Origin of the sequence: Chryseobacterium sp. PCH239, from assembly GCF_018924625.1 — a bacterium.
GTDB classification, from domain to species: Bacteria; Bacteroidota; Bacteroidia; order Flavobacteriales; family Weeksellaceae; genus Chryseobacterium; species Chryseobacterium cucumeris.
The window spans coordinates 4,556,944-4,787,629 of sequence record NZ_CP073027.1; the positions used below are offsets into that span (position 1 = coordinate 4,556,944).

Annotated in this window: 210 protein-coding genes, 2 tRNA genes, 4 pseudogenes and 1 riboswitch (2 of these 217 running past the window's edge); of the genes and pseudogenes, 105 read left to right on the forward strand and 111 right to left on the reverse strand. The window is 36.3% G+C overall.

Going from position 1 to position 230,686, the window contains the following annotated elements:
• The 9 genes and pseudogenes from KBP46_RS21010 to KBP46_RS21050 all read left to right on the forward strand — a co-directional run.
• A protein-coding gene (locus KBP46_RS21010; RefSeq protein ID WP_253297101.1) for a zinc-dependent metalloprotease crosses the window boundary here: on the forward strand, positions 1-1,129 show its 3' end. 1,445 nt of this gene lie to the left of the window's left edge; only the last 1,129 of its 2,574 coding nucleotides appear in the window; its start codon lies beyond the left edge, outside the window; its stop codon occupies positions 1,127-1,129.
• Between the two features lie 6 nt (positions 1,130-1,135).
• Entirely contained in the window at positions 1,136-4,465 is a 3,330-nt protein-coding gene (locus KBP46_RS21015) for a SusC/RagA family TonB-linked outer membrane protein (RefSeq protein ID WP_216444091.1), read from the forward strand.
• A gap of 12 nt (positions 4,466-4,477) precedes the next feature.
• Positions 4,478-5,797, forward strand: coding sequence for a RagB/SusD family nutrient uptake outer membrane protein (locus tag KBP46_RS21020; RefSeq protein ID WP_216444092.1), 1,320 nt, complete (start codon positions 4,478-4,480; stop codon positions 5,795-5,797).
• A 79-nt stretch (positions 5,798-5,876) separates the two neighbouring features.
• Positions 5,877-6,638, forward strand: a complete 762-nt coding sequence (locus KBP46_RS21025) for a LytTR family DNA-binding domain-containing protein (RefSeq protein WP_216444093.1) — start codon at positions 5,877-5,879, stop codon at positions 6,636-6,638.
• Between the two features lie 661 nt (positions 6,639-7,299).
• Positions 7,300-8,217, forward strand: coding sequence for a sugar phosphate nucleotidyltransferase (locus KBP46_RS21030; RefSeq protein ID WP_216444094.1), 918 nt, complete (start codon positions 7,300-7,302; stop codon positions 8,215-8,217).
• Between the two features lie 102 nt (positions 8,218-8,319).
• Positions 8,320-10,246 (forward strand): annotated as a pseudogene (gene nagB / locus KBP46_RS21035) (glucosamine-6-phosphate deaminase).
• 906 nt (positions 10,247-11,152) lie between these two features.
• A complete protein-coding gene (locus KBP46_RS21040; RefSeq protein WP_216444095.1) occupies positions 11,153-14,026 on the forward strand; it encodes a TonB-dependent receptor in 2,874 nt (957 codons plus the stop codon).
• Positions 14,027-14,047: 21 nt separating this feature from the next.
• Positions 14,048-15,700, forward strand: coding sequence for a RagB/SusD family nutrient uptake outer membrane protein (locus tag KBP46_RS21045; RefSeq protein WP_216444096.1), 1,653 nt, complete (start codon positions 14,048-14,050; stop codon positions 15,698-15,700).
• 109 nt (positions 15,701-15,809) lie between these two features.
• A complete protein-coding gene (locus KBP46_RS21050; protein ID WP_216444097.1) occupies positions 15,810-19,622 on the forward strand; it encodes a TIM-barrel domain-containing protein in 3,813 nt (1,270 codons plus the stop codon).
• Between the two features lie 63 nt (positions 19,623-19,685).
• Here the strand turns inward: KBP46_RS21050 and KBP46_RS21055 are convergent, their stop codons facing one another.
• Positions 19,686-20,684, reverse strand: coding sequence for a GntR family transcriptional regulator (locus KBP46_RS21055; RefSeq protein ID WP_123279389.1), 999 nt, complete (start codon positions 20,682-20,684; stop codon positions 19,686-19,688).
• A gap of 244 nt (positions 20,685-20,928) precedes the next feature.
• On the opposite strand from KBP46_RS21055, the gene KBP46_RS21060 reads away from it, so the two are divergent.
• The 5 genes from KBP46_RS21060 to KBP46_RS21080 all read left to right on the forward strand — a co-directional run bounded on the left by KBP46_RS21060 (position 20,929) and on the right by KBP46_RS21080 (position 28,183).
• The gene (locus KBP46_RS21060; RefSeq protein ID WP_216444098.1) at positions 20,929-22,656 is read left to right on the forward strand and encodes a sodium/solute symporter; all 1,728 of its coding nucleotides are present in this window, start codon (positions 20,929-20,931) and stop codon (positions 22,654-22,656) included.
• Between the two features lie 178 nt (positions 22,657-22,834).
• The gene (locus tag KBP46_RS21065) at positions 22,835-24,718 is read left to right on the forward strand and encodes a beta-galactosidase (protein ID WP_216444099.1); all 1,884 of its coding nucleotides are present in this window, start codon (positions 22,835-22,837) and stop codon (positions 24,716-24,718) included.
• A 19-nt stretch (positions 24,719-24,737) separates the two neighbouring features.
• Positions 24,738-25,796 carry a UDP-glucose--hexose-1-phosphate uridylyltransferase gene (locus KBP46_RS21070; RefSeq protein ID WP_062674359.1) on the forward strand — a complete coding sequence of 353 codons (1,059 nt, stop codon included), beginning with the start codon at positions 24,738-24,740 and terminating at the stop codon, positions 25,794-25,796.
• 48 nt (positions 25,797-25,844) lie between these two features.
• Positions 25,845-27,128, forward strand: a complete 1,284-nt coding sequence (locus tag KBP46_RS21075; RefSeq protein WP_216444100.1) for a galactokinase family protein — start codon at positions 25,845-25,847, stop codon at positions 27,126-27,128.
• 2 nt (positions 27,129-27,130) lie between these two features.
• Positions 27,131-28,183: an aldose epimerase family protein gene (locus KBP46_RS21080; RefSeq protein ID WP_216444101.1), complete on the forward strand. Its 1,053-nt coding sequence runs from the start codon at positions 27,131-27,133 to the stop codon at positions 28,181-28,183.
• Positions 28,184-28,301: 118 nt separating this feature from the next.
• Here the strand turns inward: KBP46_RS21080 and KBP46_RS21085 are convergent.
• Positions 28,302-28,374 (reverse strand) — tRNA-Phe (locus KBP46_RS21085).
• 541 nt (positions 28,375-28,915) lie between these two features.
• Here KBP46_RS21085 and tssD point away from each other — a divergent pair.
• Together tssD and KBP46_RS21095 are read left to right on the forward strand one after the other, a co-directional pair.
• The gene (gene tssD / locus KBP46_RS21090) at positions 28,916-29,320 is read left to right on the forward strand and encodes a type VI secretion system tube protein TssD (protein WP_034695169.1); all 405 of its coding nucleotides are present in this window, start codon (positions 28,916-28,918) and stop codon (positions 29,318-29,320) included.
• Between the two features lie 126 nt (positions 29,321-29,446).
• Positions 29,447-29,837 (forward strand): annotated as a pseudogene (locus tag KBP46_RS21095) (hypothetical protein); the annotation flags it as partial.
• 586 nt (positions 29,838-30,423) lie between these two features.
• On the opposite strand, the gene KBP46_RS21100 reads toward KBP46_RS21095, so the two are convergent.
• From KBP46_RS21100 to KBP46_RS21110, 3 genes are all read right to left on the reverse strand, one after another.
• Positions 30,424-30,496 (reverse strand) — tRNA-Phe (locus KBP46_RS21100).
• 109 nt (positions 30,497-30,605) lie between these two features.
• A complete protein-coding gene (locus KBP46_RS21105) occupies positions 30,606-32,447 on the reverse strand; it encodes a lysophospholipid acyltransferase family protein (RefSeq protein ID WP_062674365.1) in 1,842 nt (613 codons plus the stop codon).
• 22 nt (positions 32,448-32,469) lie between these two features.
• A complete protein-coding gene (locus KBP46_RS21110) occupies positions 32,470-33,708 on the reverse strand; it encodes an aspartate kinase (protein WP_062674367.1) in 1,239 nt (412 codons plus the stop codon).
• A 322-nt stretch (positions 33,709-34,030) separates the two neighbouring features.
• Between KBP46_RS21110 and fbp the strand changes: the two genes are divergently transcribed.
• Entirely contained in the window at positions 34,031-35,047 is a 1,017-nt protein-coding gene (gene fbp, locus KBP46_RS21115) for a class 1 fructose-bisphosphatase (RefSeq protein ID WP_034695188.1), read from the forward strand.
• Positions 35,048-36,052 carry an o-succinylbenzoate synthase gene (locus KBP46_RS21120; protein WP_120231948.1) on the forward strand — a complete coding sequence of 335 codons (1,005 nt, stop codon included), beginning with the start codon at positions 35,048-35,050 and terminating at the stop codon, positions 36,050-36,052.
• A 14-nt stretch (positions 36,053-36,066) separates the two neighbouring features.
• Here KBP46_RS21120 and KBP46_RS21125 read toward each other — a convergent pair whose 3' ends face one another.
• Both KBP46_RS21125 and KBP46_RS21130 read right to left on the reverse strand, forming a co-directional pair.
• Positions 36,067-36,234 carry a hypothetical protein gene (locus KBP46_RS21125; RefSeq protein ID WP_157885773.1) on the reverse strand — a complete coding sequence of 56 codons (168 nt, stop codon included), beginning with the start codon at positions 36,232-36,234 and terminating at the stop codon, positions 36,067-36,069.
• A 448-nt stretch (positions 36,235-36,682) separates the two neighbouring features.
• Complete coding sequence (locus KBP46_RS21130) at positions 36,683-37,813, reverse strand: alpha/beta hydrolase (RefSeq protein ID WP_216444103.1); 1,131 nt, start codon at positions 37,811-37,813, stop codon at positions 36,683-36,685.
• A gap of 152 nt (positions 37,814-37,965) precedes the next feature.
• Between KBP46_RS21130 and KBP46_RS21135 the strand changes: the two genes are divergently transcribed.
• Positions 37,966-39,639, forward strand: a complete 1,674-nt coding sequence (locus KBP46_RS21135; RefSeq protein ID WP_062674372.1) for a glutamine--tRNA ligase/YqeY domain fusion protein — start codon at positions 37,966-37,968, stop codon at positions 39,637-39,639.
• A gap of 92 nt (positions 39,640-39,731) precedes the next feature.
• On the opposite strand, the gene KBP46_RS21140 is transcribed toward KBP46_RS21135, so the two are convergent.
• The 3 genes from KBP46_RS21140 to KBP46_RS21150 all read right to left on the reverse strand — a co-directional run bounded on the left by KBP46_RS21140 (position 39,732) and on the right by KBP46_RS21150 (position 43,536).
• The gene (locus tag KBP46_RS21140) at positions 39,732-40,628 is read right to left on the reverse strand and encodes a 3-hydroxyacyl-CoA dehydrogenase (RefSeq protein ID WP_216444104.1); all 897 of its coding nucleotides are present in this window, start codon (positions 40,626-40,628) and stop codon (positions 39,732-39,734) included.
• Between the two features lie 11 nt (positions 40,629-40,639).
• Complete coding sequence (locus KBP46_RS21145; RefSeq protein ID WP_216444105.1) at positions 40,640-42,568, reverse strand: oleate hydratase; 1,929 nt, start codon at positions 42,566-42,568, stop codon at positions 40,640-40,642.
• Positions 42,569-42,657: 89 nt separating this feature from the next.
• Positions 42,658-43,536, reverse strand: a complete 879-nt coding sequence (locus KBP46_RS21150; RefSeq protein ID WP_120231945.1) for an AraC family transcriptional regulator — start codon at positions 43,534-43,536, stop codon at positions 42,658-42,660.
• A gap of 297 nt (positions 43,537-43,833) precedes the next feature.
• On the opposite strand from KBP46_RS21150, the gene KBP46_RS21155 reads away from it, so the two are divergent.
• Positions 43,834-45,015: an MFS transporter gene (locus KBP46_RS21155; RefSeq protein WP_216445510.1), complete on the forward strand. Its 1,182-nt coding sequence runs from the start codon at positions 43,834-43,836 to the stop codon at positions 45,013-45,015.
• A gap of 81 nt (positions 45,016-45,096) precedes the next feature.
• On the opposite strand, the pseudogene KBP46_RS21160 reads toward KBP46_RS21155, so the two are convergent.
• A pseudogene (locus KBP46_RS21160) lies at positions 45,097-46,061 on the reverse strand (YpdA family putative bacillithiol disulfide reductase).
• Positions 46,062-46,192: 131 nt separating this feature from the next.
• Between KBP46_RS21160 and KBP46_RS21165 the strand changes: the two are divergent.
• Positions 46,193-46,834, forward strand: a complete 642-nt coding sequence (locus KBP46_RS21165; protein ID WP_216444106.1) for a hypothetical protein — start codon at positions 46,193-46,195, stop codon at positions 46,832-46,834.
• A gap of 75 nt (positions 46,835-46,909) precedes the next feature.
• Here KBP46_RS21165 and KBP46_RS21170 read toward each other — a convergent pair whose 3' ends face one another.
• From KBP46_RS21170 to KBP46_RS21205, 8 genes are all read right to left on the reverse strand, one after another.
• The gene (locus KBP46_RS21170; protein ID WP_216444107.1) at positions 46,910-48,208 is read right to left on the reverse strand and encodes a glycosyl transferase family 1; all 1,299 of its coding nucleotides are present in this window, start codon (positions 48,206-48,208) and stop codon (positions 46,910-46,912) included.
• An 80-nt stretch (positions 48,209-48,288) separates the two neighbouring features.
• The gene (locus KBP46_RS21175; protein ID WP_216444108.1) at positions 48,289-50,829 is read right to left on the reverse strand and encodes a YfhO family protein; all 2,541 of its coding nucleotides are present in this window, start codon (positions 50,827-50,829) and stop codon (positions 48,289-48,291) included.
• Between the two features lie 31 nt (positions 50,830-50,860).
• Positions 50,861-51,091 (reverse strand): hypothetical protein, encoded by a 231-nt coding sequence (locus KBP46_RS21180; RefSeq protein ID WP_062674391.1) that lies wholly within the window; start codon positions 51,089-51,091, stop codon positions 50,861-50,863.
• A 63-nt stretch (positions 51,092-51,154) separates the two neighbouring features.
• A complete protein-coding gene (locus KBP46_RS21185) occupies positions 51,155-52,204 on the reverse strand; it encodes a DUF6263 family protein (protein WP_216444109.1) in 1,050 nt (349 codons plus the stop codon).
• A 14-nt stretch (positions 52,205-52,218) separates the two neighbouring features.
• Positions 52,219-53,337 carry a serine hydrolase gene (locus KBP46_RS21190; protein WP_216444110.1) on the reverse strand — a complete coding sequence of 373 codons (1,119 nt, stop codon included), beginning with the start codon at positions 53,335-53,337 and terminating at the stop codon, positions 52,219-52,221.
• Between the two features lie 2 nt (positions 53,338-53,339).
• Entirely contained in the window at positions 53,340-54,089 is a 750-nt protein-coding gene (rlmB, locus tag KBP46_RS21195) for a 23S rRNA (guanosine(2251)-2'-O)-methyltransferase RlmB (RefSeq protein ID WP_062674398.1), read from the reverse strand.
• Positions 54,090-54,202: 113 nt separating this feature from the next.
• On the reverse strand, positions 54,203-54,676 hold the full coding sequence (locus tag KBP46_RS21200) for a DinB family protein (protein WP_047434092.1): 474 nt from the start codon (positions 54,674-54,676) through the stop codon (positions 54,203-54,205).
• Positions 54,677-54,926: 250 nt separating this feature from the next.
• Positions 54,927-56,261: a peptide-N-glycosidase F-related protein gene (locus tag KBP46_RS21205; RefSeq protein ID WP_216444111.1), complete on the reverse strand. Its 1,335-nt coding sequence runs from the start codon at positions 56,259-56,261 to the stop codon at positions 54,927-54,929.
• A 236-nt stretch (positions 56,262-56,497) separates the two neighbouring features.
• Between KBP46_RS21205 and KBP46_RS21210 the strand changes: the two genes are divergently transcribed.
• The 11 genes from KBP46_RS21210 to KBP46_RS21260 all read left to right on the forward strand — a co-directional run bounded on the left by KBP46_RS21210 (position 56,498) and on the right by KBP46_RS21260 (position 66,852).
• Positions 56,498-57,805 carry a hypothetical protein gene (locus KBP46_RS21210; protein WP_216444112.1) on the forward strand — a complete coding sequence of 436 codons (1,308 nt, stop codon included), beginning with the start codon at positions 56,498-56,500 and terminating at the stop codon, positions 57,803-57,805.
• Between the two features lie 272 nt (positions 57,806-58,077).
• Positions 58,078-59,082, forward strand: a complete 1,005-nt coding sequence (locus KBP46_RS21215) for a MoxR family ATPase (RefSeq protein ID WP_034695238.1) — start codon at positions 58,078-58,080, stop codon at positions 59,080-59,082.
• Positions 59,082-59,447 carry a GNAT family N-acetyltransferase gene (locus KBP46_RS21220; protein WP_253297102.1) on the forward strand — a complete coding sequence of 122 codons (366 nt, stop codon included), beginning with the start codon at positions 59,082-59,084 and terminating at the stop codon, positions 59,445-59,447. Before KBP46_RS21215 ends, KBP46_RS21220 begins: the two co-directional genes overlap by 1 nt.
• Before the next feature lie 159 nt (positions 59,448-59,606).
• Complete coding sequence (locus KBP46_RS21225; protein ID WP_062674404.1) at positions 59,607-60,470, forward strand: DUF58 domain-containing protein; 864 nt, start codon at positions 59,607-59,609, stop codon at positions 60,468-60,470.
• Between the two features lie 58 nt (positions 60,471-60,528).
• Complete coding sequence (locus KBP46_RS21230; protein ID WP_120231936.1) at positions 60,529-61,425, forward strand: BatD family protein; 897 nt, start codon at positions 60,529-60,531, stop codon at positions 61,423-61,425.
• Positions 61,418-62,410, forward strand: a complete 993-nt coding sequence (locus KBP46_RS21235) for a VWA domain-containing protein (RefSeq protein WP_062674408.1) — start codon at positions 61,418-61,420, stop codon at positions 62,408-62,410. The genes KBP46_RS21230 and KBP46_RS21235 overlap by 8 nt, the downstream gene beginning before the upstream one ends.
• Positions 62,410-63,417 (forward strand): VWA domain-containing protein, encoded by a 1,008-nt coding sequence (locus tag KBP46_RS21240; protein WP_062674410.1) that lies wholly within the window; start codon positions 62,410-62,412, stop codon positions 63,415-63,417. The genes KBP46_RS21235 and KBP46_RS21240 overlap by 1 nt, the downstream gene beginning before the upstream one ends.
• 99 nt (positions 63,418-63,516) lie before the next feature.
• Entirely contained in the window at positions 63,517-64,260 is a 744-nt protein-coding gene (locus KBP46_RS21245; protein ID WP_120231935.1) for a tetratricopeptide repeat protein, read from the forward strand.
• Positions 64,260-65,999 carry a BatD family protein gene (locus tag KBP46_RS21250; protein ID WP_062674414.1) on the forward strand — a complete coding sequence of 580 codons (1,740 nt, stop codon included), beginning with the start codon at positions 64,260-64,262 and terminating at the stop codon, positions 65,997-65,999. The genes KBP46_RS21245 and KBP46_RS21250 overlap by 1 nt, the downstream gene beginning before the upstream one ends.
• 44 nt (positions 66,000-66,043) lie before the next feature.
• Complete coding sequence (locus KBP46_RS21255) at positions 66,044-66,646, forward strand: MarC family protein (RefSeq protein WP_062674416.1); 603 nt, start codon at positions 66,044-66,046, stop codon at positions 66,644-66,646.
• Between the two features lie 5 nt (positions 66,647-66,651).
• Positions 66,652-66,852 (forward strand): hypothetical protein, encoded by a 201-nt coding sequence (locus KBP46_RS21260; protein ID WP_047378522.1) that lies wholly within the window; start codon positions 66,652-66,654, stop codon positions 66,850-66,852.
• Between the two features lie 304 nt (positions 66,853-67,156).
• On the opposite strand, the gene KBP46_RS21265 is transcribed toward KBP46_RS21260, so the two are convergent.
• From KBP46_RS21265 to KBP46_RS21285, 5 genes are all read right to left on the reverse strand, one after another.
• Entirely contained in the window at positions 67,157-68,125 is a 969-nt protein-coding gene (locus KBP46_RS21265) for a chorismate-binding protein (RefSeq protein ID WP_216444113.1), read from the reverse strand.
• Positions 68,126-68,284: 159 nt separating this feature from the next.
• Entirely contained in the window at positions 68,285-68,713 is a 429-nt protein-coding gene (locus tag KBP46_RS21270) for a PaaI family thioesterase (RefSeq protein WP_002977570.1), read from the reverse strand.
• A gap of 41 nt (positions 68,714-68,754) precedes the next feature.
• Complete coding sequence (locus tag KBP46_RS21275) at positions 68,755-69,351, reverse strand: 1-acyl-sn-glycerol-3-phosphate acyltransferase (RefSeq protein WP_120231932.1); 597 nt, start codon at positions 69,349-69,351, stop codon at positions 68,755-68,757.
• Between the two features lie 315 nt (positions 69,352-69,666).
• Entirely contained in the window at positions 69,667-71,388 is a 1,722-nt protein-coding gene (locus KBP46_RS21280; RefSeq protein WP_062674422.1) for a PspC domain-containing protein, read from the reverse strand.
• An 11-nt stretch (positions 71,389-71,399) separates the two neighbouring features.
• The gene (locus tag KBP46_RS21285) at positions 71,400-71,729 is read right to left on the reverse strand and encodes a PadR family transcriptional regulator (RefSeq protein WP_002977573.1); all 330 of its coding nucleotides are present in this window, start codon (positions 71,727-71,729) and stop codon (positions 71,400-71,402) included.
• Positions 71,730-72,244: 515 nt separating this feature from the next.
• Here KBP46_RS21285 and KBP46_RS21290 point away from each other — a divergent pair.
• Together KBP46_RS21290 and KBP46_RS21295 are read left to right on the forward strand one after the other, a co-directional pair.
• A complete protein-coding gene (locus KBP46_RS21290) occupies positions 72,245-72,946 on the forward strand; it encodes a hypothetical protein (protein ID WP_216444114.1) in 702 nt (233 codons plus the stop codon).
• A 1-nt stretch (position 72,947) separates the two neighbouring features.
• Complete coding sequence (locus KBP46_RS21295) at positions 72,948-73,538, forward strand: HD family hydrolase (RefSeq protein WP_123279408.1); 591 nt, start codon at positions 72,948-72,950, stop codon at positions 73,536-73,538.
• A 63-nt stretch (positions 73,539-73,601) separates the two neighbouring features.
• Here the strand turns inward: KBP46_RS21295 and KBP46_RS21300 are convergent, their stop codons facing one another.
• The 4 genes from KBP46_RS21300 to KBP46_RS21315 form a co-directional block, all read right to left on the reverse strand.
• Positions 73,602-74,975, reverse strand: a complete 1,374-nt coding sequence (locus tag KBP46_RS21300) for a DUF4932 domain-containing protein (protein ID WP_216444115.1) — start codon at positions 74,973-74,975, stop codon at positions 73,602-73,604.
• Positions 74,976-75,149: 174 nt separating this feature from the next.
• Positions 75,150-75,533 carry an acyl-CoA thioesterase gene (locus KBP46_RS21305; protein ID WP_034699813.1) on the reverse strand — a complete coding sequence of 128 codons (384 nt, stop codon included), beginning with the start codon at positions 75,531-75,533 and terminating at the stop codon, positions 75,150-75,152.
• A 114-nt stretch (positions 75,534-75,647) separates the two neighbouring features.
• Positions 75,648-75,828: riboswitch (cobalamin riboswitch) on the reverse strand.
• A gap of 34 nt (positions 75,829-75,862) precedes the next feature.
• Positions 75,863-76,663, reverse strand: a complete 801-nt coding sequence (locus tag KBP46_RS21310; RefSeq protein WP_123279410.1) for a hypothetical protein — start codon at positions 76,661-76,663, stop codon at positions 75,863-75,865.
• Between the two features lie 30 nt (positions 76,664-76,693).
• Complete coding sequence (locus tag KBP46_RS21315; protein ID WP_216444116.1) at positions 76,694-77,356, reverse strand: ATP-binding cassette domain-containing protein; 663 nt, start codon at positions 77,354-77,356, stop codon at positions 76,694-76,696.
• A gap of 412 nt (positions 77,357-77,768) precedes the next feature.
• Between KBP46_RS21315 and KBP46_RS21320 the strand changes: the two genes are divergently transcribed.
• Positions 77,769-78,857 (forward strand): GEVED domain-containing protein, encoded by a 1,089-nt coding sequence (locus KBP46_RS21320; protein WP_216444117.1) that lies wholly within the window; start codon positions 77,769-77,771, stop codon positions 78,855-78,857.
• A gap of 99 nt (positions 78,858-78,956) precedes the next feature.
• Here KBP46_RS21320 and KBP46_RS21325 read toward each other — a convergent pair whose 3' ends face one another.
• From KBP46_RS21325 to KBP46_RS21335, 3 genes are all read right to left on the reverse strand, one after another.
• On the reverse strand, positions 78,957-79,796 hold the full coding sequence (locus tag KBP46_RS21325; RefSeq protein ID WP_131797512.1) for a GLPGLI family protein: 840 nt from the start codon (positions 79,794-79,796) through the stop codon (positions 78,957-78,959).
• The gene (locus KBP46_RS21330) at positions 79,777-80,652 is read right to left on the reverse strand and encodes a hypothetical protein (protein ID WP_148045402.1); all 876 of its coding nucleotides are present in this window, start codon (positions 80,650-80,652) and stop codon (positions 79,777-79,779) included. Before KBP46_RS21330 ends, KBP46_RS21325 begins: the two co-directional genes overlap by 20 nt.
• A gap of 453 nt (positions 80,653-81,105) precedes the next feature.
• The gene (locus KBP46_RS21335) at positions 81,106-83,253 is read right to left on the reverse strand and encodes a DNA mismatch repair protein MutS (protein ID WP_216444118.1); all 2,148 of its coding nucleotides are present in this window, start codon (positions 83,251-83,253) and stop codon (positions 81,106-81,108) included.
• Positions 83,254-83,590: 337 nt separating this feature from the next.
• On the opposite strand from KBP46_RS21335, the gene KBP46_RS21340 reads away from it, so the two are divergent.
• The 3 genes from KBP46_RS21340 to KBP46_RS21350 are packed head-to-tail and all read left to right on the forward strand — an operon-like array spanning position 83,591 to position 85,848.
• Entirely contained in the window at positions 83,591-84,112 is a 522-nt protein-coding gene (locus KBP46_RS21340; protein ID WP_062674444.1) for a GNAT family N-acetyltransferase, read from the forward strand.
• Between the two features lie 48 nt (positions 84,113-84,160).
• Entirely contained in the window at positions 84,161-85,165 is a 1,005-nt protein-coding gene (locus KBP46_RS21345; protein ID WP_216444119.1) for an acyltransferase, read from the forward strand.
• 41 nt (positions 85,166-85,206) lie between these two features.
• Positions 85,207-85,848: a uracil-DNA glycosylase gene (locus KBP46_RS21350; protein ID WP_062674448.1), complete on the forward strand. Its 642-nt coding sequence runs from the start codon at positions 85,207-85,209 to the stop codon at positions 85,846-85,848.
• Here KBP46_RS21350 and KBP46_RS21355 read toward each other — a convergent pair.
• From KBP46_RS21355 to KBP46_RS21365, 3 genes are all read right to left on the reverse strand, one after another.
• On the reverse strand, positions 85,835-86,344 hold the full coding sequence (locus KBP46_RS21355; protein ID WP_216444120.1) for a hypothetical protein: 510 nt from the start codon (positions 86,342-86,344) through the stop codon (positions 85,835-85,837). The two genes, KBP46_RS21350 and KBP46_RS21355, sit on opposite strands and share 14 nt — an antisense overlap.
• A 16-nt stretch (positions 86,345-86,360) precedes the next feature.
• The gene (locus KBP46_RS21360; RefSeq protein ID WP_062674452.1) at positions 86,361-86,852 is read right to left on the reverse strand and encodes a DUF456 domain-containing protein; all 492 of its coding nucleotides are present in this window, start codon (positions 86,850-86,852) and stop codon (positions 86,361-86,363) included.
• Between the two features lie 79 nt (positions 86,853-86,931).
• Positions 86,932-88,116 carry a carboxypeptidase-like regulatory domain-containing protein gene (locus tag KBP46_RS21365; protein WP_216444121.1) on the reverse strand — a complete coding sequence of 395 codons (1,185 nt, stop codon included), beginning with the start codon at positions 88,114-88,116 and terminating at the stop codon, positions 86,932-86,934.
• A 218-nt stretch (positions 88,117-88,334) separates the two neighbouring features.
• Between KBP46_RS21365 and KBP46_RS21370 the strand changes: the two genes are divergently transcribed.
• The 11 genes from KBP46_RS21370 to KBP46_RS21420 all read left to right on the forward strand — a co-directional run bounded on the left by KBP46_RS21370 (position 88,335) and on the right by KBP46_RS21420 (position 98,745).
• Complete coding sequence (locus tag KBP46_RS21370) at positions 88,335-88,733, forward strand: hypothetical protein (RefSeq protein ID WP_216444122.1); 399 nt, start codon at positions 88,335-88,337, stop codon at positions 88,731-88,733.
• 100 nt (positions 88,734-88,833) lie between these two features.
• On the forward strand, positions 88,834-90,099 hold the full coding sequence (locus tag KBP46_RS21375) for a mechanosensitive ion channel family protein (protein ID WP_216444123.1): 1,266 nt from the start codon (positions 88,834-88,836) through the stop codon (positions 90,097-90,099).
• 175 nt (positions 90,100-90,274) lie between these two features.
• Positions 90,275-90,994 (forward strand): pyridoxine 5'-phosphate synthase, encoded by a 720-nt coding sequence (locus KBP46_RS21380; protein ID WP_062674459.1) that lies wholly within the window; start codon positions 90,275-90,277, stop codon positions 90,992-90,994.
• Positions 90,995-91,083: 89 nt separating this feature from the next.
• A complete protein-coding gene (locus KBP46_RS21385; RefSeq protein WP_216444124.1) occupies positions 91,084-91,863 on the forward strand; it encodes an alpha/beta fold hydrolase in 780 nt (259 codons plus the stop codon).
• A 116-nt stretch (positions 91,864-91,979) separates the two neighbouring features.
• Positions 91,980-92,219, forward strand: a complete 240-nt coding sequence (locus KBP46_RS21390; RefSeq protein ID WP_062674464.1) for a microviridin/marinostatin family tricyclic proteinase inhibitor — start codon at positions 91,980-91,982, stop codon at positions 92,217-92,219.
• Positions 92,220-92,272: 53 nt separating this feature from the next.
• On the forward strand, positions 92,273-92,497 hold the full coding sequence (locus KBP46_RS21395) for a microviridin/marinostatin family tricyclic proteinase inhibitor (protein WP_062674467.1): 225 nt from the start codon (positions 92,273-92,275) through the stop codon (positions 92,495-92,497).
• A gap of 74 nt (positions 92,498-92,571) precedes the next feature.
• Positions 92,572-93,528, forward strand: a complete 957-nt coding sequence (locus tag KBP46_RS21400; RefSeq protein WP_216444125.1) for an MvdC family ATP-grasp ribosomal peptide maturase — start codon at positions 92,572-92,574, stop codon at positions 93,526-93,528.
• Positions 93,521-94,525: an MvdD family ATP-grasp ribosomal peptide maturase gene (locus tag KBP46_RS21405; protein ID WP_216444126.1), complete on the forward strand. Its 1,005-nt coding sequence runs from the start codon at positions 93,521-93,523 to the stop codon at positions 94,523-94,525. Before KBP46_RS21400 ends, KBP46_RS21405 begins: the two co-directional genes overlap by 8 nt.
• 258 nt (positions 94,526-94,783) lie before the next feature.
• Positions 94,784-95,797, forward strand: coding sequence for an NAD-dependent epimerase/dehydratase family protein (locus KBP46_RS21410; RefSeq protein WP_216444127.1), 1,014 nt, complete (start codon positions 94,784-94,786; stop codon positions 95,795-95,797).
• Entirely contained in the window at positions 95,794-97,560 is a 1,767-nt protein-coding gene (locus KBP46_RS21415) for a long-chain fatty acid--CoA ligase (RefSeq protein ID WP_216444128.1), read from the forward strand. Before KBP46_RS21410 ends, KBP46_RS21415 begins: the two co-directional genes overlap by 4 nt.
• Before the next feature lie 126 nt (positions 97,561-97,686).
• A complete protein-coding gene (locus KBP46_RS21420; protein WP_216444129.1) occupies positions 97,687-98,745 on the forward strand; it encodes a diphosphomevalonate/mevalonate 3,5-bisphosphate decarboxylase family protein in 1,059 nt (352 codons plus the stop codon).
• A 43-nt stretch (positions 98,746-98,788) separates the two neighbouring features.
• On the opposite strand, the gene KBP46_RS21425 is transcribed toward KBP46_RS21420, so the two are convergent.
• A complete protein-coding gene (locus KBP46_RS21425) occupies positions 98,789-99,871 on the reverse strand; it encodes an endonuclease/exonuclease/phosphatase family protein (protein ID WP_216444130.1) in 1,083 nt (360 codons plus the stop codon).
• Positions 99,872-99,981: 110 nt separating this feature from the next.
• Here KBP46_RS21425 and KBP46_RS21430 point away from each other — a divergent pair, with 110 nt between their 5' ends.
• Both KBP46_RS21430 and KBP46_RS21435 read left to right on the forward strand, forming a co-directional pair.
• Entirely contained in the window at positions 99,982-100,422 is a 441-nt protein-coding gene (locus KBP46_RS21430; RefSeq protein WP_120231916.1) for a nuclear transport factor 2 family protein, read from the forward strand.
• Between the two features lie 33 nt (positions 100,423-100,455).
• Positions 100,456-100,833, forward strand: coding sequence for a VOC family protein (locus tag KBP46_RS21435; RefSeq protein ID WP_120231915.1), 378 nt, complete (start codon positions 100,456-100,458; stop codon positions 100,831-100,833).
• Between the two features lie 4 nt (positions 100,834-100,837).
• Here KBP46_RS21435 and KBP46_RS21440 read toward each other — a convergent pair whose 3' ends face one another.
• Both KBP46_RS21440 and KBP46_RS21445 read right to left on the reverse strand, forming a co-directional pair.
• Positions 100,838-101,221: a DUF1634 domain-containing protein gene (locus KBP46_RS21440; protein WP_034699869.1), complete on the reverse strand. Its 384-nt coding sequence runs from the start codon at positions 101,219-101,221 to the stop codon at positions 100,838-100,840.
• Positions 101,221-102,051: a sulfite exporter TauE/SafE family protein gene (locus KBP46_RS21445; RefSeq protein ID WP_076597404.1), complete on the reverse strand. Its 831-nt coding sequence runs from the start codon at positions 102,049-102,051 to the stop codon at positions 101,221-101,223. The genes KBP46_RS21440 and KBP46_RS21445 overlap by 1 nt, the downstream gene beginning before the upstream one ends.
• A gap of 85 nt (positions 102,052-102,136) precedes the next feature.
• Here KBP46_RS21445 and KBP46_RS21450 point away from each other — a divergent pair, with 85 nt between their 5' ends.
• Entirely contained in the window at positions 102,137-102,700 is a 564-nt protein-coding gene (locus KBP46_RS21450; RefSeq protein WP_228432438.1) for a DUF1543 domain-containing protein, read from the forward strand.
• A gap of 24 nt (positions 102,701-102,724) precedes the next feature.
• Positions 102,725-103,837 carry a 5-(carboxyamino)imidazole ribonucleotide synthase gene (locus KBP46_RS21455; RefSeq protein WP_123279428.1) on the forward strand — a complete coding sequence of 371 codons (1,113 nt, stop codon included), beginning with the start codon at positions 102,725-102,727 and terminating at the stop codon, positions 103,835-103,837.
• Positions 103,838-104,128: 291 nt separating this feature from the next.
• Here the strand turns inward: KBP46_RS21455 and KBP46_RS21460 are convergent, their stop codons facing one another.
• From KBP46_RS21460 to KBP46_RS21470, 3 genes are all read right to left on the reverse strand, one after another.
• Entirely contained in the window at positions 104,129-106,252 is a 2,124-nt protein-coding gene (locus KBP46_RS21460; RefSeq protein WP_216444131.1) for a cation:proton antiporter, read from the reverse strand.
• Positions 106,253-106,258: 6 nt separating this feature from the next.
• On the reverse strand, positions 106,259-106,801 hold the full coding sequence (locus tag KBP46_RS21465; protein WP_253297103.1) for a hypothetical protein: 543 nt from the start codon (positions 106,799-106,801) through the stop codon (positions 106,259-106,261).
• 164 nt (positions 106,802-106,965) lie between these two features.
• A complete protein-coding gene (locus tag KBP46_RS21470; protein ID WP_216444132.1) occupies positions 106,966-107,874 on the reverse strand; it encodes a DMT family transporter in 909 nt (302 codons plus the stop codon).
• Positions 107,875-108,130: 256 nt separating this feature from the next.
• Between KBP46_RS21470 and purE the strand changes: the two genes are divergently transcribed.
• Positions 108,131-108,634, forward strand: a complete 504-nt coding sequence (gene purE, locus KBP46_RS21475; RefSeq protein ID WP_123279431.1) for a 5-(carboxyamino)imidazole ribonucleotide mutase — start codon at positions 108,131-108,133, stop codon at positions 108,632-108,634.
• 52 nt (positions 108,635-108,686) lie between these two features.
• Here purE and KBP46_RS21480 read toward each other — a convergent pair whose 3' ends face one another.
• The 7 genes from KBP46_RS21480 to ahcY form a co-directional block, all read right to left on the reverse strand.
• Positions 108,687-110,246, reverse strand: a complete 1,560-nt coding sequence (locus KBP46_RS21480; RefSeq protein ID WP_216444133.1) for a BspA family leucine-rich repeat surface protein — start codon at positions 110,244-110,246, stop codon at positions 108,687-108,689.
• A gap of 15 nt (positions 110,247-110,261) precedes the next feature.
• A complete protein-coding gene (locus KBP46_RS21485; RefSeq protein ID WP_123279433.1) occupies positions 110,262-111,821 on the reverse strand; it encodes a BspA family leucine-rich repeat surface protein in 1,560 nt (519 codons plus the stop codon).
• 21 nt (positions 111,822-111,842) lie between these two features.
• Positions 111,843-113,165 (reverse strand): BspA family leucine-rich repeat surface protein, encoded by a 1,323-nt coding sequence (locus KBP46_RS21490; protein WP_216444134.1) that lies wholly within the window; start codon positions 113,163-113,165, stop codon positions 111,843-111,845.
• 139 nt (positions 113,166-113,304) lie between these two features.
• On the reverse strand, positions 113,305-113,697 hold the full coding sequence (gene yiaA, locus KBP46_RS21495) for an inner membrane protein YiaA (protein WP_034699887.1): 393 nt from the start codon (positions 113,695-113,697) through the stop codon (positions 113,305-113,307).
• Positions 113,698-114,059: 362 nt separating this feature from the next.
• Entirely contained in the window at positions 114,060-114,857 is a 798-nt protein-coding gene (locus KBP46_RS21500; protein WP_062674505.1) for a hypothetical protein, read from the reverse strand.
• Between the two features lie 120 nt (positions 114,858-114,977).
• The gene (locus KBP46_RS21505; protein WP_216444135.1) at positions 114,978-115,775 is read right to left on the reverse strand and encodes a hypothetical protein; all 798 of its coding nucleotides are present in this window, start codon (positions 115,773-115,775) and stop codon (positions 114,978-114,980) included.
• A gap of 102 nt (positions 115,776-115,877) precedes the next feature.
• The gene (gene ahcY, locus KBP46_RS21510) at positions 115,878-117,191 is read right to left on the reverse strand and encodes an adenosylhomocysteinase (RefSeq protein WP_123843016.1); all 1,314 of its coding nucleotides are present in this window, start codon (positions 117,189-117,191) and stop codon (positions 115,878-115,880) included.
• A 166-nt stretch (positions 117,192-117,357) separates the two neighbouring features.
• Here ahcY and KBP46_RS21515 point away from each other — a divergent pair, with 166 nt between their 5' ends.
• Together KBP46_RS21515 and KBP46_RS21520 are read left to right on the forward strand one after the other, a co-directional pair.
• Positions 117,358-117,876 carry a pyridoxamine 5'-phosphate oxidase family protein gene (locus KBP46_RS21515; RefSeq protein ID WP_216444136.1) on the forward strand — a complete coding sequence of 173 codons (519 nt, stop codon included), beginning with the start codon at positions 117,358-117,360 and terminating at the stop codon, positions 117,874-117,876.
• A 179-nt stretch (positions 117,877-118,055) separates the two neighbouring features.
• Positions 118,056-118,670, forward strand: a complete 615-nt coding sequence (locus KBP46_RS21520; protein ID WP_216444137.1) for a 4'-phosphopantetheinyl transferase family protein — start codon at positions 118,056-118,058, stop codon at positions 118,668-118,670.
• Here KBP46_RS21520 and KBP46_RS21525 read toward each other — a convergent pair.
• The gene (locus KBP46_RS21525; protein WP_216444138.1) at positions 118,651-120,915 is read right to left on the reverse strand and encodes an FUSC family membrane protein; all 2,265 of its coding nucleotides are present in this window, start codon (positions 120,913-120,915) and stop codon (positions 118,651-118,653) included. The two genes, KBP46_RS21520 and KBP46_RS21525, sit on opposite strands and share 20 nt — an antisense overlap.
• A 230-nt stretch (positions 120,916-121,145) precedes the next feature.
• Here KBP46_RS21525 and blaCHM point away from each other — a divergent pair, with 230 nt between their 5' ends.
• Positions 121,146-121,904, forward strand: coding sequence for a CHM family subclass B1 metallo-beta-lactamase (gene blaCHM / locus KBP46_RS21530; protein ID WP_216444139.1), 759 nt, complete (start codon positions 121,146-121,148; stop codon positions 121,902-121,904).
• Between the two features lie 435 nt (positions 121,905-122,339).
• On the opposite strand, the gene porV is transcribed toward blaCHM, so the two are convergent.
• Both porV and porU read right to left on the reverse strand, forming a co-directional pair.
• Complete coding sequence (gene porV, locus KBP46_RS21535; RefSeq protein WP_062674515.1) at positions 122,340-123,503, reverse strand: type IX secretion system outer membrane channel protein PorV; 1,164 nt, start codon at positions 123,501-123,503, stop codon at positions 122,340-122,342.
• A gap of 60 nt (positions 123,504-123,563) precedes the next feature.
• Positions 123,564-127,465 (reverse strand): annotated as a pseudogene (gene porU, locus KBP46_RS24175) (type IX secretion system sortase PorU).
• A gap of 164 nt (positions 127,466-127,629) precedes the next feature.
• Here porU and gldJ point away from each other — a divergent pair.
• Positions 127,630-129,231 carry a gliding motility lipoprotein GldJ gene (gene gldJ, locus KBP46_RS21545; protein ID WP_062674519.1) on the forward strand — a complete coding sequence of 534 codons (1,602 nt, stop codon included), beginning with the start codon at positions 127,630-127,632 and terminating at the stop codon, positions 129,229-129,231.
• 151 nt (positions 129,232-129,382) lie between these two features.
• Positions 129,383-130,654: a UDP-N-acetylmuramoyl-tripeptide--D-alanyl-D-alanine ligase gene (gene murF, locus KBP46_RS21550; protein ID WP_062674521.1), complete on the forward strand. Its 1,272-nt coding sequence runs from the start codon at positions 129,383-129,385 to the stop codon at positions 130,652-130,654.
• A gap of 159 nt (positions 130,655-130,813) precedes the next feature.
• Here murF and KBP46_RS21555 read toward each other — a convergent pair whose 3' ends face one another.
• Positions 130,814-131,425 (reverse strand): NUDIX hydrolase, encoded by a 612-nt coding sequence (locus KBP46_RS21555; protein WP_123279441.1) that lies wholly within the window; start codon positions 131,423-131,425, stop codon positions 130,814-130,816.
• Between the two features lie 35 nt (positions 131,426-131,460).
• Here KBP46_RS21555 and KBP46_RS21560 point away from each other — a divergent pair, with 35 nt between their 5' ends.
• Complete coding sequence (locus KBP46_RS21560) at positions 131,461-131,850, forward strand: hypothetical protein (protein WP_034699917.1); 390 nt, start codon at positions 131,461-131,463, stop codon at positions 131,848-131,850.
• 329 nt (positions 131,851-132,179) lie between these two features.
• On the opposite strand, the gene KBP46_RS21565 is transcribed toward KBP46_RS21560, so the two are convergent.
• From KBP46_RS21565 to KBP46_RS21620, 12 genes are all read right to left on the reverse strand, one after another.
• Positions 132,180-132,815, reverse strand: coding sequence for a hypothetical protein (locus KBP46_RS21565; RefSeq protein WP_123279442.1), 636 nt, complete (start codon positions 132,813-132,815; stop codon positions 132,180-132,182).
• 149 nt (positions 132,816-132,964) lie between these two features.
• On the reverse strand, positions 132,965-133,348 hold the full coding sequence (locus KBP46_RS21570) for a DUF2750 domain-containing protein (protein WP_123279443.1): 384 nt from the start codon (positions 133,346-133,348) through the stop codon (positions 132,965-132,967).
• 25 nt (positions 133,349-133,373) lie between these two features.
• Positions 133,374-133,673, reverse strand: coding sequence for an NTF2 fold immunity protein (locus KBP46_RS21575; RefSeq protein WP_123279444.1), 300 nt, complete (start codon positions 133,671-133,673; stop codon positions 133,374-133,376).
• 2 nt (positions 133,674-133,675) lie between these two features.
• A complete protein-coding gene (locus KBP46_RS21580) occupies positions 133,676-134,533 on the reverse strand; it encodes a DUF4329 domain-containing protein (RefSeq protein ID WP_123279445.1) in 858 nt (285 codons plus the stop codon).
• A gap of 164 nt (positions 134,534-134,697) precedes the next feature.
• A complete protein-coding gene (locus KBP46_RS21585; RefSeq protein ID WP_123279446.1) occupies positions 134,698-135,117 on the reverse strand; it encodes a hypothetical protein in 420 nt (139 codons plus the stop codon).
• An 18-nt stretch (positions 135,118-135,135) separates the two neighbouring features.
• Positions 135,136-135,621 carry an ankyrin repeat domain-containing protein gene (locus KBP46_RS21590; RefSeq protein WP_123279447.1) on the reverse strand — a complete coding sequence of 162 codons (486 nt, stop codon included), beginning with the start codon at positions 135,619-135,621 and terminating at the stop codon, positions 135,136-135,138.
• Positions 135,608-136,477, reverse strand: a complete 870-nt coding sequence (locus KBP46_RS21595; protein WP_216444140.1) for a GH-E family nuclease — start codon at positions 136,475-136,477, stop codon at positions 135,608-135,610. The genes KBP46_RS21590 and KBP46_RS21595 overlap by 14 nt, the downstream gene beginning before the upstream one ends.
• Before the next feature lie 274 nt (positions 136,478-136,751).
• Complete coding sequence (locus KBP46_RS21600) at positions 136,752-137,168, reverse strand: hypothetical protein (protein ID WP_216444141.1); 417 nt, start codon at positions 137,166-137,168, stop codon at positions 136,752-136,754.
• 5 nt (positions 137,169-137,173) lie between these two features.
• The gene (locus tag KBP46_RS21605; protein WP_216444142.1) at positions 137,174-138,070 is read right to left on the reverse strand and encodes a hypothetical protein; all 897 of its coding nucleotides are present in this window, start codon (positions 138,068-138,070) and stop codon (positions 137,174-137,176) included.
• 308 nt (positions 138,071-138,378) lie between these two features.
• The gene (locus tag KBP46_RS21610) at positions 138,379-141,741 is read right to left on the reverse strand and encodes a DUF6443 domain-containing protein (RefSeq protein ID WP_216444143.1); all 3,363 of its coding nucleotides are present in this window, start codon (positions 141,739-141,741) and stop codon (positions 138,379-138,381) included.
• Between the two features lie 7 nt (positions 141,742-141,748).
• Positions 141,749-145,174, reverse strand: coding sequence for a hypothetical protein (locus KBP46_RS21615; protein WP_216444144.1), 3,426 nt, complete (start codon positions 145,172-145,174; stop codon positions 141,749-141,751).
• 7 nt (positions 145,175-145,181) lie between these two features.
• Positions 145,182-146,732: a T9SS type A sorting domain-containing protein gene (locus KBP46_RS21620; RefSeq protein WP_253297104.1), complete on the reverse strand. Its 1,551-nt coding sequence runs from the start codon at positions 146,730-146,732 to the stop codon at positions 145,182-145,184.
• 528 nt (positions 146,733-147,260) lie between these two features.
• Here KBP46_RS21620 and KBP46_RS24180 point away from each other — a divergent pair.
• Complete coding sequence (locus KBP46_RS24180; RefSeq protein ID WP_082798793.1) at positions 147,261-147,344, forward strand: hypothetical protein; 84 nt, start codon at positions 147,261-147,263, stop codon at positions 147,342-147,344.
• Positions 147,345-147,404: 60 nt separating this feature from the next.
• Here KBP46_RS24180 and KBP46_RS21630 read toward each other — a convergent pair whose 3' ends face one another.
• The 4 genes from KBP46_RS21630 to mdlD all read right to left on the reverse strand — a co-directional run bounded on the left by KBP46_RS21630 (position 147,405) and on the right by mdlD (position 151,886).
• On the reverse strand, positions 147,405-148,448 hold the full coding sequence (locus KBP46_RS21630) for an anhydro-N-acetylmuramic acid kinase (protein WP_216444145.1): 1,044 nt from the start codon (positions 148,446-148,448) through the stop codon (positions 147,405-147,407).
• Between the two features lie 12 nt (positions 148,449-148,460).
• Entirely contained in the window at positions 148,461-149,051 is a 591-nt protein-coding gene (gene lptC / locus KBP46_RS21635) for an LPS export ABC transporter periplasmic protein LptC (RefSeq protein ID WP_079242560.1), read from the reverse strand.
• A 1-nt stretch (position 149,052) separates the two neighbouring features.
• A complete protein-coding gene (locus KBP46_RS21640; protein ID WP_062674543.1) occupies positions 149,053-150,369 on the reverse strand; it encodes a hypothetical protein in 1,317 nt (438 codons plus the stop codon).
• 197 nt (positions 150,370-150,566) lie between these two features.
• Complete coding sequence (mdlD, locus tag KBP46_RS21645; RefSeq protein WP_216444146.1) at positions 150,567-151,886, reverse strand: NAD(P)-dependent benzaldehyde dehydrogenase MdlD; 1,320 nt, start codon at positions 151,884-151,886, stop codon at positions 150,567-150,569.
• Between the two features lie 397 nt (positions 151,887-152,283).
• Here mdlD and KBP46_RS21650 point away from each other — a divergent pair, with 397 nt between their 5' ends.
• The 6 genes from KBP46_RS21650 (at position 152,284) to KBP46_RS21675 (ending at position 159,488) form a co-directional block, all read left to right on the forward strand.
• The gene (locus KBP46_RS21650) at positions 152,284-153,402 is read left to right on the forward strand and encodes a DNA polymerase III subunit delta' (protein ID WP_120231893.1); all 1,119 of its coding nucleotides are present in this window, start codon (positions 152,284-152,286) and stop codon (positions 153,400-153,402) included.
• Between the two features lie 315 nt (positions 153,403-153,717).
• Entirely contained in the window at positions 153,718-154,356 is a 639-nt protein-coding gene (locus tag KBP46_RS21655; protein WP_120231892.1) for a TetR/AcrR family transcriptional regulator, read from the forward strand.
• Complete coding sequence (locus KBP46_RS21660) at positions 154,340-155,656, forward strand: TolC family protein (protein WP_123279466.1); 1,317 nt, start codon at positions 154,340-154,342, stop codon at positions 155,654-155,656. Before KBP46_RS21655 ends, KBP46_RS21660 begins: the two co-directional genes overlap by 17 nt.
• A gap of 16 nt (positions 155,657-155,672) precedes the next feature.
• A complete protein-coding gene (locus tag KBP46_RS21665) occupies positions 155,673-156,776 on the forward strand; it encodes an HlyD family secretion protein (protein WP_062674555.1) in 1,104 nt (367 codons plus the stop codon).
• Positions 156,777-156,917: 141 nt separating this feature from the next.
• Complete coding sequence (locus tag KBP46_RS21670; protein WP_062674556.1) at positions 156,918-158,495, forward strand: DHA2 family efflux MFS transporter permease subunit; 1,578 nt, start codon at positions 156,918-156,920, stop codon at positions 158,493-158,495.
• Positions 158,496-158,891: 396 nt separating this feature from the next.
• On the forward strand, positions 158,892-159,488 hold the full coding sequence (locus KBP46_RS21675) for a hypothetical protein (protein ID WP_062674558.1): 597 nt from the start codon (positions 158,892-158,894) through the stop codon (positions 159,486-159,488).
• 304 nt (positions 159,489-159,792) lie between these two features.
• Here KBP46_RS21675 and KBP46_RS21680 read toward each other — a convergent pair whose 3' ends face one another.
• From KBP46_RS21680 to KBP46_RS21690, 3 genes are read right to left on the reverse strand one after another with little or no spacing between them, the layout of a single operon-like run.
• On the reverse strand, positions 159,793-160,806 hold the full coding sequence (locus KBP46_RS21680) for a TQO small subunit DoxD (protein ID WP_216444147.1): 1,014 nt from the start codon (positions 160,804-160,806) through the stop codon (positions 159,793-159,795).
• 54 nt (positions 160,807-160,860) lie between these two features.
• Entirely contained in the window at positions 160,861-161,217 is a 357-nt protein-coding gene (locus tag KBP46_RS21685; RefSeq protein ID WP_062674562.1) for a hypothetical protein, read from the reverse strand.
• Positions 161,218-161,255: 38 nt separating this feature from the next.
• The gene (locus tag KBP46_RS21690; RefSeq protein ID WP_216444148.1) at positions 161,256-162,170 is read right to left on the reverse strand and encodes an alpha/beta hydrolase; all 915 of its coding nucleotides are present in this window, start codon (positions 162,168-162,170) and stop codon (positions 161,256-161,258) included.
• Between the two features lie 166 nt (positions 162,171-162,336).
• Here KBP46_RS21690 and KBP46_RS21695 point away from each other — a divergent pair, with 166 nt between their 5' ends.
• Together KBP46_RS21695 and KBP46_RS21700 are read left to right on the forward strand one after the other, a co-directional pair.
• On the forward strand, positions 162,337-162,654 hold the full coding sequence (locus tag KBP46_RS21695; protein ID WP_216444149.1) for a MazG-like protein: 318 nt from the start codon (positions 162,337-162,339) through the stop codon (positions 162,652-162,654).
• Positions 162,654-163,208: a DNA-3-methyladenine glycosylase I gene (locus KBP46_RS21700; protein WP_062674568.1), complete on the forward strand. Its 555-nt coding sequence runs from the start codon at positions 162,654-162,656 to the stop codon at positions 163,206-163,208. The genes KBP46_RS21695 and KBP46_RS21700 overlap by 1 nt, the downstream gene beginning before the upstream one ends.
• An 87-nt stretch (positions 163,209-163,295) precedes the next feature.
• Here the strand turns inward: KBP46_RS21700 and KBP46_RS21705 are convergent, their stop codons facing one another.
• Positions 163,296-163,673: a helix-turn-helix domain-containing protein gene (locus KBP46_RS21705; protein WP_062674569.1), complete on the reverse strand. Its 378-nt coding sequence runs from the start codon at positions 163,671-163,673 to the stop codon at positions 163,296-163,298.
• A gap of 91 nt (positions 163,674-163,764) precedes the next feature.
• On the opposite strand from KBP46_RS21705, the gene KBP46_RS21710 reads away from it, so the two are divergent.
• Positions 163,765-164,295, forward strand: coding sequence for an NAD(P)H-dependent oxidoreductase (locus tag KBP46_RS21710; RefSeq protein WP_216444150.1), 531 nt, complete (start codon positions 163,765-163,767; stop codon positions 164,293-164,295).
• Between the two features lie 43 nt (positions 164,296-164,338).
• On the opposite strand, the gene KBP46_RS21715 is transcribed toward KBP46_RS21710, so the two are convergent.
• From KBP46_RS21715 to KBP46_RS21735, 5 genes are all read right to left on the reverse strand, one after another.
• Positions 164,339-164,791: a hypothetical protein gene (locus tag KBP46_RS21715; RefSeq protein ID WP_123279470.1), complete on the reverse strand. Its 453-nt coding sequence runs from the start codon at positions 164,789-164,791 to the stop codon at positions 164,339-164,341.
• The gene (locus KBP46_RS21720) at positions 164,788-165,207 is read right to left on the reverse strand and encodes a hypothetical protein (RefSeq protein WP_216444151.1); all 420 of its coding nucleotides are present in this window, start codon (positions 165,205-165,207) and stop codon (positions 164,788-164,790) included. Before KBP46_RS21720 ends, KBP46_RS21715 begins: the two co-directional genes overlap by 4 nt.
• A gap of 59 nt (positions 165,208-165,266) precedes the next feature.
• Complete coding sequence (locus tag KBP46_RS21725; RefSeq protein ID WP_216444152.1) at positions 165,267-165,770, reverse strand: DUF2199 domain-containing protein; 504 nt, start codon at positions 165,768-165,770, stop codon at positions 165,267-165,269.
• A gap of 44 nt (positions 165,771-165,814) precedes the next feature.
• Positions 165,815-167,401, reverse strand: coding sequence for a patatin-like phospholipase family protein (locus tag KBP46_RS21730; RefSeq protein ID WP_216444153.1), 1,587 nt, complete (start codon positions 167,399-167,401; stop codon positions 165,815-165,817).
• Positions 167,402-167,493: 92 nt separating this feature from the next.
• A complete protein-coding gene (locus tag KBP46_RS21735; protein ID WP_062674576.1) occupies positions 167,494-168,393 on the reverse strand; it encodes a CorA family divalent cation transporter in 900 nt (299 codons plus the stop codon).
• A gap of 73 nt (positions 168,394-168,466) precedes the next feature.
• On the opposite strand from KBP46_RS21735, the gene KBP46_RS21740 reads away from it, so the two are divergent.
• From KBP46_RS21740 to KBP46_RS21755, 4 genes are all read left to right on the forward strand, one after another.
• A complete protein-coding gene (locus KBP46_RS21740) occupies positions 168,467-169,489 on the forward strand; it encodes a 3-oxoacyl-ACP synthase III family protein (protein ID WP_062674578.1) in 1,023 nt (340 codons plus the stop codon).
• A 182-nt stretch (positions 169,490-169,671) separates the two neighbouring features.
• On the forward strand, positions 169,672-170,367 hold the full coding sequence (locus tag KBP46_RS21745; protein ID WP_216444154.1) for a hypothetical protein: 696 nt from the start codon (positions 169,672-169,674) through the stop codon (positions 170,365-170,367).
• A gap of 259 nt (positions 170,368-170,626) precedes the next feature.
• On the forward strand, positions 170,627-171,319 hold the full coding sequence (locus KBP46_RS21750; protein ID WP_216444155.1) for a hypothetical protein: 693 nt from the start codon (positions 170,627-170,629) through the stop codon (positions 171,317-171,319).
• Between the two features lie 192 nt (positions 171,320-171,511).
• Positions 171,512-172,204 carry a hypothetical protein gene (locus tag KBP46_RS21755; RefSeq protein WP_131797515.1) on the forward strand — a complete coding sequence of 231 codons (693 nt, stop codon included), beginning with the start codon at positions 171,512-171,514 and terminating at the stop codon, positions 172,202-172,204.
• A gap of 70 nt (positions 172,205-172,274) precedes the next feature.
• Here the strand turns inward: KBP46_RS21755 and KBP46_RS21760 are convergent, their stop codons facing one another.
• Positions 172,275-173,435: a thioredoxin family protein gene (locus KBP46_RS21760; RefSeq protein WP_216444156.1), complete on the reverse strand. Its 1,161-nt coding sequence runs from the start codon at positions 173,433-173,435 to the stop codon at positions 172,275-172,277.
• A gap of 301 nt (positions 173,436-173,736) precedes the next feature.
• Between KBP46_RS21760 and KBP46_RS21765 the strand changes: the two genes are divergently transcribed.
• Positions 173,737-175,365: an AraC family transcriptional regulator gene (locus KBP46_RS21765; protein WP_216444157.1), complete on the forward strand. Its 1,629-nt coding sequence runs from the start codon at positions 173,737-173,739 to the stop codon at positions 175,363-175,365.
• Between the two features lie 317 nt (positions 175,366-175,682).
• Here KBP46_RS21765 and KBP46_RS21770 read toward each other — a convergent pair whose 3' ends face one another.
• From KBP46_RS21770 to pruA, 3 genes are all read right to left on the reverse strand, one after another.
• Positions 175,683-175,892 (reverse strand): hypothetical protein, encoded by a 210-nt coding sequence (locus KBP46_RS21770; RefSeq protein WP_123279477.1) that lies wholly within the window; start codon positions 175,890-175,892, stop codon positions 175,683-175,685.
• A 289-nt stretch (positions 175,893-176,181) separates the two neighbouring features.
• The gene (locus KBP46_RS21775; protein WP_253297105.1) at positions 176,182-176,331 is read right to left on the reverse strand and encodes a hypothetical protein; all 150 of its coding nucleotides are present in this window, start codon (positions 176,329-176,331) and stop codon (positions 176,182-176,184) included.
• A gap of 365 nt (positions 176,332-176,696) precedes the next feature.
• A complete protein-coding gene (pruA, locus tag KBP46_RS21780) occupies positions 176,697-178,322 on the reverse strand; it encodes an L-glutamate gamma-semialdehyde dehydrogenase (RefSeq protein WP_062674595.1) in 1,626 nt (541 codons plus the stop codon).
• Positions 178,323-178,728: 406 nt separating this feature from the next.
• On the opposite strand from pruA, the gene KBP46_RS21785 reads away from it, so the two are divergent.
• The 14 genes from KBP46_RS21785 to KBP46_RS21845 all read left to right on the forward strand — a co-directional run bounded on the left by KBP46_RS21785 (position 178,729) and on the right by KBP46_RS21845 (position 190,603).
• Positions 178,729-179,094 carry a hypothetical protein gene (locus tag KBP46_RS21785; RefSeq protein ID WP_216444158.1) on the forward strand — a complete coding sequence of 122 codons (366 nt, stop codon included), beginning with the start codon at positions 178,729-178,731 and terminating at the stop codon, positions 179,092-179,094.
• A 153-nt stretch (positions 179,095-179,247) separates the two neighbouring features.
• Complete coding sequence (ureA, locus tag KBP46_RS21790) at positions 179,248-179,550, forward strand: urease subunit gamma (RefSeq protein ID WP_034697260.1); 303 nt, start codon at positions 179,248-179,250, stop codon at positions 179,548-179,550.
• 11 nt (positions 179,551-179,561) lie between these two features.
• Positions 179,562-179,930, forward strand: coding sequence for an urease subunit beta (gene ureB, locus KBP46_RS21795; protein WP_216444159.1), 369 nt, complete (start codon positions 179,562-179,564; stop codon positions 179,928-179,930).
• A gap of 1 nt (position 179,931) precedes the next feature.
• Positions 179,932-181,653, forward strand: a complete 1,722-nt coding sequence (ureC, locus tag KBP46_RS21800) for an urease subunit alpha (protein WP_216444160.1) — start codon at positions 179,932-179,934, stop codon at positions 181,651-181,653.
• A gap of 112 nt (positions 181,654-181,765) precedes the next feature.
• Entirely contained in the window at positions 181,766-182,413 is a 648-nt protein-coding gene (locus KBP46_RS21805) for a hypothetical protein (RefSeq protein ID WP_216444161.1), read from the forward strand.
• Positions 182,403-182,912, forward strand: a complete 510-nt coding sequence (gene ureE / locus KBP46_RS21810; protein WP_216444162.1) for an urease accessory protein UreE — start codon at positions 182,403-182,405, stop codon at positions 182,910-182,912. Before KBP46_RS21805 ends, ureE begins: the two co-directional genes overlap by 11 nt.
• Positions 182,905-183,597, forward strand: a complete 693-nt coding sequence (locus tag KBP46_RS21815; protein ID WP_216444163.1) for an urease accessory protein UreF — start codon at positions 182,905-182,907, stop codon at positions 183,595-183,597. Before ureE ends, KBP46_RS21815 begins: the two co-directional genes overlap by 8 nt.
• Before the next feature lie 122 nt (positions 183,598-183,719).
• Complete coding sequence (gene ureG / locus KBP46_RS21820) at positions 183,720-184,358, forward strand: urease accessory protein UreG (protein ID WP_047094673.1); 639 nt, start codon at positions 183,720-183,722, stop codon at positions 184,356-184,358.
• A complete protein-coding gene (locus KBP46_RS21825) occupies positions 184,359-185,147 on the forward strand; it encodes an urease accessory protein UreD (protein ID WP_062674606.1) in 789 nt (262 codons plus the stop codon). It abuts the gene before it with no gap.
• Positions 185,148-185,310: 163 nt separating this feature from the next.
• The gene (locus tag KBP46_RS23935; RefSeq protein ID WP_253297106.1) at positions 185,311-185,727 is read left to right on the forward strand and encodes a hypothetical protein; all 417 of its coding nucleotides are present in this window, start codon (positions 185,311-185,313) and stop codon (positions 185,725-185,727) included.
• A gap of 92 nt (positions 185,728-185,819) precedes the next feature.
• The gene (locus KBP46_RS23940; protein ID WP_253297107.1) at positions 185,820-186,011 is read left to right on the forward strand and encodes a hypothetical protein; all 192 of its coding nucleotides are present in this window, start codon (positions 185,820-185,822) and stop codon (positions 186,009-186,011) included.
• A 217-nt stretch (positions 186,012-186,228) separates the two neighbouring features.
• On the forward strand, positions 186,229-187,116 hold the full coding sequence (locus tag KBP46_RS21835) for an urea transporter (protein ID WP_123279483.1): 888 nt from the start codon (positions 186,229-186,231) through the stop codon (positions 187,114-187,116).
• A 156-nt stretch (positions 187,117-187,272) separates the two neighbouring features.
• Entirely contained in the window at positions 187,273-189,519 is a 2,247-nt protein-coding gene (locus tag KBP46_RS21840; RefSeq protein ID WP_216444164.1) for a TonB-dependent receptor plug domain-containing protein, read from the forward strand.
• Between the two features lie 193 nt (positions 189,520-189,712).
• Entirely contained in the window at positions 189,713-190,603 is an 891-nt protein-coding gene (locus KBP46_RS21845; protein WP_062674616.1) for a helix-turn-helix domain-containing protein, read from the forward strand.
• Between the two features lie 131 nt (positions 190,604-190,734).
• On the opposite strand, the gene KBP46_RS21850 is transcribed toward KBP46_RS21845, so the two are convergent.
• Together KBP46_RS21850 and KBP46_RS21855 are read right to left on the reverse strand one after the other, a co-directional pair.
• Entirely contained in the window at positions 190,735-191,841 is a 1,107-nt protein-coding gene (locus KBP46_RS21850; protein ID WP_216444165.1) for a DNA topoisomerase IB, read from the reverse strand.
• Between the two features lie 201 nt (positions 191,842-192,042).
• Positions 192,043-192,480 (reverse strand): DUF6526 family protein, encoded by a 438-nt coding sequence (locus KBP46_RS21855; RefSeq protein ID WP_123279485.1) that lies wholly within the window; start codon positions 192,478-192,480, stop codon positions 192,043-192,045.
• Between the two features lie 214 nt (positions 192,481-192,694).
• On the opposite strand from KBP46_RS21855, the gene KBP46_RS21860 reads away from it, so the two are divergent.
• The 5 genes from KBP46_RS21860 to KBP46_RS21875 all read left to right on the forward strand — a co-directional run bounded on the left by KBP46_RS21860 (position 192,695) and on the right by KBP46_RS21875 (position 197,286).
• A complete protein-coding gene (locus KBP46_RS21860) occupies positions 192,695-194,464 on the forward strand; it encodes an aminopeptidase P family protein (protein WP_216444166.1) in 1,770 nt (589 codons plus the stop codon).
• Between the two features lie 606 nt (positions 194,465-195,070).
• Positions 195,071-195,637, forward strand: a complete 567-nt coding sequence (locus tag KBP46_RS21865; RefSeq protein ID WP_120231863.1) for a Crp/Fnr family transcriptional regulator — start codon at positions 195,071-195,073, stop codon at positions 195,635-195,637.
• 53 nt (positions 195,638-195,690) lie between these two features.
• Complete coding sequence (locus KBP46_RS24075; RefSeq protein ID WP_301285817.1) at positions 195,691-195,825, forward strand: hypothetical protein; 135 nt, start codon at positions 195,691-195,693, stop codon at positions 195,823-195,825.
• A gap of 32 nt (positions 195,826-195,857) precedes the next feature.
• Positions 195,858-196,712 carry a saccharopine dehydrogenase gene (locus KBP46_RS21870; protein WP_253297108.1) on the forward strand — a complete coding sequence of 285 codons (855 nt, stop codon included), beginning with the start codon at positions 195,858-195,860 and terminating at the stop codon, positions 196,710-196,712.
• Positions 196,713-196,716: 4 nt separating this feature from the next.
• On the forward strand, positions 196,717-197,286 hold the full coding sequence (locus KBP46_RS21875; protein ID WP_216445512.1) for an NAD(P)H-dependent oxidoreductase: 570 nt from the start codon (positions 196,717-196,719) through the stop codon (positions 197,284-197,286).
• A gap of 113 nt (positions 197,287-197,399) precedes the next feature.
• Here the strand turns inward: KBP46_RS21875 and KBP46_RS21880 are convergent, their stop codons facing one another.
• The 3 genes from KBP46_RS21880 to KBP46_RS21890 form a co-directional block, all read right to left on the reverse strand.
• Positions 197,400-198,122 carry a siderophore-interacting protein gene (locus KBP46_RS21880; RefSeq protein ID WP_120231860.1) on the reverse strand — a complete coding sequence of 241 codons (723 nt, stop codon included), beginning with the start codon at positions 198,120-198,122 and terminating at the stop codon, positions 197,400-197,402.
• A 90-nt stretch (positions 198,123-198,212) separates the two neighbouring features.
• On the reverse strand, positions 198,213-199,076 hold the full coding sequence (locus tag KBP46_RS21885; protein WP_120231859.1) for an AraC family transcriptional regulator: 864 nt from the start codon (positions 199,074-199,076) through the stop codon (positions 198,213-198,215).
• A gap of 175 nt (positions 199,077-199,251) precedes the next feature.
• On the reverse strand, positions 199,252-199,887 hold the full coding sequence (locus KBP46_RS21890; RefSeq protein ID WP_062674634.1) for a LysE family translocator: 636 nt from the start codon (positions 199,885-199,887) through the stop codon (positions 199,252-199,254).
• A gap of 200 nt (positions 199,888-200,087) precedes the next feature.
• Between KBP46_RS21890 and KBP46_RS21895 the strand changes: the two genes are divergently transcribed.
• Genes KBP46_RS21895 through KBP46_RS21910 form a run of 4 tightly spaced genes read left to right on the forward strand, consistent with a single transcriptional unit; the run spans position 200,088 to position 202,840 of the window.
• Positions 200,088-200,801, forward strand: a complete 714-nt coding sequence (locus KBP46_RS21895) for a hypothetical protein (RefSeq protein ID WP_216444167.1) — start codon at positions 200,088-200,090, stop codon at positions 200,799-200,801.
• 25 nt (positions 200,802-200,826) lie between these two features.
• Positions 200,827-201,432, forward strand: coding sequence for a hypothetical protein (locus KBP46_RS21900; protein ID WP_120231856.1), 606 nt, complete (start codon positions 200,827-200,829; stop codon positions 201,430-201,432).
• On the forward strand, positions 201,402-202,151 hold the full coding sequence (locus tag KBP46_RS21905; RefSeq protein ID WP_120231855.1) for a sensor histidine kinase: 750 nt from the start codon (positions 201,402-201,404) through the stop codon (positions 202,149-202,151). Before KBP46_RS21900 ends, KBP46_RS21905 begins: the two co-directional genes overlap by 31 nt.
• 8 nt (positions 202,152-202,159) lie before the next feature.
• Positions 202,160-202,840, forward strand: coding sequence for a response regulator (locus KBP46_RS21910; protein WP_062674641.1), 681 nt, complete (start codon positions 202,160-202,162; stop codon positions 202,838-202,840).
• 64 nt (positions 202,841-202,904) lie between these two features.
• Here the strand turns inward: KBP46_RS21910 and KBP46_RS21915 are convergent, their stop codons facing one another.
• From KBP46_RS21915 to KBP46_RS21965, 11 genes are all read right to left on the reverse strand, one after another.
• Complete coding sequence (locus KBP46_RS21915) at positions 202,905-203,168, reverse strand: RebB family R body protein (protein WP_034697228.1); 264 nt, start codon at positions 203,166-203,168, stop codon at positions 202,905-202,907.
• Positions 203,169-203,252: 84 nt separating this feature from the next.
• Positions 203,253-203,510: a RebB family R body protein gene (locus KBP46_RS21920; protein WP_034697227.1), complete on the reverse strand. Its 258-nt coding sequence runs from the start codon at positions 203,508-203,510 to the stop codon at positions 203,253-203,255.
• Between the two features lie 86 nt (positions 203,511-203,596).
• Positions 203,597-203,854 (reverse strand): RebB family R body protein, encoded by a 258-nt coding sequence (locus tag KBP46_RS21925; RefSeq protein WP_034697225.1) that lies wholly within the window; start codon positions 203,852-203,854, stop codon positions 203,597-203,599.
• A 77-nt stretch (positions 203,855-203,931) separates the two neighbouring features.
• On the reverse strand, positions 203,932-204,189 hold the full coding sequence (locus tag KBP46_RS21930) for a RebB family R body protein (RefSeq protein WP_034697223.1): 258 nt from the start codon (positions 204,187-204,189) through the stop codon (positions 203,932-203,934).
• A gap of 77 nt (positions 204,190-204,266) precedes the next feature.
• Positions 204,267-204,524: a RebB family R body protein gene (locus KBP46_RS21935; RefSeq protein ID WP_034697220.1), complete on the reverse strand. Its 258-nt coding sequence runs from the start codon at positions 204,522-204,524 to the stop codon at positions 204,267-204,269.
• Between the two features lie 465 nt (positions 204,525-204,989).
• Positions 204,990-205,217 carry a hypothetical protein gene (locus KBP46_RS21940; RefSeq protein WP_216444168.1) on the reverse strand — a complete coding sequence of 76 codons (228 nt, stop codon included), beginning with the start codon at positions 205,215-205,217 and terminating at the stop codon, positions 204,990-204,992.
• A 20-nt stretch (positions 205,218-205,237) separates the two neighbouring features.
• The gene (locus KBP46_RS21945; protein ID WP_216444169.1) at positions 205,238-205,621 is read right to left on the reverse strand and encodes a hypothetical protein; all 384 of its coding nucleotides are present in this window, start codon (positions 205,619-205,621) and stop codon (positions 205,238-205,240) included.
• A gap of 35 nt (positions 205,622-205,656) precedes the next feature.
• Positions 205,657-206,484: a hypothetical protein gene (locus KBP46_RS21950; protein WP_216444170.1), complete on the reverse strand. Its 828-nt coding sequence runs from the start codon at positions 206,482-206,484 to the stop codon at positions 205,657-205,659.
• Positions 206,481-206,669, reverse strand: coding sequence for a hypothetical protein (locus KBP46_RS21955; protein WP_216444171.1), 189 nt, complete (start codon positions 206,667-206,669; stop codon positions 206,481-206,483). Before KBP46_RS21955 ends, KBP46_RS21950 begins: the two co-directional genes overlap by 4 nt.
• Before the next feature lie 38 nt (positions 206,670-206,707).
• Positions 206,708-207,223, reverse strand: coding sequence for a hypothetical protein (locus tag KBP46_RS21960; RefSeq protein WP_062674653.1), 516 nt, complete (start codon positions 207,221-207,223; stop codon positions 206,708-206,710).
• Positions 207,224-207,240: 17 nt separating this feature from the next.
• Positions 207,241-207,456, reverse strand: a complete 216-nt coding sequence (locus tag KBP46_RS21965) for a RebB family R body protein (protein WP_034697211.1) — start codon at positions 207,454-207,456, stop codon at positions 207,241-207,243.
• Positions 207,457-207,840: 384 nt separating this feature from the next.
• On the opposite strand from KBP46_RS21965, the gene KBP46_RS21970 reads away from it, so the two are divergent.
• Complete coding sequence (locus tag KBP46_RS21970) at positions 207,841-208,920, forward strand: hypothetical protein (RefSeq protein WP_216444172.1); 1,080 nt, start codon at positions 207,841-207,843, stop codon at positions 208,918-208,920.
• Positions 208,921-208,982: 62 nt separating this feature from the next.
• On the opposite strand, the gene KBP46_RS21975 is transcribed toward KBP46_RS21970, so the two are convergent.
• Entirely contained in the window at positions 208,983-209,870 is an 888-nt protein-coding gene (locus KBP46_RS21975; RefSeq protein WP_216444173.1) for a type II CAAX endopeptidase family protein, read from the reverse strand.
• Positions 209,871-210,044: 174 nt separating this feature from the next.
• Between KBP46_RS21975 and KBP46_RS21980 the strand changes: the two genes are divergently transcribed.
• From KBP46_RS21980 to KBP46_RS21995, 4 genes are all read left to right on the forward strand, one after another.
• Positions 210,045-210,617, forward strand: coding sequence for a helix-turn-helix domain-containing protein (locus tag KBP46_RS21980; RefSeq protein WP_123279498.1), 573 nt, complete (start codon positions 210,045-210,047; stop codon positions 210,615-210,617).
• An 87-nt stretch (positions 210,618-210,704) separates the two neighbouring features.
• Positions 210,705-212,192 carry a serine hydrolase gene (locus KBP46_RS21985; RefSeq protein ID WP_216444174.1) on the forward strand — a complete coding sequence of 496 codons (1,488 nt, stop codon included), beginning with the start codon at positions 210,705-210,707 and terminating at the stop codon, positions 212,190-212,192.
• 87 nt (positions 212,193-212,279) lie between these two features.
• Positions 212,280-212,858, forward strand: a complete 579-nt coding sequence (locus KBP46_RS21990; RefSeq protein WP_062674665.1) for a Crp/Fnr family transcriptional regulator — start codon at positions 212,280-212,282, stop codon at positions 212,856-212,858.
• Positions 212,859-212,916: 58 nt separating this feature from the next.
• On the forward strand, positions 212,917-213,339 hold the full coding sequence (locus KBP46_RS21995) for a GNAT family N-acetyltransferase (RefSeq protein WP_216444175.1): 423 nt from the start codon (positions 212,917-212,919) through the stop codon (positions 213,337-213,339).
• 65 nt (positions 213,340-213,404) lie between these two features.
• Here the strand turns inward: KBP46_RS21995 and KBP46_RS22000 are convergent, their stop codons facing one another.
• The 5 genes from KBP46_RS22000 to KBP46_RS22020 all read right to left on the reverse strand — a co-directional run bounded on the left by KBP46_RS22000 (position 213,405) and on the right by KBP46_RS22020 (position 218,749).
• Positions 213,405-213,950: a hypothetical protein gene (locus KBP46_RS22000; protein WP_062674813.1), complete on the reverse strand. Its 546-nt coding sequence runs from the start codon at positions 213,948-213,950 to the stop codon at positions 213,405-213,407.
• Between the two features lie 60 nt (positions 213,951-214,010).
• Entirely contained in the window at positions 214,011-215,576 is a 1,566-nt protein-coding gene (locus KBP46_RS22005) for an ABC transporter permease/substrate-binding protein (protein ID WP_123279503.1), read from the reverse strand.
• Positions 215,573-216,493 carry an ABC transporter ATP-binding protein gene (locus KBP46_RS22010; protein WP_216444176.1) on the reverse strand — a complete coding sequence of 307 codons (921 nt, stop codon included), beginning with the start codon at positions 216,491-216,493 and terminating at the stop codon, positions 215,573-215,575. Before KBP46_RS22010 ends, KBP46_RS22005 begins: the two co-directional genes overlap by 4 nt.
• 10 nt (positions 216,494-216,503) lie before the next feature.
• A complete protein-coding gene (gene egtB / locus KBP46_RS22015; RefSeq protein WP_216444177.1) occupies positions 216,504-217,676 on the reverse strand; it encodes an ergothioneine biosynthesis protein EgtB in 1,173 nt (390 codons plus the stop codon).
• A gap of 89 nt (positions 217,677-217,765) precedes the next feature.
• Positions 217,766-218,749 carry an L-histidine N(alpha)-methyltransferase gene (locus tag KBP46_RS22020; RefSeq protein ID WP_216444178.1) on the reverse strand — a complete coding sequence of 328 codons (984 nt, stop codon included), beginning with the start codon at positions 218,747-218,749 and terminating at the stop codon, positions 217,766-217,768.
• A 323-nt stretch (positions 218,750-219,072) separates the two neighbouring features.
• Between KBP46_RS22020 and KBP46_RS22025 the strand changes: the two genes are divergently transcribed.
• Complete coding sequence (locus KBP46_RS22025; protein WP_216444179.1) at positions 219,073-220,119, forward strand: alpha/beta fold hydrolase; 1,047 nt, start codon at positions 219,073-219,075, stop codon at positions 220,117-220,119.
• A 68-nt stretch (positions 220,120-220,187) separates the two neighbouring features.
• Here KBP46_RS22025 and KBP46_RS22030 read toward each other — a convergent pair whose 3' ends face one another.
• The 6 genes from KBP46_RS22030 to KBP46_RS22055 form a co-directional block, all read right to left on the reverse strand.
• On the reverse strand, positions 220,188-221,330 hold the full coding sequence (locus KBP46_RS22030) for a 1-acyl-sn-glycerol-3-phosphate acyltransferase (RefSeq protein ID WP_216444180.1): 1,143 nt from the start codon (positions 221,328-221,330) through the stop codon (positions 220,188-220,190).
• A gap of 579 nt (positions 221,331-221,909) precedes the next feature.
• Entirely contained in the window at positions 221,910-222,230 is a 321-nt protein-coding gene (locus tag KBP46_RS22035) for a GIY-YIG nuclease family protein (RefSeq protein WP_216444181.1), read from the reverse strand.
• 676 nt (positions 222,231-222,906) lie between these two features.
• On the reverse strand, positions 222,907-224,373 hold the full coding sequence (locus KBP46_RS22040; RefSeq protein ID WP_216444182.1) for an McrC family protein: 1,467 nt from the start codon (positions 224,371-224,373) through the stop codon (positions 222,907-222,909).
• Complete coding sequence (locus tag KBP46_RS22045) at positions 224,373-226,085, reverse strand: McrB family protein (protein WP_253297109.1); 1,713 nt, start codon at positions 226,083-226,085, stop codon at positions 224,373-224,375. The genes KBP46_RS22040 and KBP46_RS22045 overlap by 1 nt, the downstream gene beginning before the upstream one ends.
• Complete coding sequence (locus KBP46_RS22050; protein WP_216444183.1) at positions 226,052-226,231, reverse strand: hypothetical protein; 180 nt, start codon at positions 226,229-226,231, stop codon at positions 226,052-226,054. Before KBP46_RS22050 ends, KBP46_RS22045 begins: the two co-directional genes overlap by 34 nt.
• Positions 226,232-227,020: 789 nt before the next feature.
• Positions 227,021-227,533, reverse strand: a complete 513-nt coding sequence (locus KBP46_RS22055) for a hypothetical protein (protein WP_216444184.1) — start codon at positions 227,531-227,533, stop codon at positions 227,021-227,023.
• A 297-nt stretch (positions 227,534-227,830) separates the two neighbouring features.
• On the opposite strand from KBP46_RS22055, the gene KBP46_RS22060 reads away from it, so the two are divergent.
• The gene (locus KBP46_RS22060) at positions 227,831-228,241 is read left to right on the forward strand and encodes a helix-turn-helix transcriptional regulator (RefSeq protein WP_216444185.1); all 411 of its coding nucleotides are present in this window, start codon (positions 227,831-227,833) and stop codon (positions 228,239-228,241) included.
• Between the two features lie 39 nt (positions 228,242-228,280).
• Here the strand turns inward: KBP46_RS22060 and KBP46_RS22065 are convergent, their stop codons facing one another.
• The 3 genes in view from KBP46_RS22065 to KBP46_RS22075 are tightly spaced (at most 8 nt apart) and all read right to left on the reverse strand, a layout consistent with a single transcriptional unit that may run on beyond the window.
• Positions 228,281-229,480 (reverse strand): DNA/RNA helicase domain-containing protein, encoded by a 1,200-nt coding sequence (locus tag KBP46_RS22065; protein ID WP_216445514.1) that lies wholly within the window; start codon positions 229,478-229,480, stop codon positions 228,281-228,283.
• Positions 229,447-230,460 (reverse strand): GIY-YIG nuclease family protein, encoded by a 1,014-nt coding sequence (locus KBP46_RS22070; RefSeq protein WP_216444186.1) that lies wholly within the window; start codon positions 230,458-230,460, stop codon positions 229,447-229,449. The genes KBP46_RS22065 and KBP46_RS22070 overlap by 34 nt, the downstream gene beginning before the upstream one ends.
• An 8-nt stretch (positions 230,461-230,468) precedes the next feature.
• Positions 230,469-230,686 carry the 3' portion of a nucleotide pyrophosphohydrolase gene (locus tag KBP46_RS22075; protein WP_123872180.1) on the reverse strand. The gene runs 109 nt beyond the window's last position, so only the last 218 of its 327 coding nucleotides appear in the window; its start codon lies beyond the right edge, outside the window; its stop codon occupies positions 230,469-230,471.

The following is a 230,686-nucleotide window of genomic DNA, read 5'->3' on the forward strand; positions in this document are numbered from 1 at the left end:
TTACGCACGTTACAATTATGTAGCTCAGCCGGAAGATGGCGTTACAGCAATCACTCCGAAAATCGGTCTTTACGATAAATATGCCATCGAGTGGGGTTACCGTTGGTATCCTGATGAATTCGTAGAGAAAAAAGCACTGAAAGACTTAATTGAAAAACATGAAGATGACCCGATGTACTTCTATGGAGAGCAGCAGAGCTATCTGGAAACCATTGATCCGCGTTCGCAGTCTGAAGATTTAGGTGATGATGCGATGAAAGCCAGCGAGTACGGAATCAAAAACCTGAAAGTGGTAATTAACAACCTCCTGAAATGGACGTATGAAGATGGTAAAGAATACACAGATGCCGGAAAACTTTATCTGGGAGTAATCGGGCAGTGGGATTTGTATACAGGTCATGTGATGGCAAATGTAGGAGGAATTTACCTGAACAATACTGTTTTTGGTAACAAGAAGAAAGCCTATGAAGCTGTTCCTGCAGAAATTCAGAGAAGAGCAGTTGATTATCTTGTTAAAAATGCCATCAACCTTCCGGAATGGTTATTCTTTAATCCGATTACAGAAAAAACGTATCCGGTTAAGGATTCACCAATGGGACCATTCGAGCAGACACCATATACCATGGCAAGAGGAATGCAGTATGCAAATATCTATTCTTTGTTTATGGATGACAGATTGTTGAGGTTACTTGAAAATGAGCTGAAACATCAGGTGTCTGGCTCTAAAGAAGAAATTTATACGGTTGAAAATTTATTTGATCAGGTTAGAACTGCCATTTTCAGTAAAAAAGGAAGCCTTACGATGCTTGAGAAAATGACTCAGAAAAATTATGTGGATGCTTTGATTGTCTCTGTGAACAAATTATTTGAAAAAACAGCAGTGAAAGGATTGAAAGTAGATGATACTTTGAATATGCCTACCATCTGTAATTTTCATGAAGATGATCATGGTTTGAGGAATATCAATTATTCATCCATGAAAAGAGTATCTGAAGTGACAACTTACAAGAGAGCAGAACTTCAGAAAGTTCTGGATTTACTGAACAGAACAAGGTACAGAGGTGATGATGCTTCCAGAGCACATTACACAGATTTAATCATTCGTATACAAGAGGCTTTAAACAAATAAACGGCAATGAAAAAAACTCTAATACTTTTACCTCTTTTGGCTGCTAATATAGCAATGGCCCAGCAAAAGAAAACCATCACCGGGAAAATAGAAGACGGAAATACGTCTCAGGTTATCACCGGTGCATCTATAAAAATCGAGACCCAATCGGTCTCTACAAAAACAGAGTTGGAAGGAATTATCGAAAGTGTATCAGTGGGTACAGTAACCGATAAAGACGGAAAATTTATATTGGAAATCCCTGCTGATACAAAAACGGTATTGGTAAGTTATCCGGGTTATGAGTCCAGAGTCATTCAGCTGAATGAAGGACAGACCAACTATACCATCAGACTGACTTCTGAGATTTCGGATAAAAATAAAATCCAGGAAGTTATTATCACAGGGTATCAGAAAATTGAAAAGCGTAAGCAGACCTCAGCGGTTTCTACCGTGAAAATGGACAACATCAGCCAGGCTGGTGTTGCCAGTGTAGACCAGATGCTGGCAGGGCAGATTGCCGGTGTGGCAGTAACTCCTGAAACGGGAGCTCCGGGAAGTCCGGCGAAGATCAGAATCAGAGGGACAGCTTCCCTTTCCGGTCCCCAGGATCCGCTATGGGTCATTGACGGTCTTCCGTTAGAAGGAAATGATGTTCCGAATTTTACGGATAAAGACAATATTGATCAGCTCCAGAACTTCTCTATCGCAGGCTTAAACCCTAACGATATTGAAGATATTACCATCCTTAAAGATGCAGCGGCAACAGCTATTTATGGAGCAAGAGCAGCCAACGGAGTTATCTCTATCACCACCAAAAAAGGAAAGAAAGGAAGTCTGAAACTGAACTTCTCAGCAGACACTTTCGTTACCTCTCGTCCTGATTTTGATAAATTAAATCTTTTAAATGCTTCCGAAAAAGTAGACCTCGAACTGATGCTTGCCAAGCGCGCAGATCTTACGTACCGTGCCGATAAAGGAGAAGTAATGAGAATCCTGACTCAGAATAACCAGCTTGATGCTTTCAGAAACGGAGGGTTTGATGCTTTGAACTCATTCACACGCCAACAAATTAACGGTTTAAGAAATAACAATACAGACTGGGGCAAACTGTTATACAGAAATGCCATCAACAAACAATACGGATTAAGTGTTTCAGGAGGAAGTGATCGCGCAGATTACTATTTCTCCCTGGGATATTATGATGAAGAAGGAACAACTATCGGTACAGGTTTTAAGCGTTATAACCTTACTTTAAAAAACAATTATAAACTAAGCGATAAGTTAAATGCAGGAATCTCTATTTTCGGAACGCAGAGCGAACGTACATCTTTTGTAACAGATGCTGATGCTTCAATCAACCCCGTGAATTATTCAAGAAATGCCAATCCTTACATGAAGCCATTCAATGCGGATGGAAGCTACAATTATGATAGAGATATGGATGGTTTTGAAGATCGTTATATTCCTTTCAACTTCCTTGAAGAAAGAGAGAATACCAACTATTCACTGAAAAATAACTCTTTGAAAGCAATTTTAGATTTAGAATATAAAGCTTCAAAAAGTTTAAGATTTACTTCTCAGTTGGGACTTCAGTATGATGCTAATAAAACAGAGAAATTTGCAGCGGAGAATACCTATTTTACCAGAAAAATGAAAGAAAATACCCGTTACTACAAAGACGGTAAATACAATTACTTTCTGCCGGCTGGTGCGGTAAAACAAAACTGGGATAATGATTTCTTCCAGTACAACTGGAAATTACAGGCGACATATAGCACGAAGATCAATAAGCATGAAATTGATTTGATGGCAGGAACAGAAATCCGTAAAACAGAGGATAATACAACCATCACGAGAGCTTTCGGGTACGATCCTGCGACAAGAAGAGCCACAGCAATCGTTTTCCCGAATTCAAGTTTTGCAGCTGATAAAAGATATGAAACCTACCGTGAAGCAGCTCCTATAGAGAATGCCTATGCATCTATGTTTGCTACAGCTTCTTATACGTATGATCAGAAATATACATTCTTTGGAAGTGTGAGATATGACGGTACTAACTTGTTTGGAGTTAACAAAAAGTATAAATACCTTCCGATATGGGCCGTTTCAGGATCATGGCTGGTAACGAAGGAAGACTTTATGAAAAATATTTCTGCTGTATCTAACCTTAGATTGAGAGCATCTTACGGTCTTCAGGGAAATATCGACAGAAACACCTCACCATTCTTTATCGGTGAATATAATGATGCCACCATTCTTCCTGGAGGAAAAGAATCCATTATCAATGTTCTCAGCCCTCCGAACGATAAACTGAGATGGGAAAAAACAACCAATACCAACTTAGGTCTTGATTTGGGATTGTTCAATAATCGTGTAAGCCTTACCGCTGATGTCTACAGCAGAAAAGGTACGGATATGATCAGTATGAAAGAAACTCCTTTGGAAACAGGATTCGAATATACGATGATGAACTGGGGAAGCCTCACAAACAAAGGTTTTGAACTGGCGATATCTACCAGAAATATCAATCATGATAATTTCAAATGGACGACTACCATTAACTTTGCACACAACAAGAGCAGAGTATTGAGTGAGCAGCCGCGTGATAATGCATTGCTTCCATCAAGAGAAGGACTTCCGGTAAATGCTGTCTTTGCTTTGAAAACTGCAGGAATGGATGAACAGGGAAACCCATTATTCTGGAAAGGAGATCAGAAGATTTCAGCAGCAGAATTCTTTAAGTTATATGATGTGTATGCAGATTTCCTGCCAGGGCAGCTTGTTGATACCAAACTTTCAAATGCTGAGCTGAGAAGCCTGTTTACTTATGTAGGAGACAGAGATCCGAAATTTACCGGAGGGATTATCAACACCTTTAAAGTAAGTAATTTTGACCTTACCATCTCTGCAACATTCAACCTGAAGCAGACAGTAATGAGAACGCCTTCTTACCGGGGTATGGAGTTAGACAGAGGAAGAAACTACACAAGAGATATTTATGAAGCTGGAGGTTCGCTTCCGGGAATTACAAGTCCTGATATGGAAGCTAATCCGGACGGATGGATGGCCAATAAATGGTTTACAGGAAACCGTTCCAATGCCTACAGCTTACTGGATGTATGGGCAAAAGAGATCAGCTATATCAGAATCAGCAGCATCCGTTTAGGGTATACACTTCCTAAAGAATTTACAAATCCGATGGGGATCACAAGTTTGAGACTGAGTGTTGAAGGGCGTAACCTGTTTGTATTCAGCAACGGATACAAAGGATATTTCGATCCGGAAACGTATGGTAATATTTATGCACAGCCTATCACCAAGTCGGTGACCGTAGGATTTAATGTTTCTTTTTAAAACTTGAGAAAAATGAGAAAAATTACAGCAATCATAGCTCTTGCAGCAATCAGCTTTATCAATATCGGATGTGACAGGTTTCTGGATATTCAGCCTGAGGGAAAAGTTATTCCTACCACAGTTGAAGATTACAGAAAAGTACTTACATCTGCCTATTCAAAATATCCTGTTCATAAATCTCTGGTAGCCCTTCGTACCGATGAGGTGAATATTGATGATAATTCAACGGATTTTATTTCCTATCGTGAAATTGCGATGTGGAAAGACGCTAATAATGATCAGGCATCTACAGAATTTCCATGGGTAAGCTTTTATTCCGTGAACTTTTATCTGAATCAGATTATCAATGAAGGAAGTAAAACCATGCAGGATTCTCCTGAAAAGAATCAGATTTTAGCAGAGGCGTATGCTCTTCGTGCTTACCTGTATTTTGATATGGTGAATTTATATGGAAAACCGTACAATAGTGCTACAGCTTCTACCGACAGAGGTGTTCCGATCAGTCTTGAAATCGATCTTGAGCAGGTATTAAAACCATCTTCAGTACAGGAGGTGTACAATCAGGTTCATGCAGATCTTAAAAAAGCAGAAGATCTGATGGTAGAACAGAAACAAGCAACAGGGTTGAACTACAGATTTTCAAAAGTTGCATTGCTGGCTTTTGAAGCAAGGGCAGCCCTATATGAAAGAGACTGGAATAAGGCTTTAAACTATGTAGATCAGGTATTGGCAGTAAAAGGAGATCTGAGCAATTTAAATACGGTAAACACACCACCTAACCATTATGCTTCCCCGGAATCGATCATGGCTTTGGATAATACATGGGATAATTCTATAAAAAACTTGTCTTTTGCATCTCCGGAATTGATTTCTTCATACAATACTACGGCAGATAAAAGGTTTGGCATGTATTTTGAAAAAAATGGTAGTAAGTATAAAGTCACCAAAGGAGGAAGTTTAGAATTCAAAGTGTCTTTCAGAACAGCAGAGCAGTATTTTATAAAATCTGAAGCATTGTTAAAATTGAACAAGCTTGCAGAGGCTAAAGAAACACTTCTGAAAGTAATGAAAAACAGATATACTCCGGATGGATATACTTCAGTACAAAATGCGGTGAACTCAATGGATTCTACAGCATTTATGAACTTTATCCTGGATGAGAGATTCAGAGAATTTGCTCTGGAAGGCCAAAGATGGTTCGACTTAAGAAGAGCAAATCAGAAAAAAATAAGCCACACCATTAGTGGTAACGAGTATATTCTTCAGCAGAATGATCCGCGATATACCATTGAATATCCAATGAGTGCGAAGAAGAATAACCCTAATTTATAGAACTTCATATCAAATTCAATACAGAGGAAACCGCTTGAACTTAATTGTTTCAGCGGTTTTTTTGTACTTTTGCATCGTTATGAAAATTGCCATTATAGAAGATGAACTGCTGGCTGTGAATTATCTGAAAAATCTTTTGGATACACAGAGCATAGTCCCTGTTACAGAGACGGTTATTCTTCGTTCCAAAAAACAGGCAATTGAGTTCTTTGAGAAAGATTCTGCTGATCTTATTTTTATGGATATTCATCTTGGAGATGGAATGAGCCTTGAAATTTTTGAACAGATAGAGCTTTTTAGCCCAATTATTTTCATTACCGCATTTGACGAATATGCCATGAGGGTTTTCAGGCATTTCACCATTGATTACCTTCTGAAGCCTTTCGAGGAAGAAGATTTGCATAAAGCTTTACAGAAATTTATTTCCATAAGAAATAATTTTGATCCTGAACCGGTTCTTAAATCTATGTCCTCACTACGACAGGCAGAAGATGAGGTGATGAAACGTTTCATGGTAAGAGAAGGAAATAAACTCAAATCAATAGACGAGCATAACACTGCCTACTTTTTTGCCTCCGGGAAGTACCTTTTCCTGACTACTAAAGACCATCAGACCTATATTTATGATGATACCATTAAAGATATTATTCAGAAGCTGAACCCTGAAATTTTCTTTAAGATCAACAGGAAATTTATCATTAATAAAGATGCGGTTTCCGAAATTATCAAGCATTCCAGCCAGAAAGTAGAGCTTAGACTTTCACCGGAACCGGAAGTGAATACTGAAATTTTTATCAGTAAAATGCAAATCGCTGAATGTTTAAGCTGGTTGAATAAGTAATTTTATTTTTCAGTTACAGAAATAATCTATCATTTTATTAAAGATTTTATCTTGAAGCCAAAAATTCCTCGAAAGATTCTTTTTTCATCATTTAATCTTTTTCTGAGCAATCATTTTCAAATGTGAAAATTATTAACCAAAATAATAAAAAAATCTACTACACCGATACTACATGATTTGTTTTTGTTTTCAATATGTTGTTATTCAGTAATTTGTATAACATGTATTAATTGAATATAATACACTTATTAATGAATTAATAATGATTTTGTAGTAAAATTTTTATTTGCAGCTTCCGCTCTTGTTTTTAAAATTTCACCCACTGTGAACAACCCATAACTTTAAATTAAACCTTATCACATCTTATTATTTTACAAAATTCTGTGATTTTCTAGTCATAAAGAATTGGAACAAATTCATTGTTATCATCATACTTATTTATTTTCATAATATTAAGTGATTGTAAATCAATTGTATATTGTTGTAGTGTATCTTTGTAGTACCTGTTCTTTTTGTTTTTTATTGAAAATATATAAGTTTTGTATAAGGTTTCATCTTATGAATTTGTAGTAATTTTTGTATGAAACTTAAAGTTTGCTTAGAAAATCCCCGAATGTAGATTATAATTTTCAAGATACTTATCCAAAATTTATTAAAGAAAATGAATACAAATCACCACCATCCTACACTTATCATTTTAGCAGCCGGAATGGGCAGCAGATATGGAGGTCTTAAACAGTTAGATATATTTACTCCACAGGGAGATACCATTATAGATTTTTCTTTATATGATGCATTGCAGGCTGGTTTTAAGAAGTTTGTTTTCATTATTCGTGAAAGTTTTGAAAATGAGTTTAAGTCATTAATAGAAAAAAAAATAAAAGGAAAAGCCGAAATAGAGTACGTGTATCAGGAGATTGATCGTGTCCCTCAGGAATATCTAAATGCAGAACGTACCAAACCCTGGGGAACAGGACATGCCTTACTGCTTACCAAAGATGTGGTACACGAAAACTTCGCCATTATTAATGCTGATGATTTTTATGGGAGAGATGCCTTTATGGTGATGTATGATTTTCTAAAAAAAACAGATATCAACTCTTATCATTTTAGTATGATAGGCTATTTACTGAAGAATACGGTTTCGGACCATGGCTATGTTTCCCGGGGTGTATGTGAGGTAGATTGTAATGGAAACTTATTAAATGTAACAGAAAGAACATATATAGAGAAAAGTGAAAACGGGCTAAGGTACAAAGAAGAAGATGAGAGTTTTACAACAATTGAAGAGGAGGTAACAGTATCTATGAATTTTTGGGGTTTCACACCCAGGTGTTTTGAATTTGGCAATGATTCTTTTAAGCGTTTTTTAGAGAAAAACAAAGGGAATTTGAAAGCAGAATACTATTTACCCACTTTGGTTGCCGACAGTATAGCATCCGGAAAAGTTAACGTAAAATTACTGAAATCTAATGACAGGTGGTTTGGAGTTACCTATTCTGAAGATAAAGAAATTGTACAAAAAAGGATTTCAGAACTAAGAATGAAGAAGCTGTATCCTGAGAATTTATGGGAATAAGCTGGCATTACAATTTTAATGTAAGCATTCAACAGCAGATTCTCACAGGTTTCAACAATTAGGTATAAATTTAATTTAGCACTTCCCAAAAACCAAATTAATATGTTAAAAAGCACAATAGATTCCTCTACAGGATTCGAAAAAAGATTTGAAAAGATAGAAACAGTTATTTTCACGGATTCGCTTTCAGCTTCAAAATCTGTAGCAAAAGAAATTTCTGATCTTATACGCGTCAAGCAGTCCCAGAAACAACCTTGTATTTTAGGGCTGGCTACAGGGTCTTCTCCCAAGAGCTTATACGCAGAATTGGTACGAATGCACAGAGAAGAAGGTCTGAGCTTCAAAAACGTAATTACTTTCAACCTTGACGAATATTATCCTATGGAACCAGATTCCGTACATAGTTATGTTCGTTTTATGAAAGAGTTATTGTTTGATAAAGTAGATATTCTTTCTGAAAATTATCACATTCCTGACGGAACATTATCCAAAGAAGAAATAGCAGATTATTGTACAGAATACGAACTTAAAATAGAAGCCTTAGGCGGGATAGATTTGCAGGTTCTGGGTATTGGTGGTAATGGTCATATCGGATTTAATGAATCGGGTTCCCTGCAAAATTCCAAAACCCGTCTTGTAGCTTTAGATCATATCACAAGAGTAGCAGCAAGCAATGAGTTTTTAGGACTGTCGAATACTCCCAGAACAGCTATTACATTGGGAGTGAAGAAAATAATGGAAGCGAAAAGAGTAATACTCCTGGCGTGGGGGAATCTAAATCAAATATTATAAAAGAGTCTGTAGAAGGCCCTGTTACCAATCTAGTACCAGCCTCTTATCTGCAGGAACACAAAAATGCCACTTTTGTGTTAGATCAGGCAGCTGCTCATAAGCTTACCCGAATTAATACTCCATGGCTGGTAGAAAAAATAGAATGGACTGATGCATTAATCCGAAAAGCAGTTTTGGGGTTAGCCCAAAAAATAAAAAAACCAATATTGATGCTTACCGATTCGGATTATATAGAAAACGGAATGAGCGATCTGTTGGCAGATAAAGGGCCAGCCTACAATATCAATATTCAAATTTTCAATAAATTACAACACACCATAACGGGATGGCCGGGAGGTAAACCAGGAGCAGATGATAGTAATAGACCAGAAAGGAAAACTCCGGCCAAGAAAAGAGTTCTTATATTCAGTCCGCATCCGGATGATGATATTATTAGTATGGGCGGAACTTTCATAAGGCTACACCAGCAGGGGCATGAGGTTCACGTTGCTTATCAAACTTCCGGAAATATAGCCGTAGCAGATTCTGAAGCATTGCGGTTTGCCAATTTTGTTTGTGACTACAACGAAATGTTTGGTATAGAAAATAATGCGGCACAAAAGATTTTTGACAAAGCAACCAAATTTTTACAAAATAAAAAAATAGTGATATAGACATTCCTGAGGTAAGGCATATCAAGGGCTTAATAAGGAAAGGAGAAGCAAAATCCACTTGCTATTATGTGGGAATACCAGACAGTCAGATTCATTTTTTAGAAATGCCTTTCTATGAGACAGGCAGAATAGAAAAAAAACCATTAAGTACAGAAGATACAAAAATTGTAACAGATATAATAGACAAAGTAAAACCACATCAGATATACGCAGCTGGTGACTTAGCAGATCCTCATGGAACACACAAAGTATGTTTAGATGCTGTTTTTGAATCTGTTAAGAATTTAAAATCGAAGGAATACATGAAAGATTGTTGGCTATGGCTATACAGAGGAGCATGGAAAGAATGGTCTATAGAAGAAATAGAAATGGCAGTTCCCCTAAGCCCGGACCAGATTTTGGAGAAACGCTATGGAATTTTCAAGCATCAATCTCAAAAAGATGGAGTCGTATTCCAGGGAACGGATATGAGAGAATTCTGGCAAAGAGCAGAAGAAAGAAACAGAGAAACAGCTGAAACCTATCATAAAATGGGGCTTGCTACTTATGCTGCCATGGAAGCTTTTGTAAGGTGGAGATTCTAAAAAATTAAAATTCAATAAACAGGGTAAACAAAAATACAAGCTCTGGTAAAGGCCGTAAATGATGTAGAACAAATTTTAAAGGTTAATTAAAGGGCATTATGCCTATATTTTAAGAATATATTGCAGAAATTTTAAAGATTTTGCAAAGTATTTGGGTAGTTGTACTCGAAATTCTTTGCACTTTATTCCATGCTTTGATAAGAAGTAATTCTTCACTAATGCAAAATCTTATTAATCTAATTTAGGTACACCTTATTGTACATCTTTTTGTACATCTTTTTGAATTAATTAATGATGGTTTGGGAAGCCTTTCTAAACTTATTCACAATTCTTTTTCTTTCAATGCAAAAAAAGTTGTAAAGCCAAAGATGTTGAAGGTATCTTTCAATATTTTTTGGCTTATTATTCATTATTAAAAAAACACAAAACAGAAGCGGGTAAAACATACTTTTTGCGTGAAAAATGTTGCTATGGAACGGTAAAAAGGTTACCTGAAACATTTTGAAAATGAACTCTAAACTTGCTTACTGAAGATTTTTTTAACCTTTAAAAAACTAACCTTAATATTTAATTGTTGATCCATTGGAATAAAGTTAAAGCGCTGATATATTAAATGTTATCGTCTTATTAAAAGTAAGAATTAAGTCTGTCAACCATCATCAATTTACAGTAGGCATTTTAATAAGGCATATTCTAATCTTTTTCAAACTGGTGGTAAAGGGATAAAAACTGGTGGTTACCAGTATGCAGGTGTGAAGTAAAAATATACATTTGATTAACAAATAGTTAATGTTTTAGTAATAGCCAGTTCCCTCTCAGGCAAAGGAAAAAATAAGAAAAAGAGATTAGTAAGAAAGCAACTACTCTTAGGTAAAATAATATCCAATAAATAAAATTAATAAAAGCATGAAGAAAAAAAAGATTATTTTGAGTGCAGTTCTAATGTCCTCTATACCATTTGTGTATGCACAGGAAACTAAAAACAAACCTTCGGACACCCTCATGAAGAAAGTAAAAAATGTGGAAGAAATTGTTTTAGTAGGATACGGAAAACAGAAAAAAGGAACTGTTTCCGGATCTATAGCTTCTGTTGACAAAAGGATACTACAGGATCGCCCAACAACAAGTTTAACAGCCAGTATACAAGGTGCTTTACCCGGAGTTACAATTAAATCTTCTTTAGGAGATGTAGGTTCTGTTCCAAACTTAAATGTAAGGGGAAGGAGTGTTGCTGGTAATTCCCCACTTTATATAATAGATGGAATTCTCTCAAGTGCTGCAGACTTTTCCAGACTAAGTCCCGCTGATGTAGAAAATATAAGCATATTAAAAGATGCTTCAGCAGCTATCTATGGTACAAGAGCTGGCTACGGGGTAGTTCTTGTCGAGACCAAAAAAGGGGGTGGAGGTAAGATGAATATAAGTTATAATATGTATAATGCCTACCAGACTCCCACTTATTTACCTAAATATGCAGATGCTGTTGGATATATGAAACTAAAAAATGAAGCCTATTACAATGCTAATAATAATGTTGGTCATTTTTCTCAGTACAAGCAAGAGCAAATAGATCTTACTGCTGCAGGTACAGATCCAGACAGATACCCTAACACAGATTGGTATAAAGAAACTTACAGAAAAATGGCCAATGTGCTTAATAATGAGATTAATGTATCGGGTGGAGATAAAACTCGTTATTTTGCAAGCTTAGGATATTTGAAACAGGAGTCTCTATCTCCTACAAAAGGAATGGATAGATATTCTTTCAGAACAAACACCTCGTCTAAATTAAGTGATAAACTTACAGTAAACTCTAATATATCATTTATCAAACAAATGATCAATGATAAGGGAGATGATATTAATACTACAGAATTGGCAAGAATAACTCCTACTATGGCAGTAAGACAGTCCAATGGATGGTGGGGATCTATCAATGCTGGTAAAGTCGATAATACATTTGCAAATACCAACCCCGTGAGAAATAACATAGAAGGCGGAGATTCTAAGTCAAATGATCAAAAATTTATGGGGGCATTATCTGCAAACTATGTTCCTCTAAAGGGATTAAATATAGATGCCCAAGTCAGTTACTCAAACTGGAACTATCGTTTAGGGGAATTTACAAATACACTAAACCCTGTATACAATTTTTTAACTCAAGCTCCTATTAGTGCAACTGCGAGAGCAGTTAATAACTATAAAGAAAAATGGGAATCTGATGAATTACTCAATACTCAGGTCCTGGTAAGTTATGAAAAAAATATATCATCACATTATTTTAAAGTGTTGGGAGGGGCTTCTTATGAGGATTATACCTATAGAAAAATAGAAGGTAAAAAATCCAATATACCAAAAGATGGATTACATTCTTTAAGTGCTCTTAGTACCCTTGATGGAACCTTAGATGAATTGAAATCTAATACTCAGCAATATGCTTTCCAGTCTGCTTTCGCCCGTATCAATTATAATTATCAGGAAAAATATTTTTTAGAGGGTATTATAAGGGCAGATGCATCTTCACGTTTTGCTAAAGAAAACAGATGGGGCTATTTTCCGGCAGTTATGGCTTCCTGGAGGTTAGATAAAGAAAATTTTATTAAAAACCTGAATTTTATTAATATCCTGAAATTGAGAGGTTCTTATGGCAGCGCCGGATCTATCAATACTATTGGCTATTATGACAGCCAGACCTATATGAACAATGGTTCTTCAGTTCTGGGAAATGCTATAGTAGGGATAGTGGTACCAGGTAGACTTGGTTTTTCTGATATAGGTTGGGAAAAAATTGTTACCAAAAATATAGGTCTGGATGGATCTTTATTCAGCAATACTTTCACTTTCTCAGTAGATTTTTATAACCGTCTTACAAAAGGCGCATTAATGAGCAATCAGTTACAATATGAGACAGGTGTAGCAGGAAACGAAGCGCCTCCAATTAATGCGGGTGACGTCCAGAATAAAGGGATAGAAGTTACTTTGGGTTACAATAAAAATTTTGAAAATGGGGACTTTTACATCAATGCTAATTTTGCTAAAAATCAGAATAATATTCTCTCACTTGTCAATAGCAAACCTCTATACAATGATTATTGGATAACACAAGTAGGAGGCTCAATTGGTGATTTCTACGGATATAAAACTGCAGGTCTCTTAACCCAGGAAGATATTAATAATAATTATCCCAGATTATACAGTTCCTCTCAGCCTGGCGATATCAAGTATGTAGATATCAATGGAGATGGAGTTGTTAATGAAAATGATAGAACGGTAATAGGAAATGATGTTCCCAGTTTCACGTATGGTTTAAGTATAGGAGGCAGATATAAAAATTTTGATCTCAGCGTAGTAGGGCAAGGGGTAGCGAATGTTCAGGTATATCTGGATAAAGAATCCTCTCAGGCATTTTTCAATGGTGCAGGGGTAAAGCAATATGTTTTAGATAACAGATGGACTCCTGAAAATCCAGATCCTAATGCTTTGTACCATAGAGTATTGCCGGCTGGGGGTGGAACTCAGAATATAGGTGTCACTTCAGATTTTTGGCTTTTTGATGCAAGTTACTTCAGAATCAAGTCTGTTACTTTAGGATATTCCCTTCCTCAGGAAGTAGTTAGCCGCATAGGATTGAAAAAATTCAGAATATATGCAAACTTAGAAAATTACTTTACGCTGAGAGGAGACAAAAGGGTGAAAGATTTTGATCCTGAAATGGCTAGTGCTCGTGCCACATATCCGAATTTAAAAACCGTATCGTTTGGTATCAATGCAACCTTTTAACTTAAAATGAAAAAAATAAAAATGAAAAAAATAAAAATTATACTGCTATCAATTACTCTGACTATAGCTACTGGTTCTTGTAATTTGGATAGGTTTCCGGAAGACAAAATATCACAAGAAACCTTTTGGAAAACTGAAAAAGATGCTACCATGGCACTCAACGGTATTTATGCATACATGTCTTCCGCGGCTTATAGCAGTTTGTATAATGATAGTTATACCGATAACTCATATGCTCAATATCCTTGGGAAACAACTGCAGTAGATGCTTCTGCAGGAGACATACTCCCTTCTACAGATTTCGGGTATGATTTTACAACAATCAGAAGAGTAAATACATTTTTAGAAAATATTGATAAAATCCCAATGGACAAAGATCTTGCTAAAAGATATATTGCAGAAGCAAGATTTATAAAAGCTTTTAATTATTTTGATTTATCTCAGCGCTTCGGAGCACTTCCATTAGTGCAGAAATCAGGCGAATTAGATGGCGCCTCTCTTACACCTGTTTCTGAAGCTGAAATTGATGATTTTGTAACCAGTGAATTAAATGCTATTGAAAATGATTTACCAGCTATCTATACCTCCAGTCAAGATAAGGGTAGAATAACAAAAGGAGCCGTATTAGCATTTAAGGCAAGGGTCTATTTATACACAGGAAAATATAAAGAAGCCTATGAAGCTGCTCAACTGGTAATGAATTCCGGAATTTACGGGCTTTTCAATACATCTTCAGTAGACACAAGTACAGACTACGATAGCTTTGTTACTTTTACTTCTACTACGGATAAAGATAATTTTTACAAAGGTTTAAGTAATTATCAGGCATTATTCTGGGCTAAAAATGAAGGCAGTATAGAATCAATTTTAGAAGCTCAATATGTACCAGATTCAAAAGGAACATATAGCAACTACATGACCCTTCTTCTACTGCCCAATGAAGAGAGTGGATGGAGCTCTATCACCCCAACAATTGATTTAGTGAATGCATATTGGAAAAAAGATGGAACAGCATTTACACCTCCTTCTAATGATACAAGAGCATTAAACTATAACAATGGAAATCCAAATGGCTCCTACCTGGACGAATTCAAAAACAGAGACACCCGTTTATATGCAAGTATTATGCACCCAAATGGTCCTTGGTCCTATCTAAAAGGCTTTGGAACGAACCATCTGTTCACATGGGGTAAAGGAGGAAACAATACATCAAAAATTGGTTATAACTATAAAAAAATGGCAGACTATAACTCATTAGATGAAAACTTGAATGCAAGTAATAATTTTATGCTGATTCGCTATGCAGAGGTATTGCTTACTTATGCTGAAGCAAAAAATGAATTTTATGGGCCAGATGCCTCCATTTATGATGCATTAGATAAAATCAGAAGTAGAGTAGGCATGACAGGAGTTAGCAGAACTCAGACAAAGGAGACCTTGAGGAATATTATTAGAAATGAAAGAAGAATAGAGCTCGCTAATGAAGGACAAAGATTCTATGATATCAGGAGATGGAAAATTGCTCCCAATGTAATGAAAACAGTCTACGATATCACAAATACACAGGTTGCAACAAGAGTCTGGAATGATAAATTTTACAGATTCCCTTATCCTCAGACTGCAGTGGATTTAAATCCAAAATTAAAAGAAGCCCAGGCAGCAAAAGGGTACTGATTTTTGAAAGTTTTAATATTACAAAAGATTATAGTTATTTTATCTGAAATATTTATCATATTTTCTTAGGGTAGTATAAAATGTAAATTAATAGATAAAGTCAACATACATGAATACAGTTTTAAATCCAAAAATTCAAAAGATTTTACTCCTGAGTTCTTTTCTTTTCTTCTCCATTGGAAAAACCAAGGCTCAAAATATTGAGAATGTTTCTAAGAAAGGAGAAACTTCTGTAGAAGTTTTGCTTTCCGGCAACAAAAAAATGGTAATAGATTTTTATGGAGAAAATATTTTCAGATTATTTTTAGATCCCAAAGGTGGAGAAATAAGAAATCCGGAAGCGGTGCCTCCTGCTCAGATTTTGGCAGATCAGCCCAGAAAAAAAATAAAAGGAATTGCTATTAATAATCTATCACAGACTGTTTCTGTCTCCACCAATAAAATTAAAATAGAAATTGAAAAGGCTACTTCTCTATTTAAAGTATTTGACTTGAACCTTCACAAAGAGATCTTTTCTTTTATAGCTCCTATTGAATTTAACTCTAAAGAAGTAGTACTGACTTTATCTCAGGGAAAAGATGAATATTTCTATGGAGGCGGTGTGCAGAATGGGAGATTCTCCCATAAAGGAAATACTATTTTTATTGTAAATCAAAATAACTGGACTGACGGTGGCGTAGCATCTCCCAATCCTTATTACTGGTCCACAAATGGATATGGTTTTATGTGGCATACCTTCAAAAAAGGATATTATGATTTTGGTAAACAAAATAAAAATGAAGTGAAACTGGCTCATGAGACTAATTATCTGGACGTTTTCTTTATGGTAGATGATCAGCCTAAATCTTTGTTGAATGATTTTTACCAGCTTACAGGAAACCCTGTACTTTTGCCTAAGTTCGGTTTTTATGAAGGACATCTTAATGCCTACAACAGAGATTATTGGAAGGAAGACGATAAAGGAATACCATTTGAAGACAGAAAAAGATATAAAGAGAGCCAAAAAGACAATGGAGGAGTTAAAGAATCGTTAAATGGTGAAAAAAACAATTATCAGTTTTCAGCCAGAGCAGTTATAGACCGTTATAAAAATGCAGATATGCCATTAGGATGGATATTGCCCAATGATGGGTATGGAGCTGGATATGGACAAACAGAAACTTTGGAAGGCAACGTCGCCAATTTAAAATCATTTGGAGCATATGCCAGAAAAAATGGCGTAGAAATAGGATTGTGGACACAGTCAGATTTGCATCCAAAAGAAGGAGTAGCTGCTCTTTTGCAGAGAGATATTATAAAAGAAGTGGGGGATGCAGGCGTAAGAGTTTTAAAAACGGATGTCGCCTGGGTAGGTCCTGGCTACTCATTCGGGCTGAATGGTATTTCAGATGTAGCTCAAATAATGCCGCGCTATGGTAATGGAAGTCGCCCTTTTATTATTTCGCTGGACGGATGGGCGGGTTCACAACGATATGCAGGTATCTGGACTGGCGACCAAACTGGCGGAGAGTGGGAATACATCAGATTTCATATTCCTACGTACATAGGTTCAGGCTTGTCTGGCCAGCCTAATATTACTTCGGATATGGATGGTATTTTTGGTGGGCAAAATCCGGTTATCAATACCAGAGATTTCCAATGGAAAACCTTCACTCCCATGCAGCTTAATATGGATGGCTGGGGAGCCAATGAAAAGTATCCTCACGCCTTGGGTGAACCAGTTACTTCTATCAACAGAAATTATTTAAAATTAAAGTCGAGCTTACTTCCTTATACTTATAGTGTGGCTAAGGAAGCTGTAGATGGATTGCCAATCATCAGAGCAATGTTTTTACAACAGGCTAATGATTATACCCTCGGAAAATCTACTCAGTACCAGTATCTGTATGGTCCCTATTTTTTAGTGGCTCCCATATATCAAGCTACAAAAATGGATAAAGAAGGGAATGATATCAGAAATAATATTTACCTCCCAAAAGGAAATTGGATTGATTACTTCACAGGACAAACGTATGAAGGAGGAATTATTTTAAATCATTTCGATGCACCCATTTGGAAGCTTCCTCTATTTGTGAAGCCAGGTGCTATTATTCCGATGGTAAATGCTAATAATAATGTTAGTCAAATCAATAAAAAATTAAGAATTTATGAAGTGTATCCCTCAGAAAAATCCAGTTTTACAGAATATGATGATGATGGCGTAACCGAAAATTATAAGAAAAACGAATCTGTAAGCACTCTTATAGAAAGTAATGTAGTTAAAAATACTGCGACAATAAGCATTTCTCCTGCTCAAGGTAATTTTAATGGTTTTGAAAAAGAAAAAATAACAGAATTTAGAATTAATGTTACTAAAAAACCGTCCGGTGTAAAACTTTCTATTGGAGGAAAAAATATAAAACTGAAAACAGTAAATACGTTAGATGAATTCAATAGTTCGACAAATGTATATTTTTACAATAGTCAACCGGAATTCAATAATTTCTCTACAAAAGATTCTGAATTTTCAAAGTTTTCAATTACCAGAAATCCACAACTTTGGGTAAAATCAGAAATCACCGATATCAGCAAAAACAAAGTAGAGCTTGTCATTAAAGATTACCAATTTACCAATTCCAATCAATTGAAAAATAATTCCGGGGCATTGGCAGAAACTTTAAAACCAGTCACTTCCGAAAATACAAACACTGCCTATTCAATACTGCCATCGTGGAATAAAATACCTAATGCTGATTATTACGAAATACTATATAATAATATGGTATACAGTAATATAAAAGATAGTTCTTTCTTGTTTGAAGGATTAGCTCCTGAAACAAAATATGATTTCAAAGTAAGAGCTGTAAATAAAACCAATACTTCTGCTTGGGTTTCTTTTTCATCCCAAACCAATAAAAATCCTTACGAATTTGCGATTAAAGGGATAAAAGCAACTGCTACAATTCCAAGTCAGGAAGGAGAAGGGATAGAAAATCTTTTTGATCAGGATGTGAGTACAGGCTGGCATTCAGATTATGAAAAGAGCAAGGTTCCTTTTGAAATGATTTTAGATTTAGGATCTGTGAATACAATAAGTAAATTGGAATACATCCCTAGGAGCAGCGGTTACAACGGAATATGGATGAAAGGTAAAATTTCACATAGTGCTAATAAAAAAGATTGGACAGAACTTGGCTCTTTTATCTGGGATAGAAATAACAAAACCAAATCTTTAGATTTTGCCACACATCCTACTACACGATTCATTAAAATTGAAGTCAGCAATGCCTTCAGAAACTTTAGTTCTGGAAATGAGCTATACGTTTTTAAAGTACCAGGTTCTGTAAGTTTGCTTCCTGGTGATATCAATAATGATCAGAAAATTGATAGGAATGACTTTACTTCATATATGAATTATACAGGTTTGAGAAAAGGAGATTCTGACTTTGAGGGATATATCAGTAATGGTGATATTAATAAGAACGGTTTCATTGATGCATTTGATATTTCTAACGTCGCTACAAAAATTGATGGAGGGACAAATGATGAAGAGTTGAAACCACTGCAAGGTAACATTACAGTCTCTGTCTCAAAACAGCAATATGCTAAGAATGATATTGTAGAAGTAGTGGTAAAAGGTAATAATCTGCAATCTGTAAATGCACTGAGTTTTGCCATTCCATATAACCAGCAGGAACTTGAATATATAGGTATTACACCATTACATATTAAACAAATGGAAAACCTCACTTATGATCGATTGCATACCAATAAAGAGAAAGTATTATATCCTACACTCATTAATACAGGGCAAAAACAACCTTTAGAAGGCACAACAGATTTATTCATTCTTAAATTTAAAGCCAAGCGAAACGGATCATTTAATATAAAAGCTGTTAACGGATTACTGGTGGATAAAACACTGAATTCTATTGACTTTTAATGACGAAGTTTAAAGCTAAAATAAAGGCTCGGATTTTATAATCTGAGCCTTTGTTCAAAATAATTATAGAGAATTTCTTATGATTAAATTAGAAGCATTTTCAATTCTTCCTTCTTTGGAATTAAGAACCATTTCCGCCAAAATCTTTCCCATTTGCCAAAAATCCGTAGAAATTGTAGTAATGCCATTTTCTACAATACCTTTAAGAGGCGTTTCGTTGTAGGAGATAATTCCAAAATCCTTTCTGATCTTTAGCCTCTGCTTTTTAGATTGCTTAATGACGTTGACCAAATGCTTATCATCTACAATAATAAATACATCTCCATTCAGGATTTCTCTATCAGTAAAATTACAGATAATCTCATGCTTCATTTTATACTGCTCACAAAAACTGGTAAATCCTTTTACCATACCTACAGGCTCTTTTTGCCCGGGAAAAATAAGAATTAATCTTTGATAGGCTTCAAGCTTAGTTTTTGCTTTTAATAACCCATTGTGCATATCTTTTGCAAAATTCTGATGTACTGATGAATATTCCCTTAAAAATATATTAGTTTGATCCAATATATATACGTCTTTCTTAGGAAGCATCTTAATAACGGGAGCTGTATCATTCATATTCCCGGGCATAATGATATATTTTGTGTAGCTTCCATTGTTTTCTTCTATTAATTTCTTGAAGACATCAATATTGAAATAATGGAAAAATACATGTACATTCGCTCTTTGCTGTATCTCTTCCAAAAAGGAATAATAAAGATTTTCCTTAAAAGCATTCAGTTCATCAAACAGTAAAAAAATGCGCTCTTCAAAATTCCAATCAGTACTTTTTATATAGTATCCTTTGCCCAAAATAGCATTTACTATTCCTTTCTTTTTCAGTATCTCGTAGGCATAAAGAACAGTGTCTCTGGAAATACCGAATTCCATACACACTTTATTGATGGAAGGTAATTTGTCATTTTTTTTTAGTAGTTGTTGGGCAAGAGCTTGTTCAATGGAATTTATAATCTGTTGGTATTTAGGAATAACTGAATCGGGGATTATTTTAATAAGCTTCATAACATTGCCAATTTTTTAAACTAGTAGTAAATATACAAAAACCGGTAGGAACAAGTATGGTTGTGCTTTTCAAATTTATACATTTGATAATAGAAGGTTTTCTTTTGTGTGATTTTAGTGTGAAAGATTCAGAATTATTCTAAATGATCTATTAAGAGTGCTAAACTATTAAATACTTTATAGTACTTGAAAGTGCTGGAAAGTATAGAAATCTATGATAAACTTACTATAAAAATTTTTAAGCGTGGGAAAACTATCGACACTTGATTTTGTTATATTTCTAATGTATTTTTTTGTTGTAACAGTATATGGCCTATGGATATACAATCGGAAAAAATCAAAAACTACAGGAAGTAAAGATTATTTCCTTGCAGAGGGCTCATTGACATGGTGGGCAATTGGAGCGAGTTTGATTGCATCTAATATTTCAGCAGAACAATTTATTGGGATGAGTGGAGAAGGTTTTTTCACGGGAGTAGCTGTTGCTGCTTATGAATGGCTGGCTGCCATTGCACTGATAATTATTGCAGTATGGTTTATTCCTATTTACCTCAAAAATAAGATTTATACAATGCCTCAGTTTTTGGAAACACGATATAATAAGGCTGTTTCTCTTATTATGGCTGTTTTTTGGCTATTTTTATATGTAATTGTTAATCTTACTTCCATTCTTTATTTAGGAGCTGTAGCTATTGATTCATTGCTCGGTGGAGGGCATCTGCATATCATTATGGTTGCACTTTTACTAATGGCTTTGGTTATTGGATTGGGTGGAATGAAAGTCATTGGCTACACGGATGTTATTCAGGTGGCTGTTCTTATTATTGGTGGCTTTGCTACAGTTTATATGGCATTACAGGTTGTGGATCAAAGAATTAATGGTGCTGCTGTTGGAAATGCTTTAATGGGTTTAAATACCCTTTTGAAAGAAGCTCCGGGACATTTCAAACTCATTCTTGATAAACCACAAATTACCGCCACTACTTTATCAATGTCAGAAAATTTAGCGGTACGGAAATATATAGTTTTGCCGGGTTTAGCAATGTATCTTGCTGGACAATGGATTGTACAACTTAATTATTGGGGATGTAACCAATACATTACCCAAAGAGCATTAGGAGCAGATCTAAAAACAGCAAGAACGGGAATTTTATTTGCAGGATTTTTGAAACTTTTTATGCCTCTAATTGTTGTGCTTCCTGGTATTGCAGCTTATGTACTTTATACAAAAGGTCATTTGTCCAATTTTAATGGGGTGAAAGACAGTGCTTATTCTGCAATCCTGGGGCTGCTTCCATCCGGACTTAAAGGTCTTGCAGTGGCTGCTTTAACAGCTGCAATAGTAGCATCACTTGCCGGAAAAGTAAACAGTATATCCACCATTTTTACTTTAGATATTTATAAAAAATATTTAAAAACCAATACATCTGAATCGCAAATGGTAAGAACAGGACGTTTGACAATTATAGTGGCGATGCTTATTGCTTTGGTATTTACATGGACGGATATTTTGGGAATCGGTGGTGAAGGTGGTTTTACATTTATACAAAAATATACCGGTTTTATTAGTCCGGGTGTATTTGCTATGTTTATTTTAGGAATGTTTTGGAAAAGAACTACTGGAACTGCTGCTATAGTTGGAGTTATGCTCGGTTTTTTATTATCTATATTCTTTAACAGTTTTGCAGTTGAACTATTTGGAAAAGAAACATGGATGTATACAGCATTCACTTATGAAAAGTTGGAAAATGGCATGGTAAAATCCATTACAGAGATTCCTTTCCTGATCAATATGGGTTGGTCATTTTTCATTACTGTAGTGGTAATGGTACTCTTAAGTGTCTTTGGCCCAAAAATAAATCCAAAAGCTTTTGTTACAGACAAAAATATGTTCAATGTGGACAATAGAACATTATTCCTGATCGTCATTATTGTATTAATTCTCACTGCTATTTATGTTCGTTTTTGGTAACAGGAATAATTTTGAGTTTTGCATTTGAAGAATTTTAACAAGTTTCATAATATTTAAATATTTTTTCAACTGGTGGTAAAGCTGCAAAAACCGGTGGTAACCAGTATGGCAGCATCAGGTAAATTTATAAATTTGTTTTAATACATAATTAACTTTAATCGCTAATACAACATATACAATGAAGTTTATTAAAAACATAATTTTAGCCTTTTGTTTAGTGGGAGCAACTGTAATAAATGCCCAGCAAAAACCTCTTAAATATGAATCTTTCAAAATTGAAGATGGAGAATTTAAATTGAACGGACAGGCAATTAAATTGCATTCTGGTGAGATTCATTACGCCAGAATTCCCCAGGCTTATTGGAGACATCGGTTGCAAATGGTTAAAGCTATGGGTTTAAATACGATAGCTACTTATGTTTTTTGGAATTATCATGAAATAGCTCCTGGAAAATGGGATTTTCAAACCGGAAATCGAAACTTAGCTGAATTTTTAAAAATAGCAAAAGAAGAAGGTTTAATGGTAATCCTTCGCCCAGGTCCTTATGTATGTGCAGAATGGGAATTCGGTGGTTATCCCTGGTTTTTACAAAACGACAAGGATATGAAAATCAGAGAATATAATACTCCATTTTTAAATTCAACAAAAGCTTATTTTACAGAGCTTTATAAGGTGGTGAAACCTTATTTGATTGTTAATGGAGGTCCTATTGTTATGGTGCAGGGAGAAAATGAATTCGGATCTTTTGTTAGTCAACGGGAGGACATTAAGTTGGAAGATCATAAAAAATACAGTTCTTCAGTATTTGATCAATTAAAAGAAGTTGGTTTCAAAGGAATGGAGTTTTTTACCTCAGACGGAGACTGGTTATTTGAAGGAGGTGCTTTGCCTGGCGCTTTACCAACGGCAAATGGAGATGAAGACCCGGAAAATATTAAGAAAGAGGTGAAAAAATACCATAATGGGAAAGGCCCTTTTATGGTAGCGGAATACTATCCGGGCTGGTTAGACCATTGGGCAGAACCTTTTCCCCGTAAAGCAGCAGAAAGAGTAAAAGGTCACATTGAAAAATTCATGAATAATGATATTTCTTTTAATATTTATATGGTACATGGAGGAACTAACTTCGGATTTACCTCTGGAGCTAATTACGATAAAGATCATGCTATACAGCCAAGTATGACCAGTTATGATTATGATGCACCTATTACTGAGGCAGGTTGGGAAACCGAAAAGTATATGAAATTAAGAGAATTATTAAAAAATTCCTCTACCCCTCCTGTTCCTTCTAGAATTCCAGTTATTAAGATTGCGGGTATTCAACTATCTCAGGCAATTGATTTAGAAGATTTAAAAAAGAATATAAAATCAGTAATTAATGATAATCCTTTGACTTTTGAGCAGTTAAATCAAGGGCATGGCTATGTTTGGTATAGCAAAAATTTTAATCAGCCCATTAAAGGAACTTTAAAACTAGATGGATTAAGAGATTATGCGATTGTATATGTGAATGGGGAAAAAGTAGGAGAGCTTAACCGTTATTATAAAAAATATGAATGTAATGTTAATATACCCTTCAATGGAAAATTAGACATTATAGTAGAAAACATGGGGAGAATTAATTACGGGTCTGAGATTAATAAGAATACAAAAGGAATTATTTCCCCTGTATTTATTAATGACCGAAAAATAACAGGAGATTGGGAAATGTACGGACTTCCTTTTGAAAAGGCTCCGGTAATTGATGCAAAACAAAAATCCGATGTGAAAGAGAACAGACCAGTTATCTATAAAGGGAATTTTAATGTATCGCAGGTGGGAGACACTTTTTTAGATATGCGGCCTTTCGGAAAAGGGATTGTATTTGTCAATGGAATTAATCTGGGAAGATATTGGTCGGTAGGACCACAACAGACTCTGTATTTACCGGGATGTTACTTAAAAAAGGGGAATAATGAGATTGTTATTTTTGAACAGAAAAATAATAAACTTCAAAAAGAATTAAACACATTATCCGAACCTATTTTGGACAAATTAAACCCTGAAAACGGGTCAAACTGATATAAATAATAAACTCAGTATGAGTAATTCATTTAATAGCAAAAATCATCCACATAGAAGATATAATCCTTTATTGGATGAATGGGTTTTGGTATCACCTCAAAGGGCTAAACGCCCATGGCAGGGACAAGAGGAAAAGCCCTTAACAAGCATTCAAAATCAATATGATCCAAAATGTTATTTATGTCCCGGAAATTCAAGAGCTAATGAGACCCAAAACCCCCATTATGAAGGTGTATATGTATTCGATAATGATTTTGGAGCTTTATTGAAAGAAGAAGTAACCACAGATAAAGCGGATGATGAAGAGGATGAGTTATTTAAAATGAAACCTGAAAGAGGAATTAACCGGGTCATCTGCTTTTCACATGACCATTCATTGACTCTTCCTGAAATGTCTGTAGAAGCAATTACAAAGGTGGTGTCCGTCTGGAAAGAAGAATATCAGAGTCTGGGGAAACTGGATTATATTAATTATGTTCAGATTTTTGAAAACAAAGGGGCAGTGATGGGTTGTAGTAATCCTCATCCTCATGGTCAGATTTGGGCACAGGCATCCATTCCTTCTCAAGTGGTCAGAACACAGCAAAATTTGAAAAGCTATTATGATAAACATGGAACAACTCTTTTGTATGATTATCTTCAAAAAGAAATTGAAAGTAAGGAGCGAATTATTTTAGAAAATAAAGGTTTTGTGGCTCTGGTTCCATTTTGGGCAACCTGGCCCTATGAAACAATGATCATTAGTAAGATACCTTTAAATAGTCTATCGGATTTTTCACATGAGGACCAGGCTTTATTTGCTCAGATATTGAAAGATCTGACCACGAAATACGATAATATTTTCTCAATTTCTTTCCCTTATTCTGCAGGAATACATCAGGCACCTACAGACTTGGAATCACATGAAGAATGGCATTTTCATATGCATTTTTATCCTCCTTTGCTTCGTTCAGCTAGTGTGAAAAAATTCATGGTAGGATACGAAATGTTAGCAGAAGCCCAAAGAGATATTACTCCCGAACAAAGTGCTGAGATTCTTAAAAAAAGCTCAACAATACATTATAAAAATAAATAGAATAGCTCTTCATAACAATAGACTGTTTTATAAATCAGATACCAATACATGTCAAATAATAAATATATTGATTCTTTAATTAGTGAAGGTGATATTCCTCAATTTAGAGAGTTGTACGGACAAAACTCAGAATTATTACATCAGCAGGCAATCCGGTATACCAAAACATTATCTCGTTTTAAAGAAATTTTTGGAGAAAAAGAGGTTTCTGTTTTTAGTTCACCGGGGCGAACCGAAATTGGAGGTAACCACACAGATCATAATCATGGTCGCGTATTAGCGAGTGCCATAAACTTAGATAATATAGCCGTTGCTGCTAAAAATAACTCCAATGTGATCCGGATTGAATCTTCAGGTTATCAGTCATTTGAAGTAGATTTGAACCACCTTATTCCCAATCAGAACGAATTTTTAACCTCTAATGCCCTTGTTCGTGGAATTAATGCCCGATTAAATGAATTGGGATATAAAATAGGAGGATTTGATGCTGTAATTGATGGATGCGTTCCTAAAGGTTCCGGATTAAGTTCATCAGCATCATTTGAGGTTTTAATTGGCGCAATTGTAAGTCATTTATTTAATGATGGTAACATAGATCCTATACTAAATGCCCGTATTGGACAATATGCAGAAAATGTTTTCTTTGGAAAACCTTGTGGATTAATGGATCAGGTAGCTTGTTCAGTGGGAGGATTGGTAATCATCGACTTTGCAGACGTAACCAATCCTGTTGTTAAAAAAGTAAATTTTGATTTTGAATCTACTGGTTTTTCTTTAGTGATCACAGATACTCAGGGCGATCACACTAATTTGAATGATGAATACGCTGTTTTACCTAAAGAAATGAAAGACGTTGCCGCCCATTTAGGATGTAGTGTGCTGAGAGAAACCACTCTGGAAAAAGTGATGGATATCGCCCCTTCTATCCGTAAGAAAGTAGGAGACCGGGCTATTTTAAGAGCCATTCATTTTGAATGTGAAAATGACCGGGTAGTAGACGAAGTGACTGCATTAGAGAATAATGATTTTAAAAAATTTTTACAATTGGTCATAGACTCGGGGCATAGTTCGTATATGTACAATCAAAATGTTTATGTAGCAAATAATATACGTGAACAAGCCGTGTCATTGGGATTAGCTTACAGCGAATTGGTACTAAAAGGTGCCGGAGCCTGGCGTGTGCATGGTGGAGGGTTTGCAGGAACAATACAGGCCTTTGTCCCTGAAAATTTGCTTGATAAATATACCACAACTTTAAATCATTTATTTGGAGCAGGTTCCTGTCATCCCTTATTCATCAGGCAAAAAGGAGTTGTTAAATTAGACTTTTAAAAATGGGTGTCATCAATGAAGTGACTTTTAATACAGTTCACAACCAACAAAAAGTCCGGTTATTTACTCTTAACAATCAAAATGGAATGATTGTACAGGTGACAAATTATGGGGCAATTATAGTGAGCATTAATGTGAAAGATAAAGACGGAAAACAGGCAGATGTGGTACAGGGATATGAAACAGCACAAGAATACATAGACAATAATGAATTTTATCAAGGTGCCATTTGTGGGAGATGCGCTAATCGTATCAGGAAAGGAAAATTCATGTTAAACAGAAAAGAATACTCATTAACAGTTAATAATGAAGATAATCATTTACATGGTGGTATGAAGGGTTTTGATAAAAAATTATGGGATGTTAAAGAATCTTCTGCCTCGGAAGTGACTTTTCAATACACTTCTCCTGACGGGGAAGAGGGCTACCCTGGTACACTATCTGTAACGGTAACTTATTCCATTAATGAAAATAATGAATTAAGGTTAGATTATTCAGGGACAACAGACCAGGAAACCATACTCAATCTGGTAAACCATTCTTATTTTAATTTAGCAGGAGAGGGTAGTGGGACAATAAATAACCATCAATTGCAGATTGAGGCTGATTTTTACACTCCTCTTACAAAAAATCTTGAACCTACAGGCGAGATTTTAACAGTAAAAAATACTCCGTTTGATTTTACCTTCTTAACAGGTATTGGGGACAGAATTAATACGGATCATGATCAACTTAAGATTGGAAATGGATATGATCATAATTTTGTTTTAAAGCACCCTATTCATCGTTTAGATTTAGCAGCTACTGTTATAGAGCCACGGTCCGGTAGAAAAATGGAAGTCTTTACCACTATGCCGGGTTTGCAGTTATATACTGCCAATTGGATAAAAAATGTAAAAGGAAAAGAAGATCACATCTACCAGGAAAGAGAAGCTTTTTGTTTAGAAACGCAAAATTTTCCCGACGCTATTAATCAATCTCATTTTCCATCACCTATACTAACTCCTAAAAATGTATATAAACATTCAACTATATACAAATTTTCAGTTTATTAATATCCAATTAGACTTAACAATTGATTAATTTTTTGATGTGGCTCAACTTTAGAGACCGCTGAAAAGAAGTTCCATATAAAAAACAAAAAACCTCTAAAATAAATTAGAGGTTTTGAAGTGGTTTCTCCAGGAATCGAACCAGGGACACATGGATTTTCAATCCATTGCTCTACCAACTGAGCTAAGAAACCATTTATGTTTTCGTTTATTACTTCGTTGTTTTAAAGTGATGCAAAAGTATAACATTTTATAATACCGCACAAGTTTTTCGGTTAATTTTTTTGAATAAATATGCTGGTATAACTGGATTATAGCTTTAATGTATTGTTCATCAGTCTTTTGGTATGTTTTATTTTTTTTCTGTTTTTTGAATATAATTCTCAAAGAGCCTTATTAAAAGATTTTCAGACCTGATATCTAGCGATTTTTTCCAAAAATATTGTACTTACAAATGATGGAGGAGAAGATTTTTTCTGCTGGACTATTTTTGGAGTTAAATTGTTGCTTCTTCAAACAATGTTAAACAGGCCATAAAATAATCCGATTTTTAATTGTGAAAAACAGCAAACACTTGATTTATAATACTTAATTCACCTAACAAGTGTTAGTCGTACTATTACTACATTTTTTTAAATTTAATAATAAACACTATTTGCTTTTTATAAATACATCTATATTTGGTGATATAGAAAGCAAACAATCACAATACATTAACCATTAAAATTTATAATCATGGCAGAAAGAAACTCAAGAGGAATTTTAAAATTCAACAACGGAGAAGGACAAAAGCTATTAAAACTTAATTATAGCGTATCAAGAGCTACAGATGTATCAGGACGTGTAGCATCAGATCCTTCCAATGCTCTTATCAAAATTACGGTGGAAGCTACGGATAAATCAGACATCCTGGAAAGTTTACTGAACGGAAAGTATAAGCCTACAGTAGGAGAGATTACTTTCAACAAATCTCACGAAGAAGGAACACTAACAACATTAAAGTGGAACAATGGTTATGTAATTCAGCATGAAGTAGATTTCGACGCTGTGGATGACAACAGTATGTATATTAGTTTTGTGGTAAGTGCAGAGCAGATAGATCTGGGGAATTCTTCGTACTTCGGAGCATGGCCTTCTTAAGCATATTCAGAATTTAAATATCAGGCAGAATAGTACACCCGTTTCAAGGGACACTGTTCTGCCTTTTTTAACCTTATAGAACGACTGTTTATTCCAAATAAAGTTCTGAAAAAACACCTAATCACTATGAATAAAAATGCCTCAAATTCCGATAAGATTTCTGAGAATCATATTCCCGGAATCAACCGTGTGGTAAAACTGGATATTGTGATTGAAGGCAAAATAATCAAACACTTCAAGCATTTCCGCCTACAGCAGAGTGCGAGACGCCATCACAATTTTGAACTTATTCTGGCCCATGATTCTCTTGGGAAAGCTCAATTGCAAGAACAGCCGAAGCTTACGGAGAACAGTTTTACTATGATGGTGAAGTACTTCATTTTGGCAAACTTCCGACTTCTGAAAACCGATCTCTCTTGTCTATGGAAGTAATGCGACAGATGTTCAGGTAGAACTGAATGCTGTTCATGCCAATCCTAAGTTTTTGTGGTATAACAGCAGCAGTCATACTAAAATGGAAGGCTCAGTATGACAAAAGATTTGTTTAAGGATACGGAGAAAACTCTAAAATTGATGGGGAGGTTACGTTTCTTTTAGATCAGGAGGAAGTAAATATTTTACAGAAAAATAATTATTTTAACCTTCCTAAATTTAAAGAATAGTGGGACAATGCAGACCACGATGAATATGTTGTTGAAGAATGTGAGTATAACGCTACCTGCGGTCCAGATAACCAACCTATGAATATTACAGAATGGAGAAAACAGCATCCTAAAAAATAATATATAAAGCACATTTAAATCTAACTGTGCTTTTATTTTAAAAAATGGTAGCTTATCTTGCAAATACTTATGATTTCTTGTTCAAAAAAATGATAGGAATAGGGTGGCTGGGAATCTAGATAGAATATTTTAGGAGCGTATTTTGAAGATGATTCAAAAAGTAAGGTTAAATGGCCTAAGTTGAAAGAAGAAATGCAGAAAAACAATTAGTATGGGCTGCCTGATTTAAAAGCTAGTTTGGTACGAGTTCAGGGAATTATGGAACATAAATCGGAATAAATAGAAAACAAAAAAACCTCTGACTAATCAGAGGTTTTAAAGTGGTTTCTCCAGGAATCGAACCAGGGACACATGGATTTTCAATCCATTGCTCTACCAACTGAGCTAAGAAACCATTATATTTTTGTTTGACTTACTTCGTTGTTTTAAAGTGATGCAAAAGTAGTAAGTTTTAGTATACAAAGCAAGTATTCATCGTACTTTTTTTGAATAAAGTTAAAAACTTACTGATTATCAGCTGGATTATTTTCCTGCTCCTTTCTGATTTGCTCGCTCATCTCCTCCAATACCGGTTTGATCGTGTTTTCCGGAAGATCACTGATTCGGATGTACATCAATCCGTCAATGGCATCATTGAAGTTAGGGTCAACGTTGAAAGCAATTACTTTAGCATTTTGTTTGATGTATTTTTTGATCAGAACAGGAAGTCTCAATTCAGGTTCAAGATCATCAATAATCTTGTCCAGCTTATTCAAATCAGACTCCATTTCCTCAAAGAAAATGTTTTTATCTCTGTCACGAAGCTTTACTTTATATTCATTCCTTGGAGTGATATACTGAGCTACTGCGGAATCAAAATAATTGGAACGCATAAACTCAATCATCAGCGATTTTGAGAACTCAGAGAACTTGTTCGAAATACTCACGCCACCCATAAGGAATTTATGATCAGGATTTCTCAGACATACATGCACAATCCCTCTCCATAAAAGGAAGAGTGGAAGAGGTTTCTGCTGATATTCCTGACAGATGTAAGCACGACCCATTTCAATCACTTTTTTGAAGAAAGGATGAATGTCCTGTTCAAACTCAAATAAAGAGCTTGTATAGAAGCCTTTGATGCCGTATTTCTTCATTACCTCTCTACCCAATGCCATTCTGTAAGCACCAGCCAGTTTTTTCTCACCGTTATCCCATAGGAAAAGATGGTGGTAATGTTTGTCATACTCATCAAGGTCAAATGGAAGATTACTTCCCTCACCTACTGCACGGAAAGTAAGCTCTCTCTGACGTCCGATTTCCCTCATAATAGAAGGGATTTCTTCGTAAGTCGTAAAGTAGATCTCATAATTTCCGTTACTGAAAAGCATTTTATCAGTTCCTCTCAGTTTATCAACATCTTTAATAATGTCTTCCAGAGGAGTTTCATCAATGATATTCTGAACAATGTTTTCTTCCTTCAATAAAGGAAACTTTACCGATAAATTCTGAAGATTGATGCTTTGAGCAAGAGATTTTCTCTTTTCATAGTAAGATTTCATCATATACACCTTACGTTTCAGAAACTCTCCCAATTCCTCAATCGTTTCCATATCATCCATTGCCTTTACGGTAATAGGACGTCCGATTCTGATTCTGATAGGTTTTTCCCTGTCATTCATCATTTCTGCTGGAAGCATCAGTGTCTGTAAATTCGGGTGAAGCTTAGCCACCTGATAAAAAAGTCGGCTGTTCTTAGCATGGAAATACATAGGAACTACCGGCACTTTAGCCATTCTGATCAGCTTAAGTGCCGTTTTTTCCCATTCCTTATCTAAAATTTCTCCATAAGGATTGTTTTTATTAGAAACTTCTCCTGCCGGGAATATACCTACACAGCCTCCGTTTTGCAAATGCTTGAGGGTTTCTCGCATTCCTGAAGAGCTGCTGTACGCTTCTTTTCTGTTTTCAAAAGGATTTACAGCGATTACATACGGTTCCATAGGTTTGATCTTTTCCAAAAGGAAATTCCCCATTACTTTGAAATCCGGACGAACCTCTGTCAGGACCTTGCACATCAGAATACCGTCAATAGCACCCAGCGGGTGATTGGAAACGAGAATAAACGGTCCCGTTTTCGGAATCTTTGCCAGATCCTCTTCAAAAGCTACATAGCTTAGGTTTCTTTCTCTCACAAATGAGTCGAAAAAGTCTTTGCCTTCCTTGTCTTTTAATTTATCGTATAATTTATTTACTTCATTTATTTTAGCAATGCTCATCACAGCAGATGCTACCGGGTTCTTGAGAAACCCAATTTTATTTAAGCCGGAAGCTTTGATCAGATCGTTTTTCGAAATTAAACTCATGTGTGTTTAGTCGCAATTAATATTATTGTGTTACCATTTGAAGAGTATTCTTGGAGATTTGTTCCAATAATACATTTTTTTCATGGTAAAATTTATCAATGTGATCCTTCTTCGCATTTCTTACTGTGAATAAAGATACATTTTTAATTGCTTCGGTTTTAAAAATTTTTTGAAGCTCTTCGTTGAGCTCATCAATATGATTAAATTTATCCTCAAGGCACAGTGCCAGAGAGATTGCAGAATTCTGCATCAGGGAAACTTTAATTTTGTACTTAGACAAGTATCCAAAAATCAGGCTCATATGATCTTCTGCAATAAAAGAGAAGTCTCTGGTAGAGATTTTCAAAAGATCCTGGTTTTCTTTCAGAATATAAGATTCTTCCTGTTGGTTTTTGTCGGAAGCACCTACTTTTGTTCCTTCTTTGGTAGGGTCTAAGAAAGATTTTACATAAAAAGGAATGTTTTTTTGCTGTAGCGGCTGTAATGTTTTTGGGTGAATAACACTTGCTCCATAATAAGCCATTTCAATTGCTTCTTCATAAGAAATGTTGGAAAGAAGAGTTACATCGTTGAATTTTCTCGGATCTCCGGTCATTACTCCCGGTACATCTTTCCAGATCGTCATTGCTTCTGCATTTAAGCAGTATGCAAAAATAGCAGCAGAGTAGTCAGAACCCTCTCTTCCTAACGTTACGGTAAAATTATTGTCGTCAGATCCAATAAATCCTTGTGTTACATAGCAGATTTCAGGATTTAGATGGGAAATAAACTCTTCTGTTCTTGCCCAGTCTACCGTGCCTTCTCTGTAAGAATTATCCGTTTTTACATAATCTCTGGCATCCAGCCATTGATTCGTAAATTGAATTTCATTCAGATACTCACTCACAATTTTAGTAGAGATCATTTCTCCGCAACTTACCACCTGATCGTATACGAAGTTGTAGTTAGGAGATTTATTTCTTCTTAAAAAAGAATCAATATCATCAAAGAAGAGATTAATTTCAGCAAAAACCGCATGATTTTCAGGAAAAAGTCCTTCCGCAATCTCCATGTGTTTTCGTTTTATCTTTTCGATCTCAGTTTGATAGTTATCTTTTTTGAAATACAGTTCTACAACTTTTTCCAACTCATTTGTAGTCTTGCCCATTGCTGAAATTACCAGCAAGCATTTGGCAAATCCCTGGCTTTTTAGAACCATGGACACATTTTTTACACTGTCAGCATCTTTTACGGATGCTCCACCAAACTTGAAAATTTTCATTAAATTGTTAAAAATAAAATTGTTAGATAAAAATTACATGAGTTTTTTACGGACGTCAAAATTATAAATTTACAACGAGATATGAAATAGCCTGGCGCAGAGATAGAATTAAGATTTCCTTAAAATCAACAAATAATGAAATAATTTATTTTTTTGTGGGTCTTAGCAAACAAATTTGGAGGTGTAATTTTTAATAATGACCAGGTGTTATGTTATGTTTTATTTGTATTGTACTGAAATACAGTACTTAATCTCTTTTTTAATTAAATTTTCTTAATGTAATAAATTTTCCGAAATTTGGGCAAAACGTAAAAAGAAAAATATGTCAAATCAACCATTACAGACTTTAGGAGAATTTCTTATAGATAAACAGGACGATTTTCAGTATTCTACAGGTGAATTCTCTCGTCTTCTAAGTGCAATAAGATTGGCTTCGAAAGTGGTAAACAGAGAAGTAAATAAAGCCGGAATTGTAGATATTACAGGGGCTGCAGGAAACCAAAACGTACAGGGAGAAGAGCAGCAGAAATTAGACGTTATCGCTAACGAAATTTTTATTACGGCTTTGTCTCAGAGGGAGGTTGTTTGTGGTATTGCTTCTGAAGAAAATGATGACTTTATTGATATTAAATGTGGTGAAAACGGACATTTGAGTAAATATGTTGTATTAATTGATCCTTTGGACGGATCTTCCAATATTGACGTAAATGTTTCCGTAGGAACTATTTTCTCGATTTACAGGAGAGTTACAGAACCTGGAACACCGGTACAGTTGGAAGACTTTTTACAGAAAGGAATCAACCAGATTGCTGCAGGATATGTTATTTACGGTTCATCTACCATGATTGTTTACACAACAGGAAATGGAGTAAACGGATTTACATTAGATCCATCTTTAGGAACATATTATCTTTCTCATCCTAACATGACTTTCCCAAAAACGGGTAAAATCTATTCTATTAACGAAGGTAACTATATCAAATTTCCTCAGGGTGTAAAAAACTACCTTAAATACTGCCAGATGGAAGAAGGAGACCGCCCATATACTTCAAGATATATCGGTTCTTTGGTAGCAGACTTCCACAGAAACATGCTGAAAGGAGGTATTTATATTTATCCTTCTTATTCACAAGCTCCGAATGGTAAATTAAGACTTTTATACGAATGTAATCCAATGGCCTTTCTGGCAGAGCAGGCAGGAGCAAAAGCAACTGATGGATTCAGAAGAATTCTTGAAATAGAGCCTACAGAACTTCACCAAAGAATTCCTTTCTTCTGCGGAAGTATTGAAATGGTAGAAAAAGCTGAAGAATTTATGCGTATCGACAGCGTGAAATAAATGGAAGCAACATACTTACAATATTTATTACAATTTAAACGCCCGAGTGGAACATCTCGCGGCGTTTTGCTTGATAAAGAGACTTTTATTCTGACCATTTCCGAAGATGGAAGAAAAGGAGTAGGGGAATGCGCTATCTTCAGAGGACTGAGTTTTGATGACAGACCCGATTATGAAGAAAAACTGAAGTGGCTTTGTGAGAATATCAATCAGGATACCGACTTTTTGAAAGGAGAACTGAAAGAATTTCCTTCCATCTGGTTTGGATATGAGCAGGCCATTCAGAATTTAAGATATGGAGGCAGCCTATATTTTCCAAGTGAATTTACCGAAGGAAAGTCTGCCATTACCATCAACGGTCTGATATGGATGGGCGACGCAGCGTATATGGAAGAACAGATTCAGGAAAAACTGGAAAAAGGCTTTCACTGTATCAAATTAAAAATTGGTGTCGACTGGAAATCTGAGCATGTTATTCTTCAGAAATTAAGAGAAAAGTTCTCCAAAGAACAACTGGAACTTCGTGTGGATGCCAATGGGGGATTCAGTAAAGAGGAAGCGGTTACTGTTTTACAACAACTTGCTGATCTTCATATTCATTCCATTGAACAGCCTATCAAGGCTGGAAATTGGGATGATATGGCTGAGCTATGTGCAAAAACACCTACTCCGATTGCATTGGATGAAGAACTGATCGGAATTATTGATCCTGAAAAAAAGAAACAACTTTTAGAAAGGATAAATCCTCAATATATCATTCTGAAACCTGCTTTAGTAGGAGGATTTTCTGGTTCAGATGAATGGATTTCTCTGGCAGAAAATCAGAATATAGGTTGGTGGATTACTTCAGCTTTGGAAAGTAATATCGGCTTGAACGCCATTGCTCAGTATACATTTACCAAAAAAAATCCAATGCCTCAAGGTTTAGGCACTGGAGCTTTATTTGTCAATAATTTTGAATCCGATTTAGAACTCAGAAATGAGCTGCTGTGGTTCAAAATATAACTGTTAAAAATTAATTAGCATAATGGTGGAGGTGAATCCGGACAGGTAGTTTGTCCACAATAGTCAGGAGCCCATGATCTGCAGCACATGGCAACCGGATTCCAACTGTTGCATCCAAGAGGTGGTCTTCCTCCTTTGATTTTTTTTAATTCTCCTCTTTTGATTTTCTTTAGATTTTTCATGTTATTGATTTTATTTGATTGGTAAGTAAATGTCGATAACTATTTTGAATTATACAACATGTGGGGAATTATTTAATATTATTTAACAATTTCCCTGAAATATTTAGATAGTGTTGAATATGAATTTGGTTGGTTTCAGTTTGCACCTGCAATCCCTTCCTGTTCAGAATATTTGAATTTTTTTTTAATCCGGTCTGTAGGAGGACCTGGCAGTTATAGATCGAATATTTTGTTGATTTTAGAGGTTGTTACTCAATTAAATCACATCTTTTACGAAAATGGCTTTCTTTATATAGTTTAATATATCAGAAAACCTTTTTTTAATCTGTCCCATAATTAAAAATTGTAATTCCCTAACAAATGAATTAGCAATCATTGTGCCATACTGATATTTCTTAGCAGATTTTTAACTTATAATTCATTTTTTGGAGATTATTTTAATTATTTGTTAAGAAAAAATTGTGAAAATGTTTTCACTATCTTTAGATCTGTTGGAAATAAGATTTCTGTCAATTCCATATAAATTTTGGAAAATATCATGCTGTACCTGCGAGCTTGAAAGATATCCCCAATGATTTCCTACTTCATATTTAAGACTATTGAGAAGATCATCTTTTACAAAGGTACAGTCGATGACAGACACAATATCTTTATATTGATCAATACCGCTCGGACCATTTTTACCCAGCCTTGGAGTGAGAATATTTTTCGTGAACTGAGAAGCCGCCAGAATAATATCCTGTCTGTTTAAGTAAATAGAAATCCTGTTAGCCAGTAAGGGCAGCTTATTAAATGAATCCTCAGCATCTTCAAATACTTTATAGCTCACGTCAGCATTTAACAGGATGACCTGGTCGATAACACGAAGGATATTTTCCCTTTTAAGGCTGTATAACATACTTTGAAGCACTCTGTTTCCCATAGAGTGAGCCACAAGATGTATTCTTTGATTGCAGGGAGCAAGATCCCGGTTGGAAAAAATATCTTTTAAAAACTGAGTATAGAAATAGAACAATCTCATCAAAGATGTTCCCGAATTGATGCTGGAAGCTTTATCATCAAAATAACTCAATGGGATTATACTGCCGGAGGCGGGCCAGCTTACAAATAAAATATGCTCCACAGGAGAGGCTGGATTATCAATAAATATTTTTTTCAGATCAAGTATGGCTTTTAACTCATCATCAAAATCATATAAATAACCATGGATGAATATCATGACATCGCTTCTGTCTTTTGTAGAAGACATGTTTTTGTACAATTCATAAAACATTCTTTGGGTGCCACCAAGATTATTGGCTGTAAGAGGGGAGTTTTTAATCCCTTTTTCGCTCAACAGAACGTCTAAAACCTCTTCATACCCCTGTTTTTCAGGCTCAGAAAAAAGTTTGTAATCTAAAATGTTTCTGTTGGTATAGTCTTTTTTCTTTTTGGCCTGTGCAGTAGGTTCCTTATAATTGTCAAAATTGCATTTGGCGATCCTGAAATTGGGAATCGAGTATTCTTCATTGGAAAAAGAGTCTACTCTTTCACCTTTATGCCGGATAATTTTCCGGTTGCTTAAGATATAAACAGCCATAACGGTTAATGGTTAAAATGGTATTAGCTTTCCTAAATTAGTGAAAAATATTGAAATACAACAGGTAAGGCATTTAAATTACCACTTTTACAAAAGCTTATTTTTCCGTAACTTTGTGAAACTTTTTTTGCAAAAAAATAAAAGCTACTTTAATGGAAGAAGAAAAAAAATCACTCAATTTTATTGAGCAAATTATAGAAGATGATCTGGCAAACGGTTTAAGAAGAGATCAGATCCGTTTCCGTTTTCCACCTGAACCCAATGGTTATCTGCATGTAGGGCATACAAAAGCCATCTGCATCAACTTTGGGCTTGGTGAAAAATACAATGCTCCGGTAAACCTTCGTTTCGACGATACGAACCCTGAGAAAGAAGAACAGGAATTCGTAGATTCTATTATGAAAGATGTAGAATGGTTAGGTTTCAAATGGGATAAAGTTTTGTATGCATCCGATTACTTCCAGCAGCTTTATGATTGGGCAGTTCGGTTAATTAAAGAAGGAAAAGCTTACGTAGATGAGCAGCCGTCTGAAGTGATTACTGAGCAAAGAAAAAATCCTGCAGAGCCGGGAATTGAATCCCCATACAGAAATCGTCCTGTTGAAGAGTCTTTAGATTTATTCGAAAGGATGAAAAACGGAGAATTTGAAAGTGGTTCAATGTCTCTTCGTGCAAAAATTGACATGGTTTCACCTAACATGAATATGCGTGACCCTGTGATGTACAGAATTTTGAATAAACCTCACCACAGAACCGGTACAGCTTGGAAAATTTATCCTATGTACGACTGGGCTCATGGTGAATCCGATTATATAGAACAGGTTTCACATTCCCTTTGTTCTTTGGAGTTTGAAAATCACAGACCTTTGTATAACTGGTATTTAGATCAGGTTTATGAAGAAGGAAATGTTAAAAATAAGCAGAGAGAATTTGCAAGGATGAATGTTTCCTATATGATTACTTCCAAAAGAAAGCTGCAAAGATTGGTAGCTGAAGGAGTAGTAACCGGATGGGATGATCCTAGAATGCCTACTATCTCTGGGATGAGAAGAAAAGGATTTACTCCTACTTCTATCAGAAACTTTATTGAAAAAGTAGGGGTAGCGAAAAGAGAAAACCTTATCGAAATTCAGTTACTGGATTTCTGCGTGCGTGAAGACCTGAATAAGGTTGCCAAGCGTGTAATGGCAGTAGTAGATCCAGTGAAATTAGTGATCGAAAACTATCCGGAAGATAAGGAAGAATGGTTAGAAACTGAGAATAATCCTGAACAGGAAAATGCAGGAACAAGAGAAGTTCCATTCTCAAGAGAAATCTATATTGAACGTGAAGATTTCAAAGAAGAAGCTAACAATAAATTCTTCAGACTCAAATTAGGAGGAGAAGTTCGTTTGAAGTCTGCTTACATCATCAAAGCCGAAAGGGTGGAGAAGGATGAAAATGGTGAGATTACAACGATCTACGCTACGTATGATGAGAAGAGTAAGTCAGGAAGCGGAACAGAGGAAAGTTTAAGAAAAGTAAAGGGAACTTTACATTGGGTATCTGCAAAACATGCTATTCCTGTAGAAGTAAGAATCTACAACCAACTGTTTACAGTGGAACAGCCTGATGCGGAAAAAGATGTAGATTTCTTAAACTTCATCAATCCTGAGTCTGTAACTACAGTGAAAGGATTTGCTGAACCGAGCCTGAAAGAAGTTGCTGTGGGAGAACCATTACAGTTCCAGAGAATCGGATATTTTACGAAAGATCAGGATTCTACAGATGATACATTGGTATTTAACAGAACAGTAACATTGAAAGATTCTTATAAACCTGAATAATTTTCAGGAATAGATCATAAAAACAAAAAGCAGGACTTCATACAAGTCCTGCTTTTATTATTTAATAGCTTAAAATCTTGAAGTGTAGGATTCTACTTCAGAAAATCCTTGTCCTGATAGGCGGGATTCGGATATTTATAAAATCCCTCCCCGGTCAATACTCCCAGTTTTCCTTTATCAATATATTCTTTTTTTAATTTTTCTACAGCTTTTATCTTTAATGGATCCTGAGTTTCTTCAGCTTCCATCTTATTGATATTATAAGCCGTCGTAATTCCTACAATATCCAGAATACCAAATGGCCCTGCAGGTGCTCCTGTAGCTACCATCCATGTCTTATCAATGGTTTCTATATCTGATACTTCATCAACCCAGAGATTGACTGCAGCGCCAAGCAGCGGAACCAATAATGAATTGACAATATACCCGGGTTGTTCCTTCTGGATAGGCAGTGCTACCATTCCAATCGCTTTCGCAAATCTGATTACAGAATCAAATACCTCCTGAGAAGTTCCCGGATGCCGCATTACCTCTCCGGTATTGTGCTTCCAGATTTCATTGGCAAAATGGAGGGCTACAAATTTCTCCGGTCTTCCTGTATCTTCAGCAAACTGACTTGGAAGAAGAGTAGAAGAATTCGTTGCAAATACTGTTTTTTCCGGGGCAACCTTAGCCAGCTTATGGTAGAATTCTGTTTTAATTGCTGGATCTTCTGGAACTGCTTCTATCAGAAGATCGGCATCTTTTACTGCTACAGCAAGGTCTGATGAATAATTGATATTTTTAAATGTGGCATCAAGTTGTTCCTTCGTTGCGCCCAGATCTTTTTTGTAAGCTTCACTTAAAGCGGTGAATTTACCTTTGGCTTTTTCCAATACTTCATCATTGATATCATATACGGTAACGTTGAAACCGTGATAGGCCGTCTGGAAAGCGATCTGATATCCTAATACGCCGCTTCCCGCTATCGTTATATTTTTAAAATCCATGAGATTTATTTTTAGTCTTTTACTCCTTTTACCCATTCCTGAAATCTGGTTAAGAAAGATTCATGTTCTTCTTTTTCTTCCGGACGGTTTACCAGAATATGTTCAAAATAAGTTCCTTTTAATATTTTTCTTAAAATCCCTTCTCCTAAGAAAGGTTTATAGTCATTCAAAGCCTGGGTAGCTTTTAATAAATGTCGGATGTCATATTGTAACGGATTGATATCCGGCACTTGTTTGTTAAGATTAAGAAGGCTGTAAACAGCTATTCTCGCAGTTCTCACAGAGCTTTCCATAGTGAAGACAACATCGTTATTGGTTTCTACAAACTGTCCTACAAGACCTAAGTTGGTACATCCTTCAGGAACCACTCTCGGACGGTCTCCCATCGCTCTAGGCATAAACATAGACGTGATATAAGGCATGAATGCGGTACGTACAATGGTATTTTCTGTGACATTATCCAGCTGATCTGTTATTCCAAGGTGGTAGCAAAGCTCGGACAGAATCTCGTTCCCGGTACACTGAGGCATTGTTTTTTTGATATAATTACCTTCTTTATCCATCAGTAAAGCATATACCCAAACTACAAGGATGTCATCCGGCTGAGTAGGGAAGTGCGGTTGCCTGTTGCAGGTAAAGCTCATTACCCAATTAGAATCTGTAATGGTAATAATACCTCCTGTGGCTGTTCTTCCTGAATAAGGATCATTTACACACAGTTCTTTCAGTTTCTCTGTGAAAGCAGAAGGACGGCAGGTTAAGGTAGCAGACTCCCATGAAGATTTTTCAATGTGGCTACAGAATTTTTCAGGTTTCCCGAATACTTCAGATTTTGCAGCAAGATTTTTCCAAAGCTTCCATCCTGCACTTTGTCCTGCACTGCTGTTGTCTATCGTAACCTCAGGAACGGTATTGTTGTCACCGTAGAACGTACTTTCTGTCATAGATCCGGTAGTTACAATAACGTAGTCGTCTTTACCAACCGGTATTCTTACTTCTTCGCCATTTTGTTCAGTGATAATTCCTTCTACAGTTTTTCCTTCCGTATTAATATGAATATCAAGATCTTTTACCAAAGTATTAAACTGGATCTGCACCCCTTTTTCCACCAGGAAGTTTTTTAATGGAGTTACATACGTGTCGTACTGGTTATATTTGGGGAATACAAGACATGAGAAGTCTTTCATTCCGTCAATGGCGTGAAGGAATCTGTGCATATACAGTTTCAGTTCCAGTAAGCTGTGCCAGTTTTCGAAGGCAAACATAGAACGCCAGAAGAACCAGAAATTACTGTTGAGGAAAGATTGAGAAAAATAATCTTCAATCGTAAGATCATCCAGTTCTTCTTTTTTCTTAAGCAGGAGTTTTACAATCGCCAGCTGATCTTTTTTCTCAAGTCCGAATTTGCTGAAATCTTTAATCTGTCCTTGGTTGTGGATCAATCTTGCTTTAGAGTAATTCGGGTCGTTGTCATTAACAAGACGGTATTCATCCAATACACTATAAGGAGCAGGCAGCTCCAAAGCAGGAATATCCTGGAACATATCCCATAGATTTTCATAAGTCATATCCATTTCTCTTCCTCCACGGATGATGTAACCGTCTTTTGCGTTACCGGCTCCATCCAAAGATCCGCCTTCTACATTTAGCTGATCAAGAAAAACAATATTTTTACCGGGAACACGGCCGTCACGGATAAAATAATACGCTGCCGACATTCCGGCAATTCCGCTTCCGACAATATAGATTTTACTGTTTTCGTAAGATTGCAGAGGAATACCTTTATTACGTTGATAATTTCCGATCTGATCGGAGAAAGGCATCGTTTTTTCAGGAGTGTTAATCTGAACTTCTTTACTTGAATCCGGTTCGTGGTTTACATTTCCAAACTGCTCAGAGGCATTTAAAACTTTATCGAATTTTGAATTGATCGTACTCATCTTTTATTGTTTTTAATTAACAGTATAAAGGTACCTCTATTCAGAAAGCGATATATATCCCCAAGTTCAGAATTATTATCCCCAAATTCTCATGACTGAATATTTTCTTTAGTTCTGTACTCCGAAGGGGAAAGTGCCGTATGTTTTTTAAAGAAACGGCCGAAAGCTGATGCTGAGTTAAACTGAAGCTCAAAGGCGATCTCCGATATGGTGATCTCAGGATTTCCAAGCATGACATACGCTTCCTTCAGTAATGCTTCATCAATCACTTCATGAGGTGTTTTTCCGCTTGATTTCTTAATGATTTCGATGAGGTATTTATTGGAAACATGAAGTTGATCCGCATAAAACTGAACCGTTCTTTCCCGGGTGATGTTTTCACGGATCAGTTTACTGAATTTGAGATAAAGGTCTTTTTTTCCTTCTTCCTTTTCCGGATTTGCAGCATTTTCCTGTTCCATAATCTCAGCAGTCTCCAGCAGAAGATTGAAAATAATGGTACGGATAATCTCCTCTGTAAATTTTCCCTGCTTTTTCGATTTTTTATCGAGGTAATCCAGAAGATTTTGCAGAAGTGAAGAATTGGTTGCCGTAGTTTTTACAATACTGTATGAGCCTTTGGAGAAAAGATTCATTTTCTCAATGATAAAAGGATTGGAAATATTTTTAATCAGAAAGTTCTTGTCGAAGAACAGCAGTTTCATCGTAAAATCATCACTGGTTTTTCCAAATTTCACAATGGTAGAAGGTGCTGCAATAAGAAAGCTGTCAGCATCTACTTTGTATTTCTGACGGTCTATTTCAATATTGATTTCTCCGGCAGTACATATACATAGTGCATAATAATCCATTCTGAAAGGAGCTTTTGGAAATTCAAAAATGGGTTTTCCGGAAGAAATGTAATAGGATTGGCAGCAGTCAATACTGTAAAAAGATAGCGTATCATGTAAATTTTCGTAGGTTATCATTCTTCAGTATTGGTTAAAATTTTATTATGTTTCTAAGTGAATTCAGTATAAAAGCATCTGTTTTTACTGCAATTTACGATTTTTATAAAAGTTTATTGTTTTTATATAGCAGATAAAACTGTTTTTTCAGATTAAAGGTGATTGTCTGTTGAAGGTTATTGATAAAAATAGGGTTTAAACAAAGACTTTTGGGTTATTTTTATCTAATTTTGCACTGTCAAATTTCCCCAAAATATTATTGTGAGATTAATTAACGTATATACGAGTTCTTTCAAAGGACTCTCGCAGGAGAGTTGGATGCTGGCGTTGGTAATGCTCATCAACAGGGCCGGTTCTATGGTACTTCCGTTTCTGGGAGTTTATATGACGAATCATTTGCATTTCAGTATTGAAAATTCCGGAATTGTACTGAGCTTTTTTGGAATAGGTTCGGTTATCGGATCATGGCTTGGAGGTATGATTACGGATAAAATAGGAGAGTACAGGGTGCAGAGTCTGAGTTTGCTGCTCAGCGTTCCTTTATTCTGCTTGATTCCGCTTTTTACAACAGAAGCCGGATTGGCAGGAATTATTTTAGCCCAAAGTATTGTAAGTGAAACGTTCCGTCCCGCAAACTCGGTGGCGATTACCAAATATGCAAAACCTGAAAATATTACCCGTGCTTTCTCGCTCAATCGTATGGCCGTTAATCTTGGGTTTTCTATTGGTCCTGCACTGGGTGGTATTTTGTCGGCTATTTCTTATGAATTTCTGTTTTTCAGCAATGCATTGGCTGCTTTGCTGGCAGGATTGATGTATATCTGGTTCTTTAAAAACCGGGCACGATTAGCTAAACTGAAAGCAAAAAAGGTAAAAGAAGCTATTATTATTAAAAAAGAAAGTTCACCCTACCGCGACAGTAAATTCCTTATTTATTGTATATTCTGTATGCTGTTTTCCATATGTTTCTTCCAGTTGTTCAGTACCCTGACGATATTTTATAAGGATACAGCTCATCTAAGTCAGCAGAATATCGGATATATTCTGGGATACAGTGGTTTTCTGATAGTTCTGCTTGAAATGGGGCTGGTACAGATTGCTGAGAAGTATTTTACTTTAGCCTTTACAATGCTGTTCGGGACTTTCCTGTGTGGGATTTCCTATGCCATGCTGGCTTTCGATTACAGTCTGATTACCCTTGTGCTGTCTATGACATTACTTTGTGTGGGAGAAATATGGACACTTCCATTTATGTCTACCATTACAGCATTACGTTCGGGAGAAAACAATAAAGGGGCTTATATGGGACTGAACGGGATGTCATTTTCTATCGCATTTATCATTACACCTTATATAGGAACACTGATTGCAGAAAAATTAGGATTCAATGTATTATGGATCGGAACCGGGCTGCTTGCAGTATTTATTGCGATTGGTTTTTACTTTATCATTCCATGGATGCTTAAGGATAAAAATAAGGTAGAAAAAGAGATGATATAGCGCTTTTGATTAAATAAAAAGTTTTCGGGCAATTTCGTAGAAATTGCCCGAAAACTTTTACTATATATTAGTCGTTTACGATTAAGATTTTGAAAGAATCGAATTAATAATCATATTGGCATGAATCCTTGAATTTTCAATGAACCAAAGGTGAGTATCTTTTCCTCCGCATACCACACCTGCAAGATAGAGATTAGAAATATTGGTTTCCATGGTTTCAGGATTGTAAAATGGATTCAGGCAGTCCCCGTTAAGTTCTATTCCTGAATTTTTCAGAAAATCAAAATCAGGAAGATAGCCTGTCATGGCCAGTACAAAATCATTGTCAATTTCATGAATAGCTCCGTTCTCATCTCTAAAAACAACAGAATTTTCTTTAATCTCGATCATTTCTGCATTAAAATGAGCTTTAATGCTGCCCTCTGCAATTCTGTTTTCAATATCGGGTTTTACCCAGTATTTTACACTTTTTGAAATCTCAGAATGACGGACAATCATCGTCACTTCAGCTCCTTTTCTGTAGGTTTCCAGGGCTGCATCTACAGCAGAGTTACTTGATCCTACAACAACAATTTTCTGTCTTGCGTAAGGATAGGGTTCTGTATAATAATGTTTGACTTTCGGAAGATTTTCTCCTGAAATATTCATAAGATTGGGAATATCATAGAATCCCGTAGCAATAACTACATTTTAGCCCGATAGATTGCTTTGGTAGTTTTGATTTCAAATATTTCATCCTTTTTCAAGACATTCAAAACCTTTTCATAAAGATTGATATTCAGATCTTTTTGTCTTGCAATGCCCTGATAGTATTCCAGAGCTTCCTGTCTCCCCGGCTTTGGAGCAGTAGAAATAAATGGCACTTCGTCAATTTCCAGTTTTTCTGCAGTAGAGAAGAAACGCATATATAAAGGATAATTGTACAATGAATTGACAATAGTTCCTTTTTCTATGATTATATGACTAAGATTGTTTTTTTGAGCTTCAAGGGCGCAGTTTAAACCGATTGGTCCGGCTCCGATAATCAGAATATCCAACATTTCCATCTAACAAATGTACGATGTAATTTTTAAAATGAGAAGCCCAAACCCATCAACTCTCATAGTCTTTATCTCTTTACATCATTTACCACTTGGCATCAGTTTTGGTGTTTTTTACCAATTTCAAAATCTAAAATATGAAAAAATTATTGATTGCGGTTTTCGCTCTGGGTATGATTGTAGCCTGCAAAAAAGAAGCCGGAAAACCTGTTCCCAGTGAAATAGATTCTATTGCACAAAATAAAACAGACAGTGCAGGTATTGTTCAGACTCATGCTGATAAAGAAGCCGCTTTAAAGCAGACTAATGATGAGGTTTTGAAAGCACTAAAGACAAAAGATTATACTACTTTTACCTCTTTGATTCATCCCGAAAAAGGAGTTCGTTTTTCGATGTACGCTTTTGTTAATCTGAAGGAAGATAAACATTTTTCTAAAGCAGATTTTGAAAAATATCAGCCTACCAAAACCTTGTTTACCTGGGGAGCACAGGATGGCTCGGGTGATCCTTATAAAGCAACTATCAATGATTATCTAGGAAAATGGGTGTTTTCTAAAGATTTTACAACATCACAATATTCGCTGAATAAATTTATCGGTGGAGGTAATTCCCTGAATAATTTAAAGGAAATTTATCCAAAAGCTGATTTTACAGAAAACTATATCAAAGGAACTGAAAAATCCGGTGAAATGGATTGGAAAACTGTTCGTTTTGTATTTGAAGAATTTCAGGGTAAATATTACCTGATTGCTGTTGTGAATGACCAGTGGACAATATAGAAGTTAGAAGTTAGAAGTTAGAAGTTAGAAGTTAGCGACTGGAATAAACTTCCAGCCTCTAACTTCCTTTCTTTTTTATTTCAAAACTTCAGTCAGTTGCTGAGTAAGATTTTTTCTTGAAAATTGTTCAATATGCTGGGTGTTTTCAATAAGGCTGTCATTTTTCCACAGTTCATATTTTTCAAGAATAAACTTTTTAATGTTTTCTGTATCCTGATAACTGAAATGCTTTCCTGCCTGCGTTTCTTCCAGAATTTTTGCGACATCTGCTTTGTCCGGACCGAAAGATAGAATCTGCTTTCCTGAAGCCAGATATTCAAATATTTTTCCCGGAATAATCCCTCTTGAAGACTCATTCGGAAAGTTGGTAATAAGAAGGAGATTGGAATTCTGCATCTCTTCTACGGCTTTTCCATGAGAAAGATATCCAAGGTTTAGAATATGATTTTTCAGACTTGAATTTTCGATGGATTGTAGGATTTTATCATCTATTCTCCCTACAAATTTTAATTTAAAATCAGCAGCAAATTCAGCGTTTTCTTTGATAAGTTCATCAAGAGCTTTCCAAAGATTTTCGGGATTTCTGAGCTGTTCAAGAACCCCAATATAACTTAGATTAAATGCTTGTCCATTTTGCAAATTTTGCCCTTTCGCTTTTTTACCAGAATCACTTTCATCATATCCATTCGTAATACAAACGGCATTGGCTCCTGCTTTTCTGAAGTTTTCCGCATCAGTGTAACTTGTAGCCAAAGTGATGTCTGCATTCTTAAATACAGCATTTTCCAGCTGGCGGTGTTTTTTATCCGAACTTTTAGTTAATTTCAGATGTTTGTAGTAAGAAATCTCTGTCCATGGATCACGGAAATCAGCAACCCATTTCAGATCCGGCATTTTATTTTTTAGCCCTAAACCAATCAAATGCAGAGAGTGTGGCGGACCGGAAGTAACGATGGTGTCTATTTTATTTTCTTTCAGGTATTTTTCCAGAAATGTAACGGATGGTTTTACCCAAAAAACTCTGGCATCAGGAATGAAAAAATTACCTCTTACCCAAATTGAAAGTTTAGATTTCCAACTTTGGTTTTTGCCTACATCAAATTGTCCGGCTTTGAATTTTTTATTGCTCTTATTCAGTTTTTCAGCAAGCTGATAAGGTTCCCAGATTTTGGTTCTTACCATCTCGATATTTTCCGGAACATCTTTCATCAGTGTTTCGTCCAGCAATGGATAGCTTGGATTTTCCGGAGTATAGATGATAGGTTTCCAACCAAAATCAGGTAGATATTTTGCAAACTTCAGCCATCTTTGAACACCAGGACCTCCCGCAGGAGGCCAGTAATAGGTGATAATCAATATTTTCTTCTGTTCCATTTTTTACTTAATGGTCTTTGTCATTCTGAACCAAGCGTAGCGCAGTGAAGAATCTCATTGCGCAACACTATTTATATTGTTTAAGCATTCTGTTCAGCTACAATCTCTTTTTTCTTGTTCTTATTCATCCAGAAAAGTCCAAATGCAGCCAACAGGATAAATAATCCGAACGAAAGAAGAGAAAGCCATTTTCCTTTTTCAATCACTTCAGGTTCAAAAACCATTCTGATATGGTGGTTTCCTGCCGGAACATGTACGGCACGAAGCAAATAATTTGCTTTGATATAAGGAACTTCTTTCTCGTCTACTAACACTTTCCATCCATGAGGATAATAAACTTCAGAGAATACAGCCAATTGAGGTGTTTTCGACTGAGATTTAAATTCAAGTTCGTTAGGCTGATATTTCGTAAGAGTGATAAATGCTGTAGAATCTGCCTGAACAGGTTTGTTATCAAAATAGGATTTGTCAGATGAAGCAATGACAGCTGTTTTCTTGTTGTCAATAGTCCCGATCGCTTTTATTTCCTGATTAGGAGTATCTACAAATTTTAAATCGCTTACAAACCATGCATTGCCATTAGCTTTAGGATTAGGAACAACCTGTGGCTGCTCAGGACCTCCGAAAACCATGTATTTAGCATTCAGTAAATTTAATACATTAGGTGTTTTTACACTGTCAATACTATTGATGTATTCATTCAGTACATCGTCATATCTTCTTAATTTTACAGCGTGATAACCGCCGATGGAAGCCTTAAAATAAGAGGTATTGGTTTCGCTGGTAACTCCTAATGTCTGGTTGTAAATTCTGTAGTGTGTTTTGTCTTTCTCAGCAATAGTTTCCAATGTTTTGTTGATGTTAACATTGGATAAAATAGATTCCAGGTTTGGATTTCCCTGTACTTTTTCAGCCAACAGGTCTGAACTTTCTGTCTGGAAAGGATTTTCAGCAAAGATTTTATCTACATAGTTTTCATCGTTTAAGTAACGCTTGTTTACCGTCCAAAGGTCAAATAAACTTACAAGCCCAATCACTACCAAAGCAATATTCTGATTAAGCTTTTTCTTTAAAGTTAAGAATAGAGCTGCCGCAGTAATCGCTACATAAATGAATGCTTTTATGGCATCTATTCTGAATAGTTTATATCTTTCATCTACAAGATAATCAAGCAGGAAAGGAGGGAAGTAGGTTTTCTCGTTTTCTGTAGCAAAACCTAACAATGATTTTCCAAAGATTAAAAGAATCAATAAAAATCCTAACGTTCCACCTCCTACATACATCAGAATTTTCTGCTTATATTCTTCAGTCAACTTTTCATCTGTAAAGAATCTGTATAATCCCAAAATGGCAATTAATGGGAATAATAACTCTACTACCACTAAGATTGAAGAAGGAGCTCTGAATTTATTATAGAACGGTACATAATCGATAAAGAAATCCGATAATGGCATAAAGTTACTTCCCCAGGCCAGTAAAATGGTCAGGATGGAAGCTCCCAAAATCCAGTAACGGTATTTTTTTGAAGCAAAAAAGAATCCTAATAAGGCAAGGAAACATACGATAGCTCCCTGATAAGCAGGTCCTGATGTTCCCGGCTGGTCTCCCCAGTAAGTTACTCCGCTGAAACCTTTGGAAATTCTATCCATTTCAGCCTGTGAACCTACATTTTCCTGAACCAGTTCCTGAACTCTGTTCATGATTTCTTTTCCTTCAGGTTCCTGGCTTCCTCCACCCATTAATCTTGGAATGAAAAGGTTTAAAGTTTCCAGCTGCCCATAGCTCCACATCAGCATACTCTCTTTGTCCATTCCGGATTTTCCTGAAGTATGGCTCTCGTTATTTAAAATCTGCTTTCCACGAACTGTTTCTTTTACATATTCAGAATTGGCCATGATTCTTTGTGAATTCATTCCAACCCCGATAACACATGACGCTGCAATAATTCCTGATGAAATAAGGAAGTGCTTCATCGGTGTCTTTTTCTGGATGGCTCTGATCAATTCAGAAAGGAATAAGAATCCTAACGCAATGAACAGATAATAGGTCATTTGTGGGTGGTTTGCAGCAATTTGAAGACCCATAAAAAGGGTAGTGACAATGAACCCCCAGATGTATTGTTTCCTGATATACACCAGTAAAATTCCGGCTAGCAACGGGGCAAAATACTCAATGGTATTGACTTTACCATTATGTCCGGCTGCAATAATAATATAAAAATAGGTTGAAAGCCCGAAGAAAGTGGCTCCTAAAAGAGCATATTTCCAATTTCTGACCACTACCATTCCCAAAAGGAAAAAACCTGCAAATAGCAGGAAGAGATAATTAACCGGCCTTGGCAGGAAATTCAGATTGCTGTCTATTTTTTTGATGACATCACCTTTGAACTGGCTTCCCATCTGATAAGTCGGCATTCCCCCAAACATGGAGTCACTCCAATAGGTTTCATTTCCGGTATTGGCTCTATAGTCGAGCAGTTCTTTTGCTCCTCCTCTGTACTGTACGATATCATGCTGGAAAAGCTGTTTTCCTGAAAATACAGGAGTGGAATATAAAAATGCTAAAACTATAAATACTACTAATGAAATTGCAATATAAATTAAGTTTTTATTTTTTGCCATGCTGGTTATTATCTTTTATTTCTTGGAATTTTTACCTTTTGTCATTACTCTCTTTTACCTCTTCGTAGTCTACCGTTTCTGCATCCCACTTAAGGTTCTTTTTGTTATTCTTATTCGAGTTGTTGATGTCCTGCTGCCCGTTGTTTTGATTATTGTTATTAAAACGGTAACTATAGAATGTCTTAAAGAAAATTCTTTTCAGAATATTCCAGACAAAGAAAATAATAATGGCAGAGAGTACTAACTCAAGAATGTACTTCATAATTTTTTTGTTTAAAGTTCAGGGTTTAACATGCAAACTTTAAACCCTGAATGTTTATTCAAGTTATTTAGCAGATGGGTTGACCATTACCGAAGAATTGGAAACGCTCTTCATAGACTGAGACTGTTTTCCATCTGAAATGGTTTCTATCTGAGTTGTTTTTACGTTGATATTCTGGTTGGTTATCCAGCCTGTGCTTTCGTCAAACTTAATGGTTCCGTTCTGAACAAGCTCACTGCTCAGGCTGTGTGTGATAGGTCCCTGAGTTTTCTTTTCTGTTTTCTTGGGAATACCTCCGGTTACTGCAATTTCTGCAGCTCCGTTTCCTAAGCTTTTCATTACATAATTGGAGGTTACTTTAACAGCTCCGCTGGCGTCAGCATTTTCAGAAGTTGACCATTTTTCTCCGATTTTAACTCCTTTTTTAGGAATAATCATCAGGTTTTTATGGAACTGATCTTTCAGTACTTTTTCGTTGAATGACTGCTTAAGACTTGCTACGACGCTTGCTTTTTCATTGGCATCTTTGATAAGTGTACCAACTGCGTTACCTACTTTTGTGTAAACAGCATCAAATCCTGTAATAGAAATTACATTCCCTTTTTTATCCATCTTCATCTGAAGTTTGTTTCCGGTAAGCGCTTTGTTGACGTTCCAGATCATTTTTAGATCATCTTCTTTTGGAAGTGGAAGTTTGGTGTCTACTACTACCGTTTTTCCCTGTGCAGATTGAGAGCTTCTCTTTGCTACAAGATTAAGAGTCATCTCATATACATTTCCTTTGATATCATCCACTACAAAATTCATTTCATCTGTAGATTCGCTTGTTGCAGTGATAGATTTCCCTTGAGGATCTGTCATTGTTTTTACATCTCTCTGATAAGTGGTAAGAGGATATGTTTTACCTTTTTCAAGCTTAAAAGTTTGGGTGATAACTCCCGCAGAATCTTTGATAGCCGGGTTTTCTGCAACTTTCGCTACAGAATCAGCAGGAACTTCTACAGTTACTGTCTTTCCGGTTTTAGGATCTACTTTTGTTATTTTTGCCGTTTCTTTTTTACAAGACACAAGGGCTATTGATGATATAAGCGCAAGCGCTGCAATATTCTTCATTTGATTTTTTAACTTTATTTTTTACTACTATTTCTTAATATACTATCTGCAATGTCGTGCAGTTTCCCCTGAGACTCTCCATCAGATTCATTGGAAAGCACTACCACTCCCATGTTTTTTGAAGGATAAATCTGAAGTACGCTTGAAAATCCAAATGTACCTCCTGTATGATAAACGGTTTGAGTTCCATCTTCATATGTATGTAATCTCCAGTACAGTCCAATGGCATCTCCTTCACCTTTTACAAAAGGTGTATGAGATGTTTTCACATATTTATTGTTCTTATCCAGATGATACTGCATGTATTTCACAAGATCTCCTGTAGTAGAAATGATTCCTCCTGCGGGAGCAAAAATGGTTGTGAAATTTCTGGGCATTATCTTTCCTTTTTCGTTATAACGAGTCAATAGCTGTGCAGAATTCGTACCAATAATAGTATGATTCATTTTCAGAGGCTTTGTAATATACTCTGAAAGCAGGTTTTCATAGCTTGTATGATATACTTTTTCAAGGATATCCCCGGCAATCTGTGTTCCTACATTGGAATATTTATATTCTGTTCCGGGTACAAAATCCACTTTAGCCTGATGAAGATCCTTATAAAAATTCTTTTTTGAATAGTTTTTATAAAAATCCGACAATGCCAGGGCAACAGAGTCCATCGGTTTTTTGAACGTTTCAGACTGATCCGGTAAAAACTGAGGCAATCCTGATGAATGATTGGTTAGATTACCGATCGTTATCGGGTGCTTTTCAAATTCAAGATTAGGATAATTTCCTATATATTTCCGGATATCATCATCCATTTTGATTTTACCATCTACTAAAGCATGAGCCAGAAGTGTTCCGGTAAAGGTCTTTGTGATGGATGCAATCTCATATGGACTTTGCGAGGTTGGAAGCTCTGATTTCCCTATTTCCGTTGTTCCATAATTATAGAAATAACTTTTACCATCTTTAAAAATGCCTATTGAAATTCCTACACGTGCAGGATCCTGCATATAAGCAACAGCTTCTTTCTGAACCATCTTATCAAGATCAGTGGCAAGACGGTTGTCTGTTGCTGTTTTTTTTGTCTGGGCATTAAAAGCCAACGGGACAAAAAATAAAGGTAAAAGTGATTGTATTTTCATGGTTATGGATTAGGTATCACGGACATTTTCTGTCTTACCGCTTCATACAAAATCGCTCCACATGCTACAGAAACATTCAGGGACTGAGTTTTTCCTTCAATAGGAAGTTTTATTTTTTCATCAGCATGATGCAGTACTTCTTTAGAAATTCCGGTTTCCTCATTTCCCATCACGATAGCACATGGCTCTGTCATATTAACATCATAGATAAGTTTCTGAGCTTTTTCACTGGCTGCATATACAGAAATTCCGCTTTGCTGAAGGAAGTCTACCGTGTGGGCAAGATTGTTTTCCTTACATATTTTGATATTATAGATAGCTCCGGCAGAAGTTTTTATCGCATCGGAATTGATAGGAGCAGCTCCTTTTTCAGGAATAATAACTGCATCTATTCCTACGCATTCCGCTGTTCTGCAGATGGCTCCAAAGTTTCTTACATCGGTAAGTCTGTCCAGAATTAAAAGGAAAGGTGTTTTTCCCTGTTCGAATAATTGTGGAACAATATCCTCCACTTTATGAAACGGTACATCCGAAATAAAAGCTACCACACCCTGGTGGTTTTTTCTTGTAAAACGGTTCAGTTTTTCAACCGGAACATAATTGGGACGGATTTTATTTTTCGCTAAAATGGCTTTTAATTCAGCATAAATAGGACCCTGAAGTGCATTCTGCACAAAGATCTTGTCAATCGTTTTTCCCGCTTCAATTGCTTCAATCACGGGACGTAGCCCGAAAATAAAATCGTCTTTCATTGAAAATGTATTATATAGTTATAGAGTGAATGGTCAATCTTGAATTTTACTTTGTAAGTCAATTGGTTGGATGCCTATTCACTTCTGACCATTGACTTGCGTAGCAAGATTCACTATCTCCCTTTCTCTCCTAAAATTGCTCTTTTCTGTGCCATCACATACCCGTAATGAAGGCTTTCATGCATATTGTTGAAGATAATTGCATCCTGAATGCTTTTCAGATCCATGCCGAAACTTGTGGTGTAGGGAGTGTAATCTGAGAAGAAATCACTGTCATAATCCTTCATTAAAATCTTTGAAGTTTCAGTAAGTAAAAATTCTAAATCTTCCACTTCTGATTTCTGAACATTTAAGTTGGGTAAAGTTCCTTTTTTGTAGGTTTCAATCCAATACTTGTCAATACGGAAAGGATTTCCGCTCAGGTAATAGTGCAGTAGCTGTTGTGTAGCAACAGTATGTGCAATATTCCAGTAAATATTGTTGTTGAAACCATCCGGAATCAGGATCAGATCTTCATGAGATGTGTTCTGAAGGATATCTAAAAGGTTCTTTCTTACCTGTCTGTGTGCTTGAAAATGATAATTCATTTTGCAAAATTTTTAATCACCAAAAATAGTTTAATAAACTGGAAATGACAATTTTTTTGACTAGAGGATTAAAGTTAAAATTTTTTAACTATTTTGAAAAAGAGTGAAGTAAGGTTCATCTTTTGATTAGTTTTTATTGATATCAGAATGTTTTTTACAGTTAATTTTACATGATGATCAATAGAAAAACCCTCTTGAGTGGAGTTTCAGAGAGGGTTTTGTTATTTTGTTTTTAAAAGATGTGTTAAAGTTACTTTTTTATGATTTTGTGTTTAAAGGCAGTTCCGTCTTTTAAAACAATATGTAAAAAATAAACTCCTGTGCTGTATAAGGAAAGATCTATTCTGTTCTCTGTATAAGTTTCGGAAAGTTTTCTTCCTTCCATATTGAAAAGGCTTAGTGAGCTGACCTCTACTTTTGATTTTACATTCACAAAGTCAGCAGTAGGGTTGGGGTAAATATTCACATCTACTGTTTTGATCTCTTTTACATTCAAAGCTGTATTGCTTTTTCCCTGCATATAAACGGATAGCATGACATATCCCTGCTGTTGGTTGAAAACTGCAGTTGGAATTGTGTGTTTCAAAGTATGATTACCTGCAGTTAAGTTGGGTAATGTAAATTCTCTGATGGGAACAGAATTTCCGGGACACCAGTTATTCCATGAAGTCCAGTCAGCAAAAGTTTTAGGAGTAGAACCATAGATTCCGTTTCCTTGAGTATTGTATACACGGTACGGTTCACATGAAATACCTCCGGGAGTATAGGTGAGTACTTGTACGTCATCTATATAGGTGTAATTTTGTCTTCTGATATATTCTTCACCACCACTGTTAGCGCCATGAGGAGTTGATATTACGAAGAAGCGGGCATTGGTAACAGGGGCTGGAAGATTAAAAGTGACAATTCTAACGGTTTCCCCGGTAACATCAGTGTTGTTATAGTTGTTAAGGGTGTTATAACTTAATATAGGTACAATGCTGTTGGTGTCTGTAGGGGTTGCTCCTGTATCTGTTGAGAAAAAGGTAAGAGTTCCTGAAAAAACATCAATTCTGTTTGCACAGCCTGAAACCTGCGTTTGTGCTGCATAGGGAACCCCGAAAACATCCAGTTCCATATAGAGATCATACATGCTGCGCAATGTTGTGTCATGGAATATGCTGTATAAATTGCTGACATCATAAGTGTAAGGAACTTCAGAAGGAGTCCTGTTTTTATTCATGAAAGGAGTAATATATCTGCCTATTTCAATTCTTTTGACATTAGTGTCATTGATTGTATAAGTAGCTTGATTTTTAGGAACCATTGCTAAGAAGACTTCTCCAAGACGGTCATAATTGTCACATAAAGGAGCAATGGTTACACGCATGGCAATTTTAGCTTTAAAAGCATCTAGTTCTACATCAGTAAGTTTTCTGGTATACCTGGCATTCGTCAGTCTTGTCAAACCGGCAGGTATAGGGTTGGATACCATAGTAGCATAGCCATCGTAGTATACTGCATCTGAAATTATATTGGTCATTGTCGTTTGGGCGAAAACGAGGTGGGTAATCAAAAAACTGGAAAAGAATAGCTTTTTATACATGTTATTGATGTTTAGTGTAAATATATGAAATATGTATTGAAATTACTTTTAATTTATTTTATTTTTATGTCTTGTTATTGTTTTGTTATTGAATGTGTATTGTTTTTAATATCGGATGTGTTTTTGTTTAAATTTTTTTTTTGCGTTGAATTATATAATGAAATATTTTTTTTATTGCTATAATCATAGTATTTATTATTAAATTAGCATGGTATACCAGATTAATGTTATTAATAATGAAAAGATTTTTACTTTTAGCTTTGTTTTTTGTAGTGGTGGTAATTAACGCCCAAATCAATATCAATATTGGGAGTCCAAATGTTGGTGTTGCTCCTGTAAGCAGTTTTTTTTCCTATTCTTATGTACAGCAGATATATCCTAAGCAGGAAATTAACGCCAATGCTGCAGGCAATATTACAGGGCTTACATTTTATGTGGATCCTTCCTCTACAATTACTGAATCTTCAAACTGGACGGTATATCTCGGACATACGTCAAAAACTGCCTTTGCTTCCGGTACAGACTGGATTCCTGCAGCACAGTTGACTCAGGTGTTCACAGGAGCCGTAAGCAAGAATAATAATAAAGTTGAAGTTGTTTTTACAACACCATTTACTTATAATAATGTTGATAACCTGGTTGTTGCAGCAAAAGAGAATTCTCCGAATATCGATATCAATAATTTTGATGAAGCTTTTCATGTTTATCCTCATATCCCTTACTCAACGCTGTATTATAAAGGAGATCGTGCAGTAGTGGATATTGCATCTCCTCCCGGAGGAATCAGGGCGGATTATAAATCGTCAGTTACCATTTCAGGCCTTATACCAAGTGCCGGACCGGCATGTCCTTTTGTCGTTTATCCGGTAAATAATAGTCAGAATATTTCTTTAACTCCCAATTTCAGCTGGCTTCCGGCTTCAGGGGCTACATCCTACAAAGTTTCGTTAGGAACGAGTTCAGGAAGCTCTGATATTATTAATCAGCAACCAGTTTCAGGAAGTAGCTTTACCCCTTCCACAGCGCTTACAGCCGGAACAACTTATTATTTAAAAGTAACATCAGTGTCAGGGAGTACAGAATCCTCAGGATGTTCTGAACTTGTTTTTAAGACTGTTCCTCCAATACCTGTAAACGATGCATGTACTGGAGCATTGCAGGCATTGGTGTTTCCTTATTCTTATACTCAGAATGATGCTGTATCGACCACTAATAATGCCGGAAATATAAGCGTATGTACAAGTAATGGAGACACAGGAATGAACGATGGGACATGGTTTAAACTGACTGGTGATGGCAGTCAGTATACTATTAAAGTGACTATGCCTTCAGGCAGCAGCTATGATCCGCAGATAGGTGTATATAGTGGCAGCTGTAGTAATTTGTCATGTACAGGAACTGTAGACAATGGTGGCGGAGGTGCTGCGGAAACCCTTACGATTACCACAGTATCAGGAACAGAATATTTTGTAAATGTCGGAGCGTATGAAGATACTACTGATGCTCCTGAAAATATATTCACCATTACAATAAACAAGCTTTAAAACTAAATAATCAAGTTTCTGATTAAAAATAAAAATGTTGCAAAAGTGATTTTGTGACATTTTTTTATGGATAATGAGAAGAAAAAACGGGATGATTTTATGAAGGGAATTTGAATTTCTGGATTTATTTATAGATAAGAAATTCAACATTATAGCATTAAATATCTCGTCAATGCCGGAATTTTTAACAAACTTTAACTCAAAAATGGCATTTATTATGTTGATTAATGCAAGTATTTATCAGAAATTTACCACTTATTTTAAATCAAGCTATGTCAGAGATATATCAAGCTGAAGATATCCGCCAATTGACGGAAAAAGTAAAAGAAAAAAACTACTTATTTTCTCTTCTGAGACAGGAAATCAACAAAGTTATTATTGGACAGGAATACATGGTAGACCGTCTTTTGGTAGGGCTTTTGGGAAATGGACACGTTCTTCTTGAAGGAGTTCCCGGTCTGGCTAAAACCTTAGCGATAAAAACACTGGCTGATGCTGTTCATGGAGATTTCTCAAGGATTCAGTTTACTCCGGATTTACTTCCTGCAGATGTAGTGGGAACCATGATTTATAATATCAAAGACAATGATTTCTCTATAAAAAAAGGACCTGTATTTGCGAACTTTGTTTTGGCAGATGAGATCAACCGTGCGCCGGCAAAAGTACAGTCAGCGCTTCTGGAAGTTATGCAGGAAAAACAGGTGACAATTGGTGACGAAACCATGAAGCTTCCAAAACCATTCCTGGTATTGGCAACACAAAACCCGATTGATCAGGAAGGAACTTACCTGCTTCCTGAAGCACAAAGCGACCGTTTTATGTTGAAGTGTACCATAGATTATCCTGCTTTTGAGGATGAAAGACAGGTGATGAGAATGGTTTCAACTTCACACCAGCCAACGGTAAAACCTGTAATCTCCCTTCAGGATATTGTAGATGCAAAAGAACTGATCAATCAGATTTATCTCGACGAGAAAATTGAAAAATATATCCTTGATATGGTGTTCGCAACACGTTATCCGGAGAATTATGGGCTTTCCGAACTTAAAAATTATATCAGCTTTGGAGCTTCTCCAAGAGCATCCATTAATCTTGCTATCGCCTCAAGAGCCTACGCTTTCTTAAAAGGAAGAGCATTTGTCATTCCGGAAGATGTAAAAGCATTGGCAAAAGATGTATTGAGACACAGAATGGGATTGACCTTTGAAGCAGAAGCAGAAGAAATCACAACTGAGGAAATTATCAATAGAATTTTAGCAAAAATCCAGGCACCATAATGAGTGATGTAGTTATAAGAAAAGCTGCTCTGGAAGACTGTTCTTCCATGCTTGATTTAATTAAAGAACTAGCGGAATATGAAAAAGCACTGCATGAAGTAACAGTGACTTTGGATGATTTTATTCAGGATGGTTTCGGAACTTCTCCTGTATGGGGAGCTTTCGTGGCAGAATATGAAGGAGAAATAGTTGGAATATCCCTGTATTATGACAGGTATTCAACCTGGAAAGGAAGAAGGCTGTATCTTGAAGATCTTGTAGTAACTGAAAAGCTAAGAGGAAAGCAGATTGGAAAAAATTATTTGATGCAACACTGGAATATGGTCAAACCAATAATTACAATGGAATGGTATTTCAGGTATTGAACTGGAATGAACCAGCCATCAATTTTTATAAAAAGTATAATACAAAGTTTGACAATGAGTGGTCGAACGTATCCATTGAGTTTATAGACTAACCCAAAACCCGGATCCCGACACCAACATTAAACTTTGAATGTTAAACCTTGAATTTTGAATTCGTCTATGCAGATAAAAGATATTGTAAAAAAAGTAAAGCAGATTGAAATCCGTACCCGAAAAAAGACGGAGGCTGCTTTAATGGGGCAATATCACAGCGCCTTTAAAGGGCAGGGGATGACTTTCTCGGAAGTTCGACCGTATCAGTTTGGAGATGAAATCAGAAGAATCGACTGGAATAAAACCGCACGTTTCCGTGAGCCATTTGTAAAAGTAATGGAAGAAGAAAGGGAATTGACAATGATGATTCTCGTAGACATTTCCGCTTCTATGGATTATGGAACAAAGGTTCAACTGAAAAGAGAATATGTAGCCGAAATTGCAGCCAGCTTAGGATTTTCAGCCGCTGGCAATAATGATAAAGTAGGGTTGATTCTGTTTGCAGATAAAGTATATAAAGTCATTCCTCCTCAAAAAGGAAGAAAACACATTCTTTCCATTATCAGTAATATTCTCACTGCAGATTATGTTCCGGCAGAATCTAAAATAGATAAGGCAATGGAATATATGATGGGGATTTTCAAAAGGAAATCTCTGGTATTTTTGTTTTCAGATTTTGAAGATGCCTATGATTCCAAAATGCTGAGAGTGGCCTCAAAGAAACATCAGTTGCTGGGAATGAGGATTTATGATGAAAAAGATAATGAGATTCCTGATGTAGGCTATGCCCGTTTACTTGATGTGGAAACCGGAAAAGAAATATGGGCCAATACTTCCAGTGCAAGATGGCGATATACCTTTGCGGAAGCTCAAAAACAAAAGCTGAGAGCTCTGGAAGAAGATTTTGCCAACAGCTCTGCCAGTCTTATGAATATCAGTACCGGCTCAGATTATTCAAAATTATTGTATAATTACTTTCAGAAAAAATAACATCGGGCTTAGCTCGTAACTAAAAAACAGAAGGCATTTTGCCTTTATTATTTTAACATTGAGAAAAATACTTTTAATATTATCTTTTCTGATCTGTGCAAATGCTTTTTCACAGATATTATCCTCTAACGTAGAAAAGAAAACCCTTGCTCTGGGAGAAATCAATCATCTTACCATAAAGATTGACAATCTTAATGAGCAACAGGTTACTTCAGCAGCTAAGAATGAGCTGTTGCCTTTTCATTTTGAAGAAACCAAAGACAGTATCGGGCAAACGGCTAACACCTATGAAAGAAAGATCGAATTTGCTGTTTTTGAAGAAGGAAAATTTACCATTCCTGAACTGGAATTCAAAGTAGGAGATAAAATACTTAAAACAATCCCTTACGAAATAGATGTCATTAATACGGCTCAAAAAGCAGATCAGATCAATGACATCATGAATAATAAGCAGGTGAAACTTGAACCCAAAGATTATTGGGAGCTTTATAAGTTTTATATTCTTGCAGCATTGGCTGGTATTGCACTGGTTATTGCCATTATTATGTTTGTAAAATGGGGAAGAAAATCAAAGAGCTCTCCTGTAGTGGCTACCAATCAGACCTTAAAAGAGCTTGATTCTCTTAAAAAGAAAAAATATATTGAAGGAGGAAACTTCCGTTCGTTTTATGTAGAACTGATTGATATTTCCAGAACCTTCATTACAAAACAATATCGCCTTCCGGCAGATGTACTTCTTACTGATGATCTTATAGATGTCATGAAAAAAAATAATACAATCTCGCAGGACAACGAAAAAATAATAGAAGATGTTTTCCTTAGGGGAGACCTGGTGAAATTTGCCAAAACCTTCCCGGACCAGGAAACAATGGAAAGAGATTTTGTCAATATCAGAGATTTTGTGAAAAGATCATCCAAAGATTTAGAATTCGAAAACTTAAGAAAGGATGTTTAATTTTGAGTTTTACAGCCCATGGTTTTTGCTGCTTTTTCTGCTGTTTATTCCACTTTTAATTAAAGATATTGGAAGAAGTAAAAGAAAAGGTATAAAAGTTCCTACCATAAAGAATATGGATCACAGCGGGAGTATCCAGGGTGTACTTTTTTTGCTGAAAATATCAAAATATATCATTCTTTCTGCGTTGATTATTGCGATGGCAAGGCCGAGAACGTTTACCATTTCTCAGGACAGAGATGATACAAAGGGAGTGGATATTATGTTATCTATTGATGTTTCTCTAAGTATGCTGGCGAAGGATTTGACCCCGGACCGAATTACTGCCCTAAAAGATATTGCCGTAAAATTTGTTCAGAAGCGTCCGAATGACAGGATAGGGGTGGTAGCATATGCTGCAGAAGCTTTTACTAAAGTTCCGGTAACCTCAGATCATCAGGTGGTTATTGATGAAATTAAAAATCTGAATTCTGCAGGTCTTGAACCTGGAACAGCCATTGGGGAAGGCCTTTCTGTAGCAGTGAATCATTTGATTAAAAGCAAGGCCAAAAGTAAAGTGGTCATCCTGATGACGGATGGAGTAAGCAATATTCAGAATGCGATTCCTCCACAGCTTGCCGCTGAACTTGCAAAGAATAATAATATAAAAGTATATTCAATCGGAATCGGGACCAATGGTTATGCGCTGATGCCTACATCGCAGGACATTTTTGGAGAGCTTATCTTTACCGAAACAGAGGTTACTATTGATGAAAATACCTTGAGAGAAATAGCACAGACTACGGGAGGTAAATATTTCAGAGCTACCTCAAACAGTAGTCTGGAAGAAGTATACAATGAAATCAACCAACTGGAAAAATCTGATGTGAAGGTTTCCAAGCTGTACAATTATGAAGAATATTTCAAAATATTCCTTTGGATTGCACTGGCTATGTTGGTGTTGGATGCATTGTTAAGATGGGTGTTTTATAAAATTTTAAGCTGATGAGTTGGTCTTTAGGAAATTATTGGTATTTATTTTTACTGTTGCTTCTGCCGCTGTTAGCTACGTTTTTGATCCGTTTTCTACAGTGGAGAAATAAAAAGAGAGAAATTTTTGCTGCGAGCCAGTTTCATGAGAATTTATTTGAAAAAAGATCAGGATTTACAAAGTTTTTTCCTGCATTATATTTATTGGGAACATTATTTCTGATATTCTCTATCATTGACCTTTTGAACGGTTCAGAAGAAGTGAAAAGTACCCAGAAGCTGAACAATGTAATCTTTATGCTGGATGTATCCAATTCTATGAATGCTGAGGATATAGAACCAAGCCGTCTGACGGAAGCCAAAAATCTGATGCTGGCTACCATGAAGAAAATGAATAATGATAAGGTAGGTATTGTGATTTTTGCAGGGAATGGAATGTCTATTATGCCCCTGACAACTGATTATAATTCTGCGGAAACTTATATCAGCGGTATTGAAACCAGTTCTATGCAGATTCAGGGAACGGATTTTCTGAAAGGAATGCAGGCTGCTGCTGAAAAATTTAAAAACGTAAGCAAAGGATCCAGAAAAGTGATTCTGCTGAGTGATGGTGAAGATAATGAAGGAAATGATAACGCTGCCATCAGATTAGCTAATAAAGAAGGAATAAGCATTACTTCCGTAGGAGTGGGTACAGATGAAGGTGCTCCGGTTCCGGAATATGTGTTCGGACAATTAATGGGATATAAAACCGATGCCAACGGTAGTACGGTGATTTCAAAAAGACAGACCGAAGCATTAAAGAAAATGGCTGAATCTACAGACGGAACTTATATTGATGGAAATAATATCAATGAAGCTCCGGACAGAATTGTAGATGCAGTTAATAAAAAATCGGCAGGTGCAGAGACAATGGTGAAATCGCAGAATGCCAATCATTATTATCAATATTTTCTTGCGGTATCTCTTCTGTTTTTCTTTTTAATTTATATTTTTAATCCTAAAAAAGATTTTAATGTGTAGAATTCCTTTATTTATAGAAGAAATTCTACAAGTACTTTAACCGAATTTTAACAAATAAAACTCTGTTTCTTAACATATAAAGGAATAATTTTGCAAGTGATGAATACTAAAATCATATTTTTATCGTTTATTGTTGCCATTTCATTCTCAGGCTTCATGTTTGGGCAGGAAAGCTATAGGAATTTAGTATATGAAGGCAATCAGAAATTTGACGGTAAAGATTATGATGGAGCCTCCTCCAAATATATGGAAGCGATAAAATCCAATGATAAAGATTTTACCGCTCACTACAATATGGGGAATGCGTTGTATAAAAGTAAAAAATACGAAGAGGCAAAAGCAGAGTTTGAAAAAGCAGAAAAACTTTCACAAACTCTTCCCGATAAAACGGCTGCTCTTCATAATTTAGGGAATGCTTACATGCAGATGAATCAGCCTGAAAAAGCTGCTGAATATTATAAGAAAGCTTTGAAGCAGGATCCCCACAGCGAGGTAACTCGAAAAAATTATGAGATTGCCAAACTGAAAGAGAAAGAAAAACAACAGCAAAAAAACGAACAGAATAATTCAGGAAAAGGTGGCGGCGGAAATGATCAGAACAAAGGGGATGATCAGAAAGGCGACAAAGACAAAAAACAGGATCAGGGTAACGGCCCGCAAAACGAAGGCAAAAGTGACCAGGGTGACAATCCTAAGCAGAATCAAAATAATGAAGGCAGAATGCCCAAGAATCTTGAAAATGCGATCTTAGATAAAATAAACGAAAAAGAAAAAGAAACCGCCAGAAGAATTTTAAACAAAAATTCTTATTCGATGCCTGAAAGCAACGAGAAAGATTGGTGATGCAGCACAAATTGATTTACATATTGCTTACTCTTGCATCCGTAATTACTTACGGACAGGTAAATCTATCTATGGATGCAGATAAAACAGAGTATGCAGGTAAGGATATTATCAATCTGACCATTGTTCTTGAACTTAACGGAAGTGATCTTGTACAGCAGACAGGTTTTCAGCTTCCGGATCTTTCAAAATTTAATATCATAGGAAGTGGATCTGTAACCAATACCGTGATTGATCCTGCTACCAATACTTTAATTACCCAGAAAGTTTCCAGAATAGCCCTTGAGCCTAAGAAAAAAGGGAAAATAAAAATCGGTTCCGTTCTTGTTACCGTAAACAACAGAATCTATAAAACCGAACCTTTTGATGTCAATATCCGTGATATTGTCGACAGAAGATCATTGGCAGCGAATACCTCCAATGATGTTTATCTGAATATGGAAATTGATGATCGGGATGTCTATCAGGATCAGCCTACGGTAGCCGTTCTGAGAGTGTATTCAAGAAATATGGATAATCTGAGAAAGGTGAAAAATATTCATCTTCCGAAACAGGATAATATCAACGTACATCCTATCAATTTTGATAAGTCTGAGATAGATCCTTCCGGATACGGCAACATGCCTTCACAGGTTCTGGCTATGTTTATGGTTTTTCCGAATGAAGCAGGGTATGTGGAAGTTCCCGGAGTATCTGCTTCAGTAAGTACCTATTCAAATAAAACAAAAATTGTTTCCAATAAAGTTAAAATCAACGTAAGAAAGCTTCCTGAAGGAGCTCCTGAATGTTTTAAAAATGCTGTTGGAAACTTTAATGTGAACGTATATAATGCTTCCAAGGAAAAACCGGAAGCGAAAAAACCTCTGAATGTGGTAGTAAAAGTTTCAGGTGAAGGTAATTTACCGGATATGGAACTTCCTAAAATTGCCGCCTCTCCGGATTATGAAGTTTTTGCCCCGAAAATTACCTCTAAAGTAGCTCCTGGAACTTCAGGAATGAAAGGAGAGATCCTGGCTAATTATGTGATTATTCCTAAAAAATCGGGTGTCATTTCAATTAAAACAGAACAATTCGCTTTCTTTGATCCTGCAAGTAAAGAATATGTAGATCTTGGACAGAAAACACTGGATCTGAATGCATTTTCTCACGATCAGATTCTGGAGGCACGCTCTACTGTAGAAAAAGTAAACGAATACACCAATAATCTTCTGGAGACGGTAAATACTCCCGTATTAAAAACCACTTCATTCAAAGTAAAAGAAAAAAACAAATTCCACTGGAATATTCTTTTGACCAATATAGCTATTCTGATAAGCTTATTTGTTGGATATCTGTTATTTAAAAATTGGCAAAAAAAACGTACATTAGTTAGGGAAACTATACCGTCAAAACCTTTAGGTTCAGTGGCCGAAACAGAAAAAGAGATCAGAGAATTGATGAAAACTGATATCAATGATTATTTCGGATATCTGGAAAATCTTAAAGATAACGGAGAGTATGAAAAGTTCTTTGCAACTCTTGAAGAATTGGATGAAGAAGTAAGAGGACAGTATTTTCAGGCGTCTATCCCGGAGTTTAAGGATTTTCTTGAAAAGCACAAAGGTTCTTCGGTTGCAGAAGAATACAGTAAACTGCAGCAGAAAGTTCAGATGGAAAAATACAATCCTGTGAAATCTGCTGAAGCTTTGGAAGAACTTTTGAAAACTATTGTTAATTTATATTCACAAATTAGCAAATAATCAGTTTATTTTCATATTTTTGCGAAATTTTTAATTACAAAGAGATGGAAATTTTTGATGGTTTTTCTTTTAAAGAGATTGTTACCAGCTTTATGGTTCTTTTTGCCGTGATCGATATCATTGGCTCAGTTCCTATTATCGTAAGCCTTCAGCAGAAGTTCGGACAGATTGAAGCTGGAAAGGCAGCCATTACTGCCGGAGCTATTATGATTGTTTTCCTGTTCGTAGGAAATAAGATTCTTAAGCTTATCGGAGTGGATGTAAATTCTTTTGCTATTGCCGGAGCTTTTGTGATTTTTGTCATAGCGCTGGAAATGATTTTAGGAATTGAAATTAATAAAACCACTGAGGCAAAGGCTGCATCCATTGTACCCATCGCATTTCCATTGGTTGCCGGAGCTGGAACATTAACAACTGCACTATCTCTTAGAGCTGAATTTCATGATATTAATATTATCTGCGGAATTATTCTTAATACAATTTTCGTATATTTGGTGCTGAAATCAGCGAAATGGCTGGAGAAGAAAATTGGGGATGCTACTTTGATGATCCTTCAGAAAGTTTTCGGAATTATCCTTTTGGCAATTTCAATTAAATTATTCACCGCAAATTTTGCCCAGTTGGTGCAGAATTATATTAATTTTTAAGAGTCATGAAGAAGTTTTATAAAGTATTTTTAGTACTGTTCATTGTATTCATCACCATTAATCTTTATGCTATTAACTGGCAGGCGACAGATATCTTAGGAGATGAAGATAACGTTAGATTTGCATTCTCAGCTGGAGCTGCTGCAATAGGTCTTATCCTGCTTTTCGTAATGGATACATGGAGTAGAATCGGTTTAAAGAAATAAATTGAATATTTCAATATAGATATAGCCTCTTTCTTTTTGAAGGAGGTTTTTTAATGGGGTTATAGATTGCAGCTTTCAGATAAAAGGTAGCATGGGATTAGGTTTAGTATAAATATCCATATCTGCTTTTCCTATTCAATAGGGACGGGCTTTAGCCTGTTCAGGAAAAAGGATAAAGAGACCAATTGGTTTTAGCCTAAACCTATATAAGGCAAAGTCCGCAGAAGGACGATAAATCGTTCTCAAAGGCGTTTACTTAGCATAATACAGGTTTCTGTAGAATCTGTGGGCAAATCTAAAAATATTAGGAAACAATCAGGTTTTTCAATATCGCCTCAGACTTCAGTTCTGTTTCTCTCCATTCTTTTTCCGGATCACTTTGAGCTGTTATTCCGCCTCCTACAAAAACATGTATGGAGTCTTTATAAAGTCTTGCACAACGCAGATTGACAAAATACAGGATACTCTCATCCGTTTCAACCTTGATATAACCTGCATAAAATTCACGGGGGAATTTTTCATATTTACGGATATTCTCATTGCAAAAATCTTTTGGAATACCACAGACTGCAGGAGTAGGGTGCAGATCCTGAATAATTTTATCAAGATCTTCAGGTTGTATACTGGTTTTAAAATCTGTTCGTAAATGTTTGATATTACCGGAAATATGGTCATAGGTTTCTGACTGATCTATATTGTCAGAATAATTTGCCAGAATATTCTGAATATAATTGGTAACCGGCTTTTGTTCTTCAATTTCTTTTTCGGACCACTCCTCAGATACCGGAAGAGTTCCGGCAAGGGCCATGGTTTCAAATTCGTACGTAGTTTTATTAAACTTCCCTAATACTTCCGAGAAAGCTCCCATCCATGCATTTTTTCCATCATTAAAAAGATATCTGAAAGCATTGGGATATGATTTACATAAGTTTTTAAAACTCTCTGTATAATTGACTGTATGAAAATTTGTAAATATTTTCCTTCTTGAATAAACAAGTTTTGGCAAATTGTTTTCTTTGATGACTTTAATTACTTGCTGTAAAGTGTGGCAGTATTCTTCTTTGGTTTCAGCGTAATAATTTGTGGTATCATCATTCAAAACTTCATTGGTAATCAATTTTTGATCAACTTCATTGGGGGGTATTTCAGAAATATCTCCGCTGAAGCTAATCTGATCTAAGCCATTATAAGAAAAAAAGTTAACTGCATTTTTAGTGCTTTTTTCATCTGCAGACAATAATCTTTCGTCGAAGGGAAGTTTGAAATAAATCATGAGCTATGAAGGAATTTTGGAAACCAACAGCCGGAAATAATATAGGAAATTCCCAGCGTAACTTTTCTTTTTGCAAAGGTATTACTAGTCTAAAAGATGTCAAAATAAAAAGAGCTTAAATTTAGTTTAAGCTCCTTATTTTTTATGTTGCAGTAAGTATTACCTGTGAATAATATTATTCGTCATTGTGGTATGATTAATTAAAACTCCTTTTTCATCACGAATTTCAATTTCTGATACGTGCATGGTCTTACCTTTTCTGATAAAGCGTGCTGTAGCAGTTACAATACCATCTTTTTTGCTTCTTAAATGGTTAGAATTGATGTTGGTTCCTACTCCGTAATATTTTTCGCCATCGATAAAAATATTAGACAGGCTTGACCCTAAGGTTTCAGCTAAAACACAGCTTGCTCCTCCGTGCATGATTCCAAAGGGTTGGTGAGTTCTTGGCAGAACAGGCATGGTTGCAGTAAGGGTTTCATTTTCGAGATCAATATCAATGAATTTGATTTCAAGTGTTTTGGCAAGAGTTACATCTCCCCAGTTATTGATGAATGCTAATATTTCTTCTTTTGTCTGACCTTTCATTTTAATAATTGATAAATGGTAATTAATTTTGCTTCTAGCTTCTAGCTTCTAGCTTCTGACTCAGTTCCCATAATATTAGGATTCCAGTTTTCCGGTACTTTAGGAACAATATCATTTTTTACATAATAGTCCTGAATTTCCTGCATGATTTCTGAAAAAGATACGGATGCTATTCTTTCATAAGGTATAGTGTAGCCCAGGTAAACAATTTTTCTTTTAAAATCACCTGCTGCCAGCACAATAGGAACTTTAGCTGCCAAAGCCATGTGATAGAATCCTTTTCTCCATTTCGGTACCCAGCTTCTGGTTCCTTCCGGAGTAATCACAAGACTGAAATCTTCTTTGGAAAACTGGTTGGCTACGAAATTTACAAGATCGTTTTTCTGGCTTCTGTCGATACCAATACCTCCAAGTCCTTTTACAATACTTCCATACCATGCTTTGGTGTGTGCATCTTTAATGATAATTTTTAAAGGTTTTTCCAAAGACCAATAGGCGAAATTTCCTAAAATGTACTCCATATTATGGGTATGTGGTGCTACCACTAGGATACACCTGTTCAGATTGTTGACATCGCCCTGAAGAACGACTTTCCAACCTAATACTTTTAACATTGCTTTGCCTAACAGCTTTTTCATAGATTTCTTGGATTAAAAACAAAAAAGTATAACCAAACTTTGGTTATACTTTACAAATATATTGAAATATTATTGCTCTTAAAACAAACCGCTAATTAAATCTACGATTTTCATTACGAATTCCATTGCAAATTGTATCATGATAAGGCTGTGTTTTTGATTGGTTGGTTATTAAATTTTAGCTTTACGAAATTAAAACTTTTTTTTCACATAAGAAACTAAATATGGTTTTATTTTTACTTTTCTGAGAGAAGAAGGGTGTGAATTTCAAACGGTTGCCATCCACCCACACCTTCTACCACTCTCTGAAGTTAATTATTTAGTTTGTATGGAAATTTCGTTTTTTCCGTCTTTGATTTTGATGTCCATATCTTTATTTGATTTTTTGATAGTAGACACTGCAGAATCAATAACTTTCTTTGCCTGGTTGTTAGGAACTTTTTTACCGTTTACAATGATGCTGTCTTTGTCATCAGAGTTGTATTCGATACTGGAACCGTTTACCGTTATTTTATTTTTTTCAATTCGGACATTGTTATGGTCTTCATCTCTGTCCTGGTCTTCGTCATTGATACCGTCTCCGTCTAAATCTCCGTCCATGTGGATACGATTTTTATTCATGGATAAAACAACTGCTTTTTGCGGAACCACAAGTTCGTAATCAAGGCTGTAATCTCTGAATCTGTGTTCGTACGGATATTTGATGTAGTTAGGAAGTAATACTTTGTTGTTTACAATTTCTACAGGAACCGTCATCTGGATTGGGAAGTTATATCCCTTTCCTTCTTTTTTAATGATCAGATAAGGTGTTTTAATATCTGGTTTTCTGGTTACATCTACAGAAATATAATCTTCTTCATACACTGTTCTTTTATCAGAATAAATATCATTGTTATACCCTTTGAAATTCTGAGGAATGTTGATCTGTTTTACGTCTACATACACTGTATCTGAAGTGGTGTTGATGGCAACATTTTCTACATCTTCCTTGCTTCCTCTATAGATCATGTCTTTTTTAGCCATACTGATTCCGAAGTAAGTTCCAAGTCCGATCAAAAGAAGGAATAAACCACCTACAACCCATCCGATATTTCTCAGTTTTGTTTTCGGAGAGAAGATCTTGATGCTCAATAAGCTGAAAAGGATTGCCGGGATTAAACTTCCGATCACCATCATCGCAGCCAGTACTTTATCAAGTCCCTGATCGTCCATGTAGAATCTGATTTCATTAGCTCCGGGGAAGTCTGTATCCATTGCGAAAAGGGCAAATAATACAAATACTCCGATAATGCTGCTTACAGCCATTAGTACAAAGAAACCACCTACAATATACTTGAACACATTCCAAACTCCGCTGCTTGCATTGTTGATATAAGGTTTGTTTTCGTTGTAGATTTCTCCGACCCTCTGAGTAGATTCATTGGCAAATTGTACCAATTTATTAGACTCATTCTTAAGATTGTCGAAGTTCATAGGCTTTCCCTGCATTTTCAGGAAATCTGCTGCTGTTTCAGCTTTTGGAAGTACGATCCAAAGGATTACATATAAAAGGCCTATTAAAGAAGAGGAAATGGCTGCTGTAAAAATTCCTAGTATGAAGATTCCCAGCCAGATTGCTCTCATGGTAGTAATATCCATTCCTACATATTGAGCTAAACCTGCACAAACCCCTGCTACTTTTTGTTTTTCCGGATCACGGAACAGTTGTTTTTTATCGGTATAATTGGATCCGGAATATTCTTTTCTGGCAGATGTTTTTTCAGAAAAATAAGCTTCTTCCTGTTCTTCGATTTTTTCAGGGCTTCCGATTTGTGCGATTACCTTTTCTACATCGGTATCGTTAATCACTTCACGTTTTCCTAAAGAATCTTTGAAAATCTCCACCATTCTTATTTCTATGTCATGCATTACTTCATCAGCCTCAGAAGCATCCAGAGAGCTTCTCAGTGCATTCAGGTAATCGCTGAGCTTTATATATGCGTGTTCTTCTATGGTAAAAGAAAAACCTGCGAGTCCTATTGAGAGTGTCTTGTTCATAGCTTTGTTTTTTAATTTTGTTGGGTGATTTGGTTTACTGAGGCTGTCAGTTCATTCCATGTATTGAGTAGTTCATCCAGGAAAAGTTTTCCTTTTTCTGTGATCTGATAATATTTTCTGGGTGGTCCTCCTGTAGATTCTTCCCATCTGTAAGAGAGAAACTCTCCGTTTTTAAGTCTTGTAAGAAGAGGGTAGAGGGTCCCTTCCACTACATCCAGTTTTCCTTTTTTCAGTTCGTCAATAAGATCAGAAACATACATTTCACGGTTATTGATGAGACTTAGAATACAGAATTCCAGAATTCCTTTTCGCATTTGCGCTTTGGTATTTTCGGTATTCATCTTTGATAAGTTTTGTTAATTAGTTATATTTTTAGAAAAATGCCCCTAGCTAGTTGAGCCTATTCTAATTTTACATTACAAAGATATGTAAATAAAATGGTATTATGCAATACAAAGTAGTGAAATTTTTAAAATAAATTATTTAAAATATTGAAAATCAATTAAATAAATTTTGCCTTGAATTTTGCGTAAAATGAATTTTAACAGAAAATAGCTCAGAAATCTTTAATTTTTAAATAAAATTGATAGAAAAAATGATCTTTTATTAATTATTACCCATTACTCATTACAGATTACTCATGTCATAGCCCCGATAGCAGCGGTTACCCCACAGCAGCTATGGCTTTAGGCAGGAGCGAGGAGTATGAGCGGATAGCGGGAAACAGCTTCTTATCTATGAATACACTTTTATTGAAAGGGTAATTCTGACAGATAATGAGACCGGGATTTTGAGATCGCTATTATGATTCGTATTTTTGTTAGCAATAAAAACACCTAAATCATTTACTATTACCATGAATATTTTGAATAAGTACTGGCACTTATCGGCATTTCTTTTATTAGGTCCCTTATGTTTCGGGCAATATCAGTTTGAGGTTAAAAATGTATCAAAAAGTTATGATGCTGTCATCCATGTAGAAAATTGTTATGATGACAGATGCGGAGGAAAGGGAACGGTGGAATTGTTTGATCATAAAAACAGCAAAGTACAGACTTTTGTTTCAGAGGATCTGGTTTTGTATACAGAACAAGGTCAAAAACCGATCCAGGGGAAATTGATCCCCCTTTTAAAAGATCAGCGTGCCGTAATTATAGATGACTTTAATTTCGATGGAACGGAAGATGTTGCCATAAGGAACGGAAATATGGGAAATTATAGCGGGGCATCTTATGATGTATATGTCTTCAACAAGACAAGATTAGGGTTTGTAAAAAGTGATGAACTTACAGAGCTGGGTTCAAACGGTCTGGATATTTTTGATGTTGATGCCAAGCGTAAACGTCTAATTTCTTATGGAAAGTCCGGCTGCTGTGATATTTTTACATCAGAATATGTTGTAATTCCGAATAAAGGACTTGATAAAGTCTTTGAAAAAGAAGAGGATATGAGCATTGAAGGTAGTGTAAAAGTGACCACTAAAGAAAAGATAAATAATAAATGGATTACCAAAACAAAGGTATATCCGTCTGATCAATATAACAGAAATAAGAAGTAAGATGAAAATTCAGAAAGAGATCGATTTTATTCTGGCAGTAGATGCACTTAAAAATGTACAGCGAAGAAATTATAATGCAGACGATTCCCGGAGAGAGAATACAGCGGAACACTCATGGCAGATTATTATTCTGGCTCAGATCCTTTATCCGTATGCTAAAAACCGTGCAGATATTGATTTGTTAAGAGTGATAAGAATGCTTTCCATTCATGATCTTGTGGAGATTGAAGCCGGAGACACTTTTATTTTTGATGAAAAGGCAATGGTAGGAAAGTTCGAAAGAGAGAAAGCTTCTGCTCAGAAAATCTTTGGAATTCTGGATGAACCTTTACGTACAGAATTCTTTAATTTATGGCTTGAGTTTGAAGATGAGAAAACTCCGGATGCTATCTTTGCATGTGGAATTGACAGAATCATGCCGTTTATCTTAAATTCTCATACTTCCGGAAAAAGCTGGACTGAAGCTGGAGTGACAGAAAGACAAATTCGAAATATGCTTGAAAATGCAATCAGCAGAGCATCTGATGAAATGGGAGAGGCTTTTGAGCTTTTGCTGAACAGAAGTCTGGAAACAGAAAAAGTACTGAAATAATTGAAAAAAGAAGACCCTGCCCGCTTATTGGGCAGGGTCTTCTTATAGATCATCTGAAATGTTTTAAGAGGCTAGTAATAAGTAATTGTCGGGATTTAATAAAATTCCCTTCTTTGAATAAAATCCAGCCATACTGTTATGTACATAAAATCCCAGTACAAAATTTTTATAAGAAGTATCCAGGCTGAATTTCACTTCTTTCCCGTCTTTAGACCAGACCGGATTTTTAACGATAATGATGGTATTGCGGGTTTCTTTTCCATCAATGTATTCATATAATTTGAGCTGAAGAGTCTTTGTTTTTTTCATAGGCTGTGTGAATTGTACCACGATATTATTGAGATCAGTTTTCTCAAAGTCTTTATTATTGGAATTGACAACGGAAGGCTGGGAAATTTTGTTTCCTGTTTTCTTCGTCCACTTTAATAATGGAATATATAATTTTTCCAGATTCTTTTCCTTTTTATAAAGCTCTATAAGCTTCTCCGAGAATAAATTCTGAGCAATAAAACCGCGTCGGATATTCACTTTATGATAAATCGCTGAAAGACTGTCTGTTTTTTCTTCTGGAAATTTTTCGTTGATGAACAAATCGTAAACTGCCCATGTCATATATTCATTGAATGAATTTATTCCCGGGTATCCTGATTTTTTATCCCAATTCGTAAGGTTGAAGCTTTCCGTTATCTCCTTTGAGTACTGATCTGAAATAGGATTTACATACCCATGATCGATTTCTGAAAATACGGTGTGATTATCAAGAATCCTTCTTGCGAGGTTACCTTTTAAATTTCCAAGGATAAGATCTTCTCCGATATTTGGAAAGTCTACAGTTAAGGAGCTATTGATATCCCTGTGGCAATTCTGTCCGCCTACCAAAGGAGATATGGCAATAATGTATTTCTTATCTGTTTCATTGGCTGGTCTTTTTGCTATTTTATCCAAAAAAGTATAAGTATCATTGATGTAATAATACTCTTTGTAATTGGCAATTAAAGTATTGTAAAACGACTGATGATTTTTATAAAAGGTTCTGTAATTTGATTTCTTTACAAAGTCATTGATGAGCTCCAGATTTTCATCTACTTCTTTAGGACCAAAGGAATTGAAAGGAAAATCTCTTTTAAGTAAGCCTTTTTCATCAAAAGAAAATGCATAGAAATCAGTTCGGAAGCCTAAGAATTTTTTCCAATCTTTTCTTGAATAATTTACTTTTTTTAGTAAAGGATGATCTTTTACAGGCTCAAAATACGTGATGATTTCATCATAATACGGTGGGATTTTCTGTACGTCATAAGGATCTGTTCTGCCATATTCAGTGAGGGCCAGAATAATATTTCCTAATTCGTAACTTTCTGAAAGTTCAATTTTAACGTCTTTTTGTGCTCTTAATGTAATGGATAGGATAAGGGTAATGATTACAATAATCTTTTTCATGAAATATCGGTTCTTCTATAGTTTTTAGTGACAGCAATGTAAAAATAATTTTTTTGCCATGCTAAAAGTAAATAAAAAAACAAATGAAGTCCAATCATTCTTTGGTTGAGATATACTATGTTGTGTTGAATGGAAAAGTTTCGGGCGGCCTCTGGCCGCCCGAAACTTTATTGTTTATAGTATTTGGATTGGTTTCTTGAATTCGTCAATCGCTACAAAAGTAAAATCACCAATAATTGCTTTTTCTCTTTCATAGGAATACATCTGCTCGGTGTAAATTTCAACGTTTACTTTCATACTGGTTTTTCCCACGTATGAAACTTTCCCGATCAGCTCAACGATGGTTCCGGCAGGAATAGGTTTTTTAAAATCGATCTTGTCACTGCTTACCGTTACCACTCTTTTTCTGGCAAAACGGGTTGCTGTGATAAAAGCTACCTCATCCATCAGCTGCATCGCCGTACCTCCAAAAAGGGTATCATAGTGATTGGTTGTGTTAGGGAAAACCGCTTTAAAGATTCTGGTTTCGGATGCTTCAATTCTTTCTTCTGTAGTCATATATCATTATTAATTAAAGCGATAGGAAATGATTGGAAACAACAGAATAATAACAGGAACTTATAGAATTCCTGAAACAATCCATCAGATCAATACAACTTCAAATCGCGAAAGTTACATGTTTAAGAAAAAGGCAGGTCTCCTGACTTGTAACATCATTTATCTCCTTCCCATGCCTCGCACAGTGGATCTTTGATAAAGACTTCAGTTACTTACAGTTGCGCGACAGTCCGTGATTTTCACACGGTTCCCTTTTAATCTGCAGTGATGCAGAACCAATTTCTGTGATGAATAAGCGTAAAAACTTTTCGAATGCAAAAATAATGAATTTATTCCGGATTATGGTAAATAATCTGGCTGATTACTCTTCCTTTCTTAATCGTCCAGAGAGTAGTGTATCTGTTTTCTCCTGAACCGTTTATCATATAAAGAAAAATATTATCGTTGTCAAGTGAGGTTACTCCAACGTTTTCAAAATCCATGGTAGGCTGGAACATATTTTTGATGGCTTCTCTTACAAAAACAGATCCTCTTCCGGGTTGCTGTACTCTGATGGATTTGATTTCGGTCATACCTTCCGGAAGGTCATTTCCAATTCCCCATGGTTTTACTTTATCAATCGTAAGAATTTTTCCTTCGGCATCTTTTTCCTTTTTACGGTATCCTGCATTGGAAGGATAAATATCAATCACCACTTTGCTTCTTTGGGCAGTAGGAATCTTAGGATCAGAATTGTCAGTAAAAATAAGAGATCTTCCGTTTTTAGATTTAGATGGAGTGTAGGCAGGAAGCTGGTCTACATAAGCAATACGCCCTTTATTTACCATTCCTTCTTTATCCAGAGTTTCATACCGTACAAAAGGTTTGTCGTCATCCTGTTTCTCCGGATATTTGATCCAGATCCATTCTGTTTCTCCGGGAGCAGGTTTTACATAAACAAATACATCTCCTTTACGCATACGGATCTTGTCTACAATTTTTCGGTAATCGTCTTTATGTACACGTACGTTGGCATATCCTTCTTCAGCTTTTACAACTCCAAAAGGAACTTTAGTCTGCCCTTTTACAAAAGCAATAGATAAAATACTGAAAGCGGATAAATAGAATGCTTTGTTTATGAAAGTCATCATGAAAATTTTTTGATCCCTCAAATATATAAATTAAATGCTTTTCGGAAGATAATTATACCGCTGCAGTTCTTTTAAATCTTGTATTTGTTTTAGATAACCTTCACGCAGAAGAAATATTTGGTGTGAAATATCAAGAACTTCCTGATAATTATGATCAGAAATAATGAATCCCTTATACGCAGACTGTTCAATGATGGCAGCTTTCAATGCTACAGAAATTTTCGGAGAAAGACTATGGAAGGGTTCGTCCAGTAAAACAAAATCAGCTTCAGAATAAATTATCATTAAAGCTTCAATGACTCTCTGCTCACCTCTGGAAAGATCTTTAGGTTTTTCCGACAAAAAAGGACGGATCAGATCTGAAGTCAATAACAGATCTGTATTTTTTTTATTGCAAAAAAGAGGAATTAAGGTTTTAATGGTATTGTACTTCGGTAAGAAAATATCCTGTGGCAGATAAGCAATTCTGTTTTTTCTATCGGAAAGGCTTTTCAGAATTTTGTCATTGTATCTTATGAACTGGGTATCACTACTGACAGTTCCAAAAATAATTTTTAATAATGTTGATTTGCCAACACCATTTCTGCCCAGAATTCCAATAATCTGCCCGGTTTCACATCCTAAATAAATATCCCGAAGGATATTATTATCTTTAAAAGACTTGGTTATGCTGTCAATATGAAGCTTGCTCATAAAATTCCTGTTATTATTTTGACAATCACACAGACAGCTACCGTGAATCCCCAAAGGAAACCTCTGGAAAACCCTAAATTGGCATAAAAGTAATATTCATTTTTAAACCGGAGTTCATATATAAAATAATGAAGAACAGGAGATATTAAAAGAAAACTCAATCCAAAGTTCTCAATATTGAAAGAGGATAAACAAGAAGCTAATAAAGAAAATATCAAGGTGGGAATTATTATTTTTTTATAAAAAATCCAGAGAGTAGAAATACTTTTGAACATATATTAAAGCATAGAGTTTCTGTGTGTTTTACACTTTATTGTCAAAAATATTAAAAAATACAATGCTATATGGAGAAAGTATAAGCTATATTTGAAAAAATACCCTATTTTTCAAAGAAATTTTAAAACTGATAAACATGACCAAAAAACTACTTTTTGTATTCTCTTTTATATTGGGAATTTCAAGCCTTCAGGCAACCCACAAAATAGAAGAAGAACCTCAATCTTTATTGTACTGTGATACCAATGCTCCAACAGGAGTTCAGATGTCGAATATAACACTTACTTCTGGAACAGTTACCTGGACTGCAGATCCTAATAGTCCGGATAATATGATAAGATATAGAATACCAGGAACAACTTTCTGGATGACGGGTACACCCGTATCGGGTCAAAACTCTTTCACAATTACAGGTTTGCAACCTTGTACATCGTATGAAGTACAGGTAGTGAAAGTGTGTACAACACAGGGATTATGGTCTGATCCTATATTTTTTACCACTACCATTAATTATTGTGCAAGTGCTTCTACAGATACCACGATGATGCATATTTCCAATGTGACCGTAAATTCTACAGGAGTTACCTCTCCAATGGTAAGCGATTCCGGACCTTCCAATTATATAGATTACAGAAGTGACTTAAGCCGTAGAGTTAAGTTTTTTATTGGAACTACAGGAAATAAGCTTTCAGTAACCAATACCTGGACGGGAACTCCAGGCACAACAACAGTAACGGCGTGGATAGATCTTAATGCCAACGGAATTTTTGAATCCAACGAAAGAGTGATGGTGGCCAATAATGTTACTCAGGCTGCTCCGGCTGTATCTGTATTTACGATTCCAAGTTTGGCAGCAGTGAAACTATGCGGCGTTACCATGAGAGTTATCTCCAGTCAAACAATACCTTTAGATGCCTGCAGTACATTTACCTATGGGGAAGTTGAAGATTATGGAGTAGATTTAATCAATCTCACCCTTGGATTGGAAGAATCAGGAAAGTCTGTAAAACCTGAAATTTATCCTAACCCTGCCTCTGATGTCTTAAATATTTCAGGGATTTCAGAAGCCGCCGATTATGAAATTTATAATATTGCAGGACAGAAAATTGACGAAGGAAAAGTTTCAAATCACCATGTAAACCTTAACCATTTATCAAAAGGAGTTTATTTTATCCAGTTGAAAGATAAAGAAAAAGTAACCCGATTAAAATTCATTAAGAAGTAAAAATAGAAAAGAGTATTTGAAAAAATACTCTTTTTTTAATCTAGGAATTGTGTAGTAAAATATTGTATTTTGAATATTCAAAATTGATTTTTTATTCAATTAGAATGTTATTATAGGAACATCCTTATCCGGATAGTTATTAAACTGATTGATTATTTTCTGTAAATATTCATTTGTTGCCTCATAATTTTTATCTTTAATCCCCTTAAACTCATAATTAAAACTATCTCCCAAATCATTTTTGAAGTTAATGTGATGAGCGGCAGGGTCATTCATAAAATCATTGATGTCCTTTACTAGCTTTTCTTTTCTTATATTTTCTTTGTTGTTTGTTATTTCTGACTGCTCATTCAACTTTTTAATTTCAATCAGTTCAAAACAATAATCCTTATCTAATGATTCAGCTTTAATGACTAAACCTGGTAGTCCTGAAAAAACATAAGGTCCATCGTTGATTGGAATATCATGAGTGTATAAAAGTTTCCATTCTCTCTTTCCAAAATTAGCAAAAGCTTCATAAGATATGTAATCATTGTACTTTCCAAACTTCTTGATATTGTAATACTTGATATTGTTTTCCTTATACCAGTAATTAAACTGGTTAAAATTACCTCCTATGATGTAATGATTTTTTGATAAATCTTTAAAAATTTTAAACCTCAGAAATGAACTAGTAACGAATGCCACATCTTTAAAATTATTTTCTTTAACAAGGGAATCTATTTTTTCTTTATTCAGATTATAAAAAATACTTTGTCCATTAATTATTTTTAAGGCCATATACTCTTTTGCAAATGAATCACTTTGTTTTAAAGGTTTAAACCTGACTTCGTAAATAATTTGATAATTTTGTCCAAAATAAATAGAGAAAGATCCCAAAAGGAATATAATACTAACGACTTTGGATAAAATACTTTTATTAATCATTAAATTTTTCACTTAATATTTTTTGATAAAATTCTTTTTCAGAACTATTTATATAGTCCAAATAGCGAAACTTGTTAAGGAAATAAAATTTTTGACAACTTTTGGATAAATACTGATTAGTATTGTCATCTTTTGTAGTTTCAATGATAGTATAGGTTGGAAGCTCTATTCGTAATACATCTTTATTTTTTGCTAAGATCTCTATAATTTTATAATGATAATAATCATTACAACTGAATTTTAAAATATCAGTTTTTATATATTTTTTATAATAATAGTCAATGGCCTCCTGAGAAAAATTCTTATTTTCTGTGCTGTTGACAGCCGAAAAAATGGTGTTAAGCCAATTGTATTTGATATAATTTTTCATTTTCTTTACAGAATTGTTCTCAGTATCCGCCGATATAATACTTTCTTGCTTGATATTATTCATAATGTTAAGCAAGATAAGTTCTGAAGATCTTTTTAATTCTCCAAGATTTTTTTTCTTAATGGCATTTAGGTAAATATTTATTTTTCCAAATGTTTCAATATTCAGTTTCTCATTAATGTATTCATGGATATTGGCCTTATCACCATTGTAAATAATATTATTATCATTTGTAATAATAATATTAAGCTTTTCTTTGGGTTCAAGAAATACATTAATAAATTTATCAAGTCTATTATTATTTTTGACTGAGATTCCCTCTGTAATATCAGGAAGCTCTTTTTTTTCATGATCATTGATAACAATTTCTTTTTGGTTATTATTTATGACGATGATTTCTCCTGTATTATTTGTTATGGATACTTTTTGGGAGGCAAAAGTGGAGAAATAAAATAAGAGGATATATGATATCCTCTTACTTAAATATGATTTTTCCATATTCAGATTGATGTTAACGAATGCATGTTGGCTCATTTCTATAGCATCTACAAATATTAAAGCAAGCTTCTGCATTATCTGCAATAGTGTCTATTGGAGGTAATCCAGATCCTGACGGACTACAATGACAATTAGGTTCTAAACCTCCTTTTAGAGTTCTTAGTTCAATTCTTGATAGTTTTTTAAGATTTTTCATGGTAAGTTTATTTTTTGTAAATGTAGCAATTAGTTTTTATAATTTTCCATAAAATGTCACAAAAAATCCTTTAAACGTGAAATATTTTTTTATATTTACTATATATGAATACAGTTTATCATTCCAAAGCTCCCCATTTATATTCAAATGTAGGGAAAGCCTTAAGCATAGCAATAGAAAAATGAAGCATAATATAAAAAAGAGAGTACCTTCTGGTGCTCTCTCTTTATATTTGCGTTAATTTAATTTCTTATTCATTAAATTCTTTCAAGTTCATCCGCATCAATCGTGGTCTTGAAAGTTCCGTAATTGACGATCACTTTATTTCTGGAAATTTTTTCAATGGTTCCTACACTGGTGCTTCCGGTAATACGAACACGCTGTCCGATTTTCATCCACACAGCACGGTCGGTTTTGCGTTTCTCTTCCAGTTTTTCATTGGTCTCAGCAATTTTTTCAATAACCTCTTCCTTTTTCAGCTGTTGAGTGATTTTTCTCTTAACAACCTGCAGGCGTTTGGTTTCATCCTTATCACTGCCCAGTTTTCTGAATTTCTCCTGTTCAAGAAGTTTTACAAAATCTTTTACCACATCCTTTCTGGATTTTCCTTTGGTATAGCTGTCAATGAATGTTTCAATCTTATTCCCGAACTGTAGTTTTCGGTGTTCCTCTTCATAAAGTTTCTGGAAATTGAACAGTTTCTGCTGAAGCTGCTCATTTAGTTTCTGAAGATTATCACGTTTATCTTCTACAGATTCTTTTCTTTCTGCAAGATCAGATTTCAGTTTTTCTACCTCAAATTTTTCCTGTTGCAGTTTTACAATCGTCTTATCAAGGTTCACAATATCATGCTCTACCTTTTTCTTGGCCGAATGGATGATAAATCTTGGAATCTTATTCTTTTCCGCAACTTCAAAAGTAAATGAACTTCCTGCCTGTCCCACTTCCAGCTTATACATCGGTTCCAATGTTTCTTCATTGAAAAGCATGGCTGCATTCTGGGCATTGGGAAGCTGTTCTATTACCAGTTTAATATTGGTATAGTGCGTCGTAATGATGGCGAAACTCTTTTTGTCATAGAAAAACTCCATGAAACTTTCTGCAAGCGCACCTCCAAGCTCCGGATCAGAACCTGTACCGAACTCATCAATAAGCAGAAGCGTATTGGCATCAGCCTCACGAATGATCCCGGACATTTTCTTCAACCTCGATGAATAGGTGGATAAATGGTTTTCAATGGACTGGTTGTCCCCAATATCAGTCATGATTTTCTCAAAGAAAAACATTTCAGACTTAGGATGAACCGGAACCAGGATACCACTCTGAATCATCAGCTGCAATAATCCGACTGTTTTCAGGGTAATTGATTTTCCACCGGCATTAGGACCGGAAATACAGATGATCCTGTTATGTTCTGTTAAGGTAAGTGTTTGAGGGTGAATGGTTTTGTTTTCAACTCTGTTTCTTAACCATAAAAGAGGATGGTAAGCATCTTTTAATCTCAGCGTTTTATGATGGTTGATTTTCGGAAGAACTCCGTTGATCACTTCACCAAACTTCGCTTTAGCTCTCGTAAGGTCAAGGTCAAAAATATACACCTGATATCTCCATAGCTGAGGTTGAAATTCGGCCAGTTCTGCAGTAAGTTTACGGAGAACTTTATCAATTTCTTTTTTCTCTTCCTCTTCATTTTCACGCAGTTTGAAATAGTGCTTTACCACACTGTCCGGCTGAATATACGTGATGGAACCTGTTTTGGAAATTCCTAATGTTCTTCCGGCAACCCTTTTTTTGAATCCTGATTTTACGGCCAGAACCCTTTGGTCGTCAATAATCGTTTCCCGGATATCATCCAGAAAGTCACTCTGTCCATACGTGGTAAGCGCACGGTTGAAGTTTTCCTGAATCGCCTTTTTAGCCAGCTGAATTTCAGTTCTTATCCCTTTCAGAGCTGGAGAAGCTTCATTTTTTACTTCACCAAAACGGTTAAAAACCTTATCTACCTTCTCAATAATCTCTTTTTTGAATTCCAGTACAGAAACCTCTTCTAACAAAGTAGGAAACGTTTCCGGCATGGTAGGGAAGAATTTCTGAAGTCTTCCGATTTGTTCCGTGATGGTTTTTATTTTGATGAAAGCAGCATTTTCCAGACGGTAGTTCTCAATCAGCATCAATTTCAGCTCACTTTCAATATCTTCATATTCATCAAACGGAATCGCGTTTGAACTTTCAAAACTCGACAGATATTCTGAGGTTTTTTTTAATGAAAGTTCCGCCTCGTCAATTTCCATCGGACGAAGTTGAAGAATTTTTTCTCTTGTTTTTGGAGAATACGCAAATGGGGAGATTTCCGCGAGCAATTGCGGAAACTCTAATTCGTCTAAATCTTCTTTATCTATATACACAATGCAAATTTAGTGAGAATTTTGATTATTACGTATATCTGAGAGATTTACAGAATAAATTAACGGCGAGTTTAATGGTTATAGGGGTGCTTTTTTCTCGAAAATTTTAAAACTTCAAAAAAGATCAATTTTTTACACGCAAAGTTTTTTATTACTAAACCTTATCTCTTTAAGGATGCAAAGAGTGAAATCAATACATTGGTTCTTTCTAAGCGATTCGCCCATTCTGCCACTTCATCAGCGATTTAGTCGTATTTCTTTGCTTACTTAAAATGAGTAATAGAATGCAATAACCTTTGCATTAAATTGATGCTATTCTTTTTATTACATTTGAGATGTGAAACTAGAAACATCAAGATTGATTTTAAAAGGAATCAATGAAAATAATACAGAAGACATTTTAAAAATCCGAGGCAATCCGGAAGTCAATAAATTTGTGAAAAGAGTTTCACCAAAGACCAACTATGACGCGCTTCAGTTTATTTTAACAATTAAGCAAAGAACTCAAAATAATCAAACGGTCTATTGGGGAATTTCTTTAAAAGATCATTCCCATCTTATCGGAACCATTTGTCTTTGGAATTTTTCTGAAGACCGGAAGACAGCAGAAGTCGGCTATGAACTGTTGCCAGAGTACCACAGAAAAGGAATTATGTCTGAAGCTTTAAATGCGGTTGTAGAGTATGGATTTAACGAGCTCCATTTACAGGAAATTTTGGCCATTACCAGTACATTCAATGAAAATTCAAAAGGACTTCTTTTAAAACATCATTTTATTTTGCAGGAAGGAAAAAAAGATGAAGGTTTTCCGGATAATATTATTTTTAGTTTGAAAAGGCTATCGGGTGATCGTCTGTAAGAAATCTAACAGGTTTTTCTCTATCTTTATCACCGATTGAAATTACATATGAAAAATGAAATAAAATCTTTAACGGGACTTAGAGGGATTGTTGCATTATGGGTAGCGTTTTTTCATTTTAGTTTTTTTAGGAATGAATTCATTCAGGATATAGTAGGAAAAGGGTATGTAGCGGTTGATATCTTTTTTGTGCTGAGTGCTTTCTTACTGACAGTTTCTTACTCCGATAAATTTAAAAATCTGAACTATAAAGCAATAGAGGTTTTTTATAAAAAGAGAGTTAACAGAATTTATCCTGTCTATATTATATCAGTTGTTTTTATTGCCTTGTTTTTAATGAAAACTTCTATAGCAGGATTTCTGATTAATGCAAGCTTATTACAATGTTTTTTTAATCCTGATTATCTGCTGAATGTGGTCTATTGGTCACTCAGTACAGAATGGGTTTGTTATTTGATATTTCCTTTTATGCTATGGCTTGTTCTGCATTATAAAATACGCAGCGAAATTTTAATTATTGCCAGTCTGGTTTTGAGATTTGCACTTCCATATATTCCCGATCATTTATATATAGGTTCTGAACATCCAATGCAAGTAGGGGAATCACCAAGATATCTTGATCTTCCTTACGGACTGGTTTCTCTGCTAAGAACGGTTTCTTCCTATTTTCTTGGAATTGGAATTGCCCTTCTGCCACCATTTAAAACGAAGAAGGAAAACCTGTTTCTTTATATCATTCTCCTATTGTTTGGGTTTATGCTTTTTGTGGAAAAAGGGCTCTTGTTTATCCCTTTATTATCAGCATTGATGATCAAATATCTGTATGAAGGAAATTCAAATTATCTGAAAGCATTTTTAGAAACTAAAGCGGTGTATTTTTTAGGAAATATTTCCTATTCGTTATACATTATCCATTACATGGTGAAGAAACAGAATTTCATTATTGTAAATTCTTATCATCTTAATAATCTGTTATTAATCTCCTTTTCATTATTGCTGTCCTATTTTTCGTATATGCTGATTGAAAGAAAAGTGAAGATATTTAAAGTATAATGGAGGCTCTTATTTTATTTTAATATTATTATTTTTGCACTATGACCTGGACAGAAATTTTAGCCCCGATAAAAAGTACGGAATACTTTACCACCCTTTGGGAGAAAGTGAAGAATGAATATGCAACAACCAAAGTTTTTCCACCCAAAAATCAGATTTTCAGAGCATTGGAACTTACAGCTTTTGATGATGTGGAAGTAGTGATTATTGGCCAGGATCCTTATCATAACGATTATCAGGCGAATGGATTGTGTTTCTCTGTTTCTGAGCAGGTTGCAGCACCGCCATCCCTGAAAAATATTTTTATAGAGCTAAAAGATGATCTGGGAGTGGTAAGAACTTCTAAAGAACTTGATGATTGGGGAAGACAAGGCGTTTTACTGTTGAATGCTACCTTAACGGTTCGTGCGCATTCACCCAATTCTCATAAAGATTTAGGCTGGGAAAAATTTACCAACTTTATCATTAAAGAAATTTCAGATAAAAAGGAGAATGTGGTTTTTGTTTTATGGGGCGCTTTTGCACAAAAAAAAGCCGAACTCATAGATCCGGCTAAACATTTTATTATTAAATCGGCACATCCTTCACCTTTTTCTGTGTACAGAGGTTTTTTTGGAAGCAAGCCTTTCTCAAAAATTAATGAATATCTTGTTTCCAAAGGGAAGAAGCCTATTTCCTGGTAGAATCAGCAGATTGATCTGCTTTTTTTATTGTAATTCCGATTTTATATTTTCCGGCTAATGCTTTTGTCCCATCCTGCGATTTTGGATGAGGAGCAATGTCCTGTAATGTGATAGTATATCCGTTGAATTCTGTCGACTGATGATAATTTCTTGCCGGGTAATCTGCGCTTGCAAGGTTCAGGGTCATCGGTCGGGTAGAAGTTCCCATTACTTCCACCTGAGCAAGAGCAACACCAGCCCATATACATTGAGCTCCTTCAGGACAACGGCTGTCTTCAGAAACTCCTTTGAATGTCACATTCATCTGATATTCTCGTAAAAACTTATTTTCTCCTTCAGTCAGATAAATAACACCGTCTTTCTGATGATCAGAACTTGTTGTTTTTGTACCTGTGGACATTTCAGTAGCTTTTGTATTAATTCTGGATTTCTTTTGGGCATCGCATCCTGTTAATGCAAATACTCCCAGACTGAGTATGACAATTTTATGGAACATAGTTTCTTATATTTAATTAAATGACGTTAAACATATTAAGTAATACTACCAAAAACATTGCCACTCCTACCACAAAACTGAATCCGGTTCCATAAATGAATCCAATCAGCGCTCCTTTGGTTGATCGTAAGGCTTTATTCATATCCTTACTGTCGTGAAGTAACTCACCAATAAATACCCCTGCAAACATTCCTATCAGAAATCCCAACGGAATAGGAATAAATATCCCAACAATAGTTCCAATCACAGAGCCAATGCTTCCCCAGCGGGTACCGCCATATTTTCTGTTGGTCTTTGCCGGAATTACATAACTTAACACTACAGAAGCAAGTGTAAGAATTCCGAATGCCCAGATATAAATCATAGAAAGATCAGCATCCGTCCCGAATTTATAGATCAAAAGTCCACAGATACTGAGCAAAAGACCAGGTAATACCGGAAGAAAAGTTCCCAATATTCCTATAAATAACAGAATAAGGCAGAAAATATTAATAATCGTTGTATCCATTCTTTTAAAAAATATACATGCAATATAAAAAAAGTGGCCTTATAAAAAGCCACTTTGAGAACTGAGTTATAAAATTTTATTACAAATTTAAGATTACATATTCCAGAATCGGTCCTGCTTTGCCGATATTTCCACTTGCATGATTATGGAATGTGGTATAATAAATATTTCCACTGCTTGTCGTTCCTGAACATGATCCCATATAATCGCCATGCGCCTGATGAGCATTCCATGCATTCTGATTAATGGTAATGGTAACTGTGTTGCCGTTTGCCGTATGATGGCAGATCGTCATGTGATTATTGTTTAAAGACGTTCCCACAGTGGTTTTAGGAGCCGTTTTATCCACGTACTTATTGGTTCTTATCATCAGTGGTTCGTTATCTTTCTGTACCAATACTTCCCAGAATAAAGGATCATAATACTGGATTTTTTGCCACAGAGACATATCATACTGGATATCTAATGTACTAAACCCTAATGCTGAAGCCATAGCAGTATTGGAAACAGTACAGTTGTTATACATACTGGCATTTCCATTGATATTAAAACAGATCTTCGTAAAATCCAGAAAGCCTCCGGCTATACCACAGGATTGCGCATTTTGATTTCCGCCTACCAGATACGCAGCAGCCCAGTCTGAGCTGTAAATGCTTCCGCCGTTTGTGATAAAAGTAGAGAGATTACTGAAAACGGAAAGGTCGTTACCAGGTGAGCTGGTTCCCGTCTGTGCAAGATTACGTGAACCGCAGTTCAGGAAAATAATATCATACTGAGAAATGGTGTTGAAGTTTTTTAAATCCTGATAGCTGATTTCTGTTGCGGTGTACCCAAGATTTGTAATAATAGCCTCTATTTCGTCATAACTGCCTTCTACATAAGCTATTTTTGCAATCTGGTTCAGTTTGGAATCTTTGCTGGGAACACTAGTTATTTCATTTTTGTTAATGGTAACAGGAATCTCAGTTCTGAAATTAAGGCCATTACCGGTCTGAATGTGAAGAGTTGTTTTTCCTTCAGGTGCAGTCAGACTGAAGGAACCATCCGCATTGGAGTAAGTGTGATAAACCTGATTTTTGCTGTCAATGGTAAACACCGTGGCACCACCAATGGGTTTTGTTCCGTTTTTAGCAAATACTTTACCTTCTATAGTTCCAGTGGGTAAAGTTTTGGAATCTTCCGGATTCACTGAGTCATCACCTCCTTTACAGTTTACTAAGAGCACAAGGCAGCATAGTACGATGAACAAGTAATTTTGTCTCATATTTAATTGATTTTGATGGGTTTAGTTTTAACCAAATTTAATGAATTTTTAATATTAAAACGCGAAAACTGTTTTTTATGTTTGTTTTTTTCTTGTATTTATAATAGTAAACCGAGAATTGTACGATTTTATTTGTAAAAAGAAAATACAATTTTTTATTATACTATTTGTATTTCATATAGAATATGTATATTTGGATAAACCAAAAAATATATGTTATGAAAAATTTTTTATTAAGTTTATTGACTATCTTTATGACATCTTCATTTATTTTTGCTAATCATTTGGATAATGATAGGGGTGGGAATAAGCGTAAGAAAGCAGTTAAAACAGCGAAGATAGTAAAGAACAATTCTAAAAAAGAGGAGAAAGTTGATAGCTTTAAAATAGTAAGCGAAACTAGTGGAGAAGAAGCGGGACGGCAATTTTGTAGAATAACAGTTAACTACTATTTTCAAGGACAATTTGTGTCTCAACAAACATATACTGGATATACATGTCCTATTTTTGGGGAATTTAATTGTAGACAATGGAGAGAGAATACAATGGAGACAATTAATTACTGGATAGACCATTATGGAACAGGAGTTCCCGCAGGGACTGATATGACTTGCTAGACATAATCAAATTTAAATAAAATAAAAAGACTATTTTCATCAATGAAAATAGTCTTTTTATTTTATTTAAATCCTTTGATAATTTCATAAATTTGCTGTAATGAATGATCAATTACAAGAAACCAAAAATGTTATACAAGAGCTGAGTGAGCAGCTTTACATCTATATTACTCGGATTTCACCAGCTGGGCTGGATTGGGTTTTTCATATTATTGTAAAGCTGGGTTTACTCACTATTATATTCTTATTATTTGATTTCATTTTCAAGTTTATTATTAATTCAGTTTTTCGTTTATTTCATAATGAAAAGCAATTCCCAATTTTAAAATCTATTTATCAATCTAGGATTACAAATTCAGTAGCTCACCTTATTGCTCTTTTAATTATAGGAAGTATTCACGAATCTATTTTCTCTGGTGCTCTTAGAAATACTACAGAATTTATTAAAAGATCAATTAATTTAGGACTTGTTTTGACGTTAGCAGGGATGTTGTACAGATCGCTGACAGCTTTCAGAAACTATTTTAGTATCAAACAGGACTTTTATAAAATCATGGCACTCAATGCCATCTCGGAAACCGTAAAAATCTTAGGACTTTTTATATTTACCGTAGTAGGAATCTGTGTGATTTTCGGAATCAAAGGAACAACAATTGTAGGAAGTCTGGGAGCTATTACAGCTGTTCTGGTATTGGTTTTCAGAGATACTATCCTGGGGTTTGTAACAGGTCTTCACGTGGCAACCTCCAAAAATCTGAAAGTAGGGGATTGGGTAAGTATTCCCAAATACAGCATCGAAGGTAATATTACAGAGATCAACCTTTTAACCACCAAAATTACCAATTTTGATAAAACAGTTTCAACGATTCCCACTTATGATCTGATGACCACCGAGATCAAGAATATGCAGGTGATGTCTGAGTCAAACACCCGAAGAATAAAAAAATCAATTTACTTTAACATTAATTCTTTCAAGTTTCTTACTGATGAAGATGTGGAGCGTTTAAAGGAAATTAACCTGATTTCGGATTATCTGGAAGAAAGAACTTCAGAGATCAAAAAAGAAAAGGAAAGCTTGGAGCATAAAGATAAAATTGTGAATGGAAGACAGCTTACCAATATTGGTGTTTTCAGATATTATGCACAGAAATATATTGAAAATGATCCAGATATAGATAAAAACGGAACCAGAATGGTTCGTCAGCTGGAGATTACCCCACAAGGATTACCTCTTGAAGTATATTGTTTTGCCAATGATTCCAAATGGGAACGTTTTGAGCAGATACAGGCAGATATTTTTGACCATTTATTAGTGGCTTCAAAAGAATTTGAACTTCAGGTAATGCAGGTAAGCGTGAAAGTGTAACAGCTGGAAAACAGAGAAGGGAAACTGTAAGTTTCAGCCTTTTCAAAAAAACTTTAAATTAAACTTTTAAAATGATCATGAATGTGGAAGCACCAATAGAAGTACAATGCCTGGATTTACCTCCAGCCCCAAGCCTCTGGCTTCTCACATCTCATATCTAACATCTAAAATAAAAATGACAAAACTAAGCGTAAACATTAATAAAATTGCGACGTTAAGAAATGCAAGAGGAGGTGAGACCCCAAGTGTTACAGAAGCTGCTGTAAAAATTCAGGAATTTGGCGGGCAGGGAATTACCATCCATCCAAGACCTGATGAAAGGCATATCACAAGAAAAGATGTCTATGATCTGAAGCCGTTGGTTACGACTGAGTTTAATATTGAAGGAAATCCTCATCAGGATTTTATTGATATGGTATTGGAAGTAAAACCTGAGCAGGTAACGCTGGTGCCGGATGCTGATGATGCCATTACCTCCAATGCAGGCTGGGATACAAAAAAACATCTTGATTACCTTACAGAGATTATTGCAGAATTTAAAAAAGCTGGAATCCGTACTTCTGTTTTCCTGGATCCTTTACCGGAACTTGTAGAATATGCAGCAAAAACAGGAGCAGATAGAATTGAGCTGTACACAGAAGCTTACGCAAAAAATTATCTTATTAATAAAGAACAAGCCATAAAACCTTATTATGATACTGCGGTTGAAGCTACCAATTTCGGATTGGGAATTAATGCAGGTCATGATTTGAGCTTAGAAAATCTGAAATATTTTGCAGATACCATTCCGAATCTGTTGGAAGTATCTATCGGACATGCTTTGGTTTCAGAAGCTCTTTATATGGGATTGGAAAATACAGTTCAGGCTTATCTGAAGAGACTTGCAAAATGGTAAATATAAGAAACCAGAAGTTAGAAATTAGAAGTTAGTACAACTTTCTTTTGATTTCTAACTTCTGATTTCTCACATCTAACTTCTAAAATATGGAAATTTTAAACTCAAAAATATTCGGCGAAAATGTGACCAATACGCCGCTTCTTGTATTTCACGGATTATTCGGAATGCTTGACAACTGGGGAAGCTTCGGAAAGGATCTGGGAGAATATCTTCCGGTACACCTGATCGATCTTAGAAACCATGGGAGAAGCTTTCATTCAGACAGCATGTCTCATGATGACCTTGCAGATGATATTGCCCGTTATATGGATCATTATGGAATTCAAAAAGCTCATGTTTTAGGGCATTCTCTGGGAGGAAAAGCGGTGATGCAGTTTGCCATAAAATACCCTGAACGTGTTGAAAAACTGATTGTTGTAGATATTTCACCTAAAGCATATCCACCGCATCATCAGGGAATTATCAAAGCACTGGAAACCGTTGATTTCAATACGGTAACTTCAAGAAATGAAGTGGAAGCTGTCCTGAATCAATATATTCCGGAAAGATCTACTGTACAGTTTCTGACGAAAAACCTGTATTGGGATGATAATAAAAAACTGGGCTGGAGATTCAATCTTAAGACATTATCTGAAAAATATACTGAATTTGTTTCCAATGCAATTAAATTTGGGGTTTTTGAAGGAGAAACTTTGTTTATAGCAGGGGCAAAATCCAATTATATCCTGCCACAGGACGAATTTGGAATCAAGCAGCAATTCCCTAAAGCTAAAATAGTGACGGTGAAGAATGCAGGACATTGGGTACAAGCGGAAAATCCTGTTGATTTTGCAAATGTTGTTAAGGAGTTTCTTGGTTTAAATTAATTTTATACTTTGATTTTCAATATTGTGTTAAAATTTTATTAAAAACATATATTATTTCTCCATGAGTTGAAATTTTTGTACTTTGGATTTTCAAAAAACAATAAAAATATTAACTTATGGAAAACAAAAATTCAAAAAAGAAGCCATTTTTTGCGTCATTCTTAGAAAAACAGGTTAAAGACCCTGAAACAGTAAAAGGAGGAGGTATTACTTCTGTACTTGCTGATCAGATTACATCAGTAATCAAAGATCATATCACGACTACAGCACTTGAAGACAGTGTTACAAAGCCTGACAATGACAATGTAACAATGAAATATCCTTCTGACGGTGATGAGGATGTTTTAGAAGCATAAGAAATATACTAAAGCTTAAGCTCAATTATATATCAAACCAAAACTAAAACATTATGAAAAGCAACAACTCAAAGAAGAAGCCGTTTTTCGCATCATTCTTGGAAAAACAGGTAAAAGATCCGGAAACGGTAAAAGGAGGAAGTGATATCACCCTTGCTGAAAGAGATTTGATCACAAAGCCAGCAATAGATACTGTAACTTCTCCAAAAGACGATATGATGCACACGCTGAAATATCCTTCCGACGGTGATGATGATACAATCACTCTTCCACTGTAAGATCAGAAAGAATATTAAATAAAATAGTAGGGGAAACTTAAATAATAAGTTTCCCTTTTTAATAAAACCGGCAAATGATTCTCTGCATCACCCATTCACAGGATTTTTATAATATTGATCTCTTTTTCGAATACCTGGCTTCCCAAAATATCCCTTATTTCAGACTGAATTCTGACCGCCTGAACCATCTTCAGAAAATCAGTATTCATGAAGATTCATTTGAATTGACTGACGAATCAGGAAATACCATCCATTCTGACACTATAAAAGGCGTATGGCACAGAAAAGCCTGGAGAATCAGCGCTCCCGAAGAGCTTGATCAGGATTATGAAAAAATCTTTCTCAACGAATATGGCAGCCTTAGGTATAACCTGATGACTGCTTTAGAACATATTCCCTGGATCAACCCTTATGAAAATGAAAAGAAAATAGATGGAAATAAGATATTGCAGCTGAAAATAGCACAAAGAAATAACTTAACCATTCCCAAAACCATTTTTTCCAATGATGAAGAAAAAATAACGGCATTTTTCTATCAATACTGCCAGGGAAAAGCCATAGCGAAGCTTCACGGAGTTACCGCAAAAACAATGTCAGGGGAAAATATGATTTCCACTACCATTATTGAGGAAGAGTCTCTGGAACACCTTTCAGATATTTCATACTGTCCGATGATTTTTCAACCCTATATTGATAAAGAATATGAATTACGAATCGTCTATGTAGACGGTGAGTTTTTCATAGGAAAAATCAATAACAGTGAAAATGCAGACTGGAGAGTTGCCCGTGAAGGATATTTCTGGGAAGAATACGAATTACCTGATACCATTAAAGCCAATCTCACTTCCATGATGAAAGAAATGGGACTTTATATAGGCGCGATTGATATGATCAAAGGAAGAGACGGTGCGTATTACTTCCTTGAAGTCAATCCTCAGGGAGAATGGGGAATGCTTCAGAAAGAGCTGGGATTTCCCATCGCAGAAAGAATTGCCGACAACCTTATCAAAAGAATTAATTTCTATGAATAAAATTTTAATAATTACCCATACCGCAGATAACTTTTCCATTGAAAAAGTAACAGAATACATTGAAAAAAATAATTGTGAAGTCATTCGCTTTGATGTGGACGTTTATCCATTACAAAACAAACTGTCCACTATTTTTCAGGATGGAGAATGGGTAAGCTATCTGGAAACGCCTGAAGCAAAACATCGTTTGGACGATATTTCAGCCATCTGGTACAGAAGAGCCTACAATATCGGAAAAGGATTAAAGGAAGAAATGGACTCAAAATTTTACGGTGCAGCTATGGGAGAAATCAGAAATACTCTTTTTGGTTTCTTTGAATCTGTGGATGCTTATTCTTTAGGAAAACCAAGTGTTTACAGAAGATTAGACAGCAAGGAAGAACAATTGAAAATTGCAGATAAATTAGGGCTGACCATTCCTGCAACATGTCTTACCAACAATCCTGATGAGGCAAGGAAATTTATTATAAAGCATCAAAATGTGGTGGCTAAAATGCAAACCGGTTTTGCCATTTATGAAGATGGAGTAGAAAATGTAGTGTTTACGAACGTTGTGGGCGAAGATAAACTGGAAGAGCTGGATTCATTATTGTATTGCCCGATGCAGTTTCAGCAGATGATTCAGAAGAAAAAAGAACTTCGTATTACCATTGTGGGAAGAGATGTGTATGCATTCGAAATAGATTCCCAGCAGTCTGAAGATGCCAAAATAGACTGGAGAAAAGACGGAGTTAATCTGATTGATAAATGGAACAGAACAGAACTTCCGACAGATGTGGAAGCAAAACTGCTTGAACTGCTGGATATTTACAATGTAGATTACGGAGCAATAGACATGATTGTTTCTCCTGAAGACGATTATTATTTCATCGAAATTAATGCTGCGGGAGAATTCTTCTGGCTGGATAATCTTACAGAAGGAAATCTTATTTCCAAGAGTATTGCAGATGTTCTCTGCGACAAAGCTCCAAGAAGAAATAATGAAGTAATGGCGTAAGCAATAAAATATTTTAAATATAAAAAGTCCTGAAAGTTGTCAATTCTTTCAGGACTTTTCACTTGGATACCCTTTTGTGATTTAAATTTTCAGGTTTGTGGTATTCGGAATGATAATATTGGTTAAATTAAGTTGAATTATGCTTTAAAAATCGCAAATTTGCAAAAACGGTTTTTCCAAATAATTTTTACCGATCCGGAAGCATTGCCGGATAGAAAATATTGTTATATTTTAGTCAGCAATCAAGTAAAATAATTAATGATTTTTGTAACGGGTGCTACCGGAATTCTGGGAAGAATAATTGTACTGGAACTTCTTAAAAGAGGGAAAAGTGTACGTGCTTCCAAAAGGCCGGGCAGCAATTTAAACGAAGTAAAGCATTCATACAGCTTTTATACGGAGAATCCTGACGATTTTTTCAATAAAATTGAATGGGTAAACGTAGATTTTGATGATCTCGATTCTTTAAAAACTGCACTGCAAGGCGTAGATGAGGTGTATCACTGTGCTGCCAAAGTAAGTTTTCATCCGAAAGATGAAAAAGAAATGTACCATACCAATATCAAGGGTACAGAAAATCTATTGTTTGCCTGTGAAGGATCGGAGGTTAAAAAATTTCTCCACGTAAGTTCTGTTGCCGTTCTTGATAACTTTAATGAAAAAGGAGAACTGGATGAAGATTCTGACTTTAATCCAAAACTGGAACATTCTGCCTACGCCATCTCTAAGCATTTATCCGAAATGGAGGTATGGAGAGCATCAGCAGAAGGACTGAATGTGGTGATCATTAATCCCGGCATGATCGTAGGAAGCGGAAACTGGAACCAAAGCAGCGGTGAGCTTTTCTCAACCTTTGAAGACAATAGCTTTACCTTTTCAGGAGGCTCTGCCTACGTTGACGTAAGAGACGTTGCCAATACGGCTATCGGATTAATGGAAAATAACCTTTTCGGAGAACGTTTTATTATTGTCGCTGAAAACAACAGATATGCTGAACTTGCCAAACAGGTAAGATCACGTCTGGGGCTTAAAGAAGCAAAAATTCTTACCCAAACCCAGCTGAATATAGGAAGAATAGCCAACACCCTTTTCGGATGGCTGATTCCCAAACTAAGGATGGTGACAAAATCAAATATTGAGGCCATCTCTTCATTCAACACCATTTCCAATCACAAAGTCAAAGAAAAACTGAACTATCAGTTTATTCCTGTAAAAGAAAGTATAGACTTTCACCTGAATAATTATATTAACGACAAAAAGCTGAAGAAATGAATCTTGCAGAGGCAATTATCCTTAAAAATGTAGAAAAACATCCTATAAAAGCGGCCATCGGATTTAAAAAGAAAGATGCCTGGAAAGAGCTGAGCTGGAAAAAATTCAGTGAAATTATTTTTAAAACAGCCAATGCTTTAAAAGAATCTGGTGTTCAGGAGAATGACAGAGTGGCGATTTATTCAGACAATTCATCAGAATGGATGATTATGGATTTGGCTTCTCTGGCGATTGGTGCTGTTACAGTACCTGTTTATTCCACGAATAATGCTGAACAGGCAGAACATATCATCAACGATTCCGGTGCTAAAGCCGTTTTGGTAGGAAACCAGATGCAGTACGATGCCTGCCTTGAGTTTTTACATAAAAAAGAAAACAATCTTGAAACCATTATTGTTTCTAAAAAAGCAGTATGGATCAAGAAAGAGTTCAATAGTTTTTATCTTGAAGATTTTATCGCAAAAGCCTCGCCGGAGCTGGAGATCTGTAAGAAAGAAAATGACGATACGGCCACATTGATCTATACTTCCGGAACTACCGGAATCCCGAAAGGAGTAATGCTTACCCATGGAAATTTTATCAAGGCATTCGATTCTCATTTTGAATTTTTTAAGTTTAAAAACTTTGAAGAAGAACTTTCACTGGCATTCTTACCCTTAAGCCATGTTTTTGAGAGAAGCTGGAGCTTACTTTGTTTATACGGTGGTGCCCGTGTGTATTTCCTTGAAGATCCGAAAAATGTTGCCAAAGCACTGGAAGAAGTAAAACCTACCGCCATGTGTGCAGTACCAAGATTTTTCCAGAAAGTATATGCCGGAGTTCTTGAAAAAGCGGAAGAAGGTTCAGCTCTGAAAAAGAAAATCTTTGACTGGGCGCTTAAAACCGGATGGGAGACCGCAGAATTAAGAAGAAATGAAAGACCGGTTCCTTTTGGATTAAAATTCAAAGAATCTGTAGCTGATATGCTGGTTTTCAGTAAAATTAAAAATAAAATGGGTGGCAGACTTTGGTTTTTACCTTGCGGTGGAGCTTCATTATCACCCGAAGTTACCCGTTTCTTTGAATCGGTGGGCATTCACGTAACTGTTGGATACGGATTAACGGAAACTACTGCAACATTGACCCTTTTCCCTTTAACTCACTTTGAGCATGGAACCAGTGGAAAGCCTCTTCCTGGAGTAGAAATGCGTATCGGTGAAAATGATGAGATCCAGGCCAGAGGAAACGGAATCATGAAAGGATACTACAAGAAACCTGAAGAAACTCAGAAAGTATTCACAGAAGACGGATGGTTCAAAACTGGTGATGCCGGAAAGTTTGATGAGAAAGGAAACCTGATCATCACAGACAGAATTAAAGACCTGATGAAAACTTCCAACGGAAAATACATCGCTCCGCAACAGATAGAAAACCTTCTGACCAACAATAATTTTATCCAGCAGATCATGCTGATTGCGGAAGGAAGACAGTTTGTTTCAGCACTGATTGTTCCTAATTTCGAATTCTTACAGGATTATATTAAGAAAAATAATATTCCTTTTACCAAATGGGAAGATGCTGTAAAAAATGAGAAAGTAATCGATCTTTACAAAGAAAAAATCAAAGAATTACAGAGCCACCTGGCAGATTATGAAAAAGTGAAGAAATTTACGCTAATGCCGGCTGAATTTGACATCAACACAGGAGAAATTACTCCCACTCTGAAAGTCAAAAGAAATGTGGTGATCAAAAAATATGCGGATATTATAGAGAAGATGTATTAAAAATTTTAATCTCCTTTTTCACATCAATTACAACTGAAGACGTGAAAATTTCCCTCTTTTGGAGGGGTGGCAAAAATTCAAAGAATTTTTGTTGGGGTGATTCAAAATAACGACTTAAAGTAAACTATGACAACACAGGATTTTATAGGAAAAGAAAATTTCACCATTCATACCCAAACGGCTTCAGAAAGCTGCCCGTCTAATATTGCCCTGATTAAATACTGGGGAAAATATGCTGATCAGATTCCTGCTAACCCAAGCATCAGCTACACATTAAATCATTGTAAGACCAATACTTCAATGGAATTTACTGCGAATGAGCCTTTTTCAGTACAAACTTTTCTGGCTGGAAATGAAGAAGTGAAGTTTGCCGAAAAAATTGAAAAATATTTCAGAAATATAGAACAGTATCTTCCATGGATTCTGAAAGGAAAATATATCATCAGAACAGAGAATACATTCCCGCATAGTTCCGGGATTGCAAGTTCTGCTTCAGGATTTGGAGCGATTGCAAAATGTCTGATGGCATTGGATGTTTCATTTACAGGAAAAACTTCTGAAGAAGAATCTTTGAGAAAAGCTTCATTTTTAGCAAGACTAGGAAGTGGAAGTGCATGCCGAAGTCTATACAACGGACTTGTCGTGTGGGGTGAAACCGATGAGGTAAAAGGAAGTTCAGATTTGTTCGGAGTACAGTATCCCGATGCTGAAATTCATGAAGTATTCAAAAATTTTAATGATTGGGTTCTGTTAATCCATGAAGGGCAGAAAAGTGTTTCTTCAACAGTAGGTCACGGCCTGATGAAGACGAATCCTTATGCAGAAAGAAGATTTCAGGAAGCAAGGGAAAATTTTATTCCCATGAAAGACATCCTGAAAAAAGGAGATATGGAAAGCTTTATCAAATTGGTAGAACATGAAGCACTTACCCTGCATGCCATGATGATGATGAGTGATCCTGCTTTTATCCTGATGAAAACAGGTACTTTGGAAGTCATCAACAAAATCTGGGATTTCAGAAAAGAAACAGGACTTCCATTATTCTTTACACTGGATGCCGGAGCGAATGTTCACCTTCTGTTCCCTAGTAACGGATCTGAAGAACAGATTAAAACCTTCATTGAAGCTGAATTATTACAACATACTCAAAAGAATGGAGTAGTGAAAGATGTGATGAAATTTTAAATTAAAAAAATCAATAGGAGTGGGCTAAAACCCACTTTTTTTATTAATCTTCAGTAACAACAGCTTCGCGTTCTCCATCTTCTTTCTTTCCTTCCTCTATCATGATTTCAGCCTCAGCTTTCTCTTCAGCAGTTGCAGTTTCTATCAGTTCTTCCTGTTCATCATTGTGATGATCTATGAAAAACTCACAGTATACCGGAAGGTGGTCTGAACCAAAATTTTCCAAGGTCTTCAGCTGTTGGATAAAAATATCTTCACTGTGAAACATCAGATCAATAGGGAATCTTAAAAGACGGTATTTCGCATGGAAAGTAGAAACGAAAGAATGCCCGATTCTGGGGTCTATCAGGTGGCTTGTTTTTCTGAACAAGACAGATGATCTCGACCAGGCTACATTATTGAAGTCTCCCACGACAATAACAGGCTTTTTAATATCTTTTACACGCTTGGCAGTACTTAAAAGATCACCATCCCTTTCCTTTGATGTTTCTTCTTCCGTAGGACTTGGCGGCGGCGGGTGAACCCCAAAGAAAACAAAAGAAAAGCCATCAGCGGTTTTCATATGGATCTCAATGCTCGGGATGTCATCAGCAACGAAATAATGGGTTTTCGCTTCCTTAATCTCAACTTTTGAATAAAAATGCATCCCATAGGTATTTTCAAGAGTCACTTTATGCTGGTAGGAATATTCTTTTTCCAGAGGTCTCATTGCTTTCTCCCAGTCACTGTTGCTTTCCATGGTCATGAAAAAATCAGGGTTATGTTTTTTAACAAGCCCTATGAATTTCTCATACTCTTTATTAAACTGATATACATTGGCAGAAATAAAATGTAGTTTATCAGAAGATCTGTGACGCTGTCTGTGTTTTTTTACAGGATAGAAATGGGTGTATCTGATCAGTGTTTGGCCGTGATGAATAAACATAACCAGCAGAAGCCCCTGATAATACCAGAAATATTCTGTAGAGTCTGTGAAAAAGCCTAATAAAAAAGTAAAGAATATAAGGTAGGTAACCTGTATTTTGGCAAATTCAGGAACCCTAAATATCCAGTGAGAATGCTGTATTTTTGGCAGTATTGTCATGACCAGAAGAACTATGGCCAGAGTCAGGTAAATAATCCACATATAAAAAGCTCTGAAATAATTTTGACCACAATTTAAGGAAAATGAATTTTAAAATTTATTAATCAATTTAAATTTTATTTTATCTATTTTTAATTATCTAAATCTATACTATGAATAAAATAATGGCATTTCTTGTTCTGATCAGTATTTCATGCTTAGGCCAGCAGAATACAGATATTGAAAAACCTATCCGAAACCTGTTTCTTGGTATGAAAAATGCAGATCCTGAGTTGGTAAAATCCGCTTTTGCAGAGAGTGCAGTACTTCAAACAATCACCAAGGACGGTACTGTGAAAAGTGATAGTATTTCGGATTTCATTGCTTCGGTTTCCAAATTTACAAAAGGAGATCTGGATGAAAGAATTATAGTGGAAGCTATTCATACAGATGGCAATCTGGCAACTGTTTTTACCCCTTATTCTTTTTATTTAAAAGGAAAATTATCACACTGCGGGGCTAACAGTTTTCAGCTGGTAAAACAGAATAATGAATGGAAGATCCAGTATATTATTGATACGAGAAGAAAGGATAACTGTAAAGAAATACAATAATAAAGTTCAATTGAAAATCAGGTTAAAATAAAAATGAAGATTCACCATATTGCCATCATCTGTTCAGATTATGCCGTTTCAAAGAAGTTTTATACGGAAATTTTAGATCTGAATATCATCCGTGAAGTATACCGCGAAGAAAGACAGTCTTATAAACTTGATCTTGCCATAGGAGATCATTATGTGATCGAACTTTTTTCCTTTCCCGATCCTCCCCAACGTCCGTCACGTCCCGAAGCATGTGGTTTAAGGCATCTCGCTTTCTCGGTAGAAAATGTTATGGAAAAGAGGAATGAACTGATCAGAAAAGGATTAAACTGTGAAGAAATTCGCATAGACGAATTCACAGGAAAAGAATTTTTCTTTACCCAGGATCCCGACCAGCTGCCGTTAGAGTTTTATGAAATGTAAAAAATTAGTGCGCGTAACCTGCAAAGAAACTCACCGCCATAATGGCTAAAACAATAGAAGAAATGACTACATATACGTAGTCTTTTTCTTTTAAATAACCTATTAAAGCAAAAACGATTCTCATCAGAGGAGTGAAGATCAGCAAAAGAATACCCAGCTGAATAATAGCTGTACCTTCTCCTTTACATAGAGAGTCCCAGAAATGTCCCCAGACCTTTTCAGAAGAAGTACCTACCACAAGGCTGGTATATTTTTCGGGCATTTTAAAGCCTTCAAAAAATAACTTGATAAAACCGATCAATGATGTAGCCACAGACAGAATAACACCCAGTCTCAGAAGATTTCCTACCGAACGGTTCAGATCTACATCTGTAAAATTCTTTTTCATTATCTGAAGCTTTTGTTGATACCGTTATACATCATATAAATGGAAAGAATGGTAATCACAATGGCAAAAAATACTTTTAATTTTTTGGTCTTCGATACCATCAGCGTTTTTGAACCGATAAAACTTCCGATCACAACTCCGATCAGTACAGGAGCTACAATCACAGGAATAATTTCACCTCTCTGGAAATAGATCAGGGCACTGGCTACTGCCGTTACTCCGATCATGAAATTACTGGTAGTGGTAGATACTTTGAAAGGAAGCTTCATCATATTGTCCATCGCCAATACTTTTAAAGCACCGGAACCAATTCCTAAAAGCCCGGACATGGCCCCTGCAAACATCATCATCAAAAATCCGGGAACTGTATTTCTCGCAGAATAGCTTTTCAATACTCCTTTATCGGGAAATGTTCCGTACAGTTTCAGCTTTTCCTCCAGACTTCCTTTTACCAAAGGTTCCTGGTGATCAGGTTTCCCTTTAAGATTTAAAATAACGGTTAAAAGAAGGATACTTGCGAAAATAATTCCGATTGTATTTGGGTTAAGCATTCCTGAAACAAGGGCTCCAATAATAGCGCCTGCGGTGGTTGCTATTTCGAGAAACATCCCGATTCTCATATTGGTAAAACCTTCTTTTACGAAAGCTACAGCCGCACCGGAAGAGGTTCCGATCACAGAGATGAGTGAAGCACCGATAGCATAATGCATTGGAACGCCAAAACCCAGCGTTAATAAAGGAATGATGATAACTCCCCCTCCTAAACCCGTAAGTGAACCTAAAAGACCCGCGGAAATTGCGCCAAGGAAGAGTATGATGATTTCTGACATACTACAAATAATGTTACAAATATAAAATTATTGTAGTAGTCTGCCAAACATTTGAAAAAGATAAATTTAACGTATTTTTGTATGCATGAAAAATGAATTGAAATTATTTTATGTCATCCTCGGGGCAACACCCAAAGGCAGAAATATAGAGCAGCACGATGTTTTCTTCGGAATTGCGGAGAATCTGAAAGATCTGATTCCTGATATGAAAGAATTTTGGAAGGAAGCAGAAGGAAAAATTCACCTGGATTGTTACCAGGAAGTGAAATTTGCAGACGGTTACAAGGTGAAAATTGTAGAAAAGGGAGAGAAGACATCAGAAAACCAGTTGTTTTTTCTGAATCTGGGAGGTTATAAGCCAGGTTTCTTTGAAGAATTTCATGAGCAGCACTTAATGGTAGGACAGTCTATGGGAGAGATTGTGAAAAGAGCAAAAGCTACCGAATTCTATCAGACCATGGGATTTGAAGGTGCAGTAAGCCATATTGATGATAAGCATGGAGTGGATATTGATGATATTTTCAATGTGAGCGATATTCTTCCTGCGTATATGAAAGAAAAATATGCTATCATTCTTCAAAAGTCTGATGAAGAAAATCAGGAGAACCCAATGGGGTTAGGCTATTTAAAAATTGATAAAATTCAATAAGAGTAAATCTAATAAAAATAAAAAATGAAAATAGGAATTCTGGGAGGCGGACAGCTGGGAAGAATGTTGATACAAAGTGCACTGAAGTATGATGATGAGTTTTATACTCTGGATCCGGCCTCTGATGCACCATGTCATAATATCTCGTATTTTACACAGGGAAATTTCAATGACTATGAAACAGTTTTGAATTTCGGAAAAGATAAAGATGTTGTAACCATTGAAATAGAACACGTAAATGCTGATGCACTGGCAGAACTTGAAAAGCAGGGAATAAAAGTGGTTCCTAATGCCAATATCATCAAAACAATTCAGCAAAAAATCCTTCAGAAAGAATTTTATAAAGCTCATGATATTCCAAGCCCGGAATTTCAGGTGGTATGGAACAGTGATGAGAAAATCATCATGCCATTGCCGTTTGTTCAGAAGATGAATACCGGAGGCTATGATGGAAAAGGAGTACAGGTGATCAAAACGGAAGAAGACTATCAGCAACTATGGACTGAACCTTCTGTCATTGAAAGTCTTGTTGATATTGAAAAAGAACTTTCTGTCATTGTAGCAAGAAACGAAAAAGGAGAAACCAATATTTTCCCGGTAACGGAAATGGTTGCCGATCCAAAACTGAATCTATTGGATTTCAATGTATGTCCGGTTCTACTGACGGAAGATGTTCAGAACCAGATTGATTCCATTACTGAAAAATTTCTGGCTGCAGTGAACTCTCCGGGGTTGTTTGCCATCGAATTATTCCTTGATAAAGAAGGAAAAGTATGGGTAAATGAAACTGCTCCAAGGCTTCACAATTCAGGCCATCAGAGTCAGGAAGGAAATACTAATTCCCAATTTGAGCAAATGTACCGCGTGGTTAAAAATTTACCATTAGCGGATACTGACGCCATCACTTACAGCGGAATGCTGAATCTTGTAGGAGCAGAAGGATATTCCGGAAAAGTAGTCTATGAAGGAATGGAAGATGTTCTTAAGCTTCCCGAAACATACATCCACTTATACGGAAAAACTGAAACCAAGCCGGGAAGAAAAATGGGACATATCAACGTTCTTGCAGATTCCAGAGAAGAGCTTATGGAAAAGCTTGTACAGGTAAAAGGAATGGTAAGAGTAATTGCTGAGTAATATCATTTAAGATAAATAAAAGGGAGCTGTTTTAACTTTAAAAACAGCTCCCTTTTATTTATAAAATTATTCAATAGAAACGGGCTTTAGCCCGTTTAAAAATAATTATCATCTCAATTGGCTTTAGCCGAAGCTTAATTTTAGGTTTCGGCTAAAGCCAATTTTATTTTGATTGTTCACATCGGGCTAAAGCTCGGAAGCTATTGAAGATTTAATTGTTTAATCATAAAGAAAAATTAATTATTCGCAGAGAAGAAACTTCCCGCACCCTTCTTCCTTCTTCCAGCCTTTTTATTTAAATATCTTCTGAATCACATTTCCAATCTCCACAAAATCCCCGTGATTTCCTACAGAACGTATTTCAGGGCTGTTTTTGTCATACTCCGAGAAAGGGAAAATCAGAAGGTAATTATTGTCTTTCAGATTTCTGTTCAGAAGTTCAGGGATCAGTCTCATTCTTGGAATATATGACTTCATGCCGCGTTTTGCCATCAGAATAATTAATGCTTCATCATCTTTCAGCTGTGCTGCGGTTCTTTCTCCGTCCTGCCATGTGCTCATGATAATGAATTCAGCTTCTATATTGGCTTTTTTAATGATTTTCTGAAGAATGTCAATAATGTTTTCAGGAGCATAAAAAACAATTGTAGCACCGGAATTTCGGGCAATATTCCAGACTCTCAGCAGTGCATGGAAGAATCCTGCTTCCTGATGAGCATTTTCAGGAATCATAACCGCATATTTCTTAATGGTGGAAAGCGGTTGTGCAGCATGGTAAACCAGTACATTCACGTCATCATTCTGAAGATAACCGTTATAGAGATTATATACAAAAGAAGGAGAGAATCCTTTTTCGTCCTCCAATCCGATGATAAGATCCGTTATTTTCTGTTCTTTAATCACATTATTGACCCCGTTGATGACATCATTGTCATATCTTTTTAAAGCCTGTAATTTCACATCTGCAGCTGCGGCTGCATCTGCTGCCTGGTGAAGAAGTTTCTCCGCATTCTTTACCGAAGATTCATTTTTATCTTCATTGATAACATTTAAAGCAAAGAGATCTTCTGTATTGGAATGTGCTTTGATCAGAATTCCTAAGTTGACCATTCTCTCAACAGTTGCCTCATGGTTGATGGCTAAGAGAATATTTTCTTCTTCATGGGTGTTTCCGGAAACGGTATCTTCATTATCACTCTCCGCAATTTTCTGAGCGCTCGCCATGGAAATAAAAGAAGAAATGGTACAGGAAATCAGGATAAGGAGAATACTTCCGTTCAGTACGTGTTCGTTTAATAATCTTACAGGTTCTCCGGTTTCGGTTTCAGAAAGGATGATGTTATATCCTACCATTACGGAAGCCAGTGTTGCTGCTGCCGAAGCAGAGCTTAATCCGAAGATCAGTTTTCCTTCCTCTTTGGTTAGTCTGAATGTTTTCTGAGTGGCGACCGCGGAAAGGTATTTCCCTCCGATAGAGGCAACCAGCATAATTCCGGCAACTTCAAGTGTTTCCCAGCTTTTAAAGAAAACTTTAAAATCAATCAGCATTCCTACACTGATCAAAAAGAACGGGATAAATATGGCATTTCCTACAAACTCAACCCTGTTCATCAAAGAAGAAGTGTGAGGGATAAGTCTGTTTAACGCCAGTCCGGCAAAGAATGCTCCGATGATAGCTTCTACACCAGCCAGTTCAGCCAGCATAGCAGCCAGATAAATCATAACCAGTACAAAAATATACTGCGAAATTTTATCATCCACTCTTTTGAAAAACCAACGGCCTATAATAGGGAATACAATAAGTACAATGAGGGCAAAAACGACAAAAGAGACCGATAATTTAACCCAGAATTCTGTTCCCACGTCGCCCTGAGACATTCCCACAATCACTGCAAGTACCAATAAGGCAAGAATATCTGTGATCATGGTACCTCCAACGGTGATATTAACTGCTTTATTTTTCGCAATTCCCAACTTACTCACCAATGGATAAGCGATAAGCGTGTGAGATGAAAAAAGACTGGCAAACAGAATGGAAGTCAGCATTGAAAAGTGAAGAAGGTAATATCCACCCAGATATCCTAATACAAAAGGAACTGTAAAGGTATAGATACCAAAGGTGAGACTTTTCCATTTGTTCTTTTTAAAGTCGCCCATATCAATCTCAAGCCCGGCCAGAAACATAATGTAAAGAAGTCCGGTGGTTCCGGTTACTACAATACTGCTGTCTCTGGACAATACATTGAATCCGTTCGGGCCAATAATCGCTCCGGCAATAATAAGTCCCAAAAGGTGGGGAACTTTAATTTTATTAAGCAGCAATGGTGCTGCAAGGATGATGACCAGTACCAACAGGAATTTCAGTACCGGATCTTCTATGGGAAGACTCAGGTTGTGTATACTCAGTAAAATCATATGTGTTTATTTTGTGGAACGTACTAATTCAACAGAGAACTTGGCGGTACAGCCATCAGAAGTAATGGTTCTGGTTCCTTTGATCTTGTTGTCTGAAATATCATTAAGAAGAACGCTCATTTCTACATTCTTTTTGGCTGTAGAATCGGTTTTGAAAGACAGTCTGATTTCATTGTTTTCAAACTTGCCTGTATACAGCCTTACCAGATTATTGTTATTGATGATTTTGGTAATGGGCTGGGTAGAATCATTATCGAATTCCCAGATGTCAGTACGCTGGTCGCCTACAGCATATTCGCTGCAGTTGGATTCTGTACAGATTACTTTACCATTCCAAGGGCCGGAAATTTCTGTAGGCCATACAGCAGCAATTACTACAGAATCTTTTTTGGAAAAAATACTGTCTCTCATTTTCAGAAGTGACTGATATTCGGATTCTTTCTTCGCGAATAATTTCTCTTTGTCTAAAAGTTGTTTTTCCCTGTCTGTCAGGTTCTTTTCCTTCTCTTTGTAATCACAGCTTACCAATAGAAAAGAGGCAGCCAGCAATAAAAAAATGTGTTTTTCAGCATATTGTATCGGTTGGAGTATACAATATAAGAAAAAATGAAGGAAATAGAAAATCCCCATATAACGGATCTGCTTTTAATTCTATTTAATACATTAAAAAACAGCGGGATCTAGGGTTGAAATAATGAATATTATTTTCTGATTTACGACTCGATTCTTTGTTTTTTAAACATGGCCGGATTGTAATTGATCACAAAGACCCCAACAATAATAAGTATGGCAGCGATGATGAATTTGGCAGAAATTTTTTCATCAAGAATCAGCCAGCTTAAAAAAATGGAAATTACCGTATTAATATAGGCCAGGATGGATACCTGAACCGGAGAAACTTTGGTCAATGCATAATGAAAAGCAAAAAATGCCGCTACAGAGCCAAAACAGGATAAATAAAGCATCGCAGAAATACTTTTCAGACTCCAGTTTCCGAAGTTGTAGTTTTCTGAAAAAAGGAAGGCAAAAATTATCTGGATAATTCCTGCAAAGGCAAACTGATAAAATAGATTAAGTGAGATATTTCCGCTTTGAATGTTCAGTTTTTTGGTGAAAATAGTTCCTGAAGCCCATCCCGCAATGGCAATGAATAAAAATAATATTCCCAGTGCATAATCCGGGTTTTTCAGATCATTAATGCCATCCCAGAAAATAAAAAGAATGCCGCTGAAACACAGAACAACTCCGGTAAAAGCCCGCCAGCTGAATTTCTGCAGGCCTAAAGCCATACTTCCGAAAAATACCAGGATAGGAGAGCAGGCACTTATCAGTGAAGTAAGGCTGCTGGTAACTTTCTCTTCCGCTACTGTAGTCATTCCGTTTGCAATCACAAGCATTAATAAAGAGAAGATCAACTGGTATTTCAGGCTTGTCCAGCCTATCCATTTGAATTCTTTTCTATAGGTAAGAATAAGGAACATGATAATCGCTGCAAGAAATTGACGTATTCCTGCGACAAACCAGGCAGGAATAGTTTCTACCGCAACCCTTATTGATAAAAACGTAGTACCCCATACAATAGCAACGGTACATACAGCCAGTGTAAGTTTATAATCTTTCAATTTTAATTTGGTGTAACAGCAAATATATCTATTTCTCCAGCGATTTTTATGGATACAGATCCTGTAATTTATAGGAGTACAGATGAAAAATTTGAGCCAAAAATAACTTTATTAATTCTTTACATTTTAAATGGAAGATCTATTGAAAGATTAAATTATTTTAGGAATTATAATCATAAATCGTGTCCCGGATTTTTTGTACTCTTTCCTCTTTACATTTTTATTTTTTATCTTTGAACATCTAATAAAATTGAAGATGGTAGGAATTATTATGGGCAGTCAGAGTGATCTGCCGATTATGGAACAGGCTGCAAATTTTCTTAAAAGCCTTGATATCCCTTATGAATTGACAGTAGTTTCAGCGCACAGAACTCCGGAAAGAATGTTCGATTATGCAAAAACTGCTAAGGAAAGAGGGCTGAAGGTCATTGTAGCCGGAGCAGGTGGAGCAGCACATCTTCCGGGGATGGTGGCGAGTTGTACTACACTTCCGGTAATCGGGGTTCCTATTTTGTCCAGTAATTCTATAGACGGATGGGACTCTGTTTTATCTATCCTTCAGATGCCCGGTGGGATTCCGGTAGCTACCGTAGCTTTGAACGGAGCTTTGAATGCCGGGATTTTAGCTGCAAAAATTTTAGGAAGCGGTAATGAAGAAGTCGCTGCAAAACTTCAGAAATATCAGGATTCTTTAAAAGATAAAGTACTGGGAACGGTAGATGATATCAAAGCCCAGCATCCTAATTATTTTGACCAATAGATTATTTTTCAACTCAAAATAAAAGCCTCACTTTTCAGCGAGGCTTTTTACTTTATTTTTTAATGAATTTTGAAGAGATGGTCTGATCTTTCAAAATGAGCTGTAAAATATAATTTCCTTTCGGTAATGATCCTACATTGATCATTTCTTTATTAGGATTTCCTTCTAGTACAAGCCTTCCACTTGCATCAAAAATTCTGTACTTTTTAATGTCACTTAGTCCTTCAATATGAATATCATCCACAGCGGGATTGGGATATAGTGAAAGTTTTTTATTCAGCCTGACTTCTGATGAGGACAGTAAACAGTTTCCTACCGTATCACCCGACATCGTCCATCCTTTGCTGATGAGAATATTTCTTTTATCTGCGGCATTGGAAGCATAAGTCAAAGGGGTTACAATATCTAAATCAACATTATTGGCAGTATCAGGATTATCTGCCCATGCTGCAAGTGTTTTACTGAAATTTTCACAATCTATTCCTGTCTGCATCAAAGCCTGGGCTGCGTTATTAACGCTGGCAAGATTCCAGCTTGCAAGGGAATGATTAAAATTGGGCGTTTCCTTAAGAATCTGGTCTATTCTGGTAACCTTGGTCATATCCCAGTTTTCCAGGGAATGACTATAGGCCGTGCAGCCATGAATAGCATGGGCCATATTGGTAATTTTAGACGTATTCCAATTATTTAAGGATTGATTGAAACTGGAATCAAAATGGAACATAAAACGGATGTCTTCAAGGCTTGAGGTATCCCAGTTATCCATAGGCTGATTATAGTTTGGACAAAGAGCAAACATCCATTTCATATCAGTGACATTAGAAACGTTCCAGTTGTTTAAGGTCTGATTAAAGATCCCTCTTCCTCCAAACATAAAACTGAGATCAGTTGCTGACGACATATTCCAGCTATTAAAATAAGGAGGGTTGAACTGATCAGGAAGTGAGTTATTGATACTGTCAAAGATAATCGCAAACATAAATCTGAAATTCTTAATCTTAGAAGTATTCCAGTTTTGCATGGAGCTTGCACCTGTAAAGGTTTTTGCGCCATAAAACATATAAGAAGCATCTTCAACATTACTAAGATTTGGGATATCTGTAGCGGTAAGCTGAACAAGTTTACATTGGCTGAAAGCACTGTTCATCGTTGTCCATGCAATATTTCCCCATTGTTCTATTTCCAGTATCTTATCTGCACTTCCGTTGATCTGCCACACCGGGAAAATCTGATCCTGAAGCTGAACCTCTTGTACATCTCCAAATTTTATGTGTTGAAAAACTCCATTCCCGTTACTCACTTTTACCCTATATTTTGCATCATTCTTTTCTGCGATTGATGTACCAAAATCAATAAGAACCTGTTTTGTAGAGGTTATATTGGTAAGAGAACCGTTGTGCTGGGGATAATCTACCTCTTCCCAATAAATATCATAGTTTTCACCAATTCCGGGAAACCATATTTGCTGAGAACTTGCCTGGTAGGGAGCACTTACAGTGACAGGCTGTATTACCGTAGAAGCAGGCTTCCAGATCGTGATAAACTCATTCTGGGCTTTTACTATACACAACAGGAAAATAAAAAGTCCTGTCGAAAATTTTTTCAATACCATATTGAGGTTTTATAGTTATTTCTTAATGAATTTTGAAGAAATTGTTTTTTCTTTCATGATCAGTTGTATCATATAATTCCCTTTAGGTAAGGAACTTACATTGATGATATCATTATTGGGATTTCCTTCCTTTACCAGTCTTCCGCTCGCATCATAAATCTTGTAATTTTTTATATCACTTAATCCTTCAATATGAATATCATCTACAGCAGGATTAGGGTAAAGCAGAGTTTTTTTATTTAGCTTTATATCCGATGAAGATAGTAAACAGCTTCCCACCACATCACCTACTATTGACCAGCCTTTATTGACGAGAATATCCCTTTTGTCTGATACGTTGGACGCATATTTTAATCCTTGTACAGAACCTAATGAAACATTGTTGGCTGTATTGGGATTGTCTGCCCATCCCATAAGGGTTTTGCTGTAATTTTCACAGTTAAGACCAGACATTGTTAAAGCAGCATTACCATTGTTAAGAGAAACTAAGTTCCAGTTTCCTAATGACTGATTGAAACCTGAAGCAAAATTAAGGATCTGGTCTATTCTGGTCACTTTTGTCATATCCCAATGGTCTAAAGGCTGATTAAAGGTTGTACAGCCATGAAATATATGCGCCATATTGGTCACTTTGGAAGTATTCCAGTTTAATGGCTGATTGAAAACAGGAATCATATGAAACATAAAATGCATGTCCTCAAGGCTTGAAGTATCCCAGTTATCCAGTCGCTGATTGAAACTTAAGCACTGGCCAAACATCCAGCTCATATCGGTCACCTTTGAGACATCCCAGCTATTGAGAGTCTGGTTAAAAACTGTTCTGTTTCCAAACATATAGCTGAGGTTGGTGGCTGAAGACATATTCCAGCTGTCCAGATAAGGTGAGTTGAACTGTTCTATTAATGTAGCAGAAGGGTTCACATCAAATAAAAGAGAAAGCATAAAACTAAAATTCTTAATTTTGGAAGTATCCCAGTTTTGCATAGAGCTGGCGCCCATAAAGCTGGTTGTGCCATAAAACATGAAAGAAGCATCCTCTACATTATTAAGGTTGGGAGTATCTGTTGCTGTAAGCTGCATAAGCCTGCACAGACTGAAGGCACTCTCCATGGTGGTCCAAGAAATATTACCCCACTGTTCTATTTCTAATATTTTATCTGAACTTCCATTGATCTGCCAGATAGGAAAAACTTGCTCAGGACCAGGAAATAGTTGAGGCGTTCCGAATTTTATCTGCCTGAAAGTTCCATTTCCATTTGTAACTTTTACCCTGTATTTGGCATCATTTTTTTCTGCGATTGACGTCCCGAAGTCTATAAGGACCTGTTTTGTGGAAGTTACATCGAGAAGAGAACCATTGTGTTGCGGATAGCCTACTTCCTCCCAGTAAATATCATAATTATCACCAATTCCGGGAAACCATATTTGCTGTGTAGTTGCCTGATAAGGAGCATCTACATTTACAGCTGGTAATACTGTAGAGGCCGGCTTCCAGATAGTGATAAATTCATTTTGTGCCTTTGCCAGAAATAGTAACAAAAGAAAAATGAGTGTTGGAATTTTCTTTAGAATCATGGTTATCGTTTTATGATTAGTTTATTGTTTGATGAACGGAAGTGAATGAATTGTATCCTTTGTCAAAATTTGTAGAATATAACTTCCCGGAGTCAAAAGTCCGATAGCAATCTTTTCATGTTCAAGATTGTCTTTGGCGACAGTTCTTCCGCTCATATCGGTGATGATAAAGCTTACCGGATGCTGAATATTTTTAAGATAAATCACATCCTTTGCAGGATTTGGGTAAATAGCAGGTTTATTACTGATCTCCTTTTCAGACGTTGAAAGTGTCTGGTTGCAGAGTCCGTTGTAAGCATCACCTGATATAATCCAGCCTTTAGAATTAATTAAATAATTTCTGGCAGTTACGGCATCGGCATGAGAATAGATTAATGGCGAAGCACTGGATAAGTTAATATTACTGGGGGTTGATGAACTCTGGCTCCATCCAAAAAGCGTTTTATCATAATTCACACAGCTCATGGCAGAATTGAGAAACATTCCGGTGGCTGTTGTTAATGAACTTAAATTCCATCTTCCGATATTTTGATTAAAAGCAGTGCCAGAGAACATTTCACTCATATCAGTAACATTGGAGGTATTCCAGTTTTGAAGGTCCTGGTTAAAATTTCCAGAATCATGAAACATATGTCTCATGGTGGTCACCTTCGCTGTGTTCCACTTACTCAAAGATTGGTTGAATCCGGTATAGTCAAACATATATGACATATCCGTAACATTCGAAGTATCCCAGTTTCCCAGTGGCTGGTTGAAGAGATAATTGTCACCAAACATATAATACATATCTGTGATGGTAGAGGTGTTCCAGGTATCAAAAGAAGGATTGCCGATGAGTGACATACACAAATAAAACATCTGACGCATACTGGTGGCCATGCTGAGGTCCGGTGCATCAGTAGCTGTAACATCCATGTTGTCGCAGTATACAAAAGCATTGTCAAAACTTTTCCATTTTATATTTCCCCACTGGGCAATCTGGGTTATTTTTGAGCGGTCTGGAGCATTGTAAGTGGGAGTTAATGTATTGTCGAAGAATCTTACCTGATCAAAACTTCCAGTGCCGTCACTGATTTTAATTCTGTAACTTGCTTGAGATGATACAGGATTAAAAGGTACACCCAAGTTGATTATGAATTCGGTCGTGGAAGTTACATTACTCATTGTGCCATTATGCTGAGGATATCCTACTTCTTCCCAATATACTTTGAAATTGGTTCCTCTGCCGGGAAATTTAATGAGTTGTGAGTTTTGCGTTTTCCAGATCGTTATAAACTCATTTTGTGCTTTTGAAAGTTGAAATGCTGCTATAAACAGAGCAGAAATTATTAGTTTTTTGTACATGTCATTAGTTTGTGAAATAAGCACAGCTAAAATAGCAAAAAACTTAATATATTTTTAACTTAAATGTAAAGTTTGTAGTAATTTATAAATTTCAATGAAATTATTTAAATAAAAAACTCTCCGTTTTGGAGAGTTTACTTTATTCCTGAAGCATATTATCACGGGTGTTTTTCTGAACTGCAATAGCTCCGAAGAGTGCCAGTAGAAAGGCAAAGGCATAAAAACCTTTTTCACTTGGAAGGATGGTGGCATTCCAAAGTCCGATGGCCAGTAATACAATGGATGATAATGTAGCAAACCAGCAGATTCCATAATAAATATCTGTTACCTGAATGTTTTCTAATCTGTCACGTACTGCTTTCTGTAAAGAAACCACAGCGAATAAACCATAAAGAAGGATGGTGAAATAATATCCCTTCTCATTCAGCAGCATTTCTGCTCTTGCAAGACCGACAATAAAGCCAATCATTCCTGCTCCCAATGCTACCCACGACGCAGCTACAAATGCATTCGATACTCTTTGTTTTTTCATAGTTTAATGTTTTGTTTAAGAGGGCTAAGATATTCATTTTTTATAAATAGAGCTCTGACAAAGGGAAAATATGGGAAAAATACTGGATGGAATGATGAAGTAGGTGTATGTTTCAGGCTCCCTTCGTCTAAACTCAGGATATAACCCGTTACCATTGAATAATATAAATCTATTCATCATTCATCACTCATCATTTATCAATTATAATTCATCATCTTCTCCTAGCCCCGATAGCAGCGTTTACCCCGGAGCATGAGAGGGAGAGTTGGTGGGTAATAGGCCGGGGTAGGTTGGGGCGAGGAGTATGAGTGGATAGCGGGAATCAGCTCATAAAAAAACTCTCCAAAATGGAGAGCCTTGTTTTACTGAGTGATATATTCGTAAGTATATTTTGCATAATCATTATTATCCAGTTTTACCATGACCTGAGTTGGCAGTTGATTACTATTATATTCTATCTGATAGGTAAAATTCATAATTTGACTCCAGTTTCCAGTGCCATCTTTGCCACTTATTTTTACTGTGGTGTAATTATTTTGACTTAAAAACTCTGCTCCTCCCATAATCATTCTAAAATATTTGCCCATCAAAGAATAGGGATTTACCTTATTATCATATGAAAATTCTTTTTTATTAGTATGTGGACCGCCGATACCATCACTAACCGAAATTTCTTCCGAAACATTATCACCACTATAAGTATATGACATGGTAGACGGAATGGGACAACTGGAAGACTCACAAGTAGAAGTTCCAGTAACTTTACCATTGGTATACGTCATTGTTGTATTATAGTGAGTATCTGGATCTATTTTCTTAATCATCGTAAGCTGATCACCATTATAAGTAAACGTTTTATAATAAGCTACGGTACCATCTGCTTTATGGTAAGTAATTTTTGAAGGTTTTCCGGCACCGTCATATTCCAGAACGGAGGTTGTAGTTTCTGATGTAATTTTAAGTAATTGTTTCTGACTGTTATAATCTAATTTTGTAATACTGGTGTGCGGTCCGGAGGGACTTGTATAATAAACTGTAGTGACTTTACTTAATAATATTTGAGAATCAGAAGGATTGGGTTCATTATTTTCGTCATTATTGCTACTGCAGTTGAGGAATAAAAATGAGCTCATCAACCCGATAAATAATTGGTTTTTCATGTATTTAAAAGTTTTATTAAATAAGGATTAAATATATTCATTATTTATAAAAACAGGCTTAATTGATGACGAATATATCAGATAAAAAAACTCTCCAAATTTTGAAGAGTTAAAGCCTTATTATTGAGTGATATATTCGTAAGTATACTTCGCTGAAAGATTTCCGTTGGCTTCTTTTGAAATCACCTCAGTAGGATAACCAGCGCTGTTGTATTGAATGGTGGAAGTTCGGGTTTGATTTTGTGTCCAGACTCCATTACTTTTATAGCTGATTTTTTCCGTCAGATAATTATTTTGACTTACAGCGTAGGCTCTTCCCATCATAATTTTTAAATATTTGTTGATATTGATGTATGGGTTCTGTTTATCATCATATGAGTAAACAATTTTTGTGCTGTAGCTGGATCCTCCACCTTCTGAAATTTCTGTTGAAATATTGTTTCCATCATAAGTATAAGTATCCACGATGGGGTTGGAACAGGCTGGTGACTGGCAAAGAGATGAAGAAATTACCTGTCCGTTGGTATTATAATTATAAGTAATGGTTCTGTTATAATCCGGATTAGTAGTATAAATGGCTTTAACCGTCGTAAGCAGATCTCCATTGTAACTATATGCTGAGTAATAGTCTACCGTACCATCTGGTTTATAATATGTGGTTTTAGTTGGTTTTCCATTACTATATTCGAACTTGGAAGTTCCTAAAGCTGATGTTGTTTTGATAAGCTCACCCTGATTATTGTATTCCAGAGTTTGTATGCTTGTCTGCGGCTGCGATGGGTTGTCATAATAAACTATTGTGACTTTGCTTAACAATACTTTAGAAGAGGTATTGTTTCCCTCATTATCATCATTACTGTTGCAGCTGTTAAAGAATACCACAGAACTCATGAGTCCCAGAAATAAGAATTTTTTCATGTTATTTTTTTAGGGGACAAAAATAACGAATGGATTATTTCTCTCCATAAAAAAATCCCACTATCTTAGAAATAGTGGGATCATATCATGTTTTGTTAAGATCTAGTATCTGTAGTACTCAGGCTTGAATGGCCCTTTTACGTCTACACCGATATACTCAGCCTGCTCAGGAGAAAGAGTTTCAAGCTCCACGCTTAATTTCTTAAGGTGTAAAGCAGCCACTTTTTCATCCAGGTGCTTAGGAAGCATGTATACTTCGTTTTTGTAAGCTGCAGAGTTATTCCATAGTTCGATCTGAGCTAACGTCTGGTTAGAGAAAGAGTTAGACATAACGAAGCTTGGGTGGCCTGTAGCACATCCTAAGTTAACCAATCTACCTTCTGCAAGGATGATTACTTCTTTTCCTTCGATTGTATAGATATCCACCTGAGGCTTCACTTCAGATTTAGTATGACCATAGTTTTTGTTCAACCATGCCATATCGATTTCATTATCGAAGTGACCGATATTACAAACGATCGCTTTATCTTTCATTTTAAGGAAGTGCTCTCCTCTTACGATATTGAAGTTACCTGTTGTAGTGATGATGATATCAGCATTGTCTACCACAGTATCTAATCTTTTTACTTCGTAACCGTCCATAGCAGCCTGAAGTGCACAGATCGGGTCGATTTCCGTAACAGTAACGATAGAACCAGCTCCTCTGAATGAAGCTGCAGTACCTTTACCTACGTCCCCGTATCCGCAAACTACCACTCTTTTTCCAGCAAGCATTACGTCTGTAGCTCTTCTTACTGCATCTACAGCAGATTCTTTACATCCGTATTTGTTGTCGAATTTAGATTTAGTAACCGAATCATTTACGTTGATGGCAGGCATTACTAAAGTTCCGTTCTTCATTCTTTCGTAAAGTCTGTGAACACCTGTAGTGGTTTCTTCAGAAAGACCTTTGATATCCTTTGTGAACTCAGGGTATTTATCAAAAACCATGTTTGTTAAATCTCCGCCATCATCCAAAATCATGTTTAATGGCTTTCTGTCTTCACCGAAGAATAAAGTCTGCTCAATACACCAGTCAAATTCCTCTTCATTTAATCCTTTCCATGCATACACCGGAATTCCAGCAGCAGCAATAGCAGCAGCAGCGTGATCCTGTGTAGAGAAAATATTACAAGATGACCATGTAACTTCAGCTCCTAAAGCTACAAGAGTCTCGATAAGCACAGCCGTTTGGATGGTCATGTGAAGACATCCTGCGATTCTTGCTCCTTTCAGCGGCTGAGATGGTCCGTATTCTTCACGGATAGCCATCAAACCTGGCATTTCTGCTTCTGCAAGGGTAATTTCTTTTCTACCCCATTCTGCAAGGGAGATATCCTTAACTTTATAAGGAACGTATTGTGTTGTAGTACTCATATGTAATGAATAGTTTTAAAATTCAATTGATAACGAAAGGCAAAATTACGATTTATAATTAAGATATAAAAACGGCAAACCAAGTTCAGTTTTATGAGATTAAACATAGCTTAATATTATTTAGTCTTAATATAAATAATTAATTTAGCTGATAAACAAATATATTATGAACCAAACCCATACAGAAAAGAAAATAAAACCTGTTGCTCCCAAAGTACAGGAACTGATCAATGCTTCAAAAAGTGTAATTCTTGCTACTGTTGATGCTGAAGGAAATCCTAATTCAAGCTATGCACCTTTTGTACAGGTTGATCAGACATTCTATATTCTGGTATCTTTCATGGCAAAACATACTAAAAACCTTGCAGACGGAAGAAAAACATCCATTATGTTTATTGAAGATGAATCTGCCACCAAACAGATCTATGCCCGCGAACGTCTGACCATTGAAGCAGCCACTTCTCAGATTGAAAGAGATTCTGAAGTATGGAATGCTGTTGTTGGGAAACTTAGAGAAACTCACGGCAAAGTTGTAGAGGTAATTTCCGAAATGGGAGATTTTATTTTAATTGCATTGCAGCCTGTAAAAGGCTCTTATGTAAATGGTTTCGGAAGTGCTTATTTTGTAAATTCAAAACTTGAAATTATAGAGCACAGAAATGATGTGAATCATCAGTCTAAATAATTAGCTGGAAGATGGAAGAATGATGCTGGAAGTTATAAAGATTAAGGAAACAAAGAGTTTGTTTTTTCCTCAACGGAAAATTATTTTTACGATGAATAGTAACTTCCATCTTCCGGCATCCCTCTTCCATTCCTTTCAACTTCCGCATCTTTTCACTATTTTTGTCCAATAAAAAAAGAATGCCCCTCTACAGAGATTTTTCAGATGATAATGCCACCATTCTGGTTTGGAAGTACGATGAAAGTGAAGAACTTGATATCAACCAACTTCTGGAGCCTGAAAATGCTGAGAAGGTAAAAGATTATCATCCTAAAAAATTGCTGGAAGTCCTGATGGTTCGCAAGCTCCTGAAAGGATTAAAGCCTAATTCTAAAATTTTATATAAAGAAAGAGAGCCTTTTCTTTCTCCCTACGATGCGGAAATATCTATTACGCATTCTTTTCCTTTTGCAGCGATTGCTGTTTCTAAAAATAAAATAGGAATTGATATTGAGAAATTCAATCCTAAGATTTTAAGAGTGATTGATAAATTTACCTATGAGAATGAGCGTGGATTTATTCCGGAAGACAAAGCGGATACTTTCTATACCATTATATGGAGTGTAAAAGAAAGTATGTACAAAATTCATCACTCAAAATATTGGTCTTTAAAAAAGAATTATGAAGTAAAGCCTTTTGAGCTGAAGCACCTTCATAAAATCAGTTGCCGTGTTTACGATGATCAGTTTTCAGATGAATTCAAAGCCAGGGTGGAATTCTTTGACGATTACTGCTTTACGATTGTGGAGGAGTAGGCTCAGTTTCGTTTTTATATTTTTCGATCACTTTTCTCTGCTCTTTTGCGACATCATAGATCAGCTCAAGAATATCGTGGATATTTTTAAGCTCGGTTAAATGTGAAATTTTATCAGGATCTCTTCGGTCAACAATTTCATTTTCTTCAATCTCTGTTTTTCTTTTCAGGAGCATATCTTCAATGGAGGAATCTTCCGGCTCAAGGCGGCTTTCCATTTTCAGGGTTTCGTTAATATCATTTCCGTTGAGAAGGGTAGAGGTTTGCTGCATTTCGGCCTCAATCTTTCTGCTCCAGCTTTCAGCATCTATTTCAGGATACTGCTCATTACTTTTTGCATATTGGGATAGGGAAGCGGTATAGGCGGTAATCAGGTGAGATGTTGCCACAAACTGGTGAACCACTTCCAGTTTTTTCTGCTGATTTTTAGGATCAGAAATCATTCTCTGGAAATTATCGGAAAGGTTAGCCAAAGAAATAATGGCATTTTTTCGCTTTACCTTATAATCTTCGAGATCGAAATTTCCCTGTAGGAATTTGGAAATCACGCTCTGGAAGTAGATAAGGTTGTCCGCGGCAGACTTCTTCATTAGATCCAGGTTTTGCGTATGTTCCCAAACCGGCAGTACAATATATGACACGGCAAAGGCAATGATCCCGGCAATAGCAGTATCCAGGATTCTGTCTTTAAAAATAATATTAACCTTCCCCGGATTTAAAAAATTAAAGCTGAGGAAAACATAAATCGTCATGAATAATACCGCCCAGAAATACCGTCCTTTCAAAAAGCTGAAACACATGATCATACTAATGAGCAGAATAGCAAATAAAACGCCGTTAATATGTACAAAATACAGAATGGCATAAGCAATACTTGCTCCGGCAATGGTTCCATAGAGACGGAGAAGGTTTCTCTGTTTAGTGATGGAATATGCGGGTTTTAAGATCGCTGTAATGGTAATTAATATCCAATACGTGTGTCCCAGTCCCAGAAAATCGAACATAGAGAAAACGTATCCCAATAGCAGAGCTGTTGTAATTCTTATAGCATGGCGGAAATGGGAAGATGATAAGGAAATATTATTTCTCAGAACCTTAGCATTCAGTTTAGGTTCATTGGGCATAAATTTCTTAAGATCCAACCCTGTAGATAAACTTTTCGCCAGCTTGATATCCTGTGAAAATACTTTATATATTTCGTTGATTTCTTTCGTGATTTCATAGATACGCATCAGGATCTGGCGCAGGATCATGAAATTTTCCAGATTGTCGGGAGAAAGCTGTTTATTTCTGAGTTCGAAATAATTATAATTTAAGTTTTTTAATTCCTCTTCCAGATTAAACATCGGCTTGGCTCTGGTACCACTTTGCAGGGCGATTCCGATATTGGTGATCTCTTCCGCCAGAAGGTTAAGATAATCATGGATATTCACCAGGATCATACTGTCTTCAAAGCTCTGCTGTAACTTTTGATAGTCACTTTCCGAGGTCATCAGTTTTTCATGAAGGTCCATCGAATTAAGAAACATCAGCATTAATAAGCGGCTGGTGGTCGTAGATTCATTGACAATAGTTCTGGTTTTGAAAACGGTTTCTCTGGTATCTTCCTGAAGGTTTTTTATTTCAATCTGCTTGGCAATAACCTGAGTGGTCAGCTTATTAAAATCCGGATTTTTCTGATAATAATTGGCTTTGATCTTTAAAAACTCTGCCAGCTGAAGATAATTTTCGCCAATCATCTGGCTTGCCAGTTTATAAGGACGAATGGTAGTTACAATAAGGAATATCAACAGAAACCAGATACAGCCTGAAGCAAATATCAGCAGACTTTTAAAGATATTGCTTCCTGTAAGATGCCCGTCAATAAAGATGGCCAGTACTACCAAAGATAATGAGCCTACTGCAGCCAATCTCTGGCCATAAACGCCAATCAGGGAGAAAAACATCCCGAAAACAATGACTTCCAGAATGACCAGTACTTTAATATTCATCACAAGACTGGCAATAAGTGCTACAAAGACAAAACAGCAGATCGCAAAAGTAAGGGCATTTCTTCTTCGGATAAAAGGACCGGGCTGGTCGGTAAGAGCTACAAAGCTGGTTCCGAGAGGGAAAAGGAAGTATTCTTTCAAAATCCCGAAGTGGGCGAGGACTAAACAAGGCAGAACAGTAGCTAATGTAATTCTGATCGCAGAATATACATACTGACTGGTTACAAATTTTTTTAGTTCCGCCGAATAGTTCATATTACAAAAATAGCTATTGAATTTAAGAAAATCGCCATAAATAAGAGACTTTTATTAACTTAAATATTATATTTTTTTTAATTAAGATGTAGTATTATTTAAAATAAATTGACAGATGAAACATATGGATGATTCGCCACTTACAATTCGTCATTTTTTAACACAACAGCTAACAAATCCTGTTCCACGAATTCCTATCTTAGCTTATCTCAAGCGTAAATTATCATTTTATGAATTTCATCAATAAAAATATATTGGTCATTTTGTTTTCTTTGATCATGTTAAGCTGTAGTACACAGAGCAAAAACAGTTTTAAAGCAAAGAAAATATATGAATCAAAAACCCTGATCATTACTCAGATTTCAGAGAATTGTTTTATTCATACCTCCTTTAAACAGACCAATGATTTCGGGAATGTACCCTGTAATGGATTGGTTGTAAAAGATCGTAACGAAACTATTGTTTTTGATACACCTACCAATGATAAAAGTTCGGAAGAGCTGATACAATGGATTAATGAAAATCTTGATTCGAAAATTAAGGCCATTATTCCAACCCATTTTCATGATGACAGTTTGGGAGGATTGATGACTTTTCATAAGCACAATATTTCATCCTATTCCTATGTGAAAACAATTGAGCTGGCCAGAGAAAATAATTTTGTTATTCCTGAAAACAGTTTTAATGATTCTGTTATTTTAAAAGTCGGGGATAAAGATGTCATAGCAAAATTTTTCGGCGAAGGGCATACAAAAGACAATGCTGTGGGATATTTTCCAAGCGAGAATGTTTTATTTGGAGGCTGTTTGTTGAAAGAGTTGGAGGCAGGTAAAGGATATTTGGGTGATGCCAATGTTTTTGCCTGGTCCAATACCGTTGAAAAAGTAAAAAAAGAATATCCGGATGTGAAAATTGTAGTTCCCGGCCATGGCGACTACGGTGATGGAAAACTTCTTGACTATACGATTACATTATTTAAAGGTCAATAGTAAATTTTTGCTTCGCAAAGTGAATGGTGAATGCTTGCAGCATAAAAAAATTGACAAGCGGAGCGGATTGACGATTGACTATTCACGAATCAAAATTGAACTTTTACTTTGCACAGTGAATGGTGAATGGTTGCAGCATAAAAAAATTGACAAGCGGAGCGGATTGACAATTGACTATTCACGAATCAAAATTGAACTTTTACTTTGCAAAGGGAATGGTGAATGGTTGCAGTAGAAAAAAAATTGACAAGCGAAGCGGATTGACAATTGACTATTCACGAATCAAAATTGAACTTTTACTTTGCAAAGGGAATGGTGAATGGTTGCAGTAGAAAAAAAATTGACAAGCGAAGCGAATTTACCATTGACGATTGACATAAAAAAAGCCTCCATACAAAAATGTATGAGGCTTTTTTTATAGAGCTGTTGCTTTTATTAACGATCGTTGTTGGATGTTTCTTCTCCGATGTTCCAGGTTAGACCGAAACGAAGCGTGTTATCCAATGCACTGTTGATCTTAGACATATTGATCAGGTAAGAAAGATCAAGTCCGAAAGAACGGTATCTTAACCCAACCCCTGCAGTTGCAAACTGTCTTGCTCCCTGCTCTTCACTTTCATGGAAGTAACCTCCTCTAACAGAAAATGCATTGTCATAAGAATATTCCAGAGCACCACTATACATGATACTGTTTTTATTTTTGAAAGATTTTCCGATACCAGCCATTGGTCCTACATTCGGGATCTGGTAGATAGGCTGTCTTGTATTCGGGTCTATTCCTGCATACTCAGATCCAGGAACTAATAGTTTTGAACCTTCCACAGAGATTCCAACTCTGTTCATATCATCCAGGTACATATCGTATCCAACCCCTAATCTTGCCATAGTAGGCAGATAAGATCTTGATTCTTCATTTCCTGTATAATCCAGTTTCGGACCTAAGTTCTGAATAGCTAAACCTGCATTGATTTTACCATCATATCCGCCAATACTGGAGAATCTTGGAGAGGTATAGTATCCTGAAACGTCTACTGCAAAACTGTTCGCAGCCTTAAGTGTTGTATCTGTGTTGAATCCTCCGGCTAAGTCTGAACGGATAAATCTACCGGTAACAGCTCCGGAGAATGAATCAGAAAGTTTCAAAGCGTAGGCAACGTCAATGGAGAATTCGTTTGGTTTTGATGTACCCATAGAAGCAATTTCTGTACCCACCAATTGAGTCAGGTCTACCTGTCCCATATTGAAATAATAGATACTCGCGGAGATTGTAGATCTTTCTTCCTGTCCTAAAAACTTATGGAACGAAGCATATAATAAGAATACATCATTGGTAAGTTTTCCCATGTAAGGCGTATAGTTAAGACCTACGGAAGAACTTGTCCTGCTGAAAGGGTATTTAGCCGCATTCCAGAATTGTGAAAATGCATCCGGAGAGGTTACCACCCCCTGATCTCCCATACCTCCCGATCTTGCATCAGGTGCAATTCTTAAGAAAGGAGCTCCGGTAAGAACTGGGTTTACTTTACCTAAATCTTGCGAATAGCCTAAAAAACCAGCACTCAAACCAAATCCTAATAGCAGTTTAGTAGTTAAATTCATATGTTGTCTTTTATATATTATCAGTTTTTTATTAATATTATTATCTATTGTTCTGTTTAATTATTTCAAAAGTACCATTTTTTCTACAGCTGTAGCACTTCCTTTGCATTTTTCTTGATTTTGACTTTTTGCAAATATCTTAAAAATATACGTACCTTTTGCTACTGTAGCTCCAAAATCATCTCTTCCGTCCCATTCTATGGCCTGGCGAGGGGTTCTAAAGCCCTGTAGGAACGGTTCTGCAACCACTGGCTGCGATAAAGTTCTTACCAATCTTCCGGTTATTGTATAAATTTGCACGTTCACATCCAGAATATCATCACAGTTGTGTTCAAACTGAATATACGTTTTATTGGTAAATGGATTTGGCCAGTTCAACGGACGGTTGATTGTCAGGTGTTGATCGGACTCATCTTTAACTTCAAAATTTAACGTAGCAGTTGTAGAATTATTGTTTATATCCCAAACTTTAAATGTTAATTGATGCTGTCCTATTGCAAGATTTCTGAAAGGGTAGGTTACATTTCCTTTCTGGTATTCAGCAAGACTAGGATTTAAACATCCGTTTCCTTCTCCCGGAGCATAAAAATCATTTAAAACAACAGTATTGATAATCTGTCCGTCAAGATATACTGTTATATCATGTCCCACACCGGATCCTGTTGAGTTGATTCCTGTATCGTCGGTAAGACAGGCAAGAAGCATAGGATTCTGATTGGTAATTCCACCATCTGCAAAGTTGGTGTTGTTCATATACAGTTTTACTTTTGGAGGTTGATTATCATTGATTCCATTAGGATTGATATCACCTACCTGTACAGCCTGGTTGTTGAAAACATCTGTTGCTTTGTTGTCAGCATAAGCTAGTATTCTTCCTTGTCCTACAGCATAGTTAATATCTTTAGGAACATAGAATTCGGCAGTGAATACTCCGTTTACTGCAGTTCCGGCAGATTTTACAATCGCACTTCCTTCTTCAGTATACTCTAACACCGGAGTTAAAATTCCACTGTTATTGAGTGTTTTTTTGTTTAATCTCTTATCAAAAATATTGATGCTGACTTTTCCGTTGAAGGTATTGTTCAGTGTTCCGTTCGGATTATTGATGTGTCCTTTAATTTTCACAAAATCCAAACCTCTGATCAATCCTGGAACCGGAGTTTCAATATTATCAATAACCAAAATTCTTTGAGGTCTGCTTAATTTCATAGCCGGATCACCCAGGAAGTTTACTTTTAAATGGTTGCTATTTGGCCCTTTTTGCTTTTTAGCAATTAAGTGAGCGTTCCCTAATGAATTAAAATCGTCATTGGTTAATTTAAAAATATTCTGAGTGAATGTATTGGTAAAATCACGTCCATAATCTACCCCAATAGCACGGCTGGAAGTAATCATGGTAGAAACGCCTCCCTGCTTCATTTTAATAAACTGTTCCCCTACAGAGTTGGTGGAAGGTTCATCCCATAATGTGAATTCACAAGTAATGGTAGATACAAAAGGGAATCTGCTGTATACATTGGAAAAATTGTTGGCATTTTGAACTTCTGTGCTGGTCAGCACTCTTTCTTGTGCCCAACCATTGATACCTCCATGTCCGAAATAGAACAGGTACAAACTGTTTCCTATAGCGTTGGAAATGGCCTGATTTACCTGCGGATATCTTCGCCCTCCGGATGTACTCTGAGCGGTAAAAGCATCCATGTATAATTTTTTAACATTATATTCTTTAAGATCCAGCTGGCCTGGCTGTTCAAAAATATTCACCAGTGAATTGTTCATTACATTATGAAAAGGACCTCCTCCTTCCTCATTATCATCCACTACAAAGTCAAGTCGCATACGCCAGTCTCCGAAAGGAGATGACTGCCCTTGAAGGGAATTGTTATATGCCAGTGTCTTATTGATCATATCCCCTGCTTCACTTACATTGGCTGCTGGAATTCTACCTACAGGCACATCCGGCAAATTGTTTTCAATTAATAATGTGGTTTGTGGCTTGGTCATTACGATATAATCATCCGTCACAAATGATGATACGTAATCTGAAGATTGTTCACTCTGGTAGCTGGCAACAACGTTTGAATTATTCGGAACCCTGTTTTATAATCATATGAAGCATCCCCAAGAATAAATACATATTGAAGTCTCCCCAGAGGAGTGTTGAGTTTGCTTACGAAATCTCTTATCGCGGTAAGGTCTTTACTTCCGCTGCCATATTCCTCGTAGATTTTGTTGATGTCAACAATTTCTACTTTATAGTTATTCTTGGTTTGATGGTAGCTGGCAATTCTCTGTGCCTGCCCCATCATTTCGGGTACGGTAAGGATAAGATAATCTACATTTTGTATTGCAGATAGATTCTGATTGGAAATTCTTCCTACAAATTGTGGAGTGTAAGCAGCATCCGCACGGAAAGCTACAAATTCATTATTGAAATTCTGATCAGCAGCAGTGTAGGCAAAGTTGAAAGAACCGCCTCCTGCTTTATTCACTCTTCTGTTAGCGTTGGTAATATCCGTTACATCCCATACCTGTTCTACATTAGCTGCATTCGTGATGCTGAAACCGTAGTCTGTATTGCTTCCACTTACAATTGAATAATCCCTGAAGTTCATTTGTGAACCATTGAATGTAAGGTTTTCCTTATACTGAACTTCCAGATAATCAAAATAGAATGTTCCATTTGGGTTTTTGGAAATATCAGGATTATAAACCAGTGTAAACTGGTTTCCGGTAAGATTAGTCAATGTACCGGTATACGTTACAGGATAGAAAGTATACTGATAGGTTGGCGTATCTGTAGGAATAGTTTGCAGCGGATGAGGATGTAAATTGTTGATTTTAAAATCAACCGTATTCTGTTGGGAGTTATATGCCACCACCTGAGTCCTGTATCGTACTACATCATTCGCCTGTATAGGTGAATTAGTAGTCAATGTTATGGTCTTTTCATTGGAGAAAGGAGTATCCTCTACCCATGTTCTTCCTACTTTTAAAAGATTTTTCTGATCCTTGTTAATGACCTGGTAACTGTCATATCTTGTGATCAGCTGGGCTGGAAGGTTTCCGTCTACAGTCGCAACCCTTTTTCCCGCACCTTTATCAAAGTTGATATAATAATAGGAGAAATCCTCATAAATGTTTTTGACATTATTACTTCTTTCACTGAATCGGGTATCGTGTCTTTTAAAACCATTTCCATTGCCCGTGTCATAGAGGTTATACCCATCAGGTCCCTGCGCATAGAAAAGCGCATAGTCATTATCATTCCATACTCCATCATCTTCACCTACTACCTGAATGGAATTTTCCTGTAAAGCTCCGTATCTTGGATCCTGATTGTATTCGGGAAGCATGATTCCCCCGTTTCCATAAATTCTGAAATTTTTAGGATTTACAGAACTCGGATTGATTCCGTTGTCTTTTAGAAACTGGGAAGTGATTTTGAATATTCCGGACTTGTCTACTTTTATCTTGTAAAAATTTCCACTTGATAAAGGATTACCGGTGGTTCCTATTTTATTAACAGTTCCTGTCGTATTGATAAAAGAAGAAGCTTCTGAAACATTAAATGAAGATAATCTCTGAACGCGTCCTTTTACATTTTTAAATAAAGCAATACTAATGCTGGCATAGCTTTCACCCTCTAAAGTATAATAGGAAACATCTGCTACATCATAATCCGGAAGTCTGCCTTTATCCAGTTCAAACAATTCCTGGTTAGAAACGTTTTCCCAAACAAGGTCTGAGATTTTTAATTGCTTTTCTCCAATTTTTTGCTTGCTTACGATAAAAACATTATTTTGGCTGTAAGAAAAACCTTCATTTTTAAAATTGGGAAGATTTAATTTTGTGTCACCAAAATCCTGAATTTTAGAACCATTCCATTCAATGGTGTTTCTTTGAGCGTAAAGTGTTGATGCAAAAGCGATTAAAGATAAAATCGTAATTTTTCGTTTCATGTTTACTATTGAAATTGCTAAATTACAAAATAAATGAAAATTTTAGAATTAAATTGTGATACAATAAAATTAATTTGTTAACGTTTTTCAAAAAAATCAAATGTTTACTTGATTTATTGAATAATTTATTTTTTCTTTGTACTTTGAAAATATTTATATCGACTATGAAAAAACTAAAGTTGTTTTCATTAATAGCATTAAGTTCTACACTTGCATTAACCAGCTGTGGCGGATCAGGAACCAGCAAAGGTGGCGGTACCAAAAAATTTGTCAGCAAAACAGGTTGGAAACCAAACGAAAAACAGGGTTGGTTTTTTGCAGGAAAGCAACAGAAGCAGAAGGGTTGGCCTGGGATGGTATATGTAGAAGGTGGAACTTTTACAATGGGATTAGTGAAAGATGATGTTATGCACGATTGGAATAACACACCTCGCAGAATGCAGGTAAGTTCATTCTTTATCGGTGAAACTGAAATTACTAACTACGAATACCGCGAATACCTTACATGGTTGAAGTATGTATTCCCACCAAGTGACCCGAGTTTTAAGGAGATCTATAACGGTGCTTTACCGGATACCTTATTATGGGACAACAAATTAGCAAGAAACGATTATAACGAAACGTATTTACGTTCTCCGGAATTTGATTACTATCCGGTAGTAGGAGTTTCCTGGACTCAGGCAAACAGATACTGTGAATGGCTGTCAGACAGAGCGAACGAAAAAGCTTTAATGCAGGCTGGTATTATTGCTAAAGATTTGTATATCAACGAATCCAATAACCAGGGAGGTACTGCTTTCAACATGGATAAATTCAAAGCGAATGATCCTGAAATGCAAGGATACATCAATGAGAAAAGAATGCAGCAAAAAACTGGTATGAAAACAACCAACCAGAGATTGCTGGCTGCTAACAGAGCTCCAAATTCTGCAATGGTACAGAAGTTCAGACTTCCTACTGAAGTAGAATGGGAATATGCTGCTCTTGGTATGGCTAAAAACAGAGAATATAACCAATATCTTGGTAAAAAACCTGAAATCGAAAGATTAAGAGGTACTAAAGGAAGAAATAGAGGAATGTTCCTTGAAAACTTCAAAATGGGTAAAGGGGACTATTCTGGTATTGCTGGATGGAAGAATGACGGATCTGCTCAGACTTCTGACGTAAGACAATATCCATCTAACGATTTAGGAATCTATGGAATGTACGGAAACGTTTCTGAATGGACGGCTGACGTTTACAGACCTATTATCGATGAAGATTACAACGATTTCAACTACTATAGAGGAAATATGCCTCAGGCGATTGTAAGAAACGGTGACGGTACTTACAAAATGATCGACGAAGGTACTATCAAATACGATACTTTAGCTGACGGAAGATTAGTTTACAGAGGGCTTCCCGGACAATTTGAAAGACAAACTATCGCTGACTACAGAAACTACAGAGATGGTGACAGACAGTCTTCTTTAGAATATTACAGAGCTTCTGATTCTGCTGCAGGATTCGATATGTACAATGCTCCTAAGAAAAGCTTTGTAGTAGATGCAACGGGTAGAGTGAAGTTACAGAAAGATACTAAAGAAAGAACTTCCGGAATTTCTAACGAGGTCAGAGTGGTAAAAGGTGGTTCTTGGCAGGATACAGCTTACTGGCTGGATCCGGGACAAAGAAGATATAAAAATCAAAACAGAGCTTATGGTTGGGTAGGATTCCGTGTTGCACAGGATGCTAAAGCCAGCGATAAGAGTAGAACTAGAAGATAATATTTATCAAAAAATACTTATAAAAAACCTTCCGAACTCTCGGAAGGTTTTTTTATTTTTGACTCGTGAAATCGCTTGGACTAAAAAGCTTAAAACGCTTATATAGATTTGGCGATTGCATGCTATTTAAAAAAAGATATATATTTTCCACATGAATATAGAACAGTTTTATCCTTTATTTTTGCAGGCGGCAAAAGTAACCATTGACAGCAGAAAAATAGCAGAGAATGATATTTTCTTTGCCTTTTCCGGTGAGAATTTCAATGCAGCTACGCTGGCGGAAAAAGCCATTGATGACGGAGCTTTGGCAGTGATTGTTGAACTTCCGGAATTTGAAAACAGAGATAAAAATATTTTCTATGTTCCATCTACTCTTGAGTTTTTACAACAGCTGGCAATCTATCATAGAAGTAAGCTTGCTATTCCTTTTATAGGACTTACGGGAAGTAATGGAAAGACCACTACCAAAGAGTTGATTCACGCTGTTCTATCTGAAAAATTTAATGTTCAGTATACTGCTGGAAATCTGAATAACCATATCGGAGTTCCGCTGACTATCCTTTCCATTAAACCGGAACATGAAATGGCCGTAATTGAAATGGGGGCCAATCATCAGAAAGAAATTGAATTTCTGTGTACTATTTCACAACCTGATTTCGGATATATTACCAATTTTGGAAAAGCTCATCTGGAAGGATTCGGAGGCTTTGAGGGAGTAATCAAAGGAAAGTCTGAGCTCTATGATTATCTTAAAAACAATAACAGAACTATTGTTGTTAATGAAAACGATCCTATTCAGGTAGAGAAAACTGAAAACTATTCTCCTAAAATTACTTTTGGAGCAGAAACCTCTAATTATCATTTTGAATCTTTTTCAGAAGAGCATTTTGTAGGATTGATCTATCAGGGAGTAAAAGCGGTTTCAAAACTGACAGGAGAGTACAATTTTACCAATCTTTGTGCTGCTGCCAGTTTAGGACTTCACTTTGGAATCAGCTTTGAAAAAATAAAACATGCGTTGGAACTCTACACTCCAACGAATATGAGATCTCAGGTGGTGAAAAAAGAGGGGAGGACTTTGGTTCTGGATACGTATAATGCCAATCCAAGTTCTATGACCGCTTCTTTGAATAATTTCATCAGTTTTGAAGGCAGTAAAACCATTATTATCGGTGATATGCTGGAATTGGGTGATGAAAGTGAGAAAGAGCATCAGAACATTTTAAAATTAGCTCAGGACCTTCATTTCAATGAGATTATTACTGTTGGAAAACATTTTAAAGCAGTGAATGCTTCAGGCCTTGCTTTTGAAAATACAGCGGAATTAACAGACTATTTAAAACAGAATATAATTCAGTCGGAAAACATATTGTTGAAAGGATCCAGAGGAATTGCGCTGGAGAAAGTGATCGACTTTATTTAATGTAAGGAAGCTGGGCGCTGGGAGAGGAGAATGCATGAAGGAAATTGAAGACCGTTCTCTTATTTCTTCAGCTTTATAAAATTTCATTGATCAATAAACACTTAAAGAGGTAATTGGCCGGATAGTAACTTCCGGCTTCATTCTTCCAGCTTCCGGCTTTTAAGATTTCTTCAAATTCCAGAATTCTTTTACGATCAGTTTGATATTTTTAAAAGTACTTGGGAATACTTCATTTTCAATTTCTGAGGTCGTTTTCCAGGCAACTTCGGTGATACCTTCTTCTATTTGCGGTTTGGAAGTATCTTCGCCGTCAAAGTTCATTTCAAACCAATGCGTACATTTTAAGATTTTCTCCCCATTTCTTTCTACATAGATATGGTAAGTAGTATTGATGAATTGTACAAGTTCAACATCACTCAAACCTGTTTCTTCTTCTATTTCCCTTACTGCAGACTCTTCTCTGGATTCTCCTTTTTCCATCTTACCCTTAGGAAGGTCCCATTTGCCGAGTCTTTTGATAAAAAGAATTTTACCTTCAGGATTATTAACAAGCCCTCCTGCAGCTTCTATAATTCTGAAAAGCTTCTGAAACTCCTGCCAGATTTCTTCCAAATTCTCTCCATACACATTCAGTTCCTGCACAGAAGTATTCTCCAGAAGATCCAAAGCGATTTCTAAAGTGGTATAATTTTCATACCCAAGCTTTTTTTCAAGTTCTTCAGGATGCTTAGATAGTAATAATTTTTTTTCGTTGACAAAAACTTTATACATTTGTAATAGTTAAGAATTTAATACAAAAATAAAAAATGAATTTAGAAGGACGAAAGATTATTGTCAATAAATCATCTAAAGAACTTACCGAGTTGTTGAAATCACCTGAAAATTATAAAGATTTTATGCCGGACGGTCTTCAGAAATTTGAAACAAGAGATAACGGATTTAAATTTGGATTACAGGGAATGCCTGAAATCGCTTTAAAAATAGATGAAGTGGATGATCAGAAAGCTGTTTTAAGATCTGCAAGTTCAAGTCTGGACTTCTCATTAACCGCTACACTGAACCCAATCAGTGAAAACCAGACTGAAGTTCAGATGTTATTTGAAGGAAAATTCAATCCGTTCATCAAAATGATGGTAGAAAAACCTTTACAGAACTTTATCAATACGCTTACGGATAAAATCGAAGCTTATAAATAATTAAAACCTTCATTTCTGAAGGTTTTTTTATTTTTACAGGAAAGTTGGCGAAAATAAAACAGGCAACCAATAAATACCTGTTTTTTAAATTATTAACCTATCTCTGTCAATAATAACGGCTTCGACAGGCTCAGCCAGACAACGCTTAAAAATTACGGATGGTTTGCGACCTGTCACCCTGAGCCTGTCGAAGGGTTCCCAATAAGAACACCGTTATTAATCACTAATCTTGAGTATTAATTAAAAGGATTAGTCAATTATTTATTTATAATTTTCTTTGTCAATGTCATTTAATAATGGAAAATAACCTTTTGAAACATGCTTGAGCATTACTCTTCCTCATCCCTACATATTTCAACATTTCCGTTTTTCATAATAAATCTGTATCCGAAAGGTATTGCCAGATATTGTAAAATATCAGGTCGGGCAAAAGCAACATGATAAAAGTGAACCATCTTCAATGATTTAATATCATCATTATAGTCGTCTGTAATAAGGTACCAACCACTTTCGTCCTGAGGCGAATCATATCTGATTCCTTCAATATCCTTTCCTTCGTAAACTCCATCTGAAATAACCACTGATTGATTGAAGTTTGGAAAAAGAGGAATAAGATTTTGTTGCCAACATACTTCACTTTGTTCTCTAACAACCGAAATTGCTGTATCACAACCTTTATTAAAATCACTGCCGTCAATATTTGCTTCATATATATCATAGCAGTTATCTTCATCCAGCCTGAATTGTAAAAGCCATGAATAATAGCCAATATTTTGGTTTTCAAAAATAATTGGCTTACTATCTACAATATAATCTATAATGTACTTAATAACCTCTATATAGTTTTCAGGTTGATTAGTACCAATGGCAACTCTAATTTCTTTAGATATATAAGAATCTAATTCTTTTGTTTCCACATAAAGATTATCTACCACATTTATTTGAATTCCTTTGTATTTTATCATCTATTCTCTATTTCCCATATTTCAATTTCTTTTTTAAGATAAGCCACATAATTTGTGGCTTATCTTTTAAACTTAGAATATTTAATTAGGTGCCTTATGGCATTGCTCGACCTTAAAATCCTATTGAACCGTATTATTTAAGTTTATGATTATCCATAGTTTTTCAGCTCATCGCTTAAATCCTTAGAAAATTCTGTCAAATCAACAACGAATCCGGTTTTATCAAAAGCTGGAAAGACATTAAATAAATAGCCATTATCAGCGACAAAATCAATAATTTCATCTTCCAGATCATCCAAGTCTAGCTTTTTGACTTCACAATTTTCCCACCCATTAACCTTACAAAGTTCTGCATATTCCTGCGCGCTCCATAATGGGAATAGTTCTTCGTCGTCAATTTTTGACACTACGTAATCTCCATTAGTATCAATGAGAGTATAAAAGATCTCAGAATCAGCTACTTGCTTTATAAAGTATTTATATCTTTCTGTCGGCTCTAAAGCAATAACACTTTCAATCTCTTTTTGATTCATTTTAATTCTTTTATTTAATTACTTCTTATTTTCCATGAGTAAAACTGATTACCTTTTTGGCTTTTACATTTACTTCCGCATAAGCTACGCCTCCCAGTTTGTTTTTAGGTAGAGTTCCTTGAACACTCCAAATACTGTCATTTTTTTTTTCTGCAACAAATGGCTTTTGTTCATTTACTGATTTGCCATAAATCTTAAGCCACTTTTCTTCTGCAAGAGAAATTGCAATATTAGAATCCGTGCTCTCTTCTGTATTTTTTTTGAACTCTCCATTTTTACAACAAACAACGAGGATTGTGAATATTATTAAAAAATAATGTTTCATAATTAATTAATTTTTTTATTTGATCTATCTATAACTGTATTTGCTTTTCTATCCTCCAGTGATTTTAATCCTCCATCTAATTTAAGTTTTGATCTTTCCATTGAGGGGTCTAACTCTGGAAATATCTTAATAGGCTTAGGCTTATAATCTCCAGTTGAAGGATTTGGGTTTTCTATTGGCGGTTTTTTGTTTTGTCTTGTTGGATCAGACGGATCGCTTGGTAATTTAGTCGTAATCGTTTTTTCTGTATCTGAACTAACATCATAATATTTGAGTGAACCATTTGGTGTAGCAACAAAAATATCTAAATTATAATATTCTGCATAACCTTTATCTCCATTCGAACCAGAAAAATTGTTATTATTATAATTAACCTCATAACCTCCATGTGAATGTATAATGGCAGCGGCTTTAGTTCCACTTGGTACCTTGTGGTTGGGTGTAGCTCCTGCATTACCTCCTCTTGTTGGTTGATTATATGCATAATAAATTTTTCCGTCAGATTTTTTTACAGAATAAATAATCGCAGCATATTCTCTATATTGTTTAATTGATTTGCCATTATATTGCTGTCCAAAATTTATAGCTGCATTTTCTCTAGTATTAAATAACACATGTGGCTCTAAACCTTCCAATTCTCTTGCATCAACTACTCTGTTTCCACTGAAAGCGTAGGTCGACCAAGTATTGTATTTTTCACTTAGCGGGTCAACATTGAAGAACCTGCCCATCGCAGCATCATAGTTCCTCCATCGGTAAGAACTCCATTTGGTATCAATCTGGTTTTCCTGTCCTTGAGTAGAGTATCTATAGCTTGGAGATATTGTATTGTTAATATTCAGATCTCCGCCAAACTCCAATCCAAACGGATAATAGTTCGTTGTTCTGTCTATTTTCAGATTTCCGGAAGCATCTTTATAATACGCCAGTCTGATGTTCCCTACCTGATAAAGAAATTTCGTTTTAAAATTTAGGGTATTAAAAAATAATACCCTAAATAATCAACATATTTATAAATTATCTCCTATTGAGTTTTACAAACTTCAGAAGCAAAAACTTCCCCCTCAAATTGAGTTTCAATAATAGCACATTTTCCTTCTATCTTTTTGATTGTACAAAGATACCCACCATTAGAGTTAATATATTTATCAGTTTCGTCATATTGGTTTTTAGCAAGATCTAATAGTAATATAAATTGGCAGTCACTCTTCCACAATATTTTATAGTATCTATCCTTCTGTATCTTTTTATTTATAGTTAGATCAAAAACCTGTTCTTTTTGAAGATCTTTGGATTTTTCTATAAGATACCTTTTATTCGTCTTCTTATTTATTAGTACAAACTTTCCATTTTTAAAATCTTTGCAAGATAGTTCTTTGGAAACAATTTCTTCAGGATTAGCTAGCAATGACAGAACAATGGGAAATAATATTAAAAACTTCATCACTTTTTTGAACTGTTATTAAGAAGTAAGAATTTCAATCATTTCATCATCTCCAATTTGCTTTGCAAAGTCTAAAGGAGATTTATTATTGTTATTTTTTGAATTTGGATCTGCACCAAAATCTTTTAATAACTTCACAATATCATAATAACCTCTTGCATTAAATACTGCAACCCAAAGAGGATTATTACCATATTTATCATTCTTATTGATTTCGATAAGCTCATTGCCTAATAGTAATTTAGTTGATTCAAAATCATTATGAGCAGTACTGAAATGTAATGGAGTTTTTCCTTCTTTATCACAGTGATTAATATCTATTTGACAGCTTAATAAAAATTTTACAATATCAATTGCTTCAGATGCAATTGCTTCATGTAGAAGATTTTCGTCAAAATCATTAATAAAATCATTAACATTAAAAGAGTTAACTTCACTTTTAACACTATCCAATTCGTTAAGTCTTACAAATTGAAAAACGGTATCTATTTTATTTTTTTTCATACTTATGACTTCTATTTGCTGATTTTGATTCGAGTTGATAATTTTTCGGATTCCTATATTCCTCTAAGAACTTTTCTTTTGAAATTTTACCATCCATATAATCTTTATGTAATTTTCTATATTCATGTCCAGGCTTATGTCCCATATCCCATGATCTGGGTTTTATTGATTTATCCCATGTTAACTCTTCACCAGTATTCGGATCATAAACTTTGTTATCTTTTTGTTTGCCACTTTCCCAAACTTGCTCCACTTGATCTTTTCCATAACCTGGACGACTCTTACTATATGGCTTTTTTGCTACTTTTGCTTCTGCCTTTGCTGCTGCTTTCGCTTCTGCCTTCGCTTCCGCCTTTAATACCATTGAGGCTGCCTTTACCTCTACTTTTGCTTGCGGAACTAGATTTAAAGCTAATAATTTTGCAGCATCTGTTCTATTAGCAGGGTAACCATCAAGATCACGACCAGTAGCAATTGTGTAAAGTTCCTCAACAGGTGTCACTGTTTTAATAACGACCATAAAGGCTGCACTATTGGCTTCCTGATCTTCCCTCTCTGCTCTCGACTGGATACCACCTTTTTGCTTCATTGCCATCCTGAAACGGAAATCTTCACCTTCTAAACCCTCAAGCTCAACATTATCAACAACCCTATTTTCAGAGAAATTATAATGCGACTGATAAGCATATTTTTCACTTAAGGGGTCAACATTAAAGAACCTCGCCATCCCGGCATCATAGTTCCTCCATCGGTAAGAACTCCATTTGGTATCAATCTGGTTTTCCTGTCCCTGAGAAGAGTATCTATAGGCTGGAGATACTGTACCATTAATATTTAGATCTCCGCCAAACTCCAATCCAAAGGGATAGTAATGGTTGGTTCTATCTATTTTCAGGCTTCCGGAAGCATCTTTATAATACGCCAGTCTGATGTTTCCTACCTGATCGGTATAATTGTAAATGTTGGTTTTTCAAAAAAGAATAAAGCAGACAGCCAATGAGACTGTCTGTTTTAATCACTATTTTTAAATAGTATTGCTATTTTTACTTATAAGAAAACAATGTGAAACATGGTCACTTTTCATGTAATGATAAAGGGATAAACTTCATGAAATATAACTTAGTCAATTATCAATAATATGTTCTTGGTGTATTAGACAAAGTTAAATTGAGACTATCACTCTTTTTTTTAATATAAAGATACTTATGATTCTCAATATCTTTTTTTTCCAAAATAATTTTTTGAAGTCCTATGTTAATTTGTAATTTTTCACAAGTTGATTTCTGCGAATAGTAATCTGCTAAATTTATAGTATTATCAGTTGTTATATTTTTACTAAAGATCTCTTTAGAATCACATTTCATAGAAACCTTTTCGTTATCAAAATAATCTTCAAAAAAAATATTAAGAAAATTTCCTTTTATGTCCAGTTTTTTTTGCAATTCTGTCAAGTGGGCGTTTATATTTTCTTGATTTACTGTGTAATTATATCTTTGTTGACATTGGCAAAAAAAGGATATAATTAAAAACAAAATAATTTTTTTCATAGGTATTATGGATTAAAAGGTGATACAAATTGATTATTTTCTACTTCCACTTTAGTCGTTATAGGAACATACTTTTTAATTTCGCTTAGTTGTTCCTTTGTTACAGTTTCACCGCTTGTTTCAGAATTCATTAGATTATCAAATTTCATACTTTGCTTTACTGTTGAAGGATTTGATGGATCTGTCTCATGTTTTAACCCAACGGTATGACCTAACTCATGACTAGTAACTTCTCCTGAGCTACTTCCTAAGATAGATTTAATTTGAATCCTGTTTGATTGAGAATTACCCATAGTATTCACTTTTCCTACAACAAAAGGACTACTTGCACCTTCTATTTTGTCAACAAAATCTATATAATAATCGCCTTTTTCAACTTTGTCAACAAAACTAATACTATTTACTTTTGTATTTGTATATATACCTTCATTATCAGTCCCTGAATATACTTTTTCAACTGTTTTAACAATTTCTGATGTTCTTATTTTTACATCTTCTGCAGTCATAATTTTACTGCTATTAAGAACCTTAAAGTCTACACTATATTGTATTTGTTGACTTCCATCTAAATTTTTATAATGTACTCCAGCCCATTCAAGTCCTTCTAATTCCTTACCATCAACAACTCTATTCTCAGAGAAATTATAATGCGACTGATAAGCATATTTTTCACTTAATGGGCCTACATTAAAGAACCTCGCCATTCCTGCGTCATAATTTCTCCATCTATAAGAACTCCATTTGGTGTCAATCCGGTTTTCGTGTCCCTGAGAAGAATATCTATAGCTTGGAGATATTGTATTATTAATATTCAGATCTCCGCCAAACTCAAGCCCGAAAGGATAGTAATGGTTGGTTCTATCTATTTTCAGGTTACCGGAAGCATCTTTATAATACGCCAATCTGATGTTTCCTACCTGATCGGTCGGATACTTTATTAAGATTTAGGGCCAGTAACGATTTATCTATAGATTCCAATCTTGTCTTAAGATTGCCCCGAAAGCAAAACAAATAATTAAAAAAATAAATAATAAACTATTAAAAAGATAGTTTTTCCTTTTGTTATTATATTTGTAGATCAGATAAAAATTAAATGCCAGTAGGAGTATAATTACTGGAGTGAATTCTAAAAAGTAGTCATACTGAAAATATAATAATAGGGTTGCATAAACTATGGAAATAATTAGAATAATTTGTGTAAGTTTCTTCATTATGGGTTATTTTTAGTTTTACTTATTTCCTTTTTAACAATTTCTGTTACTCTTTTACTTAAGTCATTGTCAATGCTTTTATGGTTTGATTTAGGAGCATGGATATTGGAAATTTTTGTTGTTTTATTACCACTTGTAGGTTTTACTTTTTCTCCACCGTAAAAGTCTTTTGTTTGATAGTAGTTAATTGCCTTTGATATATTCGATGGTATTTTCGTATCGGAATACCAATCCATAATATCTAAAGTAACCATCAAGTCTACTTTTAACTCTTTATTTTCATTTACTTTCTCGACAAGGTTGTCGCCTCCTAAACTATGTCCAACAGCAGCAACGATACCATCAGGATGATTTTTATTAAAACTAGAGATTGTAGAATTTATATCATCTTTTGTGTTTTCATTTTGAGAAGAATCAAAAATCACTACTCTAGTATCTTTACTACTTAACTGATTTAAAGCTCCAAGTCCTTTTGTGTCAACAGAACCGTCTCCTCGATTTTGAGCTTGTGTATAACCTTTTTTAGTGTCTCCGGTATATCCTTGCACTACAACTACTAAATTTTTAAATCCATCATTTTTTCTAAAATCTACAGGCTCTAACCCTTCCAATTCTCTTGCATCAACTACTCTGTTTCCACTGAAAGCATATGTTGACCAGGTGTTATATTTTTCACTTAATGGGTCAATATTAAAGAACCTTCCCATCGCAGCGTCATAGTTCCTCCATCGGTAAGAACTCCATCCTGTTTCTGATTGTTTCTCCTGTCCTTGTGTGGAATATGTATAGTTGGGAGTTATTGAATTAACAATATTTAATTCTCCTCCAAACTCTAATCCAAAAGGATAGTAATTGGTGGTTCTATCCACTTTCAGGTTTCCTGAAGCATCCTTATAATACGCCAGTCTGATGTTTCCTAAATGATCCGTGTAATTGTAAATATACTTATTTTGAACGAAATCATAATACCCTTCTGAGGTAGGCACAAAACTTAATACATCATTGGTATACTGAAATCCATCCAGATAATCGATCTTGTCGATGGTTTCCAAATTAGTTCTTCCTGAGCCATAGGTATGGATTTTTCTCAGTTTAATACCATTCGCATTATACAGGTACTTCGTATTAACATAAAAAGTATTCAGCCAATCATGAGATACATACTCTTTGTCAAATTTAATATAGTTGGGTAGATTGAGGTAATTGTAGTCAATCTGTAACATGCCTTTATCCACATGGCTTGACATATTACCGTTAGTGTCGTATGTAAAAGGATTTCCGGAAGTACTTGGATAACCTCCATAATTTCCGGAATTATCTGTCACCATATTGAGTCTATTACCTGCATAAGTATATGCCAGATCATCCATCACTACAGCTCCTACATTTGATAAAAGCCTGTTCCTTTTTAGAGTCTGGATATTCCCGTTCACATCATAGGTAAGGGTTTCATTGTAGTAATTATTCTGTGGAACGGTGGCATTGGGTTCAGAATAGATCCCGCTTTTTAACCTGTTTAATCCATCGTACTGATAATTATACCTGCTAAACGGTCTGCCATCAGCTGCCTGCCAGTCTATTTCTGCAATATTCCCATTGTATTTTCCCGTAGAAACTGTAGAGTACACAGGATTATGGTATTTAATCTCATAGGCAAAAAGCTTCCCGTTTAGGTTGGCAGGATCATTCACTTTGGTAAGCCACCCTCTGATATTGTAGCTCTGGTCTATTGACTGCAAAGGGGTACCGGTGGTATTCCCAGTCTTTTTATTCACAAGCTGTCCAAGATCATTGTAGCTGTTTTCTGCCAGCAGTTCTTCTGGTTGACTGTTCACCTTATGATAATGTTTCAGCAGTCTTTTCTGATCGTCATAAACAAACCTTTCTTTGATCACTACTTCTGCATCTGCACTTCCTTTCTTATGATAGGTATAGCTTTCATCTACAGCACTGGTGAAATCAAGCTTGAATTCCTTTTTGGTATAACCTCCTAAATGATTCCAGCTTTTCTCCGCAATTTTTCCGCCTTTGGTGTTGTAATAGAAATAGGTTTTGGTCCAGTTGTCATCCTCAATGTTTTTTACATAAGATGCTGTGGGAAGACCTTTTGTAGAAACGCCGCCGTTAATAGCTCTGTCCTCATTGATAACGTACTGCTCAAGGATCTTCGCAGGGGGAAATTCCTTAGTATCCCTTGGATAAGAGTCGTAGTAATTAACCGTTAGCACCGTAGTAAAAGCTGACAGGAAATTGTTGGTATAATATACCATAATTCCATTTTTACTGAATCCTGTATCGGAAGGTGTTTCACTTACCACCTGTGTGGCAAGCTGGGATTGCATTGAGGCTCTGTCTCCACCTGAAACAAGTCCCGTATAAGCAATACGGCCAAAGGCATCATATTTGGTCAGCAGCCATTGTCCTTTATTTTTCAGGTTCACATCCTGGGTAAGGACCGGGCGGTCTGCTGCATCATACACTACCGATTCCCAATCGTCCCTTCCCGGCAGTCTTTTTTCCACCTGCCTGTCTAAACCATCGTAACGGTACTGGTAACAAAGGCTATTGACAATATCCGTTGTAACCACATTGTTATTCTGTTCAATTTTCTTTACCGCCAGTGCAGGAATCACAAATGCTTTTTGCCCGTATTCATTGTAGACATAATAAGTATCGATATTCTGTGTCCCATCCGTCCTTCGTACCAGCACTGTCTCACCGCGTCCGTTCTGGAACTGGATAACCGGAGTTCCATCCTCATCGGTTACCGTATTTTTGTATAATGTTCCTGCCCCATAAAATTCACTGCCTGGGACTATGGATACAGAAGAAACCGTTTGGTTATCTGTTCCTGTTGTACTGGTAGTTGTATTGGTGATAAATTTCTTTACTTCTGAGCCCTGGTTTACTTCATATTTAAACTTTTGGGTATGTCCGGCTGCCATTTTCCATGGTTCACCCGGCTGGGCCACTTGTTTTACCCTGTCCAATGGAGAATTTTCAATGTCTCTTTCTGTATACGCATTGGTGACACCGTAATAAGAATTAGCCGCTGTTTCATTCACAATTCCGGTATGAATGGCTGAATTGAGGTTATTAGCCGGGACAGGAAGGATATCCTTATCCTTTCTTCCAAACCCATCATAGGTAATGGGCGTCACCAGATCTTTTCCGGTAGTGGTGGCTTTTACGCTAATGATCTGTTTGGGTCTTCCTAATCCGTCAAAATAAGTAACTGTTTCTGTTTTCTTGCTGCAGTCACCATTTAAACAGGTTTTGGAGTGTATATAGTTTTCTGTTGTACTTTGTGCAAAGGCCGTCATCGCTGTAAACAGCAGACCTAAAAGTTGTATTTTTTTCATGGTGTGTTTACTGTTTATAATTATACTTGAATTCTTTCACCACCTTATAGCTATAGGTTCCTGCGTTGTCTCTTTCCCTTACCTGAACCTGTTTCAATCGGTTAGCTGTGTCATAGATATAAAGTTCTCTAACTCCTGAAGGTGGAGTAATAGTGGTTACCCCTATTAAAGGGTCGTAAGTATATTTGGTGGTCATTCCAACAGGCTGAAAAGCATCAAGAGCCAGTAAGAGTTCAGCTTCTTTCGTGGGATCAGCTGCATCATCATTGGATTTGGTTATGATAGTACCGATCATCCCTTCGATTTGACTATAGGTAGAGCCTACAACTTTGGCAATCGGCCTTGTCTTGTTGTATCCCCAGACAATACTAACAGGTGTACCGTCTTTCTCCCTGTATTGAAGAATATTTCCTTTGTCATCATATTTTTCATAGGTGACATCCTTAGAGGAAACGTTAGGACTCAGAGTATCATAAGAGTATTCAGATAATGGAAGTACTAAGTTTCCGGTAACCGAATGAGGCAGAGCCATTGGATAAATCGTTTCATCACGGGAGGTCACTTTGGTAATACTATTTACTGTTTGCTGGGTCTTTGTTTCTAGTGGAATTCCCACCATGTTCTTACTGATGAGTAGCGGGTTATTTTTCTCATCAGCATACTGATAGCTTTTCTCTACCGTAGATAGATCCGGGAAAACGGTTTTTTCACTGGTCAGCTGATGGTGTTTGGGGTTGTTATAGAAATACTGGATTTCTGTTTTCATGGCATTACCATTCAGATAATCTGTTGTTTTCTGAGATTTCAGGTACTCGAAATGAGAAATATTTTTGTATTGTACAATATCAAGATTATCCAGCTTATCTTCATAGGTAATCAAGCCTACAGGTTTACCAAAACAAACATCATTATACGTTTGAGTCACATTTTGAGCCCCTGATGCCTGACAGTTTTTATATCCATCTACAGCATTGTATTTATGAGAATGGCTGGCAGTACAGTAACTATACGAAATGGTTTTTACCACATCTTCTGCTGTGCAGAGTTTGGTCTCATTTTTAGTGACAGGATTGTCATAATTTTTTCTGATCGAAAAACCATCCACCTGATATTTTCTGCTGTTATCCTCTTCATAATTCATCTCTACAGTGCGTACCAGATTACCTCCGGCATCCAGATATTGAGTCAAAAGTTCGCGCCCATTATTCCACCCAAAGTTTGTCCAGACGGAGTTTCGGATATTATCTCCGTGAATTACTTTACCAAAATCATCTGAACTAATAGAGTAATTATGGATAATATTTGATTTTCCTTCTACAATTTCCTGCACGGTTTTATAAAATACATTGGGATGGGTAGCAAATAGCTGATTAATATTGGAAGATGTTACCATTGTATAGGGAAACCTTTCTACTCCTGTAGGAACTGATCCACTTGGCAGATTGGGATTATTTGTACTACAAGTTCTGGTATAAAGAAGCTGCTCCTGAAATGCCGGAGTTCTTAATACCACGGCTTCCGTATATTGATCATTCAAATCCCGGTAAACAAACTTTCTAGTTGATGCCACTCCATTTTCTGAGGTATCTACAATTTTAGCAATTCTTAAACCTCCAATAGGCACTTCTCTGTCTCCATAAACGGCCTCTTTACTGGTATAGCTTGCGGATGCTGTGGAACGGGTACAAACAAATAGTGTCCAAAGCTTAAGGGTTAAAGGTTCATCTTTCTGGACATGGGCAAAAATACCTCCTCCATTATTGGTAGGAAATGTAACTGAATTACCTGCATTGGTAACAACTCCTGTTGAAGTTTTATAATACAATGGCACGGCCTGTCCACCGGGTTTCAAGAGACTAACAATAGCTCTGTGCTTTCCGGTGATTTGTTCAGCCGGATCACACGTATTGTTAAACTGGGCACTCCCTCCCAAGCTTATTTCTTCTGTTTTTAGTGGAGTAAAAACCACTGTATTTTCAACATGAGCATTATTATCATCCGCAGTTGCCTTGATTTGAACCCCCGTTCTTTCTGATGGGCTCAACATCACATTTTTCTCAATCGCAGTATTATTTTCATAAAAAAATTCAGTAGAGCCTTTAGTAGGGTAAATAACCTTCTGAAGTATCCCTATAGGTGTATGTTGTGGGCTGACTGGCTGCGAAGCTCCGTTATATGAGCTCCACAAAGCTACCTCATATATGGAAGGGACAAGATTGGTGTTGCCGGTTACACCATTATAATATCCCCAACTATCTCTACTGAAGGAGAGTCTTTGAGGAAATACATCCGGTAAATTATATTCAAACCCATAGGTAGTGTTTAAAATACTGTCTACGATGGAAGTGAGAAATAACCTGTTGTTGGCTGTAAGGTTGTAATTAAGGGTAACATCATTAATAATACTGCCATTAACTTTTTTAGTAACCTTTTGCAATCGTTTATAATCACTGCTGCCTCCTGATTGTAGGTAATCAAATATAATCTCTCCATAAGAAGGATTGTTACTGTATATTCTCTTGATCTGTTTTCCGGCAACGGTCTGGTTATGGCTGATCAGCTCACTGACCTGTGGGTATCGGATAAATGCAGGATTTCCACAACTTGATGTCATTGGACCCGCGTTAGGTGATGTGTAAGATAAGGTCTGTGACTGGCTCATCGTGTTGGTATAACCACCATCTACATTCTCAATAAATACTGTTTCTCCGCTGGTAATATCCTCAATTTTTGTAAGATACCAGGCTGTGGTAGAAATGGATATAAGAGAATGTCCTGCACCAGCGGTGCGGTTAGATGTCGTCTCTTTATCTGTAAAATAGTATTTGGTTCCATTATCTACCGTTATAGTAAAAGAATTTCCACCGCTTGTTCCTTCAATGACAACATCTTTTTGGGAATAAATCACTGGTATTCCTTTTTTATCAAAGACAAATTTGATCTGCATGCCTCCAAAGCTCGCCATATATAAATCCTGCTCTGTATCTATATCATCGAAGGAAGCATCCTGGAAAAATTGCATAGCCGCTGTAGTATTAGCTCCTAAATCTCCAATATTAGTTGGAATATTTATATTAGATTGGTTGTCCTCATCAGGGAGATCTCTTATAACTCGTGTAATTACACCTCCTGAAACAAGGTTCCAGCCTAAACCAGTAGAGCCGTTCATATCATCTACTTTTATTCCATTGGAAAAATAATTAAGTCTGATGGGTATAGTAATATTTCCGGCCGAAAAGGACGTCACAGGGATATCTACATTGGCATTTCCTGTAAACAAACTTATCGGAAGGTTTCCAAAGGAGCCCAGTTTGTAAGACTCTGCAGATGGAGGAATAATATTTGGAAGGGTGGACGGTTTGCTGCCTGTAGTTTGTGCTAATGCTGTTCCAAAGGACAGGCAAAAAAACAAACTGGTTATATTTTTCTTCATTGTGTTTTTATTTCTTAATTAATTTGGAATTCGCAGTTTTATTGGTATCTGTTTTTATTGTCACCAGATAAGCTCCCTGCACCAAAGCCTGGGTATTAATCTTAGTCACTCTGTTTTTGGTTTTTATACTTTGAAGCTGTCTTCCGCTCATGTCATACAACAGAATATCAGCATCCTTAAAATCAAAACCGATTTCTACGTAAGCATAATCCGAAACAGGGTTTGGATAGATCTTGATATCGTATTTTTCAATCAGCTGATCAACTTGTTTGTCGCCCAGCTTTACAATTTTCCAGTTTTCTTTACCCAATTCTTCTGCACTGGTTCCAGCGAGAATAATGGAACCGTCTCTGTTGAGTTTTAAATCAGAAAGTCTTTCTTCTTTTTGTCTGGATTCTCCTTTTATGTGTTTTCGCCACTGCTCATTACCATTCTGGTCCAGATAAAGCATCCAGAAGGTTTCATCATCAGCTTGGATTCTTCCTTCAGCCTGGGTGTAACCTCCCAAGAGAATACCTTTAGAAGATTTATCATCTGCAGAATGAAGAACACTCATACTCATCAAAATATCTCTGTTTTTGAAATTGTAGGATTTCTGCCATTGTTCATCACCTCTTTCATTTAAAGCAATTAACCAAAGGTCAGTTCCTTCTTCAATGCCTACGGTTTTATTTCCTGATCTTTCTGATCTGGATTCTCCGCCAATGATAAAGCCAGTGGAAGTTAAAGCCAGAGTTCTCAAATGGTCATCTCCTTTGCCTCCAAAGTTCTTTTCCCATTCTACTTTCCCGTTTTTGTCCAACTTGACAATCCAGTAATCGCCCTCACCAAAGTTTTCAGTTTGTTTCGAGTTTCGGGATACGGGGGGAGTGTTTTGAACGTTTGATGCAGAATCTGCACTTTGCATTTCAGAACCTGCAACACGAACCTCGGAACTCCTTGAATAAATCCCCAGCAACGCTCCTCCATCTCTCGTTGGAATCATCTTCTCTACTTCGTCTAACCCTTTTCCACCTAAGATCAATTGGGAGAGTTCTTTTCCGTCTTTATCAATTCTGGTAATCCATACGTCTTTTGAACCATAGCCTTTGGATGAATTTTGCACATTTCCGGCTACAAAAAATCCTAAATCAGTAGTTTGGATAACAGCTCTTGCTTCTTCATCGGCAGACGACCCAATAGTTTTCTGCCATAGTTCATCTCCAAATTCATTGATTCTGATCAGCCAGATATCAGAGCCTCCTTTGGAATCGTCTTTTTTGTCTAATCCTTTTCCGGAATAAGATGTTCCGGCCAAAAGAAATCCTCCATCCTGAGTGGTAACGGTAGCAGAAAGATAATCATGATTTTGTCCAGAAAAATATTTCTCCCAGACTTCTTCTCCCTGCTGATTGAGTTTTACCAAATGAAAATCATAACCGTTGTTTTGCTTACTGCCTGAAGCCTGTTGCTTATTGCTTTGAATAGAGCTTCCTGTGATCAAATACTGCTGATCTATGGTTGTGGTGACCTGGCTTAGAAAATCCTGGGTAGAGGATTTTATATCCTTCTGCCACACTACTTCCTAAGCAGATATTCCCAGGATTGTGCATAGAATGAATGCACTGAGAGAGATTTTTTTCATTCCCGTGTTTATTTAAGTTGACATTGTTATTATGATAGATCATGGTTAGATCCAGTTTTTTATCCTTATCCGTTTCTGAGAATCAGATGCCTTTATAGGGCAAAAAACATTTCAAATATAATATTCTTTTGGTACAAAAAATAGTGTATTTCTTATGCATCAAAACTGATCTGAATTTGTACATATGAAATTGATTTTTAAATATTTAAAAAGGAGTTGAAGAATATACAGCGAATGGATATAATTGAATAAAAATTTCATAGTTATTGTTTTTTAGCTATAATCGCTTGTTTATAGAAATCTTGTGAATTTAACATTTTTTAACATGTTTTAGCGAGTATTAATTTGATTTAATACAAAAATATTCTCTTGAAACGACAGAACATGTCGTGATATTTTTATATATTAATTATATTCAGGGCATTCTGTGAAAAGAAAAAACTTTCACAAACAGATCTTGCTATGATAATAGGGAGGAATAGACAGTATCTCTATAAAATTGAAAAAGGAAAGGTACTTCCAGTATTTTCACTATTTCTGTTATAGCCTATGCATTAGATATTTCATTGGCTGAGCCTGATCGGTAACATACAAGTATGAAAATATCTAAGCAATAACTCCCGAACAATGATCCGCTGTACTTCCAGTCGCAGAAGACAACACATTGATCTCGTTATTCATTTTTAAAACACCCATAAAGGAAAAAATCAGGGCTTCTTTATAATTGATGATCTCTTTTTCAGGGATGATGACTTCGGCTTTTGTTTTCGCTCTTATTTTTTCAATTAAAAACGTGTTGTAGGCGCCTCCTCCGGTGATAAGAATATCTTTTATACTATATTGATTGATGACATTGGTAATCTGCTGGGCAGCATGTTCCGTAAAAGTAGCCAGTGCATCCAGTGTTTCAATATTTTCAAGAAGTGGAAATATATGTTGATGGCACCATTCTATTCCCAAAGATTTTGGATGTGAAGTTTGATAGAAATCCAGGGCGTTAAGTTGATTCAGTAGGGTTTCATCTATTTTTCCCTTTGCTGCCAATGCTCCGTTTTCATCAAAATTTTTATGCAGCTGCTGGGCCAGATGGTTCAAAACAATATTTACCGGGGCGATATCAAAGGCAATTCTTTTTCCTTCCGAACGTAAAGAAATATTGGAGAATCCGCCCAGGTTCAGGCAAGCACTGTATGCAGAGAAAAGCAATTCATCACCTATAGGAACCAAAGGTGCTCCATTTCCTTTCATAAGCACGTCCTGACTTCTGAAATCATAGATAACAGGAAGTCCGGTTTCCAGTTTTATAGCTCTGCCGTCGCCGATTTGTAATGTGAATTTTTTTTGAGGCTGATGAAAAACAGTATGGCCATGAGAGGCAATCAGGTCAATATTTTCAAGCTGATGTTGATGAATAAACTTTTTAACCTGTTGTCCAAGATAAAAACCATAGTCTGAATGCAGTTCCAATAAATCTTCAGAAGAAAGATGAATAGAGTTTCTAAGTTGAGTTTCCCAATCCTCAGAATAGGAGAGTGTCTCAGCTTTAAGGATTTGAAAGGTCCATGTGTTCTGCTTTTCAAATTCAGCGAGACAGATATCCAAACCATCCAGACTTGTCCCGGACATCAACCCAATAGCCAGCGCTTTCATTATTTTTTGGATTTATTTTTTATTTTCAGAAATTCTTTTGGAACTGAAATCTCCGGAGTTGTTATAGAATGTGTATTCGGAAAAGTCATCCTTGGCGGTCATTCCGTTGGCACCTACCAGTGTAGAACCGTCTTCCATGGTAACATAAACCGTATCTTTGGTATAGATTCTGTTTTTTTTCTGATCCCAATAAATACTCTGCATGGCAAATCTCTGTCCTTCATTGGTTTTTATCCTTACATCACCTTTAGCTTCATAGAATTTTTTGTATTCAAAAATACGGGCATATTTAGCGGTAATTCTTCCTGGAACTTTAGGTTTCTTTTTATCAAAAAACTCAATGTCAATTCCTTTTCTGGCTACTACATATGGACTGTCAATCAGTTCGTATTTTTCAATGATGGGTGCTTTGGCTTTTAACGTAATAAAGCCGGAATCACGCTGTATAATATTAGCGTTGTTGATGATCTGTGAAGGAAAGTTTTTGCTTTGACTGCCATTTCTTTTGGTAAGATCTTCCTCACAGGATGTCAATATAAAAAATATAGCACAACTAAAAAGGCATGCTATATTTTTATATGATATTTTTTTTGAAAAGTTCATTTTAGTTATAAAGAGTCTTTCTGAACCACTTATCAGCAAAATTAAAGCCGATTCTCAGGTTGATGAAATTCTGGTTGATCAGGTTGTTCTTAAGAGTTCCTCTCTTACCAACTTCTAATCCGATTTCAAGACCACTCATTCTGGTGATACTACTGTTTTTGAATGGTAACATTACTCCGGCAGAAATACCGAATTTGTTAATACTGTTCCCTTCCAGATTCAGATTTCCTCTTTCATAAAATGCTCCATATCTGTAGATTACTCTTGAGAAGTAGCTTCTGAAGTTGTTATAATTGGGAAGGTACCATCCCCCTGCAGAAATTCTGTACGTATCCTGGAAACTGAAATCTTTACCAAAGTAAGAGATATCTTCTCCTTTTTTATAATCTACCTGTCCTGATACAAACCAATGGTTCTCACTTCCGTATCCAACCCCTAAGGATGCCTGTAATGGAAGAAGATTTTTAGACTTCGTTTCTTTTTGTTCGATGATTGTTTCTGATCCGCTAACTTTAGTCGTTTCCTGAGCATCAGAATATCTGTACGTACTATTGGTGTATTGAGTAGTCATATTACTTGTATTACCAAAAGTAGCGGTAGCTCCTACCGTGAACTTTTTATCAGTACGTGTATTTAAAGTCTGGTAACTTGTTCCCAGTGTAAAATTAAAGTTTCTGATTCTGTTTTTAGTCTCATATCCATTAACGTATTCACCTGCATACGTACCAAGGTTGCTGTTGTAAGCTCGGAATTCATTTAGGTCATTAAGATCTCCAAAATAAAGGTTTGCTTTTGCTCCTACTGATAATTCCTGATTGATTTTATAAGAAACTGCAAGCTGTGCTGTGTTCAAAGTTCCACTTCCTTTGAAATTATTTCTGTAAAGAGGAGTCGTGTTATCACTGGCAAGCTGTTCTGTTACGATGTCGTAGCTTTTAGAACTGTAAGGCTGATAAGAGATCCCCATTTTCACTTTTGAAGATAATGGAAATGCAATCGAAATATTGGAAAGATACGTAGAATGCTTTGTAGATTTCATATCGTTATAGTTCGATTTGAAATAATTGTTTTCGTTGGTAGCTTCCAGTCTGATACTCGTAAGTTCAAAATTGGCGTTGTTTGCCGGGTTGGCAAAATTGAAACTACTGGTAAAATCACTAATAAAAGCAGTAGATATACCTCCCATAGAAGTAGTTTCGATCGTATTATCATATTTCACATCTCCAATTCCATAAGTTGCATAAGGAGAGTTGCTTAGACTCTGCGCATTCAGAAAATATCCAACTGATATGAATGATACTACAAAGATTTTTTTCATTCTTTATTTTTAAAACAATGCGCAAATATCTTAAATATTAATGAATTGTAAAAATTATATGTGGTTAAAGTTTGTTAAGGGCTTGTCTTTAAAAGAAAAATGCAATTTTTCCGCCATAAAAATATCAATTCTGTTTTGCAAAAAAAGACTGTTCTATGATGAACAGTCCCGGTTTATATGAATAAGCATTTATACTATTATTTTACCTGGAGAACAGAACGGCTGTGGCTGAAACATTCAAAACTGAATTTTCCGTGATATTTTCCCATTCCCGAAGTTCCTACACCTCCAAAAGGTAAGTAATGTGACCCCACGTGGATAATAGCGCTGTTAATCTCAGCATCTCCACTTGTGGTGTGGTCTAAAACATAATCGGCAAATTCCTGATCCTCTGTGAAAACATATAATGCCAATGGTTTAGGGCGGCTATTGATTTCCTCCAACGCTTCCTCAATATCATTATAGATCATAATAGGAAGAATAGGGCCGAAAATCTCTTGCTGCATCACCTGATCATCCCAGTTCACATTATCCATTAAAGTGGCTTCAAAGTGACGGGTCTCAAGATCATAATGTCCTCCATAAATTACTTTTTCCGGCGTTGCTTCAAGGTAACCTGCAAGATGTTTAATTTGGTTCTGGCTTACAATCTTCCCGATTTTTCCCAAAGAATTCCCTTCATAAGCAGCATTTAAATGAGCTTTAAATTTTTCAATAAATGCATCTTTTACAGATTTATGGATATAAATATAGTCAGGAGCCACACAGGTTTGTCCGCAATTAATCCATTTTCCGTAAGATATTCTGGCTACAGCTTTATCAAGATCAGCATCTTTGTGAACGATGATAGGAGATTTTCCTCCAAGTTCCAAGGTAACCGGAATTAATTGTTCTGCAGCGGCTTTCATCACAATTTTCCCGACATTCGGGCTTCCTGTAAAGAAAATATAATCAAAAGGTAAGCTGAGTAAAAGAGTATTTTCCTCAATAGCTCCCTGAATAACGGCTACGTAAGATTCATCAAAAGATGCTTTCACAATATCTTCAAGTACCTGAGCAACATGTGGTGTGTTTTCAGATGGTTTTATGATTGCTGTATTTCCGGAGATCAAGGCTCCGATAAGCGGACTGAACGTCAATTGAACTGGATAGTTGAAAGGTCCGATAATATAGGTAACCCCATAAGGCTGATAGGTTATTTTGCTCTCAACTTCAGCGCCTGAAGGATGTGGTTTTGAGGGGACGGAAGTAGGTTTTGCCCATTCATTAATATTTTCAAGCAAATAATCAAGTTCGCTGATCACTATTTGAATCTCCACATATTCCGCTTCTTTTCTGCTTTTTCCCAAATCTGTATTCAAAGCCTCACAAAGTGCATCGGTATGCTGAAGAAAAACATCCCGGAATTTTTTTAGTTGTGCTTTTCTGAATTCAATATTTTTTGTCTGATTGGTTTTGAAAAAGGCTTTCTGCTGTTGAAATATGCCTTTGATTTTTTGTTCCAGGTTAGTATCCATTGGTTTACAATTTTAATATTTGAAATTGGTGTGAAATGGTAATAAATTTACGAATAATTTCACTGAACAAATGTATTGCTTAAAATTAAATTGCGTAAAATTTAATTTTATATTTTATTCTAATCCTGTTATTGATATTACCTATAATGTATTTCTTTATAAACTTTTATTTTGAGTTATTGAGATTGTATGAAGATATTAAGATAAGCTTCGCTTAAGTTTAAAATCAGAATAATTCATCTTAATAATTCTTTATTTCTTCAATCCTTCTTAATGGTTTGACTGCATCCTTCATTTTTATAGATTTAAAGAAACTCAAAATGTAGGATCTGCATTTTTATCCATTTTAAGCTGACTTAATTTTATGAAATGAAATAAGATTTTTTATCTTTGAAACATGAATTGGGAGAACATCGCCGGACAGACGAATCTGAAAAAACTTCTTAGAGAAAGCATTGCTGAAAACAGAGTGAGCCATGCCCAACTTTTTGTAGGAAAAGAGGGATACGGAACACTGCCTATGGTACTGGCCTATGCAAGGGAAATTTTCAGTCAGGAAAACGAACATGCTGCTGCGAAGGTTGAGCATCTCAATCATCTGGATCTGCATTTCAGCTTTCCGGTTTTTACAGACAATAAAAACTCATTAAGCAAGAATAAATTTGATGAATTCAGAGAAATGATCCTGGCTTCACCCTATGCAAGTTATGATGACTGGACCGCTTTTTTAGAATCAGAAAATAAACAGTTATTTATTTCTGCGGATGAAGTGGATGACCAGAATCAGAAGTTCTCTTTAAAAAGTTATGAAGGAGGAACCAAAATTCTTATTGTGTGGAGAGCAGATAAAATGAATGTCGCCGCTTCTAATAAGTTTTTGAAATTTTTGGAAGAACCACCAGCAAAAACGGTCATTCTTCTTACAGCTGAAAGTACAAACGATATTCTTCCAACTATTCTTTCCAGAACACAGATTGTAGAAATTCCGAGAATTAATGATGAAGATATAGAAAGTTATCTTAAAAAGAATTTCTCTGTTTCAGAAGAAAAAGTGAGAGAGATTGTTCATGAAGCTCAGGGAGATCTCAATGAGGCTATAAAATTGTTGAATTCCGGAGATAAAAGCAACGAGTTTGAAAAGCTTTTTGTACAATGGGTGAGAGATGCATTTATGGTAAAGAAGAAACCGGAATATCTCAGAAGCATTATTGTCTGGGCAAGAGAAATTGCAGGATGGAACAGGGAAAAACAGAAAAATTTTCTTAATTACTGTTCTGAGATTTTCAGACTGGCATTGCTTCAGAATTATCAATCTGAAAATCTGGTCTACAAAAAGATCAATGCGAACGGTTTCAATTGGGCCGGCTTTTCAAAATTTATCAGTGGGGCTAATATTGAGAGTATTTTGGAAGAAATTAATACAGCCGATCTTCACCTTACTAGAAACGGAAACCCCAAAATTGTCTGGACCGATCTGGGAATTAAACTATCAAGATATATTCATAAAAGTACATAAATAAAAACTCTGGTTAACGCCGGAGTTTTTATTTTATTCTGGAGATTATCATTTTAGCTTTACTTTCCTGTCTTTTTTATGTATACTTTAATTGAATATAGGCTGGAAATAATTAAAATTATCATTGAAATATTTCCCATATATGAATTAAAAATGAGCTCTCTTTTTATTGTTTTCCATTAAAAACTGCCTCTGTTGCGTATTCAGCATATATTATAGAAAACGTCTTTTCTTTGCAATAAATTAAATCTATATTAAAAAATCAATCAATCGTTTGATTTGTGTTAAAACTTGTGTACATTTGCGCCCTGAAAAATGAACACTAACATGATTTCAAAAGAAGAAAATATATTATTCGCAGCTGAGAAGCTCTTTGCAGAAAAGGGATTCGAAGGAACTTCCACCAGGGAAATTGCAAAGGATGCGAATGTTAATATTTCTATGATCTCGTATTATTTTGGCTCTAAAGAAAAACTTTATGAGAAATTAGTAGAATACAGAATGAATGAAGGTCAGTTTTTTTCTAAAGATCTTTTGGGAAGAACAGACATCAACGAATGGCAGAAGATTGAAAGAGTAATAGATCAGTTTTCTCACAAGATCCGGACTCAAAAGTGCTTCTACAGGATTATGCAGAGAGAGCAGCTGCATACTAAAAATCCTCAGATTGTAGAATTTTTGAAGCAAACCAAAATGGGATTCCTTTCCATGTATTCACAAATATTGGAAAGTGGTCTTAAAAATGGAATTTTCACCAAAAATCCACCTATTTATCTCCTGCATTCTACCGTAAGCGGAACTTTGTTTTATGCATTTAATGCGAAAGAAATGTATAAAGAGTTCCTGAATGAAACAGAAGATGAAGAAGCTTTTGACGAAAGATACTACACAGAACTTAATAAACATATTAAATATTTACTAAAAGACCTTTTAGGTTATGAAGAGAATAAATAACTCAGTGATTGCATTATCACTATTCGTAGGAATAGCAAATGCGAATGCTCAGGAGAAAAGAACACTTACTCTTGACGAGGCCGTGCAGCTGGGAATCCAGAACAGCAAGAATCTCAAGATCGATGCAGCCAAGATCGAAGAGGCTACAGCTGATCTTTTGGAGGCTAAAAACAGACAGCTACCGGAATTAAAAGTGTCAGGTAGCTATATGTACCTTCCGATAAAACCCAATGTTGATATCAAACTTCCTGGTCTTGCAGGCGGAGCTGGCGGGCCTGAAATACATCAGGTAGTTTACGGTTCTGCAAACCTTAGCGTTCCCATTTACAGCGGCGGAAGAATCAAATATGGGATTCAGTCCGCTAAATATCTTGTAGAGGCGTCTAAACTAAGCACTGAGAATGATAAAATTGCCATTGCTTACAACGTTGCCCAGGCTTATAACAATTTGTTTAAAGCTAACCAGTCTATCAAAGTTTTTGAAGAAAATCTTGCCGCTTCTCAAAAAAGGGATGAAACCTTCCTTAAAATGGAAAATAATGGTTTGATCGCAAGAAATGATAGATTAAAGGCGAACCTTCAGACTTCAAATATTGAACTTCAACTATTGGAAGCTAAGAATAACTATAATATTGCGAACATCAATATGGATCTTTTATTGGGGCTTCCTGAAACTACAGAACTTACAGTAGATGAAAATTATATTGAAGAAGGATCAGACGTAAAACCTGTTGATTATTATGTTACCGAAGCCAGAGAAAACCGTAAGGATTTACAGGCTCTGGCACAGCAGAGAAAAGCAGCGGAATTAGGTTCGAAGGCAGCAAAAGCAGAAAATCTTCCTTCCATCGCATTTACAGGAGGTTATGTAGCAGCTGATATCCCTAAGTTTCTTACCGTATACAATGCCATCAATGTAGGAATCGGGGTTTCTTATAACCTGTCTAATCTTTGGAAAGAAAATTCTTCATTGAAACAATCACAGGCGAGAGAAAAACAGCTTGCGGCAACTGATGAATTACTGAATGATAACATCAAGCTTGATGTCAACAGAGAATATCAAAACACAGATTATTCAAAAAAGAGAATTGCTGTTTTTGAAAAATCGGCGGAACAGGCTAATGAAAATTACAGAATTACCAAAAATAAATACGACAACGGGTTGGCAACCATGACTGAATTGCTGGACGCAGACGCAGCTCAGATTGCTGCCAATGTTGGCGTGATCAATGCCAAGGCAGATGCTGCACTGGCATACAGAAAACTATTACAGACAACAGGAACTTTAACAATTAAATAATCAGATCGAAACCAAAATGGAAAATAATAATACACAGGCAGCTGAACCTAAAAAGAAAAAAAGTTTAGTTTTTCCTATCATTTTAGCGGCAGTAGTAATCGGAGGAGGAATCTACGGTTACAGAGCCTTTACTTACGGACAGTATCACGAAGAGACTGATGATGCTCAGATTGCTTCCAATATGGCCCCGGTAATTTCTAAAATCTCGGGATATGTAGCTCAGGTAAAAGTAAAAGACAACCAGTTTGTAAAGAAAGGAGATACTTTGGTGATTTTGGATAACAGAGATCAGAAAATGGCTCTTGATCAGGCTCAGGCAGCATTATCTACAGCTAAAAGTAATATCTCCAATGCAGAAGCTACTACCACAGCGACTTCAAAAAATATCGGTTCTTCTGAAGCAGCGGTAGTTACTGCTAATGCTCAGATAGAAGCAGCAAAAGTAAATGTCTGGAAAACTTCTCAGGATTTGAAAAGATATGCTAATCTTGTAAAAGACCATTCTATTACAGAACAACAATATGAGCAGGCTTTGGCTGCAAAACAATCTGCAGACAGACAGTTGCAGGTTTTAGTGGATCAGAGAAACCAAATTGCTCAGCAAACTCACATCGCTTCTTCTCAGACGGCTGCAAGCTCACAACAAATCAGTGTGGCAGGATCTGTTGCTAAACAAAGAGAAGTAGATGTAGAAAATGCAAAATTGAATCTATCCTATACTGTAATCCTTGCTCCTGAAGATGGATACGTAGGAAAAGTACCTACACAGGCAGGTCAGTATCTGCAGGCTGGGGCACAGTTGTTTGCTTTGGTTAAAAATGACCAGAAATGGGTGGTAGCTAACTTTAAGGAAACGCAGGTAGATAAAATGGTAGAAGGGCAGAAAGTGAAAATTGAGATTGATGCCTTCCCTGATAAAGAATTTGAAGGAGTAGTAAGCTCATTCTCTCCTGCTACTGGAGCTACTTTCTCTATTCTTCCTCCGGATAATGCGAGTGGTAACTTCGTAAAAGTAGTTCAGAGACTTCCTGTAAAAATTGATTTTGTAAATCTTGACAAGAATATTGCCAAAAGATTAAGAACAGGAATGAACGTAAAGGCAGAAGTTGCTTTGAAATAACATTTAAAATTGTTAAAAATCAATGAACTTCGTTGTCATGAGTGAATCAGCTTTGCTGTCAATTAAAACGGCAGGCTTTACAATTCACCATTCACCTGCGAAGCAAAATTCGCCATTGATTTTTCACATCGAAAAAAACTTATGCAAGATTCATTAGTAGAATATGGAGCGCGGAGAGTAATTATTACGATTACGGCTATCCTTTGTGCCCTTCTTGAAATTGTAGACTCCACGATTGTCAATGTTGCCTTGAATGAAATGAAGGGGAATCTTGGAGCTACGCTTTCAGAAGTAGGGTGGGTGATTACAGCGTATGCCATCGGGAATGTTATCATTGTTCCGATGACGAGCTGGCTTTCACAGCAGTTTGGGCGTAGAAATTACTTTGCGGCATCCATCATTATATTCACCGTATTTTCATTCTTATGTGGAAATGCGACCAATATCTGGGAACTCGTGTTTTTCAGATTGATGCAGGGAATCGGGGGTGGAGCCTTATTGGTAACCTCACAAACGATTATTACGGAATCTTATCCGATTGAAAAAAGAAGTATGGCTCAGGCTATTTACGGCCTTGGGGTAATTATCGGTCCTACACTAGGTCCGCCTCTTGGAGGATACATCGTTGATAACTTCAGCTGGCCCTATATTTTCTATATTAATATTCCGATTGGGATTGCAGCAACGCTGATGACTCTTCAGTTTGTAAGAAGCCCGAAATATGCAGAAAAACGTAAAGCTTCAGATGTTGACTGGCTTGGAATTGCTCTGCTGGCAGTAACAGTAGGTTCATTACAGTTTATTCTGGAAAGAGGACATGAAGAAGACTGGTTTGAAAGCGGAATGATCGTAGCCTTCACTGTAGCAGCAATTTTAGGATTTATACTATTCCTTTGGCGGGAACTTACCTTTAAGTACCCGATTGTTGAGCTCAGAGTGCTTAAAAACAGTAACCTGAGAATCGGGACTATGATGTCATTCGTTCTTGGATTCGGATTGTATGGTTCTACATTCATCGTTCCTTTGTACACCCAGAGTATTTTGGGATGGACAGCACTTCAGTCAGGAGCTTTGATGATTCCGGCTGCATTAACGACAGCCTTTATGATGCCTATCATTGGGAGACTACTGGCAAAAGGAGCAAAACAGCAGATCCTGGTTTCATTAGGACTATTTATCTTCTTTGTGTACAGTTTCTGGGGATACAAAATTCTGACACCGGATACCAGTAAAGATGCCTTCTTCTGGATGCTTATTGTAAGAGGTGCGGGGCTGGGATTATTATTTATTCCGATTACCTCTTTGTCATTAAGTACACTAAAAGGGCAGGAGATTGGTCAGGGAGCAGCGTTTACAGGGATGATGAGACAGCTGGGAGGATCTTTCGGGATTGCGGCGATCACGACCTTTATTGCCAATGCAGGACAGAAGTACAGAAACAACTTAATTTCCCATCTGGACGAAAACAGTTTTGATGTTCAGCAAAGACTGGCAGCATTGAAAGCCAATTTTATAGCAAAAGGGATGACTCCTGATGCAGCAATGAATGCCGCCTATAAAATGCTCGATTTATCTGTAACAAAACAGGCCACTGTTTTATCTTATATGGATGTATTTCTTTACCTCGGAATCGTATTCCTGATATGTATTCCGTTTATCTTACTCGTAAAAGAAAGAAAGAGCAAAGAAAAAATAGATTTGAGTGAAGCCATGCACTAGATTTAAAAAAGACCTTCGAAATTTCGAAGGTCTTTTTTTGTTGTATCTGCCTTAACATGATAAGAGACAATACTTTCTGTTTTCATTTTGTTAAATAAAAAATAATATCACTTATTGGAGAGTTTATTTATTTTTTCTAGCTTTACATCACCAAATGAAAAAAATATGAATAAATTCCCTCACCTTGTAATAATCCATTCAAAAAGGATTTGCCGGAATGCTGCCTCATACTTTATCTGATTTCCGGTTATTGAACTGAAAGACCTGGCTGTTCTTCACTTGCTTTTTATAGTTCATAAAGACAATTTCCCAATATCCGAAAACGGTATGAAGTATTGTATTCCGTTTTATTATTTAGCTAAATCATGATTTCAAGCCACTAATAACTTATTATATATGAATCAAATTCAACTGCCGGAAACTTATGCGGCATTATCAGATTTCAGAAAAAATGACGTCTATCTTCCTGAAATGAATCAGGCTCAGCTTATTGCAGATTTCTTTCCCGGAACTTTTACAGAGCTTACCCAGCGCCTCTCTGATATTACAGGGGCTTTTTATGGAGGCATGCTCAAACAGATTGGAAAACTTTACGGAGCTGAAGCTATTGAACAGCTTTCCAGTACTTTTATGTACGATCTGGGATCAAGAATGACACTGAGGAATCTTGAAGCAAAACCCAATCTGCAGCCTGGAATTCCGGCCGTTGCAAAAATATTGATGGGAGCAGTTTTTACATCCAGTCCTGAATATAATTTTGAATTTAAAGAATTAAATGACTACAAATGCGAATTGCTCATTAAAGGAGTAGACCGTTACCACAAAATCACCCATAGCCTGCAAATTGCAGGTCTGCTGAAATGGCCAGTCATAAAACCTTTTATACAGGGCATTTGCGACACTATGGGACTGGATGTTTTATTGGATATAAAAGTACTCAAACTTGATCCGGATAGCTCATGCAGTTATCATGTTTTTATTTCAGAAAAGTAACATCAGATATGAATAAAAGCGGACTAAAGTCCGCTTTTTTGTGTAAATGAATATCCAATGGTTTTACCCGAAATGTATAAAGCATCTCGCAGATTTTGTTGATTCTGCAGATTTTAATTTTACAAAATTATAGTCATAGAGGAAAAATTAATTAGGGATGGGCTATCATCAAGAGCGTAGACGAAGAAAGCCCATTTACAAAAAAATATCTTCCAACGGCTTTAGCCAAATCATAAAACGTTATAATAATAAACTCCAATCCCTGAACCCCGAACCTCGTATCGCGAATCCCAAACCCCAAACCTTATTCAATCTTCTCTACCCACTCAATACCACTTACATCAATCAGTTTCAAAGTGTGGATATCATTTTTTTGAAAAATATCATCAATATTCAGGGTAACATCAGCCTTGGCTCCCAACGGAATCACAAGACTGTGTTTTCCGGGTTTCACTTTGGCAACATAATGATTCTTTATATTTTCTTTTGAAATTCCGGAGAGTTCTTTATGATCAAGTTCCTTTAAAATCTTTCCGTTTTTGTCGAGAACATGAATACCTATCAGAAAAGAACCGTACACATCAGCACCTTCTGTTCTGTAGACTTCAAATGTCAGCTTCGAATTGTTATGAGAAATATTTGAAATCTCAAGTTTAGGTTTTACAGACTTATTATGCAGTGTTCCCCATACACCTCCATGAAAATATTGATTGGTAAAAAGAGTCAGTCCGAATATAATCACTGAGCCTGCCAGTACAAGAACTTTTGGGTTTGAAATAGGAAAACTCCCTGAACCCAACCATTGAAACCATCTTTTCTGGGTGAAATTTTTGTTGTTTTTTATGAAAAAATAGTCCAGAGAATAAGATCCGCTTCCTGTAAGAAACAGTACAAATCCGCCTGCAATACCTAAAACACCAATCTGCCATTCATCAAGACAAGTTGTTCCCAGCCATCCGGAACCTAGTAAAATTCCTAGAGCAAGACTGAAAATTCCTATACTCATTAAGCGGGTCAATAATCCGAGGATGATGAATAAACCCACAATGGCTTCGATAATGGTAAAAATCATCATAGAGCGTTGCAAAGCATCAGGATGAGTTACCAGGTATTCAATAATTGGTTTTATTCCCAGGGCATTGGGTAAGAAGTGATTGAATTTTTCCCCAATATATCCCTTTTCATCAGGAATAAGCTTGTTTTCGAGGATCAATCTGCGCCAAAACGCTGAAAAGTAAGTCCATCCGATAACCATACGGAGGGATAAAGTGTATAATCCGGCCAGTTCCGAAGACTGACGGTTTAAGATATGTTTCATTGAAATTACTATTGTATTGTAAAAAACTGATTTTTAATTCGATTTAAAAAAAGTTTAAACCAGATTAAGCTTCAGTCTTTTAAATAAAATATATTTCGGTGGGCTGTTACCTGTAGAATGCCCTGAGTAGTTATTGAAAGAAATCCTTTTTTCGACAGAATTTCCGGTTGTTGAAGAAAAACCAGGAAAAGAATTTTTGTATTGGCTCTGAGTTTTGTTTTTTGAAACCGAAATTCCGGAAGTAGCAGATGCCACATCACAGCTAAAGGAAATTGAAGAGGTTGTTTTAATCTTATTCAGTCCGCTTATGAACTGAATGTCAAAAATATCAAGAACATTTCTTTTTACAGAACAAGGAGATAATGAAAACACCAAAATAAGCATCGTAATGATTGCTTTATAGGTTTTCATATGGACTCCTGAATTGTGCATGATTACAAAACTACACTTTATTTCAATGTGAGCTTAATAAATTCTAAAAAATCGTTTTGCTGATCAACAAATAAGTAATGGGAACAGTTATCAATGAGTCTGAAATTTGTCTTTCCAACTATATTTTTGAGATCATTCATCTGTTTTTCTGAAAATATGCCGTCATTCTTACCATACACTGCAAAAACGGGAATTCCTTTTTTTCGAATATCTTTTAAAACCGAGGTATTATCCAGATTATTCTGAGGCTCATTTTGATAGAATTTAATAGGAGACTCAGCATTTCTTATATTGTTTTTGTAAAATTCGCCTGTTTTGTATTCCGTTCTCAGCATTTCACTTTCAGGAGTAGGATGAGGCATATCAAAGAAGCCAAGTTTCCCGGCCATATCATAGCATCTTTTTCTGTAAGCAGCAGAATTTTTGTCCAGACTTTCTATTTGTGAAATCTCCTGAAGCTGAGCAACATCATTTTTAAAATGTTCTTTAGCCTGTTTTAAAATATGATCATAGGTTTCCTGTTGGGTAAATAAAGCTCCTGCCAATGTAAGTGTTTTTACTTTTTGAGGAAACTGATCTGTAAATAAAGTCCCGATGATCCCACCAAAACTATGGGCAAGTATATTTGCATTTTGGAGGTGATAAGTGGTGTAAATATCTTTTAAATCCTCAAAACTTTCTTTGAATGTCATGGTAGCATTCTCATCCTTTGAGCGCCCCTCACCGCGTCTGTCATAAACGATCACATAAAATCCTTTATTGGCAAGCATGTGAGCGGTAGTTCCTTCAAACAAAGTAGCATTTCCGCTTGGTCCGCCATGGATAAAAATAACAGGTGGGTTTTGGGGATTTCCATACGCTTTTGAATATAAATTCTGTGCTTTGAAGAAGATCGAACATATAATAAAAAGAAAGAAAAACACAGATTTCATGATGTCGTTTTTAAGTTCTCAAAACTACTAAATATTCTGGGCAAAAGAAGATCAAATGAAGGGAATTATGATTACATTTAAAAATTGAAATCACTACTGACGGACAGTTGTCACAACTCTGGTTTATTTTTACCTTTCGAAAGTCTTTACTTAAAAACAGAGAAATATGGACACCAATAATTTTGATACCATCGTCAAACGTTCTTTAGACATCAGAGAGAAGTATCATCAGCTGGAAATAAAAAGCAACGGAAAAGAATGGTCATTGGAAGAAGATGCACTTGCATATCTTACCGATGCCGGATTGGTAGGGAGGAATGTAATGTCCCATCAGAAAACATGGCTGAAGAAAGATTCAGCAGAAGAACTGGAGCATAAATTAGCCGAAAATATCTGGTGGCTGATTGTTCTGGCAGACCGTACAGGAATTAATATTAACGAAGCCGTGGACAAATTTTTAACGAAAACAGAAAATATATTGTAATGAGTTATTGTTTAGCAATAGAAGGAATGCAGCCCGAAAGCAGAAAAGAACTGCACAAAAATTACCATGACCATTATTATGGGTTTCCTATTCATGATGATAATGAATTGTTTGGAAGACTGATTCTTGAAATCAATCAGGCAGGATTAAGCTGGGAAACGGTTCTGAAAAAAGAAGAGAGTTTCAGAAAAGCATATGACCAATTTGATATTCAGAAAATAGCAGATTATACAGAAGAAGACCGTGAAAGATTATTGAGCGATCCGGGAATTATAAGGAATAAGCTAAAAGTAAATGCTGCCATTGAAAATGCTAAAACAATCATTGCATTACAAAAGGAATTTGGTTCTTTTGAAAAATGGCTGGAGCATCATCATCCACTGACTTTGCAGGAATGGATGAAGCTTTTCAAAAAAACATTCAAATTCACTGGTGGAGAAATTGTAAACGAATTTCTTATGAGCACCGGATATCTAAAAGGCGCTCATCATGAAAGCTGCCCGATTCACGCAAAAGTATTAGCTCAAAAGCCTTTGTGGAAGAAAAAACAGTGAAATAATATATAGGGATTACTACGGAGTGACAGATAGAAGTATTTAACATTATGCATACACTCAGTCATTCCGTAGGAATCTCATTTTTCAATTATCTTTTGATGCTTGTTTCATCAGTTCCTTATGCTCATTTCCCCATTTTTCAAATTCGAGAATGATAGGCTTCAACTTATAGCCAATTTCTGTAAGTTCATATTCTACTCTTGGCGGAACTTCTGCATATACGGTTCTTGTAATAATTTTGTCTTCTTCCAGTCTGCGGAGCTGAAGTGTAAGCATACGTTCAGTAATATTCTGAAGCTTTTTTCTAAGTTCTCCGAATCTCATTTTCCCGTTGATCAGATAACAACAGATGGCCAATGCCCATTGCCCTCCGATAGTGTTGGAGGCATAGATTTCCGGACATTCATCAGCAAGGGCTTTCTTATTGGCAAAATTGGTAGAGGTTTCCTTTATTTTAGTCATTACTTACATTTTTTATAGTACCATACAATAGGTTGCTAATGTACAAAATGTAAGTTACATGTTGTAATTTTGTAACAGAAATTTAAACAGAATGAAGACTTTAGTAATTGTTACCCATCCTGATATTGAAAAATCAGTGATTAATAAAAAATGGATTGACGAGTTAAAAAAATATCCTGAAAAATACACGGTTCATCAACTGTACGAAGCTTATCCTGATGGAAAAATCAATGTGGTAGAAGAGCAGAAGATGATGGAAGCGTATGACAAGATTGTATTTCAGTTTCCTTTTTACTGGTTTAGCAGCCCGCCGCTTTTAAAACAATGGCTGGATGAAGTCGTTTTATACGGCTGGGCGTATGGAAGCAACAGCGGTTTCAAACTGGCCGGAAAGAAAATGACACTGGCTGTTACCGCAGGAATAGATGAAGATGGATATTCTGAAACAGGGGAATATAAATACACGATGAATGAACTTTTCCGACCTTATGAACTGACTTTCGATTATATAAAAGCCGATTATAAAAAACCATTCGTGTATTATGGAATTGAAAGAGATTCTTCCGATGAATGGATCAACAGAAGTGTTCCGATGTATCTGGAGTTTCTGGACAATTTATAACTGAATGAGAGTAAAATTGAACTTGAATTAAAACGGGTTCAACTTACTTTTGTATGTATTCAAAAGGTTCCACATTCCAGTCCTGTACATATTTCTTTATGGTATTACTGTCAATATTAAAGGGAACATCCTGATATTTCCAGCCTTTTGAAGGAACTTTTACATCTATAAGGTAGTTTTCAATAGAATAGATGTCAAGTATCGCTGAATTATTGGGTTTTATAGAATCAAAAATGATCAGAAATTTATCTCCTTTCTTATAAGAGAAATTGGCCGTTTTAGAATAGATAATACCATTAACATCATATTTGTAATCTATTCCTACACCATTATTGTTTTTGTGATGCCAGTCTGATATAGCTTCTCCAATGGTATATTTAGGGTTTTTAAGGATGCCATTAGTTCCTAAATTGGCACTAATTAAACAGAATATGATACATCCTAAAGTGAGTATCAAAAGAATAATATGAAATTTTTCTGAGATCAATTTTTTCATGCTCCAGTTCTATGTTTCTCGTTGAACTTCTGCAGATCTATTGCCTGTTCCTGGAAGTATTCTTTAAATGTATCTGAAAGATTTATATCTTTAAATTTCACAAGGGTATATCCGCTGTCAAAAGCAATAATTTCTAAAATGCTTTCCTGAATTAAAAAATGATCAGGTTTCCAAACACTTGTATCTTCAACAGATAAGATAGAAAAGGCTGAAGTATCGGGTTCAATAGTATTTGGAACGGCTGAAATGATCCCCCAAATGATCTGAGTATTACTTTGATAGAGCTGTTCAAATTCCGGATGATCCAACACAAAATAATCTTCATCAAAATTAATGGGAAGAGTCTGATCAGATATAAAATCTAAATCCGTCAAAATCCATTTATAAATGGCAAGATCATTCCATATAAGTTTCAAAACCTCTTGAAGATTGGTATGGAATTTAACCTTTTTGTACTTCTGATAATCCAGTTCATTTATTCTTTATTTAAAACCCTATTTATTCTTTTCTCTGCTTCTTCTTTTGTAATGCCATTATAAAAGTCGTATACAAACGGATGCTCATAGCTTTGGTGAGGATAAACAAATGGACGCCCGATAGAATTATTGACTACCACGGTTGTAGGAACACTTTCCTCAAACTCATAATCCGGAAGATAGGTGGAAAGCCATCCGAAATATTCAGCTTGAAATTCCTTGTTATCATAGTTTTCAACATATTCATTAAAGTTTTTTTCACTCAGTGAAACCCAGATTCCATAATCCAAATCTCTGCAGTCATCCGTAACTTCCTGTACCAGAACAGTACGGATAAATCTATGGGTATCTTCAGGATCTTCAACGACACATACATCTGAGGTAAGTTCAGTATTTTTTAACTCCTCTTCCGATAAGCAGTAATAGAAATAAGGGGCATTATAGGCTATCGCAGGCCAGTCTTCTTTCTCTTCACCGCAGCATTGGCAGATGTATTTCGTCATCGTGTTTTATTTGTAATGTTGGTAAAATTTAAAAACTAAAATCCTTATCCCACCGTAGGAGTATCCTCTTCTTTGAGTATTTTTTTCTCCTTCATCGTAAGCATCATTCTTTCATATTTGTACTTTTCCCAATCAAATGTGTTGAGAAAATCAAGGGCAGCCTGAAAACCTCTGTTGAAGAGTTCTTCCTTTTCTTCTCTTTTCATGAAGAAATTCAGCCAGCTGCTAGTCCCACAGTTAACGGTCTGTATGCTGTATAGCTTATAAAAAGTATGTTTGGTAAGGAATGTTTTATCATTAAACCCTTTCAGAGTGCTGATGATATTTCCAGCATAGCTGAACGGTGTTTTAAGAATTTCTTCACTGGTTTTCCCTTTTTCAGAAAGAATGGCAGAATCACTGGTTAGCTGTACCCCAAAAAGAGGCATTCTCGGATAAAAAACTTCATCAGCGTGAAAAAGGTCAATAGGGAAGTTGGAGATACTGCCGCCATCAATGAAAACTCCTGCTGGATTTATATTTTCCGGTTGGGTATTCATCCAATACCTCCAGGCATATTTTACAGAATCATCATCTTTATTGATTTGTTTCTGGAAAGGTTCAAAGAAAAAAGGAACTGCCATAGAAGCCCTTACAAATTCAGCAGGGCTGATGTGCTTCAGTTCCTCTTCAGACCAGTAGAGATTAGCCATCGTAGGAAGTTCTACTTTAATTTTAGCATTGATATCTGTGGTAATAATTACATATTCAGACTTCAGAAGGTAGAAGGGATTGTTTTTATAATAATCATTGTTGACGGCGCTTTCGTAGAAAATTCTGTATCGGGTTTGGTCGATATGTTCCTGATTTTTGACTTTAATTTTTTCAATGCTTTGCAAAGCCATAAGATAATATTCCTGCCCGTTCCCATAGCGGTAGCTGAGATTAAGGTCTTTTTCTTTCTGAATGAATTTTTCGTTAAGATGGGCAACTGTTTTTATTCCAAATTGATCCAGCGCATTTTGCATGGTATTTTGAAAAATATTTCCGGGATTCAGTCCGCTGTTTTCTTTCCTGAAATTATTATACAGTTTTTGGATGCAGAAAAAGAGGATGACAGCCGGAATCAAGGGAATCAGAAACATCAGTTTGGCATTCTGGATCGTAGTTGAAGGTGCCAGAAAAGGAATGCTGATCAGAATTATAAAAAGGATAACGGCAATAACAGCATTGATCTTAAAGAAATCTTTATTGTTCAGCATAGCATGGAGCGTCGTTTTTACATACGTTTTTCCATCCATAAAATCTGCAAAATTCCAGCTGAAAAGAATATCCTTGATCAGCTCACTTTTAGCTTCTTCTTTGGTTTTGCAGGCTGCAATAAGCATGGTGTTAATAGCTCCGGCACTTGTTCCTGCTACTTTCAGAAAACGGATTCCAAATATTTCCAGTCCATAAAGATAGCCTACCAATGCACTTCCCCAGACACCGCCACCTTCCTGTACAAATTCTATATACTGATTACCGGACTGATCCAGAAGATCAGAGAATTCTTTGGCAGCTATATTCCCGTGTAAAGCAAGCAATTTATCTTTGGATGTCTGTGAAAGAGAAGGATCTTCCAGAATTTTGTTGAGGTTTTCGGTAGTCATGGTATTTTGTTTTGAGGATGTGCCGGTAAAAGATAAAGATGATCAATTGGGTGATCAAAATCTTTGTGCCTATGTATTGATATAAAAACGAATCACCACTGTTTTCGCCTTACATAAATAAATGTACTGATCACAACAGTAGCCATCGCTCCCAATGTTATAAAATAGCCATACTTATGATGAAGCTCAGGCATATTATCGAAATTCATCCCATAAACCCCGGCAATGAAAGTGATGGGTAAAAAGTAAACAGAATAAATGGCCAACACCTTCATCACCTGGTTGGCTTTTTGGTCCGAAAGTGCCAGGAACATGGAAATAAGGTTGGTAATCTGAATGTTTAAATGATCAAAATCGGCAACTACATCCTTATGCTTATCTTTCAAATCGACAATTTCTGAGTCCTGTAAATTCAGCAGTTTAAATTTATCAATAGCATCTGTAGAAATTACCAGTACACGGGAGTTTAATCCAGATTTTCGTTTCAGCTTGTAAAGACGGCGGATCTGGCTGGTATGATTGGTATTTTTAAGGAAAATCTCATTCTCAATATTGTCCATCGTTTCGAACAGGCTTAAAGATTCATCATCAAAACTTTTCATGATCAATATAGCAATCATCAGCATGATTTGCTGAGGTTTAAGATCTTCCTGAATCAAAGACACTTTTTTCTTGGTCTCGGAAATACTTCTGGTTTTCATCCTGTGGATAGTAATAATGGTATTTTCCACAAGAAAGATTCCGATTTTGGTGCTGATATCACTGATGGTATTCAAATTCTTTCTTTCCAGTTCGGTACTTTCTCGGAGTAAAAAGAATTTTACATTCCCGTCTTCTTCATATTTCGGAAGGTGATTAGGGTCCATCGTATCTTCCAGAAGAAGGTTGTTGATTTCATATCTTTCATGAAGAAATTTCAGGTCTTCTAAAGTAGGAGCCTCTACATCTACCCATTCGCACTGGGAGGTTCTGTATATCGTATCAATTGGCATAAAGTAAAAATACTAATATTTTGAAAAACTATGTGTTAAATAAGTTTTATCTTTGCCAAAATTAAAAAACTATATGATTAAAAGTACAATAAAAGGTGTGGGATTTTATGTTCCAGATAACGTTGTTACAAATGATGATTTAGCAAAACTAATGACTACCAATGACGAGTGGATTACGGAAAGAACAGGTATCAAGGAAAGAAGACACAGAAAAAACAGATATGACTCTCAGGAAACCAGCGCTTATCTAGGTTTTAAAGCTGCAGAAAAAGCCATCCGTAATGCTGGTCTTACCTCAAAAGATATTGATTACATTGTTTTTGCAACACTTTCACCGGATTATTATTTTCCGGGATGTGGTGTCCTGCTTCAGGATATGCTGGGATGTGATACGATCGGAGCATTGGATGTAAGAAATCAGTGTTCAGGATTTGTGTATTCTATGAGTGTGGCCAATGCATTCATCAAATCAGGTACCTATAAAAATATTCTTGTGGTAGGAGCAGAGGTTCACTCCTTCGGACTGGATTTTTCTGACGAAGGTAGAGGAGTGTCGGTTATTTTTGGTGATGGGGCAGGAGCAATCGTTCTTTCTGCATCAGAAGATGAAAATGCAGGAGATATTTTAGCGATGAATATGCATTCTGAAGGAAAATATGCTGACGATCTTTGTACCCAGTTCCCGGGTTCAAAATTCGGATGGAGTGACAGAATGAGAAAAGATCCTGAAAATGTAACGAACAAAGAAGTATATCCGATCATGAACGGAAACTTCGTATTCAAGCATGCGGTAACAAGATTCCCTGAAACCATGATGGAAGCTTTGAACAAAGCAGGAAAGACGGTTGAAGATCTTGATATGTTTATTCCGCACCAGGCGAACCTGAGAATTGCCCAGTTTGTACAGGAAAAATTCGGATTACCGAATGAGAAAGTCTTCAACAATATCCAGAAATATGGAAATACAACAGCAGCTTCTATTCCCATTGCTTTAAGCGAAGCAATTGAGCAGGGAAAAATAAAAAGAGGTGATCTTGTACTTCTTTCAGCATTTGGAAGTGGATTTACATGGGGTAGTGTTCTTTTTGAATATTAATTTTGAATTATAAAAAGTGAGCCGGATATTGAGTCCGGCTCACTTTTTTAATAGCTTATAATTCACTTTATTATGAGTTTGATTTTTATTTCTTTTTTTGTTTACGGTGTCAATATTTTATTTAAATTTATGTTGCACATTTGACATGATTTATAAGATATATTAACTTTAAATTTAACAAGATGAAAAAGAATTTATTACTTGGAACTTTTCTAGTTCCATTATCCTTGTTTTCACAAATTGGAATACAAACGACAACTCCCCAAAAAACTTTACATGTTAATGGTTCACTACAAGTAGTGAATGAAATAAATGTTGGAGGCAATGCCACAACAGCTGGCTCAGCAGGAACCTCCGGCCAGATTTTGACTTCTCAGGGAGCAGGGGCTGCCCCTTCATGGCAGACTCTGAATACGATAAGCGGAAGTGTTAGTAAAGCAGTCTATGTTCAGGGAACTACAGAAGCGACTGCAGCACAGGGCGCTACTATTGATGTGCCGGGAATTACCTATACCATTACAGTTCCCGCAGGAAGAACACAGACACTTTTGTTTACTATTTTGGGATATGCTACGAATTATCCTTCTGGAGGAAATAGTTCACAAGGGGTCTTCAGTTTGTTACAGGATGGCGTTAAAATATCGTCAGGTTATACAACTAAGATCGGAGTTGGTGGAGGAGGGCTAAATGATCTTCCCGTTCCGGTAACTTTTTTAAAATCGGTAACACTTCCTGCGGGTACATATACTTTTAAAGTACAGTATTCTGCCTGGTACGGGCTTGCGAAAGTGAATGTAAATCCGACTACATATTCAGGATATGATCTGGATACAGAATGTATGCTTACCAAAATGCAGATTTTAATATATAATAACTAGGATAAAAAATAAGTCAAAAAACCATAAACTATTGTTTATGGTTTTTTGCTATATAAAGCTTTTAACTTTTTTATGTTAACTGTAATAATTGGTTTGGGTATTTGAATATGAAAAAGATCATTAAACTTTTTATTCGTTTTAAATTATAGAAATTATAATGTAATTTATTATTTTTGATTGAAAATAGTTATTATATTATAATTTTTTCAATTGTTTTTTGTTGTAATTTTATTCTGTTAAAAATTCTAAAAACAAAAAAATGAAAAACTATTTATTACTTGGAACTTTTTTAGTTCCCTTATTCTTCTGTGCACAGGTGGGGATACAGACCTCTACTCCTCAGAAAACTTTGCACGTTAACGGTGCATTACAGGTAGTGAATGAATTAAATGTAGGAGGAAATGCCACAACTGCAGGTTCAGCAGGAACCACCGGTCAGATTTTAGCTTCTAATGGTGCAGCGGCAGCTCCTTCATGGCAAACCCTGAATACGATAAGCGGAACCATTAACAGTGCCTATTATGTGCAGGGAACTACCGAAGCAACCGCGGCTCAGGGTACAACAATTGACGTACCTGGAGCAACAATTACCTTAACGGTGCCAACAGGACGTACCCAAACTTTTCTGTTTACCATTCTTGGATATGCCACTAATTTCCCTAGTGGTGGCGTTTCCAGTCAGGGGGTTTTTATTCTGGCCCAGAATAATGTTAAAATATCGTCAGCGTATACCACCAAAATAGGAAATGGAGGAGGATTAGTAGACCTTCCCGTTCCGGTAACCTTTCTAAAATCGGTGACGCTTCCTGCGGGTACATATACTTTTAAAGTACAGTATGCTGCTTGGTCAGGTACTGCAAAAGTAAATGTAAATCCTACTACTTACGGTGGATATAATGGGGATACAGAGTCTATGCTTACCAAGATGCAGATTTTAGTCTATAATAATTAAGATCAAAATAAAAACCATAGGCTTTAGTTTAGGGTTTTTTGCTATATAAAGCTTTTAACTTTTTATTAGTTTTAAATTATAGAGATTGTAATATAATTTATTGTTTTTGATTGAAAATATTTATTATACTATAATTTTTTCGATTATTTTTTATTGTATTTTTATTCTGTTAAAAATTCTAAAAACAAAGAAATGAAAAACTATTTATTACTTGGAACTTTTTTAGTTCCCTTATCCTTCTGTGCGCAGGTGGGGATACAAACCTCTACTCCTCAGAAAACTTTGCACGTTAACGGTGCATTACAGGTAGTGAATGAATTAAATGTAGGAGGAAATGCCACAACTGCAGGTTCAGCAGGAACCACCGGTCAGATTTTAACTTCTAATGGTGCAGCGGCAGCTCCTTCATGGCAAACCCTGAATACGATAAGCGGAACCATTAACAGTGCTTATTATGTGCAGGGAACTACCGAAGCAACCGCAGCTCAGGGAACAACAATTGACGTACCTGGAGTAACAATTACCTTAACAGTGCCAACAGGACGTACCCAAACTTTTCTGTTTACCATTCTTGGATATGCCACTAATTTCCCTAGTGGTGGCGTTTCCAGTCAGGGGGTTTTTATTTTAGCACAGAATAATGTTAAAATATCATCAGCCTATACCACTAAAATAGGAGCTGGAGGAGGTTTGAATGATCTTCCTACACCGGTAACTTTTCTAAAATCGGTGACGCTTCCTGCGGGTACATATACTTTTAAAGTTCAGTATGCCGCCTGGTCAGGTCTTGCAAAAGTAAATGTAAATCCTACTACTTACTCTGGATATAATGGTGACGTAGAATCAATGCTTACCAAGATGCAGGTTTTAGTCTATAATAATTAAGTATTAATAAAATAAACAAAAACCGCAGGACCTCAGTTCTGCGGTTTTTTGTATTATAAACAGAGCCCTATTAAAGGCTTTTTAATAATTTTTCTGTGTCGGAAGAATCTTGTCCTGTGCTTTTTGCCAGTTCAATAGACTTTTCGGCCCACATTTTTGCATTTTTCTTATCACCAACCTTATTGTAAAGATTAGCTAAAGTATCTGTATTGGCAAAGTTTTGGTCTTTCTTTACAGATTCCTGCGCCCATGCAATGGCCTTTTCCAGAGAAGCTTTATTGCTCACATTTTCAAAAAAGTTCCAGGCAAGAGAATTCAGTTCTTCAGAGCCAACTGCAGAATAATCTTTGTAAAGTTCAAGAATTAGTTTTTCGTATTCAGGAATATCTTTATTCTTCAAAGCTCTGTTGGCTTTCATTCTTTTTAAGATCTTGTCAGCTTCCTCTTTGCTTAGAAATTTTTGGGTTTCAGCCATGAAATAGTTATCATCCCATTTCTTTGTATCCGGATTATAGGCTTTTTTAGAAACAGTATTCAGTTTAATATTTTTATCAAACTTTTCATATTTATCTTCCGGGAAGAATTTAACGATATCAGCTTTCTTATCCTGGAAAATTTTATACAAAGGACTATCTGTAGTTTGTACTCCTGAAAGAAGCATTTGGATATCTTCCTGGTCTAAACTTGTTTTCTGCTGAAAGTAACGGTTAAGAACTTTCCCGGCAAACTCAGCATCGTTATACATGGTAAGGCCCGCAAGATTCTTTAAAAACTCAGGATCTTTTTCTCCTTTTTCAAACTGTTGCTTCAGAGAAGTCAGTCTTTTGTTGGGATCTTCCGCGTCTTTTGCAAACTGGATAAAGTCTTTTTCTTCCACATATCCTAAAGTTCTGTGTACAGCTTCACCATTTCCATCAATAAACAGGTAAGTAGGGAATGCCTTTACATTATATTTTTTGGCCAGCTCAATTCCTTCTCCTTTTTCCATATCAATTTTAGCATTGATAAAGTGAGAATTGTAATAATCTCCTACAGACTGAAGTGGAAAAATATTTTTAACCATCAGTTTACAAGGTCCACACCATGAGGCATATGCGTCAATAAAGACCAGTTTTTTTTCTTTTTTTGCTTTGGCCAGAATAGAGGCAAAATTGCCTTCTTCAAATTTAATTCCCTGTGCCCACGCAAGGACCCCTATAAAGATTGAGGAAAGTATTGCTATTTTTTTCATAAAAACTTTTTATTCCATGCAAATGTAATAAATATGATGACACATGAGCCGTTCATATTGAAAATAATTATACAGGAACTTTGGTTTTAAAACAGGCATCAGATTATATTAAAGATAATCATCTATTATTTTAGTCTTATTATTAAAATTAATGTAAATTGCTATTCTGGGTTAAATGATTAAATTTCAATATAATATTTTAATAAAAAATAAAATATCACTAGTTTTGTAAAAAACAAAAAGACACTCCGTGAAATCAATGATGAATTATTATAAAATCAAAATAATAATTTATTTTTCTATGCCTAAAAGTCTTTTGCAATTTTTATTTCTGCTGGCAACAACAGTTCCCATATTCGCTCAGAAAAAAAATAACTTTGATCTTATCTGTGAGAAGACCTCTTCTGTTACAGCGTATAAAGATTTACCCAAAGCAATCAAAACTGCAGATTCGCTCTATATGAAGGCGCAAAAACCTTCAGAGAAAATAAAATGCCTGGTACTTTCTTCAGAATTATACCATCATGCAGGTGAACTTAAAAAAGCAATCTGTTACAGTGAAAATGCCCACTCGGTAATCAATCAGATCAATGACCCGGAATGGATGGCTGTGGTGACCAGATTACTTGCGCGGCAATATAGACAGGTAGGGTTATACGAAAGATCAAAAAAATATATTGTAAAAGGACTTCAGGCTTCAGGTCAGATTGTTGATTTTCAGAAAAGGAGTGAAGCTGCAGGATTGCTGAATCAGGAAATGGCCTTCTATGAAATGGAAATGGGAAATTTTCCCAATGCAATACGTAATATTGAGTCTTCTCTGAAATATTTTGGAAAAATAAACAGCCAGAACGGAAACAGAACAGCCGCAGCTTCTTATCAGCTGCTGGGAGATGTCTATTTCAAGCTTAATGATTATACTGTTTCCGAAGACTATTATCGAAAAGCAGAAAGCCTGCTGAACAATGGAAGCTGTACACTGGGGTTGGTGTATAATGGATTAGGAGGTATTCGCCTGAAGCAGAAAAACTGGAAAGATGCTGAGCTATATCTTAAAAAAGCAGAAAAAATTGCAGATACATCCAGGAGCCTTAAGCTTAAAAAAGCTGTTTATTCCAATATTAATGATTATTACGAAGGAATTGGAGACAATTTTAAAGCTTCATTATATGCGGTGAAATATATACGTGCTTATGATAGTATTGCAGCCCGTAACCAGAGTTTTGTCATAAAAGATTTTGAAAATCCAAAAGGAAGGGTTAACAAAAAAAATGCGCAGATGAATGGAGTAAAGAATGCCGCTATTGTCATTCTGTCCATTTCATTGGTTGGTCTGTTTATTTTTATTAGAAGGAAACAGAAGAAACAGCGGTCAAAGCTTAGAAATATCATCAGAACTCAGTTTAACATGATCGGTAACAGGACACACTATCCTTTAAAACAATCTGGTGATTTTGAGTTTTCCAATATTTTTGTGGAAGAAATAGATGAGAAAGATTCAGAGACAGACAGAAGAAGAAATGATTCTCTGATGACCCCTGAAACAGAATCAAAACTGCTGGAACTGCTTGAGGATTTTGAAAAAGGTGATCTTTATAACAATAAAGGCATGTCCCTTTCTTTTCTTGCAGGTGAACTGAATACCAATACAAAATATCTTTCGTATGTAATCAATCAGCATAAAAATGCGGATTTCAAAACCTATGTCAACCGTTTAAGAATCAATTATATTGTAGACAAACTGATCAATGATGAGAAGTACAGACAGTATAAAATAAGTATCCTTGCTGATGAATGCGGATTTTCTTCCCACAGTAAATTTGCAGCAGTCTTTAAGGCGGTCACAGACTATTCTCCATCAGCTTACATTAAATATCTGGATAATGAACCCGGATCATATAAAAGTAGTCATTTTCCCGAAAATGATTAAAAACGGGCATTTTATTCAATTCTATATTGCTATTTTCATGAAAATGAACAACCTATTATTTTAAAGGAAACCCTTGCTATCATATCTTTGCGCCAGTTTCGCAGTGCACAAAACAATTCTGTTACAGCTTATCGCTTTTATTTCATTTCTGAACTAAGATCATTATAAGAGAAACTGCATTCCCATTTTTAAATTTTTAAAGGAAATATTCTGATCAGAATATCTGCCATATGCTATAATCGGGGTTGATTGCCCGGTTTTTTTTCAGTCAAGTTTTTTTAAGTGCAAATCCACAGAACTTCTGTGGATTTGTGATTTTATTTAACTTTTATACTGTCGGTTTTTATTTTTGAAGTATCGGAGGTTGCGGGTGAAGGTATGGAGTTCGCTACGGCAGAATCACCCATTCTGTTTCTTAAAGAATCTTTATCGTGAGCATCTTTATATTCCTCTCTTTTTTCTTTGTTTTGAGCACAGCTTCCAAGGAAAAGAAGTCCAAGAACTGTTCCTATCCATAATTTTCTCATAATAGTTAATTTTTATTGTTGATGTTAATCAAATATAAGGATTTAATTAAAAGATAAAAGATAAAAGATAAAAGATAAAAGATGTTTTAATAAGATTCAAATAGGGCTTGGCTTAACCTGGCTAACCGTAAATAATCTATCCATTTGTTTTAGGAAAACTTAAAAAAATAAGCATCTTTCAAAACAAAACTTAATTATCACTTCACATTTTAATTTCTGATCTTTAATAAAAAAAAATCTGCAGAGCTTTCATCTGCAGATTTCCATGTTAGATTGAATGTTATAATTACTATTTTACAGGAGACGTTGCCATAGAATCCCTTTTTATCTTCATTGTATCAGGATTCGTCATTTTTGTAGTCATTGTATCAGTAGTGGAAGGTGTCATACTTTTCTGCGTATTACCTACTGCCGCTGAATCCCGGCTACTCGTTGACATTGTCGATTCTTTGGTTCCACAGCTCACTGCAAATATTCCTATTCCAACGGCTGTTAGCAATAACTTTTTCATATTCTTCTATTTTGTGGTGTTGTACTAATGAAAAATCAACAATTATTCCTAACAGGGTCTGAAGAATCGTAAAATATAGGTAAAGTTTGTTAAAAGATGTTAGGTAACAGGTAACAGAGATTAGATATTAGGAGTTTAAAGTTTAAAGTGATAATCCGGAATACTTTATTGCCACCATACTCTCCACTCTCAAACTCCCAAACGCTACAAAAAAGCCCCGAAACCGAAATTCCGAGGCTGTATTCAAAGAACTGACAACAATTACTCATTGCCTATTACTCATTATTTATTAATTACCCAAGGTATGGATATTTGTAGTTTTTTGGAGAAACAAAAGTCTCTTTTACGCTTCTTACAGACGTCCATCTTAGAAGATTCATCTTTGAACCTGCTTTATCATTAGTTCCTGAAGCTCTACCACCACCGAAAGGCTGCTGTCCTACTACGGCACCCGTTGGTTTATCATTGATGTAGAAGTTACCGGATGCGTTCTCTAAAGCCTTGTAAGCTTCGTTAATTGCGTAACGGTCTTGTGAGAATACAGAACCTGTCAATGAATATGGAGAAGAAGAATCTACTAACTTAAGGGTCTCTTTCCAGTCTTGATCTTCATATACAAATACAGAAAGGATTGGGCCGAAGATCTCTTCTACCATACTTTCGTATTGAGGATTTGTAGTTTCAATTACTGTTGGGTGTACAAACCATCCTTTAGAATCATCTACTTTACCACCGATAGCTACAGTAGCTTCACCTGAAGCATTAGCTCTGTCGATATATCCTTTACATTTCTCGAAAGAATTCTTGTCGATGACAGCGTTTACGAAGTTTGAAGGATCTTCCGGAGAACCTATTTTGATGGTGCTCATCTGAGCTTCCATCACTTTTTTCACATCAGCCCAAAGAGACTTAGGAATATAAGCTCTTGAAGCAGCAGAACATTTCTGTCCCTGATATTCGAAAGCACCTCTTACCAATGCAGTTGCTACAGCTTCTACGTTAGCAGAAGGGTGAGCAATCACAAAGTCTTTACCCCCTGTTTCTCCAACGATTCTTGGATATGTTCTGTAGTTGTGGATATTATCACCGATCATTTTCCACATTCCCTGGAATACTTTTGTAGACCCTGTGAAGTGAAGACCAGCGAAATCTCTGTGCGCTAATACTTTTTCAGCAGTTTCCTTTCCATCAGTAAAGATCATGTTGATAACTCCTGCAGGAAGACCCGCTTCAATTAATACATCCATGATGACTTTTGCAGAATATACCTGTTTGTCAGACGGCTTCCAAACCACTACGTTTCCTAGCATGGCCATACAAGTCGGAAGGTTTCCTGAAATCGCAGTAAAGTTGAAAGGAGTTACTGCAAAGCAGAATCCTTCTAATGGTCTGTATTCAACACGGTTCCAGATTCCGTTGTCAGAAACCGGCTGCTCAGCATACATTTCTGTCATGAACTCTACATTGAATCTTAAGAAGTCGATAAACTCACAAGCAGAATCAATTTCAGCCTGGTGAACATTTTTAGACTGTCCGATCATTGTCGCTGCATTAATTACATCTCTGTAAGGACCAGCCAAAAGATCAGCTGCCTTTAAGAAAATTGCTGCACGCTGTTCCCAGCCTAGTTCATTCCATTCCTGTTTAGCTGCCAATGCCGCGTTGATAGCGTCATCCACATGCTGCATACCACCCTGATAGTAGAATCCGAAATCATGCGTATGATCCTGTGGAGACTGAAGCTGTACTTTTGTTTCAGTTTTTACTTCTTTTCCGTTGATGATCATTGGGATTTCTACCTTTTCAGCCCACATTTTTTTATACGTGTCGATAAGGCTTTTAACTTCCGGAGATCCCGGTTCATATGAGTTTACAGGCTCGTTTACCGCTAATGGTACTTGCGAAATTGCTTTTGACATATTACGTTTTATTATTTTATTAAATTAAATAAGATGTGTATACAAATTTACAATAATTATAAAGAAAGAAAAAATGACATCTGTTTTTGTCAAATAAAATATAAAATGAATTTTCTGATGATATTTAAGCTTTTTTTGATGATAGATTTTATTAAATCCTGGGATGTTTTGATGATTTTTTAGCTTTTAGAAAAAAATGCGTCATTTTATTGTAATTATAGGAATTAGGACAATAAAATATTTGTCATAGTTTAAAAATAGCTATTAATGGCTGTAAATAAGGGATTTATAATGGAATGTTAAAATTATATAAATTCACTTTTGTTGCGATTTTGAACATTTTAAATAATTTTTTTGATACCCGGAGGGATAAGATTGTTCTAATTTTACACCATTATTATCAGGTATGAAAAAAAGAGTTTTATTTTTCTCTTTTGTGATATTTTTCTCAACGTTGTGTGCAGGTCTTTTTGCACACAAGGGGAAAACTCAGCCATATTCTGATATCCTTTCAAAAATTCATCTTTTACAACAGAAATCTGATCAGCAGACCCAGCCTGAAATCTATAGTTTTTCAGATGCGCAGGATGTACAGGATTCCAATGACTGGGAGAAAGTAAAATTTGATTATTCAATACTTGCACAGCAGTGGTTCCACTATTTCTTTGCAGATTATACTTACAACACACGGGTTGCGCCCGTTCAAAACCGTATTTACATTACGGCACCAAGGTACATTCTGTATCATTCCCTGCAGATAGCGGGCTGCTAATTCTTTTTAATTTTTAATGATCCGCTATGGTTTGTATTCCCATGAGTACAGACTCGTAAAAATCATTCCCGATTTACATTTTTGAACATGTCTGTTTGCCTTTACGGAGAGGTGAATAGGACATTGTTTGTCCAATTTTAAATAAAAAATATTATGCACTTAACACCGAGAGAAACGGAGAAGCTTATGCTATTTCTGGCAGGCGAACTCGCTCTGAAAAGAAAGGCAAGAGGCCTTAAATTAAACTACCCGGAATCAATAGCTCTGATCAGCCACTTTCTGCTTGAAGGAGCGAGAGATGGGAAAAAAGTAGCTGAACTGATGCAGGAAGGAGCCAACCTTCTGACCAAAGAAGATGTGATGCCAGGCGTTTCAGAAATGATCCACGATGTTCAGATTGAAGCAACCTTCCCGGATGGGACAAAGTTGGTCACCGTACACAATCCAATCCGCTAATACTACTGATTATGATACCAGGAGAAATTTTTGTAAAAGAAGGAATAATTATCTGCAATGAAGGCAGAGAAACTGTGAAAATAAAAGTAACCAATACAGGTGACAGACCTATTCAGGTAGGTTCACACTTCCATTTTTTTGAAGTTAATAAAGCGATGAGCTTTGACCGGGAAAAAGCTTTCGGAAAGAGACTGAATATTGTAGCAAGTACTGCAGTACGTTTCGAACCGGGAGAAGAAAAAGAAGTGGAATTGGTAGAAATAGGAGGAACCAAAAAAGCAATGGGCTTCAATAATCTTGTCGATGGGCAGGTAGATTCTGAAGAACAGAAAAAAGTAAGCCTTGCAAAAGTTGAAGAGTTAAACTTTAAAAATCATTAAGATGAGCTTACACGTAGACAGAAAACAATACGCCAATATATTAGGTCCTACAGCCGGAGATAAAATCAGACTGGGCGATACTGAAATTATTATTGAAATCGAAAAAGATTTCACCCATTACGGAGACGAAGCCGTTTTCGGCGGAGGAAAAACCGTTCGTGACGGGATGGGACAGAATGTCACGGCCAAAAGAGACGAAGGCGTTCTGGATCTTTGCATCACAGGAGCGGTAATTATTGACCATTGGGGAATTGTAAAAGGAGATATCGGAATCAAAGACGGAAAGATCGTAGGAATCGGAAAAGCCGGAAACCCTGATACGATGGACGGTGTAACACCTAATATGATCATCGGCGCCTCAACGGAAGTTCACGGAGGGAAAGGATATATTGTAACTGCCGGAGGAATTGACACTCACATTCACTACATCTGCCCTCAACAGATTGAAACATCTCTTTACAGCGGAATCACCACAATGATTGGCGGTGGTACAGGCCCCAATGACGGAACCAATGCTACAACAGTTACTCCCGGAAGATTCAATATGCAGAAAATGCTGGAAGCAGCAGAAGAATATCCTATGAATCTTGGTTTCTTCGGAAAAGGAAACTGTTCCGCTGAAGAACCCATTGAAGAGCAGGTGGAAGCAGGTGCTTTGGGAGTGAAAATCCATGAAGATTGGGGAGCAACTCCTGCAACCATTGATGCAGCATTGAAAGTAGCCGATAAATATGACGTTCAGGTAGCCATCCACACAGATACTCTGAATGAAGGAGGGTTTCTGGAAGATACCATGAGAGCCATCAACGGAAGGGTAATCCATACTTTCCACACAGAAGGAGCAGGCGGAGGCCACGCGCCGGACATTATTAAAGCAGCGATGTATCCGAATGTGTTGCCGGCTTCTACAAATCCTACGCGTCCTTACACCGTAAATACAATCGATGAACACCTGGACATGCTGATGGTTTGCCATCATTTGAGTAAAAACATTCCTGAGGATGTAGCGTTTGCAGATTCACGTATCCGCCCCGAAACCATTGCAGCAGAAGATATTCTTCATGATATGGGCGTTTTCAGTATCATGAGTTCAGACTCTCAGGCGATGGGAAGACCAGGAGAAGTGATTACCAGAACATGGCAGACAGCGAGCAAAATGAAAGAGCAGAGAGGTGATCTGGCTGAAGATAAAGATAACGGAAATGACAATTACCGTGCAAAAAGATATGTGGCTAAATATACCATTAACCCAGCTATTGCTCATGGTATTTCAGAATATGTAGGATCTATTGAAGAAGGAAAATTAGCGGATTTGGTGATCTGGAAACCAGCCTTATTTGGAGTAAAACCGGAAATGATTGTAAAAGGAGGATTTGTTATTGCTGCTAAAATGGGAGATCCTAATGCTTCTATTCCAACACCTCAGCCTATTATTTACAGAAATATGTTTGGAGCCCATGGAAAAGCTAAGTTTGGTACTTGTGCGAACTTTGTTTCTCAGATCTCAATTGACAACGGAACCATTGCTTCTTACAAACTGGAAAAAATGATTCTTCCGGTGAAAAACTGTAGAAATATTGGAAAAAAAGACCTTATCCATAATGATAAGACTCCTTTAATTGAAGTGAATCCTGAAAACTATAAAGTAACGGTAGACGGAGAATACATCACTTGTGAACCGGCAGAAACACTTCCTTTAACACAGTTGTATTACTTGTTCTAAGATAAATTTTACAAATAAACCTAACAGGTTTCAAAAACCTGTTAGGTTTATTTAACAACAAAAAAAGATTTATCAGACCCTATTTTAAAACAATTATAGAACTAAGTGTAAAATGAAATATTTAAATAAAACAGTTGTTTCTCTTGCGATAGCTGGTGTATGTATACTTTCAGGAAATCTGAATGCCCAGTTTTTGGGCGGACACAGGCTTAAAAGTGATGAAGACGGACCAAAAGGGCAGTTTATGGTGTACGGTTCATTAGACTATTCAAAACTTACAACACCATCAAGCAGCAGCAGTACCGTTTCCAGTGCACCGCTTGGAGTAGGGTACTTCATCAATAATAATGACCTTGTCGGAGTTAATTATGCTTACTCGCAGAATACAGTGGACCACAATGTAGTTTACAAACAAAATGAAGCGGGAATCTGGTATAGTCCTTCAGTAATGCTTGGAAAATATTTTATGTTGATTGGTCAGGTGGATGCCCACTATGTTTGGGGACAGCAACTTTCAACAGCAGCGGATGCTATGCAGAATTTTAACGGATTCCGTCTTCGTGCCTATCCTTTGATCGGAATAGTATTAGGAGGAGGCTGGGCCCTGAAATTCAAATTTGCAGAACTTTCAATGCTTCAGACCAAAACAAAAGAAGAAGGCTGGACGAAAAGGTACGTAGCAGGAATCAGCGGTTCAACATTCGGGGTGGGAATCTCCAAAAACTTAGACTTCAGAAAAAAAAACAAAAATGATCATTAATCAAATCATAGGCAATCTTGCTGAAAATCCTACGGAGAAAACCATAGACTATCTTGATCTGGAATGGTTTGAAACCACCAAAAGAATCCAGCGTAAAAAAACCAGACAGGGAACTGATGTTGCCATCAAGTTTCTCAGAGAAGGGCAACGCTTACGGGAAGGAGATATTCTTTTTGAGGATGCCGAAAAAATAATTGCAATCAACATTCTGGAAACGGAAGCTATTGTGATGTCACCAGTTTCACTGCTGGAAATGGGAACTGTATGTTATGAGATCGGGAACAAGCATATTCCGCTTTTTATTCAGAATGACAAAGTTTTGCTCCCTTTTGAAATGCCGATGTTCAGATGGCTGGAAGCAAGTGGTTTCAAACCGGAGAAACAATCTGTGAAACTGCTTAATCTTCTTAAATCTAATGTAGAGCCTCATGGACATGGAAGTATCGGCTCCACAATCTTTACAAAAATCTTAAAAATGGCGGCTCCGAAAGATGAATAATATAAATTTCCTGTCAGGATTGCTTCACCTTGCAGATCCTACACTTCCCATCGGAGGATATACCCATTCCAACGGACTTGAAACGTATGTGCAGGAAAGAATTGTACATGATCTGGCAACCGCGAAAGAATTTGTACAGAACATGCTTCAGTACAACCTTAAATTCAATGACGGTGCTTTTGTAAAACTGGCTTATGATGCAGCACAAAAGGGAGATTTGCAGCAGCTTTTAGAACTGGATAATGAATGTAATGCTATAAAATGTCCAAAGGAAATCCGCCAGGCGAGCCAGAAACTGGGTCTCAGACTGATTAAAATCTTCAAAAGAAGAGAAAATTCTCCTTTTATGGAAGCTTTTGAAAAAGCAGTTCAGCATAAAGAAGCCAATTCTCATTACTGTATTGTGTTTGGAGTATATGCGTATCTGATGAAAATTCCTTTGTACGAAGCACTTTTAGGATTCTATTACACTTCGGTTGCCGGGATGATTACCAATGCAGTAAAATTAGTTCCTCTTGGACAGCTGGATGGACAGGATATTCTATTTTCACTCTATCCCGTCATGGAAAAAACAGCTTTAGAAACTATAGATCTGGACAGAGATATGGTGGGACTTTGTAATACGGCCTTTGATATCAGGTGTATGCAGCATGAGAGGCTTTATTCAAGACTTTATATGTCGTAGAAGGTAAAAGGTAAAAGAGCAAATTGACGAATTGCCCATTGAGTGAAACGTCCTTGCGATCGAAAAATATTCACAAAAAAAAACTTAGCGCATATAGCGTTAAAAAGTAAAATTTAAATAAAATGGAAAACAGAAAATATATAAAAGTAGGAGTAGCAGGACCTGTAGGTTCAGGAAAAACTGCATTATTGGAACGTTTAAGCAGAAAATTATTCGGGACTTATGATCTTGGAGTCATCACGAATGATATTTATACCAAAGAAGATGCTGAATTTATGGCGAAAAATAGTCTTCTTCCTCATGACAGAATTATCGGAGTAGAAACAGGAGGCTGTCCTCATACCGCCATCCGTGAAGATGCAAGTATGAACCTTGAAGCGGTAGACGAACTGGCAGCACGTTTTCCGGAAATCGAACTGGTTTTGATTGAAAGTGGAGGTGATAACCTTTCAGCGACATTCAGCCCGGACCTTGCAGATGTTACCATCTTTATCATCGACGTAGCAGAAGGAGAAAAAATCCCTAGAAAAGGAGGTCCTGGTATTACAAGATCAGATTTACTGATCATCAATAAAATTGATCTTGCCCCTTACGTAGGTGCCAGCCTTGAAGTGATGGAAAATGATGCCCGAAGAATGAGAAAAGGAAATCCTTTCGTGTTCACCAACCTCAAAACAGATGAAGGACTGGATAAAGTAATTGGTTGGATTAAAAAATATGCCCTTTTAGAAGAAATTGAAGAACCGAATTTGGTAAGATAAATGGATAGTCATTTAAAAATTATTGCAGGATTTAAGGGAGGAGAATCCTATGTGAAAGACCTTTATGTCTCGCTTCCTTTCAGAGTAGTTTCTGTTGGGCAGCGAAAAAGTGACAAAAAGCTCTATCAGATGGTGATGAGCTCCTCTCCGGGAATTCTGGATGGAGATCACTATCATTTGGATGTTGCACTTGAAAAAGGAGCTGCGCTTCAGTTGCAGTCACAATCCTACCAAAGGCTTTTCAACATGCAGAACAAAGCGCTTCAGGAACTCAATGTTTCTATGGAGGATGAAACTTCTTTCGCTTATGTTCCTCATCCGATTGTTCCTCACGAGGATTCCAACTTTAAAAGTAAAGCCAATATTCATGTCGGTAAAAACAGTCAGATCATCATCAGCGAGATTATTACCTGTGGGAGAAAACATTATGGAGAAGTTTTTAAACTGAAACGTTTTCAGAATATCATGGAAATCTATCATAACAACAAGCTTGTGGTGAAAGATAACGTTCTGATTCAACCTGACATGATCCCGATCAGCAGCATCGGAAATCTGGAACAGTATACGCACCAGGGAACTCTGATCTTCTATAGTACAAAGGAAAATGTAGACAAAAATGGATTGATTGAAGAGATTGTTGAAGCCGCCGCACAGCACCATGAGCAAATGGAAGTAGGGGTTTCTGCAATGGATGAAAATGGTTTTGTAGTAAGAGCTTTGGGACATGGAGGAGAGTTGATGTACAACTTTTTCCTGCATATTCAGGAGATTCTCTGGTCGTTGGAGTAAAAAGAGGTCCTTGTCAAGGTTCAACCTCATGATGATTCGTCTACAAAATTTGAAAGAAGCATATTCAATAGAAGCGGGCTTTAGACCGCTTAACAAAAAGAAATCTTCCATTGGCTTCAGTCAAAACTTAATAAAGAATCTGAAATAACAGAATTAATAAAAAATGGATAGTACAGTTTGGGCACTTCTTGTAAGCGCCGTTTCAATAAGTTTTATACACACCGCTTCAGGACCGGATCATTACCTGCCTTTCATAGTGATCTCAAAATCTAAGAAGTGGAGCGGCATGAAAACAGCCATATTAACGGTTGTCTGCGGTTTCGGACACGTATTCAGTTCTCTGATTTTAGGTTTTATCGGCGTTTTCCTCGGATGGCAGCTGAATAAAATCTCCTGGTTTCAGGATATGAGAGGGAATTTCTCAGGATGGGCACTGCTGATCTTTGGCGGTGTTTACCTTGTGTACGGCCTCATTCAGGCGATCAGAAACAAACCGCATAAGCATTTTGATGTAATGGGTGATGATGTGTACGTATACGAACATAACCACAGCGAAATCGTAATGCCTCAAAAAGAATAAAAGTAACACCGCTTGTCCTGTTCATGATTTTCGTGATGGGACCAAGTGAACCTTTGATCCCCCTATTATTTTATTCAGGAGTAAAACATTCCATGTCTGAAATTGTTGTCCTGGTAACTTCTTTCACAGCAACTACAGTATTAACCATGCTTGGGATGGTTCTTTTGGGGCGTTATGGTTACTCAACATTATTCAATACCGAAAAACTTGAAAGATATATGGGAGTAGTAAGTGGAGCAGTAGTAACTGTGTGCGGAGTTGGAATGGTCTTTCTTGGATGGTAAACGGGTTTCGGGGTTTGGGGTTTCGGGATTCGAGCGGGAGAGTTTGAGAGTTTTAAGGTTGAAGAAAAAATTAAAGCTGAAAAAGAAGAACTGTCAATCTCATATCTTTTATCTTAATCTAATCCCCGCAACCCACAACCCACAACTCGTAACTCGCAACCCGCATCTAGCAACGAAAAACAACCCACAACCCCATTATTAATAAATTAAAAAAACTATGGACGAATTTTTCAAAAAACTGCCTTTTTTAGACAATATTTTAAAAGGAATCGGGCAGATTATGCTCCAGGAAAACAGATGGACAGGACTTCTGTTTTTAATAGGAATTTTTATGGGAAGCTGGCAGTGCGGAGTGGCGGTATTGCTTTCAACAGCAGCCGGAACTTTTATCGCAATGAAGCTTAATTATGACAAATCTGAAATCAATGCGGGACTTTATGGTTTCAGTGCAGCTCTTGTCGGGGTAGCATTGGCATTTCTGTTTCAGACAACAATACTGATCTGGATTTTAATAGTTTTGGGCGGTGCATTGGCGGCTGTTATTCAGCATTTCTTTATCCAAAAGAAAATACCGGTGTTTACTTTTCCTTTTATCATTATTACATGGATATTGGTATTTGTACTCCATCATTTTACCAATATTCCACCTTCTGAAATGCTAAGCAGTGAAGTGGTTCCTTCAGAATATGATGACTTTCTTACCTGTACCAATGGCTTTGGGGAAGTGATATTTCAGGGAGGAGTGCTTTCCGGGATTATTTTCTTTCTGGCTGTTTTTATTAGCTCTCCGATAGCTGCTTTATATGGATTGGCAGCGTCTATTTTGGGTGCAGGATTATCACAGTTGAATGGCGAACCTATCAAAGAAATCCACATGGGATTATTTGGTTTTAATGCAGTGCTTTCCGCAATTGTTTTTTCCGGAGTCAAAAAAACGGATGGTTTATGGGTATTGATCGCCGTTCTCATTACCATTGCCATTGATGATCTTTTAATAGACAATCACTGCCTGGATATGGTGGGTGGAGTATTTACTTTCCCATTTGTAGCCGGAACATGGATTACACTTTTGATTCAAAAAATATTTCTTAAAACAAAAAAATAAAAAGCTGGAGAGTCTTAGAGTTTAAGAGTGAGACAGTTCAATGTTTAAGGTTTTTCATAATGATTGACAATTCACTTGCGAAGCAAAATTCACCATTGATATTCCTCTAACTTCTAACCTCTGGTTTCTAAAATCAAAATATAATTAAACTAAAAAATGAAAGTAACAAAAATAGCAGCCGTATTTCTGGCTATGGCATTCAGTGGAAAAGTAATGGCGCAGGAAGCAGAAAAACAGTTGCTGATTAAAGATGCAGATGACAAATTTCCCATTGCCGATGCTTTGGTAAAATATGACCACGGAAACAGCCATACCCACACAGGAACAGACGGAACATTTGCCGTTTCTGTAAAATCCCTTCCTGATACCCTTGTGATCAGCCGTCAGGGATACGATGAGGTAAAATGGGTGGTGACCAATGATGATGATAAAAATAAAGTTATTTTTTTACAGCATAAGCCCTTTCAGATTTCTGAAGTAGCCATCAATCACAGTTCATTTCTGTCTGCTATTACAAAAGTTGATCTGAATAAATTTCCGGTCAATTCAGCGCAGGATCTGTTGAGAAAAGTTCCCGGATTATTTATTGCACAGCATGCCGGAGGAGGAAAAGCAGAACAGCTTTTTCTAAGAGGATTTGATGCGGATCATGGTACCGATGTAAGCGTCAATGTAGACGGAATGCCTGTGAACATTGTTTCTCACGCCCACGGTCAGGGATATTCTGATTTACATTTTGTGATTCCTGAAACAGTAAACAATATCGATTTTGGAAAAGGAGCCTATTACATGGACCGTGGGGACTTTAATACCGCTGGTTATGTTGATTTTCAGACCTACAATGGCTTGAAAAACAGTATGATTAAACTGGAAGGAGGTTCTTTCAACTCCAAAAGAGTATTGGGAATGTTCAATATTCTGCATGATGATCTTGGTAGAAAGAATGCGTATGTGGCAGCGGAATACAACTATACCGACGGACCTTTTGATGTAAAACAGAATTTTAACAGGGTTAATATCTTCGGTAAATACAATCAATGGCTGACTGACAAAGATTACTTCAATATCCAGTTCTCAACATTCAATTCTTCATGGAATGCTTCCGGACAGATTCCGGAACGTGCTGTAGACGAAGGAATCATTGGCCGATGGGGAAGTATAGATCCTACTGAAGGTGGGAAAACTTCCAGAACAAACCTCCAGATGAATTTTAAGCATATTATTTCTCCTTCCGAGCAGATTGATGCGATGGCTTTTTATTCAAAATACAATTTCAACCTGTATTCCGATTTTACCTTTAATTTAAAGGATAAAGATCATGGAGACGAAATTCAGCAGACGGACGGAAGAAATATTTACGGTGCTGAAGTAAAGTATACAAAGACTTTTTCTTTTGCCAACAGCTCTTTAAACTGGACTTCAGGAATCGGACTAAGGAATGATGATATTAATACCTTACAGCTTAATCACGTTTATCACAGAGACCTTCTGCTGGACAGACTATCCGATGTGACAGGAACGGAAACCAATCTTCATGCCTATTCAGGATTGATATGGAAGACAGGAAAATGGACCATCAATCCAGCTTTGAGAGTGGATCATTTTATATTTAATATGCACAATCTGCTGGATGTGGAGCAATTACCTTCCGGACAGTCGAAAGAAGCAACAAGACTGAGTCCCAAACTGAATTTTTCCTATGCTCAGAATGACAATGTCATGTGGTTCCTGAAAACAGGAATGGGTTTCCACTCCAATGACCTGAGGGTTGTAGTTCCCAATAAGAACGAAAACACCCTTCCGTACTCCATCGGAGCGGATTTTGGGGTAAGATTACACCCGTTCAAATCCTTGATCATTACTCCGGCATTATGGTATATGGATCTTCAGCAGGAATTTGTGTATGTAGGAGATGATGCAGTAGTAGAACCTTCGGGCAAATCAAGACGTTTTGGGGCTGATCTTGGTGTTCGTTTCCAGCCGTTGGAAAATTTTTACCTGAATGCAGATATCAATTATTCCCACGCCAGATTTACCGAAGAAGAAAAAGGTCAGGACTACGTTCCACTGGCTCCGGTAGTTACCAGTACCGGATCTGTCAACTGGGACTTCCTGAATGGTTTTTCTCTGGGACTTCAGTACAGATATCTGGGAGCAAGACCCGCTGTTGAGGATAACAGCATCAGAACAAAAGCCTATTTTGTGAATGATTTGATGCTTTCCTATAACCGTCAGAAATGGGGAGCGAATATTCAGATGAACAACCTTTTCAATGTAAAATGGAATGAAGCTCAGTTTGCCACAGAAACGCAGTTAAAAGGAGAAGCAGAACCCATTACAGATCTTACTTATACACCAGGAAGTCCTTTTGGAGTGAGAGTAGGAGTGTATTATAAGTTCTAAACATGAGAGTGGGAGAGTAGTAGAGTGAGAGGGTGAGAGAGTTTGAGAGTAGAAGGGTTGAAGAGAGTAAATTATGGGTTTCGGGATACGTGTTTCGGGGTCTTTACTCTTTCCACTTTAGCTTTTTCACTCTTTTACTTACCTCCTTTGCTTTAAAATATTTTGTATAACTTTAAATAATCATAACAAGGATATGGAAGTACTATCCAATTTTCAATATAAAAAGCTCTTTCTTCCGAATATTACGGATAAGATATTGGCTAATAATGCTGATATACAACTGTATCGGATAGAAAATTATCTTAAAGGTATTCTGATGCCGGTGATTCCGTATCGTACAACGTTCAATTTTATTATTTTCGTTACCAATGGCCATATCCGACAGTATCTTGAAAATAAAGAATATCATGCGGAAAAAGGAGGCGTGATCTTTATTAAGCAAGGAACAATTACCGCAACTGTTGAATTATCAGACGATATTGAAGGCTTCTTCCTTGCTTATGAAAATAATATTCTGTCTGAACAGGAACTGCCAAAACATAAAAGCAGTATCTTTTTCATGACCCCTTTCCTTAATCTGGATAGCCTGACCTACGGAACCATCACACAGCTTCTTCCGATAATGGAACAGGAATTATGGTTGAATAATCTCAATGTGAATGATGTCGTTGTGACAATGCTTCATTTGATTCTCATCAAAATGCTGAGCACAGATTCTGATACTCATCACAAATCTGCAACCCGTCCCATGGAACTGTCTCTTCAGTTCCGTGATCTTTTGTTTAAATATCATGTTGGGGAAAAGAGAGTAGCTTTTTATGCTGATAAACTGTCCGTTACGGAAAGTTATCTGAATAAGTGTGTCAAAGGGGTTACTCAAAAATCTCCAAAACAGTGGATCAATGAGATTGATATCAATTACAGCAAAGCATTACTTCACTCCAGTAAAGATATTGCAGAGATTGCCTACGAACTGAATTTCCATACCGCATCCCATTTTACCCAGCTTTTCAAAAAAATTGCAGGAATTACGCCAAAGGAATACAGGGTTCAGTTTTTGAATAATAGCAGGATTTCAGTCTGATATAAAGAATCGAATTTGCGTAATGTCAATGGTCAATTTTTGCTGCGTAAGTGAATAGTCAATGATGCTGAAGTACAGAATAAAAAATTCACTGCGAAGCAAATTCACCATTCACTATTGATTGGTCTCCCTTACATCTTTTCATTTTCCAGAATCTTCAGCACCAGTCTTTCTTCTTTTGTAAGATCGGCTTTTCCGTCATTTTCTTCTATCACTTCCAGTTCATCAAGATATTTTTTGATACTATTATTCTCATAAAGGTTAATGACTAAAGGATGAACATAATACTTTTTGCAGACAGCCGATGTATTTCCCAGGTTTTCTGCCACGATATCCAGGGCTTCTTTTACCTTCTTTTTATATTCAGTGTCATTTTCCGCATATCCGATTTCTTTAAAAGCGATCAGAGCACTTACGGTTCCGGACCATGTTCTGAAATCCTTTGCTGTAAAATCTTCACCACTGATATCTTTGATATAGTCGTTCACCATCCCTGAATCTACAGAATGACGGTTTCCTTCATCATCAAAATATTGAAAAAGTTCTTTCCCGGGAATATCCTTGCATTTCTGAATAAGCCTTGCCAGCCTTGGACTCCTGAGGTCGATTTGATGCATGACACCTTTCTTCCCTTTAAAAGAAAAAGAAATTTTTTGTCCTTTTACCTTTACATGTTTATCCTTTAATGTGGTCAGGCCAAAAGAACCGTATAATTTTTCATATACATTATTTCCAATACGGATATTGGTTCTTTGCATAAGGCTTACAATTAAGGCAAGGATTTTTCGTTTCTCAAAATTTCTCAGGGCAAGATCCTGTTCTATATGCAGACGGATGTCCGGTAATGCATACCCGAACTGAAGCATTCTGTAAAATTTTGTATGATTTCTTAAAGCACTCCACAGAGGGTGGTAGCGGTACTGTTTTCTTTTTTTTACATCAAAACCTGTTGCCTGAAGATGGCCGTTATCAAGAGCACATATCCATACATTTTCCCACGCAGGCGGAATTACCAGTTTATTGATCCTGGTAATTTCTTCTTTATCCTTTATTTTTTCTCCGTCCTTATAATAGGAATATTTCTTTCCGGTTTTCTTACGGGTAATTCCGGCGGTTTCCGCATCGGTGGTATATACGAGATGTACCGCCTTTGCAGAAGCTTCCGGATCCTTCATTATTTTAACAATTTTTGAAGGCTTAAGGTGAGAAATCATCTCCAAGTCTGTATTCTTCTCCATAAAAACATGGTTAAGAGTTTTTACCCTTCGAAAAAATCAGTAAAAGAATTCCTACTATCACACAGACTAAGATTATTCCCCACCACATTCCTGCCTTAAAAATCGTTTCTACGGCTTCACAACTTGTGAGTGTCAACAACATTAATATTGTAATACTGTAAAAGCTCCATTTTTTCATAGGTGTCAATTTTTGTGGGTGTACTAGATTCGGAGCCGGTCAGCTCTCCATTTTTTGATAGACCTTTTAATTTCATCTCCTGAGATGTTTTCATGCAGTGCTCTGTATAAAAGCTCTTTGAATTCATCATCATAGGTAAATCTCAGGGCAGCAATCTGATCGAATTTCAGTTTCTCAGCAGTTTCATCAGACCTTTTATTGAAGATCTCAAAATAACGCTGTTTAAATTCCAGAACTACCATGCGGTTTTGAAGTCCCAGTGCATAATGCTGCCTTGTCATAAATGCCAGATAAAAAAGCAAAAAAATCACGACAGAAAACAATATCCAGATCAGTTGATTTCCGGGGTCGTCCCAGATTTTATAAATTCCTAAAATCTCCAATATAATGAGCAATGGAAGATAAATAAAATGATGTGGCGGATAAAATTTCCTGTGGTTATTATAGTTTTGCTGTTTCATGAAGTAGAATGCAGCAATAATCCTTCCAAAAATTTATTATTTTAATAATGTGGTAGTTTTTTTTTCTTAAAAATGATTTATTTTATTAAATATGTTTAGTGGTTTGATTTTTTTAGACCTCCTTAACAATAAAGAATTATTAAGCAAAATAGCAGGTAGATTTACTTTCCTACATCAAATTTTTTGTAACTTTCGGTGGTTAAAAATAAAAAGAATGACTTCAAAGGAAAAAGTTGCTGCGCTTCGTGAAGAAATGCAGAAAAATAATGTTGATGCATTTATAGTATATTCTGCAGATCCGCATATGAGCGAATACCTTCCTGAAGAATGGCAGGAGAGAGCCTGGCTGTCAGGTTTCTTAGGTTCTGCCGGTTTCGTGGTGATTACCAAAGATAAAGGTGGACTTTGGACAGACGGAAGATACTTTACACAAGCTGCTATTGAACTGGAAGGTTCCGGAATTGATCTTTTCAAAGATGGAATGGAAGGAACTCCTAATTATATCGACTGGATTATTTCAGAAATTCCAGCTGGTGGTAAAGTGGCGGTAAATGCTGTTGCAGCTTCTCATGCTAACTGGGAACTGCTTTCTCAAAAATTCAATTCCAAAAATATTACACTTGCTGATGCTCCGCTTTTAAAAGAAGTATGGAAAGACAGAGGAACTCCATCTGCTAATCCTATTTTTGTTCATCCGGTAGAAAGAGCTGGTAAATCAGTATCCGATAAAATTGCTGCAATCCGTCAGAAAATGGAAGAGCAGGAAGCTACCGTACACATTATCTCTAGTCTGGATGATGTGGCATGGACACTGAATTTGAGAGGAAGTGATGTAGAAAGCAATCCGGTATTCTTAGGATACATTGTGATTACTAAAAATGATGCTGTTCTGTTCACAGGATTAGAAAAGATGGAAGTGGCTGCAAGAAAACAAATGGATGATTCCTTTGTAAAAATGATGCCTTACGAAGAATTCTATAATTATCTGAAAACTTTCAAAAACGAAAAAGTTTTGGTTTCTCCGAACAGCAACCAACAGATTTTTGAAACATTAAAATCAGACAATCAGTTTATCAAAGCTCCGGTTCCCGGCAACCTGATGAAAGCTCAGAAAAACGAAGCTGAGCTGAATGGTTTCAGAACAGTAATGGTAAGAGACGGAGTAGCAATGGTGAAATTCCTTTACTGGCTAACGCACAATGCAGGAAAAGAAGCCATGAATGAATATTCTATCGGGCAGAAACTGAGAGGATTCCGTGCAGAAGGTGAAAACTTTGTCGGAGAAAGCTTTGGTTCTATCGTTGGATATAAAGATAACGGTGCTATCATGCACTATTCTGCTAAAAAGGAAGGAAGCAAAGAAGTAACGAACGCGGACACAATCCTGGTAGATTCAGGAGGCCAGTACCTTGAAGGAACTACAGATATTACGAGAACTTTTGCCTTAGGAACCCCTTCGGAAGAGTTTAAAAGAAATTCAACATTGGTGCTACAGGGATTGATCCGTTTATCTATGGTGAAATTCCCGAAAGGTACAAAAGGAGTACATCTTGATGCTATTGCAAGACTTCCGCTATGGATGGAAGGTAAAGATTTCAACCACGGAACAGGACATGGAGTAGGAAGCTTTATGAATGTACACGAAGGACCGCAAAACATCAGAAAAGATCTGAATCCTCAGGAACTTCTTCCGGGAATGGTTTGTTCAAATGAACCCGGATACTATCTTGAAGGACACTATGGAATTCGTCATGAAAACCTGATTGCAGTAAAAGAAGCAGAGAAAACAATTCACGGAACATTCTATGAATTTGAAACATTAACATTCTGCCCGTTCTTCAAAGATACCGTGGTGAAAGAGATGCTTTCAGAAAGTGAAATCGCATGGCTGAATGGTTACCATAAAACTTGTGAAGAAAAGCTTGCTCCACACCTGGATGGAGAAGTTAAAGAATGGTTCCTGCAACTGGTAAGCCCTCTTTAATAAACATTCAAAGGTGAAATCAGGTGTCAATCATCACTTTAAACCTTGAATGATAAACATTAAACTGGATATTGTTAGATAATCCAAAAGTCCTGTAAGGTATTTCCTTCAGGGCTTTTCTTTTTATACAACCGTATTTTTACGGATATAATTTTAGGGATTCCACTGATGCATAAAAAATAAGGTTCACCTATCTTTGTTACAACAAAACATCATTCATATCTTCATAAATAACTCAAGTAAATTCAAAACGGTAGATCATCTCGTCCTGAGATGATTTTTTTTGTTTTCAATTGAAATTTGTATGACTATTCCTTCTTTTAAAAAGAGGCTATCCCAAGTCTAAAAGTATCATTCTGAACACAGACTGAAAGTCTGCGAACGCAGTTCAGGAATGTAGTGAAGAATCTCACGATTCTGATTATTAATGAGATTTTTCCTTCGTCAGAAGTCGAAGATTCGACATAGTCAATGACAAAAGCCAAATTATTTCACTTTTGAGATAGTCTCCGTCTTTGCTTTCTTAAAATAGAATTTTATAAAAATGAAAATGCTGCGTTTACAAAGAAGTATTTTATTTATTTTCGCTGAAACTTATTTGATATCATGGAACGTGACTATTTTCGAAGCTTTAATCTGTTTTCAGAAGATGAAATTGAAGAATTTCTGAAGTTTTCTGAGTTCAGACTTATCAATAAAAATGATTATTTCATACAGGAAGGAGAGCTTTGTAAGGAAGTAGGCTTGGTGAAGTCTGGTATTTTCCGTTCTTTTTATACTTCTGACGAGGGAAAAGATATGACATATTGCTTCAGGTTTCCCAATCATATGATCGCCGCCTATTCGTCATTTGTTTCCGGTTGTCCCAGCAAAGAAAGTATGCAGGCTATTACCAATGCTGAGGTGATTATCTTTAAAAAAGAAGCGGTAGATGAACTGGTAAAAAATAGTGTAAGCTGGACGAAATTTTTAAAGATTATCGCAGAGCAGGAATATCTTGAACTTGAAACACGGTTTTTCCAGCTCCAGAGAGACAGTGCCGGCCAGCGGTATGAAACATTATTAAAGAATCATCCTGATTATATTCAAAACATTCCATTGCAGTATCTGGCTTCCTACCTTGGCATTACCCAACGTCATCTGAGCCGTATCAGAAAGGAAATTTCTTTTTAGACATTTGTCCTGCTTATTGAAACAGCAGCGCTCTACTTTTGTCAAAAAAAGTTATGGAGCAAAATATTCTTATAATTGGAGGAAATGGATTGGTAGGTAAAACAATTTCCCGTATTCTGAAATCAAGAAATCCTCATCTTACTGTTTTCATCGGAGGAAGAAAAGGGGGGAAACAGACAAAGACCTGAAAATCGATGTCACAGATCCTTCCTCTTTTAAAGTGATCATTGAGAAAAAAATACAACTCATCATTCTTTCTGTGAATGATAAAGAAGATCATGTACTTCGTTTTGCCATTGATCATCAAATAGATTATCTGGATATTACCAAGCCTACTCCGGCTTTGGTGAAAGCTTATGATATTGCCAGAAAATCAGACATCAACAGCAGAATTGTCTTCAGCTCAGGATGGATGGGCGGGATTGTCCCGGGGTTGGCTAATATTCTTTCAGACTCAGGAGATATTAATGAAGTAAAACTCTTTGTCTATTATTCCGTAAAGGATCTTGCAGGTGAAAGTTCAGCTCACTTTATGGCAGAAAATGTAGCCGTTCCTTTTGTTCATTATAAGAACGACAAACCCGTTTCAATACGGCATTTTCTTGATACGGAAACCTTCAATTTCTCTTTTGGAATTGGGTATAGAAGTGCCTATAATTTTGATGTGCCGGATCTGTATATTTTCAACAAAGTAGAAAGAATTTCCGATGTGACTGTGAAGATGACCTACAATTCAAAATTCATTACCTGGCTGCTGGGAGCATTTCAATATCTCAGAATCTACAATATTTTGTCTTTAAAAGAAAGAAAAATGATTTTTGGGTCCAGTGGAAACGGAGATCAGTCGGTCTTTGAAATTGTAGTTGATGATCATTCAGGACAAAAGAAACTGAGTTTGCAGAGTGAAAAAGGACAAGCAGAATTAACCGCTTTATCTGCTGTTCTGCACACCGAAGAACTGCTGAGAAATCCTCATGAAAACAAGGTGTATTTCAGCCATCAGCTGCATGAGCCTTTATCATTAATGGCACAGCTTAATGCTTACGATTCTATCAATATTAATGTGAAATCATGAAAAAATAGCCATTATCAATGGGCATCCCAATAAAGATTCCTTCAATTTTGGGGTAACAGAAGCTTACAGGTTGGGAGCTTCAGAAGCAGGAGCAGAAGTGAGGGAAATCGTTATACGGGATCTCAACTTTAATCCCAATTTACAGTTTGGATATCAGAAAAGAATGGAGCTTGAGCCGGATTTACTGAAAGCCTGGGAAATTATTCAGTGGGCAGATCATCTCGTTTGGGTACATCCGGTTTGGTGGGGAGGATTTCCTGCCATAATGAAAGGATTTATAGACCGGCTTTTTTTATCGGGAATGGCTTATAAATACCGTGAAAATTCGGTATGGTGGGACAAGCTTTTAAAAGGTAAAACAGCACATATCATAACAACATTGGACCAACCGGGATGGTATTACCGTCTGTTTTTTGGCAGACCAAGCGTAAATCAGCTTAGAAAATCTATCCTTGAATACTGTGGGGTAAAACCGGTGAAGGTGACTTACGTAGGTATTATAAGAAATTCTAAAGATGAACAGAGGACTCAATGGCTTAGGAAAGTGAAGGAATTAGGAAAGAAGCATAAATAGTTTGCACCTTATTTTTTTGGTTACGGAAAATGATAACTTTATCTGGTAATAGGATCTTTTATTATCAGATAAAGTTTCATTATTAAAGTGAAGAAGCGTTTGTTTCTCCATTTTTATAGTCCTTTTTTGCCCTCAATCCAATACGCCTGTGATTTGATACATTTTGGAGATACGCCTCTGGCTTTAAGAAATTTTCTGATTAATGACATTCTTTCTCCGTTTCCTGTGAGATAAAAAATAACCTCATCATCAGAGATGGATTCTTTTTCTTCCCGCAGAAAATCATTCAAAGCTTCAATCATTCTCATGGTATTGTTTTTAGGACAGTGATAGCCATATAAATTAAGCTTTTCAAGAGCAGAACAATCATCAAGCTCATGAAGACAAATGAACAAAGAACCGGATTCCTCCACAGCTTCCTTGATCGAAAGAGAACTTCCCAATGATGTTTCATCTCCCAGAGAAAAATGAATCCGGGCACCTTGAGTAAAGAATTGTTTTCCTCTGGGCATTAAAAGCTTTATGGAATCTCCTTCTCTCAGTCGGGTTACAAAATGACTTCCTGCAGCAGACATGTCATGCAAATGAAACAAAACATCGAAAGTTCCTGCTTCTTTGTTAAAATTAAAAGGAGAATAATTCCTGAAATCCCTGTCGTTGATTCTTATTCCGATGGCATAGGCAGGTTCATAAGGAACATTCTCTAATTCTGTTTCAAAGCGTATCAGTCGAAGATCATTGGTGATCTGTTCTATATGGTTAACGGTGCATTCTTTGAATTTTGAGGACCAGACATTTTCTACGGTGTCATTGATCCATTTTGGTAGGCTTGGCATACGTGATTTTTTATTGCAAAGGACGTTGCAAAATCAGAAAATACCCATAGCGGTTTCGGGGAATTAATTGGACTATTCGTGGTCGAGTATTTATTGGTGCTGATTCCGGAATTCTGATGGAGACCGGTCTTCCAGTTTTGAAAACAAACGGCTGAAATAGGTGTGATCACTGTATCCCAGTTCATAAGCTACCTCTTTTATACTCAGATTGGTAAAGACCAGTAATCTTTTGGCTTCAATCAGAATTTCCTGGTGAATCCAGTGTTGTACAGGCTTTCCTGTGACTTCACGAACCGTTTCCGTTAAATATCCTCTTGTAATGTTTAAAGCTGCAGCATATTCAGATGGACTTTTCATGGTTTTAAAATCTTTCCGAACCAAAATTCTGAATGCTCTTGACAGCTGTAAAGCACGGTTTTCATCTGAAGCCGGAGAAATATTCTTCCGGGAATACATCAGAGCAAACATTCCGAGAAAAGCATTAAGCAGCGATTGAACGATGAGAAATCCTTCTTTAGTGGAAAGCATTTCGTTTGTATATGAGGCATGAAGTAGGCCGGCTGTCGTATTAAGGTTTTTGACAAGGTTCTTATCCACAGACAGAGGCTGTATTTCACCCAAAGATTCATCAAAAAAAGAACGTACCGTGTCAGGAACAAGTTCTGCTTTTACTGCCACAAACCATCCGCAGACATTTTTCATTAAAAGTCCCTGATGTACCTGTCCCGGCAATACGCAGAAAATAGTAGATTCTCTTGCTTCAACTGTTTTAAAATCGACCATCATTCTTACATGCCCGCTTTCCATGCAGGTGAAAATATAATGACTGTCCCGATGGATTCCTTTATCCAGAAGAATATCCCCAGAATCATAAGGCTGTTTATCCATCCTTTTGATATGGAACTGATGATGGGTAATACCATTTAAATCATAGGTGGGAATGGTCTGTTTCATCTTTAAACCTTTTGTGATGAGGATAATACGGAACAGCAAAATTACGTATTTTCACGGTTTTACATCCCGGATTTTAATCTCAAATTCGCGGTGCATAACCATGATGCTTCTTCAAGTCAGATTTTATATGAATATACACCGGAATTCGGAACAGAAAGAGAACCTGTTCCGGATTTTATTTTGCTTTTGAAAATGCCATTTTTATAGCTAAATACGTTAATACGCTGGCCATAAACCATTTCTGGACCTTTATCCACACCGGATTATTGGAAAAGAATACAGCAACTTTTGCAGCTGTTAATACAATGATAAAGTTGATGCTGAAGCTGATCAGAACCTGAATGATCCCTAGTTCCAGACTTTGGGTAAATATTGAGCCATACTCGGGTTTGATGAACTGAGGAAAGAAAGACAGGTAAAACACAGCCACTTTCGGATTCAGTACATTCGTTAAAAAACCAATGGTGAAAAGCTTTTTGGGACTATCATGAGCAACATTTTTGTCAACATCAAAAATATTTTTGCTTTTGGGTTTAATAGCCTGATAAGCAAGATATAAAAGATAGATAGTTCCCAGTGTTTTAAGAACGGTATACGCGAGTGGAACAGCTAGCAAAACAGCTGTAAGACCAAATGAAACCATGATGATATGGAATAAAAATCCACATACGACTCCGGCTAATGAGATAAATCCGGATTTTTTTCCCTGCGTTATAGATTTTGAAATCAGATAAATCATATTAGGACCGGGGCTGATGACTAAAATAAGTGCGGCTAGAATAAAAAATATAAGCTCGTGAAATGGAATCATGTTAGTACATATTTAAAGGGATTTCCGGTACAAAGATAAGTGGTGTTTCCGGTTTAATTTTATCAGAGATAGAAGAAAAAGTATTTTTTCTCAAATTATATTTTATTTTCCACCTGAATGTGATTTAAAAAATAGATCAGTCTGTTTTTTTTGTAAATTTCAACTCATAAAATAATTATCATTCACAAATAAATATTATCATGACTACTGAAAACATCTTTGAAGCTATCAGAAAATGGAAACATCTTATTGATTCCTACAAAAACGGAATTGATACCAATGGAGCAGAAATTTTGAATTATTTGAATCAGGGAACTCACTTCAGCGTTTCAGGTGAAGACATTGCACTGTGGGAAAAAAATTTTGGAACTGATGACTTCAAAATGATTCATGCTTATGTAGGAATTCATGAAGGTCGGCTGAAATTTTTCCTGATTGATTCTAAAAGTGATAAAGATGCTCATTTCAATACCATTCTTGTTAAAGATTTCTTAGTAGAATTCAGTGAATCAAAAATAGAAAGCAGCAATGATATTGTGATAGATGTTCCTCCCATTACTGCTGAATCAGCCATTAACCGTAACTTCAGATGGAACATGTTTGGGACTTCCTGGCTGCAGGCTCAGAAAACAGAAGATATCTTTCAATTGATTTCCATTCCGTTTTCAGATTATAAAAATATTGGAATTACCGCAGGACAGACCTGTACCAGTTTCTTTGGACTTACAAATGATCTGGAAAAAAAAGATCCCAACTTCCCTTATCATATCGAAATCATTACAGTGAAAAGTCTGGCCATTAATCATATGAGCGAGACTGCTGAAAATTATTCCACCCCAAGGCCTCCTTTTACGATTATTGATACTCTTAATGATTATCAACTTCTGAAGCAAAGTACCAGTGTTTTCGTATAACAGCCTATCCCTGTACTTACAAATTATGATTAATCTGGTCTTATGTATCGGGCTGATTGTATTGATAAAGGAAGGGATCAAGACAAAACTTCCTGTGATTATACTGCTCACAGGAGAATTGATGCTGGAGCTGACGGACTTAACGGACCGGCTGATGAAATTAAATACACTCAATATCTACAATTATACATTAAGTCAGTTTTTTGGTTTGATGACTCTTACCGTGATTTATAATCATTATTATATCCAGCTTTCCCTTAAATTAAGATGGATGATCTATTGTTATGCTATATTGGCATTGATTACTAATCTGTTATATGTGCAAGACAATACACGGATTACTTTTTATTCCAATATTATCACCAGTATTATTATTTGTAGCTATGCCGCCTCTTATTTTATGAAAATCATCAGGCAGGGCAGGGCAGACAGGAATATGTTTATTGTGAACATTCTTGTTTTCCTGTTTTTTTCTATAGAATGTATCATATCCACTACCTTTAATTTTTTAATCAGCAATCACCTGAGCTGGGTAGCACCTATCTGGCTTTTTAGAGGGATCTTATTATTGTCTTTTTATATAGCATTTATTAATCTGGGATGTGGCGTTGGGAAAATCAGGATCAGATAGTTCTATGGATATGGATCGGTATTGGGCTGTTTTTTTTAACAACGCTATTCGTTACGTTATTGGTGATTAATTATTTGAAAAGTATAAAGAAAAACAAACAAAAGGTTTCAAAGCTGGTCCGAAATACCCAAAAAGAATATCGGGATAATATGCTGCTTTGGCAGGAACAGGACAGGGAACGCCTGGCAGAAGAACTTCATGATAATATTATTTCACAATTGAATCTTATCCGTTTGAATATCAATGATAAAAGACCGGAAGATCTTAATCATGATTTAAAAAAATCAATGCAGCTGATCCGGGAGTTATCTCATAATCTTACGCCACCTGATCTCGATGAGATAGAACTGGAAGATTTAATTGCAGACTATCTTGATCAGATCAATAAAAATGTAGAGGTTATTTTCCGTCATATGACAATAAGGACGGCCATCAGTAATCCTGTAAAACTTAATCTTTTCAGAATTGTTCAGGAACTGATCGCCAATATTTTAAAACATGCTGAAGCTACCAGAGTAGATGTTTCCCTAAGAATCTCTCTGAATTATCTGATACTAACCATAGAAGATAACGGCTGCGGATTTATCATAGAAAAACATTCAGGAGGGATCGGGCTGAGGAATATTCAGTCCAGAGCTCAAAAAATTAAAGCAATTTATAAACTTAAGACACAGCCTCAAAAAGGTACAAAATTCATTGCCTGTCTGGCATTACAATAAAAATAAACATGGAACACTCAAAAATTAAAATCGGAATTGTAGATGATGACCTGCTGTTTGTACAGCTTTTGAAAAATTATATTGAAAATAATGGAGACTTTCAGGTGTTGCTTACCTCAACAGGCGGATATCATTTTCTTAAAGAACAGGATTCTGCATCTTTAGATATCCTGATTCTGGATCTTCGGATGACCAATGGAGATGGCCTTGAAGTCATGGCTGAACTTGCCAAAAAAGAAACCGAAACAAAAATCATTGTTCTTTCCAGTTTCTACCGTCGTTCATTCATGGGGCAGATGCTGAAAATGGGTGCTCATGCTTTTTTACCCAAAGAAATTGAACTCGAAGAATTATTATCCGTAATCAAGACAGTTCATCATACCGGACATTATTTTTCCAATGACCAGATTAATGTTATGAGAACCCAGCTTTCCAATAAGCTTCCGGAATTTCATGCTTTTTCCAGAAATGAACTCACAGAAAGAGAAATAGATGTTTTAAGACTGGTCTGCCAGCAGTTGAGCACCAAAGAAATTGCAGATTCTCTGTTTATTTCACCCAAAACGGTAGAAACTCACAAGACCAATCTCATGATCAAAACCGGAGTGAAAAATATGGCAGGACTTGTTATTTATGCCGTACAGAATAAGGTGATAGATCCGGATGAGATTGTATTATTTGATAAATAGTTTGATCCAAAAAGAATCAGGGAGCACATTAATGTACTCCCTGATAACAAGAAATCTAAAAACACTATAATTTAGGATGTAAAATTTTAGCAATAGACACTGCATCTGCCACAGTATCCAGGCTGTAGATCTGGATAACACCCTGTGTAGTGGCTGCCTGACCTAAGATGTTCTGCTGGTTTTGTGCATTCACTGCATTTTCAAACATAATTCCTGTAGAATGGGCAGCAGATTGATATACGTTGGCAAGAGCCATTGCTGGAGATTCTCCTACTACTTTTACGTTGGATTGCGTTACCGCGTCTGTGATTTGTTCGTTTACTGGCATAATGATTATTGTTTATTTGGGTTAAAAACAACCGGAATTTCCGGTTGTTACGGTAATGGTATTTAAGCTATTCGCAAAAACCAATTAAGGATTAAGGATTTTAGCGATTGAAACTGCATCTGCCACAGTATCCAGGCTGTAGATCTGAGCAATACCTTGTGTCGTTGCTGCTTGCGTAACAATGTTTTGCTGATTTTGAGTATTCACTGCATTTTCAAACAGGATTCCTGTAGAATGGGCCGCTGATTGATATACGTTGGCCATCGCCATTGCAGGAGATTCTGCTACTACTTTTACGTTGGATTGCGTTACCGCGTCTGTGATTTGTTCGTTTACTGGCATAATGATTATTGTTTATTTTGGTTTAAAAAACAACCGGAGTTTCCGGCTGTTCGGATAATTGATTATAATAGTTTCGTAAAAAGTGATTACGGAGTAAGGATTTTAGCAATAGAAACCGCATCGGCTATCGTATCCAGACTGTAAATTTGAGTTACTCCCTGTGTAGTCGCTGCCTGGGTAACAATATTCTGCTGGTTTTGAGTGTTGATTGCATTTTCAAACATGATTCCTGTGGAATGTGCTGCAGATTGATACACGTTGCTTAGAGCCATTGCAGGAGATTCTGCTACTACTTTTACGTTGGATTGCGTTACTGCGTCTGTGATTTTTTCGTTTACTGGCATAATGATTATTGTTTATTTGGGTTAAAATTACCGGGTTTTCCGGCGGGTTAATGTATTCTGCGGTCTGCAGAATTGGTTTAAGGTTTAAGAATTTTAGCAATAGAAAGAGCATCAGCGATGGTGTCTTTGCTGTAGATTTGAGTCACACCCTGAGTAGTGGCTGCCTGGGTAACAATATTATGTTGATTTTGAGCGTTTGTTGCATTTTCAAACATAATTCCTGTAGAATGTGCAGCAGATTGATACACATTACTTAACGCCATTGCGGGAGATTCTGCTACTACTTTTACGTTAGACTGCGTTACCGCGTCTGTGATTTGTTCATTAACTGGCATAATGAGTAAGGTTTATTAGGTTAAAAACAACCGGGCTTTCCGGTTGAGGTTATTACTTCGATCAAATAGCTTAAAAATTAAGGCTTAAGGATCTTCGCAATAGAAACTGCGTCAGCTACAGTATCCAGGCTATAGATCTGCAGGATTCCCTGAGTGGTCGCTGCCTGGCCTAAAATATTCTGCTGATTTTGCGTATTTACCGCATTTTCAAACATGATTCCTGTAGAATGGGCTGCAGATTGATACACGTTGGCTAGTGCCATTGCAGGAGATTCTCCTACTACTTTTACGTTCGATTGTGTTACTGCGTCTGTGATTTGTTCATTAACTGGCATAATGGTAATTGTTTTTTTTGAGATCGGATCTCGGTTAATAAATTATTGAGGTAAACTAGTTTTATGTTGGAGTTTTAAACTCACCACAGATCCTGCAGATGAATATATTTCAAAAGCATTGGTATTAACAGGTTATGAATAAACTGGATCTGAAGGGTGGCTCTGAATACAATGGTTGAAACCCTATCTGTAAAACCTGTGCGAGTTTAAAGCATATTTTTTTTGTAAAAGGATGCGGTCTTTATTTTTAATATCTGTCTCAAAAATAAATTCCTGCTGCGGGTATACTGGCAATGCCGGATTCCTTTGGGCTAAAGACGGATTCTGAATGATTGCTTTTGTACATTGACAGCATCTGAAAGGCGGTGCAAAAATAAATGTTGACCTGATTGTATATATGCTGAGGGCACCGGATTTCATCTTTGCAGAGAAATAAACCGCATCCGTAGTTGTGTGGAATAGGAATTAGAAACGCTGTTTTCTAAATGACTCCAATTCCTTTATTTTTATATTTTTGGGACTCATTTTTTTTAATCCCATCACATAATGGCTGATCCCGGTCATAGCATTCCGTTGCTGGTTCAATGCAGAATTGATTTGCATCTGTCCGGTGGAATGTGCGCTTACCTGTGCAGAAATAGCCTGAGGTACTGCGGTATACATTCCGGTTACGATTGTATCAATTTCGTTCATATTAATTCGTTTTGTTGGTTCTAAGGTTTGATATTACCCAATCTTGTATTCAGCTTATTCATTCGCTCCATTATTTTAAGTTCTTTCTCCTTTATTTTTGCTGTTGAGGCTTCCTGCAGTTTTTTCAGCTGTTCTTCATAATTCATTACAGGAGTATCAGGCGGTGGTGGACTGGCCACAGGAACAGGAGCTGCTTCATGCTGTTTTACGGCTTCCTCCAGTTTTTCAAGAAGAGGAGCCAGGGACTTCATGGTCTCTTTGATGGCTTTCTCCCTGATATAAGTAATGATTTCGTCTTCATGTCTTAAAACAAAAGGCATGATTTCTTTTTCTACCATTTCAGGTTCTGTCACAGGCACCGGTGGTCTGGGAGCAGGAGATTTCTTACTGATTTTTCTGCGCATACGTTATATTTTTATGAGATTAGAACATCTGTTTTTTACAGCAGATAATTAATAAATGCAGCAGCAGATCTCCAGTCCCGGTTGATTTCTTTCACTACATTATATCCGGTAATCTCCAGAGCGATACATGCTGAGATGGCACTGGCCGACAACATTTCTTTAAGCTGGTTGGAAGGAAGAGTCAGGACATAATCATCCGGAATCACGGGTGGTGTACCGTTATTTGGAGTTGTTTCGTTTACTATAATACTCAGGATTTCCTGAAAATAGTGGGCAATCAATTTGGAAGCCTGGAATTCCAGTTCTCTTTTTAATTCTATGATTTCATTCTGGCTTACCAGTTCCGAAATAGCTGACACATCCACATCATGTACCGCATACTGTGCTTCCCCTGTATTAGACGGTGTAATCGTAATATCGGTTTTGAGTATACATTTTGATTTTTCAAGATTGATGGTAAGAAGCTTTGAGTCAATTTCCGGAGAAGCTACTTCACTTAAAGTGCTGAGAGGTAAAATTCTCACATTACAGTAAAAGGCTTTTGGATCATCCAGTTTGACCATGATCAAGGCTATTCCCGTTGATTGATCTTTAGGTTCTACTACAAAACACTGAAAATGATTGTACCTTTTCCCTAATCTGTTGATACAGCTGACGAGTCTTATGGAAGGCTGAATATTAATGTCCGAGGTCTGAAGATTAAATACAAAACGTTCCGAATGATCGCTCTTTTTTATATCTGTACTTTTGGGATTCAGATAAAGAATATCATTGCTTCTGGTCAGATAAAGTCTTTCATTCAAATCATTTAAACTTTCCAGGTTTAAAATTTTGGCAGGTTTGGTTGCTGAGGAGTAATTCATCTCTTATTTATTTTAATTTTTTCAATGAGTTGGGCTATTATTGTTTTTTTCCTGGGATTAACTTCCGTTTCTATAGAAGAAATTACCGCTTCTTTAATCTCTGGTTTTACGAGTGGCTGTGTCAGTTTAACTGACTTTAATACTAATTTTCCCCTATGATCAGCCGTAATAGAGCTTTTTCTCATACTCTCTTTTTCTGATGAGACTTCTTCCGGAACCGGATCTACTCGTTTTTTTTTTCAGGATCTTCAGCCTCAGAGGAAACTTCCGTGTAAGATGGGGGAGAAGGAAGGGCTTCTGAGACAGGAAGCGCATTGACATTGTAAATAGTATTGGAAATTTTTGCCTTTACTTCAGCATAATCACTTACCATTTTGAATAAGTCTTTCATCATTTCATTGCCTTTTCCTGCATCCTGGCCTTGAATATTTTCAGCCATCTGAACAGAGGTCTCTTTATTGCCCGGAGCCGGCCCGAAAGTCGTTCCGTAGGTCAGGAGATTATTGGCCAATCTGCTCAAAGCAATTAAACCTACCTGTTCAAATCCTTTTAAGAATGACTGTAAATCCTGAACCATCATTCCTGTAGACTGTTCTATCATTACTTTGGTTACTCCGGTCATTGGAGAAGCTTTAGGCGGAGCCAATACCTCACTGTTCACAAATACTACAGCTTTCTCCGCCGGAGTGGTAGCATTGGCTGCCTGGGATTGTTGGGTTTCACTGTTGTTTTCACTCATGATGGTAAGGTTTTAAATTATCCTTTTAAAATTTTAATGGCATCTGCAACAATCGCAGGGTTGAGCTGGTTCAAGTTCTGCTGGTTTGTCACAGAATTCTGAATGGAAATTCCACTGGCATGCGTGGCCATCTGGTAAAGCATACTCATAGCCTGTGCGGGAGACTCACCAAGTACCGTAACATTAGTCTGCGTTACTGCATCTGTAGTCTGGGTGTTTACTGTTTCTGCCATATTCTGGTTTTAATGGGTTACTATTTTTTTTGATTTAAATATTGACTATGAGATTGTTGATCTCTTTTGTCTGATACAAATTTCATTAAATAAAATAAATCTTCATTAAGGGAAAAAACGGAATTTTAAAGAATAAGGGAATTCTCCTATGAGTGAAATTTTAATCATGACTCTTTATGATATCTAAGAACTTAATGAATGAAATAAACAAATACATTACCTGTAAATAAGGGTAAACCCTGAATTTCTAAAAATGGGTTTTCCCCCTTTAACGAGTCAGAATGTTTCCGCAGAAATTTGTGTTATTAATATGGATAAAAACTCTGGAAGTCAGAATAGAGAAAAATTTCAGAAATCAAATAAATAACCTTAAATAAAACGATTATGAGCATTATAGGAAAATACAACAATTTGTTTTTCAGTGCAAAAGGAACAAATAACAAAGCTAAGATAGGAATCAGGCTGAAAAACGGAAAGATAAAAGCAATGACTGTGCAGGAGGTCTTCAATACCTACTTTATAAACAGCAGGGAAAACGAAAGAAAGATGCTGGAAACCCTGGAGCTGATGGGAGGAGATATAAAAGATATCATTCAGGTACTTGACATTTATAACGCAGACTATCTATCTGAAGGAGACTATAAATTCAACCATGATCAGTGGGAAAGTGACAAGTATGAAAATGAAAGAAAAGAAAAGTATGGGGATGTCAGCGAAAAGGAAAGGCATGAAGTTAATATCATTATGAATACCCAGGTTGTTACATCTTCTGTATATCGGGATCTGCAGCAATTGTTTTTTATCAAAAAATTTCATGAAAGAAGATGGGATAGCGGAAGTAAAAGTAAAGAATTTATGAGGCAAAGACTTGGTTTATTGAGAAACGGAACAGAAGGCAGTCCTGATCTCCATACGATGACATTCTACAGAACAATGGGAGAAACAGAGTTTAAAGGAATAAGTGAATGGGCTGAAAAATATAGGACAGAAGGTGGAAATATTAAAACTGATCTTACTTTCCATCATGAAATAATGAATACAAAGGTATTTGCCAACGATAATATCCCGAATGAGATACCCGTTCGTCATCATTTGGGCGGATACAGCCAGGCCAGATGGTATGCGAGACCTGATAAGCATCAGTTTAAATTTCTCGTGCAGTTTGTATTGAATAAGAATGCTAAAGGATTCTTTGGAGAGCCGGAGCAGTTAGTTTTACAAAGAACATCCAAAAATAGTAATTCTGCGGTAGCAAAAATTAAATCATGGTTTGAAGATAACGAAATACCGTTTGAAGAAATAAGTAACAGTGAAGGCCAAAAAGCAGGTAGAATTGGCCTTAAAAATGAAGATAAGGAAGGAGAGGGATTAAGTATTTCGTTAGGAGAGAGCAGAGATACCCAGGAAATATTTCAAGATCTGCTCAGCAGAATACGGCTTATTGAAGTAATTGCTCCGGAATAGATTTTTCAAAATTAATAATATATGAAAAAGACAGCCCTTTCAATAAAAGGCTGTCTTTTTAATCAGGAGGTTGCTGAAAGTGGATGATCATGCTCCAGTTCTTTCCTCTTCCTCCAGAAGAAATAAGCCACAACAGCTGTTGCAATAGGCAGCGCAATACCAAACTCATCAATATAATAATTCGTATTTCCCGTATCTGCAGTTAGAGGAGTAAAAATAGACTGTATAAAAAGATTATGACTGGCATGTAAAATAACACCTGTCCATAAACTCCCGGATTTTAATCTTAACCATGTAAAGATGAAACAAGCTGCAAATATCATAACCGTAAAACATAGAAGAGCCAGCCATTTAGGTCCGCCTGTATTATAATTGGAAAAAAGCAGGAGAGGATAATGGTAGATCGACCAGATTACACCCATCCAAAGAGAAGTAGCAGTATAAGAATTCATTTTGGCCAGCTGAGGAGTTAAAAGACCACGCCAGCCTATTTCTTCACCTAATGCAGAGCCTACTGAACGTACCATGCCAAAACTACTCATCAGAATAACATACAGAATGATCGTGAGACCATCTGGAAGATTCCAGCCCATTCCTTTGCCAATTTCCGCGACAAATTCACGATTGTAAAAACCGCCAGCTCCACTGATCCAGATGATGAGGTAAGGAACCAAGCTGTAAAGAAGGGGGATGCAGTACGCCATGATCTGGTATTTTGTAAGTCCCCATTTCCATCCCAGAGAAGAAATGGGGATATTCCGGATACGACAGGTAAGAAATGCAGCAATAGCAGGACACCACATGACAATTGTTGCATAAGAGATTATTCCGCCGCCAAGTTTTCCGGTGCGGATACACATATAATAGACAGGAAGACAGAAAAGCAGGGTAAGAATGAGATAGGTAGCAATATTCTTCCTGACTTCGGATTTGGATAGTGTATTTTCCATAAACTGATGTGGTGTTAGTGTTTGTAAATAACTGAAAAATAGAAAGTTATTTTTAAATAAAAATACACTTATTTTTATATGATTAATAATTTAAATATCAGCAGAAGTAAGAAAAAATTTTAATAAGGAAAACTGTAAATTAGCCAAAACATTTTTTTCAGAATATCCCCAACGATGTCCAAGCTAAAAGCCATAAGAGAACAAAAAAATCTGACCCAGGAAGAGCTGTCAGAACAATCCAAGATTTCCGTAAGAACCATTCAAAGGATAGAATCCGGAACAGAGCCGAAGGGACATACGTTAAGATCACTGGCTCAGGCTCTGGAAATAGAAGAGATTGAATTGCAGCAGGATCAGCCGGCCGCAATTTCAGAAACACATGAGGTTGAAATAGAAGCAAAAGAAGAGGAAGCTCCAATCAATTATTCATACATTAAAATCATTAATCTTTCCTCACTCATCTTTACCCTTTTACCACCACTGAACATTTTCGTTCCGCTTATTCTCATGCATAGTATGAAGCAGAGAAACAGCCTGGCCAGACAGATTATTTCAGTTCAGATGATTTGGACAGTGATGGCGCCTATTACCTTCATGCTTGGCATCTTTTTAAAGTTCGGAAAACAGTTTACCCTGATCCTGATGATCCTGATTGTGCTTTCTAATGTATTTATCATCCTTAGAAATGCAGCCGAAATAGATAAGAATAAAAAACTCTATTTCAGACTGAAATTCAGTATGATATAAAGCCTGTTATGACTTTGTCGGGTTTTTGTCGGGTTCGTTTTTAGCAGAAAAACAAAAGGAAATTGAATCTTTGTCAAAAAAATAACAATGACAAAGTTTTCAAGGTTCACCCTTCCTTTTTTAATGCTGTTCATGAGTGTCATGCAGGCACAGATAGAAAAAACAGATCCTCTTTATAAAACCATTATGTCGAAAGACAGCCTGTTTTTTTCTATAGGCTACAATACCTGCAACATCAAGCAGATGGAAAATCTGTTGAGCGATAGTTTTGAATTTTACCACGACAAAGGAGGTTTCGAAGACAGGAAAAATTTTATCAATGATTTTAAAAACGGATTGTGCAAATCCCCGGAAACTTATCAGCTCAAAAGAGTACTGGTTGATAAAAGCACAGAAGTTTATCCTATGTATAAAGACGGGAAGATCTATGCTGCCATTCAGAATGGAGATCATCTGTTTTATGAAAAGATGGGGAGCCAGGCGGAGAAACTAGTAGGGGAAGCAAAATTTACCCATTTATGGATACTGGAAAATGATGAGTGGAAGCTTAAAAATTCATTGAGCTTTAATCACCATCCGAAGCTGACTACCGATAGTGAAACCATGTTTGATAACGATCAGTCCATGCAAAGCTGGCTGAAAGAAAACAATATTCCAACGCTGGGATTAGGAATTATCGAAGATGGAAAATTACAGCAGGTAAAAGTTTTTGGCGGGATCAGGAAAGGGATTCCAGCAAGTCATAAAGCCTTATTTAATGTAGCATCACTCACCAAACCTGTTACAGCTATGGTAGCCTTACGCCTGATAAGTTCAGGCAAGTGGAAAATGGACGAACCTCTTGATACTTACTGGATAGATCCCGATATTTCGCATGATCCAAGGCATACAAAATTAACGACCAGAATGATCCTGAGCCACCAAACAGGTTTCCCGAACTGGAGATGGATGAATGCAGATAAAAAGCTGAATTTTCAGTTTGATCCCGGCACAAGATACCAATACTCAGGAGAAGGTTTTGAATACCTTCGGAAAGCACTGGAAAAGAAATTTGGGAAAACGTTGGAGAAGTTAGCACAGGAACTCATCTTCCAGCCTCTCAAAATGAAGGATACCAGTTACATTTGGGGTAAAAATACTGACGAAGCAAGATTTGTAACAGGATATAATGAAAAAGGGGAAGCTTACCCCATCGAAAAAAGTACTACAGCCAATGCTGCCGATGATCTCCATACAACGGTAGAAGATTACGGAAATTTTATGGTCAGCATTATGAAAGGGAAAAATCTGAAACCGGATGTTTTTCAGGAAATGATCAAAAAGCAGGTAAAGGTTAAAGAAAATAAATATTTCGGATTAGGTTTTGAGGTTTATGATCTTGGAAATGGTGAATATGCATTATCTCATGGCGGAGCAGATCAGGGAACAAGATGTATCGCCATTATATTGCCCGATTCAGGAAAAGGAATTGTAATTTTTACCAATGTGGATGATGGTTATAAGGTGTATGAAAAGCTTGTACTTCATTACTTAGGAGAGCAGGGACGAAAAATTATTAAGATAGAAACTAAATGATTATATCAGTGATAAAGATATTATCGCAATAATCATTGTGTATCTTTGAAAGATTAGAAATACTGATATATAAATAATTTCTATAGTATGCTTTTAGAAAAATTACTTGAAGAGTTTGATGTAGACCCCAATACCTTTAGTTCGGAAGAATCTAAGTTATTTGATCAATATTTTGAACAGATCTCAGTCAGGAAAAATACATTTCTGATTAAAGAAGGGGAAACAGAAAAGTACAGTTATTTTGTTTTTGAAGGCTTATTGCGTTGCTGGATAATTAATCACAAAGGAGATGAACAAACGTTTTGGTTTTGTAAGAAAGGAACTTTTTCATTGTCAAATATATCCTTTACATTACAGGAAAAATCCGCTTTTAATGTACAGACCATCGTAGACAGCGTTATCTACAGGATAGACAAGAAGAAGGCCGCCGAATTATATTCTGCTATTCCCAGATTAAAGACAGTTTTTGATGACTTAACAGCTATATTACTTAATAAAATACTGAATAGAAATATTGACCTGATTAAGTATTCCCCCGAGCAGTATTACCTCCGGATGATTGATGAATATGGTGTCACTTTAAATTATATCCCCCTAAAAGACATAGCCTCTTATCTGGGGATCACACCACAAGCGCTGAGCAGAATTCGTAAACGCATTTTTTAACCTGGGTTCAGTATTTTAGATCAGTAAGTTCTGACCTTTGTGATCTAAATTTACAATTATGATCAGAGAAATTACGGTAACAGATTATCCACGTTTGATTGAGATCTGGGAGAGCGCAGTGAGGAATACCCATGATTTTCTTAAAGAAGAAGACTTTGCATATTATAAAAAACAGCTTCCTGGCTATTTCCCGCATGTCACCCTTTCAGGGTTTGAACAAGAAGGTATTTTAGTTGGGTTTGCAGGTGTTGCGGAAGGAAACCTTGAAATGTTGTTTGTAGACAATAACTACCGAAGTACCGGAATAGGAAAAAAATTAATTGAATATGCAATATCTCATTTACAGGTAACCAAAGTGGATGTAAATGAGCAAAATAGCCAGGCTGTTGGTTTTTACAGACATATGGGGTTCAATATACTGAATAGATCCGAACAGGATGGAGAAGGTAAAGAATATCCCGTCCTGCATATGCAATTATAGCCTATAAATAAACAGAAAATCCCTGCGTTCAAAAGAGCAGGGATTATTTTTATATAAATCTGAATTTATTTTACCTTTTCAAGGAGATATAATTTTGCTCCGGAAAAACCTAATTTAGGCATGAGATTGCCTTCCAGAACCATAGTTTTATTAGTCACATCAATCACAGATATATAATTGTTGGAATTATACTCTATATAATTCTCCTTTTCTTTCGTTGAAGGATTTTTTCCGAATTCCATAGAATATTTTACCCAATCTTCATCCTGTGTACTGCAGTGTACGGGCTTGAATTTAGACTTTTTAGCCTTGAAAACAATCTGATCAAAACCTTCCGTACATTCCGAAGTAAATGTTCCGTCCGGATTCTGATCTTTTGAAAAATCTTCAAAAGAACCACGGTAAACACCTACTACTTTCCAGGTACCATCCAGACGGTCTTCATCTATCTTTCCCTTAGCCTTGCTTACGGCCCAGCTAATCCCGTTTACTGTACCTTTTACCGCTTTATAACTTAAGCTTACTGCACCTGATACTACTTTTGTAGCCGTTCTTACCACACATGATTGGAGAACCAATACAACCGAAGCCAGCAATAGTATTTTTTTCATTTTGTCAATTTTTTCAGATACGAAGATAGGGTTTTTAAAAAAACTGATGGATTTCAAAGACTATTGATCAAAATAATGGGTAAGATCAGATATATTTTTGATATGAAGATCTTCAGCCTGCTTTCTTCGCATCATCAGAGCATAAGCATTATTAAATCCTAACGGTTTCAGCCATTGAATCCCATATTGTTTTTCAAACTCGGTATTCACATATTCATAGGTTGTCTCAGGACTTTTGGACACATTGCTGATGGTCTCTGTGGAAGGTTTTAAAAGCACCAGAAGCCCTGTTCCGGTATATTCAGGATAAAAATCTATGGCATCATTCATTAACGCATCAAAACATATTTTTGTTCCCCCTAAACCCGTTTTCGTTTCCACTTTATAATCTGTATACCCTTCAATAAGCATCGTATACATTTCTGCGAGAATATATTGCTCACCAAAGATTTTTGAACCAATTCTGACTGTTCCGGAATTTCTTTTTCCAGGACTTTTATACAGATTATTTCTGATGAGAAATTCCTTTGCAATCTTTTCCGGGGTTTCATGGAGATGATCAGCTCTGTAATTCAGGTCTGTCATGATGGAATCTGTGAACTTTCCTGCCAATAGATTTAAGGTTCTTTCCAGCTCCGGAAATTTTTTCAGCGTTTTGGTCTTGATAATGGGAGCCGCATAATAAGGAGGAAATATTTTTTTATCATCATCCAGTACATAAAGATCATACGCTTTGATTCTGCCGTCTGTAGAATATCCGCTGATCAGATCCAGTTCATTCTCATAAGCAGCCTTATACATAATCGCATCACTTACCACAAGAGGATTTACATTGAGTCCATAGACTGAGCGAAGCCCGATATCACCATCCTGTCTCCCCATAAATTCCGGTGTAAAACCCGCTTTAATCGTACGGTGTGACCCAAAAATCAGAACATATCCTATTCCCAGAATAATAAGGATAACAGGAAGAATATATTTTAGTTTTTGAAAGAACCGATAACCCGATTTCTGGATCATGGCAATAATCTGATCCAGAAAAACTGCTAATAATGCCGCCGGAATGGCTCCAGCCAGAATCATATTCGTATTGTTGAGCGAAATTCCCCCGAAGATAAACTCTCCCAAACCTCCTGCTGCCACAAAAGAGGCCAGAGTAGCCACTCCAACATTAATAACAGCAGCGGTCCTGATACCTGCTATAATAACCGGCATGGCCAAGGGAAGCTTTACTTTAAAAAGAAGCTGGTTTCTGTTCATTCCCATGGCCTTAGCTGCCTCAATCACAGCTGGATCTACACCTGTAATTCCGGTATAGGTATTCCGGATAATGGGCAGAAGAGCATAGATCAATAAAGCAGCAATGGCGGGCTTCGGACCAATGCCTAAAACAGGAATCATAAATCCCAGCAAGGCAATACTCGGAATGGTCTGTAAAATGCCGGCGATGCCCAGCACCGGACTGGAAAGCTTCTTTTTTCTGGAAATCAGTATTCCTAATGGCACTCCCACAATGATAGCCAAAAGCAGAGACAAAAAGGTAAGCCCAAGATGCTGAATGATCTGGGTGGTTAATTTTTCGTGCTGTTCCGCAATAAATTGCCAAAGACTCTGCTGCTGCGTCATACCATCTGTGATTTTCTATACTGATTAAACGCTCTGACCACTTCTTCATACACTTCAGCGTTTTGGTGATCCGAACTCAATTGCTGTAAAATATCCCATACACTTTTACTACCCGTACCGTTGGGTCTGTAGTATACATTTTCTGGTGTAAGAAACGGGCTGATGTGATGTAACGATGTTACTTTATACTCTAATAAAAGACGGTTTTTGGTGAAAAAATCACGCACAAAGTCATTTTCAGGGTGGTAAAGCATTTCTCTGGGAGTACCGGTCTGTACAATTTTTCCCTGATCCATCAGACATATCCGGTGACCCAGCTCAAAGGCTTCCTGTACATCATGAGTAACCAGTATGATGGTTTTACTTTTAAGTTCTTCCAGCGATTTAAATTCCGAATGAATATCAGCCTTGGTAATCGTATCAAGCGCTCCGAAAGGTTCGTCCATCAGCAAAACAGGATTATCTGCAATCAAAGCTCTTGCAATACCTACCCGCTGCTGTTGTCCTCCGCTCAACTCGTGGGGAAACCGGGAAAGTACCTCTTCAGAAAGATGGAGTTTGGCCAAAAGCTCATCCGTTTTCCTTTTCGTCTTCTTTTTGTCCCATTTCAAAAGCTCAGGAACTACTGCAATATTCTGCTGAATCGTATAATGGGGAAATAACCCCGAATGCTGCATGACAAAACCAATTCCCATTCTCAGTTCCTCAGCCTTCTGATCACGGATATTTTTGCCATCTATGAAAATATTTCCGGAATCTGCTTCTATGAGACGGTTGATCATCTTAAGCGTGGTTGTTTTCCCGCATCCGCTGGTTCCTAAAAGAACAAGAATCTCCTGATCAAATGCCTGAAAAGAAATTTGATCTACTGCCTTTTTTCCGTTAAAACTTTTTGAAATTGATTCTACTGTAATCATCGGCAAAAAATTACTGGGCAAGTCTGATTCCTGTGAACTGCCATTTTAAATTAGGCTGAAAAAAATTGCGGTATGTATTTCTGCTGTGTCCCGGAGGAGTAGCTTCCGAAGCTCCTCTTAAGACCATTTGATTGATCATGAATTTTCCGTTATATTCCCCTACAGCTCCTGCTTCTTTCTTAAAATGAGGGTAGGGCAGATAAGCAGAATTCGTCCATTCCCAGCGTGTTCCCCAGTCAAAATAAACGGAAGCCGTTTCCCATTCTTCTTCAGTAGGCAGACGCATTCCTTTCCAGGAGGCAAAAGCAGACGCTTCATAGAAATTGATATGGCACAATGGGGCGTCAGGGTCTATTTCCTGTAAGCCATTGAGGGTATAATACATCCATTTATTTTCGATATAATGCCAGTACAGCGGGGATTTTGCAGCATTCTGTTTCACCCAGTCCCATCCTTCAGCATGCCAGTGTCTGAAATCTTCATATCCGCCTGCTTTCATAAATTCTAAATATTCACTATTGGTGACAAGCCGGCTGGCAATTTTAAAATCTGTAAGATATACTTTATGCCTTCCTAATTCATTATCAAAGCAAAATCCATCTCCTTTATATCCAATTTCATAGACTCCTTCAGAAAATTTGAGCATTTCCAGATCTTCGGAGCTGTTTTTTCCGGATTTTTCTTCTTTTGTATACGCCGGGAAAAGCGGATTGTGCCCTAAAATATATTTAATGTCAGTCACTAATAATTCCTGGTGTTGCTGCTCATGGTTAAGCCCCAGTTCCAACAGCGGTTCAAGAGCTTCTGTCAGAAATGAGCTTTCAAGAAAAGCTTCCATATGCTCATCTACATATTTTCTGTATTGATACACCTCTGAAACAGAAGGACGGCTGAGGTTTCCGCGGTCGGTCCGGATCACCCTTGCTCCGATAGTTTCATAGTAGCTGTTGAAAACAAAATTATACTGTGGATCAAAAACCTTGTAATCCGGAAAATGCGGGGTAAGGATGAAAGTCTCAAAAAACCAGGTGGTATGACCAAGATGCCACTTCGGAGGGCTTACATCTACAATCGGCTGCACTACATAATCCTCGATTTCCAGCGGAGCACAGATTTCTTCAGAACGTCTGCGGATGTTCCGATACTTTTTGGTAATATCTTTTGCGATGATCTCTGGTGTCATGTCTTTTAGTTTTTAATGATTACAATTCTATGAAATAAGGATGTTTTATTTTTTCACTTTTGCAGATTGGCTGTGTGTATCATCTCTTTTTATTTTACCTGCCAGATGCTGTCTAAAAACCATTTTTTAGCATCTTTGATCTCTCCTGTGATGGTAAAACCTGATTTCTCGCCCAATTCCCTGATGTTTTCAGGAGAAAATTTCTGTGAAATTTCCATATCGATAAGTTCGTTTTCTTCAAAAGAAATCTTTGTATTGTCAATCATAACATCCTGGCTGATAAGGCTGATCAGAAAACTTCTGCAGGCTCCGGTAACAGGATCATAAGTCTGGTAATGCTGAAATTGTTTCACATCGAAATTACCACCCAGTTCATTGTTGATACGGGTCAGAAGATTAAGGTTAAAAGAAGCGGTAATTCCTTCTTTGTCATTATAAGCCTCCAGAATAATGTGCGGATTTTTCTTGAGGTCAAATCCTACCAATACACGATCTTTTGTGGATAGATTGCTATTCAAATGCAGACAGAAGTCTTCAGCCTCTTCAGGAGTCATATTCCCGATATTGCTTCCTAAAAATAAAACAACTTTTCTCCGGTCCGATAATGAAGCGGCTTTTTGAAGCATTTCAAAATAATCCCCTTCCAGACAGACTATTTTCATTTCCGGAAGCTGATTGCTTAGTTTTTTGTGAAGTATCGAAAGGATATTTCCTGAGATATCAATCGGCATGTAAGTAAAGTCAATCCCTTTCCTGATCAGCTGTTCAAGTAAGTAGGTGGATTTTATGGCGTCTCCCGCTCCTAATTCAATCAGGTCGAAAGGTTCATTTCCGGGAATAAGCAGATCAATAAGTTCATCTGTTTTATTTTTGAAGATATCCAGTTCACACCGGGTCAGATAATAGGAAGGCATGGCCATGATTTCCTGAAAAAGATGATCACCTATCTTATCGTAAAAATACTTTGAAGATAATTTTTTAGGAGCATTTTGAAGTCCGTTCAAAACATCTGAACGGAAATGATCAACAGCATTCTTTTCAGTCTTAGATTGTGGGTCTAACTGTATATTCATAAGTCTTATTTTGTGTGATTTTGTAGAGTATTGCAATTATCCTGCCTTTTACAACATGAAATTTTTTTTGCATATATCTAATTAAATATAAACAATTTTACTTTTAATAGAATGATTATCATGATGTTTTTACAAGATGTGGTACTTTTTTATACCCCGGAAATTCTTTCTTTTAAAATTAAAACAATGAAGAAGAGTAGGGAAGCTGTCTTGTTTACCGCCCGAAAATCAGTATTCAACGTTTAATATGACCTGTTCAAAGTATTTGTTCTTATTCCGATCTCTGCTTTGCCATAATTTTACCAGCACAAAACATCACTATTATGAATACTACATTGAACTTCAGTAAAAGAATACAATCCATTTTATCCCTGTTTATTTTGACGGGAATGGGATTTTTGTCTTTAAAAGCACAGACGTATACCAAGCGAGAAAAAGACCTGGAAACATCCGTTACCTCCGCGTTTCAGAATACAAAGAACATCAGAGCCGGACTGCTGAACGTTGGATATGCAGAAGTCGGCCCGGCTAATGGAAAACCTGTTATTCTTCTTCATGGATGGCCTTATGATATCCATAGTTTTGAAGAATCCTCCGCTATACTTGCTGAAAAAGGATACCGTGTCTTAGTTCCTTATTTGAGAGGATATGGTACAACGACCTTTGTTTCTCCCAATACAAAACGAAACGGTCAGCAGAGTGCTGTTGCATTGGATATCATTGCTTTTATGGATGCCCTGAAAATAGATAAGGCCATCATTGGCGGTTTCGACTGGGGTGCAAGAACCGCAGATATCATGGCTGCACTGTGGCCTGAACGATGCACCGGACTGGTAGCGGTAAGCGGCTATTTGATTGGAAGTCCAAAGGCCAATGAAAAACCCTTGCCTCCGAATGCCGAGTTGTTATGGTGGTATCAGTATTATTTTTCAACAGAAAGAGGGTATAAGGGGTATAAAGCCAATACTTTAGCCTTTAATAAACTGATATGGAAAACGGCTTCTCCAAAATGGACTTTTGATGACCAGATCTACGAGCGTTCTGCCAAAGCATTCGATAACCCTGATCATGTAGATATTGTGATCCACAATTACCGCTGGCGTCTGGGATTAGCAAAAGGAGAAAAACAATACGATGCGCTTGAAGCCAGGCTGGCAAAATCTCCGTCCATTTCGGTCCCAACAGTTACCCTGGAAGGCGATGCCAACGGAGCAGCATTTCCTGCACCGGAAAGTTATGCTTCAAAATATACAGGTCAATATGCACATCATACTTTAACGGGCGGAATTGGTCACAATTTGCCACAGGAAGCTCCAAAAGCATTTGCAGAGGCAATCATAGAAGTAGATTCCATGTCAAAATCCAAATAAAAATCTGAAAGAATACAACAAAACCACTGCTCAAGAACAGTGGTTTTTTATCTTTATAGTATCCTAAACTAGTTTTTATACTCTTCTTCAACCTTCAGTTTATTCACCAAAGGATTGGCATACATTGCTAAGAAATACTCTCTGGAAACAGGATCTGAAGGATCTATGCGCATTTCAAGTCTGCGGACAAATAACTGTTTTTCCTGTTCCGTATATTCGGAAGCATATGTATTCGTGTTATGAAGCAGATCGTAAGCGATATACTTGGTTGGCCAAAGCTTATAATTACTGATGATAGAACGGTCAATTACCTGTGCAATGGCCTGCAGTTGTTTGTTTTTATTATCAATGCTGGCTGCAATTTCATCCAGTTCTTTATCCAGAACATCACCGGCATGAAGGTGGATGCGTTTCTTTTGGCCCAGAATTCCGCTGATAATGTTGGTGAAATCTTCATTTTTCCCTTTAATGTATTCCTCATCTCTGTGTTGTGCCAGTAGCTGAGGCATTTTTAAGGAATCTGTAGGATCATACTCATAGGAGATAGAGATAGGAACAATCTTTAATGTTTTAAAATAATCTGTCAATGACTGGTCTCCGGCTGCCATGGCAAGCATTTTCAAAACACCCTGCTGGGTAGAATCGTTACCATTTTTGGTACGGCCTTCACGCTGGGCAATCCATACAGAGCGGTTTTCCTGAAGGAGCAGCTCTTTAATATACTCAGACATCGTCTGTGAACTTGTCAACTGTTCACGAAGCGGCAGTCCTCTTTGTACCAAAAAATTCCGGTTTAGTTTTGCCAGTACGTTTAAGAACTTCTTACGCACAAGATTATCTCCGATGGCAGAAGCCGTCATTACATAACCCCCTTCCAGCAATACCAGATTAAGCAGTGAAGTATCCAGAACGATATCTCTGTGGTTCGAGATGAAAAGGTAAGAAGTGTTTTTATCCAGCTTATCAAATCCTGAAGTCGTTAAACCGTCAGAACTTTTTGCAAGGATCTGGCGAACGGCAAAGGCAACAAACTGATGCTGAAAATCACTTATGGAATGAACATTCTTAAACTGTTCCAGCCAAAGCTGCTCATCCGTATCAGGAAAAGTAAAATTCATAAAGGCTTTCATCATGGGATCACGGGCTATGCTCTGTAATCTCTCATTCACTTCCTGATCATAGAAATACCGGATTTCATCAAACTTAGACATGCGGTTAGGTAAAAATTAAAACTTTTTGCAAAAGAACGAAAATTTATCGGGGGAGAGGCTATAAAGGGTGTTAAAGTATTATGAAGGGCGTAGGAGTTTGGGCTCGGCAGTACTCTTCTATCTTAGTTTGTAGCAGAAATTCAATAGAAATGGGCTTTAGCCTAAACTTAGACGTGTTATATTGAGATTCCTGCGGAATGACAAACGGTGTGGATAGTCTAAGTGAGCAGTTTGTATTATGCGTGGAGCAAATAAGAGATTATGCACACACAAATAAGCGCCCACTTTGTCATTCCGCAGGAATCTAAACTCTTATATTGTCATCACTTATCATCATAAAGCTTTCTAGGCCTGGATTCCTACGGAATGACAAACGTTGTGGATAGTCTAAGCGAGCAGTTTGTATTATGTCTGAAGCAAGTAACTATGCACATGTACACACACCAATAAGTACCCACTTTGTCATTCTGCAGGAATCTAAGCTCTTATTTTACCCTCGGAATTAAAACATTCTCTATGAACTTTCTACATTATTAATCTGACGATATCCAATTTTGTAATTCATATAAAATATCCGTATCAAATCCAGTTTTCAAACAGGTAATTCAAAAATTCTAAATTAGGATTTGTGTTCCTTATCAGTTCAAGTTTCTTAATTCTTGACCAGTCTTTAATTTCCTTTTCTCTTTGAATGGCATGATGAATCCAATTATATTTTTCATAATAAATCAGATATTCAAGATTATATCTTGCTGTGAAACTGCGCGGATTGAGCTTCGTTTTGTGTTGATACAATCTCCTGTGCAGGTTTCCTGTAACACCGGTATAAAGAACTCTTCTATTTTTATTGGTAAGAATATAGATATAGTAGGTATATCTTCCTTTTGAAAATGCAGTCATTTGTGTATTTGTTTTACAAAAGGTACAAAAAATATAGAACCACTTTTTTTCAATTGGATTTAATTGTTTTTATTCCACCTTTTGTCATAGAAATCGGAATGACCAACGGTGTGGATAGTCTAAGTGAATGGTTTATATGTATAGAGTAAACAAGAGACTATGCACGCACACAGAAGCACACACCTTGTCATTCCGTAGGAATCTCGACTCTAATTTTATCCTCATTTATCATCAGAATGCTTTTATGGCTGGATTCCTATGGAATGACAAACGTTGCGGATAGACTAAGCGAATAGGTTGTAGTATGTCTGAAGCAAGTAACTACTCACTTACACACACCAATAAGCGCCCACTTTGTCATTGTGCAGGAATCTAAGCAGTAGTTTATCCTCATTTATCATCAGAAAGATTTCTATGCCCTGGATTCCTACGGAATGACAAACGTTGTGGATAGGCTAAGCGAATAGGTTGTGGTATGTTGAAGCAAGTAACTATGCACACTTACACACACCAATAAGCGCTAAGCTAGTCATACCGTAGGAATCTCGACTCTTACATTGTCATCACCTATTGTCAGAGACTATACACGCGCAAATAAGCACCGACCGTGTCATTCCAGGAATCTAAATATTATAGACACATTATTTTAAACCTTCATTGCCACAAAGCATCCTTACTAGCTTACAGGCAAATTTATTCCCAGTTTAAAAATTTTATGATAAGCAGTGATTTGATTATCAGTATTATCAAACTGTCTTTTTATGTTTTCAATTGAAAAGTTATGCAGTAATGAGGGAGGATTATTAGAATTCTCACTATCAGGCTGTTGAAGATGAGGGTAAATAATCAGGCAATCCAATATCTGATCTTCTTTCCAGTCCTTATTTTTACTTTTCATTTCGTTGATAACCTTCTTTAAACGGGAGTACCCTGAAACCTGGCGAATGTCTTTGTGGATATGACTTTTAGTATATTTTAATTTATACTTAGTATCAATGACCATTTCATAGCCCGGTTTACTAATCAGAAAATCCAGATGATTTCCGTAGGTTTTGAATTGATAATGAATATGATGAGCGTCTTCAGGATTAGCTTTGATCAATTGATAATAAAAATAAAGTTCAAACAGTCTGGGCATATCAATCCAGAAGGGAGGCGTTTTTATTTTTTTCTGCGTCGTTTTCGTAATCGTATACGAGAACCGTTTCAGAATAAATTTCCCTATTCGTAAAGCCTCTCCATATTCATTGAAGAACGGATTTTTTTTGCCGTGTTTTAATTGATGTTCATCAACATCGGTACTGATATGTTCAAATGCCGGCCTGCAATAATTTAAAATATGTTGAACAGATTCTATATTGGAAGAAAATAGTGAAGGATTGTTCTCGATATAGCTGGTTGCAAACACCAATACTTTTTTTAGAAACCTGTTTTCAAAATAATCTTCACCAAAAACCTGAAATTCACAAAAAGCAGAGGTGGTTTTATTTTTTAAAACATTCTTCTTTATATGTGGACCTATTAATAATTTACCCTTCACTCTACTATTAAGATTTTCCTGGGCTTTATAATATGCTTTTTTTAATCCTTTTCTTACAATTATTTTCAAATGCTGCAAAAACTGTATAATAAGAAAAGGGGTCAAACGATCATCTTTTTGATCTATTTCGATATATTTTGCATCCCAGTCTATTTGGATAATATCTTTTGAATAGTGTGCAGTTTGTGGCAAAGCCATGACATCCAAAAGAATTTTAAGATAATTGACTTCTTTAGTCTCTGTCTTTTCCTTGCTATCATATTTTTCAGGGAGGGGAACAGAATTTTCTTCTTCATTGAGGCAGTTCCGGAAGTACTGCGACAAACCTGCATTGATCTTGGGTTCTACATAAATGGTTCTGCCGGTATTTCCCAGCCAGTCAATACCTACAAAATAATCTGCCTTAATTTCACAATGATTTTCTCTTTTTACCACCGAAAAAGAATAAGACTGATGGTTGAACTTTTTACTTTCCAAAGCCGCAAACAGCTGAAAAGAGTCGTCATCAAGATGCAGCAGTTCATCTGCTATATTGGTAAAAGACTCTTTAGCAGCAACCCGTTTGATCAGAAAACTTTTATGTTCCGAAAGTAAAATTCCCATTAATTATTTGTTTTCAGATCATTGATATATTCTTTAATATCTTTTCCGTCATGGCTTCCAATAAGAATACCATCTTTCACATACTCAAGAAGAATAGGAACTACTTCATAATTCATTTTCATTCTGAAAATTTCCTCTTTTGTCTGCCCATCCTGTATATCTTCATTTTTGGCAATAAAATAACTGTGTCCCAACTGAACATCCTTAGCTTCAAATTCGCCACTTATATTTCCGTTCAAGAACAATTGTGAAACTTTTTCAAAACCTTCAGTATTAAAATGAATACTGGTATCATGCTCAAGAGATTCCGGCAATACATCAATAAAAGCAAAACGTCTTCTGATCGCATAATCAATGTGTCCTACACTACGGTCTGCGGTATTCATAGTACCTATGATGTACAGGTTGTTAGGAAGAATGAGATCCCTTTTACCATCCACTTCGTATACGCTTTCTACTGCTTGGCCTCTGTATTCAAGAGCGTAAATTAATTCTCCTAGTACAGATGACAGGTTAGCACGATTGATTTCATCGACTACTAGAACATAATTCTCTGAATGAGATTGCGATTTATTATCAACAGGTGCAGATTTACCTTCCAAAAAATGTCTGAATTTATCTACCATTGGAAAATAATATGATGTTCTGTGATACACTGTTTTTGCAAGATCATCAAATCCTATTGTTTCTTCTTTTCTTGTGATATTATATTTATATAATTTTTTAATCTCACTAAACTTTAATCGATCTCCTTTCCATCCTTCACTGGAAATGTGAAAAGAATTCTCTCCGATATCGGTTAGAAAAAGTTTATTGGTAAGTTGTATTTTATGATCGTTGGCAATCAACTCTTCCTCTATGGAAGTTTTAAAATGTTCAAACATTTCATCAAGCCATTCTGCATGTGGGAATTCGTTGATATGTTGAGAATGTTCACACGCTCTTTTGATGAAATCACCTAAAACTTTGTTTTCAGCCTCATAGATAATTCCATTTCCTTCCTCGTCAGGTTTTGCTACAATTCCTCTTACAAAATCTTCATAACTATAGCTAGGATGAAACTGGATAAGTTTAAACTGGGGGTGATTTTTTAATTCTTTAGTATTATTCAATCCTAATAATTCAACAGCCAGTTCCTTTGCTTGTCTGGTTTTTCCGGTTCCCGGAGGGCCTTGCAGGATGATTTGTTTTTTATATTCTAAGATTTGGATCTGCTGTTCCAGTTTATTTTTGTTCATATTATTTTGTTCTTCGGAAGATGGGGTATTTTGTTCCTGAAAATAATCGTAAACCTGCCATGGAAGGGTTACAATTTCAAAGCCGTCTTTATTGAGTTTTTCTTTGAATATCTGAAGCAAATGATGGCTGTCTTCAAACCAGTCATAGGTAAGTTCCATTTTGAAATCCTCAACATGGGTATTCAACAGGTACACCAGCTGTCCCAATTTGTCCTGATTGACAATGGTGCACAACAGCTGAGGCTGCAAACCGGCGATCAGTCTGTTGGTAGCGGCTTTTTTATTATTGCCTGTATACATTCGGATCAGTTCTTTGATCTGATGATAAGTCTCAAATAAAGGTTGCTCCTGGCTTAAGGCAATTTTCTGTAACAATGCGGAAAGCTCAGGCCAGTTACGTTTGATAAGGTCTTTTTCTGCATGGGTAAAATATCCCTGTCTCAGAGACGAAACACATTGGTCTGCAGAACGCATAAAAAACTCATAAAAAGTTCGTTGTCCCAATCTTCCCAATTTTTCCCTGTGCTTGCCTCTGCTACAAACTGAGGAACAAAACGGTTATATTCTTCCTTCCAAGGCTCCCAGATCTCTATTTCGTCAATTAATTCTGTAAAAGTCATTTTTGGCTATAGTTTTTCATATTCTGACAAACAGCTTAGGCTGTATTATCCAATTAAGATCGCAATAATAATAAAAATCTCCAGCTTCTGCTTACGGGAAAGCGTAAATTTTCTTAAAAGTCACTATAAATATTGCTCAGAAGTACCCATAGACCCTTCGGAAGTCCCTCTAGCCCCTTCACCAATCCCCTGGAGGGACTTCATGAACGGTCTCTACCCCCTTCATGAAGGGGCTATACCCCTTGGGTAAGGGGGTAGACGGACTTGGATAAGGGGCTCCACCTGCTTATATAAGAGGGTAGAGACCGTTGTCCAAAGGGGCGGAGACGGTTATTATACAACCTGGAGGAGGTTAGGGAAGGAGGTAAGAGGAGTAAAATACTATTGTAAGAATCATGAGCACTATTCATCTGGCTTCATCAGTGGTACAGCCACCATCCTTTGCTTCCTCCAATCATCAATTCGAACCAATAAAACCTTTGCATTTTAAAATATTCTGTTTCTTCAGATGCAATGGCTTATTATTTTGTTTTAAACGCAGGGTCGCAAAGTTTTCAATATTGATATGTTTTGTAAGGCGCAGGAAAATCAAAGATTTTCAGCAGGTAAGTATATTGGGTTATAGCAATTTTATCGGAGATAAAATCTTTGCGCCTTAAACAGCGGCCCTATAATAAGAACTTGCGTCTTTGCGATTTCCAACCAAAAATAAGCAGATGGATCATCACAAAAAAAGCACGTTTTTCACGTGCTCATGTTGAGAGAGGATGTATTGAATGTAACACTATTTTACTTAGAAGATGTATCAGGATCTGCTGAGGACGGAGGAACCTGAGTTTGCTGAGGAGTTTGTGCCGTCACAAAAAACTGCTTCATATCATCATAAATAACATTGGTCCCCGGTACATTCTCCTCGGAAAGGTATCTAATACTTCGGTAGAAACTGATGGCGTTATGATAGTTATCGTGATCCAGCAATACCTTGGTGTCTGAAAGCTGTTCTGTTAAAGAATCCAGCTGTTGCAGCCTTTGTTCGATCTGTTCTCTGGCGATATAATCTTTATCGAATTCTGCTTTATCCAGGAAGTTAGGAACATATTGGGCATATTGTTCCATATAGATTTTGGCTTTATTCACGAAGAGCTTGTTTTGTTCTGCAATTCTTCCGTATTGCTGTCTCTGATCCGGAGTAAGGTTGATGGTTTTTCCCAACAGTACAGACTGAATGTCCTGAATTGCTTTATCAATCGTTTCCAGATCACTTTTTGAAAAGCTTACACTGATTAAATTGTCTAGTGCCATAATATTGTGTTTTTTTGGTTTGTAGGATCAAATATAGGGAGCGCAAAGCATAGAAAAACAGGGTGTTGTAAGATTTTCAGAGCGTGTTCATCAGAAAATGAAAATCAGATAACAGGTTTTATTTTTTCTGACTTTTTGATGAAAAAAAGAGGGCATAAAAACGGAAATGGCGAAATAGGAGAGAAGGACCGTTTCACACTATCAGCATGAAGAACAGAGATTGTAATTAAGCTGTTTTTTAAGGCGAGTTTTTATAAATATTTTTCTATATTTAAACCTCATAAATGTTGAATTATCATGGAACATACAATACATCAGGGACGCAATGTAAAACGATTCAGAGAAATGCTGGGCATCAAGCAGGAGGCATTGGCTCTTGACCTTGGGGACGACTGGAACCAGAAGAAAATTTCTATGCTGGAACAGAAAGAAATTATTGAAGACCCTTTACTGAAAAGAATTTCTGAAGTATTGAAAATTCCGGTGGAAGCATTTCAAAATTTTGATGAGGAGCAGGCGGTGAATATTATTTCTAATACGTTTGGAGAACATGCATTTAGCAACTCATTTAATTATGGTACAATTAATTTTCATCCTATTGAAAAAATAGTTCAATTGCATGATGAAAAGATTGCTCTTTATGAAAGAATGCTGAAGGAGAAGGATGAGATGATGGTGAGGCTGGAGAGGTTGATTGAGAAGGGATAACTTAAGATACAAAAGGGTTCAGCGCGAGCTGAACCTTTTTTACTTTTTCAATACTTTCACAAAAATACCTAGAGTTTTAAAATCAATCGTTTCCTCATCTCTAAGAATGATAGGCTCAAAATTAGAATCGTAGGATTGAGGTAGCAATACTATTTCTTCATGATGCCACCCTTCTTCATCAGTAATTTTTTTGCTGGAATACTCTTTAATAGTGTAATTACTTCCAAATTCTAAGTCAGTAATGTTTCTTCCTTCAACTAGAGTGATTAAGCCGTTACGAGAACCTCCGCTATATTTTTTGAACAAACAAATACTCCCATTAGGAATGATTTTGTTCATAGATTCACCTATAACAGTGCATGCAAAATAATCATCTCTATTTTCTAGACTATCCAGTTCTATATATTTTACATTCTCTAATTCCTGCAGTTCAGAAAAAGAGCCTGCCGCAATATTTAGATCGTAGAAAGGAATTGAGCTTTCTGTAGGAGTATTTGAAATTTGTATTAATTTTTCCTCATTGGAAGAAGGGGCATAAGGTGGAATAAATTGTTGGAGAAAGCGTCTCAAATTTTCATTACATGCATAAATGTAAGTGCCTTCTATCCCTCTCAGCAATATGGTCTTATAAATATTGATAATAAAATCTAATAATTCTTCTTCATTTTTAATCGAGTTTTTACCATTCTTATCTTTATACCTTTGCTTATCAACAGTAAGTTTTCCGGATGTAAAATCATAGTCCAATTCAGGACCTATAATGACTCCTGTATAATTCAAATCGTAACCTTGTGTGGTATGGATGCACCCTACCTCATCTATAGAATTAGGTGAATTTACCCAATCTACAGAAATACTATTCCATTTTAACTGATTTTCACCAATAACAATATCATAAGCCTCAGTATTTTTATTTGAAACCCATTCCCAGGCATATCCTGCTACTATTCTTGATAAACCATGAAGTTCGTTTTTCTCTTTTATTCTGTTAATCATTTGAGAAAGATTATCAAAAAGATATAATTCGTAGTCATCTGTTTTATATTGCTGTAAAGAAAGGGTAGAAGGTGCATCAAAAATTTTATGAATTAACTTTATATACTTATTTCCGCCACGTACCCGAAGCTGAGTTTTTAATTTTTCAACACGGGTTGAAGGAGCCAATTCTAATTTCTTAAAACTTTCTTTAGAGGTATCGGAAGGCTTTATAGATTGATATTGATCATAAAAATAATAGATTTATTACTTTGCAGAATAACCCAATCTAATTCCGATGCGGTAAATTTATTTAAACCTAGCTTTTCACAGTTACGATCGAACGTTCCAAAGTATGAACCTAAATTTACTCTTCTTCTTAAGCGATGCCCTTCGTCAACGATGATAAGGTCATATTTATTTTGTGCTAAATCTGAAGGTCCTATTACCATCTTTTGTGATAATCCGTTTACATTCTTAAAAACATTAGAAATCGTTTTTCTGAATGATGCCATTGGAATAACCAATGCCATATTCAAATCTGTGTATTTCTCTTTTACTCTTTTTAATAAGAGAAAAAGCTCGTCATCATCTTCATCAAAATCAGCGTAATTAAAATCTTCTAAATTAGTTTTTAATAATTTAAATAAAAAAATAGCTAAAATGGATTTTCCCGTTCCCGCTCCTCCATGAATAAGACTAACCTTAGCATTTTCATCCAACAAACAGTTTAGAATCATTTTCAATCCCTTGATTTGTTCTTTGGAAAGAGATTTATAAGGAGAATATTTGAAAAGATCTGAGTTATTGATAAAATCCAGAGAGTGTCGGGATATGCCTAGCTGTCTTAGTTCATCCCAGATATCTTTGAATAAATTCCAATACACTTTCTTTTCATGATATTGATGATTGGAAATACCAAGATTACCGTTTTGTAATGTGTACTGTCCGTCAGCAGAAATGTATTTTATAAGATTTGATTCTAAATCTAAAGTTGCGGATTTGTGAAATAAATTGCTTAAGATGAGATTTACTGATGAAAGATGTTTCTTTTCATCTGACTTTAAATGGGTATTTATTCTGGTTAATACATCTGTAGTTTCTCCTATATAAGCTGCTTTAGTTTTTTTATCTTTCAAAAAATAAACTATTGGCCAGGATAAGTAGTCTTTGTGATTGTTATTTATTTTTGTTTCTATGAGGTGATCAAAATCGTATTCCTCTGTAATTGTAAAATTCTTCATTTCTTGTACTACAAATCATCGTACTTATTTGATTTTCCTTTTGCTTTTTCTACAGGATATTTTTCGTTATTTCTCTGTAATTTCTTTAAAATAATGCTATTGATATCTATATTATTTTTATTTGCAAGGAGTAAACCATACATAAATACATCTGCTAATTCTTCTTCTAATTTATCTTGATCAAAATCTTCGTTTTCCTTCCATAAGAATATTTCTAACAGCTCAG

What these genes read in the sequence shown, in the direction of transcription:
- KBP46_RS21845 (WP_062674616.1), top strand. Translation starts at nt 189,713, where the DNA reads ATGGAAGTACTATCCAATTTTCAATATAAAAAGCTCTTTCTTCCGAAT.
- KBP46_RS21420 (WP_216444129.1), top strand. Translation starts at nt 97,687, where the DNA reads ATGACAACACAGGATTTTATAGGAAAAGAAAATTTCACCATTCATACC.
- KBP46_RS21265 (WP_216444113.1), bottom strand. Translation starts at nt 68,125, where the DNA reads ATGATTTATTTCAAACTTCCCTTCGACGAAAGATTATTGTCTGCAGAT.
- KBP46_RS21305 (WP_034699813.1), bottom strand. Translation starts at nt 75,533, where the DNA reads ATGACTACAGAAGAAAGAATTGAAGCATCCGAAACCAGAATCTTTAAA.
- KBP46_RS21655 (WP_120231892.1), top strand. Translation starts at nt 153,718, where the DNA reads ATGAACACTAACATGATTTCAAAAGAAGAAAATATATTATTCGCAGCT.
- KBP46_RS21885 (WP_120231859.1), bottom strand. Translation starts at nt 199,076, where the DNA reads ATGAAACAGACCATTCCCACCTATGATTTAAATGGTATTACCCATCAT.
- tssD (WP_034695169.1), top strand. Translation starts at nt 28,916, where the DNA reads ATGGCAGAAAGAAACTCAAGAGGAATTTTAAAATTCAACAACGGAGAA.
- KBP46_RS21225 (WP_062674404.1), top strand. Translation starts at nt 59,607, where the DNA reads ATGCAGATAAAAGATATTGTAAAAAAAGTAAAGCAGATTGAAATCCGT.
- KBP46_RS21945 (WP_216444169.1), bottom strand. Translation starts at nt 205,621, where the DNA reads ATGCGCAGAAAAATCAGTAAGAAATCTCCTGCTCCCAGACCACCGGTG.
- KBP46_RS21045 (WP_216444096.1), top strand. Translation starts at nt 14,048, where the DNA reads ATGAAAAAAATAAAAATTATACTGCTATCAATTACTCTGACTATAGCT.
- KBP46_RS21610 (WP_216444143.1), bottom strand. Translation starts at nt 141,741, where the DNA reads ATGAAAAAAATACAACTTTTAGGTCTGCTGTTTACAGCGATGACGGCC.
- KBP46_RS21390 (WP_062674464.1), top strand. Translation starts at nt 91,980, where the DNA reads ATGGAAAACAAAAATTCAAAAAAGAAGCCATTTTTTGCGTCATTCTTA.
- KBP46_RS22030 (WP_216444180.1), bottom strand. Translation starts at nt 221,330, where the DNA reads ATGTCTAAGTTTGATGAAATCCGGTATTTCTATGATCAGGAAGTGAAT.
- KBP46_RS21895 (WP_216444167.1), top strand. Translation starts at nt 200,088, where the DNA reads ATGACTACTGAAAACATCTTTGAAGCTATCAGAAAATGGAAACATCTT.
- KBP46_RS21080 (WP_216444101.1), top strand. Translation starts at nt 27,131, where the DNA reads ATGGGTGTCATCAATGAAGTGACTTTTAATACAGTTCACAACCAACAA.
- fbp (WP_034695188.1), top strand. Translation starts at nt 34,031, where the DNA reads ATGTCAAATCAACCATTACAGACTTTAGGAGAATTTCTTATAGATAAA.
- KBP46_RS21030 (WP_216444094.1), top strand. Translation starts at nt 7,300, where the DNA reads ATGAATACAAATCACCACCATCCTACACTTATCATTTTAGCAGCCGGA.
- KBP46_RS21300 (WP_216444115.1), bottom strand. Translation starts at nt 74,975, where the DNA reads ATGAAAAAGATTATTGTAATCATTACCCTTATCCTATCCATTACATTA.
- KBP46_RS21450 (WP_228432438.1), top strand. Translation starts at nt 102,137, where the DNA reads ATGAAAAATGAATTGAAATTATTTTATGTCATCCTCGGGGCAACACCC.
- ureA (WP_034697260.1), top strand. Translation starts at nt 179,248, where the DNA reads ATGCACTTAACACCGAGAGAAACGGAGAAGCTTATGCTATTTCTGGCA.
- KBP46_RS21690 (WP_216444148.1), bottom strand. Translation starts at nt 162,170, where the DNA reads ATGAAATCTGTGTTTTTCTTTCTTTTTATTATATGTTCGATCTTCTTC.
- KBP46_RS21925 (WP_034697225.1), bottom strand. Translation starts at nt 203,854, where the DNA reads ATGCCAGTAAACGAAAAAATCACAGACGCAGTAACGCAATCCAACGTA.
- KBP46_RS21285 (WP_002977573.1), bottom strand. Translation starts at nt 71,729, where the DNA reads ATGAATACCGAAAATACCAAAGCGCAAATGCGAAAAGGAATTCTGGAA.
- KBP46_RS21775 (WP_253297105.1), bottom strand. Translation starts at nt 176,331, where the DNA reads ATGTCAACGAGTAGCCGGGATTCAGCGGCAGTAGGTAATACGCAGAAA.
- KBP46_RS21950 (WP_216444170.1), bottom strand. Translation starts at nt 206,484, where the DNA reads ATGAATTACTCCTCAGCAACCAAACCTGCCAAAATTTTAAACCTGGAA.
- KBP46_RS21650 (WP_120231893.1), top strand. Translation starts at nt 152,284, where the DNA reads ATGAATTGGGAGAACATCGCCGGACAGACGAATCTGAAAAAACTTCTT.
- KBP46_RS21575 (WP_123279444.1), bottom strand. Translation starts at nt 133,673, where the DNA reads ATGAAACATTATTTTTTAATAATATTCACAATCCTCGTTGTTTGTTGT.
- KBP46_RS21130 (WP_216444103.1), bottom strand. Translation starts at nt 37,813, where the DNA reads ATGGCTGTTTATATCTTAAGCAACCGGAAAATTATCCGGCATAAAGGT.
- KBP46_RS21260 (WP_047378522.1), top strand. Translation starts at nt 66,652, where the DNA reads ATGAAGAAGTTTTATAAAGTATTTTTAGTACTGTTCATTGTATTCATC.
- KBP46_RS22055 (WP_216444184.1), bottom strand. Translation starts at nt 227,533, where the DNA reads ATGGCACTAGACAATTTAATCAGTGTAAGCTTTTCAAAAAGTGATCTG.
- KBP46_RS21360 (WP_062674452.1), bottom strand. Translation starts at nt 86,852, where the DNA reads ATGGATACAACGATTATTAATATTTTCTGCCTTATTCTGTTATTTATA.
- KBP46_RS21255 (WP_062674416.1), top strand. Translation starts at nt 66,044, where the DNA reads ATGGAAATTTTTGATGGTTTTTCTTTTAAAGAGATTGTTACCAGCTTT.
- KBP46_RS21105 (WP_062674365.1), bottom strand. Translation starts at nt 32,447, where the DNA reads ATGAGTTTAATTTCGAAAAACGATCTGATCAAAGCTTCCGGCTTAAAT.
- KBP46_RS21910 (WP_062674641.1), top strand. Translation starts at nt 202,160, where the DNA reads ATGGAACACTCAAAAATTAAAATCGGAATTGTAGATGATGACCTGCTG.
- mdlD (WP_216444146.1), bottom strand. Translation starts at nt 151,886, where the DNA reads ATGGATACTAACCTGGAACAAAAAATCAAAGGCATATTTCAACAGCAG.
- KBP46_RS21825 (WP_062674606.1), top strand. Translation starts at nt 184,359, where the DNA reads ATGGATAGTCATTTAAAAATTATTGCAGGATTTAAGGGAGGAGAATCC.
- KBP46_RS21025 (WP_216444093.1), top strand. Translation starts at nt 5,877, where the DNA reads ATGAAAATTGCCATTATAGAAGATGAACTGCTGGCTGTGAATTATCTG.
- KBP46_RS21055 (WP_123279389.1), bottom strand. Translation starts at nt 20,684, where the DNA reads ATGAAGCTTATTAAAATAATCCCCGATTCAGTTATTCCTAAATACCAA.
- KBP46_RS21310 (WP_123279410.1), bottom strand. Translation starts at nt 76,663, where the DNA reads ATGATGACTTTCATAAACAAAGCATTCTATTTATCCGCTTTCAGTATT.
- KBP46_RS21110 (WP_062674367.1), bottom strand. Translation starts at nt 33,708, where the DNA reads ATGAAAATTTTCAAGTTTGGTGGAGCATCCGTAAAAGATGCTGACAGT.
- KBP46_RS21930 (WP_034697223.1), bottom strand. Translation starts at nt 204,189, where the DNA reads ATGCCAGTTAATGAACAAATCACAGACGCGGTAACGCAGTCTAACGTA.
- KBP46_RS21415 (WP_216444128.1), top strand. Translation starts at nt 95,794, where the DNA reads ATGAATCTTGCAGAGGCAATTATCCTTAAAAATGTAGAAAAACATCCT.
- KBP46_RS21745 (WP_216444154.1), top strand. Translation starts at nt 169,672, where the DNA reads ATGAAAAAGAATTTATTACTTGGAACTTTTCTAGTTCCATTATCCTTG.
- KBP46_RS21235 (WP_062674408.1), top strand. Translation starts at nt 61,418, where the DNA reads ATGTTTAATTTTGAGTTTTACAGCCCATGGTTTTTGCTGCTTTTTCTG.
- KBP46_RS21505 (WP_216444135.1), bottom strand. Translation starts at nt 115,775, where the DNA reads ATGAAAAAATTCTTATTTCTGGGACTCATGAGTTCTGTGGTATTCTTT.
- KBP46_RS21560 (WP_034699917.1), top strand. Translation starts at nt 131,461, where the DNA reads ATGAATTTAGAAGGACGAAAGATTATTGTCAATAAATCATCTAAAGAA.
- KBP46_RS21865 (WP_120231863.1), top strand. Translation starts at nt 195,071, where the DNA reads ATGGAACGTGACTATTTTCGAAGCTTTAATCTGTTTTCAGAAGATGAA.
- KBP46_RS21665 (WP_062674555.1), top strand. Translation starts at nt 155,673, where the DNA reads ATGGAAAATAATAATACACAGGCAGCTGAACCTAAAAAGAAAAAAAGT.
- KBP46_RS21065 (WP_216444099.1), top strand. Translation starts at nt 22,835, where the DNA reads ATGAAGTTTATTAAAAACATAATTTTAGCCTTTTGTTTAGTGGGAGCA.
- ureE (WP_216444162.1), top strand. Translation starts at nt 182,403, where the DNA reads ATGATCATTAATCAAATCATAGGCAATCTTGCTGAAAATCCTACGGAG.
- KBP46_RS21960 (WP_062674653.1), bottom strand. Translation starts at nt 207,223, where the DNA reads ATGAGTGAAAACAACAGTGAAACCCAACAATCCCAGGCAGCCAATGCT.
- KBP46_RS21965 (WP_034697211.1), bottom strand. Translation starts at nt 207,456, where the DNA reads ATGGCAGAAACAGTAAACACCCAGACTACAGATGCAGTAACGCAGACT.
- KBP46_RS22035 (WP_216444181.1), bottom strand. Translation starts at nt 222,230, where the DNA reads ATGACTGCATTTTCAAAAGGAAGATATACCTACTATATCTATATTCTT.
- KBP46_RS21915 (WP_034697228.1), bottom strand. Translation starts at nt 203,168, where the DNA reads ATGCCAGTAAACGAACAAATCACAGACGCGGTAACGCAATCCAACGTA.
- KBP46_RS21670 (WP_062674556.1), top strand. Translation starts at nt 156,918, where the DNA reads ATGCAAGATTCATTAGTAGAATATGGAGCGCGGAGAGTAATTATTACG.
- KBP46_RS21735 (WP_062674576.1), bottom strand. Translation starts at nt 168,393, where the DNA reads ATGCCAATTGATACGATATACAGAACCTCCCAGTGCGAATGGGTAGAT.
- KBP46_RS21660 (WP_123279466.1), top strand. Translation starts at nt 154,340, where the DNA reads ATGAAGAGAATAAATAACTCAGTGATTGCATTATCACTATTCGTAGGA.
- KBP46_RS21935 (WP_034697220.1), bottom strand. Translation starts at nt 204,524, where the DNA reads ATGCCAGTTAATGAACAAATCACAGACGCAGTAACACAATCGAACGTA.
- yiaA (WP_034699887.1), bottom strand. Translation starts at nt 113,697, where the DNA reads ATGAAAAAACAAAGAGTATCGAATGCATTTGTAGCTGCGTCGTGGGTA.
- blaCHM (WP_216444139.1), top strand. Translation starts at nt 121,146, where the DNA reads ATGAATTTCATCAATAAAAATATATTGGTCATTTTGTTTTCTTTGATC.
- KBP46_RS21955 (WP_216444171.1), bottom strand. Translation starts at nt 206,669, where the DNA reads ATGAGAAAAAGCTCTATTACGGCTGATCATAGGGGAAAATTAGTATTA.
- KBP46_RS21640 (WP_062674543.1), bottom strand. Translation starts at nt 150,369, where the DNA reads ATGAAAAAAATCTTTGTAGTATCATTCATATCAGTTGGATATTTTCTG.
- KBP46_RS21860 (WP_216444166.1), top strand. Translation starts at nt 192,695, where the DNA reads ATGACTTCAAAGGAAAAAGTTGCTGCGCTTCGTGAAGAAATGCAGAAA.
- KBP46_RS21715 (WP_123279470.1), bottom strand. Translation starts at nt 164,791, where the DNA reads ATGAAAAAATTGATCTCAGAAAAATTTCATATTATTCTTTTGATACTC.
- KBP46_RS21075 (WP_216444100.1), top strand. Translation starts at nt 25,845, where the DNA reads ATGTCAAATAATAAATATATTGATTCTTTAATTAGTGAAGGTGATATT.
- ureG (WP_047094673.1), top strand. Translation starts at nt 183,720, where the DNA reads ATGGAAAACAGAAAATATATAAAAGTAGGAGTAGCAGGACCTGTAGGT.
- KBP46_RS21485 (WP_123279433.1), bottom strand. Translation starts at nt 111,821, where the DNA reads ATGATTCTAAAGAAAATTCCAACACTCATTTTTCTTTTGTTACTATTT.
- KBP46_RS21410 (WP_216444127.1), top strand. Translation starts at nt 94,784, where the DNA reads ATGATTTTTGTAACGGGTGCTACCGGAATTCTGGGAAGAATAATTGTA.
- KBP46_RS21425 (WP_216444130.1), bottom strand. Translation starts at nt 99,871, where the DNA reads ATGTGGATTATTTACCTGACTCTGGCCATAGTTCTTCTGGTCATGACA.
- purE (WP_123279431.1), top strand. Translation starts at nt 108,131, where the DNA reads ATGGTAGGAATTATTATGGGCAGTCAGAGTGATCTGCCGATTATGGAA.
- KBP46_RS21750 (WP_216444155.1), top strand. Translation starts at nt 170,627, where the DNA reads ATGAAAAACTATTTATTACTTGGAACTTTTTTAGTTCCCTTATTCTTC.
- pruA (WP_062674595.1), bottom strand. Translation starts at nt 178,322, where the DNA reads ATGTCAAAAGCAATTTCGCAAGTACCATTAGCGGTAAACGAGCCTGTA.
- KBP46_RS21785 (WP_216444158.1), top strand. Translation starts at nt 178,729, where the DNA reads ATGAAAAAAAGAGTTTTATTTTTCTCTTTTGTGATATTTTTCTCAACG.
- KBP46_RS21760 (WP_216444156.1), bottom strand. Translation starts at nt 173,435, where the DNA reads ATGAAAAAAATAGCAATACTTTCCTCAATCTTTATAGGGGTCCTTGCG.
- KBP46_RS21240 (WP_062674410.1), top strand. Translation starts at nt 62,410, where the DNA reads ATGAGTTGGTCTTTAGGAAATTATTGGTATTTATTTTTACTGTTGCTT.
- KBP46_RS21435 (WP_120231915.1), top strand. Translation starts at nt 100,456, where the DNA reads ATGAAGATTCACCATATTGCCATCATCTGTTCAGATTATGCCGTTTCA.
- gldJ (WP_062674519.1), top strand. Translation starts at nt 127,630, where the DNA reads ATGAAAAAACTAAAGTTGTTTTCATTAATAGCATTAAGTTCTACACTT.
- KBP46_RS21940 (WP_216444168.1), bottom strand. Translation starts at nt 205,217, where the DNA reads ATGAACGAAATTGATACAATCGTAACCGGAATGTATACCGCAGTACCT.
- KBP46_RS21070 (WP_062674359.1), top strand. Translation starts at nt 24,738, where the DNA reads ATGAGTAATTCATTTAATAGCAAAAATCATCCACATAGAAGATATAAT.
- KBP46_RS21290 (WP_216444114.1), top strand. Translation starts at nt 72,245, where the DNA reads ATGAATATTTTGAATAAGTACTGGCACTTATCGGCATTTCTTTTATTA.
- KBP46_RS21520 (WP_216444137.1), top strand. Translation starts at nt 118,056, where the DNA reads ATGCCCCTCTACAGAGATTTTTCAGATGATAATGCCACCATTCTGGTT.
- KBP46_RS22060 (WP_216444185.1), top strand. Translation starts at nt 227,831, where the DNA reads ATGGAACATACAATACATCAGGGACGCAATGTAAAACGATTCAGAGAA.
- KBP46_RS21430 (WP_120231916.1), top strand. Translation starts at nt 99,982, where the DNA reads ATGAATAAAATAATGGCATTTCTTGTTCTGATCAGTATTTCATGCTTA.
- murF (WP_062674521.1), top strand. Translation starts at nt 129,383, where the DNA reads ATGAATATAGAACAGTTTTATCCTTTATTTTTGCAGGCGGCAAAAGTA.
- KBP46_RS21905 (WP_120231855.1), top strand. Translation starts at nt 201,402, where the DNA reads ATGTGGCGTTGGGAAAATCAGGATCAGATAGTTCTATGGATATGGATC.
- KBP46_RS21270 (WP_002977570.1), bottom strand. Translation starts at nt 68,713, where the DNA reads ATGAAAGGTCAGACAAAAGAAGAAATATTAGCATTCATCAATAACTGG.
- KBP46_RS21835 (WP_123279483.1), top strand. Translation starts at nt 186,229, where the DNA reads ATGGACGAATTTTTCAAAAAACTGCCTTTTTTAGACAATATTTTAAAA.
- KBP46_RS22025 (WP_216444179.1), top strand. Translation starts at nt 219,073, where the DNA reads ATGAATACTACATTGAACTTCAGTAAAAGAATACAATCCATTTTATCC.
- KBP46_RS21765 (WP_216444157.1), top strand. Translation starts at nt 173,737, where the DNA reads ATGCCTAAAAGTCTTTTGCAATTTTTATTTCTGCTGGCAACAACAGTT.
- KBP46_RS21345 (WP_216444119.1), top strand. Translation starts at nt 84,161, where the DNA reads ATGAAAAATGAAATAAAATCTTTAACGGGACTTAGAGGGATTGTTGCA.
- KBP46_RS21330 (WP_148045402.1), bottom strand. Translation starts at nt 80,652, where the DNA reads ATGGAAAAATCATATTTAAGTAAGAGGATATCATATATCCTCTTATTT.
- KBP46_RS21990 (WP_062674665.1), top strand. Translation starts at nt 212,280, where the DNA reads ATGCTTTTAGAAAAATTACTTGAAGAGTTTGATGTAGACCCCAATACC.
- KBP46_RS21145 (WP_216444105.1), bottom strand. Translation starts at nt 42,568, where the DNA reads ATGAGTACGATCAATTCAAAATTCGATAAAGTTTTAAATGCCTCTGAG.
- KBP46_RS21850 (WP_216444165.1), bottom strand. Translation starts at nt 191,841, where the DNA reads ATGGAGAAGAATACAGACTTGGAGATGATTTCTCACCTTAAGCCTTCA.
- KBP46_RS21980 (WP_123279498.1), top strand. Translation starts at nt 210,045, where the DNA reads ATGTCCAAGCTAAAAGCCATAAGAGAACAAAAAAATCTGACCCAGGAA.
- KBP46_RS22005 (WP_123279503.1), bottom strand. Translation starts at nt 215,576, where the DNA reads ATGACGCAGCAGCAGAGTCTTTGGCAATTTATTGCGGAACAGCACGAA.
- ahcY (WP_123843016.1), bottom strand. Translation starts at nt 117,191, where the DNA reads ATGAGTACTACAACACAATACGTTCCTTATAAAGTTAAGGATATCTCC.
- KBP46_RS21175 (WP_216444108.1), bottom strand. Translation starts at nt 50,829, where the DNA reads ATGGCAAAAAATAAAAACTTAATTTATATTGCAATTTCATTAGTAGTA.
- KBP46_RS22010 (WP_216444176.1), bottom strand. Translation starts at nt 216,493, where the DNA reads ATGATTACAGTAGAATCAATTTCAAAAAGTTTTAACGGAAAAAAGGCA.
- KBP46_RS22070 (WP_216444186.1), bottom strand. Translation starts at nt 230,460, where the DNA reads ATGAAGAATTTTACAATTACAGAGGAATACGATTTTGATCACCTCATA.
- KBP46_RS21755 (WP_131797515.1), top strand. Translation starts at nt 171,512, where the DNA reads ATGAAAAACTATTTATTACTTGGAACTTTTTTAGTTCCCTTATCCTTC.
- KBP46_RS21280 (WP_062674422.1), bottom strand. Translation starts at nt 71,388, where the DNA reads ATGAACAAGACACTCTCAATAGGACTCGCAGGTTTTTCTTTTACCATA.
- KBP46_RS21405 (WP_216444126.1), top strand. Translation starts at nt 93,521, where the DNA reads ATGAATAAAATTTTAATAATTACCCATACCGCAGATAACTTTTCCATT.
- KBP46_RS21395 (WP_062674467.1), top strand. Translation starts at nt 92,273, where the DNA reads ATGAAAAGCAACAACTCAAAGAAGAAGCCGTTTTTCGCATCATTCTTG.
- KBP46_RS21120 (WP_120231948.1), top strand. Translation starts at nt 35,048, where the DNA reads ATGGAAGCAACATACTTACAATATTTATTACAATTTAAACGCCCGAGT.
- KBP46_RS22000 (WP_062674813.1), bottom strand. Translation starts at nt 213,950, where the DNA reads ATGAAAAAAATACTATTGCTGGCTTCGGTTGTATTGGTTCTCCAATCA.
- KBP46_RS21975 (WP_216444173.1), bottom strand. Translation starts at nt 209,870, where the DNA reads ATGGAAAATACACTATCCAAATCCGAAGTCAGGAAGAATATTGCTACC.
- KBP46_RS23940 (WP_253297107.1), top strand. Translation starts at nt 185,820, where the DNA reads ATGTCTGAAATTGTTGTCCTGGTAACTTCTTTCACAGCAACTACAGTA.
- KBP46_RS21900 (WP_120231856.1), top strand. Translation starts at nt 200,827, where the DNA reads ATGATTAATCTGGTCTTATGTATCGGGCTGATTGTATTGATAAAGGAA.
- egtB (WP_216444177.1), bottom strand. Translation starts at nt 217,676, where the DNA reads ATGACACCAGAGATCATCGCAAAAGATATTACCAAAAAGTATCGGAAC.
- KBP46_RS21525 (WP_216444138.1), bottom strand. Translation starts at nt 120,915, where the DNA reads ATGAACTATTCGGCGGAACTAAAAAAATTTGTAACCAGTCAGTATGTA.
- porV (WP_062674515.1), bottom strand. Translation starts at nt 123,503, where the DNA reads ATGAATTTAACTACTAAACTGCTATTAGGATTTGGTTTGAGTGCTGGT.
- KBP46_RS21565 (WP_123279442.1), bottom strand. Translation starts at nt 132,815, where the DNA reads ATGATAAAATACAAAGGAATTCAAATAAATGTGGTAGATAATCTTTAT.
- KBP46_RS21250 (WP_062674414.1), top strand. Translation starts at nt 64,260, where the DNA reads ATGCAGCACAAATTGATTTACATATTGCTTACTCTTGCATCCGTAATT.
- lptC (WP_079242560.1), bottom strand. Translation starts at nt 149,051, where the DNA reads ATGAACTTTTCAAAAAAAATATCATATAAAAATATAGCATGCCTTTTT.
- KBP46_RS21385 (WP_216444124.1), top strand. Translation starts at nt 91,084, where the DNA reads ATGGAAATTTTAAACTCAAAAATATTCGGCGAAAATGTGACCAATACG.
- KBP46_RS21215 (WP_034695238.1), top strand. Translation starts at nt 58,078, where the DNA reads ATGTCAGAGATATATCAAGCTGAAGATATCCGCCAATTGACGGAAAAA.
- KBP46_RS21455 (WP_123279428.1), top strand. Translation starts at nt 102,725, where the DNA reads ATGAAAATAGGAATTCTGGGAGGCGGACAGCTGGGAAGAATGTTGATA.
- KBP46_RS21570 (WP_123279443.1), bottom strand. Translation starts at nt 133,348, where the DNA reads ATGAATCAAAAAGAGATTGAAAGTGTTATTGCTTTAGAGCCGACAGAA.
- KBP46_RS21375 (WP_216444123.1), top strand. Translation starts at nt 88,834, where the DNA reads ATGAATGATCAATTACAAGAAACCAAAAATGTTATACAAGAGCTGAGT.
- KBP46_RS21730 (WP_216444153.1), bottom strand. Translation starts at nt 167,401, where the DNA reads ATGACTACCGAAAACCTCAACAAAATTCTGGAAGATCCTTCTCTTTCA.
- KBP46_RS21200 (WP_047434092.1), bottom strand. Translation starts at nt 54,676, where the DNA reads ATGAATTATCATTTTCAAGCACACAGACAGGTAAGAAAGAACCTTTTA.
- KBP46_RS21695 (WP_216444149.1), top strand. Translation starts at nt 162,337, where the DNA reads ATGGACACCAATAATTTTGATACCATCGTCAAACGTTCTTTAGACATC.
- KBP46_RS21725 (WP_216444152.1), bottom strand. Translation starts at nt 165,770, where the DNA reads ATGACGAAATACATCTGCCAATGCTGCGGTGAAGAGAAAGAAGACTGG.
- KBP46_RS21740 (WP_062674578.1), top strand. Translation starts at nt 168,467, where the DNA reads ATGATTAAAAGTACAATAAAAGGTGTGGGATTTTATGTTCCAGATAAC.
- KBP46_RS21135 (WP_062674372.1), top strand. Translation starts at nt 37,966, where the DNA reads ATGGAAGAAGAAAAAAAATCACTCAATTTTATTGAGCAAATTATAGAA.
- KBP46_RS21630 (WP_216444145.1), bottom strand. Translation starts at nt 148,448, where the DNA reads ATGAAAGCGCTGGCTATTGGGTTGATGTCCGGGACAAGTCTGGATGGT.
- KBP46_RS21700 (WP_062674568.1), top strand. Translation starts at nt 162,654, where the DNA reads ATGAGTTATTGTTTAGCAATAGAAGGAATGCAGCCCGAAAGCAGAAAA.
- KBP46_RS21040 (WP_216444095.1), top strand. Translation starts at nt 11,153, where the DNA reads ATGAAGAAAAAAAAGATTATTTTGAGTGCAGTTCTAATGTCCTCTATA.
- KBP46_RS21855 (WP_123279485.1), bottom strand. Translation starts at nt 192,480, where the DNA reads ATGAAACAGCAAAACTATAATAACCACAGGAAATTTTATCCGCCACAT.
- KBP46_RS21170 (WP_216444107.1), bottom strand. Translation starts at nt 48,208, where the DNA reads ATGGAACAGAAGAAAATATTGATTATCACCTATTACTGGCCTCCTGCG.
- KBP46_RS21985 (WP_216444174.1), top strand. Translation starts at nt 210,705, where the DNA reads ATGACAAAGTTTTCAAGGTTCACCCTTCCTTTTTTAATGCTGTTCATG.
- KBP46_RS21815 (WP_216444163.1), top strand. Translation starts at nt 182,905, where the DNA reads ATGAATAATATAAATTTCCTGTCAGGATTGCTTCACCTTGCAGATCCT.
- KBP46_RS21350 (WP_062674448.1), top strand. Translation starts at nt 85,207, where the DNA reads ATGACCTGGACAGAAATTTTAGCCCCGATAAAAAGTACGGAATACTTT.
- ureB (WP_216444159.1), top strand. Translation starts at nt 179,562, where the DNA reads ATGATACCAGGAGAAATTTTTGTAAAAGAAGGAATAATTATCTGCAAT.
- rlmB (WP_062674398.1), bottom strand. Translation starts at nt 54,089, where the DNA reads ATGAAAGACGATTTTATTTTCGGGCTACGTCCCGTGATTGAAGCAATT.
- KBP46_RS21585 (WP_123279446.1), bottom strand. Translation starts at nt 135,117, where the DNA reads ATGAAGTTTTTAATATTATTTCCCATTGTTCTGTCATTGCTAGCTAAT.
- KBP46_RS21480 (WP_216444133.1), bottom strand. Translation starts at nt 110,246, where the DNA reads ATGGTATTGAAAAAATTTTCGACAGGACTTTTTATTTTCCTGTTGTGT.
- KBP46_RS21490 (WP_216444134.1), bottom strand. Translation starts at nt 113,165, where the DNA reads ATGTACAAAAAACTAATAATTTCTGCTCTGTTTATAGCAGCATTTCAA.
- KBP46_RS21500 (WP_062674505.1), bottom strand. Translation starts at nt 114,857, where the DNA reads ATGAAAAACCAATTATTTATCGGGTTGATGAGCTCATTTTTATTCCTC.
- KBP46_RS21590 (WP_123279447.1), bottom strand. Translation starts at nt 135,621, where the DNA reads ATGAAAAAAAATAAAATAGATACCGTTTTTCAATTTGTAAGACTTAAC.
- KBP46_RS24075 (WP_301285817.1), top strand. Translation starts at nt 195,691, where the DNA reads ATGGAGCAAAATATTCTTATAATTGGAGGAAATGGATTGGTAGGTAAA.
- KBP46_RS22050 (WP_216444183.1), bottom strand. Translation starts at nt 226,231, where the DNA reads ATGACTTTTACAGAATTAATTGACGAAATAGAGATCTGGGAGCCTTGG.
- KBP46_RS21365 (WP_216444121.1), bottom strand. Translation starts at nt 88,116, where the DNA reads ATGAGACAAAATTACTTGTTCATCGTACTATGCTGCCTTGTGCTCTTA.
- KBP46_RS22040 (WP_216444182.1), bottom strand. Translation starts at nt 224,373, where the DNA reads ATGGGAATTTTACTTTCGGAACATAAAAGTTTTCTGATCAAACGGGTT.
- KBP46_RS21685 (WP_062674562.1), bottom strand. Translation starts at nt 161,217, where the DNA reads ATGAAAACCTATAAAGCAATCATTACGATGCTTATTTTGGTGTTTTCA.
- KBP46_RS22020 (WP_216444178.1), bottom strand. Translation starts at nt 218,749, where the DNA reads ATGAATATACAGTTAGACCCACAATCTAAGACTGAAAAGAATGCTGTT.
- ureC (WP_216444160.1), top strand. Translation starts at nt 179,932, where the DNA reads ATGAGCTTACACGTAGACAGAAAACAATACGCCAATATATTAGGTCCT.
- KBP46_RS21220 (WP_253297102.1), top strand. Translation starts at nt 59,082, where the DNA reads ATGAGTGATGTAGTTATAAGAAAAGCTGCTCTGGAAGACTGTTCTTCC.
- KBP46_RS21205 (WP_216444111.1), bottom strand. Translation starts at nt 56,261, where the DNA reads ATGTATAAAAAGCTATTCTTTTCCAGTTTTTTGATTACCCACCTCGTT.
- KBP46_RS21705 (WP_062674569.1), bottom strand. Translation starts at nt 163,673, where the DNA reads ATGACTAAAATAAAGGAAACCTCTACCAATTTTGCCAATAAGAAAGCC.
- KBP46_RS21320 (WP_216444117.1), top strand. Translation starts at nt 77,769, where the DNA reads ATGACCAAAAAACTACTTTTTGTATTCTCTTTTATATTGGGAATTTCA.
- KBP46_RS21890 (WP_062674634.1), bottom strand. Translation starts at nt 199,887, where the DNA reads ATGATTCCATTTCACGAGCTTATATTTTTTATTCTAGCCGCACTTATT.
- KBP46_RS21805 (WP_216444161.1), top strand. Translation starts at nt 181,766, where the DNA reads ATGAAATATTTAAATAAAACAGTTGTTTCTCTTGCGATAGCTGGTGTA.
- KBP46_RS21515 (WP_216444136.1), top strand. Translation starts at nt 117,358, where the DNA reads ATGAACCAAACCCATACAGAAAAGAAAATAAAACCTGTTGCTCCCAAA.
- KBP46_RS21675 (WP_062674558.1), top strand. Translation starts at nt 158,892, where the DNA reads ATGAATCAAATTCAACTGCCGGAAACTTATGCGGCATTATCAGATTTC.
- KBP46_RS21615 (WP_216444144.1), bottom strand. Translation starts at nt 145,174, where the DNA reads ATGAAGAAAAATATAACCAGTTTGTTTTTTTGCCTGTCCTTTGGAACA.
- KBP46_RS21355 (WP_216444120.1), bottom strand. Translation starts at nt 86,344, where the DNA reads ATGTTCCATAAAATTGTCATACTCAGTCTGGGAGTATTTGCATTAACA.
- KBP46_RS21400 (WP_216444125.1), top strand. Translation starts at nt 92,572, where the DNA reads ATGATTCTCTGCATCACCCATTCACAGGATTTTTATAATATTGATCTC.
- KBP46_RS21275 (WP_120231932.1), bottom strand. Translation starts at nt 69,351, where the DNA reads ATGAAAAAGCTGTTAGGCAAAGCAATGTTAAAAGTATTAGGTTGGAAA.
- KBP46_RS21165 (WP_216444106.1), top strand. Translation starts at nt 46,193, where the DNA reads ATGAAAAAATTATTGATTGCGGTTTTCGCTCTGGGTATGATTGTAGCC.
- KBP46_RS21185 (WP_216444109.1), bottom strand. Translation starts at nt 52,204, where the DNA reads ATGAAGAATATTGCAGCGCTTGCGCTTATATCATCAATAGCCCTTGTG.
- KBP46_RS21710 (WP_216444150.1), top strand. Translation starts at nt 163,765, where the DNA reads ATGAAGACTTTAGTAATTGTTACCCATCCTGATATTGAAAAATCAGTG.
- KBP46_RS21150 (WP_120231945.1), bottom strand. Translation starts at nt 43,536, where the DNA reads ATGATAACCTACGAAAATTTACATGATACGCTATCTTTTTACAGTATT.
- KBP46_RS21315 (WP_216444116.1), bottom strand. Translation starts at nt 77,356, where the DNA reads ATGAGCAAGCTTCATATTGACAGCATAACCAAGTCTTTTAAAGATAAT.
- KBP46_RS21770 (WP_123279477.1), bottom strand. Translation starts at nt 175,892, where the DNA reads ATGAGAAAATTATGGATAGGAACAGTTCTTGGACTTCTTTTCCTTGGA.
- KBP46_RS21440 (WP_034699869.1), bottom strand. Translation starts at nt 101,221, where the DNA reads ATGAAAAAGAATTTTACAGATGTAGATCTGAACCGTTCGGTAGGAAAT.
- KBP46_RS21245 (WP_120231935.1), top strand. Translation starts at nt 63,517, where the DNA reads ATGAATACTAAAATCATATTTTTATCGTTTATTGTTGCCATTTCATTC.
- KBP46_RS21920 (WP_034697227.1), bottom strand. Translation starts at nt 203,510, where the DNA reads ATGCCAGTAAACGAACAAATCACAGACGCGGTAACGCAATCCAACGTA.
- KBP46_RS21995 (WP_216444175.1), top strand. Translation starts at nt 212,917, where the DNA reads ATGATCAGAGAAATTACGGTAACAGATTATCCACGTTTGATTGAGATC.
- KBP46_RS21155 (WP_216445510.1), top strand. Translation starts at nt 43,834, where the DNA reads ATGCTGGCGTTGGTAATGCTCATCAACAGGGCCGGTTCTATGGTACTT.
- KBP46_RS22045 (WP_253297109.1), bottom strand. Translation starts at nt 226,085, where the DNA reads ATGCGTTCTGCAGACCAATGTGTTTCGTCTCTGAGACAGGGATATTTT.
- KBP46_RS24180 (WP_082798793.1), top strand. Translation starts at nt 147,261, where the DNA reads ATGATAATAGGGAGGAATAGACAGTATCTCTATAAAATTGAAAAAGGA.
- KBP46_RS21680 (WP_216444147.1), bottom strand. Translation starts at nt 160,806, where the DNA reads ATGAAACATATCTTAAACCGTCAGTCTTCGGAACTGGCCGGATTATAC.
- KBP46_RS21380 (WP_062674459.1), top strand. Translation starts at nt 90,275, where the DNA reads ATGACAAAACTAAGCGTAAACATTAATAAAATTGCGACGTTAAGAAAT.
- KBP46_RS21970 (WP_216444172.1), top strand. Translation starts at nt 207,841, where the DNA reads ATGAGCATTATAGGAAAATACAACAATTTGTTTTTCAGTGCAAAAGGA.
- KBP46_RS21125 (WP_157885773.1), bottom strand. Translation starts at nt 36,234, where the DNA reads ATGAAAAATCTAAAGAAAATCAAAAGAGGAGAATTAAAAAAAATCAAA.
- KBP46_RS21015 (WP_216444091.1), top strand. Translation starts at nt 1,136, where the DNA reads ATGAAAAAAACTCTAATACTTTTACCTCTTTTGGCTGCTAATATAGCA.
- KBP46_RS23935 (WP_253297106.1), top strand. Translation starts at nt 185,311, where the DNA reads ATGGATAGTACAGTTTGGGCACTTCTTGTAAGCGCCGTTTCAATAAGT.
- KBP46_RS21460 (WP_216444131.1), bottom strand. Translation starts at nt 106,252, where the DNA reads ATGATTTTACTGAGTATACACAACCTGAGTCTTCCCATAGAAGATCCG.
- KBP46_RS21295 (WP_123279408.1), top strand. Translation starts at nt 72,948, where the DNA reads ATGAAAATTCAGAAAGAGATCGATTTTATTCTGGCAGTAGATGCACTT.
- KBP46_RS21600 (WP_216444141.1), bottom strand. Translation starts at nt 137,168, where the DNA reads ATGAAAAAAATTATTTTGTTTTTAATTATATCCTTTTTTTGCCAATGT.
- KBP46_RS21840 (WP_216444164.1), top strand. Translation starts at nt 187,273, where the DNA reads ATGAAAGTAACAAAAATAGCAGCCGTATTTCTGGCTATGGCATTCAGT.
- KBP46_RS21140 (WP_216444104.1), bottom strand. Translation starts at nt 40,628, where the DNA reads ATGGATTTTAAAAATATAACGATAGCGGGAAGCGGCGTATTAGGATAT.
- KBP46_RS21190 (WP_216444110.1), bottom strand. Translation starts at nt 53,337, where the DNA reads ATGAAAATACAATCACTTTTACCTTTATTTTTTGTCCCGTTGGCTTTT.
- KBP46_RS21880 (WP_120231860.1), bottom strand. Translation starts at nt 198,122, where the DNA reads ATGCCAAGCCTACCAAAATGGATCAATGACACCGTAGAAAATGTCTGG.
- KBP46_RS21180 (WP_062674391.1), bottom strand. Translation starts at nt 51,091, where the DNA reads ATGAAGTACATTCTTGAGTTAGTACTCTCTGCCATTATTATTTTCTTT.
- KBP46_RS21445 (WP_076597404.1), bottom strand. Translation starts at nt 102,051, where the DNA reads ATGTCAGAAATCATCATACTCTTCCTTGGCGCAATTTCCGCGGGTCTT.
- KBP46_RS21370 (WP_216444122.1), top strand. Translation starts at nt 88,335, where the DNA reads ATGAAAAATTTTTTATTAAGTTTATTGACTATCTTTATGACATCTTCA.
- KBP46_RS21210 (WP_216444112.1), top strand. Translation starts at nt 56,498, where the DNA reads ATGAAAAGATTTTTACTTTTAGCTTTGTTTTTTGTAGTGGTGGTAATT.
- KBP46_RS21555 (WP_123279441.1), bottom strand. Translation starts at nt 131,425, where the DNA reads ATGTATAAAGTTTTTGTCAACGAAAAAAAATTATTACTATCTAAGCAT.
- KBP46_RS21050 (WP_216444097.1), top strand. Translation starts at nt 15,810, where the DNA reads ATGAATACAGTTTTAAATCCAAAAATTCAAAAGATTTTACTCCTGAGT.
- KBP46_RS21020 (WP_216444092.1), top strand. Translation starts at nt 4,478, where the DNA reads ATGAGAAAAATTACAGCAATCATAGCTCTTGCAGCAATCAGCTTTATC.